Genomic DNA, 228,794 nt, shown 5'->3' on the forward strand with positions numbered 1-228,794 from the left:
CGCGGCGGTTGGCGGGGTTCTGCTGGTAGGCACGGCGATCGCCCACGAGCGAGGACTGCACGGCTTCACGGAACGGCCCATAGAACGCCGAGGCGTATTTGGCGGCGTAACCGAGCAAGGGGGTGTCAGTGTGGCCGGCGGTGTCGAGCGCGTCGCGCACGGCGGCAACTTGGCCGTCCATCATGCCGCTGAGCCCGAGCAGTTGCGAGCCGGCTTCGGCCTGAGCCACACCCATCTCGCGGTAACGCTCGAGTGAAGCGTCGTTGTCGACGACGAGTTCAGTCACGCCAGTGACAGGGTGAGTGCGCTCGCGCAGCACACCGCAGTGACCGTGATCGGTGAATTCGTCCAAGCAGAGATCGGTTTGCACGACGAGGGCGTCACCGGCCTCGGCGACGGCCGCGCGCGTAGCGACGTTGAGGATTCCGTTGGGGTCAATTGCTCCCGAACCTTCGGCATCCTTGTGCTCAGGAACGCCGAAGAGCATCACGCCACCGACACCCAGCTCGGCGGCTTCGGCAATCGCGCGGCGCATGGAGTCGAGCGAATGCTGCTGCACGCCCGGCATCGAACTAATCGCGGCAGGCTCGGTGAGCCCTTCGCGCACAAACATCGGCAGAATCAGCTGGTTCGGGTGGGTGCGGTTCTCGGCGACGAGACGACGCATCGCCGGGCTCGACCGCAAACGGCGGGGGCGGATGATCACGCTCGTGCCCCGGTAAGTTCCCCAGCGCCCTGTGCCAAAAGATCGTCGGCGACCCGCTGTGCTGCCTCGCGCGCCGGGTCGTCCACATCGTTGACGTACAGCGCGTGCGAGCTGGTGAGGTAACGGGAGCCATCGAGGGCGTAGACCCGCGCATCCAAGAACAACAGGCCGTCGTCGATCACGGCGTGCGCTCCGAGAGGAGCCGAGCATCCGGCGTCGAGGAAAGCGAGAACGTAGCGTTCGGCGTCAGTCTTCGTGCGGCTGGGTTTGTGGTCGAGCACTGCCGCGAGCTTCTCTTCACCCGTGCGAGTTTCGATCGCCAGGGCGCCCTGGCCGGGAGCGGTTGGCCAGCCCGAAATGCCGAGGTGCTCGGTGACGGCCGCCGAGCGACCGGCACGCGCGAGGCCGGCAGCGGCGAGGATGACGGCATCCAGTTCGCCGTTGGTGACTTTGTCGAGGCGTGAATCGATGTTGCCACGAATGTCGACGACCTCAAGGTCGGGGTAGAGCGAGCGCAGCTGAGCCTGGCGACGCGGCGAACCGGTGCCGACCGTGGAACCAGCGGGCAGCGTCGCGAGGGTGAGCTCATCGCGAGCACACACCACATCGCGCTCGTCGGCACGCTTGGGGATAGCCGCGATCGTGAGACCGGGCACGGGAGCGGTCGGAAGATCTTTGAGCGAGTGCACGACAACATCGCACTCCCCCGCGAGCAGCGCTTCGCGCAGAGCATTCGCGAACACACCCTGCCCGCCGATCGTGGAGAGCGATTCTGTTGAGCGGTCACCCTGAGTGGAGATCGGAATGATTTCCGTCTCCACGCCGGTCTTGCTTTCGAGCTGGCGTGCCACCGTGGTGGTCTGCGCCATTGCGAGTGTGCTGCCTCTGGTGCCAATACGAATTACGGTCACGGTGCTACCCCCGCGGCTGCCGGCTTGAAGCCGAGCCGCACGTTTTCACAGCATCCGGGACGACAGACGTCGTACCAGGGGCCGATTGTTGTTAGTGCGGGGCGGTCTGCCACCGGCACTCCGTCGCGGCGCTCCAACACGAGGTCAATAAGACCCGTGACGAACGCCGGATGTACGCCGGGCGTAGGAACGCGAACGGCAACCATGTTGTGGCCTCCCGCAGTTTCCAACGCTTCGGTGTCGAGATCCCACTTCACTTCCATGTGGTCGGAGATGAATCCGACCGGAACGATGACAACCGCTTCGATGCCATCGGCGGCGAGCGCATCAATCGCATCGTTGATGTCGGGCTCCAGCCACGGCATCGAGGGCGGGCCACTGCGCGACTGATACACGAGGCTGTGGGCCGGCAGCGTGCTGGCGGAAAAGTCTTCCGCCTGCGCCGCCATGACTACTTCTGAGACCGCGAGGTGCTGTGCCGCGTAGGCACCGCCCTCTCCGAAACCGCGCGACTCCGGGCCGCTCTTGGCGGCATCCGTCGAAGGAATCGAGTGGGTCGTGAAGAGCACGTGCGTCTTCTCGGGCGCAATGCCCTTGGCGGCGATCTGAGCGAGACCGTCACGAACGCCGTCGATGAACGGCTGAACGAAACCGGGGTGGTCGAAGAACTGACGCACCTTGTCAATCTGGATCGTGCCTTCGAGACCAGTCTGCTCAAGGGCGATTGCGTAGTCTTCGCGGTACTGGCGGCAGCTGGAGTACGAGCTGTACGCACTCGTGCCCACGGCTATGAGCTTCTTGTAGCCGCGCTCATTGGCTTCGGTGAGCGCATCGCTCAAGTAGGGATTCCAGTTGCGGTTTCCCCACAGCACGGGCAGGTCGATTCCGCGGCGAGCAAGCTCGGCTTCGAGCGCTGCCTTCAGCTCACGGTTCTGGTCGTTGATCGGGCTGATGCCACCGAACGCGCGGTAGTGATGCGCGACCTCCTCGAGGCGCTCTTCGGGGATTCCTCGTCCGCGCGTGACATTCCGCAGGAACGGGATGACATCGTCTTGACCCTCAGGCCCACCAAAACTTGCGAGGAGAATGGCGTCGTAGGCCACGGGCTCCTCGACGTGTTCAGGACCGGATGCCGCGGCATCCGTTGCACCAAGAACGTGGGTCATGCCAGCACCTCAGAGATCTCGTCGAGAGTGATGCGGCGGCCCGTGTAGAAGGGGACCTCTTCGCGCACGTGCAGGCGAGCATCCGTCTGACGGAGGTGACGCATGAGGTCGACAAGGTCAACGAGTTCGGGAGCTTCGAGCGCGAGCATCCACTCGTAGTCTCCGAGCGCAAAGCTCGCGACAGTGTTGGCGAGAACCTGGGGCATCTCCGAACCCTTGATGCCGTGGTCGCGGAGCATCGTGCTGCGCTCGGCGTCGGGCAATAGGTACCACTCGTAGCTACGAACGAAGGGGTAAACGGTGAGCCAGGCTTCTGGCTCTTTGCCGCGCATGAACGCGGGCATGTGGCTCTTCGAGAACTCGGCGTCGCGGTGAACACCCATGGCGTTCCAGGTGGGAAGCAACGAGGCAAGCGGGTCGCTGCGACGCAGTTCGCGCAGCGCCCACTGAATGTCTTCGGGGTTGCTGCCGTGCAACCAAATCATGATGTCGGCATCGGCGCGCATGCCTGAAACATCATAGAAACCGCGGATGGTCACTCCGCGAGCTTCGACAGCGGCCACGGCCTTGTCGAGGTTGCCGGCGAGCGCCGGACGGTGCGGATCACGACGGAGAACCGCCCACAGTGTGTAACCCAAAACTTCAGTGGACTCGTCGACGTCTGTCATGTCTTCCATTCTCTCCCGCGCCTTCTGGGCACACTGGGAAAATACCGTGAGTTAGGTGAACCTAACTATTCTATCTCTTCGGCTGCCTCGGCGGCGGGCTCGGTAGCTGCCTCGGTGGCGGGCTCCTCGGCGGCGAGCGCCAGCAGGCGATCGGCCGTGGCGTTGGCGTGCGTGACGATGCCAGCCAGCCCGGTTCCGCCGACAGTTTCGCCGACAACGACTACGCCATCCGTGCGCTCAGCGGCGGCGAGCGCGGCCGGGCGAACCCATTCGCGACGAGCAAAATCAATGACCGACTCTGGCGGTAGCGAGACCCCGAGCAGCACTTCGGCATCGCGACGAGCGACGTCGGCAAACTCTCCGTCCGGCACCTCGTTGTACGAGAGGCGCACAACGTGGCGGCCATCCGCCTGCTCTTTCAGCCACTGCCATTTCGCCGTCGCATGGGTGAGTGCGCGAGCGGAAACGGCGGTGCAGCCGGGGGCGACGAGCACTCCTGAACCGCGGGGTTCGGCATCCAACGCGGGCGCATCAAGCACGAGGGTTGCGAGCGTGACGGTGCGGCCACGAACCGGGGCGAGGATGCCGGGAGCGGCCACAATGACGGTGCCGTCAAGGTCGGCGAGCTCGTCGGCACTCTCAATGCGCCGGTCGAGCTCGACAATCACGCCGTAGGTCTTCAGATCGGCGGCCAGCTCAGTGACGAGGCGATTGATTCCGCCCCGGATGCCCTGAACTGCTGTTCCGGCCGGCATCGCGCCACGCATCGAACGCACCGCTGCCGCCAGCGACCCGTGGAGGGCGAGGCGTTCCTTGAGCGTTGCAACGCGGTCGAGCGGAAGATCGTCGGGGTGCAGCGAGTACACGCCGTGCACGATAGGGGCGACCAGTTTCTCGACAACGGCCTTGCCCATGCGGCGACGAACGAGAGCACCGAGCGACACGTCAGTGCGCTTTCCGAACCACGGAATCAGAGAATCGAGTTGCGCACGCAGAGCGCCGCCCATGCCCAGAACTGCGATCGTCTGAGCGTCGAGCGGTGTCGCCGGAATACCCAAGATGCCGGTGCTGGGCAACGGGAGGGCCGCGCCATCCACGGGCTGCAGCCAAGCACCTTCGTCGCTCGGTGAAACGATGTCGTCGCCAAGACCCAGCTCGCGAGCGAGGTCGGCAACAGTATCGCCGCGGGTGGCGAAGCTTTCGGCTCCGGCATCCAGATTGATACCGCCGACAAGGTGGGATGCCACGGTGCCGCCGAGATGATCGCTTGCCTCGATAAGGCGCACGGTTCGCCCCGCCATCGCGAGCTTGCGCGCGGCTACGAGCCCCGCGATGCCGCCGCCGACGACGGTGAATTCTGTCGTGCTCACGCTCACTAACCTTCCTCGTGAACGAGCTCCACAATTTTAGTGAGCACATCCGGGTCAGTGTCGGGGCCAACACCGTGGCCGAGGTTGACCACGTGGGCGGGAGCAACGCGGCCGCGGTTCATGACATCGCGCACGTGCGCTTCGAGCACATGCCACGGGGCGCCAAGCAGCGCGGGATCAATGTTGCCCTGCAGCGGAACGCCACCACCGAGGCGACGGTCGGCTTCGTCGAGCGGGATGCGCCAGTCAACGCCCATGACGTCAGCGCCGATCGAGTGCATGGCCTGCAAAACTTCGCCGCTGCCGACACCGAAGTGAACCTTCGGCACGTCGTAGCCACGCAAGTGCGAAAGAACACGCTTGGAGTGCGGCGCCACCCGGCGCACGTACTGCTGCTCCGAGAGCGAACCGACCCACGAGTCGAAGAGTTGCACGGCAGAGGCGCCAGCCTCAACCTGGGCGATCAAGAATTCGCCAGCGACATCGGCACACCAGTTGAGCAAGTTCGCCCAGGTCTGCGGGTCGGAGTACATGAGCGTGCGAGCACGCTGCTGGTCTTTGCTCGGGCCACCCTCCACCATGTACGACGCGAGAGTGAATGGTGCTCCAGCGAAACCGATCAGCGGGGTGGTTCCGAGCTGAGCAACGGTTTGCGCGACAGCCTCGCGGATCGGCGCAAACGCAGCCGGGTCGATCGGGTGCAGCTTGGCGACATCCGCCGCCGTACGAATCGGGTTAGCGAACACGGGGCCACGACCGGGAACAATCTCGACCTCAACGCCGGCAAGCTTGGCGGGGATAACGATGTCGCTGAAAAAAATAGCGGCGTCGACATTGTGGCGACGCACGGGCTGCATCGTGATTTCGCTCGCGAGGTCGGGCGTGAGGCACGCCTCCAACATTTCGTTGCCTTCGCGCAGTTTGCGGTACTCGGGAAGGGAGCGGCCGGCCTGGCGCATAAACCAGACGGGAGTGGTTTCGGGGCGATCGCCGCGGTAGGCCCGGATGATAGGCGAGTTAGCTGTGCGGCCGTCGAGAAGTGGGTGGTCAGAATTCAAAGTCACGGGGTTAACATTAGGTTGTGCTCCTGTGTCTTAGCTCGAATCATCGCAACGCGAGCTTAGACGTACTCGAAAGTCTGTCTGAGGTCGCCCCGGCGGCCACCGTCGACCTCGTTTCGCACAATGATTTCGTTGCCGGAGCCGTTCTGGTTGCCACCTGCAACCGCTTCGAGGCCTACCTCGATGTCGAGGAACCGCTCACTGCCGCCACGGCCATTACGGTCTGCTCGCTGCTCGAATCACTGAGCGAGCGCACCGGCCTCAGCATCGACACGCTCCATTCCTCCATCGCGGTCCATGAGGGGGCGGATGCCGCAGCTCACCTCTTTGCGGTGACCTCGGGTCTTGAGTCCGTCGTGATCGGTGAAGCCGAGATCTCAGGCCAGGTCAGCCGCGCGCTCGATCAGGCACGCAAAGACGGCACGACCACTCGTGACCTCGAGCGCCTCTTTCAGCGCGCCACTCACACGAGTCGCGGCATCAAGAACAACACCGCCATCGGTGGAGCAGGTAAGTCGCTTGTGCGCCTCGCTCTCGAACTGGCCTCAAGCCGCGTCGCCGACTGGTCGACCGCGAGCGTTCTCGTCGTGGGCACCGGCCGCTACGCCGTCACGACCGTCAACGCCCTGCGCGACAAAGGCGCACTCGACCTTCGCGTCTTCTCGCCCTCGGGCCGCGACGCCGCCTTCGCCCTCAAGCACGGCCTCACCCCCAGCGAAGACTTCGACGTTGACGTCATCGTCACCTGCACCGCAAGCGCCGTGCTCGGCACCGAGCGCTTCTCGGCCGCCAGCAAGTGCCTCGTGCTCGATCTTGGTCTCCCCCGCAACGTTGACCCCGCGGTTGGCCAGCTCGACGGCGTCGACCTGCTCGACCTCGAAACCATCAGCCTGCACGCACCGCTCGAAGAGCTGAACGCGCACGCGGATGCTCGCGACCTGGTTCGCACGGCCGCCCACGAATTCGCTGCCGAAAGCCAGGCGGAGCCAGCCATCGTTGCTCTTCGCAAGCACCACTTCGCCCTCCTTGAGGCGGAAATTGCTCGCGCCACTGCTCGCGGAGCCGGCGACGAAACCATTTCGGCGCTGCGTCACCTCGGTGGCGTCTTGCTGCACGGCCCTTCGGTGCGCGCCCGCGAGTTCGCGGCGGAAGGCCGCGTCGCAGAGTTTGATGCTGCCCTCTCAGCGCTCTACAACATCCCGGTCGAACGCACGGCACGGGCAAGCGACGCCCAGGCGCGACCGCACACGGCGTAATCACGGGTCGCGATACTGGCCTTCGGCACCACCCACAACGATGAGGGGCTCGCATGAAACCGTATGAGTCAACAGCGCCCCTCCACACCGAGCGCCTCGTGCTGCGCCGTCTCACTCTCAGCGAGCACGATATCGATGACCTGCACACCCAGCAGTCAGACCCCGAGCTCACCACCTACATGCTCTACGAGCCCCGCGACCGCGCCACGATAATCGAGAAGATCACCGAGTGGACGGCCAGCGAAGTGCTCGCGGAGACTGACGATTACGTGCAGCTGGCCATTGAGCTTCCGGATGCTGTTCCTCCCGTTGCTGCGGGTGCGGTGCGCTCAGCTCACCACCGCAAGCGCCGCCCTGTGATGATCGGCACCCTGTATTTCAAGATCGAAAGCGCTGAGGATTCGAACGCTGAGATCGGCTGGGCACTGCATCCCGATTTTCAGGGCAAGGGCTATGCCCGGGAGGCGGCATCCGCTCTGCTCGATCTCGCTTTCGACACCCTGAAGCTGCACCGGGTATTCGCCAATCTGGATCCCCGAAACGACGATTCCGTTCGCTTGTGTCTCGCGCTTGGCATGCGGCATGAAGCGCACCACGTAGAAGATATGTGGTTCAAGGGCGCGTGGGCCGACACCGGCATTTACGCAATTCTCGATCGCGAATGGGCTGCACACCCGCACGGTTAAGGCTCCCGCTCCCCCGCCTTTGTCTGCGAATTCCCCCAATTTCCGCGGAAAATGCACACCCAGACTAGGGGACAGACAGAACGTTCTGGTGCAGTTTTCTGCGGGTTCTAGTTTCACGTCCCCCGAGTGGGGACTCGTGAAGATTTTGGGCAGCGCCGATTCTATTAACGCCACAAACGATGATCGATCGTTTCGCACATTTTTCACGCCCATCTGATGAGGCGTTCGCTCCGAACCACTAACCAACCGAAAGAGATCTATGTCTGAGCACGTCGTTTTGTTTGCTGGCCCCATGGGCTCCGGCAAGACGACCGCTATTCGCAGTCTGAGCGAAATCGATGTGGTGTCGACCGAGGCTACCAACACGGATCGCGAGACAGCGGATAAAGAGACCACTACGGTGGCGCTTGACTACGGCGAGATCACCATCGACGATGTCACGAAGGTTCGCCTCTACGGAGTTCCGGGGCAAAAGCGCTTCGATTTCATGTGGTCAATTTTGGCGGGCCGCGCACGTGGTCTACTGCTGCTGATCAACAATGATGCGCCCGACTCTGTCGCGTTGCTTCTCGAATACCTCAACGACTTCCGTGACCTTCACTCCCGCGGCGCAGTCGTCATCGGTGTCACGAAGTCTGATGTTTCCGAAACACCCAGTGTTGCCGACTACTCGGCCGCACTTACCGCTGCGTCTCCCGACCAGCTGATTCCCGTGTTCACCGTCGACCCTCGCAATGCCGAAGAGATGCGCACCCTGTTGCTCACCCTCGTTGCCAGCGTCGAAATGCGTGAACTCCTTGCACCTGCCCCGACACCGATTTCCGAGAACATCTAATGAACCTCACCCCTACGCCCGTCGCCGCTATTGCGTCGCACCTGAACCCCGTCCACATCGATGCCGGCAACCGCACCCTCGCCGAAATGCAGGATCTCGCGAGCTCACTCACCTTTGCCTCGCTGCTCACCGATGACGGCTTCGAGATCGTTCACCTCAATGGAACCCATACGGATGGCGGACGCTTCGCCAGCATGTCCAGCTCAGTGCAAGCACTCAGCGATGCTGTCGCCCACGAACTGAAAATCGGCACCAACGAGTACGTGATCATCGCATCCGAACTCGGCCACGTCATCCAACTGCGCGTTCAAGGGCACCCCATCGTGCTCGCTGCGCTGTTCGACACTCATGAAACTTTGGGCAAAGGCCTCTCGATCGCTCGCATCGCCGCGCGTCGCATGGCCGAACTCATTGCTTAACCAGCATCACATCGAAGTAACACCAACCCGACACCTAAACGGAGAACACAATGTCAAACATCACTGAAACCCTCGCCGCTCTTCTCGAGACTGACGGCGCTATGGCTGCCGCAGTAGTCGACAGCGGATCGGGCATGCTGCTCGGAAGCGCCGGAAGCGGCATCGACCTCGACGCAGCAGCAGCCGGAAACACCGAGGTTGTGCGCGCGAAGCTCAAGACCATGAAGGCTCTCGGCCTCAAGGACTCCATCGATGACATCCTCATCACGCTCTCGAGCCAGTACCACATCATCCGCCCGTTGGCATCGAACCCCGAGGTCTTCATCTACTTCGTACTCGACAAGGCGAAGTCGAACCTCGCGCTTGCACGTATCAACGTCAAGACCGCCGACTCCAGCCTCGGCCTCTAAGAATCCACTCGCTGTGGCGGTCATTCGATGACCGCCACAGCAGGCTTTACTGCTCAGAAAGAAACATCATGACCGACGGCACCAGTATCCCCGCTGGGTGGTACCGCGACCCGCTTGGCGCTCTGCAACTTCGCTGGTGGGATTCCGCGTCTTGGACCGAGCACGTGTCGGCCCTCGACAGCTCGCCAACACCACTAAACGACACGATCTCTGAAGAACAGTTCAACGTCAGCGCTCCTGCCACCGCCGCGGACCCCGAGGTGCTCATCATTCACCCGGCCGCCCGCAAGAGCGCCCGCGATCATGCGAACGCGAGTGCCTCCATGGCCTCGGCAATGCCCGCAATGGGCGGCACGACAACTACGGCGACGGCCACCGCCCCTGTCCCGGTCGCAGCCTCAGCGACGGTCGCCGCTGCTGCTTCACCTGCTGACGAGCCGACGCGCGCCACGGCCCACATTCTCAACGTCACCCCGATAGACGACGACAACACTCGAGCGGATGCCGCCTCCGGTGCGTCTGCAGCCGGCAAGCGCCGCACCGGTCCCGCTAGCAGTGTTGATATCGCTCTGCCCGCAGCTACTTGGAACGCGCTGAACCGCGCCATCACCGAAGCCGTTCATTCCGCTGCGGAACCACTCGTGGAACTCCGCTTCGCCGACGCCCCCACCCTGGTCATTGACCCCCGCGGCGGCGTCTACTGGTGGGCCCAACCTCTCGAAAAACTCTCCGCAACGAACACCGATGGTGACGTGGAGACCGTCGCTCGCCCGCTCGCGATCCATCACAGTGAAGCTGGCCGCGACTGGGAACCTCTTATTTGGCTTATTGGCACGCAGGCTCAGCCCGAGTCATTCGATCCGTTGAGCCTTTCGGGTGCTCGCTTCAAGCTGCGTCGCTGGCCAAACCTCACCACGCTCACGCACACGACCGATCAGATGAGCATGACCGCAATGCTCGGCGCCGCCTACCTCACGATCACCGAACTCGCGTCACTCGCGCATGTTCCCGAAGACGAAGCGCGTCGTCTGGTCTCCACTTTTGAACTGATGGGTCTGTTGACGCACACCGTCGATACGACCGCAGATGTGATTCGGATGCCTGAGCCGGAAGCCTCGAAAGAGGGAATCTTCTCTCGACTGAAAGCACGCTTCAGTCGCTAGCCGCGGGGTGCGTCTTAGTGCACGTACTCCAGCAGGTCGAGGCCGAAGGTGCGCATCGCTTCAATCACGCGCAAGCGTGAACGAAGGTTGGCGTCATCAAATTGAATGGATGCCGCATACGCGACCGCGCGCTTGTTGCCTCTGAGGGCGCCCGCTTCCGCTCGCACCCCCTGGTCGATTCCGGTCTTGTTGACCAGCAGTGTGTTGTGGTCTGCTCCCCGGTGAGCCAGGGGATCAAGCCCGAACGCACTCGCCACGAGCGACAGATCGGTGTTGAGCGAGAGCCAACCGAGCACGCGCTGGCTGGCGATCGAGTTCACAATTTCGCCACGGGCGAGGGCTCCGAATAGCCAGCTGAGTTCGATGGCGGAGCCGACGGAAAGCTGGGGTGCATCGTCGGGACCGCGAGTGTCACGCACGAGGTCGAGAAGTGCTGTCTTGGTGAGGCCGAGGGATTCGGTGCGGGCTCGCACAGCATCCAACCCAATGAGGCGCAGCAGGATGTTGGTCGCGAGGTTGTCGCTGGTCGCCCCGACGAGAGCCGCCAAGTCCGCCACCGGAAGTGATGGTGCCTGCAAGTGCTGCCACAGCCCTGCAGCACCGACGGAGGCTCCGGGAACTTTGTCGAGGATGCCGTAGGGCGCAAAGTCACGACTATCGAATCGTGCCGCTACTTCGATGAGCAACAGGATCTTGCCGATGCTGGCCGTGGGAAGCTCTACCCGATCGTCGATGCTGAGGATCGTCTTGCCCGTGTTGATGTCGACCGCACTGGCGGATACGCGCACGCTGCGATCGGCAAGTTTCAGTTTTCCAAGCGCGGCAAAGGTACTGGTGAAGTTGGGTACTTCTCCAGTTCCGGCATGCTTCGCAACTCGGGGGGTGCGAATGCGATTCCGGCGTTCTCGGGTTTGCTCGATCTCTACCAAATAGTGACGCGATCTTTCGGGTCCAGCCACAACGAATCGGATTTCGTAACACTAAATGTCTCATAGAACGCGTCAAGATTGCGAACAATTTGGTTGCATCGGAACTCGTTCGGCGAGTGAGGATCGATCGCGAGCAAGCGAATTACCTCTTCGTCGCGTCCCTTTTGCTGCCACGCTTGCGCCCAGGACATGAAGAATCGCTGCGCACCGGTGAGACCGTCGATGACGGGAGCTTCGGCGCCGTCGAGAGAGATTTGGTAGGCCTTCCACGCAATCGCGAGCCCACCGAGGTCGCCGATGTTCTCGCCAATCGTGAGTGACCCATTGACGTGGTGCTCGGGAACCTGAGCCGGAGCTAGAGCGTCGTACTGGTCGATGAGCGACTTGGTGCGCTCTTCGAACGCGGCCTTGTCTTCGGGAGTCCACCAGTCAATGAGGCGACCGTCGCCGTCGTATTTGGAACCTTGATCGTCGAAGCCGTGACCGATTTCGTGCCCAATTACCGCACCGATGGCTGCATAGTTGGCGGCGTCATCCCGACCCTCGTCAAAGAACGGGTACTGCAGGATGGCGGCGGGGAAGACGATCTCGTTGAAACCGGGGTTGTAATAGGCGTTGATGGTTTGCGGCGTCATGAACCACTCGTCGCGGTCGAGCTCTTTGCCGATCTTGCCGAGTTCACGCTGGAACTCGAATTCGTTGGCCGCACGCACGTTGCCGGCGAGGTCATCCGCGCTGATGTCGAGCGTGGAATAGTCGCGCCACTTTTCGGGGAACCCGATCTTGGGCGTGAACTTGTCGAGCTTGTTGAGAGCACGCTCGCGCGTGGTTGGGCTCATCCACTCCAGCTGAGTAATCGACTGGCGGTAGGCCTCAACGAGGTTAGCGACGAGTACATCCATCGCCGCCTTGGCCGTCGGAGGGAAGTGGCGGTCAACGTAAATCTTGCCCACGGCTTCGCCAAGCACACCCTCGACCAGCGAGACGCCGCGCTTCCAGCGGGCACGAAGTTGGGGCGTGCCCGACAGCGTGCGACCGTAGAAGTCGAAGTTGGCCTCCACAAAATCACCCGACAGGTAGGCGGCGTTGTTGCGGATGACCTGCCACGACAACCAGTCGCGCCACGCCTGCAGGTGGTCGTCACTCAGCACCGCCTCGAGCCCTTCGGCGAAGCTGGGCTGGCGCACAACAACCTCGTCAAAGGAGTGGGCGGGAACATCGATGGCGTCGAGCCAGACGTTCAGGTCGACAGAACCCGTGAGGTCGTTGGCGGCGTGCCACGTCATCGGGTTGTAGGTCTTTTCGCTGTCGCGGTTGGCGACGTTGTCCCAGTGCTTCGACGCGATCTCGGTTTCGAGGGCGACGATGCGGCCGGCACGCTCAGCCGGGGCATCGAGACCGGCGAGCGTGAGCATCCGCTCAATAAACGTTTCGTACTTGGCGAGGATTTCGGCGAATTTTTCTTCGCGGTAATACGACTCATCGGGGAGGCCAAGACCGCCCTGCTCGAGAAAGACGAGGTAGCGCTCGGGGTTGCCGGGGTCGTTGTCGACGAAGAGTTGGAAGAAGCCACTCGTGCCGCCGCGTTCGAGGCGACCGAGAGTGCTGAGAAGAGTGGGGATGGAATCGACAGCGGCTACGTCGGCAAGCTGCGGTGCGATGGGGGTAGCCCCGAGCTCGTCGGCACGGGCCTCATCAAGGAAGCTTGCATAGAGGTCGCCGACCTTGCGCGCTTCTGTGCCCGGCTCAGCCGACTGCGACTCAATGATGATGTCGCGCACAGCGGCTTCCGACTCTTCGGCCAGCACCATGAACGAGCCATAGCGCGCCTTGTCCGACGGAATCTCGGTGCGGTCAATCCAGGCACCATTCACATGGCGGAAGAGATCGTCTTGAGGGCGCACCTTCTCATCAAGATCGTTGACGGCAATTCCGGAAGGCAATGACGATTCGACACTCATGCACCCCAGCCTAGAGCGTTCTTTACAAGGATTCGCTGCGAATCTGAGACCAGTGGATAGCCCTACACTTAAGCGATGACAGCCTCTGACTCGGCCGCCACACCACCATCTCTTCCCCACGGCCTCACCACCCACCAAGTGCTTTCGTGGCGCAACGCGATTGCAACCCTCTTCGCCCTCGCTGGCTTCTCTTTTGCCAGTTGGGTAGGTCGCATCCCGACCGTTCGCGACACCTTCGATGCCAGTCACTCCGAAATCGGCGTGCTGCTGTTTGGGCTCGCCATCGGTTCCCTTCTGGGGCTTGTCGTCGCGGGCAAGTTGGTCGAACGATTCGGCGCAAAGATCGTCGTGCGCGCGTGCGTCGTGCTGTTTGTCGCGTCACTAGCGGCCACCGCGATCATCATCGGGCTCGTCGGAAGCTTCTTCGGCGCGGTGATCTCGCTCGCCGTGTTCGGCTTGGCCTTCAGCACGTACGACGTTGCCATCAACCTGTCGGGCACCGCCAACGAACGGCTGCTCGGTCGCTCGAGCATGCCAACGCTCCACGGGTTCTACAGTCTCGGGACGATGGCGGGCGCTGGGTTTGGCGCAGCGGCGGAAGCGCTGCACGTTCCTCTCGCCACCCACCTGATCGTGGTGTCGATCATCGTGCTGATCACCGCACTGGTCGTTTCCGCGTTCATCCTTCCGGAGCGCCTGGCGGATCCCCCGCCCAACACCGTCGAGATGAAGATCGCCGCGGGAGAGCTGACCGCGCCGAAGCTCAAGAGCGTCTGGCTCGAACCACGCACCATCCTGATCGGCATCATCGTGCTCGGGATGGCATTTGCTGAAGGCTCCGCAATCGACTGGCTCGCTCTCGCCATGGTTGATGGCTACGAAATCTCCAACGCCTTCGGCACCCTGATTTTCGGTGTCTTCGTGACAGCAATGACCGCGACCCGCTTCTTCGGAGTTCGCGCCCTCGACCGCTTCGGTCGCGTTCCCGTGCTGCGGACATCCGCTGGCCTAGCCGCTGCCGGCCTGCTGCTCGTCATTTTCTCGCCCGTTGTCTGGCTCGCGGTTGTGGGCACCGCGCTGTGGGGCGCAGGTGCTGCGCTCGGATTCCCCGTGGGAATCTCGGCCGCCGCCGACGACCCCAAGCGCGCCACCGCCAGAGTCACCGCCGTCGCGACGATTGCGTACGCTTCGACCCTCATCGGACCGCCCATGATTGGTGTGCTGAGCGACCAAGTCGGCGTGCTGAACGCGCTGCTACTCATCGTCGTTCTCGCGATTATTTCCGGGCTGCTTTCGCCGTACGCCCGCGAGTTGGCAGGCCGCCACGCGTACACCTACATCGACTTCTCTTCGCCGGGTCCAACATCCGCTGCCGTCAGTATGGCGACGACCGAAATGCACTTCGTCATCACTCCCGAGCAGATCGAAGAAGCGCAGCGGGAGAACGCGCGGCGGGGTCTCGGCAAGTTCAAGCGCAAGCGCCCCGGCAAATAGCGCGGCAGCAAATAGCAACTGCCTGCCGCACACCGTTAGGCTCATCGGGTGCGACTTGTCATAGCCAAATGCTCCGTTGATTACGCCGGACGCCTCAGTGCCCACCTGCCCCTCGCGACGCGACTGCTGTTGCTGAAGGCCGACGGCAGTGTGCTCGTGCACTCCGATGCGCTCTCGTACAAGCCGCTCAACTGGATGAGCCCGCCCTGCGTGCTTTCCACCCTTGAGCCCGAAGCCGAGCAGTCGGATGCCGGAGTCACCGAGATCTGGAAGGTCGCCCACACCAAGTCGGCTGACATGCTCATCGTCTCTATTCACGAAATCCTGCACGATTCAAGCCACGCGCTAGGCGTCGACCCCGGACTGCAAAAGGATGGTGTCGAGGCTCACCTGCAGAAGTTGCTGGCCGAGCACATCGACATTTTGGGCGACGGCTACCGTCTCGTGCGCCGCGAATACATGACCGCCATTGGGCCGGTCGACATTCTTGCGACCGACGAGAAGGGCGCGAGCGTTGCGGTGGAGCTCAAGCGTCGTGGCGACATCGACGGCGTCGAGCAGTTGACGCGGTACCTCGAGCTGATGAACCGTGACCCGCTGCTGGCTCCCGTCACGGGCATCTTTGCCGCCCAGGAAATCAAGCCACAGGCACGCACGCTCGCCAAGGACCGCGGCATCCGCTGTGTGCTGTTGGACTACGACGAAATGCGCGGGCTCGACGACCCCAACATGCGATTGTTCTAGTATTCAGGCGCGCGCCTTAGGCTGGTAACAAATGGCTAATAACTGGACTTGCATTCTCGTTGACCTCGACGGCACGATCGCTGACTCGGCGCCCGGAATCACGGCGTCGCTCGCCTACATGTTTGAGGAAATGGGCTACCCCGTTCCCTCCGCTGAAGAGTTGCGCGCCTACGTTGGCCCGCCCATTGTGGACTCGTTCCGTGACCGCGCCGGGTTCACGCCCGTTGAAGCGGCGCAGGCACTCTCGATCTACCGCCGCCATTACATGGAGGGCAACAGCGCCAACGGAAGCGACATCTTCCCCGGCATTCCCGAGGTGCTGAAGACGCTGCACGCGACCGGGATTCCGCTGTCGCTGGCGACCTCGAAGCCCGAATTCCCGGCATCCGTGATTCTGGATCATGCGAACCTCACGCAGTACTTCCGCGTGATGGCCGGCGCCTCGATCGACGAGATTCGTAGCGCCAAGAAGGATGTGGTGGCCGAGGCCATCACCCGCCTGAAGATGATCGGTGCCGACGTGAGCAACCCGGTCATGATCGGTGACCGCTTCTACGACATCGAGGGCGCAGCCGAGCACAACATCCCCACGATCTATGTCGACTGGGGTTACGGCAACCCGGGCGAATCCGAGGGATCGCTCGCTGTGGTGTCGAAGGCAGAAGAACTGCTGCCGCTGTTGCTTCCTAGCTAGCGGGGAGCGAGCGTGTAGCGGCCCGCGCGGGCACGAAGGCTGCTACTGCTAACCGAATTTCGGGTCAAGCGGGTATTTGATTTCGCAGAGGTACTGCACCGCATAGAACTTCTCTTTGTCGAAGTCTTCAGTCTCTTCCCAACCGATGCCGCCGTCCTCGACCGTAACGTCGAATCCGTGAGAGCTGAGACAGTCGGCACGGGCGATCGGTAACTCTTCGATCGTGACAAAACGTACGAACGATGCCTCAGGCACTTCGACGTCGGGATACAACTCCTGCAACCTCTCCAACGCTGCATCAGCCTGCTCTTCGGCACGCTGCGCAGTTTCTGCCGGAGGAAGGTCTGGCTGGGCAATTGTTCGAGGACCCTCGGACGTGCAGCCAGCGAGAGTCGCCGCGGCGACTGCGGCAATGAGCGCGATCGAGGTTCGGTGTGATGTGCGCATCATTGACATCGCTGTCTCTTTCTTTGCCGCAGGAACGTGGTCTTGTCTCAAAGTACGTCGCGGCCTGAAGACCGTCAATGCGATTCAGCAGGTTTACAGAGAAAATATCAGATTAGTGATCTGGATGCTCTGTGGCTGTCTCGGCCTCTACCGCGCCGGGCCCTCTACCTCGCGAGACTCTCCACCACGCGACCGTAGACACCGGGCAACCGCGCGGCGAACGGCACGATGGCTCGGCGCAGTGGTGAGTTGGCGGCCGCCACGAGCCCGGTGGTGAGCAGCCGGAAGTCGCGGGTCACTCGACGCCACTCGCGTTCGTACCGTTCGGGCTTGCCTGCAACGATGCACTCGATTGCGGCGCGCGCCTCCGCCAGCCCTAAGCGGATGCCCTCCCCCGTGATCGCATCGACATAGCCAGCGGCGTCGCCCACGAGCAGCACTCGGCCTGCGCGCTGCCCGGTCGTGTTCTGCAATAGCGGACCAGCACCCCGCACGCTTGACGCCGGCGTCGCCCCGCGCAGTCGTTCGGCGAGCGCCGGCACACTTGCCAACGCCTCCTCGAACGACGTTCCACGCGGGCCCAGCACCGCAATACCCACTTCGGTATCGCTCACCGGCGTGACATACAGCTCGGCATTCGGCGCCCAATGCACCTCCACGAGATCAGTCCACGGAGCAACCTCAAAGTGCTGCCGGATGCCGAACCGCCGAGAATCACGTCGCCTCACGCGGCGAGGGCGCGCGGCCAGGCCAACCAGCTCCCGCACCGTGGAGTGCAGACCATCGCAGCCGAGCATCCACCGCCCCTCGATGGTGCGACCGTCAGCGAGGTGCGCGGATACCGCGCTCGCGCTCGCTTGCGCCTTCGCGCCACTCCGCCCGCTTACTTCGCGGTTCGCACTGCGGCTCCGGCCATCCATCTGCGCCCCGTCGCCAGGCTGCTCGATCGCCTCAACCTTGCCGTGGTCGAACGCGACGCCGAGCTCGACCGCGCGTTCGGTGAGCGCCCGGTGCAGTTCGGTGCGACGGACACCGAGCGCGGCATCCGAAGCGAAGCGGTGTTCGGCGATGCGGGTGCCGTCTTGATAGCTGATGCCCGCGATCCTGCGCCCGTGCGGGTGAACCCCGAGGGCGGCGAGTTCGGTGACGGCGCCGGGCATGACTCCTTCGCCGCAGGCTTTGTCGATCGTGCCGGTGCGGGGTTCGATCACGAGCGCGGTGAGGCCGCGCATCCGCGCATTGATGGCGGCGGCGAGACCGATCGGCCCGCCACCAACGACGATGACGTCAACGACCGGCGAAGCGCTCGGTTCTGCCATAACATCATCGGCCGCACCCGCAGCAACCGCATCCGCGCCCGCCGCACTCATGGCGTCAGTTCGCGCAGGGCCCGGTTTTCGGTCGGGATGCGGAACGCCAACAGCAGCACCGCATTCAGCACGGTGAAGACAATCGCCGTGACCCACGCGGTGTGCACGAGCGGCAACGCGATGCCCTCGATCGCGACAACCAGATAGTTCGGATGCGGCAGCCACGTCAGCTTGTACGGTCCGCGGTTCTGCACGCGGCCGGCTCCGGGCACCACGATCACGCGCGTGTTCCACTGAGCGCCGAGCGAGTTGATGATCCAGTAGCGTGCCGCCTGGCTCAGCAGAGTGATCACGAGCATCGGAATTCCGAGCCACAACAGGAAGGGGCGGTCGGCGACGATCACTTCGACGACGCAAGCAATCAGCAGGCCCGTGTGCAGAGCCACCATCCACGGAAAATGCTTCTGCCCATACTCGCGACCGCCGCGCTCGAACGCCGCGGCGGCATTGCGCTTCGAGATGCGCAGCTCATAGAGGCGCTCCATACTCGTGCCCACGATGAGAGCGATGTAGGCAATGACGGTCATGCGCGGGGCTCCTTCATGCTCACTATTTGGCCGTTGCGATAGCCGCGAAATCCGGCGACTCCTCGCATCACGACCACTCCAAGAGAACGAATTCGGCGCTCACGCCCGGGCCGAGAGCGAAGGCGAGGGCGTGACTGCCGGGGGCTGGCGCGGGGTCGGCGTGCAGAGCATCCGCCAGCACATGCAGCACGGCCGCCGACGACAGGTTGCCGACGCGAGCGAGGCAATCCCAACTCGACTGCAGGTCGCTGCGCTCAAGCCCGAGCGAACTCTCGAACGCTTCGAGTACGCGCGGACCACCCGGATGCGCGATCCAGGTATCGATGTCGGCGATCGTGAGACCGTTGCGGCCCAGAAAATCGCTCACCTCGCCCGGGAAGCTGTTCTGAATCACGTCGGCCACGCCCGCGCTCAGCACGATCTCGAAACCCGTGCCGCCCACGTTCCAGCCGATCACGTCGTGACTGTCGGCGACGAATGTGCTGCGGGTGTCGATCACGCGCGGGCCCGGCTCGCTGCGGTTCTCCCCCACCATCACGACCGCTGCGGCACCGTCGCCGAAGAGGCCGGTGGCGACGAAGTTGGCCATGCTGTGGTCATCGCGCTGCAGGGTAAGCGAGCACAGTTCGACGCTCAGCAGTACGCCGACCTCATCCGGATGCCCGACCAAATAGTCATGCACGCGGGCCAAGCCCGCGGCCCCCGCCAAACAGCCCAGGCCAAACGAGGGAACCCGTTTCACGTCGGGGCGCAGGCCCAAGCGCGGGATCAGCAGCGCGTCGATCGACGGCGCCGAAATGCCGGTCACGGAAGTAAAGAACACAAAGTCGACATCGCTCGGGGCGAGGCCGGCATCCGCGAGCGCCGTGGTCAGTGCACGCTCAAGCAGCTCGGTCGAGACACGGATGAACTCATCGTTCGTTTCGCGAAAACTGCCGAGTTTGGGATACCGCTCGAGCGGAAGCGCCATGTGGCGACGGTCGATTCCGCTGGCTCCGTGCATCCGCTCGATCACGGCCTCATGGCGAGGATTCTCGGCCAACAGCGGCGCGAGCATGCCGGTCATTTCGGCCTGCGTGTAGCTATATTCGGGCACTACCGGGGCGACTGCCGCGATCCTGCTCATTCAGCGACTCCACTCATCCAGTGACTCTGCCCATTCTGTGAAGTTATCACGCACCGAAGCTGCGGCCGACGTTGCGGCGATATGCACGCCACGCGCGCCACGCGCCGGTCGACCAGAGCGCCCAGAGAACAAGCACGGGCTGGAACGGCATCCGAATCCAGCGTTTGAGGTCAGTGTCGAGACCGAGTGAGTCAACCTGATTCACGAGCTGCGAGATGTTGCCGGGGTAGATAGCGATGAAGAATGCCGCCGCGACCCAGCCCACGTAGGGGCGGTATTTCTTGGCGAAGATGAGTGCACTGCCGAGCGCAATCTCGACGACTCCGGATGCCACGACCACAAAGTCTTGGTCAAACGGTTGCCAATCGGGCACTTGCGCCTGAAAGTCTTCGCGCGCAAAAGTGAGGTGGCCGATGCCGGCAAACACGAGCGAGGCTCCGAGAGCGATGCGCCCAATTCGGCGGCCGATGCGGCTGGCACGGGATGGCTCGGTGGGCGCGGTTGAATCTCTGACTGACGCGACTTCGATCTGCTCGCGGGGTGGTGTCGGCTCCATCTTCCCTATCTTGGTGCGCTCGGCTTAGAGTCTGCCGAGCCTGAAGCCTGCCGCGGCCCAAAGATGACGAACATAATGGCGACGAGGATCGCCCACGCGGGATACGTCAGCCACACCCATTCGGCTCCGGGGTCACCGGAGTCGGCGAGCGCGTAGATCACACCGGCCGAGCCGCTTCCCACTGCGCCACCGATCGCGTTCGCGAGGCCCTGAACCCCGAAGTAGCTCGCGACGGAACCGTCGGGGGCGAAGCGTGACACGGTGGCATTGAGCACCGGCTGCACCAACATTTGGCCGACGATGAACACGGCGACGCCGACGAGCATCCCGACCAGATTCGTTGACAGCCCCATAAGCCCGACGCCTGCGCCGAGGCACGCGGTAGCGCCGGCGAGAGTGATGCGGTCGGGCAGGAAACGATTGGCGGCACCCGTGAGCGGCAGCATCGTGATCACCATGACCACGGCCGCCCCCGAATAGATGAAGCCGAGGTCAGACGGCCCCGAGGTGAACTCGGCAGCTCGGAACGGGATCACGAGATAGAACTGGGCGATGAGCACCGCGGTACCCGCGACGAGCGCGCAGTAACGCAGGAATGCGGCATCCGCGAAGGCCACTCTCAAGCGCGGAGGCGTGCGGGCCCGCTCTTCGTCGCTCGGGTGCGGCAAACCGAAGGCGCTGATGATGAATGCGATCACGAACATCGCCGCCGCCGACAAACTCACGAAAGCGAAGTCTGCGCCGGCGAGAAAACCGCCGATGATGGGGCCAACAATGAAGCCGACATTGCTGACGACTTCGCGAGTTGAATAGACGCGCACGCGGTCACTGCCGGTAGTAAGCGCCGCGTAGGCCGAGTAGCTGGCGGGGTGAAAGAGGGCACCGCCCAGCCCGGTAAAGATCGATGCCACTACTAGCAGCGGAATCGACTCGGCAGTGCCGAGCATCGCGAAGCCCAGCGCCCGAACCAATACCCCGATCAGGATGGCGCGGCGAAAGTTGATGCGGTCAGCAACCCACCCGGCGATCGGCATCATCCCGTTTTGGGCTGCCGTGCGCAGCGCGGTGAGGGCGGCGACGACCGCAATCGTGAGGGTCAGATCTTGCAGAAAGTGATACGCCAGCAGCGGCACGAGCATGTAAAAACCGACGGCCATCGTGAAGGTGTCGCCATAGAGAACCTTCAGCGCAAACGAGATCGGCGGGCGTTTCGCCACTCCCCTAATCCTGTTCGTCGTTGACGGGAGGCTTCGGGCCCCACGCCCGCACGCCCACGTAGACCGGCAGCGCGATTGCAGCGAAAGGCGCGATCGTCGGAAGCAGAATCGACACCACGAGAGTCACCGCAACCGTGAACGAAACGAAGAGTGCGCGACGTGGATGCTGCAGCATCAACAGAAATCCGTCCCGTATCCAGGTGCGAGCATCCGCTTCCGGGCTGAGGGTCGCGGCAGCGGTCGTGGAGACGAACAACACGCACACGCCGGCAGCCACCGGGATGACGGCGGCGCTCAGCATCAGCGCAATCGAGCCGCCGCCCTGGGCAAGTTGGTACGCCAAGAAGACGCCATCGCCGACCATGATCGCGAGCACCACGGTCGCAATGATGCCGAGGCCGAGCGTTCGACGCCACGTATCGCGAAACTCCCGGAAGGTATTCGTGAAGACCTTGTCGTCGCCGTCGACAATCCAGCGAGCGAACGCTCGCGCCAGAGCGATCGCGGCCGGAAGCACCGTGATGATGCCGAGCGAGAGAACCAGCACCGCAAGCGAACCCAGAAAGATGTTGCCGGGGTAGGTGAGCGCGGTCAGCATGCTGCGCTCCCACCGCGGCGTGCGGCGCTTGGTTCTCTTCGGCTGGCTCATCGTCGCGCGTTCGTGCTTCCTTGGAATCCTTCGCCAATGACAGCGGTGGCGCCCAGTGTGGGAGCGTCGCCATCAAAGCCCAACGATACGGTTTCGGTCACTCCGTCGCGCTCGATCTCCACACGCACTCCCCCAGCTGCGACGTCGTAGCGGATGGTCGCGGGTGCCGTGTCATCCCAATTGCGCGACTCCAGCACGGTCACGAACCGAGCGCTCATTGTTGTTTCGCTCAGGCGCTTGAGGGTGTGCTGCTTCTTACTAATCGCCAAGCTCGGGGTGGATGACGTGGGGTTGGCATGCACGAAGGTTTCGACGATTTCGCTGGTGGGGTTGTCGTCGAGCGCCGCGATCGGCATGACACCGTGTCCGGCATCCGCTCGCCACCGCTTGTCGCTGATGGCGACCGGAGCGTTGTCGGTTTGCAGCAGCCAGGTCCAGGTGCGGGGTTCGTCGGCGGCGAGGTCATCGGCGATCACGAGGTTGCCGCCGGGCGTCATTACCAGGTGGCGGCGCACGCGAGTGACGCCAAGGGCCCGGTCATACATCGCAGAGGACTCGCTGACGGCGTGCGTCCAACCATCCTTGATCGTGGTCGTCAAAATCTCGGCCGTGAACTCCTCGGCCAGCTCTTCGAACACGTGGTAGCGGTCTTCATTCACGAAACCGTTGCCGTCGATGAGGATCGAGTTGTGGTGTTCGGTGAGCTTGCGCGACGAATACCCTTCGTCGATTGCGAGGTACGAGCCGTGCCCGAGGAACACAAAGCTGCCCGAGTCGGGGTGGTGGTGTCCCGCGTTCAGCGTGACCCAGCCGTTCTGCTCGCGCTGACGGTGCGACTGATTCCACGCCTTGTGGCCGCCGCCGGGTGACGCCTTGAACGACACGAGTGCCGCCTGCTCGTCCCACGACGTGCGACCAACAACAAGGCCAAGGTCTTCGAAGTACTTGCTCGGCGGGAGAGTTTCGGGGCCAGCAGCCTCGACGCTGGGGTCGAACCACAGCAGCTCTTGGTAGGCCTCGGGGCGAACGCCCGGACGCACTCCACTCTCGTACGCTTCGCGCCAGTAGAACTCGGTCGACACCTTGTCGGCCAACCACTGCGCCTGCGGAATGCGGTATTCGGCAGCCAGCTTGTAATACAGAGCGACCGGATGCCCGCTGCGGCGGTCGTGGCAGTCACCGTGATCGACGATCCGCTCCAGGTCGGGAGCAGCTTGGTAGAGGCGGTACCAGAACGTTTCCTTCAAGTAGGTGCCGCGGTTGAACCAGTCGAGGTCCTCCTGATCGCGGAGGACGTCAAGGTAGCTGGCGATCCACGGCACTCCGTAGCGCCAGTAGACGACACCCTCATTGTTGGAACCGTCGTCGGGAAGCGAGTCGAGAACCTTGCCGAAGTTGTCTTTCGCACGCTCAGTCCACGCCTTGGCTTCGGGGTACTTCTCTTGCAGGGCGTAGCCAGCGGTGGCGAGGCCGGCGTAGCAAATCCAGTTGTGGTTCTGCCAGTACGACGACGACCACCATCCGCCCTCTTTCTCCACAGCGAACTCGTACATGCGCTGGCCCTGCAACAGCAGTTTGTCTTCGAGCGCCTGCTTCTCTTCGGGGCGCAGCGCATCGCCGGCCCACGAATACGCGAGCGAGAGCCCGTGCAGAATCCAGCCGGCATCAAGGTCGTGGTCGGGCAGATTTGCCTTGCCCCAGTGCGGGAACGACAGCGGCGGTGCGAGCCAACGACGCAGCTCTTCGAGGTATGCCTCCTGACCGGTGAGGCGGTACGCGAGCGCGAGGTTCGCAGAACCCGGCCCGAAATAGGTGATGGATGCCAGCGGGTGTTCCTGCGGAAGTTCCATCCCCTTCGCACGCTCACACTCCTCGAGCAGGCGACGGAACTGCGCGCTCAAGGGGCCATCGAGCGCGCTCCGCAGCTCAGCTTCGCGGCTACCAATCAGCATGGGGGTGGTCACAGTGCTACCTCTATTCGGGAAGTGTCGTGGTCAGCGGCGGCGATCTCAATCACCACAGCGGTATCGGAAATATGGGTCTCAATGGAGTCGATGGTGGCGTCGGGATCGAAGCTGTAGACGCTCACGAAAGTCGCGATCGGGGCCGTCGTCACCCAGTCGCCGATCTCTTGGAGCCGGCTCGGATCGTCGGATGGTCCGCGACCCGCGTGCAGGTCGAGCGTGGTTTCGCCGTCGGCCCAGTGCCAGCCGTTCAAGGCCGGCAGAGTCTGCTCGCCAGTTTTAGCGTGCGCGCCCGCGGGCGAACCAGTCGCTCGCGCACCAGCACCCCAAGTGGAACGCCACGAGTTGCCAACAACTCTGACGCTGAAATCAACGGCAGGGCGAAGACCAAGCGCAATCGTGTGCGGTGCGCCGTCGTCACACGTGACGCGCACAACATCCACGAGCAGTCCGTCGGCGAGCTGCACCGTGCGGCTCAAACGAACGCCCTCGATCGCGGTCGTCGTCACGGCCGTGACGCGAGAGGCCGCAGCATCCCACGCGGTGATCTCGGCGGTTGCTTCAACCTGATCGGCGCCATCAATGCGAACGGTCGGATGCGCGATTGTGCGCGCATAGTACGAATGACGCAACGCGTGCCCATACGGCGGAACCGCCGGGGCCGGCTGCCAGCGAACACCATCGCCATACAGATAGAGCGCAAGTTTGTCGAAGTGACCGTGGGCTCCGCCGTGGGGTCCAGCATCGAGGATGCCGACCATGCGATTGCGTGAATCACGCAACACGACATACCCGGCATCCTCGAATGCTCGCGAACCGACCACCACCGGTGCGCGGTCAAGCGGTGCCCCCACGAACCAGCCATCGAGCATCCACTCGAGACCATCGTGGTCAGCACCAAGTCTTTCGACGACCCACGACTGCACAGTCGCGAGGCCGGTGTCGCTGAAGAGCTGGGCACCCAGAGTGCAGATCTCCAACACTTCGCGGTGCATCGCGACCCGGTCGTAGGGGCCATCGTGCAGCGCGGGCAAAAATCCATCGGGGGCCGCGATCGACACCAACACGTCGATCATGCGGCGCAAAGTATCGGCAACCTCAGTCGGAACCTGCTGTGGGTCGAGCCCGCGCAAACCTAGAAGATAGGCCCGCAAAACGAACACGTGATAGTAGGTGGATGCCTCCCACTCCCAGCCGTCAGAACGCACGGCGAGCTGCAGGTGATCCACGATCGCGGTCTCGAAGTGTGCGGCAACAGGCTCGCCACCCAGCGACTCGCGGGCTAACGCGATGAGCCGAGCGGCGGCATCCAACCACGCGGTGTAGTTGCTGCGCTGGTCGTTGCGGTCTTCGACGAGGATGCGGCGCGACTCGGCCAGCGTGTCAGCGAGCCCCTCAAGAGTGCGATTGAGAGTTTCCGACTCTTGAAGTTCAGGGATTGGTCCGAGCGTGATGATCGCATCCGCGAAGCCAACAGCCCACTGCGCCTCAGAGAGTGCTTGGGCAAAAAGCTTGCCGCGCAGCATCCACGATTCACTGCGTTCGCTCCAGCCGCCGGCCGAAATCTGGTCATACAGCGCCGAGTAGTCGAGCACGAGCTCGACAGCACGCTCACGATCGGCAACGTCACCGTGCAGCGCGTACCGTCGCGCAGCAACCCGGGCGGCCCGAGCAAGGGCTTGATGTTCAAGCGCGAGCCAGGCGGCCTCGACCTTGTCGCCCGTGAGGCGACAGCCGTAGCTGCACAAAAACTCGTTACCCTCACGGGCACCCAACTCGACGCCGTGAGTGGGGCAGACATAGTCATGCCACCACCCGCCCGGCTGCTGCGGAACTGAACTCATCGGAAGTTGAGTCCTCCGTTGATGTCGACAACTTGGCCCGTGACATACGACGAGAGGTCGGATGCCAAGAACAGAGCAACGTCAGCAACGTCACCGGCGGTGCCAGCCCGACCGAGCGGGATGCCCGCCACGATGTTCTTCTGGGCTTCGCCCGGAGTGAAGGTCTCGTGGAAAGCGGTCTCACCGATGAAGCCAGGGGCCACCGCGTTCACGGTGATCTTCTTGCCGGCGATCTCCTTGGCGAGAGCACGCGTGAAACCGACAACGGCAGCCTTCGAGGTTGCGTAGACAACCGATCCAGCACCACCACCGTTTTCGGCAGCGAGAGATGCCATCGTGATGATGCGACCGTGCTCCGACTCGGCGAGCGCGGGGAGGGCCTGGCGAGTCGTGAAGAAGGTGCTCGCAATGTTCACATCCATGACCTCGTTCCAGCGCTCATCCGTGGTCTCGGTGATCGTGGCGCGGCCCACCAAGTGACCGGCGTTGTTGACGAGGATGTCGAGGCCGCCAAGGAACTCGACTGCGGCATCTACGAGCTTTGTCGCCTGCTTCGAATCGGTGAGGTCGGCCTGAACGGCGAGCGAGCGACGACCACCCGCTTCGATCTCTTCCTTGACGGCGGTGGCTCCCGCTTCACTGTTCGCGTAGTGCACCACTACGTCAGCTCCTGCCGCCGCCAGTGCTTTCGCGATGGCCGCGCCGATTCCTGCTCCTGCGCCTGTTACGAGTGCGCGTCGTCCGGTGAGGTCAATGCTCATGTCTAATTACCGTGCCTATCTATTGATTGGGTGTTGATTAGTCGAAGGTTCGTGCGGTGCCGCCAGTCGTTCAGGGTGGCTACCGTGCTATTCCGCTACTTGATGCCAGCGTTGGTGAAGCCTTGAATGAAGTACTTCTGGGCGAAGATGAACAGCACCACCATGGGCACCGTCGCCATCGTTGTTCCAGCCATCAGGTACTGCCATTGCGTGTTGTCGAGCTGCTGGAACACGGCGAGCCCCACCTGAATCACGCGCAGATCGCTGCTGGTCGTCACGAGCAAGGGCCACAGGAAGTTATTCCAGCTCTCTTGGAACGTCAGCAGCCCGACAGTCGCGATCGCTGGCTTGATGAGCGGCGTATAGATCTGCGCGAAGATACGAAACTCGCCAAGCCCATCGATGCGCGCTGCCTCTTCAAGGTCCTTCGGCAGCGACAAATAGAACTGACGGAAGAGGAAGATAGCGGAAGCGCTGAGCCCACCAGGAATGATGAGCGCCCACCAGGTGTCGAGCCAACCGCTACCGCCCTGGCCGAGGATGTCGTTGCCACCGAACAGGGGCATGAACTTCACGAGCAGGAACTGCGGAACGATCTTCGTGTAGGTGGGGATCATCAGCATCGCGATAAAAGCGAGGAAGATCGCCTCCCGCCCCTTGAAGTAAATGCGGGCTAGCGCATACCCCGCCATGGAGCCCAACACGACAGTGATGAGGGTGTGAGTGGTGGCGATCACAAAGCTGTTGCGAAAGTACAGGCCGAACGGCGCAGCATCCAGAGTCGCCGCGTAGTTGCTGAACATCCACTCTTGCGGAAAGAACGTGGGCGGAAACTGTGCCAGCTCGGCCGGCGACTTGAGGCTCGTGAGCACCATCCACAGGAACGGCACGAGCATGGTGATCGAGCCGAGGATGAGCGCCACATTGATGAGCGCCGCTTGACGGCCCTTCGCGTGGTGGAACCACCGCTTGCGCGGAACGACCGTGACCTGCTCGCTGATCGCGAGGGCTTTGATAGTAGGGAGAGTCATCACTAGTCCTCTTCTTTGGTGACGCGACGGCTAATGAGAGTGACAAAGAGGAGGAAGGCAAAGAGCACGACCGACTGAGCGGATGCCATTCCCATCCGGAATTCTTGGAACGCCGAGCGATAGACCTCGTAGGTCATCATCGTCGTGGCGTTCGCGGGGCCACCGTCGGTGAGCACGTAGATCTGGTCGAACACTTGGAAGGCGCCGATGATCGAGATGATGAAGACGAAGAATGTGGCCGGCTTGAGCATCGGAACGGTGATGCTGAAAAACTTGCGAATGGAGGATGCGCCGTCGAGCGATGCTGCCTCGTAGAGCGATTCGTCAATGTTCTGCAGTGCCGCGATGTAGATGAGCATCTTGATTCCGATGCCCTGCCACGCGCCGACCAAGATCACCGAGGGCAGCGCCCACTGCGGGTCGACGAGCCAGGCTTGACCGGGAATGCCGATCGTTTCCAGCATGGCGTTGAGCAGACCGTACTGCGGGTTGAAGATCCACAGCCACACCATCGCGATGGCGACGGTGGCGGTGACCTGAGGAAGGAAGAAGGCAGTGCGGTAAAACTTCTGCAGCTTCAGGCCCTGGTTCAGCAGCACGGCCACCACGACAGCGACGGCCATTGATACGGGCACTGTCCAGAACGTGTACCAAATGGTGTTGCCGATGGACTGCATGAAGACGGCGTCGTTGAACATTTCGACGTAGTTGTCGAACCAGATCCACTTCGGCGCTTCGAAGATGCCGTAGTCAGTGAACGAAAGATAGAAGGTCGCGATAACAGGGATCAGTGTCCACAGTCCTACGTGGATCACCGATGGCGTGATCATCAGCCAGCCAGCACGGCGACGCTTCTTCTCCGCGGTACTGATCCGCTTGCGTTTCTTCGGTGCGGTGGATGGGGAACCCTGCTTCGCTGCCGCTTCCGCGCTGCGAATGGGGTGTCGCTCTGTAGTGGTCATCACGCCCTCGTGTGGTTGAAGTCTGGGGAGGTAGTGCCCGGGCGGGTTGGTCGCCCGGGCACTCAGGGGAGGAACTAGCGGTCTATTGCTGTCTGAACGAGAGCAGCGAGATCGTCAAGTGCTTCCTGGGGAGTTTTCTGTCCGAGCAGAGCGCCCTGAACTGCGGGGGCGAAATCGCCACGCACCTCAAGCCACTGTGACGGGCCACCCTCGCGCTGGGCGACATCCAAGTTCTCCATGGCGAACTGCACGAAACGGTTCGACTGCACGTAGTCAGAGTCGAGCAGTTCGGTCAGAGCCGGCACGTTGCCGCGCTGTTCGTTGGCCGCGAGTGCTGCGTCAGGGCTCGAGAGGAACTCGAGGAGTGCGCGAGCTGCCTGCGGGTTCTTCGAGTTGTTGGCAACAGTCGCCAAGGTTCCGCCGAAGAACATGCCGGATGCTTCGCCCTGAATCACAAAGGGCTCAAGGTTGTCGAGCACGGTTTCATCCGCTTCGAGCGCTTGCGTCCACAGGTTGTTGTGAGCGATGCCCATTGCGGCCCGACCATTGATGAGCGGGTTCACGATGTCATCCGTCGACGTGAAGCCGATGTCTTCAACTTCGTACTTGTTCACGAGGTCAGCCATGAGGCCAAGAGCCGCAACACCTTCATCACTGTTGAAGGCGGGTGCCGTTGCGTCGTCATTGAAGAGTTCGCCGCCGGCCGAGAAGAGAATCGTTTCGAAGGCTTGGCGGGCATCCAGCGACATCATGTCGAAGCCTGCACGCTCAAGCGAACCGTTGGATGAGCGCACGGTGGTCGCTTCGGCGATCTCGATGAGCTCTTCCCATGAGGAGGGCGGGCTGTCGTAACCAGCTTCTTTGAGGATGTCCATGCGAGCGACTCCGAAGCGAGTGTCGAGCATGATCGGTACGGCGTAGACATTGCCATCCCACATACCGGCTTCGACGATCTCGTCGGTGTAACTCTCCTTGAGGGTGTCTTCGCTCAAGCCGAGTTCGCCGAGGTCGGCAAGTACTCCCTTGTCGGCGAAGGCTTCGATCCAGCCGACGCCCATGAGCATCACGTCGGGCACGAGGCCCGAGACGACAGCCGTCGTGAGCTTCTCGTTGAGGTTGCCATAGGTCGTGTAGTCCACGTTGACCGTGACATTGGGGTACTCCTCGTAGAACTGCGGAAGCAGCTCGTCTTCGAGAAGGTCTTGCCCGGGGCTTCCTTCAAAGATGGGGGTGAGCAGGCTGATCTCGCCCGAAACCTCGTCGGGGTTGAGATCAGCGTCTGCTTCTCCTGTTGAACAGGCGGCGAGACCGAGACCCAACAGGGCCACCATCGCGACCGATGCTGTGCGGCGCATTCGTGACTTCACTTCCATGTGCATGTCCTCTCAAGCTGAGATTGAGCGACGGCTCCAGTGCCTTCGTTCCGCGACGTCGTCGTCGGCTCATTCGATTCCTGGCCGATTTCCTAGGGGGGTGGGTGAAATCGGTGTAACGATGCACTGACCATAGACGAGTCTGTCTCGTTACGTCAATAGGTTTTATTTGAATAGGTTCTACGCCGGCGCGAGTGGTTCAGAGGCCGTTTGCCGAAAACTAATAAATCGTTACACTGAAACAGCGATCATCAGGATCGCCATCAACCAAAGGAGGTCACGTGGCTCGAGTAACCATCCAGCATGTGGCGCAGGCCGCTGGCGTTTCCCCCAGCACCGTCTCCAACTTCCTCAACGACCGTCAGGGTCGAATGGTCGCTGCGACACGAACACGCATTGAGACGGCGATCTCAGAACTCGGCTACCGGCCCAACCGTGCGGCCCGCCAGTTGCGCAATGGCAAAACTCAAACCGTTGGCCTCGTCGTGCCGTCTGTCGGCAACCCATTCTGGGGAGCATTCGCTCACGAGGTTGAGGTCGCAGCGCTGGCTTTGGGATGCAGCGTTCTGCTCTGCAACAGCGAGCGCGATCCCGAACGCGAGCGCCGCTATGTCGAAGAGTTGTGGGAAGACGGCGTGCGCAGCATCATCCTCTGCACCTCATTGCCGTCGCTCGATCACGTCAGCAATGTGATCGCCGAGGGCCTCCGCCTTGTCACTTTTGATCGGCCAGCTCAACCGAATGATCCCGAATCGGTGGTGAGCATCAGCATCGACAACAACGTGGGCGGCCAGGTCGCGACCGCTCACCTTCTGGAATTGGGTCACACCAGCATCGCTTTTGTGTCTGGTTCGATTCGCTCGGTCAACCGTTCAGCGCGCTACCGCGGGTATTGCGATGCCATCGAAGCTGCTGGACTCTCGGTCGCTGACATGCCGCAATGGACAGGGATGGATGCCGCACACTTCGGCGACGTCGAAGCTGCCGAAGTGGGGCGGGCTGCCGCACGCGACCTCTTCGCTGACCCGAAGAATGCCCCCACTGCGGTGGTAGCGATCAATGACATGACGGCACTGGGATTCTGCCGCGGCCTGCGCGATTTGGGGCTCAAGGTCGGGCGCGATGTTTCCGTGATCGGCTTTGACGACATCATCCTCGCTGACCTTTATGACCCGCCACTGACGAGCGTTCGCCAACCCATCACGCGGATGGCGCAGCTTGCCGTTTCGGAGGCTGTCGAGCGCGGCTCGAACGAGTCGACCGACCCGGGCAGCTCGGTTCTCTTGCGCCCAGAGCTTGTGGTGCGAGAGTCTACGGAGCATGTCCCCTCAACCCCACGCCCGTAAGCGCCCCGCTCTTCTCCGCCACTGGAATGCGACCGCGATCACTTTCGCGGTGCTCTCCATCATCGGTCTGGTCGGCACGTGGATCTTCAACGCGCTGGCAATCGTGCAGATGCGTGACTACCTCGGCGACTGGTTCGGCAGCGGCCCGGCCGTCAACTCGCTCGGCGTTGACCTTCTCATCGTGGCCGTTGCGGGCAGCATCCTGATCATCATCGAAGCGCGCCGACTCGGGATGAAGCAGGCCTGGCTCTACATCGTGCTCTCGGGCATCACGGCCTTCGCGTTCACCTTCCCGCTGTTCCTCGCGATGCGCGAGCGCAAGCTCGTGGAGCTCGGGCGCCGCTAGTCAGGAAAACAGAAAAGGGGAGCAGCCGCGACGCGGCCACTCCCCCACTCGCGAAACTACGCTCGACGGATGAGCTTGCGGTTCACGAATTCGGCCATGCCGTATTCGCCAAGCTCTCGGCCCATTCCTGATGACTTCACTCCACCGAAGGGGAGGTCGGCCTGGGTTTGCGACGGGGCGTTGATTGCGACCATGCCGACTTCGAGCTGCTCGGCAACAACCTGAGCTCGCACGTCGTCAGTAGTGAAGATCACACTTCCGAGTCCATACGGCGAATCGTTGGCGAGGCGGATAGCGGCATCCTGATCCGCAACCCGGTACACGGCAGCGACCGGTCCGAATATTTCTTCGCTGTAGGCGCGGGTGCCTGGTTGAATATCCGCGATGACGGTCGGCTGCACATAGGCACCGGGGCGATCGATGCGACCACCGCCAGTGAGGAGCGTTGCGCCGTTAGCGACCGCATCCTCTACCTGACCAACAACCTGAGCAGCAGCGGCCTCGGATGACAGGGGGCCGAAGGCGACGCCTCCCTCTCTAGGCTCACCCACCTTCAGCGCCTGAACCTGAGCCACGAAACCCTCAACGAAACGGTCGTAGATCGCATCGAGCACAATGATGCGCTTCGAGGCGTTGCAGGCTTGACCGGCGTTGCCCATCCGGCCTGCAACCGCACCGGCGATAGCTGCATCGAGGTCAGCATCGTCAAGAACAATGAACGGGTCCGATCCGCCGAGCTCAAGAACGAGCTTCTTCATCTCGCGGCCCGCGATCGCGCCGACGGCACGCCCAGCACGCTCAGAACCGGTCAACGAGACACCCTGAATAACGGGGCTCCCGATGATCGTCTCGACCTGCTCGTTGGTGGCGAAAACGTTGACGTACACGCCTTCCGGCAATCCGGCATCCGCAAAGATCTCGGCAATAGCTTCGGCCGATTCTGGGCAGCTCGGGGCGTGCTTGAGCAGCATCGTATTGCCCAATGCGAGGTTCGGCGCCGCAAAACGGGCGACCTGGTAGTACGGGTAGTTCCACGGCATGATGCCCAGAAGGGCGCCAATGGGTTCGCTGCGAACATAAGCCGAACCGGATGCCACATCGATGGGCTTGTCAGCCGCGAACGCCTCCGCGTTGTCGGCGTAAAAAGCATAAATGCTCACGCACAGGTCAACTTCGCCAAGAGCTTCCGCGGTGGTCTTGCCCATCTCGCGGATGATTATCTCAGCAAGCCGTTCGCGATCGGAAGCGTAGCGATCAGCAACCTTCCGCAGCATTGCCGCACGCTCCGCGATAGGAACGAGACGCCACTGGCGATAGGCCTCGCCTGCTGAAGCGACAGCCGTTGCTACCTGTGCGTCGGTCGCGGTCTCGTAGCGTTTGACAACGAGACCGGTAGCGGGGTCTGTGACCGCGTAGTCGATCATGAAAGTTCCTTGTCAACTGAATCGGATGCCACCGGCGCGAGCTCTCCCGCCACCAGACGGCGAGTCACCTCAGCGATAACAGCGAGACCGGCCACGAGGTCTTCGTCGGTGGTGTACTCGCCTTCAGCGTGAGAGATTCCGTCGACCGAGGGAACGAAGAGCATGACGGTGGGAACAATATCTTTCATGTTGGTCGAGTCATGACCGGCAACGGTCATGATGTCCATGTGCGAAAGGCCCAGTGCTTCCGCCGAGGAGCGACTGACGTCGACGCCCTCAGACTGGTAAGGATTGATGCCCCACGAGTGCGACAAATCGATGTCGACCGAGACTTTGGCATCCGCTTCAATCTCGGCAATGGTGCTGGCGAGAATCTCGTCGGCTTCCTTCAGAACTGCTTCGTCGCCTGACCGCAGGTCGAGCAGAAGGGCGACCCGTGAGGCTACGACAACAGGCGAGTTGGGGTAGACATCCAGTTGACCGACAGCAGTGTGGAGGCTGCCGGGGAAACGGTCGGCGAGACGACGAGCAGCGACTACGAGCAGCGAAGCGCCGAAGAGGGCATCGTGACGATCCTCCATTACAGTCGCGCCGGAATGAGCTTGCTCACCGTTGATCACAATGCGGTACTTGCTGGCAGCCCAGGTGGCCGTGACCAGGCCGATCGTGACCTTGGCATTTTCCAAGAGACGGCCCTGCTCGATGTGGATCTCTGCACAACCAACGGCCTGAGGACCATCACCCGTGCCCACGAAGCCAGTGTCAGCCAACGCCTCCTCAACCGTGACGCCGAGGTGGTCGGTGACGGCGAGCGCCGTCTCCAACGCCATCTTGCCGGTATATACCGAGCTGCCCATCATCGATGGCGCGAAGCGTGAACCCTCTTCGTTGAACCAGTTGACGACTGCGAGGTTGTAGGCAGGAGTAACCGAACCCTGCTCCCACGCTTCCTTAAGGCGGAAGGCCGAGTGCGCAGCAGCGAGAACACCGTACGCGCCGTCGTACTTGCCGGCGGTCGGCTGCGAGTCCATGTGAGAACCGACGATGACGTAGGGAGCACCGGGCACCAGTTCGAGAAGACCGAACTGGTTCGCGATGCGGTCGTACTCCACAGTGAATCCGTGAGATTCGAGCAACCCAGCGAACCAACGTCGCTGTTCGATATCGGCAGCGCTGGCGGCCTGACGGTCAACGCCACCGGATCCGGTGGCTCCGAACAGGCTCATGGTGGCAAAGTCGGCCAAGAATGCGGCGTCGGTGGTGATGTCGTTAGCGTCCACGGGGACGGGTCCCTTCTTCGTTTGTGGCAAGAGCGCTCAAGGCGAATGCCCTCTTTGTGCTTTCCTGCTGCTCCGCTGAAGTCGGCGAGCGATCTCGGGAGAACTGTTCACCCCGCCAAGATCCCTCTGACCATTTGCACACCTCGATAACGAGACGTGTGCGGTCAGGGTTTGCTGACGATAGAACCGGTGAATCAATGATTCCAACGATGTTGAGTTCCAGCAATCACGGATACGCGTATCATTGAGCAGACATTGTGTGCATCTGCACAGACTGAAATCTGTTCGAAATGTGATTGAAATTGACCGAGCTCTCTGTGCCCACAATCCTCTCCCGCGCCACCAGGGCGTGCCTGAGTGAAGTCGACACCCTCGTTGAACGATGGACAGTTCAGCTCGGCACGATCGAGGTGTACACAGAGGGCCTCGTCGACTTGGATCGTGTAATCGCCGATTGCCGGATGATCTTCATCCGCCTTCTCACAGACATCGGCGGGCATGAGATCCCATCCGAAGCCCGTGACGTCTCAGAGCGCGTCGGCCACACTCGGGCGCTGCAAGGAATTCCCCTCGTGGATGTGATGTCGGCGATCCGTCTCGACTACCGCGTGATGTGGGAGGCAATCTCGACACACACCACCGATGTCGAAATGCGTGAAGTGTTCGACAGCGTCCCGCGAATTTGGGATGCGATTGAGCGGCACAGCCAAGAACTCACCAGTGCTTACACCGCCACACAATTTGGCATGGCTCAAGTGCGTCAGGATGAGCGACGCCTGTGGTTTACTCGCCTCCTCGAAACTGACGGTAAGAACCACGTACTCAATACTCGGGCGTGTGCGGTGTTGTCGTTCGCGCCGGAAAGCGATTTCACGATCTTCACGCACGCCGACAGAGTAGATGAGTCGCTCGATCGCCTGAACGATACTTTGCACCGGGCCGGGATCGTCGCCCACCAGCACGAAACCGAGTCCGGACCGGTGCTCATAGCGCAGATGCCACGTGAGGGCTCCATGCCGCTGAACGCGATCACGCACGAACATAAAGTTCTGATGCTCGACGGTATCCCCGGAATCTCGTCAGTTCCGGCCGCAATTCGGGTCACCCAGGCGGTGGCGCTAGTTTTGCCGCCCAGCGATACTCGCCTAGTAAATGTCACCGACTTTTGGCATGTCTCTGTCTTTCAGAATCCGTTCGATACTGGGCGGATAATTCACCAACGCCATGTCGACGCACTCCTAAAACTGCCCGCTTCTGAGCGTGCCGTGCTCGAGCGCACCGCAGACGAATTTCTGACAAGCGGTTCTATCGCCTTGGCTTCGCGGGCGCTCTTTTGCCACCGCAACACCATTACCAACCGACTCGACAGCCTCGAACGAGTCACCGGCTTGGATCTGCGGCTTCCGGCAGAAGCGTCGCTCTACATCTTGGCGCGCAATGCTAGCCGTGCCGAAGCAACCTCACACAACGGCTCCAGCGCGGATGCCGCTCGAGCCCGCCCAACCGCGTTACGCTAGCGCCGCGCTGATTCCCGCAGTTCTGTTACGGAGGAAACAGCCGAGAACAGGCCACTGGCGTCATGGCTCACTAGCCCGCCGACGATGGTTGCAACGACCTCAATCTGACCAATCTGGTCGGGCCGAACATCCACGGGGCTATCTCCCAGCACCACGAGGTCGGCAAGCATTCCGCGCGCCAGCGTGCCCTTGCGAGATGCCCAACCTGTGGCTGCTGCAGAACCGACGGTGTACGCCCGCAGTGCTTCGTAGGCCGTGATTCGCTCCCCCTCGCCATAGCTCGCTCCCGACTGGGTCAGCCGCTCAACGAAGGACTGCATCACTGCGAGGGGTGCACCAGGGGCAACCGGGCGGTCCGAGCTTCCGGGAAGCACGACGCCGGCGTCGAGGAAGGAACGGGCGCGATAGCTCCATTGCGCCCGCTCGGCGCCTAGGCGTTCGATCATCCCGTCCCCGAATAGTCGGATGAAGTGTGGCTGCGGCACAACGCTCGCGCCCGATTCAGCCAGTCGCTGCATCTGATCGGGTCGGATGACGCCACCGTGTTCGATTCGGTTCGGCATTCCGTGACTCGACGTATCTTTGCGCGCGCTTTCCAGAATGTCGAGTGCAAAATCCAAGGCCCCATCGCCGATGGCGTGCAATGCGAGCGCCCATCCCGTGCGGTGAGCCGCCAACGCGCGCTCCCGCAATGAGTCCGGGTCTCCCTGTAGGTAACCGTGGTTGTGGGCGGCGCCTTCGTAGTGCTCGGTCATCAGCGCTGTGGAAGCAAGAAGCGAGCCATCAGTGAAGATCTTGGTGGGGCCGATCTGTAACCACTCGTCGCCAGCTCCCGAACGGATGCCCGCAGAGAGTCCCACTCCGGCGGAGTCTTCGCTGTGCCCGGGGAGCTCCTCAAGCGCGTCCAAGCTGATCATCACTTGCATGCGAGAGCGCAGCGTTCCCGCATCTTTAGCATTCTGATAGCCGGCGAATTCGCGGGGACTGTGCCCGATCCAGCCACCGGCGATACCGGCATCCGTCACGCTTGTGAGGCCCTCGCGAGCGTACTGAGTGGTGGCTTTCGCCAGAGCGTCCTCAATCACCGTCAATGGATACGGCAACACGAGGGCCTGAACGAGACTCATTGCGGTCTCTTCAAGCAGCCCGGTGGGGCGGCCAGCGTTGTCGACGACGACGCGTCCTCCGCTGGGCACCGGTGGTGCTGAGTTCTCAGCACCGACGAGTTTCAGCGCCACACCATTGAGCACGCAAGCGTGACCCGAGCTGTGTTTGATCCACACCGGCCGGCCGTTGGAAACCCGGTCGAGGGCATCCCGGTCAGGGTACTGGCCGCCGGTCGCGTGGTGGTTGAGGCCGCTTGCGATGATCCAGCCGTCGCTTTCCGAGCGTGCGGCGGCTGCGGCAATCACATCGTAAATATCGTTCAGAGCAGTCGCGCCACTCACATCGGCTTCGATGAGCGTGAGCCCGAACCAGACACTGTGTGCGTGAGCATCGTTGAAGCCGGGCACCACGGTCGCACCGTGCGCGTTGATGCGGTTGCACGCTGTGATTCCGGTCAACTCGTCGTCGACTCCGACAATCACACCGTGATTGATTCCGATGCTGTGGGCGCGCGGGCGCGCCTCGTCCATCGTGACAATCTTCGCGTTTTCGATAATGGTGTCGATGAGCACAGGGCCACCTTCAGATAAGGAATCGAAGTCGACGTCAATGGATGCCGGAACTTCCCGACATTGGTGGCCCTAGTTAACCGGTGCAGAAAGTCACTATCAATGGGATTTTGCGATCAGAATACGCAATAGGCTGTGCAGATCACCAAAGCACGGGGCTTGGCCCTGATCGGGGTTTGCGATGAAGGCACGAGACACTAAACCGACACGGGTCGAAAGCGCAGTGGATGAGGAGTGGTCGAGTCTCGTCGATCGCTTGTTTGCTCACATTGAGGAAATCGTCGCCGACTTCCTCAAGCTTTTCGCCGAAGCTGACTACTACGAACCGCGGATGGTTGATAAAAGCGACCTCACGCGAACCGCGCATGACACGCTCACCATGCTGCTTCACAAGCTGGGTGATAAGCCACTCCCCCAGGAATTGAAATCCCTCTCTCACGAGTTTGGAGCACGGCGAGCGCGTCAGGGCGTTCCCGAAGATGTGCTCCTCGAGGCAATCCGTCTCGACTTTCGGGTGCTCTGGTACTCCCTTCAACGGCATGCCGGCCCAGACTCGGACGCTCTGCTTGTGCGCAACGTCGAACGCGTGCTGACCACCGTTGAGGACTACGTGAGCGAAGTGCAGCAGTCTTTCTTAGCGGAACAAGCACGCCTGAGCCGCGACTCTCGCCTACTCACCGCGCGCCACGTGTCGCGCCTGTTCACCAGCGACCTCACCCGCCCCGAGTTGGTCGCGGAGATCGCGGATGGGCTTGGCGTCTCCGCCGCTGCGCAGTTCGAGATTGTGCTGGTCGTGGGCGAAGGCGTAGCGGAACTTCAACTGCAACTCGCGAGAGGAACAATCTCGTCGAGTTGGTTTGGGTATGACCGTGGCGATGGATTTTGCATGTTTCGCGAGCAGGGCACCCCCACTGCAAGCACGTCCGTCGCGGAAGAACTCGCCAACCTCCCCGGCGGCTACATCGACGAAGTGATCGGCCTTGCGAACGTCCCCGCGGCTGCAGATGCCGCCGCCCTCTTCGCCCGTCAAGCCTCGCGATCGTCCCACCCTCGCATGCTGGGAACCAACGAAGCCTGGCTAGCCGTGGCCCGAGATTTGTTGGCGTCCGCAATCCCTGACTTTGGACGGGATGTTCGCGAAGCTCTCGCCGAGTGCACCCAGTACGAACGGGATCACCTCGTGCACGCGGTACTGGCGTACTCCGAGACTGGATCGATCAAGCTAACATCGGAACGTCTCTTCTGTCACCGCAACACCGTTGTTAACCGGCTCAGCACGTTTCGCCAGGTCACGGGTCTCGACATCACGGTTCCCCGGGATGCCGCAATTGCGTTAGTTGTACTGCACTCACCGTGACTCATATTTCCAGCATGTTTCGCGAGTGATTCCTAGCGATTCATTTCTTCGGAATTTTGGGCAATTGCACACTGAATCATGAATAGTCGCACAAATGCGACATTGCCTATGACTCTTTGCTACATCTAGCGTTGCTTCAACGAACCGGAACGCACGGTTTTGGCAGTCGGAACCATGGCCATCAGACACGACAAATGTTCGTTGTTCATGAACCCCACCTCTGCCCACGTTTTCTTTCAGCAGTCAGGAACGCACATGAAATCTCTCCTCTTCGATGGCGTCGGCACCGAGCCCTATCTCGCAGAAGTTGCTGTCGCCGATCCACGTGCCGGTGAAGTGCTCGTTCGCATGACAACCGCCGGCGTCTGCCACTCCGACCTTCACGTCATCAACGGTGACTGGCCATTCGACCACCGCGTCGCTCTTGGGCACGAAGGTGCCGGAATCGTCGAAGCTATTGGAGATGGCGTCAGCGACCTCACGGTCGGCGAGCAAGTGGTGCTCTCCTGGTTCGCCCCTTGCAACACCTGCGCCTCGTGCATCGCCGGTCAATCTTGGCTGTGCCAAGCCTCAGGAGCTGCAACCAACGGATTGCCCGATGGCACCACGCCTCTCACCGCGGCCGACGGCAACGAAGTCCGTCCGTACCTCGGAGTCGGAACGTTCTCCGACTACGCAGTCGTGCCCCGCTCGGCCGTCGTGCCCATCCCGGCTGAAGTGCCGGCAGCAGTGGCAGCACTCATCGGATGCTCGGTCACGACCGGAGTAGGCGCTGTCATGAACACCGCCGACGTTCGCGCAGGGCAATCTGCCGTCGTCGTCGGATGCGGTGGTGTTGGCCAGACCATCATCATGGGCCTGAAGCTTGTGGGCGCCAGCACCATCATCGCGATCGACCTCTCCCCCGACCGCTTGGAGACCGCAGCAGAATTCGGCGCGACGCACACGCTCCGCGGCGACGACCCAGAACTTGCCGAGAAGATCGTGGCCATCAGCAACGGCGGCGTGGATTACGCGTTCGACGCGATTGGCCTCGCCGCGACATCCGCTCGCCTTCCTGACTACCTGAAGCCGGGTGGGGCAGCCGTTCTCGTGGGAATGCCTGCGCGCGATGTGGAAGTTGGCTTCAAGACCTGGCACCTCGTTGCAACCGGAAAACGTATCCTCGGCTGCAACTACGGCTCATCACGACCTCAGGTCGACTTTCCTCGAATCGCTCGCCTGTATTTAGGCGGCCAACTTCCCCTCGACAAGCTGATCGGCGACACCATCCCCGTAGCCGAAGCAGCCCGTGCAATTGACGATCTGCGTGCCTCCACTGGCCGCCGCATGGTCGTTGATCATTCCCTGTGAGCCACTAACTCCGCAGCTTTTCTCGCACGGCCCGCTTTATCTGCGCCCGCCCTCAGTGGGCGCAGTCCTTCCGCAGCATCACTTCCCATAAAGGACACAGCAATGTCTATAACCTCATCACGTTTCCGCCGCCGAGCTCTGAGCACGGTCGCAGCAGCATCCGTTCTCGCTCTTAGCCTCGGAGCCTGCAGCAGCGCTGCAGACGACTCGTCAAGCACGCCCGCAACCAACGGTGCGATCGCCATGGGCTTCGCCGGCATGGACATAACCATCTGGAACGACCAGCTGAAGATCATGCAGCCGATCATCGAAGACGCCGGGTATGAATTCCTGACGAGCGACCCACAGTGGGATGTCCAAACTCAAGTTTCTGACTGGGACGCATGGATCCAGCGCGGCGACGTTAAAGCAATCATGGGTTTCCCCGTGCAGAGTGACGCCATGGTTCCTGTAACCGAGCGCGCTCAGGCTGCCGGTATCCCCGTTCTCGGCTACGCCGTCAAGTGGGATGGTGTGGAGTACGGCACGATCATCGACGCGTATGAAGACGGTCGCCTCCTCGGCACCGCTGCTGGCGAGTGGATCAACGAGAACATGGCTGACGAAGCTGAAGTAACGGTTGCTCTCATCGCCGACAAGACTTCGGACCTCGGAAAGGGTCGCACCGAGGGAATCGCAGATGCGCTCCTCGAGACCGCCTCCAACGCCGTAATTGACGAGCTCCCCGGCATCTCGCGCGCCGAAGGTAACGACAACGCCAAGAGCCAGCTCATCGCTGACCCCGACACCAAGATCTGGTTGGGCACAAGCAACGACAACACGGCCGGCGTTTACCAAGCCCTGCTCGACTCCGGCGTAGCAGCGGATGACGACAGCTACCTCGTCGGCTCGCTTGACGCCACCAACGAGACGCTCGACATCGTGAAGGATGCCAACAGCATGTGGCGTTTCGCCTTCATCCTGCCCGCTCAGCTGCTCGCAGAGAGCAACGCCTCGCTTCTGCTCAAGGCCGCGGCCGGCGAAGAACTCGAAGACACCGTGCTGACCTCGATTCAGGTCACTCCCGAGAACGCAGAATCTTTCTACGTTCAGTAAGCACGCAGCACTTGTCCCGCCGTCGACTCCATTGGGTGTCGGCGGCGGGACTTCTAAAAGAGAGCAAGTCATGACATCCACCACTGAGAGCGTTCGACTCCGCTTCGACAAGATCACGATGCGCTACGGCTCAACTCTCGCGGTTGATGGCATCGATCTCTCCATCAAAGCGGGTGAAATCGTCGGCCTGCTCGGCCACAACGGCGCAGGCAAGTCCACCCTGCTGAATGTGGCAACAGGGGCCGCCACAGCGACATCAGGTGCTCTCTGGCTCGACGGCGAAAAAATCCCTGCCGGATCTACACCAGGCGAGATTGCTCACAGCGGGATTACAGTCATCCACCAGGAGCCAGCACTTGCTTCTAACCTCTCGATCATCGACAACCTGTTCCTTGCTCGATCGAATGTGCCGGGCCGCGCAGAACGGTTACGCCGCGGCCGCGAAGCACTTGACTCAGTCGGCGCGGAAGGACTCGCGCTTGACGTCCCCGTTGGTGCGCTGACTCTAGGCGAACGCCAACTCGTCGATCTGGCTAGAGGCTACCTCGCCGGTGAGATGAAAGTTCTCATGCTCGACGAACCGACGGCAGCCCTCGGCGCCGCCGAAACGGAAGCGCTGCACGACCTCATTCGCCGCCTCGCTAGTCAGGGAACCGCGGTCATTTACGTTTCGCACCGTCTTCCCGACATCCTCGAAGTATGCGAACGCATTGTCGTTTTGCGTGGCGGAGAACTCGTCATGGATCACTCCGCCAGCGGCATGAGCCTCGCTGCACTTTCAGCAGCCCTTGCCCCCGAAGTCGACTTCGATTCCGAATGGCATCCCGAGGTCGGCGAAGAACGTCTCGTGGTCAATGACGACGATCGCCCATTAGTTTTCCGCGACGGCGAAATCGTGGGGCTCTTCGGCATGGCCGCCGGGGAACAGTTCGACCTCCTTGCCGAACTCTTCGGCCTCGGTAAGGCTGTCGACGCAACACTCTCCGGGCTACGATATCGAGCCCTGTCTCCCCAACATGCGATCAAAAGTGGTGTGCACCTTGTTCCCGCCGATCGTGAGGTCGACGGACTAGTCGTCGGCATGAGTGCAATCGACAACACGTTTCTTCCTTGGCGCGGCCGCCTAGGGCGCGCAGCAATGACGAAGCAGTACGCCACCATCCGGGACACCCTCAATGTCGTCGGCCCCGATGGCGACGCTCCCATTGCGAGCTTCAGCGGCGGAAACCGTCAGAAGCACCTCCTCGCCCGATGGATGTTCCCCGTTGCCCCCAAGGTGCTCCTGCTCGCTCAACCAACGCAGGGGGTCGACATCGGCGCAAAGCACGACATCAAGCTCGCCCTCCGGGCACTCGCCGCAACGGGAGTGAGCATCATCATCGCGTCAGCCGAAACCGACGAAATCGCTTCACTGTGCGACCGCAGCTACGTGCTGGCCCACGGCCGCCACCAGGAACTCCACCGCACTGGAGGCTACGAAGAGCGCCTCCTCAACACCCTTCTTGATCTCACTTCAGCCGAAAGAAGCCCCGCATGAACCGCATCAAAATCGCTCTCGCTCAGAACGGGACATTCATCGCTCTCCTCGTGATGATCATCTTCTTTGCGTCGATGAATCCGCGATTCCTCAGCCTTGCAAATGGCCAGACCATTCTTTTGCAGATCGCTGAGCTGGGAATCATCGCTCTGCCTCTGGCATTCCTCGTCATGTCGGGAACTCTCGACCTGTCCGTAGGTTCCGTCGCTAGCTTGAGCGCTGTCGTATCGGCCATGGTGATGCTCGAAACCAACTCTGCGCTGTGGGGCTTTGCGGCCGCAATTGTGGTCGGAGTGATCACCGGGGCGCTGAACGGACTTCTCGTTGCGTACCTCAAGCTCAATCCCCTCGTCATCACACTCGGGTTCCTCAGTGTGTGGGGCGGCTTAGCGTTGTTCCTCACGCAGGGTTCGACCCTGGTGGGATTCCCCGATTCCTTCAAAGCGCTCGGAACGATGACAATCGGGCCCGTGCCTCTTCAAATCATCATCCTTGCCGTCGGCGTTTTCTTGGCGTGGTACGTCCTGAATAGAAACTCGCTGGGCCGCAATGTGCTCGCAATCGGTGGTAACCCGCGGGCCGCTCACCTCATGGGCATCCGGGTTCCCCGCACGATCTTCTCGCTCTTCGTCGCTACCGGAGTTGCTGCCGCCATTTCAGGAACTCTGCTCGCCGCCAAACTACAGTCCGCCCCTCCTACGGTAGGCAACGGTATGGAGATTCAGGCCCTCACGGTAGTGCTGCTTGGTGGTGTCGCCCTTGAGGGAGGCATGGGCCGCATTACGGGCGTCGTGTCCGGTCTGCTCTTTGTGGGAGTGCTCCGCAACGGCCTCGTCATCATGGGCGTCTCGCAGTTCCTGCAGACCATCCTTATCGGTGCCACTCTGGTGGTCGCTGTGCTGCTCGACGGCTCAGTCCAGCGCCTGCTCAAGAAATCGTGGACGACGCTCGACGTCAAGAAGTCACCGAAGTCCGATACGGCGAAGACCGAGGTCACAGCCTGAGCGCTTCAACCGCGCGATAGCACCTGCCGTTGCAGCAGACACAGAGTGGAAGGTGGGAGAATTAGAGGATGAAGATCCTCTCGATTCAGTCCGCAGTCGCGTTCGGCCATGTCGGCAACTCTGCCGCGGTGTTCCCGCTGCAACGCATCGGCGTTGAGGTGTTGCCGGTTTATACGGTCAACTTCTCTAACCACACCGGCTACGGCGCGTGGCGCGGACCGATGATCGACCCAAGCGATGTGTCTGAAGTTATCGCCGGCATCGAGGATCGCGGCGTCTTCCCCCAGATCGATGTCGTACTCTCCGGCTACCAGGGCGGCGAGGGCATCGGCGATGTCATCATCGACACGGTTGCACGCGTCAAGGCAGCGAACCCCCGCGCGATTTACTCGTGCGACCCGGTGATGGGCAATGCGAAATCCGGATGCTTCGTGGCCCCGGCCATCCCGATCCTGCTGCGTGAGCGCGTGGTCCCGGTCGCTGACATCATCACGCCTAACCAGTTCGAGCTGGGTTTTCTCACCGAAACCGAGCCCGACACCATTGAGTCGACGCTGGCATCCGCAGATCTCGCCCGCGCCATGGGCCCCAGCACGGTTCTCGTGACGAGCGTCGAGCGCCCCGACCGTGAGACCGACACCATCGAGATGATGGTCGTGACGGATGCCGGAGCCTGGATCGTGCAGACCCCGCAGCTTCCCATGAAGGCCAACGGTTCCGGCGACGTCACCGCCGCCCTCTTCACCGCCCACTTCACGCAGACCGGCGACGCTGCGGATGCCCTGGCTCGCACGGCCTCGAGCGTCTTCGACCTGCTGACCAAAACTCTCGAGTCTGGCGAGCGCGAACTGCAGCTCGTTGAATCGCAAGAGTTCTACGCGAACCCGCAAATGCAGTTCACTACGCGCCAGGTTCGCTAGCCGGCAGAAAATCGGGGCAATCCCCTACAGACTAATAAGAAAAGGCCCACCAATCGGTGGGCCTTTTCTTTTACCTCTACTGTGCGATTGCACTGTGCGCGAGGGGGGACTTGAACCCCCACGTCCTTTCGAACACACGGACCTGAACCGTGCGCGTCTACCAATTCCGCCACTCACGCGTGGGTTGAGTTGAACACTCAACTGAGTGAGATTATCACAGCGCCCAGTGGTTCAGCGATTCCATGCCCAGAAGATCAACAGTGACGATTCCCAGCTTCGTCATATAGAGTCGATAGCTGTCCGTGTGCCTAAAGCCACGGGTTCAACCAGACTTGATCCAAAATCTGTCCAACCAGACAGAACTACAGACCACACCCCTGGGGGTTACCGCGTGAAACGATTGCTGATCATCAGCACAATCATGGCTGTTGTCGTGAGTGTGACTGTTCCAGCCGCAGCACACATGGAGCCTTCGTCGCGCGATATCGAGTCGACTGCTTCTGCAGCGTCGGCATCCGCAATTTTGCAGCAGTCTGCTGCCGTCGCCACGACTGAGCCTGCTCAGAGTGTGCCGATCCAGTCCTTTGCTTCTTCAGTAGAAACCGAAATCAGCGCCGCAGAGCGCGACAAGCTCTCGATCAAAGAACCTGAGCCTGAGCCAGAGCCCGTTGCAGAGGTTTACTCCGCGGGCGCTTCCGGTTCATTTGCGGGAACCTACGACGGAGCCTTCGCTGGATTCCTTGCCGTCTGGCCCGCCAACGCTCCCGTCAACGACGGCTTCGGCTACCGCGGTTCAGAATTCCACGGCGGCATCGACATCATGACCGGCAGCGGGGCGACAATCGTTTCCGCTTCCCCCGGAGTTGTCACCCAAGTCACCTACGGTGGCGGCTGGGGCCAGTACGTCAAAATCGATCACGGCAGCGGAGTCTCAACCCTCTACTCGCACATGATTGCAGGATCGCAAATGGTCTCCCCTGGCCAAACTGTGGCAGCAGGCACCCCCATCGGCCTGAGCGGCAGCACCGGTTACGTCACCGTCGCCCACCTCCACTTCGAGACCTACGTCAACGGCACTCGTGTTGACCCGATGGGTCTCCTGCCCTAATTGCTCGACCGTGGGTAACGGGTTAGCCACAAGCACCGGCTAACATCGACGTACTACAACGAGCCACAACGAGGAGAGCTTTGGGTCTTCTGGACAACTTTGAACGAGGTCTCGAACGCGCCGTCAATGGCGCTTTCGCTAAGACCTTTAAAAGTGGTCTGCAACCCGTCGAAATCACGAGCGCCCTGCGCCGCGAACTCGACACGCAGGCCGCCGTTGTATCGCGAGAACGCATCCTCGTACCCAACAACTTCACCGTGCGCCTCGGCCAAAGCGACTACCAGCGCATGGCTGGCCTCGGCAGCACGCTCATCTCCGAACTGACCGAGTTGGTGCAGCGTCACGCTACCGCCCAGCACTATTCGTTCTCAGGCGGCATCTCTATCGTTCTTGCCCCCGATGACTCTCTCAGCCAGGGAATGATCGAAGTCGATTCCGTCAACGTGAAGGGCACCGTGGCCTGGACTCCGGTGCTCGACATCAACGGCACCCGTCACACCCTCAAACACGCCCGTACGATCATCGGTCGCGGCAGCGAAGCCGACATCACCGTCGACGACAATGGCATTTCCCGCAAGCATGTGGAGATCCTGTGGGATGGCAGCCGGGCTGAAGTTAACGACCTGAACTCCACAAATGGGTCAAAATTGAACGGTTCTCCTGTTTCTCGTGCACCACTCGCGCCGGAATCCGTGATTGATATCGGTCGAACCCGTATCGTATTCCGTGTGCTTGCCCAATCTGCAGATGTCGACCAGCCCGCTGATCGTCGCGACGACGGGGGGTTCACCCTATGAGTGAACTAACCCTCCTTTTGTTGCGCGTCGCGTTCCTGGCCATCATGTGGGGCTTCATCTTCGCTATCGTCTACGCGCTGCGCTCCGATCTCTTCGGAGAAAAGGTGCGTCGGATGCCCGTACAGAGCGCAGCTCAGGCGCAACAAGCCGCCGCTCCCACCGCTCCTGCTCCCGCCGCAGCCCAGCCCACGCGCCCCGTAGCGCCAGCTCCTGCCGACGGAAGCTCGCTTGATGCCACGCGCCTGGTGATTGTTTCTGGATCAAAAGAGGGGCTAGAGATTTCGCTCCCCGAAGAGCAGCTGACTATCGGCCGTTCAAGCGAGTCCGGCTTGGTTATCCGTGACGACTACACCTCAACCCATCACGCACGCTTGTTGCGTTGGGCCGATAGCTGGGTTGTTCAGGATCTCGATTCCACGAACGGCACTTTCTTGGCTGGCCAGCGGGTGAGCGTTCCGACGCCGATTCCGTTGAATACGCCGATCAAGATCGGCACTACTAGCTTCGAACTGCGACGGTAATTGAATGGCCACTTCGGGCAACAGTGCTGCCGCATCCCATGTGGGTAAGGTTCGGGCTAATAACCAGGACAGTGCGTACGCCGGCAGTCATTTATTTATTGTTGCGGACGGCATGGGTGGCCACGCCGGTGGTGATGTCGCCTCGGCGATAACGATCAAGCACGTTGCAGAAGCCGACCACGTTTTCGAGACAGCGGAAGAAGCTGCTCAGGTATTGCACGACACGCTACTCGCCGCCAACCGCATCCTGTCTGACACCGTCATCGAGCACAATGAGCTCACCGGTATGGGCACCACGGTCAGTGGAATGGTTCGTGTCGGCGACAAGATGGGCATGGCGCATATTGGCGACTCGCGCATCTATTTGCTGCGCAACGGCGCCATGAAGCAGATGACGCACGATCACACCTTCGTGCAGCGTCTGGTTGAGAGCGGTCGCATCACGCTTGAAGAAGCGGCCGTGCATCCGCGCCGATCTGTCTTGATGCGGGTGTTGGGCGACGTTGATGCGTCACCCGAGATCGATACGGACGTCTTTGACACGCAGGCCGGTGACCGTTGGTTGCTGTGCTCCGACGGGCTGAGCAGCTTCGTCACCGAAGAGAAGATCGCGGCAATCCTTCGTCGCGTAACCGATTCGCAGGTCGCGACCGAGCGTCTTGTTCAGGCGGCTCTCGATCAGGGCGCCCCCGACAATGTCACCGTCGTGTTGGTGGATGTCGGTGACGACGCGTCGTCAGCCCACGAGCCGCCGCTCATGGTTGGTTCCGCAGCTTCCCCGCTCTCATTCGAGCCGACGATCGTGAAGAAGCCGGTTCGTTTGCCGAACCTCTTGCTGCACCCGTTGAAAGCGACGCAGACCGACGACAGTCACTTCGAGCCAGAGTCTGACGAGTACTACCAGGCCATCATCCGCGAGGATCGCCGCCGCGTTCGCCGCCGCCGCATTTCGTGGATTACGTTCATCACTCTCACGATCGCAGCAATCGTGGCTGGTCTTGTTGTCGGCTACCAGTACACCCAGCAGCAGCACTTTGTGGGCACGGATGACGGCAAGGTCGCGATTTATCAGGGTGTGCAGCAGAGCATCGGCCCAATTTCGTTGTCGCACGTCTACCAAATCACCGACGTTCGCGTTGTCGATTTGCCCCTCTACTTGCGCACGAGCGTTGAGCACACCATCAACGCGAGCGACCTCCAGGATGCCCAACGCATCGTAGAAATGTTGTCTGATGCCCGTATCCCCTAGCGCTGATGCTCGGGCCTCGGCTGCAGCCGGCCCTCGAGCTATCACCGAAAACATCCGCCTCAAGCTGCGGGTTCCTGCCCGCCTGCGCAATCTTGAACTGCTGCTGATCATTGTGGCGATCGGCATCAACTTGGGTGCGATCGCGCTCGTGCAATTGGGCGCGCTTGGCCACCTTGGCTACACCGTCTTGGGACTCTCGGGACTGCTTGGTGTGCTCGTGTTCGCAATGCACATCACGCTGCGCAAAACAGCGCGGGATGCCGACCCTCTGATCTTGCCGATCATTACGGTGCTTAATGGCCTCGGTATTGCCATGATTTACCGCATCGACTTGGCTGATGAATCCACTGGTTGGGGCAGCGGTGGCGTTCGCCAGATTGTCTGGACCGGCATTGCCATCGTCATCGCCATGGCGGTGCTGATCATCATCAAGAATCACCGTGTCCTGCAGCGCTATCGCTATATTGCAATGTTCAGCGGTATCGCACTGTTGCTGCTGCCGCTCGCTCCCGTGATCGGTGACACACGTTTCGGCGCGCGCCTGTGGGTCCAAATTGGTGCGTTCTCGTTCCAACCGGGCGAGCTCGCCAAGATCGCCCTCGCTGTGTTCTTCGCCGGCTATTTGGTGTCGGCGCGAGATTCCCTCTCCATGGTCGGCCGCAAATTTATGGGAATGACCTTCCCCCGGGCCCGCGATCTCGGCCCCATCATCGTTGTCTTCGTGGCATCCATGCTCGTGTTGATCTTCCAGCGCGATATGGGTACCGCCCTGCTTTACTTCGGTCTGTTCCTTGTGATGATCTATGTCGCCACGGGGCGTTCGAGTTGGATTCTGCTCGGAATGGCCATGTTCTTGGGCGGCGCTTTTGTTGCCAGCCGCTACCTGACCTACATTTCTGGCCGCATCGATGCATGGCTCGATCCCTTCAACCAGGAGGTCTACGAGGCAACCGGAGGAAGTTACCAGTTAGTCCAGGGCCTCTTCGGTTTCGCTGACGGTGGCCTTATAGGAACCGGCCTCGGACGCGGCAGTCCCGAGATCACGCCCCTCGCTGAGAGTGACTACATTGTGGCGTCGCTCGGCGAAGAACTGGGTCTTATCGGCATCTTCGCAATTCTGGCGTTGTACCTTCTGTTTGTGTCTCGTGGATTCCGCATCGGCTTTGCCGGTCAAGATGATTTCGGCCGCCTCTTAGGGGTCGGTCTCGCTTTCGTGATCGCTCTGCAGGTGTTTGTTGTCATCGGTGGTGTCACGCGAGTGATTCCGTTGACCGGTCTCACGACGCCGTTCTTAGCTGCCGGTGGATCGTCGCTGGTTGCTAACTGGATCATTGCAGCGCTTTTGCTGCGTCTCTCTGACACCGTGCGTCATCAGCCGCAACTCGTTATTGAGCCTTCGATCGAAAACCGATTGGTGGTGGGACAGTGAACCGTGAACTTAAGCGAGTGAGCACCGTCGTGCTTCTCATGTTCGTGAGCCTATTCATCTCAAGTTCTGTCATTCAGGTCGTCACAGCCGACAGCCTGCAGGCGGATGGCCGCAATGTGCGAACGCTTTACGCAAGCTATTCGGCCGAGCGTGGCCCCATCCTCGTCAACGGCGAGCCGATCGCGTACTCCGAACCTGTCGATGACGAATTCAAGTTCTTGCGGGTCTACCCGAAGGGCGAGTTGTACGCGCCCATCACCGGCTACCTCACTCTGAACCAGGGAAACACTGGTCTGGAGAATTCGCTCAACGACTACCTCAGTGGTTCTTCCAACGATCAGTTCTTTGATCAAGTGAACTCGATCCTCACCGGACAGAACCCCACGGGTGCTGCGGTCGAACTGACAATCGATCCTGTGATTCAGCAAGCGGCCTGGGATGCACTCGGAGATCTCAAGGGCGCAGTTGTCGCCATCAAGCCCGATACCGGCGAAATTTTGGCCATGGTGTCCAAGCCGTCGTATGACCCCAACGAGTTGGCCGTTCACAACACGAGCGAGGTCATCGATGCGTACGACCGTTTGCTCGCTGACCCCGACGACCCGTTCTTCAACCGCACGCTCGCCGGACCTTTGGACCCTCCCGGGTCGACGTTCAAGCTCGTTGTCGCGGCTGCCGCTCTCGAGAGCGGCGACTACACCGCAGAGAGCACGTTCCCGAACCCTGCAGAATTGCAGTTGCCGGAGAGCACCTTCGTCATCAGCAACTCCGACAGCGCGACGTGTGGCTCGGGCAGCACCGCGTCAATTGCTACGGCCATCCGCCTGTCGTGCAACATCCCCTTCGCTCAGCTGGGTGCAGAGCTCGGTTCCAACGCTATTCGCGAGCAAGCCAACCTCTTCGGCTTCAACGAGAGCGTCTCCGTGCCACTGGCATCAACCGAGAGCGTTTACCCGCGCGCTCTTGACGCTCCCCAGACGATGCTCTCGGCCTTCGGTCAATCCAGCGTTCGTGCTTCCCCGCTGCAGATGGCCATGGTGTCGATGGCGATCGCCAACAGCGGCACTCTGATGCAGCCCAATCTTGTTGAGAGCATCGTGTCCTCCGATCTCACAACCATCCAGTCCTTCGAGCCAACTCTGTTCAGTCAGGCACTCAGTCCGCAAACCGCCGCCGCACTCACCCAAATGATGGTGGATGGGGTCAGTAACGGTGCTGCGAACACTGCCAGTATTGATGGGGTTGAGGTTGCAGGAAAGACCGGTACAGCAGAAAACGGAGAAGGCGAGCCATACACGTTGTGGTTCACCGGATTCGCTCCGGCAAATGATCCAGAAGTTGTTGTCGCGGTAGTTGTCCAAGACGGTGGCGGGCTAGGACAGTCCGGCACATCGAGTGGGCTCTCCGCACCAATTGGGCGTCAAGTACTAGAGGCGGTGCTAAACAGATGAGACCAACTAGTGGACTCACATTCGGCGGTAGATACCAGCTTTCCAGTCGCGTAGCGATTGGCGGCATGGGTGAGGTCTGGCAAGCAACAGACCTCGTGATCGGCCGAACGGTTGCGATCAAAATCCTTAAGGATGAGTACCTCGGCGACCCCGGGTTCTTAGAGCGTTTTCGCGCCGAAGCGCGCCACGCTGCCCTCGTCAACCACGAGGGCATCGCCAACGTCTTCGATTACGGAGAAGAAGAGGGCAGCGCCTACCTCGTCATGGAACTCGTTCCTGGCGAAGCTCTCAGCGCCATTATTGAGCGCGAACGCGTGCTCGACCCCGACCGCGTTCTCGACATCGTGTCTCAGACTGCCGCCGCTCTTCAGGCTGCTCACGCCGCAGGTCTCGTGCACCGCGACATCAAGCCCGGAAACCTTCTCATCACGCCAGAAGGCCGCGTCAAGATCACCGACTTCGGCATCGCCCGCATTGCCGACCAAGTACCGCTGACCGCAACCGGTCAGGTCATGGGAACAGTGCAGTACCTCTCGCCCGAACAGGCCAGTGGTCACCCCGCCTCCCCCACGACTGACATTTACTCCCTCGGAATCGTCGCCTACGAAGCTCTTGCCGGGCGTCGCCCGTTCACGGGCGAATCGCAAGTCGCGATCGCGATGGCACAGATCAACGAGACTCCACCCGAGCTGCCGATGACGGTGTCCGAACCGGTGCGCAACCTTGTGTACGCGTGCTTGGCTAAGTCACCTGGCGACCGTCCGGCATCCGCTTCGCATCTGTCCCGTGCAGCGCAGTCGTTGCGCCGCGGGGATGTCGCTGCTGCGGCCACCGCTGTTCCCGGCATCCTGGGCGATAACTCTCATGCAGCCACGGTGGGCCTCAACTACGGCAACAACACACAGGCAACTCGAGTTCTCACGACCGCGAACCCGGCCGGTGCTGCCGTCACCACCGGTGAGGTCCTCGAGGAAACCAAGCGTCGCAATCCGTGGACCTGGCCAATCGTTGCGTTGATTTCGCTGCTTGCGGTTGTCTTGATCGGTGCGATCATCGCGCTGCTCGCCAGCCCGGGCGACGAAGAACCTGTCGCGACAAGCGCATCACCGAGCGCATCGGAGACTGTAGCTCCCGAGCCAGAACCCACGTCCACGCTAGTCGCGCTCAGCGAGGATGAGCTCTTGGACCGCAAGCAAGACGCGGTCGCGCAAATCTTGGAAGACAAGGAACTCGTGCTCGATGCTCAAATCGGCACCGAAGCGCCTTCGTCTGAGAAGGTCGGATTCTCCTACCAGGCAGCCCCGACCGGCAACGTCTCTAAGGGCGAAACCATCACGGTCTACTTCTACGACAAGATCGCGGTGACGCCGAATCCGACGCAACCTTCTGCAACGACCCTGACTCCACTCGGCCCGTACTACGGAGACGAGCCTGTCACTGTGAAGTGGACGTCCTATCAGGGTTGCCCCGCTGGTCATCCCCTCACCTCGTTCAACTTCCTCGTTGTCGGTGGGCCAAGCGCAGGAGCTTCCAGCTATGCCGCCGGCGTGAACCAGTTCGAAATCACGTTGCCGCCAAATGAGGGCGACACTACAAAGATCTCGTACACCGCCGTGTGCACCGATCTTGAATCGCCGTCATCCGAACCTGTAACGGTCACTATCGTTGCCAGTCCGTGAGGCAATATCACTACTCGCAACGGATAGACTGAGGCGGTACTAACCGCGACAACAAACAGGAGTGAACCAGTGAGCGAAGGCGTGGCACAGGGCGTACGCCAGCTCGCTGGGCGATACCAAATTGGCGAGCTTCTCGGCCACGGCGGTATGGCCGATGTTCATTTGGGAATGGATACGCGACTGGGGCGCCGGGTAGCAATCAAGCTACTCAAGCCCTCGCTCGCTAACGATCCCGCTTTCCGCACCCGTTTCCGTCGTGAGGCCCATGACGCAGCAAAGATGGCGCACCCCACTATCGTGCGAATTTTCGATGCCGGCGAAGAGTCCGTAATCGATGAAACGGGTCACGAGACCCTCATCCCGTTCATCATCATGGAATACGTCGACGGTCGGCTGCTGAAGGACATCGTCGCTGAAGGCCCGATTGCTCCCGACGAGTCGGCGCGCATCGTGTCGCAAGTACTCACCGCTCTCGAATACTCACACCGCGCTGGCGTCGTTCATCGCGATATCAAGCCCGGCAACATCATGGTCACCAAGAGTGGCCAAGTGAAGGTCATGGACTTCGGTATCGCCCGTGCGGTGTCGGATTCTGCTGCCACGATTGCCGAGTCGAGCGCTATTGTCGGCACCGCCCAATACTTCTCGCCGGAGCAAGCCCGCGGCGAAGGGGTGGATGCGCGTTCCGATCTCTACTCCACCGGCGTTGTTCTCTTCGAACTTCTCACCGGACAGCCTCCGTTCACGGGAGAGAACCCTGTTGCCGTGGCCTACCAGCACGTCAACTCCGAGCCTGTTCCCCCGAGCACGATGGTGGCCGCGGTCTCCCCCGCTCTTGATGCTGTCGTATTGCGGTCGCTCTCCAAGGATCGCTTCGACCGCTACCAAAGTGCTGCCGAGTTCCGCACCGATGTTGAGGCTGCTGCTGCCGGTTCCGTACCCGAACGCAAACAGCTCGCATCCACAGACTTCAATTCCACGCTCTTCGGTGTCAACCCGAACGCAACAGCCGGCAGTGACGCCACGTTCCGCCAGCTCGCGGTTGATGAGAATGACCGAACCCCGCGCACTCAGAACCGTCCTCCGGTTGCCTGGATCTGGGGCGGCATCGCCCTCATGGCCGTCATTATCGTCTCCGTTGTGGTCTGGGCGTTCAGCCTCACCCCTGCGCAGCTCAGCGGAACCAGCGCCGTAGATATCCCCGATGTTGCAAGTCTCACCTACGACGAGGGCGCCGCTCAGCTCACCGAGCTAGACCTCGTTCCCAAACGCGTCAACCAGGCCAGTGAAACCGTCGAAGAGGGCATCATTATCCGCACGGATCCTGGCCCCGGCCAGACTGTTCCGCTCGGTCTCGAGATCCAAGTTGTGGTGTCGCTGGGGCGCACCCCGGTGACTGTGCCCAATGTCAGCAATATGCAAGAAGACGCGGCGATCAAACTCCTTGAGTCTGCGGGGTTGGTCTACGGAACAAGTTCCCAAACCTATTCGCCGAACCTCAAAAAGGGCACCGTTATTAGCTCTGACCCGCGCGGCGATGCCGAGCGCAATGCAGACGGCGCGATCATCCGTGAAGGCGAGACAGTCAACTTGGTTGTCTCCAACGGACTCGTGCAGGTTCCCGACGTCACCGGCAAAGACATTGGCGAAGCCAACACCACGCTCACTGGCCTGCAACTTAGCGTGAAGCTAAATGCGGACTTCGGATGCTCGGGCAATACGGTCAGCTACCAATCGATCGTCGGCGACCAAGCTCAGAAGTCCGAAATCACGCTCCAATACTGCGCCGGCTAGAACAGCAACAACGAGCCACCGCCTAACTGAGGGCGGCAAGGTTCGACCGTACGCCGCAGCGCGCGCCGACTCCTCTAATTGTGAACGAGTGGCGTAAGCGTCTTCGCAAGCGCGGGCGCTTCGGTCATCCCGACCCGAGATAACCAGTTGCCGAGCATCAAGTAGCCACCCTCGGTGAGCACAGACTCGGGATGGAACTGAACGCCGTACACCGGCTGTGTCGCGTGCTGCACGCCCATGATGATTCCATCGTGCGTGCGCGCCGTGACCACGAGCTCGTCTGGCACAGTGCCGTCAACGATCGCGAGCGAGTGATACCGCGTCGCCGTGAATGGCTGAGGAAGGTCACGGAAGATCAGGCTGTCGTCGTGTTCGATCTGCGACGTTTTGCCGTGCATGAGTTCGGCCGCGTGAGTGACCGTTGCGCCAAGCGCCTCGGCGATCGCCTGATGCCCGAGACACACTCCGAGCAACGGAATACCCGAGGCAAGAGCGGCGTGCACGATCGGGATGCTCACTCCAGCGTCGGCCGGCGTGCCCGGTCCAGGCGAGAGCAGCACGGCGTCGTAGTCAGCAAGAACAGCGGCTGCGTCATCCGCGCTAAAAGCGTCATTGCGCACGACCTCGGTTGTAGCGCCGAGTTCGAGCAAGTACCCGTTGAGGGTGTAAACGAAGCTGTCGTAGTTATCAACGACAAGGATGCGGGTCACTGTTGCACCGTCGCATCCAACGGGGTGACGAGCGGCAACGCCCACGGGAAGACCCACATGAACAGCGCAGCCACGATGGCCGCAGTCAGCACCAACACGATCAGGATCCGGACAATTACGGGGCCAGGAAGCACCCGCCAGAGGGCAGCGTACATTAGCCAGCTCCTTCAAGATTGAGGGCGATCGCCGCGATCTCCGAAGGAGCTCCTTCGGAACGCGGGTACCACGTGTCGTAGACGCCGTAGGCGATGATGCGTTCGTCTGCGGTGTGAATGGGGTTGCAGCTCGTGAGCGTAATGATGCGATCGCTGGCCGCGGCGCCGCCAAACTGAGGCACGGGCTCAAGCACGCCAACGCCGGATGCCAGCACGTATTCGAGCGAGCGGTAGACGTAACGGTACCAACCTGCTTCAGTCTCGACATAGATGCTGTCGCCCAGCTGTAGCTTGTCGATGTCGAAGAAAGGGTCACCATATCCGGTGCGGTGAGCAGCAACCGCGAAGTTGCCAACCTCACCAGGCATTTGGGTGCCGGTGTAGTGGCCAACACCTTGAGAGTTGAGCACGCTGTAAAGGCTGACGCTCTCGGCGATCGGAACCGCATAATCTTCGCCGAAACGCGGAACAATCAACGTGCCGAAAGCAACTGCTTGCGCGGGAGCTTCGTCGACTACCGGAACACCGGGGTCGGCGCGCTCGTCGGGGGCCAGCGTGAGGGCTTCGCCCTTGTTCCACTCTTGGCTGAGCTCAAGCGCATCATCGCGTTGGGCGTTGCTGACGAAATAGCTGTTAACCCAGGTCTGCCAGACAAGAAACAGCAGCACAACGACGCCTGCTGTGATGAAGATTTCACCAAGCACTCCGATGAAGGAGATAGGGCGGCGGGCCTTCGCACTGCGCCGCACGCGGCGGCCGTCTTCGAGAACCATAAGCGCAATTCTATCCGCAGACTCTGCGTGGTTTCCGCGCGGCCGTTCGGCACTCAGGGCGTTCGCGCTAGAATCTCTCCCATGGCCCGTAACTCTGCAGAAAAATCATCGTCGCGTCCCGCTGAAGACGCTCCCAACGCGGTCTGGTTCAAGCCCGTCATGTTTGGCTTCATGCTGATTGGGCTCGCCTGGATCATTGTGTTCTATGTCAGCAACCAGCAGCTGCCCATTGCTTCGCTCGGAAGCTGGAACATCCTTGTTGGTTTCGGCATCCTCTTTGTCGGATTCCTGATGACTACGCGGTGGCGTTAGAAATTACACGCGTGTAGTTATACCCAGTGTTAATAACCCTGTGGATAACTTTTAGTCAGCTATAGAACGAAGATCCGCACCAGCGTCAGGCTGATCAAAGCCACGACAACGAGCGCCACTAAAGCGATCTCGGTATTCGTGCTTCGCTTGTTGCGTTGACGCAAGAAGATGAGTGCGAGAACGGCACCCGTGATGAGTCCACCCACGTGGGCCTGCCACGAGATGTTCAGTCCGGGGATAAAGCCGGCGACCAAGTTGATCACGAGCACGATCAACAGCACTCGGTTGTTCACGCCCATGCGGCGCTGAATGACGAAGAACGCGGCGACGATTCCGAAGATCGATCCGGATGCGCCCAACACGACCGAGGTCGGGGCAAGCAGCAGCACGGCGACCGAGCCACCCAGCGCGCTGATCAGGTAGAGCGCGATAAACCTCGCTCGCCCCAGCGGAATCTCCAAGGTGCGCCCAAAGATAAAGAGCGTGAACATGTTGAAGCCGAGATGGAAAATGCTGCTCGTCGAATGCAGGAACGCAGAGGTGATCATCCGCCACGGCTCAACCGCCGTCAGGGGCGGGTAATACACAAGCGCTTGAGTCACGCCGAGACCTGGAATGAGCTGCAGCAAGAAGATTGCGACAGTCAGGCCAATCAGCGTGTAGGTGACTACAGGCTTGCCTTGGGAGGCTCGAGCCGCGCGAACCAGAACAGGTTTACGTTTCGGCCCATTAGCGCGGGCTTCTTTAATGCACTCGGGGCAATGTACGCCCACAGCTGCCTGCGTTTGGCAGCTGGGGCATACGGTGCGCCCACATCGTTGGCAGAGTGTAAAACTTTGCCGGTCAGGATGCCGGTAGCAATAATTGCCGCTGGCATCCGGGGATGTGGTCACGAAGGTTAGACCTCGTCGATCGTGACGGACTCGATGACGATGTCGGTGAGGGGCTTGTCGCTGCCGTCGGTGTCAACAGCTTCGATTGCGTCGACTACCTTGCGGGACTCGTCGTCAGCAACAGCACCGAAGATGGTGTGCTTGCCCTGAAGCCACGGAGTAGCAACGGTGGTGATGAAGAACTGCGAACCGTTGGTTCCCTTACCGCCGCGCGTTCCGGCGTTCGCCATAGCGAGGATGTAGGGAGCCGAGAAGTCGAGCTCAGGGTGGATTTCGTCGTCGAAGTTGTAGCCGGGGCCACCGATGCCCTTACCCAGGGGGTCGCCACCCTGAAGCATGAACTGCTTGATGATGCGGTGGAAGATCACGCCATCGTAGAGAGGTGCGTTGGTCTTCTGACCGGTAGCGGGGTGGGTCCATTCGATGTCGCCCTTGGCGAGACCAACGAAGTTAGCAACGGTCTTCGGCGCGTGGTTGCCAAAGAGGTTGAGACGGATTTCTCCGAGGTTTGTCTTGATTGTGGCAACTGCGGTGTGTTGAGACATAAGGTCAATTCTTACATAGCCAACCTGAGCCTATGATCCGGGTTATTCAGCGTGCTCACAGCCAAAGCAGTGCGCACACAGAAGAGGCCATGGCAGTATGGACTCACCGATCGACCATCTTTGGAGGTTTCCCGTGGCACTAACTCGCAAACGCCGGAAAGAACTCAAGCGCTTGAAAGGTCAAGCTGAAGACCTGTGGGCCGACCAAAAGGAGCTGCTTGACCATGCTTCTGCGGTTGTCCGAGAGGCTAGCCACCAGGCTGCCAACTACGCCCGCGAAGAAGTCAGCCCCAAGATTCACAACACGATCGACTCCCGGGTGAAGCCCGTTGTGTCGTCATCCGTTGCTGGAGCCCGCTCAGTGGCCGAGAGCACGCGCTCCAAGGTCAAGGGTGATGTATTGCCTGCAGTCACGTCAGCGCTCGGCACAGCCCTTGCCGCTCTCGAGGTAGCTAAGAATCAGCAGGTTCGGGATGCGTTCGCTCGCGTTTCGGGTCTCGCTGCGACTGCCGGCGAGAAGACTGGGCTTATGAAGGCACAACCGCAACCCAAGTCGGCCGGCTTCGGTCGCTACATCCTCATCGGTATCGGCGTAGTCGCTGCAGTGGGCGTCGCGTACGCCGCGTGGCAGACACTTCGCGCGGATGATGACCTGTGGATCGACGACGAAGCAGAGACGGCGTAGCCTTCCGCTGCTTCACACCGCACACGGTGTAGCTCCAACCTCTAATAGTTCTGGCCCGGTTCCCAAGGAACCGGGCCAGAACTATTTTTGTGCGTGGAGTGATCGCTCGCGCTGACTAAGTCAGGCAAGTGCTCCGTTGGCGACAATAACTTGGCCGTTGACCCCTCGGGCGGCCCAGGCGCCGCAGCATTGGCTGTGACGTCTTTGCCTCGCAGCTCGCGGGAAGTGTCAGCGTGAGACTTTCCGCAGCCGCTTTACTCGCGCTGTACGGCCCATAGGAGGGGAATGGCGTGCACGCCACCGGGGTGGAGAAGTTCACGCGTGCTCCGCCCTCCTGCACCTGTCTAGCGGCCTGCTGAGAGACCACGAACGTGCCGCGGATGTTGGTGCGGTGCATCCGATCTCGTCGGCGACATCGCCGCTCACTGCGAGTGCCCCCGGGGAACGCAAAAACCCCGGCCAGAAGACTGGCCGGGGTTTTTGTTTCTTGCTGTGGAGCCTAGGGGAATCGAACCCCTGACCTCCTGCTTGCAAAGCAGGCGCTCTACCAATTGAGCTAAGGCCCCAATTTAAGGAACCTCTTGTGGAGATTCCAGTGGGGGTACGTGGACTTGAACCACGGACCTCTTCGTTATCAGCGAAGCGCTCTAACCGCCTGAGCTATACCCCCGTTGGGCAGATACGAGAGTACCGCATTCTGACCGTTTGGCGTAATCGACTAGTTGTTAGTGAAACCCACGAGGATTCCGCCAGTAAGTCGAACGCTGAAGTTATAAAGCATACTCGAAATTGCACCGAGTGCAGTACCGATCAAAACGTTCAGGATCGCAACGACCAGCGAGAATCCGCCGACCTGTGCGAGCGAGAACGTTGTGGCCACACTAAAGGTTTCGTCGCTCAAAATATCGCGGAAAATCTCATCGAGTTTTCCGAAAATTCCGGTGGAGTTCAGCACGATCCACACCAGGAGCGATGCCACCACGAGAACGATTCCTAAGGACACTGCTACTAGGAATGAGAACTTAACAGCCGACCAGAAGTCGATGTACACCAGCTTCAGGCGAACCTGTTTCACTGATGTTTGGCGCTGCGACTTGCGCTGCAGCTTCTCTGCGACACTACTCATCTACCGACTCGTCCTTCCCAGCAGGGGCATCTTCGCTTGGAACACTATCGTTCCCAGCTTCAAGTTCTTTTTTCTCTAGATTTCGTTCGCTGTTTCGTGCGATTGCAATGATCTTGTCATCCGCCGCAAAGCGAGCAAAGACCACGCCCATAGTGTCACGGCCCTTGGCCGGAACCTCAGCGACAGATGAGCGTACCACCTTGCCACTGGCAAGGACCACAAGAACTTCGTCCTCATCCCCGACCATCAAAGCGCCGGCCAAGTCACCACGAGTGCCGTCAAGTTTGGCAACCTTGATGCCCAAACCACCACGACCCTGAACACGGTATTGGTCGGCAGCAGTGCGCTTCGCGAAGCCACCCTCAGTGACGACGAACACGAAGCCACTGTCGGGCACCACACTCGCGCTGAGCAGCTGGTCATCCTCACGGAAGCTCATACCCATCACACCCGACGTTGAACGACCCATGGGGCGCAACGCTTCATCGGATGCCGTGAAGCGAATCGACATTCCCTTGCGCGACACCAACAACACGTCGTCGGTGTTCTCCACCAGCAGGGCCGACACGAGTTCGTCACCTTCCCGCAAATTCACGGCGATGATGCCACCGCTGCGGTTGGTGTCGTATTCCGCGAGGGCCGTCTTCTTGACGAGACCGTTGAGCGTGGCCAGTACTAGGTAGGTGGACTGCTCGTAGTCGCGGATGTCGAGAATTTGAGCGATCTCTTCGCCGGGCTGCAGCGCCAAGAAGTTGGCAACGTGCTGCCCCTTGGCATCCCGGCCACCCTCTTGCAACTCATAGGCCTTGGCGCGGTACACGCGGCCGGTGTTCGTGAAGAACAGCAACCAGTGGTGCGTCGTGGTGACGAACAAGTGGTCAACGATGTCATCGGCACGGAGTTGCGCGCCCTTGACTCCCTTGCCTCCGCGGTGCTGGCTGCGGTAGTTGTCGCTGCGGGTGCGCTTGACGTAACCGCCGCGCGTCACGGTAACCACCATCTCCTCTTCCGGGATGAGGTCTTCCATGCTCATGTCGCCATCGAAACCCATCATGATTTCGGTGCGGCGGTCGTCGCCGTACTTGGCAAGCAACTCCGTCAGTTCTTCACTGACGATGTTGCTCTGGCGTTCCTTGCTCGCAATGATCGCCTTGAATTCAACAATCTCGAGCTCGATAGCATCGTGCTCGTCGATGATCTTCTGGCGCTCGAGTGCTGCGAGTCGACGCAGCTGCATGTCGAGAATCGCGCGAGCCTGAATTTCATCGATGTCAAGAAGGTCGATCAGGCCGTTGCGGGCATCTTCGACGGTGGGCGAACGACGGATGAGCGCAATAACCTCATCAAGAGCATCCAGAGCCTTGAGGTAACCACGCAAGATGTGGGCACGTTCTTCAGCCTTACGCAGGCGGAATTCGGTGCGGCGAACGATCACTTCGATCTGGTGCGTAGCCCACTCGGTGATGAAGCCATCGATCGAGAGCGTGCGCGGAATGCCATCAACAATTGCGAGCATGTTCGCGCCGAAGTTTTCCTGCAGCTGCGTGTGCTTGTAGAGGTTGTTGAGAACAACCTTCGCCACAGCATCGCGCTTGAGCACGATGACGAGGCGCTGGCCCGTGCGGCCCGAAGTCTCATCGCGGATGTCGGCGATGCCGGCAAGCTTGCCGTCCTTGACGAGGTCGGCGATTTTCAGTGCCAGGTTGTCGGGATTCACCTGGTACGGGAGTTCGGTGACGACGAGGCACGTGCGACCCTGAAGTTCTTCGACATTAACTACGGCACGCATCGTGATCGAGCCACGACCCGTACGGTACGCATCCTGAATTCCCTTGATACCCAGAATCTGCGCGCCGGTCGGGAAGTCAGGTCCCTTGATGCGCTGAATCAGTGCCTCAACGAGCTCTTCGTGAGAAGCATCCGGGTTGGCCAAGTGCCAGAGAGCACCCTCGCCAACTTCGCGGAGGTTGTGCGGCGGGATATTCGTGGCCATACCGACCGCGATACCCACTGAACCGTTGACGAGCAGGTTCGGGAAGCGGCTCGGGAGAACCGTGGGCTCTTGAGTGCGACCGTCATAGTTGTCTTGGAAGTCGACGGTGTCTTCTTCAATGTCCCGCACCATTTCCATAGCGAGCGGGGCCATCTTGGTTTCCGTGTAACGGTGGGCAGCAGCACCATCGTTACCGGGAGATCCGAAGTTTCCTTGGCCTAGCGCCAGTGGATAACGAAGGCTCCACGGCTGAACCAAACGAACGAGCGCGTCGTAGACCGACGAGTCACCGTGCGGGTGGAACTGCCCCATGACATCACCGATGACACGGGTGCACTTGGAGAAACCCTTGTCTGGGCGGTAGCCACCGTCGTACATTGCGTAAATAACGCGACGGTGCACAGGCTTCAAACCATCGCGCACCTCGGGAAGCGCACGACCCACGATGACGCTCATCGCGTAGTCGAGGTAGGAGCGCTGCATCTCCAGTTGGAGATCGACCTGGTTAATCTTGTCGTGCCGGTCGTCTACGGGTGCATCTTTGAAGGTCTTCTTCGGAGTTTCTTCGTCAGCCATTAAGTGTCAATTCCAGTCTGTGTCAGTCGCGAGTGCGGGCGCCGTGTGCTCTGAGCGAGCTAGATGTCTAGGAAGCGGACGTCTTTGGCGTTGCGCTGGATGAAGTTTCGGCGAGACTCAACGTCTTCGCCCATGAGGGTTGAGAAGATTTCGTCTGCTGCGGCAGCGTCATCCAGGGTGACCTGAAGCAACGTGCGAGTGGCGGGGTCCATCGTGGTTTCCCACAGTTCCTTGTAGTCCATCTCACCAAGACCCTTGTAGCGCTGGATCCCGTTGTCCTTCGGCATGCGCTTGCCTTCGGCGAGTCCCATTTCGGTCAGGGCATCGCGCTCAGCATCGCTGTACACGTATTGGTGCTGCGCGTTGCTCCACTTGAGGCGGTAGAGCGGCGGCTGCGCCAAGTACACGTAACCCAAATCGATCAGCGGACGCATGTAACGGAAGAGCAGAGTGAGAAGCAAGGTCGTGATGTGCTGACCATCGACATCAGCATCGGCCATCAAAACAATCTTGTGGTACCGAGCCTTCTCGGGGTCGAAGTCTTCGCCGACACCCGCGCCGAACGCGGTGATCATTGCTTGGACTTCTGCGTTGCCGAGTGCGCGATCGAGGCGCGCCTTCTCGACGTTCAAGATTTTGCCTCGCAGCGGGAGAATCGCCTGGAACTCGGGGTTACGACCCTGAACGGCGGAACCGCCGGCCGAGTCACCCTCAACCATGAAGATTTCAGACAGCGACGGGTCTTTACTCGAGCAGTCGCGCAGCTTTCCGGGCATTCCACTCGACTCAAGCAAACCCTTACGACGAGTCTGTTCGCGCGCCTTGCGGGCAGCGAGTCGAGCTTGGGATGCCTGAATGGCCTTGCGAATAACGTCGCGTGCCTGAGTGGGGTTGCGATCGAACCAGTCACCGAGCTGCTGGCCGGCGATGCGCTGAACGAATGCCTTGGCTTCGGTGTTACCGAGCTTTGTCTTCGTCTGACCTTCGAACTGAGGTTCGCCGAGCTTGATCGAGATAACCGCGGTCAGTCCTTCACGAACGTCATCTCCCGAAAGGTTGTCATCCTTTTCTTTGATGATGTTCTTGTCGCGCGCATAACGGTTAACCAGAGTGGTGAGCGCAGCGCGGAAACCCTCTTCGTGGGTTCCACCCTCGTGAGTGTTGATGGTGTTGGCGTAGGTGTGAACACTTTCGGAGTATCCCGCCGTCCACTGCATAGCTACTTCGAGCGAAATCTTCTTCTCAGTGTCTTCCGATTCAAAGGCGATGACATCCGGGTGGATGAGTTCGTTCTTCTTCGTCTTGTTCAAGTACTCCACGTAGTCAACGAGTCCACGCTCGTACATGTAGCTCTCGGCGATTTCTTCTTCACCGCGCTCGTCAGTGATGGTGATGCGCAGTCCCTTGTTAAGGAAGGCCATCTGCTGGAAACGTGCGCGGAGCGTCTCAAAGTCGAACTCGACTGTCTCGAAAGTCTCTTTGCTCGGCCAGAAAGTCTGCTGGGTTCCTGTTTCGTCGGTGCTTTCCCCCTGGGCAAGGGGACCTGTCGGCACACCGTTAGCGAAGCTCATCCGCCAGACGTGTCCCTGACGACGAACCTCGGTATCGATTTCTGCGGAGAGTGCGTTCACGACGGAAATGCCCACACCGTGGAGTCCACCCGACACGGCGTAACCGCCACCGCCGAATTTTCCACCCGCGTGAAGGATGGTCATAACGACTTCTACAGTGGACTTCTGTTCTTGCTGGTTCAGATCGACCGGGATACCACGGCCGTTGTCGCGAACCCGAACCGAGCCGTCTTTGCGAAGCCAAATGTTGATCGTGTCGCAGTAACCCGCGAGAGCCTCATCCACAGAGTTATCCACAACCTCATACACAAGGTGATGGAGACCGCGGGGGCCGGTGGAACCGATGTACATACCGGGGCGCTTGCGCACGGCCTCAAGACCCTCAAGGATCTGGATCTGATCGGCACCGTAACTGTCAGCGGCAACATGACCGTTGGCAATGATATGGCTTTCGGGCACGTCGTTCTCGGGCGTCGATGTCATCTGAAGTTAGGCTCCTGCCGCTAGTTCACGCTGGCCATTCGGAGCGGATAACTCCCTGAGGAGGCGCGTCCGACGGCTTCTGAGATTCTACCAAATTCCGAGAGGCTGCGGCGCTCAAATTGCCTTCTGCGGGAGTTTCTTTAGTAGCGTGACCTATTTTGCCTTCCTAGCCGTAAGTATCTCGCGGGCCCCTACCTGGAATTGATCTGGGGCCTCTTTTCCACGAAGGGGCGTTGGGCCCTTCAAAGCGCACCGATTCCACGCCGGCTTCTGGATGCTGTTGAGCAATCGTCGTCGTGATGTGTCCACGCATGAGTCGAAGCTGAGTTGCCCACGCTGTCGAATCGCACCGAATGGTGAGAACACCCTCTTCAATTCCGATCGGTTCAGAATGTTCCGCAGTCTCGGCACCGACGATTGTTGTCCACGCTAAGAGCAATTCGGAGCGCGCCAGCGGAGAACTCCACCCCATACTCACGGTGAGGTTATCCATCACATCGCCTAATCCATGCGGATCGCGACCGGGAGCAAAAGGCACGCTTGTGCCGGGTTCTTTACGATTGCGCTTGCGCGCCATATAGGAACGTTTACTGGCATCGCCAAAAACATCGCGGAATCTGAGGTAGACCGCTACGTGTTCATCCACAGTGGGATCGCGGTCATTCATTGCTGATTACCTCCCCGGCGCTGATGCGAACCACATTCGCGGCGAGCTCGGTCGGAACGTCTCCGAAGACTGCGGCCGTAATGAGCACCTGCTCGAATCCTGCGATCGACGTCGCCAATCGTTCGCGACGAGATTGATCGAGCTCAGCAAAGACATCATCCAAAATCAGCACGGGGTCTCCGGCTGAAGACTCACGACGCAACAGCTCGGCGGATGCCAATTTCAGTGCGAGGGCGAATGACCAGGATTCACCGTGGCTGGCATACCCCCGCGCCGGCAACCCATTGAGTCCGAAGATGAGGTCATCGCGGTGTGGCCCTACGAGAGTTATCGCCCGGTCTCGTTCTGCTTTTCTTACGGATGCCAAGGCGGCAGTAAACGATGCAGTCGCGTCAGCGACCGAAATTATTTCACCGACTGCACTGGTGGCCACGGCGTTCTCAGGGTCATCCTGCCGCGAAATGATGCTCAGCGAGTTTGCTAATGACGCACCGTGATCGGCACCGACAATGCGTTCGTACGCACTCGAAACCTCCGGGCTTAAGTCGGCGACCAGTGCGCTGCGGGCGCTTATGATTTCGGAACCAAATGCAACGAGCCGCTCATCCCACACATCAAGGGTGCTTAATTGGGTGTCCCTAACACCGGATGCGCGTGCCGACTTCAGCAGCATGTTGCGTTGTTTCACGACACGTTCGTAATCGCTCATCACGCCGCTAAAGCGCGGAGAGCGAAGCACGAGAAGTTCATCGATGAAGCGTCGACGACCCGAAGGTTCGCCGCGCACGAGCGCCAGATCTTCGGGCGCGAAGAGAACACTCGAGAAGTAGCGCGGAAGTTCGCGGGTGCGGATGACCGAACGATTGATCTGGGCACGGTTAGCCCCAGATCGATTGATCTGTACCTCAGCCAGAAACTTTCGTTCGTTGTGTTCGAGACGAACTCGAACAATCGCGGCATCCGTCGACTGCCGAACCATGGCGTGATCTGTAGAAACACGGTGTGAACCAAGGGTGCTCAAGAAGCCGAGTGCCTCGACCAAATTTGTTTTGCCTTGACCATTCGAACCAACAATGAGGGTCGGTCCTGCCCCGAGTTCAAGAGTCAGGCCCTTGTAATTACGAAAGTCCTTGAGCTCCACATGAGTTACACGCATTGCGGCGAAGCTTAACTCTTGCGGACGCTATGCCCGCCGAACTGATTGCGGAGAGCGGCGACCGCCTTCATGGAAGGAGAGTCTTCTTGGCGAGAAACAAAGCGCGCAAAAATGGCGGCACTAATAGTAGGAACAGCAACGGCCTGGTTGAGGGCTTCGTGCACGGTCCAACGGCCCTCCCCTGAATCCTCGACGTAGCCAGCAATGTCAGCAAATTCGGGATCTTCTTCGAGAGCTTTGACGAGAAGTTCAAGCAACCAGGAGCGAACGACTGTTCCTCGCTGCCAGGCTTTGAAGGTGCCGGGAACGTCTTCGATGAGATCCTTGCGGCTGTCGAGGAGTTCAAAACCTTCGGCCCAGGCCTGCATAAGGGCATATTCGATGCCATTGTGGACCATCTTGGCGTAGTGACCTGCACCAACGGGGCCAGCATGAACAAAACCCTCTTCGCGCGGGCCTTCGGGGCGAAGCGCGTCGAAGATCGGCATCGCTCGTTCGATATCCGTCTTGTCCCCACCGGCCATCAGCCCGTAGCCGTTTTCAAGTCCCCAGATTCCGCCAGACACTCCAACATCTACGAAGGAAAGTTTGAGTTCTGCGAGCTGATCACGGTGAAGTTGGTCATCGGTAAACCGGGTGTTTCCACCATCGATGACGAGATCGCCCGGTGTGAGCAATGCCGCAACATCGGTAATTACAGAATCTGTGATCGTGCCGGAAGGAACCATGACCCAAATAATTCGCGGGGAAGGCAGCGCATCTACAAGATCCGACAACGCTGTGACATCACTCACCTCAGGATTGGGGTCGTAGCCCGTCACTGTGAGGCCATGAGCTCGCATGCGCTCGCGCATGTTGCCGCCCATTTTTCCTAGGCCAATAATTCCAACATGTATGGTTTCTGCCATGACCTACCTCAACAAAAGGTTGGGCTGCAGGAGGTACTTGTAGTTATCGCTGCCCGGCTGATCCTTCGACGACTGACTTGTAATGAGCACCGGGCCAGGCTTGTTCGGATTTTCGGTTTTGGTAAACGAAATTCGTACAAATTCTGAATGCACCGAACTCAAGCCATCAATCAAGAACTGAGGCTTGAGCGAAACGACCGTGTCATCGCCGGTCAAGAAGGCATCGATGGTCTCGGATGCCTGAGCTTGCTCGGATCCGATCGCTTCCAAAGTCACACCTTCAGTCGTGAAAGTGAAGCGCAACGCGGCTTCTCGCTCGAGCACGAGAGAGACTCGACGAACTGCCTCGATGAGCTCGCCCGTGTTCATGACAGCGAAGTTATCCACAGTCTCGGGAAAAAGTCGGCGAACCGGTGGAAAGTTGCCCTTGATAAGCAACGACGTCACAGTTTTTCTGTCTGCTTGGAACGCGATGAGCTCGCGTTCGTCAGAACTCGTGATGGCGACGGAAATCTCTCCGCTGTTGCCGAAAGTCTTTCCCACTTCAACCAAAGTCTTGGCCGGCACCAGGGCTGTTGCCGCTTCGACTCCGGATGCTCCGGCATCCCATTCGATGTCACGAACTGCTACTCGGTAGCGGTCAGTGGCAACAAGCGAGATGTTATTTTCAGAAACTTCGAGCTGCACACCTGTAATGACCGGGGTGACGTCGTCACGCGATGCAGCGACGGCGACCTGAGAAATTGCGGCGGCAAAGAGATCAGCCTTGAGCGTTCCCACCTTGTCGGAGATCTGAGGAAGTGAGGGATACTCTTCAACCGGCATGCTCGACAAGGTGAAATGACCGGTGCCACACGCAACAGTAATTTTGTTGTCTTCGGTGCTAAAACGCACGGGAGCATTGGGAAGTCGGCTGGCAATATCTGCCAAAAGCTTGCCAGAAACCAATACGCGACCGGGCTCTTCAACCTCGGCGATGATCTGTGTTCGAGCGGAAACTTCGTAGTCGAACGACGAAAGAGTGAGCCCTTCGTCGGTAGCTTCGATCAAGACACCGCTCAGAATCGGCAGCGTTGTTCGCTGCGGCAACAGTTTTACCGCGAACGAAACCGCCTCGCTGAAGACGTCACGATTGACTTGAAACTTCATGAACTACCCCTAACCGGATCACGCTCTGGCCGTTAATACTGGCACAGCCAATCCACTTGCGAACTACAGGTTATTTGGGATTCAAATTTCATTCTTTAAAGGTCACACTCTTAACCGTTGTGGATTCTGTGAATAACTCGACGGATTTCATGTAATTACTGGAAACTACATTCGTGTGACTTGTTGACGAGCAGTGGAGAACACTCGCACTCTTCGTGGAAACTCGAATCACAGGAATTCTTGATTCCACAGAAATTTTCTTGTGGTCAACAATCTTTCCGGCGAGTTGGGGAGGTTATCCCCAAGTTATCCCCAAGTAGGAAAACCTATTTTTGGCTGAAACGCTGGTTTTGTTTGATGCGGCTAGTGAGCTCGGTGACCTGGTTATAGATCGAGCGACGCTCTTTCATGAGCTCGGTGATCTTCTTGTTGGCGTACATCACGGTGGTGTGATCGCGGTTTCCGAACAGCTGACCAATCTTGGGCAAAGAGAGGTTCGTCATTTCTCGACAGAGGTACATCGCGATCTGACGTGCTGTGGCGATGGCTTGCGAACGAGAAGAGCCATAGAGGTCGTCAACCGAAAGCTTGAAGTAGTCAGCGGTGTGATTGATGATGTCGACTGGCGCGATGACGTTGTCTTCATCAAGAGTGATGAGATCTTTCAACACGGTCTGTACAAGAGCCATGTCGACTTCGGTGCGGTTGAGGCTCGCAAACGCGGTAACCCGAATCAACGTTCCTTCGAGCTCACGAATATTTGACGAGACCTTCGACGCCATGAATTCGAGGATGTCGTTGCCCACCTGCATCTTCTCGCTCTGAGCCTTTTTGCGAAGAATAGCGATTCGCGTTTCAAGGTCTGGCGCCTGGACGTCAGTAATCAGGCCCCACTCGAAGCGCGACCGCATCCGATCTTCAAAGCCGGTCAGGTGCTTCGGGGGCAGATCACTGGTGATGACCACTTGCTTGTTGTGATCGTGCAAGGTGTTGAAAGTGTGGAAGAAGGCCTCCTGAGTGGAGTCCTTACCCTGCAGGAACTGGATGTCGTCGATAAGCAGAATGTCGATCTCACGGTAGCGAGACTGAAATACTGACGCCCGGTTGTTAGCGATCGAGTTGATGAAGTCGTTCGTGAATTCTTCTGAGCTGACGTAACGCACTCGGATGCCGGGGTACAGGCTTTCGGCATAGTGCCCGATGGCGTGCAACAAGTGAGTTTTACCTAGACCCGACTCTCCATAAATAAAGAGGGGGTTGTAGGCCTTGGCCGGCGCTTCAGCTACGGCGACTGCCGCGGCGTGAGCGAAACGGTTGGATCCACCAATAACGAAATTGTCAAAGCTGTATTTGGGGTTGAGTCGCGAATCGCTGCGACGAGGTGTTGATGTTTCGACCGGCTTTTGTGGTGTCGGTTCGATGTAAGGCTGCTCGGTGCGCGGTATTTCTTGCGAAAGCGCATCTTGCTGGATTTCTGGGTTTACGACGGTGGCGAAGTTCGAAATGCCGTGTTCGTCGTCGAGAGCTGCAATCGCGTCGATGAATGGCTGGCGAAGTCGCTGTTCGAGCATCCCGCGCGTGAGCTCGTTGGGAACCTCGAGATAGAGGGTGCCGGCCATGACGCCTTTTGGTTCAACCAGGTTCACGAACCCCTGTAGTTGAGGGGTAATTCGCTCATCACCGTTGAGGTGTGTCAGAACTGTTTGCCACAGTCCTTTAGTCGGGTCGGGTGTTTCCGACATTCTTTTCCCATCCCTTGGCAGTATTTACTCACAGGCTTATCCACTGGTGAGTACAGCTATTCTCGCTGAAATACTGCGGTCTTTTGGCCGTTGTGCACTGATAGTCATCGTAGTTGTCCACAGCATGTCGTTACCAATAAGGATGTATTCTGTGTGGATAATGCGCCGTTGCACAAAGTGTGGTTTGACCGCACCCGTTTAACGCCGTAGTTTTAATCAGTTGACTTCTGGCCCTTGGGCCTACCAATTCTTCCCGGCTGCTAGAGCTGGGCCTTGGAGATATAGCTATGAGCAAGAGAACTTTTCAGCCCAACAACCGTCGCCGCGCGAAGGTTCACGGTTTCCGTCTGCGTATGCGCACCCGCGCGGGTCGCTCGATCCTGAGCGCTCGTCGCCGCAAGGGACGCACCGAACTCTCCGCGTAATCTCGTCCGGTGCTGTCTAAGGCAAACCGTGTGGCGCTTCCGAGCGATTTTCGCTTGGCGGTGCGTCGCGGTCGTCGTTTCACAGCACCGCACTGCGTTGTCCACATTGTGAACAATGAGCGGTCTCAGAGCGTTCGCTTTGGTTTCATTGTTTCTAAAGCGGTTGGCAATGCGGTTGTACGCAATCGAGTTCGGCGTCGGCTTCGCGCTGCTGCTGCTCAGCTTCTTCCTCACGTCCAGTCGAATGTAGACATTGTGGTTCGTGCTCTGGCAGGTTCTGAGCAAGCTCAGTGCACTACGCTTCAGGCTGAGATTGCAGAAGGGATCGACCGCATCGTGGTGAAGGTATGAGTTCCGTCGTTACGTTCGCGCTGCTCATCCCGCGAAACCTCTGTGTTCTCATTTTGCGCGTCTACCGTGCAGTCATATCTCCGCTGTATGGAGATGTCTGCCGGTATTACCCGTCGTGCTCTCACTACACTCTTCAAGCTATTCAGCAGCACGGTGTTTTCCGTGGTGTGTGGCTTGGCTCTCGTCGAATCCTTCGCTGCCACCCGTGGGCAGAGGGCGGTATCGACGACATCCCGGCTCGCCGGCATGACCGCTACCAGATCACCCGGTTCGGCTTTGTTGTAGCCGCAAGCCACGAAAGGGGCTAACCACTTCATGGATCTTTTTGCTTTCTTTGGCAATCTGCTTTGGCCGATCAAGTGGGTAATCGAGGCAATCCTCGTCGCCTTTCACGAAATCCTTACCTTCTTCGGAATGGATGCGGATGCCGGCCTGACCTGGGTTCTTTCGATCGTTGGTCTCGTCTTGGTTGTGCGCGCAGCATTGATTCCGGTTTTTGTGCGCCAGATCAAGAGCCAGCGTCGCATGATGGAAGTCGCGCCTCAGCTCAAGAAGATCCAGGACAAGTACAAAGGCAAGAAGGATCAGTTCTCTCGTGAGGCGATGTCTCGCGAGACGATGGCGATGTACAAGAACGCGGGAACCAACCCGTTTAGTTCGTGCCTCCCTCTTCTTCTGCAGATGCCGATCTTCTTCGGACTCTTTTCGGTGCTGCGCAACGCACAGCTCGAGGGAAACGCTCCTGGTGTTGGCCTCCTCAACGCTGAGCTCTCAGAATCCTTCGGAACCTCGTCACTGTTCGACATCGCTCCCCTGCACCTCGCGATCAGCACTGCAGAGGGCAACGTAGCCGTCATCGTCACCGCCGTCATCATGGTCATCCTGATGACCGGCTCGCAGTTCATCACCCAGCTTCAGATCATGTCGAAGAACCAGTCGGCTGAGATGAAAGCTAGTCCCATGTACCGCCAACAGCGGATCATGTTGTACCTACTCCCCCTCGTCTTCGCCTTCTCCGGGTTCACTTTCCCCTTGGGCGTCATGTTCTACTGGCTCGTTTCCAACTTCTGGACGATGGGTCAGCAGTTCCTCGTTATTCGCAATATGCCGACTCCCGGTAGTGAGGCAGCGCTCGCACGCGAGGCTCGTCTAGCGAAGCGCAATCAGCGCAAGGGAATCATTGAAGAGGCTCCCGAATCTGATTCCGGAACCGCAGTAATTGAGGAACCCAAGAATCCGCAGCGGGATCAACCCGTAAGTAAGAACCGTGCAAAGAAGAAGCAGGGAAAGAAGAAATGACGAACGTTTCTGACGTCGATACAACCGCAGTCGAGTCCGCTCCTGTGGAAGATCGCGAAGATCGCACAACTGCTCAGCTCGAAGAAGAAGGCGACATTGCCGCCGACTACATCGAGGAGCTGCTCGATATTGCGGATCTCGATGGAGACATCGAGATTGACGCCCGTGCCGGTCGCTCCTACGTCTCAGTGACGTCGAGCGAAGACACAAACCTCCGCCTGCTGTCTAAGCCTGAAACCGTCACGGCACTTCAGGAACTCACTCGCATCGCTGTGCAGAACAAGACGGGAGCATTCTCGCGTCTCATCCTGGACATCGGAGGTTCGCGTGAAGCGCGTGCTGCTGAATTGTCGAAGCTTGTAGACACGGCCGTGGAGCGTATCGAGGCTGGTGCGGATTCTGCCGCACTCCCGGCGATGTCGTCATACGAGCGCAAGCTCGTTCATGATGTCGTTGCGGAGCGCGGGTTTGTCTCGCAGTCGAGTGGTGAAGGTCGCGACCGTCACACTGTCATCACGCGTTCATAGTTTCACGTGAAACATTGACTGACGAGTTGGGGCTTGAGCGCGAGCCGGAAATAGCTGCCGAGCTGTTTGGCGATCGCATTGATGTCGCGCGCGCCTATACGCAGAGCCTTGCTCTTCGAGGTGAGGAGCTTGGGCTCATTGGTCCGCTTGAGGTGCCCCGTCTGTGGACGCGACACATCGTTAACTGTGTACTCGTCGCTCCCCTGCTCCGTCCAGGGCTTGTGGGAGACATAGGTAGTGGCGCCGGTCTTCCGGGTCTTGTTCTCGCAATTGCGCGGCCTGATGTCGAGTTCGTTTTGATTGAGCCGATGGAACGCCGGGTTGATTGGCTCAAGGCGGAGTCTGAACGTCTCGGGCTATCTAACGTTGTAGTCGATCGTTCTCGTTCACAAGATGCTCCGTATGCTGAGGCCTTAACTCAGATTACTGCTCGCGCGGTCACTGCTCTTTCTAAGCTCATCCCCTCAACCGAACACCTTCTTGCGCCCGGCGGCGAGATGGTCTTCATGAAGGGTGCCCGCATCGATGAAGAGATTGAAGCTGCTGCCAAGGCGATTCGCAAGGCTCGACTCAAGGATGTTGAGTCACTTGTTCTCGGTGAAGGGATTACCCCCGAGATCACTAGGGTCTTTCGGGCTAGAGTGGACTGATTCGGCCACGCTCTGAGCTGCCTCCAGTCCTACCTATTGTCACCACCCCGAGAGAAAGTTTCACGTGAAACATCCCGAAAGCGAAGTCAACGAACAAGGCAAGTCGTTCGATGAAACCACGCCGCTTGCGCGGGAGATCGCGGATCTGACTCGCCGTCGAGAGGCAGTAGCCTCTGCTTCACTCCCCCTCCCGGAGAAGCCCCGGGTATTTACCGTGGCAAACCAAAAGGGGGGCGTCGGAAAGACAACCTCTACAGTCAACCTTGCTGCTGCTCTCGCCCGCACCGGCGCTCGAGTCCTAGTGATAGACCTCGACCCTCAAGGAAACGCGTCTACTGCGGTCGGCGTTGAGCATCGTTCTGAGACTCCCAGCGTCTACGACGTCATGATCAACGACGTTCCGATGGCGGATGTCGTGCAGAAGAGCCCGGAATTCAACGCACTTTACTGTGTTCCGGCCACGATTCACCTCGCCGGCGCGGAGATCGAGCTCGTCTCTCTCGTCGCTCGCGAACAACGCCTTCGTTCTGCGCTCGATGCTTTTCTTGCGGAGACGCCAGAACCGTTCCACTATGTGTTTATCGATTGTCCGCCGTCGCTTGGTCTCCTCACGATAAACGCTTTCGTGGCCGCGCAAGAGGTCCTCATTCCCATCCAGTGTGAGTACTACGCGCTTGAGGGTCTGAGTCAGTTGCTTAACAACATCAAGCTCATCGAGCGTCATTTGAACCCACGTCTTCGGGTCTCGACGATTCTGATGACGATGTACGACTCCCGCACTAATCTTGCCAACCAGGTGGTTGACGATGTGCGCCAACACTTCCCCAAGCAGGTGTTGACCACTGTTATCCCTCGCTCGGTGCGCATTTCTGAAGCACCCAGCTACGGGCAAAGCGTCATTAGTTATGACCAGAACTCCCCCGGATCGCTCTCCTATCTTGAAGCAGCGGCCGAGATTGCTTATCGAGGAGCACGCAAATAATGGCAGCACCAAAACGTACTGGTCTTGGTCGGGGTATCGGCGCGCTCATCCCCTCGTCGGATGAGAACGAAGAACGCCCCGTCGACGTGTTTTTCCCGGGTGGGGAACTGACACCCGAAAAACTTCGGTCGGTTCCTGGCGCTCGGCTAGCGAGCCTCTCCCCTCTTGATATCGTTCCCAACTCTCGCCAGCCGCGTACTGAGTTCCGTCAAGAGGAACTCGAAGAGCTGATCGTTTCGATCCGCGAAATCGGTGTTCTCCAACCAATCGTGGTGCGCCCCGTCGTTGGCGCCCTTGAGGGTCAGCCTCAGTACGAACTCATCATGGGTGAACGTCGACTTCGTGCGAGCAAGCACTTAGGCCTCGCCACAATTCCTGCTGTCATTAAGAGCACCGCCGACGAAGACATGCTTCGGGATGCGCTGCTCGAGAACTTGCATCGCGCTAACCTCAATCCTTTGGAAGAGGCGTCGGCTTACCAGCAACTTTTGGCCGACTTCGGCATCACGCAGGAGCAGTTGGGCGAACGCATTGGTCGCTCGCGCCCCCAAATCACTAACACTTTGCGTCTTTTGCGCCTTCCAGAAAGCGTTCAGCGCCGCGTTGCCGCCGGAGTGTTGTCCGCGGGACACGCTCGAGCGCTCCTATCGCTTCCTGACAACGCCGGAATGGAGCGTTTGGCAGAGAAAATCGTCAATGAAGAGCTCTCCGTTCGTGCTGCTGAAGCAGCTGCGGGCTCGCTCTCGACCAAACCGCCGCGCTCCAAGCCCTCCCGGGGTAAGAAGCAAGGCCATCTGGATGAGATCGCGGAGCGTCTGGGCGACCGTCTCAACACTCGTGTGAAGGTGTCGCTTGGTGCCAGCAAAGGCCAGGTCGTTATCGACTTCGCAACTGTGGCGGATCTAAATCGAATCCTCGAAGAACTCGGCGACACCGGCTTCAACTCTTAGCCAGCTCCTCGTCAGCCGACCCCGAACGCGAGGTCTTCTTGATCCGGGATTTTTTGGTTCCGGTTGCCTCAGTTTCGTGAGAACACTAGGTTCGCGGGCACAATCGCTAAACTTTTCTAGTTCTAGTTCTAGTTCTAGTTCTAGTTCTAGTTCTAGTTCTAGTTCTAGTTCTAGTTCTAGTTCTAGTTCTAGTTCTAGTTCTAGTTCTAGTTCTAGTTCGGGTCCGAGTTCGAGCCCGCTGATGGCGCTCGCGCTGTAGAAGCTGATCCCTGCTCTGTGCATCGGCACGAGCTGTGTGAGTAGTAGTTGATCGACTCTGGGTTGCAGCAGTGGGATTGAGTGTCGCCGCGCGCAGCCCATGCGTGGGGTGTGGGCACTCCCCCGCGAACCTTTGGACGCGCGGGAACTGGAGCGGGAGTCACGGCCTGCCCCTGATAGCCCTTGTATGCCAAGGGTGGTTCTCGGGACTTTCCGCTCGGGCCGCGCAAGTGGGACTGCCGGCCGCTGCGCCGCTGCGCCGCTGCGCCGCTGCGCCGCTGCGCTCTGTCGACGATTGGGCCTTCACCTCGGTTCACGAACCCTATTGCTCCCGTTCGAAGGGCGAGCGCCTGAAAGGATCGCCCTTGCGCTGATCGGGAAGCGATTGTTCCACGTGAAACATTGACCGGGCTTTGGTTAGCCCTGTCGTCGGGTCTCCATGTTTCACGTGAAACTGTGGCACTGGCACTGGCACTGGCACTGGCACTGGCACTGGCACTGGCACTGGCACTGGCACTGGCTGTGGCACTGGCTGTGGCACTGGCACTGGCTGTGGCACCGGAAACGGAAACGGATCTGTAAAGCTAGGAGCCCGAACCGGCTAGTTGCGGATGTTCCACGTGAAACATTGGGCAACCGGGAGGCATTTAGCGACAGAATCTTCTCCGCTGGGCCACCCGGTGCCCCAGCGGATCATTGCTCCGCCGTTTGTTGGACGGACGAATGATTGCCCGAAAACGGCGCGAATCAAGTCGACGACGCGTTGTGCAGAAGGCGGGACCGCTCCCCCGGCGAAGGCGAAAGCGGCTGCTTAGCCCTCCATCGCGATGTCGGCGAGAGCAGCGTAAACCCAGCCCAGGTCATGTCCCGCAGCGACAAGGGCTTGGGGAAGGATGGAGGTCTCGGTGAGGCCGGGCAACACATTTGCCTCGAGGAACCAGGGCGTGCCTGCGCCATCTACGATGAGATCTACCCGTGACAGGTGACGAAGTCCGAGCGCGGAGTGGGCTGCGAGAGCGGCTTCGGCTGCACGATCGGCTTCACCATCGCTGATTCTGGCCGGGGTGTAAAAGCGTGTCTGACCAGCATTATAGCGAGCCTCGAAAGTGTAGGCGCCATCCACTGGTTCGATCTCGACGGCGGGCAGAGCAACTGGACCCATGCCACTGTCGAGAATTCCGATGGCAATCTCGACACCGGTAATGCGTTGCTCGATGAGAGCCACGTCGCAGTAGTTGTAGGCGTTGACCATCGCCTGCGGAAGGTCTGAACGGTCAGTCACGATCGAGACACCCTGAGCGGAACCACCCTGAGCGGGCTTCACGACGAGGTCACCCGAGAGTTCATCGGCGAGCTCATCGAGAATGCTGTGGGCTCCGAGTTCACGGAAGGAATCACGGGACAACGCAATCGAGAGCGGCGTGCGCACTCCGACACGGGAAACGAGTGCCTTGGCGGTCGGCTTGTCCCAGGCGAGGCGGGCGGCATCCGCGCGGGAGCCGACATACGGAATGCCGATGAGATCGAGAAGACCACGCAGAGCACCATCCTCACCGCTGGCGCCATGCAGGGCTGGCCACACGACATCCGGCTTCGATTCACGAATGTAAGGAAGCAATGTGGCATCCGGGTCGCGCAGCTCAACGATCTTGCCCTGAGCGCGCAATCCGTCGGCAACACGGCGACCGGACCGGAGGGAAACGTCGCGCTCGTGCGAGATTCCGCCGGCAAGAACGAGAACGCGGGTGGGTGAATCGTTCATGAGGGGTCCTAGCTGAGGTTGGCTGGAGGGTTGATCATCGACGGTGTGGGAGGCACAACCGTGAGAGGGGCTGTCTGCGAGAACGTGTTGAGCAACTCAAGCTCTCCGTTGATCACAGTGGAGAGCCGACGAATACCTTCACGGATGAAGTCAGGGGTTGGATAACAGAACGACAAACGCATGTTGCTGCGCCCGTTTCCATCCGCGTAGAAGGCCGTACCCGGCGTGTAGGCCACTAATTCCTTGACCGCACGGGGCAACATCGACTTTGAGTCAAGGTTGTCGGGAAGCGTGACCCAGATGTAGAAGCCACCGTTGGGCACAGTCCACTCGAGGTCGGGTAGATAGTCGTCGAGAGCATCCAACATGGCATCGCGGCGTTCGCGGTAGACACCACGGAAGGTATCGATCTGCCCCTTCCAGTCAGAGACATTCATGTATTCGCTAATGATGTTCTGAGTGAAGGAACTCGGTGACAACACAGCCGCCTCGTTCGCTAAGATGAGTTTCTCTCTTATTGCGTGAGGCGCGAGCACCCAACCAACCCGAAAACCGGGGGCGAGTGTCTTCGAGAACGTGCCCAAGTACACGACACCGTCTTCTTCGACGGAACGCATCGCATGCGGCGGCGGACCATCGAAATAGAGGAGACCGTAAGGATTGTCCTCGAGCACCAGAATGCCGTTTTCCCGGGCAATCTCCAACACTTCGAGGCGTCGCTCCCAGCTGAGAGTGACTCCAGCGGGGTTGCTGAAGGTCGGAACGGTGTACAAGAACTTGATGGTCTTGCCTGCGGCGCGCACCGAGGCAATATGAGCCCGCAGTGAATCGGGAACGAGCCCGAACTCATCCATCTCAACGTGCGTTATCTCTGCCTGGAATGATTTGAAAACGACCATTGCCGTGACATAGCTGGGGCCCTCGGCAATGACGACATCGCCGGGATTGATGAAGAGCTTCGTGACGAGCTCGAGGGCGTGCTGAGAGCCGGTGGTGACGACAACGTCATCCACGCTGGCTCGGATGCCCTCGAGGGCCATCACTTCAAGGATTTGCTCGCGAAGCGCAGGCAATCCTTGGCCGGAACCATACTGAAGTGCCGCCGGACCGCGATCGCGCATGACGCGATCGATGGACTCGGTGATGAGGTCTTGAGGCAACGCTGAAACATAGGGCATACCGCCAGCGAGCGACACAACTTCGGGGCGCGAGGCCACGGCAAACAACGCTCGGACCTCAGAGGCGGCAAGGCCGGAGGCGCGATCTGCATAGTGGTCGAACCACTGGTCGAGGTTGTTTGGCTGTGTTGTCATGGGCAATCCCGTTCGGTTGACTTTAAACAATAGGCGTTTGACCCTTGGGACTCGAAACTGAGCAAGGGTTATCGGGGTATCTCGGCCAAACCAGACTCGGCTTTGCTCCGAACAACGTTCAAAGGCGATGCATAGAAACGCATGCTGAACTCATGAGGTCTGCTATCGCAGTGTGCAGAATCCGTGACAACCGCCGCATCGCGCTGGCGGCCATCGACCATGAAATTGAGAACACTAGTGAACGCTCGCACCACATGGACCGAATCAGAGATCGGGGACCTCACCGGCACTGTTGCAATCGTGACGGGGGCAAATTCTGGGCTCGGATTCGAGACGAGCCGTGCCCTGTTGAAGGCTGGCGCGCACGTTGTCATGACGATGCGCAGCGCCGAGAAGGCCGACGCGGCCAAGCAGGCACTGCTTGACGACCTTGGTGCGGTGTCTCTCGAGACGATGCTTCTTGATCTCGCGGATCTAGAGTCCATTCGACGTTTCAGCGAGATGTTTCACGGGAAACATTCGCGCCTCGACCTCTTGGTCAACAACGCGGGAATCATGATGACGGATGCCCAACTCACGATCGATGGGTTCGAATCCCAACTTGGCACCAATCACCTGGGCCACTTCGCGTTGACTGGTCACCTGATGGATCTGATTGAGTCAACACCCGCAGCGCGCGTGGTGAGCCTTTCCAGCCTCGCTCATCGCTGGGGTTTCATGGAGTTCGGCAACCTCATGTTCCACAATGGCTCGTACACTCCCCGGGCGGCCTACGGTCGCTCCAAACTGGCTAACCTTCTCTTCGCCTATGAGCTTCAACGCCGCTTCGACGCTGCTGGGGTCGATGCGATTTCTGTGGCAGCCCATCCGGGAACTGCCGGCACAGGCCTCGCAGATCATCTCTTCAACCGTTGGTACCTGCGACCACTGAAGGCGCTGGTGTTCCTGGGGCTGCAAACACCCAAGCAAGGCGCGAGGCCGTCTCTGCGGGCAGCAACTGACCCTACAGCGCAGGGCGCCGACTTCTTCGGCCCCAGCGGCCGCAACCAACATCGGGGCGCTCCTGTGCGCGTTGAATCGACTGCAGCCTCCCATTCCCAAGTCGACGCGGCGAAGCTCTGGGCCGAATCAGAACGCCTCACGGGTGTTAACTACGAAAGCCTCCGCACACCCACCAAATAGTGGATGCCGGAGGCTTTCGACAGAGACTGAGCTTTAGGCCAAGAACTCTGCGAGGTCTGCTTCAATCGCAGGCTTCGGCTTTGCGCCGATAACGGTCTTCACGACCTCGCCGCCCTTGAAGACCTTCATCGCGGGGATGGAGGTGATCTGGTACTTCATAGCCATCTGGGGGTTGTCGTCAACGTTGAGCTTGACGATCTTGATCTTGTCGGAGTTCTCGCTGGCGATCTGGTCAAGGATCGGGCCAACTGCGCGACAGGGACCACACCATTCAGCCCAGAAGTCCACCATGATGGTGTCCTTTGAGTTGATGACGAGTTCTTCAAAGTTGGCGTCGGTTACTTCTGTTGCTGCTGACATGACTAATTCCTTTGTTCGATGGGACGTTTAGGCGGAGACAGCTACGGGAGCTGCTGGTTCCGCGGGCTGGATTGCGCTGGCGACAAGTTCGCGGGGCAGTGATGCGAGGTAGTGCTCGGCATCGAGAGCAGCGACGGTGCCGGAGCCGGCGGCCGTTACTGCTTGGCGGTAGGTCGGGTCGATGACATCGCCGGCTGCGAAAACTCCGGTGATGTTGGTGCGAGAGGAACGACCATCCACTGCAACGGTTCCGTCGGCGTTGATGTCGAGTTGGCCGTGTACCAAGTGGGTGCGGGGGTCGGCGCCGATCGCGATGAACAACCCGCTGAGGTCAACGTGTGAGGTGGAACCATCGACGGTGTCCGTGAGATCAATGCCATCAACGAGGGTGGAACCAGTAATGCCGGTTACAGCCTTGTTCCAGAGGAACTCAATCTTCGGGTCGCTGAAAGCACGCTCCTGCATCGCCTTCGAGGCACGCAGCTCATCCTTGCGGTGAATCACGTAAACCTTTTCAGCAAACTTGGTGAGGAACGTCGCTTCTTCCATGGCCGAGTCTCCCCCACCAACGACAGCAATCGTCTTCTGGCGGAAGAAGAAACCGTCGCACGTAGCGCACCAAGAAACTCCATAGCCGCTGAGGCGTTCTTCGTCGGGAAGGCCGAGCTTGCGGTAGGCAGAACCAGTCGCAAAGACAACCGCGAGAGCTTCGTGCACTTCTCCGTTGCCGAGCGTGACCTTCTTGACCTGGCCCTCAAGTTGAAGGTCAGTGACGTCGTCGAGAACAATCTCGGCGCCGAAACGTTCAGCTTGCTTCTGCATTTCCATCATGAGCTCGGGGCCTTGGATGCCGTTGGCAAAGCCTGGGTAGTTCTCGATCTCGGTGGTCTTCATGAGCTCGCCACCGGCCTCAACAGAGCTCGCAATGACGAGTGGCGCAAGGTTTGCGCGCGCCGCGTAAATCGCAGCGGTGTACCCAGCTGGGCCGGATCCGATGATGATGAGTTGGCGCACTTTTCGTGTCTCCTTGGGATTGTGATTACCCGGTTCAACACATCCTAGCCACGGAGTATTCCGAGTGGCTGGGGCGGGCGGGGCTAACACCGAAGAGTTCGGAGTGCCGTCACTTTAAGTTCGCTTCGTGGCGAGAAAAGTGTGCAGGAGCGGATTGATTAGCGACGGCGTAGGCGGGCCATGATCGGGCCCACGAACGCGAGATACTCATCATTCTTGGTGAGAGCCAGAACGGTTGCGTACACCAGGAGCATGGCTGTGCCTGCCATCGCGATCGAAGCAAAACCACCAACGAAGCCCGAGACGACGAACGAGCCTTCACCGAATCCGCCCAGCAGCATCAGGATGCCGTAGCCGACGCCAGCGGCCGGAATCATGGCTGCAGCAAACCACAGGATGCGGAGCATCAGCGGAAGCAGCGCGAATCCGGGTACGCGTTTGCGGATCACGAAGAGTGCCACCGTGGTCTGGATCGTGCCGGAGATCGTAATCGCGGTCGCGAGACCCATCGCGATGCGATCTACGGGGAACGTGGAAACGAAGAGAGCGGCAGAGATGTAGAGAACTACTTGGAAACTTTGCAAGAAGAACGGGGTGCGGGTGTCTTCGAACGAATAGAACACCCGTTGCAACACGTACATCATGCTGAACGGCACGAGCCCGACCAGATAGATCATGAGTACACCCGACAGCGCGACGACTTGCTCGTGATCGTTGCCGAAGAGGGCACTGAAGGGAAAAGCGATGACGATGAGTCCTATTGCCGCGAATACCAGCAACATCAGGATGGAGCGCAGCGCGCCCGAGACATCGGTGCGCATTGAGACGAGGTCTTTGTCTCTCGCGTGACCACTCATCCGTGTGAAGTAGGCCATTCCGATCGAGACGGCGATTACCGAGTGCGGGAGCATGAAGATGAGCCAGGCGGTCCCCATGGCGAAGACGGAGGCGCTGCCGGAGGCGCGAGAGGCAACGTTCGTTTCTACGACCGCGCCGATCTGGGTGACCAAGATCATCCCAAAGGTCCATGCGGCGGCCTTACCTGCCGTTCCCAGGCCAACCCCGCGCCACTGGAACTCGGGACGATAACGCAACCCCGCGCGGTGCCAGAAATAGCCGAGCAGGGTCGCTTGCACGGCAATACCGAGTGTCGCGCTTCCAGCGAGCACGGCAATCATGTCCGGAGTCCACGCTGTGGAGGAAAGGCCGTCGGCTGTGCCAAACAAGAACTGGAAGATGAGGAGGCCCGAGACCATCACCACGTTGTTGGCGACAGGAGCCCACGTGAACGGCCCGAACTTGCCGCGAGCGTTCAACACCTCACCGAGGAGTGAATACAGCGCGTAGAAGAGAATCTGCGGCAGACACCAATAGGCGAATGCGGTAGCGAGGGCGACCTCGTCGGCCCCGAACTTCGCGGTCGTCTGCGTGTAGAGGTCGACCAAGAGAGGAGCGCTAAACGTTGCCGCAACCGTCACGGCGACAAAGATCACGATTCCGAGAGTCACGAGGCGGTTGATGAACTTTTGGCCGCCGTCTTTATGCACGGCAGCGCGAACGATCTGAGGCACGATGACTGCGCTGAGCATTCCACCGGCCACAATCGCGTAAACACTCTTGGGCAACTGATTGGCGATGGCATACGCGTCTGCACCGGAGCCGATGACGCCGAGGGTTTGAGCGAGCAGAATTGCACTCAGGAAGCCCAGGATGCGCGAGACGAAGGTACCGGACGCCAGAAGCGCACTCGCCCGACCGATGCTCGATGTTTGGGGGGTGGGGAGCCCCAGCGAGGCGCTGGGAATGCCGGGCTCGGGCTCGGCTTCGGGACCGGGCTGGTTAGTCATTGACAGGCTTTCTGCGACGAACGATGCTGCGGACAAAGCCGACGGTAAAGATGACGACGACGACAGCGCCGAAGGCCAGCACGAGCGGGGTCTCCCAGCCAGCCTGCACGTTGATCTCGCTGACTGTTGTGGAGCCAACGCTGAGGCCGGTGCTGCTGGTGAGACTGATCTCGACATCCACAACACCGTTCGACAGCGACTGCACAGGAACCTCGCCCTTGGCTTGAGAGTTCGCTTCAATCGTCAGTTCTACGCGGCCGTCCCCCACGGCCAAGAGTCCGGTGCGCGGATCAACCGTGATGTAGACGGTGACGGCCTGGTCGAGGTTGTTGCTCACGGAGACGGGGAGGAAGCCGTTGTCGGCCACGAGGAGGAAATTGCTGGCTTCCACGACGGTCACCGAGGTGCGTAGGTCGCGGGAATCAACGAGGAAGCGGTTGACCTCGGTGAGCCAGTCAGCGGGATCCTCGGTTTCCACCGTGCCAAGTACATCGAGCAACTCGAGCCGGCGTTCGGCAACAAGGGCTTCAGGGTCAGCGGCGATAGAGAAGAAGGTTCGTTCCGCTCGTGCGGCCGTGAACACGCGAGAAACGTCAGTAATGCGCGATTCGGACTGAGGCATGTCGTTGATCGTTGCCGTGACCGCTGGTGTCGACGCGAGTTCGGTGAGCGTGACCATCGTGATTGACGGGCTTGCCGTCATGGTGGCGAGAGCAGCGTCTAACCTCGCCGAGCTCAGCTCTAGTGAGTGGTCGATAGCGATGAGAACGGATGCGGTGCCCGCCGTTTGTGCTGCTCCGGCGTTGAGCACCGCTTCGCTGAGGGCGGTATCGGCCGCGGTGACGTCGCGGTCGACGGTAGAGCCGAGGGCATCATCCATTGCTGCTGAGGCGGTTGCGTCGGCGACGAGAGCAGTAACACCATCGATGGTGGTTACTGAGCCAGCGCCGGCCGGTCGAGACACATTCGTCGACGAGAGCACGATGGTGCTGTAGCCACGTTCAGTAAAGGCGGCGAGGTCGCTGGCAACAACAGTGTCAGTGCGGGGCCGAAGAAAACCATCGATCGCGTAGTCCCAGGAGAGCAGATTGTCTGTTGTTGGGTACGCGGGCACTGCGTTGGGGTCGTCGTCCATCGGATCAGACGTCTGCGTTGGCGCAGGGGTCGACTCTTCAACGGCGGCAAAGTTGGCCGCATTCAGTGCGAAATCGAATGAGATCGGCTCCAGAGTGGCGCCCACCTCCGACTGAGTCGCCAGCGTGACATCCGCGTTGGCATAGGGCAAAGGTACGAGCTCATTGCTGATGAGCGAAAGCCGCTCAAGCCATTCCCGCGCAGAGTCGGGGGCGCTCGTGCCCAGCACGCGAATGGAGGCCACAATCATGGGGTCAATGGCAATCGCGACGGGCTTGCCTGCCATGGCATCCAATTGTCGCGTGAGCAGACCGAGAGGTTCGGTGTAGTCGGCGAGAGTGTCGGCATCAAGAAGGCCGCCGTTGTCGCTGGGAACCGTCAGTGGTGCAATCACGGCAACATTGGTCGCAGCGGATGCCGTCGTCAGCGCCGGAGCATCGGTGACAGTGGGCGCGGCGCTGGCTCCGCTCGCGGCAAGAGTAAGCCCGAGACCGAGCGCCAGGGCGGCACTAAAGACTCTTATGGGCAAGGGACTACCCCGTACTCTCGCGTGGCCAGCATGGTGTGAGTTTATTCGTCCTTGTCTGAATGGTGGGTGCTTTGCGCGGTTGGGGACAAATTGCACTCGGCGCTCGTGCGAAACTAGTCGCATCATGGAGAGTGTTGCCCACGCGATCGAGAGTCTCGGACAGCTTGCCGACTCTAAACCCGTAGCCACCTTATCGGCGCGCTTCGCTGCCGAAGGATTCGAACTCGCCCTTGTGGGTGGTCCGGTGCGGGATGCGTTCTTGGGCCGCAAGGTCACGGACCTCGATTTTGCGACCAATGCCACCCCTGACGACATCATGCGCATGGTGAAGCCGATCTCCGAGGCCCAGTGGGATATCGGTCGGGACTTTGGCACGATCGCTGCCCGCATCGACGGTGAGACGGTTGAAATCACGACGTACCGTGCCGATAGCTATGACGGTGCAACCCGCAAGCCCGTCGTCGCGTTCGGTGATTCGCTCGAGAAAGATCTGGAGCGTCGCGACTTCAGCGTCAACGCGATGGCCCTTCGGCTGCCTGAGCGCGTGCTCGTTGACCCGTGGGGTGGTGTCGAACATCTGCTCAGCAAGACGCTGACCACTCCTGGCTCCCCCGAGGTTTCATTTGGTGATGACCCGCTGCGGATGATGCGTGCCGCCCGCTTTACGTCCCAGCTAGGTTTCACGGTCTCCCCCGCGACCGTCGACGCGATGAAGCAACTTGCTCCGCGCCTCGACATTGTGAGCGTTGAGCGGGTGAGCGATGAGCTGACAAAACTGTTGAAGACGGATGACCCGGTGCCGGGCATCCGCCTCATGGTCGAAACAGGTCTCGCCGACCAGGTGCTGCCTGAGGTCCCCGCCTTGAAGCTTGAAGTGGATGAGCATGCTCACCACAAGGACGTCTACGAACACTCCCTCACCGTGTTGCGTCAGGCGATCGATCTCGAGAAGAGTCGCCCCGGCATTGAAGGCCCCGACCTGATCCTGCGTCTTGCCGCGTTGCTGCACGACATTGGCAAGCCATCGACCCGCAAGATCGAGCGCGGTGGCGTCGTCACTTTCCACCACCACGATGTTGTGGGTGCGAAGCTCGCGACGAAGCGTCTGCGCGCACTGCGCTTTGACAAGGAGACCATCACCTCGGTGGCGCGCCTTATTGAATTGCATCTGCGGTTCTTTGGCTACACCGAGGGTGCCTGGACCGATTCGGCCGTGCGCCGTTACGTTCGGGATGCCGGTGACCAACTTGAGCGTCTTCACATCATTACGCGGGCGGATGTCACCACGCGCAATGTGCGCAAGGCCGACCGACTGTCATTTGCGTACGACGATCTCGAAGACCGCATTGCGGCTATCGCTGAGGCAGAGGGAGTCGCTGCAGTTCGTCCCGATCTCGATGGAGAGCAGATCATGGCGATCCTGGGCCTCAAACCCAGTCGCGATGTGGGCGAGGCGTACAAATTCTTGCTCGACCTGCGTCTTGATGAAGGACCGCTCGGCGATGAGGAAGCAGAAGAGCGTTTGCGAGCCTGGTGGGCTGCGCGCCAGTAGACGCCCGCTAGCGAAAGCGGCTTTTCTTCTCGCCTTGAGTATTGGGGCGCCAAGCAACTACACTGGGCAGGTTGTCTGACTGCCCTTAGGCAGTTCGATGAACGTCAACACCCTCCTGTTACAGACCGTCTGTAACCGTTTAAGTCCGAAGGAGGTGGGTTTGTGACGCATCAGTACGAACTCATGGTCATCCTCGATCCAGAGATCGACGAACGCACCGTGGCTCCCAGTCTCGACAAGTTCCTCAATGTCATCCGCAATGACGGTGGCACCATCGATAACATCGATATTTGGGGTCGCCGTCGTTTGGCCTACGAGATCAACAAGAAGACCGAAGGCATCTACGCCGTCGTCAACTTCACCGCAGAGAGCAAGTCAACAGACGAGCTCGACCGCCAACTCTCACTCAGCGAAGCTGTCATGCGCACCAAGGTGCTGCGTGCAGAAGCTGGGTTCGCTCAGGTAGCTGCTGCCAAGAAGGTTGCTGAAGAGAAGGCCGCCCGCAAGGCTGCTGCTCCAGCAAAGACTCCTGCAGCCGCAACCAAGGCTCCTGCTGACGAAGCTAAGGCTGCTCCGGCACCTGCCGCTCCTGCTGCTCCTGCTGACGAAGCCAAGGCTGAAGCGGAAGCTAAGTAACCGTGGCCGGCGAAACAGTCATTACGGTCGTGGGGAACCTCACGGCAGACCCCGAACTGCGTTACACGCAGGGCGGACTTGCCGTAGCTAACTTCACCATTGCCTCTACGCCGCGCACCTTCGATCGAGCATCCAACGAGTGGAAAGACGGAGAAGCACTTTTCCTCCGCGCTTCCTGCTGGCGTGAATTCGCCGAGCATGTTGCCAGCTCACTGACCAAGGGAACCCGCGTTGTTGCGCAGGGTCGTCTTCGTCAGCGTTCCTACGAAACCAAAGAGGGCGAAAAGCGCACGAGCATGGAACTGGAGATCGACGAAATCGGTCCCAGCCTCCGTTATGCAACGACGCAGATCACCCGCGCCCCCCGTGACAGCTCGGCCCCTCGTGGAGTCCAGCAGAACAACGGCGGCGGCGGCCAGGCAAAGGAAGAGCCGTGGGCAGCTAGCGCTCCCGCAGCCTCATCCGGCGATGTATGGAACACCCCTGGTAACTACTCCGACGAGACGCCTTTCTAGGCACTCGACGATCAGTCTTATTTACAGAAAGAAGTAACACTCATGGCAGGAAAGAGCAGCGGCGACCGCCGCAAGCCCATCCGCAAAGGCAAGGACGGCAAGAACGCCGCACCAGCCAAGTCGATCCGCGTAGGCGTTATCGACTACAAGGATGTCGCTACGCTTCGCAAGTTCATCTCCGAGCGTGGAAAGATCCGCGCTCGTCGTATCACCGGTGTTTCCGTTCAGGAGCAGCGTCTCATCGCCACGGCCGTCAAGAACGCCCGTGAGATGGCACTGCTGCCTTACGCCGGCGCGGGCCGTTAAGGAGCCACCGACATGTCAAAGCTCATCCTCACTCACGAAGTGACTGGTCTCGGCGCGCCTGGCGACGTTGTAGACGTAAAGAACGGCTTCGCTCGTAACTACCTCATCCCCCAGGGCTTTGCCGTGGCGTGGACTCGCGGTGGCGAAAAGCAGGTCGAGTCCATCAAGGCAGCACGCGCATCGCGCGAGCACGCCACTCTCGAAGAAGCTCAGGACCTGAAGGCTCGCCTTCAGGCAACCAAGGTGAAGCTCAGCGTTACCGCTGGTCGCGAAGGCCGTCTGTTCGGTTCAGTCAAGCCCGCTCACGTGGCTGACGCTGTTGCCGCTGCAGGACTTGGCGACATCGACAAGCGCAAGATCGAGATCTCGTCGGCAATCAAGACTGTTGGTGACCACGAAGCTACGATCCGTCTGCGTGACGACATCGTTGCGACGATCACTCTTCAGGTGGTTGCTAGCAAGTAACTGCTTTACAACAAGGACGGCGGGCCAATCGGCTCGTCGTCCTTGTGTTTTAAGGGCCGTTGTCAAGCCTTTTGTGCACAGGATTACGAAAAATACGGAACCCTCAATCTCCACTTTAGGCATGTTTTTACACATCGTGTGTGAAAACTAAAAGTGCAGGTCAGGACCCTCTAATTCGCTTTATCCCCCGTTGTTTCCACAGTTGTTTCCACAGGTTGTTCACACGGCGCCCGGCGTTTCGTCCGAGTTGTGCACAGGTTTATACACATCCCCAGTTGTGGGTAGTTGATTCTGCTTCGTAGGGTAAAGCAGCCTTGGAGCGGGTCCCAGTGTGGAGCCTGCCCGAGTGTCAGGGGTTACTCGTATAAATGGAGTTACCCCACTAGGAGGAAAACCATGTCGATCGCGCACCTAGGCCTCTCGGGCGACGAACGCCAGTCCGGCGAATCGCGAGGCAGCTCACGTGGCGACCGCGTACCTCCACACGACCTTCTTGCAGAACAGAGCGCCATCGGCGGAATGCTTCTGAGCAAGGATGCCGTTGCCGACGTCATCGAAACCGTGCGTGGTGTCGACTTCTACGTCCCGAAGCACGAAACCATCTTCAACGCAGTGCTCACCCTGTACTCGCACGGAGAACCCACCGACGTTATCGCCGTCACCGATGAGCTAACGAAAACGGGTGAACTCTCCCGAGCCGGTGGAGTCGAATACCTCCACACGCTCACCGGTCTTGTTCCCACCGCAGCCAACGCTGGCTTCTACGCCACCATCGTCACCGAGAAAGCGGTTCTTCGCCGCCTCGTTGAAGCGGGTACCCGCATCGTCCAAATGGGTTATGCCAGTGAGGGCGAAGTGCTCGACCTCGTGAACAACGCACAGGCCGAGATCTACTCCGTGACCGGTGGAGTCGAAACCGAAGACTACGTACCCCTCACGACGGCCGTAGAGAGCGCGATTGATGAAATCGAAGCAGCTCGCGGCCGCGACGGCCAGATGATCGGTGTTCCCACCGGATTCGCTGAGCTCGATGAACTCACCAACGGACTACACCCCGGGCAGCTCATCATTTTGGCCGCGCGACCAGCTATTGGTAAGTCGACTCTTGGTTTGGACTTCGCTCGCGCAGCATCCATCCACCATGATCTGCCGTCGATTGTGTTCTCGCTAGAAATGGGTCGAAGCGAAATCGCTATGCGACTGCTTTCGGCAGAAGCCAGCGTTCCGTTGCAGCACATGCGTAAGGGTTCGGTGCACGCCAACGACTGGACCACGATCGCTCAGACGCGTGGTCGCATCAATGATGCTCCGCTATATATCGATGACAGCCCCAACATGACTCTCGTTGAGATTCGCGCCAAGTGCCGCCGACTCAAGCAGAAGGTCGGCCTGCGCATGGTCATCATCGACTACCTGCAGCTCATGACGAGCGGTAAGAAAGTTGAATCGCGTCAGCAAGAGGTCAGTGAGTTCTCGCGTGCACTCAAGCTGCTTGCCAAAGAGCTTGAAGTTCCCGTCATTGCTATCTCCCAGCTGAACCGTGGACCTGAACAGCGCGCAGACAAGAAGCCGGCCCTTTCGGACCTTCGTGAATCGGGATCGCTCGAGCAAGACGCCGACATGGTGATTCTGCTGCACCGCGAAAGCGCGTACGAAGCAGACAGCCCCCGCGCCGGTGAGGCCGACCTGATCATTGCCAAGCACCGTAACGGACCGACTCGCACCGTCACCGTGGGATTCCACGGTCACTTCTCGCGCTTCGTCGATCTACCGCCAGGATCGTAGGCGAGTCTGTCGGGCCTCCGCCGACAGGGGAAAGCCACAAGCGGCCTACACTAGAAGCATCCGCTTGTTGAGAAAGAAGGCGATCGCTTGACTAGTGCTCACGCTGAGCCGCTGCCGGCATCCACTGCGTGGTACGTGCCGCTAGCCCGCGCTATTCCCGCCATCGCCTTGGCGATTGTGATTACCTTCTCGGCCGACCATTCGTCGCGCCTCGGTCTTGTTACCCTCGCCAGCTTCACGCTCATCGTCGGCGCCGTGCTTCTGACCGCGAGCATCATGTCGCCGCACCGGGGAATCGCCCGATCCTTTACGATCACGCAGGGCGTTGTTACGCTCGCCACCGCCGTCGCCGCGTTTGTTGCGACCGGCGGAGGTCAGGCCTACTTCGTCTTCTTGCTAACTGCGTTCGCCGCCATCACCGGCTTCCTTGAGCTCTACCTCGGGCTCCGCAGCCGCGGCCGCGATGCCTCATCCCGTGACTGGGTCTTCGTCGGCAGCCTCACCGCGCTGCTCGCGCTCGTCGTGTTGCTTGTACCGCCAGGATTCAGCCAGCCCTATACCGGCCCCGACGGAATCGACCGTGAGCTCACGGCATCCATTGTGGTGGTCGGTCTTCTCGGAGCTTATTGGGCCATTCTTGGGGTGTACCTCGTGATTGCGGCACTCTCGCTCAAGTGGAGCAGAACCGATCATGATGTTGTTACCGCAGTCGTGCAAGAGAAAGAAGAATAGTGGCCTCCCCAGACAAGCGTGATCGCACGCGCCCAGCCGAAATGCTCGGTCTTTCCGCAATTTTCGGGCTGTTCGCCGGTCTCGTCGTTTTCATGTCGACGCGTGAATTGATGCTTGCCCTGATCTTTGCCGGGGTTGCCTTCATCGTCTCGCTTATTGTTATCGCGATGCTCGTGCTCGCCGTGCGTCCAGACAAGGACGAACTTCTTGACATGGATGAGCAGGACCGCGACGCCTCGCACTAGTCTGCTCTGACGCGCGGCGGTAGTCGCTCACCGGACTGAAACGGCTGACTCAGGCCCCGATTGATGTCATTGGCGCGCCCGCAAATTGATGCGGCTGCTGACTGAAGCTCCTTTGACTCCCAGTCTTTATTAAGGTTAGGCTTACCTAAGCAACACTCGCTGCAGCGGGTGTTGCGTTTTTACGCCCGACCGCTTTCGGTCATCCGAAATAACTAAGGACACCATGAACTTTTCACGAACCCGGCACGGAGTACTCGTTGGAGTACTGGCTCTCGCGCTTGCTGCCTGCAGCACCGCGACGCCTGAAGCTGCAGATTCAGACGGAGCAGAAGCATCCGTTCAGTTCGAGGACAACAACGGCAGCCAGACGCTGGCGACGCCGTTCACCTCGGTAGTCGCCACCGACAACCGCACGTTCGAGACTCTCGCGTCCTGGGGTATCGAACTCAGTGCCGCCGCGGTAGCGCTGATGCCGAGCACGATTTCGTACACGCAAGACGACTCGATCATTGACCTCGGCAACCACGGTGAGCCCGACCTCGAGGCAGTCGTTGCGGCACAGCCCGACGTGATCATCAATGGGCAGCGCTTTGCGCAGTACCACGACGACTTCGCCAAGCTCGTGCCTGACGCCGTGATCGTAGAGCTCGACCCGCGCGAGGGTGAGCCCTTCGACGCCGAGCTCAAGCGCCAGACCACCGTTCTTGGTGAGATCTTCGGCAAGCAGGCAGAGGCCGAAAAGATTAACGCTGACTTCGACGCCGCGATCGAACGCGTGAACGCGGCTTACAACGGCGAAGACTCCGTGATGGCCGTAATCACCTCGGGTGGAGAGATCGGATACTCGGCTCCGAGCGTCGGTCGCACCCTCGGCCCGCTCTTCGACATCTTCGACTTCACCGCCGCACTGGATGTCGATGACAGCAGCGAAGACCACCAGGGTGACGACATCTCAGTAGAGGCAATCGCCGATTCCAACCCCGACTGGATTCTCGTCATGGACCGCGACGCCGCGATTCTCGCCGACGACCCCACCTACGTGCAGGGCAGCGAAGTTCTCGAGAACTCCGAAGCACTCTCGGGCGTCACCGCGGTGCAAGAAAGCAACCTCGTGTACATGCCGGCTGACACCTACACGAACGAAGGCATCCAGACGTACACCGAGTTCTTCAACGCACTCGCTGACGCGCTCGAAGCCAAGAACTAGCGTCACTCACGCCGTTCGGTGCTGAAGCTTGCCCGCGGGCGAACTCCAGCACCGAACGGTTCTGGCCTTCAATCAGAAACCCTCACTCACGGATGACGTCAACACTGGCCCCACGGCGGCCCGCCACCACGACCACCCTCTTCGACTGGAAACTCCTGCTCGCGACGGTGGGTGTTGTTCTGCTGCTGATCGCCTCCCTCTTTACGGGTGTCTATGACATCTTTGGGGCGGATGACGGCCAAAGAATGTTCGGCATCACGCGCGTTCCGCGAACAATCGCCCTGGTGCTCGCGGGCGCCGCGATGGCGATGAGCGGGCTCGTCATGCAGCTGTTGACGCAGAACCGTTTCGTGGAACCGACCACGACGGGCACCACCGAGTGGGCAGGTCTTGGACTGCTCACCGTCATGATCCTCTTTCCGGGAGCCAGCATCCTCGCCCGTATGACCGGTGCGGTCGTAGCCGCGTTCATCGGCACTGGGGTGTTCTTTCTCTTCTTGCGTCGCGTCACCCTGCGCTCCTCACTGATCGTGCCGATCGTCGGCATCATGCTTGGCTCGGTGGTCGGCGCCATCTCCACCTACATCGCTCTCTCGACGGACATGCTTCAGAGCCTTTCCGTGTGGTTCGCCGGTAGCTTCACCTCAGTGATGCGCGGGCAATACGAACTGCTCTGGATCGTTGCGCTCGTCGTCGTCGTCATTTTCCTGTTCGCTGACCGACTCACCGTTGCGGGGCTCGGCCAAGACGTAGCGACGAACGTCGGCGTGAACTACAACCAGATCCTGCTGATCGGCACAGCGCTCATCGCCGTCGCGACCGGAGTCGTGACAGTTGTCGTGGGCAATCTGCCGTTCCTCGGCCTGATCGTGCCCAACATCGTGTCGATGTTCCGTGGCGACGACCTGCGCAGCAACCTGCCCTGGGTCTGCCTGCTGGGCATCGCGATCGTGACGGTGTGCGACATCGTCGGCCGCACAATCATCATGCCGTTCGAAGTTCCCGTCTCGCTCATCTTGGGTGTCGTGGGCGCGATCGTCTTCATTGCCCTCCTGTTGAAGCAGCGCCGTCGTGCATAGCCCCATAGATGCGCAGCAGACAGCGACTGTTGGCGTCAGGGCGCCGGGCGTGACTGGCCCCTTCCCGACGGTCAAGGCGCGTCGCCGCTACTGGATACTCCTCAGCATCCTGAGCGTGGCTGCTGTCGCAATCGCCGTTGGCCTGCTCGCGTGGGACAACCCGATGCCGGTGGGCACCGAAGGGTTCTGGCTCATCGCCGAGCTGCGCGCCACCAACGTGATCGTGATTGCCGTCGTGGCTTTCTGTCAGGCGATTGCAACCGTGAGTTTTCAGACGGTGACAAATAACCGGATTCTCACGCCATCCATCATGGGTTTCGAGTCGCTGTACGTGGCCGTTCAAACCTCTGCGGTGTACTTCTTGGGCATCAGCGGCATCGTCGCCCTGCAGGGCCTCCCCCAGTTCTTGCTTCAGATCGCCCTGATGGTCGGGCTCTCGCTGCTGCTGTACGGCTGGTTGCTTTCTGGAAAGTACGGCAATCTGCAGATCATGCTGCTCGTGGGCATCATCATCGGCGGCGGGCTGGGAGCAGTGTCGACGTTCATGCAGCGCCTGCTCACGCCCAGTGAGTTCGACATCCTGACGGCCCGACTGTTCGGCTCCATCTCCAATGCGGATGCCAGCTACCTGCCTATCTCGCTCGTGCTCTGCCTGGTGGCCGGCACCGTGCTGCTCTCGCAGGGCCGGCGCCTCAACATCATTGCGCTGGGTTCAGACACCGCCACGAATCTAGGAATCAGCTACCGCTTCGAGATCATGCGCGTGCTGTTCTTCGTATCGATTCTGATGGCTGTCTCGACGTCGCTCGTCGGCCCGATGACCTTCTTCGGGTTCTTGGTCGCCACGCTCGCCTACCAATTCGCGGATACCTACGACCATCGCCACATCTTCCCGATCGCGGTATTGGCCGGGTTTGTGGTGCTGGGCGGAGCGTACTTCGTGATGAAGAACCTGTTCTACGCGCAAGGAGTGGTGTCGATCATCGTTGAACTTGTCGGAGGAACTGTCTTCCTCATCGTCATTCTGAGAAAGGGACGACTGTGATCACCCTGAGCAATGTGGGCAAAAGCTATGGGCACGACGTGACCATTGGTCCCGTCGACCTCACTATTCCCGAGGGCGGCATTACCGCGCTGGTTGGCCCGAACGGTGCAGGCAAATCCACGCTACTGACGATGATTGGCCGCCTGCTCGGAATCGACTCCGGCCACATCGAAGTCGCGGGCTACGACGTCGCGAAGACTAAGTCGAAAGACCTCGCCAAGATCATCGCGATCTTGCGGCAAGAGAATCATTTCATCGCCCGCCTCACGGTGCGTCAGCTCGTGGGGTTCAGCCGCTTTCCGTATTCGCAAGGTCGACTGACCGAAGCGGATGAGGTGGCGATCAACAACTCCATCACCTTTCTGAACCTTGAAGGCCTGCAAGACCGCTATCTTGACGAGCTCTCAGGCGGACAGCGCCAGCGCGCCTACGTTGCCATGGTGCTCGCGCAAGACACCGAATACGTGCTTCTGGATGAGCCCCTCAACAACCTCGACATGAAGCACTCGGTTCAGATGATGCGCCACCTGAAGCGCGCCGCCCAAGAACTCGGTCGCACCATCATCATCGTGCTTCACGACATCAACTTTGCGGGGCACTACGCCGACCACATTTGCGCCGTCAAGGATGGTCAAGTCACCGAATTCGGAACGCCCGCTGAGATCTTGACCGATGACGTGCTCACCCGAATCTTTGACACACCCGTTCACGTCATCGACGGCCCAAACGGTGCCCTCGCTGTGTACTACTAGCGCTGCCTCACGACGACACCGTTAGCCCCGGCGGCCGTCCCGTCCCAGCGGGCCGCACCCCTGCAGGTAATGTCGTGAGTATTCATCGCCTGCAACGACGATAAGGGGTTCCGATGTTTCAAACGAACGGTTCATCGACGGAAATGACAGACTCCGAGCGGGGGCTCAGTTGGCGGGTTGTCGGACGGATAGAGCAAGGCTTAGTGATAATCGTTGCAATCACCGTCAATGGGTTAGAGATTCCCTATGAGTACTCCGTGCGAGAGAAGCGAACGGAGTCCGGTTCTTGGTTCGATATAGAAATCGGAGCTTTCGGCACTAGTCCAATAGGTCAGCTCGAGATGGGTCTCAGCCCGGTCTACTTTGATTCTGCGCAAGATCGTGATCCGGTAGTTCTTCTTGCGATTGAAGCGGTTCTCGCTTGGGAGCCCCAGGAGCTAGGCATGCGCAGGGGCGACGGTTATAACCGCTGCACGTTCAAAGGCGTGCAGTACCGATTGAGTGACTTTGGTCCGTATTTTGACGATGAGGGGCGCTGATGTTTCAGCTGAGCGAGTCAGATACGAGGATGACGGACCCTGATAGGGGAACCACCTGGCGCCATGTAGGCGACATAGAGCAGGGTTTGGTGAGTATTGCCGCGATAACGGTCAACGGAGTGGAGATTCCTTACGAATACCGGGTCGAGCAGGAGCTCGACAAATCTGACCCTTGGTACAACATTCAGCTTGGAGCTTTCGGAACCAGCCCGATAGGGCAACTCAAGATGGGCCTGAGCCCGGTCTACTTTGATTCTGCGAAAGACCGTGATCCGACAGTGCTTTTAGCAATTGAGGCGGTTCTCGCGTGGAGACCGTACGGGCTTGGCATGCGCAGGGGCGACGGTTACAACCGCTGCACGTTCAAGGGCGTGCAGTACCGATTGAGTGACTTTGGTTCGTACTTTTCAGAGGCGCCCGATGAGCTGTAGGGCATCCACCGCCTGAATAATATGGCCCAATCGCACCGGTCGAACAGAGCGTGAACTACTTGGTGTCGCCGAGGTAGTCGACGAGCGAGCTGGCAAGGCCGACATAGGTGGCCGGCGTCAGCGCCTGCAAACGGGCTTTGGCATCCGCACCAATGTCGAGCCCCGAGATGAACTCGGTGAGGTCGACAGAGTTGATGCGCTTGCCGCGCGTGAGTTCCTTGAGGATGGCGTAGGGGTCGCTGATGGTGCTGCGGCCCGCGGTGACCTCGGCGCGAATGACCGTCTGGATGGCCTCGCCGAGGATCTCCCAGTTGCTGTCGAGATCAGCGTCGAGAGCCACCGGGTCAAGGGCGATCTCCTTGAGGCCGCGCTCGATGTTGTCGAGAGCGAGCAGCGAGTGACCGTAGGCGACGCCCACGTTGCGCTGCGTCGTGGAGTCGGTGAGGTCGCGCTGGAGTCGTGAAGTCACAAGAGTCTGAGCGAGCGACTCCAGAAGAGCGCTCGAGAGCTCGAGGTTGGCCTCAGCGTTCTCGAAGCGGATCGGGTTGATCTTGTGCGGCATTGTCGACGAACCCGTTGCGCCCGCCTGCGGAATCTGGCGGAAGTAGCCCATCGAGATGTACGACCACACGTCGGTGCAGAGGTTGTGCAGCACGCGGTTGGCGTGGCTGGTGGCCTGGTAGAGCTCCACTTGCCAGTCGTGCGATTCGATTTGCGTGGTCAGCGGGTTCCAGTCGAGCCCGAGGGACTCCACGAACTCCTTCGAGAGAGCTGGCCAGTTCTGCTCGGGGTCTGCAGCGAGGTGGGCGGCGAACGTGCCAGTCGCTCCGCTGAACTTGCCGAGGTAGCTGATGCCCTCAATGCGAGTCAGGATGCGGTCGAGACGGTACACGAAGACCGCGAATTCCTTACCCATGGTGGTCGGCGTCGCCGGCTGACCGTGGGTGTGAGCGAGCATCGCGTTGTCGCGCATGAGCTCGGACTGCGCGCGAAGCGCAGCCAGCACGGTACGGAACTTGGGCAGCCAGACTTCGCGTACAGCATCCGAAATGGTGAGCGCGTAGGAGAGGTTGTTGATGTCTTCGCTCGTGGCGGCGAAGTGAGTGAGTTCAGCGATCGCGGTGAGACCGAGCTCGTCGAGCTTGGCGCGCACGAGGTACTCCACGGCCTTGACGTCGTGGCGAGTGGTGGCTTCGAGGCGAGCGAGTTCATCGATCTGCTCTTGGCCAAAATCAGTAGCGAAGGCGCGGAGGGCGGTGACCTGATCGGCGCTCATCGGGCTCGAACCAAACAGGCTCTTGCTCGTGAGAAAAATCAGCCATTCGACTTCAACGTGCACGCGGGCCCGGTTGAGGCCTGCCTCGGAGAGGTGCTCGCCCAGAGCCGAAACGGCGGGGCGGTAGCGACCATCGAGGGGGCTCAGTGGTTGAACGGGCAACGGGCTCATGGGGCTCCCTAGTTGTTGGCGGTTGGTGCAGTGATGCCTGGTGTGATTTGACGAAATAGTGAGCCGCAAGCCTGCTCGATCATGCCGAGGACATGATCAAAAAGTGCGGCATCCGAATAGTAGGGGTCTGGCACGTCGATAAGAGGAGCGAGTTCGCTGTCGAAGCTCAACATGGGCTGCACTTTCGATCGGTCTTGATCGTTGGGTGCCCACGTGCGCAGGATGCGTTCCTGTCCTCGATCGAACGCGACAATGAGGTCGAACTTGTCAAACCATTCGGGGTCGAACTGGCGGGCGCGATGCCCAGAACCATTGTAGCCGCGTGCTGCAAGGGCACTAATGGTGCGGTCGTCGGCTGCTTCGCCTACGTGCCAGTCGCCGGTGCCCGCTGAGGTCACCGCGATGCGGTCCTGGAGCCCAGCTTCAGCAACGAGTTCTCGGAACACGGTTTCGGCCATGGGCGACCGACAGATGTTGCCGGTGCACACGAAACAGACCCTGAAGGCGGTCGAGTCGGAGAGTGCTCGCTCGAAGGTCATGGTTCATTCTGTCGCAGTTTCAACTCCTCAACATCGCTGGCTCAGGGATTTCCTTCCCCGATGCGTGCTGGCAACCAGTGCGTGGGGCGGTGTTTGGCGAGAGTTGTGACATCGAAAGGCGATCAGTGAATACACCTCTGGATGCGACTGCCCGCGTCGCACTTGAATTTCAAGCCCAACAGCTCCGCATGATTATTGAACGGCTCAGCTCTGTGCGGGAGCTACTCCCCCGCGCAGGCATCGACTGGCGCGGCCCGGCCCAAGAGCTGTTCGATGCCGGGGTGCTTGAGCTGCACCGCGACCTAGCGCAAGCACGAACCTTGGTCGAGACGGCAGAACATCGAACGATGCTGGCGCTTCAGCAGATGGGCTCCTATGTCGGATGAACTCATCATCTCCGGTGGTGGCAGTGTTTCGGTATCTACGGAGGAAATGCTCGTTGCTGTCGGCGCACTCCAGCGCACGGCCGAAATGACGCGGGACATCGCTGGCGCCATTCAGATGGTGGATGCCCGGCTCACCATTAGCCAATTGGAGACGCTCGGCATCCCCACCGCTGCCGCCCGCGCCGAGGATGATCTCGACTTCGCTTTCTCTGACCTTCAGAGAGTCGCTCATCGTGCCGAGCACCTGAGTAATCTCGTGCGATTCGCTGCCGACAGCTACGGGTTGGCCGAAGCCTTCGCCGAGGGAGTCTCCCGCAAGATCATGGCCGATGCCGCGGCGTGGCTCGGTTTTTTGTTCCCGACGCACGCCGCAGTGTTGGCTTTGTCGGTGACAGCGGTGCCGGTTCTGTTAGGGATCACAGCAGCAGCTCTCGTGACGGGCCGCAATCCAGCAGAAGTGTTCGTCAGCGAAAAGTTCACTGCTGAACTCAACGAACTCATAAGCGATCCGGCGTATGTGCTCGCCGTTCGCTTCGGTGTGATGAATGCCGATGAGTTCTTGGCGGGAGCCGCAGGGTTACCGCCATCACTAGTGAGTGTCTTGAGCGCCGCGGGTGTTCTGGGGCTTCCCACCGCAGCCGGGGCGATCCAACGGCTAGGAGGTGTCGCCGGGGTGCTGAAAGAAACGCCGGTGCAACTGGTCAGTAAGAGCGACACCACTCGCGTGGAGCCCGCTCATTCTGTCGAGGAACGCGCCAACCGAATTGCCCAACCGACCCCAGATTTGCCGTTTCAGATCCGAATAGAAAAGACATCATTTCCCGGAGAGGACGACTCATTCGAGGTGTACGTTTCCGGAACCGTTGATTTCGCTTTTTCTGACTCCGAGCAACCGTTCGATGGCACGAGCAATCTCAGCCTTGCTGCAGATCAGGAAGCAGCGGCGTATAGCGCTGTGGTTGCAGCGATGGCAGAAGCGGGTATTACCGCCGAAAGCGCGGTTGCTTTGACCGGGCATTCTCAGGGGGCAGCGATCGCCGCGCGGCTCGCAGAATCGGAAGACTACAACCTCACCGGTTTAGTCGGGTTCGGAGGCAACACGGGTCAAATCAAGATCCCACCAACGGTTCCCACGCTCCTCTTCGAACACAGCGATGACATCGTTCCGGCTGCTGGGGGGATTCAAGGAAATCAGCACGCGGTGATCGTGGAGCGAGAGGTCTTTGCTGGCCGTCCGCTACCCGACGGTGTTATGGCGCCAGCCCATCAGCTCGACGAGTATCGAGAAACAGCGCGCCTCCTGGACGGCACAGACAGTGAATTTCTTCGCGACATTGTGTCGAACCTAACGCCGACCGTTCACAAGGATGCTGTAACCACCGTCACTAGTTACGAGTACGAGCGGGTGCAGCCTTAGCGCTTGCGGCCTACAACGGGCCGAACAAGGATGCCGATGAACCAGCTGATGAGACCCAAGACGAGGGCGCCAAGCACTCCCCACCAGAACCCGTCAACAACGAGACCGAACCCGAAGAGGCCCGAGATCCAGCTCGTGAGCAACAGCAGCAGACCATTCACCACGAGAGCAAGCAGGCCCAGCGTCAGAACGTACAGCGGGAAAGCGACAATGCGGATCAGGTTGCCGAGCACCCCATTCACGATGCCGAAGACGGCAGCGACCAGCAGGAAGGTCACAATGACCTCAACCGTTCCGCCCGGAGCAAAAGGAATGATCTCGACCCCGGCAACAACCACCGTAGTCAGCCACAAAGCAAGAGCGTTGATCAGCAAGCGCACGATGATTCTCATACGACAACTATGCAGCACGCGTTTGTGCTGCCGCAATGACCATCCACTGAACTGCGCCAGAACCCGAGATGCGGTCCGAGACACGACCCGACGCATAACCGAACCTCCGATTCGACCGGCACATTGTCACAGGCGCGAAACGAACGTTCCCACTCACGGCCCTAGGCTGGTGAGGTGACCAGCAAACGAGTACAGCTTCGGCCCGAAATCGCCGCCATCGTGCCCTACCGCCAGGGTGCGCCTGCCGCCGCGGATGCCTTCAAGCTGTCCTCCAACGAAAACCCTTACGAGCCGCTGCCATCAGTGCTCGCGCAACTCTCCACCGACACCATCAACCGCTACCCCGACGCATCCGCCGCTGTATTGCGTGCGCAGATTGCTGAACGCTTCGGCGTAACCCCCGACAGCGTGCAGGTTGGGGCAGGTTCGGTAGCCGTGCTCGCGCAACTCGTGAGCGCCGCCGCAGCCCCCGGCGACGAGGTCATCTACGCCTGGCGCAGCTTCGAGGCGTACCCGCTGCTCGTATCTGCGGCCGGAGCCACAAGCGTGCAGATCGCGAACCAGGGCGACCACCGGCACGACTTGGCGGCAATGAGCGACGCCATCACGGCATCCACTCGCGTTGTTATTGTCTGCAGCCCCAACAACCCCACCAGCACTGTGGTGACGGATGCCGAATTCCGCGACTTCATGGCAACGGTTCCCGAGAACGTTCTTGTCGTTCTCGATGAGGCCTACCGCGAGTTCGTGACCGACGCCGATGCCGTGCGCGGAGAGACACTCGTCGGCACCTACCTCAACCTTGTATTGCTGCGCACCTTCTCCAAGGCTTACGGCCTTGCAGGCCTCCGCATCGGCTACGCGGTTGGCCCCGAATACGTGATGGATGCAGCGCGAGCGGTAGCGATTCCGCTTTCGGTAACGGAGATTGCGCAGAAAGCAGCTATCGCATCCCTCGAACATGAAGATGAATTGTTGGAGCGGGTGACCCGCATTAATGCGGTGCGCGACAGAATCGTTGCCGGCCTCAGCGAGCAAGGCTGGGACGTGCCCGCCCCCAACGGCAACTTCGTCTGGTTGCCCACCGGGTCAGCAACCGACTGGGCTGCAGAGGTATTCCGGTCGCACGGGATCGTCGTTCGTGCACTCGGCGAAGGCCTTCGGGTGAGCGTTGGCGAAGAGGAATCTGTGGAGAAACTCCTAAGAGCAGCGCAAGAGGTTGTCGCTTCAAGGGAAACGATCTAACGCTGGCCGCGTTAGATTAGTCGAATGTCTTATACCGCCGCGACGGTTCAGCTGCTGTCTCCCGAGGGCACGCTCGTTCACAGCGATGCCAGCGAACAGTACCTCCCGTATGTCGACAAGCTCAGTGATGACGCTCTTCAGGAATTCCACCGCCACATGGTGGTGATGCGCCGCTTCGATATTGAGGCAGCAAACCTGCAGCGTCAGGGCCAGCTTGCCCTCTGGGTTCCGAGCCACGGCCAAGAGGCCGCTCAGGTCGGTTCAGCACTCGCCGCCAAACCTCAAGACCACCTCTTTCCCTCCTACCGGGAACACGTCATTGCGCTCATGCGCGGCGTTGACCCGATCACAATCCTGTCGATGTTCCGCGGCCTCAGCCATGGTGGCTGGGATCCGAAGGACCACGACAACTTCCACCTCTACACGCTCGTGATTGGTTCGCAGACCCTGCACGCCACCGGTTATGCCATGGGCATGAACCTCGAAGGTCGCTCGGGCACCGGCAACCCCGACACCGATGCGGCCGTCATGGTCTACTTCGGCGACGGTTCTACGAGCCAGGGTGACGTCAGCGAAGCAATGGTCTTCGCCGCCAGCTACCAAACCCCTCAAGTCTTCTTCTTGCAAAACAATCACTGGGCTATCTCGGTTCCCGTCTCACGCCAGTCGCGCACGCCGCTCTATCTGCGCGGCGAAGGCTTCGGCATCCCGAGCGTTCAAATCGACGGCAACGACGTTCTCGCAAGCTTCGCCGTGAGCAAAGCCAACCTGGATGCTGCCCGCGCTGGCGAAGGCCCCCGCTTCATCGAGGCCCTCACTTACCGCATGGGTGCCCACACCACGAGTGATGACCCCTCGAAGTACCGCGAGAACAGCGAACTCGAGTTTTGGGCCCAGCGCGACCCCATCACGCGCTTCGACACCTACCTGCGGAGCCGCGGTGCGAGCCAAGCGTTCTTCGACGAGATCGCAGCTGAAGGCGACGACCTCGCTGCCGACATCCGCAAGCGCATCACCGAATTGCCGGTGCCGGCCACGTCGACGCTCTTCGACCATGTCTATTCCGACCCGCATCCGGTGATGGATGCGCAGCGCGCAGCACTCGCCGACTTCGAGGCATCGTTTGAAGAGGGCAACTAATGACTGAGACGATGACAATGGCGAAGGCCCTCAACGAGGGATTGCGCGCCGCCATGGGCAGCGACAGCAAAGTACTTCTCATGGGTGAAGACATTGGGCCGCTCGGCGGAGTCTTTCGAGTCACCGAGGGTCTGCAGGCTGAGTTCGGAGACAAGCGGGTTCTCGATACTCCCCTGGCTGAGTCCGGCATCGTGGGTACCGCGATCGGGCTTGCCATGAGCGGATTCCGCCCGGTGTGCGAGATCCAGTTCGACGGTTTTATTTTTCCCGGCTTCGACCAGATCACTTCCCAACTGGCGAAGCTGACCGCGCGCCACGAAGGCACGCTTCAGATGCCTGTCGTGATTCGTGTTCCCTACGGCGGACACATTGGTGCCGTCGAGCATCACCAAGAGAGCCCCGAAGCCTACTTTGCGCACTCTGCCGGGTTGCGTCTGCTCAGCCCCGCTACGCCTCACGATGCGTATTGGATGATTCAAGAAGCCATTACGAGCAATGACCCCGTGATGTTCTTCGAGCCCAAGTCCCGCTACTGGCAGAAGGGCGAGGTTGACCGCGAGTCGGCCGGTATCGCCACTCACTCCAGCCGGGTAGTGCGTGACGGCACCGAAGTGACCCTCGTGGGTCACGGTGCGATCGTGTCGATGCTGCTGCAAGCAGCTGAGCTCGCCGCCGAGGAAGGCACGAGTGTCGAGGTTGTTGACCTTCGATCGCTCTCCCCCATCGACTACGACCCGATTGTGGCATCCGCCCAAAAAACGGGCCGCGTTGTTGTTGTTCAAGAGGCACCCGGGAATGTCAGCGTGGGCTCGGAGGTTGCGGCTACCGTGGCAGAGCGTGCGTTCTACTCACTCGAGGCACCTGTGCTGCGCGTGAGTGGTTACGACACCCCGTTCCCTCCTGCCAAGCTGGAATCCGTGTACTTGCCCAGTGTTGACCGCATCTTGGATGCTGTCGACCGGGCATTGGCCTACTGACGAAGGAGGCCCCCGTGGCCGTATCTGAATTTCCTCTCCCCGATGTGGGCGAGGGGCTTACTGAAGCCGAGATCGTCTCCTGGAAGGTTGCGCCCGGCGACGAAATCGTCGTGAACCAGGTTCTCGTGGAGATCGAGACGGCTAAGTCGCTCGTCGAACTCCCCTCGCCTTTCGCCGGTACCGTGCAAAAGCTGCTGGTCGAGGAGGGGTCGACCGTTGAGGTTGGCACCCCGATCATCAGCGTGCAATCCGTCGGCGGCTCAGTCGAGCTGACCGCACCCGGTTCCGGTGAAGACGAAAGCCACGGGATGATGTCCGACGTTGGAGCAGAGAGCAGTGCGGCCGACGACGCTGCCGCTGCCGTCGCTGACACGGCATCCACAATTGCTAACGACGATGACAAGCCCGGAGCGGTCCTTGTTGGCTACGGCACGGGCGGGCATGTCAGTTCGCGCCGTCGCAAGGGTGGGCAGCCTGCGAAGGATGGCGCTGCCGCCGCAGCGGCAAAGCCTCGCCCGGCATCCGTGCCCGCGTCGTTCGCCAGCCCGATCATCGCGAAGCCGCCGATCCGCAAGCTCGCCAAAGACCTGGGTGTTGAACTCGCCGAGGTCGTAGCGACAGGGTTGGCCGGTGAAACCACTCGCGAAGACGTGATTCGTCACGCGTCGCAGGCGAGCGTCTTCCGCAACATCGAAACTCCCGAGTGGGGCGACGAGCGCGAAGAACGCATTCCCGTGAAGGGCGTGCGCAAGGCCATCGCGAAAGCCATGGTGCACAGTGCCTTCACGGCGCCGCACGTGAGTGTCTTCACCGACGTGGATGCCACGCGAACCATGGAGTTCGTGAAGCGCCTGAAGAACTCCACTGACTTCGCTGGCGTGCGAGTGAGCCCGTTGCTGATCATGGCGAAGGCCGTGAGCTGGGCTGTGCGCCGCAACCCCACGGTGAACTCAAGCTGGACCGATAAAGAGATCATCGTTCACCATTACGTGAACTTGGGCATTGCGGCAGCAACGCCTCGTGGGCTCATTGTTCCGAACGTCAAGGACGTTCAAGAGTTGAGCTTGCTCGAGCTCGCGAAATCCCTGGAACAGCTCACCCTCACCGCGCGTGATGGCAAGACGCAGCCCGCTGAAATGTCGAACGGCACGATCACGATCACCAACATCGGTTCGTATGGCATGGATACGGGAACGCCGATCATCAACCCGGGTGAGGCCGCGATCGTGGCTCTGGGTTCGATCAAGCAGAAGCCATGGGTTGTCGACGGCGAAGTGCGGGCGCGCTACGTCACGACGGTCAGCGCAAGCTTCGACCACCGCATCGTTGATGGGGATGTCGCGAGCCGTTTCGTGGCCGACCTCGCGAGTGTGCTCGAAGAGCCTGCCCTCCTGCTCGACTAACAGCCGAGCATTCGACACTAACCACCCGGCGTTGCACTCAATTACCTGAAACGGTAGGTAATGTGGCCGCATGGTCACGAAGAAAAAGTCGTCTGCAGTAGCGCCAGCATCCGATTCGAAGCGCCCCGGAATTCACGAGCTGTGGACCGACCGCTTAGGAGCCTGGTCCATTCGGGCTCTGCAAGTGCTCTTGCTGCTCACGCTGGTTTCGGTGATCGTTTTTGCTCTCACGCAGCTCAAGCTCGTCGTCATCCCCGTGCTGATCGCCCTGATCTTCGCTGCTGCCGCGAGCCCGATTGTGGTGTGGATGCGGCGCCGCGGTGTCGGGCGTGCTCTGTCGACCTGGATCGCGTTGCTCGGCGGCATCGCGGTGTTCGGTGGCTTGGTCACCGCAGTCGTGTTTGCGGTGGAGGACCAGTGGTCTGAGCTCTCCGACTCGGCGGTTGAAGGATTCGAGCAGCTCAAGGACTTCGCGCTTGATGGTCCGTTCGCAATTGATCAGGCTGCCCTCGATGAGGCGTGGAACGCGGGTATCGACTTCGTGACGAGCGCGACCTTCGGCCTCGGCGCCATTCAGGGAGTGTCTGCGGCGGCGCAGATTGTCACCGGAATTCTGCTCGGCCTGGTCATCCTGTTCTTCTTCCTCAAAGATGGCGACCGCATTTGGGAGTTCTTCCTCAAGCCCATGTCAGGCGAACGCCTCGCACGAGGACACCGCATCGGCCACACCGCGGTTCGCACTCTCGGTGGCTACGTTCGAGGAACCGCAACGGTTGCCGCCGTCGACGCGCTCGGTATCGGTATTGGGCTCACGATCTTGCAGGTACCGCTCGCGCTGCCCCTCTCGGTGATCGTCTTCTTGGGAGCCTTCATCCCACTCGTCGGTGCCACCGTCGCCGGTATCCTTGCCGCGGTCGTCGCTCTCGTGACGAATGGCTGGGTTGTGGCACTCATCGTGCTGGGCATCGTCGTGCTGGTCAACCAGCTCGAGGGCAACTTCCTGCAGCCCGTCGTGATGGCGCAGTCCCTGAGCATCCACCCGCTCGTCATCTTGGTGGCGTTGACGGCCGGCACGATCCTCGGCGGCATCGTGGGCGCTGTGCTTGCCGTGCCGATCGCAGCGGTGGGTTGGGCGATTCTCAAGACCTGGAACGAAAATGGGCACAAGCCGAGCGTTGCTTCGGCTCCTGAGAAAAAGAAGTAGCGCGCTAGCGGGGCCCGAGGGTGCGTTCGAGGAAGGGATTCCAGAACTTGCCCTGCGGATCATACTCGCGCTGCAGTGCAAGAAAGTCGCCGCTGCGGGGGAAGCGTTCGTGGATGACGTCGGCGCCATAGTGGAACAACTTGCCCCAGTGCTGCCGCGGTGCGAAGGGCGCGAGAGCCTGTTCGATCACGGGGAGTAGCGCCGCGACCTCGGCCGGATGTTTAGCCCAGGTGAAGCCGATGCAGAGAACATCGCGCTCGTAGGCGGGGCTCATCCAGAGTGAGTCGGCGGCGGCGGTGCGGATTTCTGAGATCAGCAGGTGGGGCGAGATTTGGGTGCCCAGAGTTCGCAGCACCTCCAACGCTTCGACGCCGTGCTCGCGGGCCACGTAGTACTCGCTTTGGAGCTCGTCGCCGCCGTTAGACGGCTGACCGTCAAGGCGGAAGTGCGGCATCCGCTCTGACCACGGGCCGGGCACACTCGCGCGTTGGTTCACATTCTCGGGGGAGAGCTCATCGGAGTCGTCATACCAAACCCCGCCGAACAGGGTGGATGCGACCTCGGGTTCCATTCCGTCGGCCAGACGGGTTTTCAACCAGATCTGCATGACGGTGGGGCTCGCGAAGTCTGCGAGGAGACTGACGCTGTAGGCGCTGGCCATCACGTCATCCAGTTGTTCGAGCACGGTTTCCCACGGCGCGAAGCGGTAGACGTCTTGGCGCACGCGGTAGCTCGGTTCGATGTCGAGGGTGACGCGCGTGATGATGCCAAAGGCTCCGAGCCCGACGGCCAGCGCGGGCAGGTGCTCGCTGGTGCGATCGACGGTCACCAGGGAGCCGTCTGCCGTCACCAATTCCACCGCGGCGATGGCCGTGGAGAGGATGCCGTTGCCGTCTCCTGAACCGTGAGTGCCGGTTGCGGTCGCGCCGGCCACCGAGATGTGCGGCAGCGATCCGGTGTTGTGGAGGGCGAAACCGTGTTTTTCGAGTTCGTTGATCAGGATGCCGAAGCTGGTGCCGCCGGCGACGCTGACGGTCATCGTCGCCGGGTCGATCCGGATCGCGGGATCGAGTTCAGCCAGAGAAATCAGCGCGCCAGGGGTGTCGGCGATGTCGGTGAAAGAATGCCGGGTGCCGAGCGCACGCACATGGGGCCACTGGGCGACGAGTTGTTGCACCTCAGTGGCGGACGTCGGGTGCAGGACTGTCTCGGCGCTGTAGGTGAGGTTGCCTGCCCAGTTTGTGGTGGTGGATGACACGGCGATCCTTTCGATAACGGCGAATTGCTCGCCACGATCGAGATTATCGGCGAGACACGTGTGTTGCCTGATTCGCCGACAGCAATTCATCATGTACTCTATTGATAACGAATCTCATTACCACGACTGGCTTCGGCCTTAGAAGGACATTCTGATGTCTCGCTTCACCACTTCCCGACCACGCGCCCTCACCGCGGGTGCCGTTCTCGCAGTCTCTGCCCTCACCCTTGCCGGGTGCGCGGCGGCCACACCCGTTGAGGATGACGGCACGATCACCGTCGTTGCCTCCACGATCGTCTATGGCGACCTTGTCTCCACTCTCGGCGGCGACGCTGTGACTGTCACGAGCCTCATCGACAGCGCAGCCCAAGACCCCCACAGCTACGAAGCCTCAGCCCGCGACCAGCTCGCTGTCTCGGAGGCAGAACTTGTGATCGTCAACGGCGGTGGCTATGACCCCTTCGCCGAAGCACTCTACGAAGCGGCCGGTGAGGGCGCGATTCTCGTGACCGCCGTTGACGAGTCAGGCCTCCTCGAGGACGACGACCATGCTGAAGACGAGCACGCTGAGGATGACCACGCCGAAGATGAGGCCGACGACCACACCACGGATGACGGCCACGATCACATCAAAGGCTTCAACGAGCACGTCTGGTACAGCTTCCACGCCATGGAACACATCGCCGAGCACATCACCGAAGAGTTGATTTCGCTCAGCCCCGACGATGCCGATCTGTTCAACACCAACTTGGACAGTTACCTCTCTGACCTTGAGGGTCTTGAGGCACAGGCCGACACGATCGCCGAGACCTCAGGCGACCGTGGTGCTGCGGTCACTGAGCCGGTAGCGGTCTACTTGCTTGAGGCTGTTGGGCTCCACAATGACACTCCCACCGACTTCACCGAGGCCATTGAAGAAGGATCTGATGTGCCGCCCTCGGCCCTTCTCGAAGTTCTCGCGCTCGTCGAAGACGATCACATCGCCCTGCTCGCGTACAACGATCAGACCTCGAGCCCCGAAACGGAGCGCGTGCGTGAAGCCGCTGTCGAGGCGGGACTTCCGGTGGTGTCGTTCACCGAGACGCTGCCCGAGGGGTCAGACTATGTCGAATGGATGACGTCAAACCTCGATGCCCTCGCGGAGGCCCTTGCTTAATGAGCAGGGTGACCGCGTGACGAGCACCACAGCAGAGCCCGTGAACGGCACTGCACCTGCAACACCCGTGCTGAGCATCCGTGATGGGGTGCTCGGCTTCGGGTCGCGCACGCTCTGGTCTGGCCTCAATCTCGATATCGCCCCCGGTGAGTTTGTGGCGGTGCTCGGCTCGAATGGTTCCGGTAAGTCGAGTTTGTTGAAGGCGATCCTGGGGCAGCAGAAGCTGGATTCAGGCACGATTTCTTTGAACGGGCATCCGGTTAACCGCGGAGATCGTTGCATTGGCTACATTCCGCAGCAGAAACTTGCGGCCCCAGGCACTCCTCTGCGTGGTCGCGATCTCGTGACGCTCGGGGTGAACGGTCACCGCTTTGGTGTACCAACACTCCCCCACAGCGTCCGTATTCGCGTGGATGAACTGATCGCGGACGTCGGCGCGAGCGAGTATGCGGGTCAGCCCCTTGGTTCGCTGTCGGGCGGCGAGCAGCAACGATTGCGGGTCGCACAGTCGCTGGCAGCCGACCCCGTGTTGTTGCTCTGCGACGAGCCTTTGTTGAGCCTTGACCTGCAGCACCAGCGTGGTGTCTCTGAACTCATCGACCGTCGACGTCGCGAACACAACACTGCGGTCATTTTCGTGACGCACGATGTGAACCCGGTGCTCGGCATGGTCGACCGCATCCTGTATTTGGCTGGCGGAAAGTTCACGATTGGCACCCCAGACGAAGTGCTGCGCAGCGAAGTGCTCACTGAGCTCTATGGCACTCCCGTTGAGGTTGTGCGGGTGGGCGGCCGCGTGATTGTGGCCGGTATCCCCCAGGGCGATCACCACCACGAGGAGGAGATCGCGTGACCTTCGCAGACTTCTGGAGCCAGGTCGTCAATTTCAGCGACTATGGCGAATTGCTCAACCTCGTGCGGTTCTCGCTCATTGCCGCGGCAGTGCTCGGTATCGCCGGTGGGCTCATTGGCGTCTTCGTCATGCAGCGCGACATGGCTTTTGCTGTGCACGGCATCAGCGAACTCTCGTTTGCGGGAGCAGCAGCAGCCCTGTTGTTTGGTGCCAATGTGGTGGCGGGTTCCATTGCCGGCTCGCTTGTAGCCGCCATTCTGATCGGGATGCTCGGGGCGAAGGCTCGCGATCGAAACTCGATTATTGGCGTGCTCATGCCGTTTGGGATGGGTTTGGGCATCCTGTTTCTGGCGCTCTACCCCGGACGCAGTGGAAACAAGTTTGGGCTCCTCACCGGGCAAATTATTTCGGTCGATAGCGAGCAACTTGGCCTGCTGATCGTGATCAGCGTTGTCGTGCTGGCCGCTCTGTTCGTTGTCTGGCGACCGCTTACGTTCGACAGCCTCGATCCTGAGGTTGCTGCGGCGCGCGGTGTTCCTTCGCGGATGCTTTCGCTCGGGTTCATGGTGCTGCTCGGCCTCATGGTGGCCGTTGCGGTGCAGATCATTGGTGCGTTGCTCGTGATGGCGTTGCTTGTGACGCCGGCGGCGGCCGCCATGCAGGTCTCGTCGTCGCCGCGTCTGGTTCCGGTGCTCAGCATGGTCTTCGGCTTTGTCTCGGCCACCGGCGGTGTGCTGTTGGCGATCGGTGGCTCGCTGCCGATTAGTCCGTACATCACGACGATTTCGTTCCTGATTTACCTGGTCTGCCGGGTGGTGGGCGCTCGCCGTGCTCGTGGGGGTCGCCGCAGCGTGAGCCGCGCATCCGGAGCTGAACTGACCACAGCTACCCCGGCAGGGAAATAGTTAGAGTGGTGACTATGAAGCGCAATACGTGGCAGCGAGAAGCGGTGCGGGATGCTCTGACTCAGTCAGAGGGTTTCGTGAGCGCTCAGTCGCTGCACGGTGCGCTGCGCGACGCCGGTAGCTCAATCGGCCTCGCCACTGTCTACCGCGCTTTGGCAGACCTCGCCGGAGCGGGTGACGCTGACTCGCTGCAGCAAGACGGCGAAAGCCTCTTTCGGGCCTGCACGCCCGACTCGCACCACCACCATTTGATCTGCCGCGAGTGCGGAACAACCGTGGAAATCAAGGCGGATGCCGTCGAGCAGTGGGCGAAAAGTGTGGCCGCAGAACATGGCTTTACCGACCCGCACCACATTGTTGACGTTTTCGGGTTGTGCCCAGCGTGCTCTAGCACGTAACATATACCGTTGATCGAGCGGTATCTTCCGCTCTCGCAGACACATCCCACCCTGATTGAATTCGTGCGAAAACACGGGTTTGAGAGGAATGCAGTGTGTGTGCCGACAAGTGATCTTGGGTAAGGCTTTGTCCTTACGGTAACTAGAACAGGAGTATCACCATGGCAGCAACCTGCCAAGTGACCGGCGCCATTCCCGGCTTCGGACACGCAATCTCGCACTCGCACCGTCGCACCAAGCGTCGTTTCGACCCGAACATCCAGAAGAAGACGTACTACGTACCGTCGCTTCGCCGCAACGTAACTCTTCAGCTGTCCGCAAAGGGCATCAAGGTAATTGACGCTCGTGGCATCGAATCCGTTGTCAAGGACCTCCTTGCACGTGGGGAGAAAATCTAATGGCAAAGGCACAGGACGTACGTCCGATCATCAAGCTCCGTTCAACTGCTGGAACGGGCTACACCTATGTGACGCGCAAGAACCGTCGCAACAACCCCGACCGCCTCGTACTCAAGAAGTACGACCCGGTGGTTCGCAAGCACGTTGAATTCCGCGAGGAGCGCTAAACATGGCTAAGAAGAGCAAGATTGCAAAGAACGAACAGCGCAAAGTTATCGTTGCGCGTTACGCCGAGCGTCGTCTCGAGCTGAAGAAGGCTCTCGTCGACCCCGCCGGAACTGACGAGTCACGCGAGGCTGCACGCCTCGGACTTCAGAAGCTCCCCCGCGATGCTTCGCCGATCCGCGTACGCGGTCGCGACGCCATTGACGGACGTCCCCGTGGATACCTCAAGCAGTTCGGTGTTTCCCGTGTTCGCTTCCGTGAAATGGCTCACCGGGGCGAGTTGCCCGGAATTACCAAGTCAAGCTGGTAGATTCCAAGCGGTTCCGACGTTTTCTAACGTTTCGGAACAACTAACTGCACTACGTCCGAGGAGGACCACCTTATGGCTGACAAGTCGCTAAACCGTACTGAATTCGTAGCGGCGGTTGCCGCAGAGTCTGGCCAGAGCCAGGCTGCCGTTTCCGGCGTCGTTGACGCATTCTTCTCCGTACTCTCGAAGTCGGTCGGTGAAGGAACCAAGGTTTCGATCCCCGGATGGATGGCTGCAGAGCGCACCTTCCGCGAGGCTCGCACCGGCCGTAACCCGCAGACGGGTGAAGCTATCGAGATCAAGGCCAGCCACGGCGTCAAGCTCAGCGCAGGCAGCAAGCTCAAGGCAGCAGCCAAGGGCTAAGTAGCAACTTTAAAAGGGCGGCATCCTTCGGGATGTCGCCCTTTTTACGTTCCCGCCGACTTTTAGACAAGTTCGGCGTCGGGCTAACTCCCGTTTAACCGCGAGTACTCTTGAGGGGTGCTAAGAATCAGCCGGATCGCCGGACCCGCCCTGCTGATCCTTGTGGCAGCAATCGCGGTTATTGTCGGTCTCCAGTTCGGTGGCGGCGCTGCGGTTCCGATCCTTCTTGACCCGGGCGCTGTCGTGCGCTGGGGACTGCCCATCGCGAAGCTCTTCGTGAACCTCGGGCTTGCGGCGACCATCGGCGGGCTCATGATCGCCGTCTTCGCGATGAGCCCCAAGCACGACGAATTCACCATCACTCTCGACTTTGCCGCCGCTGGCGCCGCTGTGTGGGCTGTGGCATCCGCTATTACGGGGTTTTTCACGTTTTTGGCGGTGCGCAACCAGCCCATTGACCTCTCCAGCGCCTTTGGTGACGTTCTCGCAAGTTTTCTGACCTCTACCGAAGTGGGTCAGGCGTGGCTCGCCACGGTGCTCATAGCGGCCGTTGTGACCGTTTTGTGCTTCGCGGTGCGCAATATGAGCGCGTTGGTCTTCGTGCTCGTGCTCTCCGTTGCCGGACTCATCCCCATGGCGCTGCAGGGCCACAGCGGCGGAACCGCCGACCACGATGCCGCCACGAGCGCCATCTTCTTGCACCTGATCTTCGCCGCGCTCTGGCTCGGCGGACTCCTCGCGATTGCGATCGCCCGCCCCACCCTCACTAAAGACCGACTGAGTCTCGTGCTGCGACGCTACTCGTCGGTGGCGCTCGTGAGCTTCATCGTGGTGGCCGCCTCCGGCTATGTGAGTGCAGAAATTCGGGTCGAGAACCTGACGAACCTGCTGTCGCCCTACGGCATCCTCGTTCTCGTTAAAGTTTTTGCTCTGATCGTGTTGGGCCTTTTCGGCGCTGTGTACCGCAACTATGCGATCGGCCGGCTTGAAGCCAGCCCCCGCAAGAAGCGCGGATGGTTCTGGTGGATTGTCACCGCCGAGCTGGCCTTCATGGGGCTCGCTTCCGGCGCTGCGGCCGCTCTCGCGGCGACACCCACTCCGGTGCCAGAAATCGTGGCGGCTGACCTGCCCGACTCCTCCTCCGCGGCCTACCTCACCGGCTCCCCGCTGCCTCCGACCGTGACCGCAAGCAACCTGTTCACCCTGTGGAGCTTTGACCTCATTTGGGTGCTGATCTGCGCGTTCGCGATCTTCTTCTACCTTGCCGGCGTCTGGCGCCTCCACAAGCGAGGTGACTCCTGGCCGATCTACCGCACCGTGTTCTGGGTGCTCGGGATGCTGCTGCTGTTTTACATCACCAACGGTGGCGTCAATGTGTACGAGGGCTACCTGTTCTCGATGCACATGCTCGGGCACATGACCCTCGGCATGATGATCCCGGTGCTGCTCGTGCCCGGTGCTCCCGTCACGCTCGCAATGCGCGCGATCACCAAACGCACTGACGGCAGTCGCGGTGCGCGTGAATGGATTCTCAGGATCGTGCACTCGCGGTACATGGCCGCGATCGGGCATCCGGTAGTTGCGGCACTTATCTTCGTCGTCTCGCTGTGGGTTTTCTACTACACACCGCTGTTCCGTTGGGCTTCCACCGACCACGTCGGGCACGAGTGGATGATCATCCACTTCTTGGCCTCTGGCTACTTGTTCGTGCAGTCACTCATCGGGATCGACCCGTCGCCGCACCGCACCGCGTTCCCGATTCGCTTGCTCATTTTGCTCGCGACGATGGCGTTCCATGCCTTCTTCGGCTTGGGCCTCATGACCGGCACCGGGCTGCTGCTGGCGGACTGGTACGGCGCAATGGGCTGGGACAACGGGGTGACGGCGCTCGAGGATCAACGCATCGGTGGCGGCATCGCCTGGAGTGTTGGCGAGATTCCCACCATCGCGCTCGCCATCTCCGTGGCGATCATGTGGTCACGCAGCGACCGTCGTGCATCCGTGCGCTACGACCGCAAGGCCGACCGCGACGGAGATGCAGAGCTGGATGCCTACAACGAGATGCTCGCTAAGCGCTAAGCGCTAAGCGCTAAGCGCTAAGCCTGCCGGCTAGGAGCGTGAGTGGAGTGCGTGTTCCGCTATGTAGGCGCGTAATTCGTTCGGATCCGCGGGCATATCAATCTGGTGCTGCGGAAGCTCGAGCATCTCGCGGTAGGCCTCGTCGGTGGCGGGAATGCGGCCGAGTGCCTCAGCGATAACGTCGGGGAACTTGGCCGGCTTTGCCGTTTCCAAGACCAGCATCGGAATACCGGGCTCGATGTGGGCATGGGCGACAGTGACACCGTCGGCGGTGTGCGGATCGAGAAGCACCTGCGTGCTCTCGAAGACTGACCGGATGGTGTTGACCCGATCCTGGTGAGTGCTCGTGCCGCTGACGATTCCGAACTCTTCCAGGAAGCGTGGCTGCTCTGCGGTGAGGTCTACGAAACCGTCGTTGCCGAGGTGCTGCCAGAGGCCACGAAGGCGGTCCGCATCGCTGCCGAGAAGGTCGAAGAGAAAACGCTCGAGGTTGGATGCTTTAGACACGTCCATGGACGGGCTCGAGGTCGCGAGCGTATTTGCTGCGTTTCGGGGGCGGTAGATACCAGTCCTGAAGAACTCGTCGAGGACATTGTTTTCGTTTGTCGCTACGACGAGCTTTCGAATGGGCAGACCCATCGTTCGCGCGTAGTGACCCGAAAGTACGTTGCCGAAATTGCCGGACGGTACCGAAAAGGAGACCTCGAAGTCTGCCCGGTCGTGCACGTCTACGGCATCGGTCACGCGCAGCCACGACCAGAAGTAGTAGACGATCTGCGCGGAGATTCGCCCAAAGTTGATGGAGTTCATCGCGCCCAAATTGTGCGCCTGCTTGAAGGCAGCATCACTCGAGAGTTCCTTGACGAGCTCTTGGCAATCGTCAAAAACACCGTCGACCACGAGGTTGTGGATGTTCGGCTCCTGCAGCGAATACATCTGCGCCCGCTGAAACTCGCTCATGCGGCCGCGGGGCGACAGCATGAAGGCGCTGAGTCGCTCTCTGCCGCGGATCGCGTACTCGGCGGCTGAACCGGTGTCACCGGATGTAGCGCCCAGAATGTTGAGGACGCCGTCAGACTTTGCGAGAGCGAAATCCAGTGCCTCGCCAAGAAACTGCATGGCGATGTCTTTGAAGGCAAGCGTCGGGCCTTCGGACAAACCGACAAGCGTCAGACCGTTGCCGAGATCGCTGACGGGAACAATCTCACTCGTAGAAAACTTGGCCGGGTCGTACGCTGCGCGGCAAATGCGCGCGAGGTCGTCTTCTGCAATGTCGTTCGCGAACAGTGAGATGACCGCCGTCGCGAGTTCGGCAAAGTTCAGATCGCGCCACGACTCGAGCAGGGCTGAATCGACCTGCGGGAGTGGCCCGGGGACCGCCAACCCGCCGTCGCTCGCAAGACCTTCGAGGATGACATCGGTATACGAGCCGAGGGCGTGGCCTCGCGTAGAGGTGTACTGCAATCGGTCCTACCTTTCGTGACGCTGAGGCACCAGTTTATCGGCTGGGGAAGACTAGTACTGCGGTGTGATGAGCAACTGGTCGTCCGGCAAGAAGGTAACGAGGTAACTCGCGGTGAAATCAACGTCTTCATCGAAGCTGGAAATGGAGCCATCGAAAATGGAGCGGACATCGACCGTGAGGTGCGCTGCGGCATCCGTCTCCGGCATGAGCCAGCTTCCCGTCTCAGCACCGGGCACGAGCGAAACCTCGGGATAGCTCGCCAGGCTCCACTCCGGAGTGGTGATGATGCGGTTGGCCATGGGCTGGCCAAACGGACAGCCGGTTGGCAGCAGCACGACCTGGGTGGCGCACTCATCGAGGTAGTCGTTCACTTCGCGTTGCACCTGGGAAATCATGGTCTGGTTTGCGACGGCCTCAAGCCGCGCCCGGATAGTGCCGCCGGGGTCGGTGGCAGCCACGACGATTGGCTCGGCGGTGAGGAACGTGGATGAATGGCTGAGCTCGAAACTGCTGGGCGCCAACACTACGTAGGGCGCAGGAGTGTCTTGGGCTGGCGTGACAAATTCGGAGCCGTTGGCGGTGAACTCTTGAGTGTTCGAGACGGTGAGGCGCACGATCGTGAGGGGCGCGGTGACGAACTTCCAGTCGGCGAACACACCGAAACGGGTGCCGTCGCGTTCCACCGTGAACGTGGTGTGAGAGGTCTCGCCATCGAGTTCGAACACGAAGGTGACGGTTTCGGAGCCGTCGTCGTTGATCTCCCGAGAGACCAGCGCAACATCCTCAATCGTGCTGAGTGCTGAGGGCCGCAACAGATCGTGCGAGCCCGCGAGCAGCATCGAACCAGCGCCGGTCGTGTCGATGGGCGTCGCGCCCGAGCCATCGTCGGACGATGCCCCATGGTCTTCGGCCAGTTCGATGTCAGCAATCTGCAGAGCGGATGCCATGTCGTGGCGAGCGAGGGCGCCAAGATAACTGCGCACAAAGCCGCTCGCGCTGAACAGGGTCGCGTTCACAATGAGGACAGTCGTGATGAAGGCGACAACGATCAGCCCAAACACGATTGACCAGGTAACAAGCTCGCGACGCATTCACACATCCTAAACCGCTGAGGCGTGCCGGAGACGAACCACAGATTGTGGCGCGCGGGCACGAGACCAGCAGGCAGCAGCATTAGGGTGATTGGGTGTCCGAAATTACCCTGTCGCCCGAGCAAGCAGCCGTTTTCGCTGCCATCGAGACGACGCGGGAGAACCTCTTCGTCACGGGGCGAGCCGGCACCGGTAAATCCACTCTGCTCAACCACCTCGCGCACAACACGTCGAAGCAGATTGTGATCTGTGCTCCGACCGGTGTTGCGGCGCTTAATGTGGGCGGACAGACCATCCATTCGCTGTTCCGTTTGCCCATCGGAGTTATTGCCGACCACGAGCTCGAACAGACTGATCAACTCCGCAAGCTGCTCAACACCATCGAAACCCTCGTGATTGATGAAGTGTCGATGGTCAACGCCGACCTTCTCGACGCGATCGACCGCAGCCTGCGCCAGGCTCGTCAGCGCAAGAAAGAGCCCTTCGGCGGGGTGCAGGTCGTGTTGTTCGGTGATCCGTATCAATTGGCCCCGGTTCCGGGCGACCCGGATGAGCGGGCCTACTTCGAAGACCGCTACGAGTCGATCTGGTTCTTCGACGCTCTCGTGTGGCAACAGACCGACCTGACGATTTACGAACTCACGAGCATCCATCGCCAGCATGAGGATGAGTTCAAATACATGCTCAATGCCGTGCGCCACAACGGCGTCACCGCTGAAATCGCAGGCCGCCTCAACGCGGTGGGCGCGCGCCCCGCACCCAACGACGGCACGATTACCCTTGCGACCACGAACAGCACCGTCACGCGCATCAACGCGACAGCGCTCGCGCGACTCCCCGGTCGGGTACTGACGGCGAAGGCCGAGATTTCGGGAGAGTTCGGCGGTCGCGCCTACCCCGCCGATGAATCCCTTGAGCTCAAGGTGGGCGCGCAAGTGATGTTCTTGCGCAACGACACTCAAGAGGGTGGAACGCAACGCTGGGTCAATGGCAGCGTCGGCACTGTCGTTAAGATCGCTGACACCGTGTGGGTCGAAATCGACGGGCGCGATTACGAAGTGAAGCCCGTCGCCTGGGAGAAGTTCAAATACTCCTACTCGGCGCGCACGAAAGCGCTTCGCAAAGATGTCGTTGCCGAGTTCACGCAGTTTCCGCTGCGGCTCGCCTGGGCGGTCACGATTCACAAATCACAGGGCAAGACCTACGACAGCGCGATAGTGGATCTCGGGCCACGCTCCTTCGCTCCCGGCCAGACCTATGTTGCCCTCAGCCGCATCAGCAGGTTGGAGGGGCTCTACCTGACTCGGCCGCTTCGCCCGAGCGACATCATCGTCGACGAGAACGTCGTGCGGTTCATGTCCCGGGCCCAGCCCATCCCGGCTATTCAGGCCTGACTCCCCCGGGCTCGCGTGAGCTGCTTGAGCTACTTCACGCTGCCGGCGGTGATGCCTTCGACGATCTGCTTGTTGAAGACGATATAGATCACGATCATCGGCAGCGTCACGATCGAGAGCGCTGAGAAGAGCAGGCCGTAGTCGGTTACATACCGGCTGGAGAATGCAAGGAGTCCGGTCGGGATTGTCTTGAGCGCATCATCCTGAATGTAGAGCAGGGCGAGCAAGAACTCGTTCCAGCTCGAGAGCGCGGAGAAGATTGCGACGGTCGCGAGCCCGGGGCGCAGCAGGGGCAGCGCGATCGAGCCGAAGATGCGAAGGTCGCTCGCCCCATCGATGCGGGCGGCCTCGAAGAGTTCGTCGGGCACGGCATCCAGATAGACCTTGAGCAGGTAGACCGCGAGCGGCAGGCCCATCGCGGTATACGGAATGATCAAGGCCCAGCGGGTGTCGGTGATGGCCAGCTGAGTGAACATCGTGGACTGCGCGATGAAGTACGACTGCAGGGGAAGCAGCAAGCCGAGCGCCAGTAACCCCATAAACAGGTTACGACCGCGGAAGCGATAACGACTGAAGGAAAAAGCCGCGGCAGCGCCCAGCAGCAGGATGGCGAGCACCGACGCTCCGGTGACGATCACGCTGTTCAGGGCGTACTGGCCGATGTGACCAACCTCGAACGCTTCAACCCAGCGGCCGAAGTCGATCTCGGTCGGGAGAGCGAAGGGGGTTGCGAAGATCGCGGAGTTCGATTTGAAACTGGAGAACACCATCCAGAGCATCGGAAAGAAGAACACGACAGCGATGACGATGAGCGCTGCCGTGAAGAGCACATCGGCGATCCGCAGGGGAGCGCGCCGGCCAGCGTGATGCTTCGCGGTGTGCGTGCGGGCTAACCCGGATGACTTCTTGCGAGAGTCGATACTCATGAGCGCACCTCCTCAGGGTTTTCGCGATTGATTCGCGTGAAGATCAGGCCAAGCCCCACAACGACGACGGTGAGCACGACAGCCATGGCCGATCCGTAGCCAACATTCTGGAAAGTGAATACCGACTTCACGAGATAGGTGGTGGGGATCTCAGTGGCACCGTACGGGCCGCCGTTCGTCATGACGTAGAAGAGGTCGAAGCCTTGGAAACCACCGGTGATGCACAGCAACAGCGCGACCGTGATCGCATTGCGGATCATCGGCACCTTGATGCTGCGGAATAGTTGCCATTCGCCGGCGCCATCGAGGCGAGCGGCCTCAATGACCTCGGTGGGCACCTGGTTGAACGCGGCGTAGAAGATAGTCATGTAGAAACCGGCATATACCCAACCGGACACGACGCTCACGGCGATCAACGCAGTGGAGGTGTCACCAAGCCACACCCGCTGGAGGTCCTCAAGACCCAAGGATTGCAAGGCGGCATTGAGCAGACCGAAGTCGTTGTTGTAGACGAACGCCCACAGGACAGCCACGACGACCATGGGGAGCATCACGGGGGTGAAGATCGCAACCCGGAACCAGAGAGAACCGCGGCGGCGCACACTCACGAGCCCCGCGAGAACCAAACCGACAACGACCTCAAGCACGATCGTGATCGCGATGTAGATGAGCACGTGCACAAAGGAATCGCGGAACAGCACATCATTGGCAGCCTTGACGTAGTTGTCGATGCCGACAAAAACCATGGCGCCGTAGCCGTTCCACTCCGTGAAGCTGTAGGCAAACGTCATGATCACGGGGAACAACACGGCGAAGCCGAAGACGCCCATCGCGGGCACCAAGAACAGGTACGGGGTTGCCGTGCGGTTCGGCTTCATGCGGTGGTTCCTTCGAAGGAGTGCTGGTCGTCCGCCTTCGGGTGACGGACGACCAGCACGGTTGGCTAACTAATGGGGGAGATGGTTAGCCAAGCTTTTGATCTATGCCGGCAACGGCATCAGCGGGGGACTTCTGACCACCCAGAACCTCTGCCAGTGCGGCGTAGAGAGCGTTCGCGGTCTCGAGGTCATAGCCGTTGTCGGGCGGCAGCACGATCGCCGGAGCGGTCTCAAGCAGAGCCGTGAGCGATGCGGTGCGCGAATCGATGTCGTCGCCCGACGCAGCCGACAGAGTCATCGGAGTGAGCTCCGCACCGATGAACTGCTGAACATTCTCGTCGTTGTTGAGCAGGGCCAAGAACTCGGCTGCCTCATCCTGCTTGGTGCTCTTGGCGTTGACGACGTACCCGGTGACAACACCGATGACGCTCTCCTGGTTGCCTTCACCCGGCATGGCTGGCAGGTTTACGTAGTCGAAGTTGAGGTCTGGTGCCTCATCGATCGCCCAGCTCACGAGCCACGAACCAATCGCGTGCATGGCGGCCTTGCCCTGGAAGAAGAGCTGAGCACCCTCGTTGTCATCAACCGCGTTGACGCTTTCGTTGACGCAGTTGTGGTCAGCGAGCTCTTCGACGTAACCGAAGGCTTCGATCCACTCGGGAGTGTTGAAGTCGGCGTCGCCCGAGAGCGCTGCGCTGTAGGCCTCTTCCCCGACAACACGCGAGGTCAGGTGGGCGAGCCAGTTGCCAGCAGCCCACAGGTCCTTGTTGCCCGAGGCGATCGGGATGATTCCCTCGGCGTCGAGTGCGTCGCAGGTGGCGAGCAGTTCATCCCACGTGGTGGGAGGAGTGAGACCGGCATCCGCAAAAATATCTTCGTTGAACCAGAGCACGTTGGTGACGTCAGCGGAATGAGGCACCATCACCACGGCACCATCGACGGTGAGCGAGGTGAAGACTTCGTCATCGAAGAGACCAGCAATGGGGCCGGATGTCACGGCGTCCGAGAGGTCGGCAGCAAACCCGTCAGCGGCACGCTGTTCCAGTCGCGCTCCCGCCCACTCAAAGTAGATGTCTGGAGCGTTGCGCCCGTTGAGCAGGTTAGGAAGCCCGATGGTTTGGTACAGATCGTCGTCTTGGTAGTTCATCTCGACGGTGACGTCGGGGTTGGCGGCTTCGTACTGTGCCGCGACGTCATCCCAGACGCGGATCTGAGCTTCTCCGGGGGAACCCATGGCGATGCGGAGCACGTTATCGTCGGAGCTTCCGCCGTCGGCTGAACAACCGGTAAGGATCAGTGCTGTGGCGCTGAGGGCAGCGACAGCAGCGAGAGTCTTCTTTCTCGTGACGGGCATGATCATTCCTTTGCTGTAGGTGATGCAGTGTCGGGCGATGCAGTGCGGGGTGATGCAGGTGTTGCGGGTGGTGAGCCCCCGGCAGAAACGAGTTCTGCCAAAGTCATATCGAGCAGGTCGCCGAAGACGCGACGGTGGGCTGCGCGAAGGGTGTCGAGATAGGGGAGAAGCCGGCTGGGGCCAGCGGTGGCGAGGCGACCGGCGGCGGCGAGTTCTGCGATCTCCACAAGCGCACGCCCGCCCACGCGGAACGATTCAAGCCACGGCCGCACCTCGGCGATGAGTTGCGGGTTTGCCACGGGGCCGTCGAGCAACCGGTCTGCGGCGCCGAGCATGGCTTGGGCAACCACGAGCAGGTCAGCGGCAGCAGTCGCGGCATCACCGTACTCCGACTCAAAAGTGAAGCGCTCGAGGGCCTCGCCCAGTACCGGCGCGTCGTCGGCCGAGAGGCACGAGGAACGAACCGTGTCAGCAAACAGACTGAAATCGTCGAGGTTTTCTGGACCAACGACATCCAGCAGCGCTTGCTTCCAGCTGGCTTCTGCGTCGTAGTTTTCGGGGTCGCGCAGGTAGTCGGCGACGGTGGCGAAGGGAATCTTGGATGACTCGAAGAGTTCCATGCCGTTAGCAATGATGCCCGTGGAGAAGCGGTGCAAGTGCGGATCGCGACCCTGGTAGGGGCCGATGTGGAGCTCGTGGCCCATCGCGACATCGTTCACCGGGTAGTTATCCCAGTAGGTAGCGGGGCGGCCGGTTGCCCGGGCGAAGACGGCAGCGTCGGCAAGATCGAGGGTGGCGGAGCAAATGGCGCGGCCGGTCCAGAAGAGGTCGATGCGCGGATCAATGCCGCGCCCAAGGCGAGTGATGTAGTCCTCGTCGCCGTAGCCCCAGTACTGCGTGGGACACACCGTGAGGTGGGTGTCGGCGTCGAACTGCGAAAAGACATTCCCAATGAGCGATTGGTGGGCGGTAACGAGATCGGGGAATGCTGCCACGTCGGCCGGATGCTGCAGCCGGACCGGGATGTCATCCAGAAGCAGTCCAAAGCTGGTGACGCCCAATTCGCGCACGGCGCTGAACTTGGCGAGCAGCATCTCGATGTCGTCGCTGCTTGAGTACTTCATGGTGAGCCCGGGGGAGAGGCAGTACATGAAGGTCATGTCGTTGTCGTCACAGCGCGTGATGAGTTCGGCGATGCGGGCGAGCTCGGCGCCAGCGTAGGGGGTGCGCCATTCGTGACGAACGAGCGGGTCATCTTTGGGCGAGTACACAAAGGTGTTCATGCCGCGGTTGCCGAGGAAGCCGATGAGATCGAGGCGTTGTTCATGGCTCCAGGGCGCGCCGTAGAACCCCTCGATGACGCCGCGAATGGCGAAAGCTGAGGAGTCGGAGCTGGCTCGGGAGCGTGGAGTCATGGTGTGGTTATCGTGGTGGTGAATTTGAGGTTGCTGGCATCGCCGCTGGTGGTGTTGCTGCTCTCGTAAATATCGGGAGTGACTCCGGCATTAACAGAGAGCTGGATAGCTTCAGCCATGACGGCGTTGAGAATGGCCGCTCCCACCACAGTAGAGGTGGCAGACACCCGGCTGCTCAACCCGGCGATGTCAACGGCCGCGTCGCCGACGGCGCCACCGTTATCGATCACGACGGTGGCGAGTTCGTGCAGTCGCGGCAGGGCTGTCGCTCGGGCCTCGGGGGAGGTGGCGTGCGTCAGGCTTGTGAGGGCAATGACGGGGGTGCCATTGGCCATCACCTGCTGCACGAGTTCAGACGTAACGGCGTTGCTGCCGGAGTTGGATGCCACGATCAGCACGTCATTCGCGGCGATGGGGTGATCGCGCAGCAGTGCCGCGGCGAGCCCGGGCAGTCGTTCGAGGGAGGTGCTGAGTGGGGCACTCGTGTGCAACATGAGGCCCTCGAAGAGCAGCGGCTGAACGTTGACGAGGCCGCCGGCGCGGTAGTAGAGCTCCTCGGCGAGCATGTGGGAGTGGCCGGTGCCAAAGATGTGAACCGTGCGGTGGTTGATAAGCACGTCAGCAACGAGGCGGGATGCCGCCACAATGTTCGGACCTTCATCGGTGGTCAGTCGCTCGATGAGGTGCGTCGCGCGCGCCAAGTAGCGCGCAGCTGGCGACTGCACATCGAGAGTCGGGGGGCTCGTGAGAGTCATGCGGGTGTTCCTTTTTTCCACACGTGGATGAGATCGCGATAGAGATTGTCGGTGTCGCCAGTGCCCAGCAGCAGCGCACCTTCGAGAGCGGACGCATCCGCCGGGCGGAATGACATGCCTTCACTGGCGAGATGCTCGACAAGGCGGGCGAAGAGGAGAGTGTTCGGTCCCAGCAGCTTGCCGCCAAGAGCCAGCGGGGCATCGATGCCCACCCACCGAACTCCGACACGAGCGGTAAGGAAGAGCTCGTAAGCCGCTTCGATCACAATGGCGTCGGCGGCGGCATCCCCCTCAGCTGCTGAAGCGAGCACGCCACGGGCGAACTGGGCAATGCGGTTGACCGGGCGGTGGGCGCTATGGAGGCGTGCGGCGATATTCGTGAGGCCATCGAAGTGTTCTGCTGCTCGCGCCGTCAGGGTGGTGCGTGGTCCGCGGCCGTCGAGTTCCTTGAGCACCGCAGAAATACCGCGACTGCCGATCCAGAACCCGCCACCGGCATCCCCTAGGAGATAGCCGTCGCCATCAACCGCGTGGGATTCTCCCGTGGGGCGCAGAGCGAGACAGGCAACGCCGGTGCCGGTGATGAGCGAGACGCCAGATTCGATGGAGAGTGCTCCGGCGTGGGAGGTGACGGTGTCATCCGCGATCCACACCTCGCTGGCTCCCGTGGTTGCTGCGACAAGTTCGGCGAGACGCGTGGAGGAGGCAGCATCCGCAGGGGACGTAGTGAGACCCATCACGACACGATCAACGGGCTCGAACTTGCCGTGTGCCCAGGCGCTCGCGACTGCGGCCGCAACCGTGCGCATGGTGTCGCCCTCAAGGCGGCTCACCCCATCGACTTCAACAGTGCCGGGCTGCGCACTGCTTTTGAGGCGGATTCCGGATTGGCCGCCATCGACAGCGAGAACCCGAAGCATTAGCTGTTCCGGGATTGTTCGGCCGAGAACGCGCCGCCTGAGACCTGGGCTGTGAGCTGGTACTTGTCGCCGCGATAGAAGCAATTGGCGATCATGATGATGTTTCCGCGGGCATCAGAGTCGACCATTCGGATGCGCAGGCAGGCCTGGTTTTCGGAGATCGTGAGCAGCTCGCGCACCCGCTCGTCGGGCAACACTGGCTCGATCGAAACATTGGCGGCACCGGGGGAGATGCGGTAACGGCTGCTGAGGAGTTCGTAGAGGGACCCGCCCAAGTCGCTGCCGTTGATGCCGGGAACGAGGGCTTGGGGAATCCAGACGGTTTCAACCGCCATCGCTTCGCCACTGCCCAAACGCAGGCGCGTGAAGCTGACGACAGGATCACCGGCGGCTATCCGCAATTGAGCGGAGATCGCGGCATCCGCTGGGGCCACCCGGTAAGCAAGAAGGCGGGCGCCCGGTTCAAGGCCGCGGTCACGCATATCTTGGGAGAACGAGGTGAGACCGAGCAAGCGCACGAAGGGCTGTGGGGTCACGTAGGTGCCTGAACCATGGCGTCGCTCGACGAGGCCTTCAGCGACGAGAGCGTCGACGGCGCGACGAATCGTCATACGCGCGACACCCCAGCGTGCACTGAGATCGCGTTCGCTTGGCAGGCTCTTGCCCACCTCTGTCGACGCTACGAGTTCTCGCAAGCGTGCTCTCAGGGTGTGTCTGGTGGATTCCTCGACAACGGTCACGCTCTCATTAGAGCCCATTTTCACTATCCCGGTAAAGAGGGAATTAGACCACTCCGGGGTACATTTGGCCGAAATGTGTTCGAAACATACAAGCAAATGGGCCCGGAAAGCCGGAGAGTACGCGGTCGACGCTGCCTCGTCTAGACCACTCCGTTGCCAACGTGAGACCTCGGAACTAGACCAGTTGACGCAGGCGATATGGTGAAACCATGAGTCACATTCGGCCTGCGGGTCTCTATGACCTCCCCGGCACCTACCGAGTCTGTCTTCAGACAGCGGATGCCGGGGCTGATGGGAGCGCTCTCTACGAGAATCCCGACCTCCTCGGCCACATCTACGTTGGCCCATATCTGGTCGGTGAGCCCGATCTCGCCTTCGTGATCGCGGACGAACTCGGAGTCGCCGGCTACGTTCTTGGCGCCGCAGACACCCGCCAGTTTGAGGCGTGGCAAGAACGTGAGTGGTGGCCGGTATTGCGCGCCCAGTACCCGGCGACGGCGGGCGATTCGCTCGACGATGAACTCATCTCGCACCTTCACTCTCCGGTGGAGGCCCCTGCGGCTGTCGTGGCCGACTATCCAGCGCACCTGCACATCGATCTTCTGCCGCGCGCGCAGGGGCAGGGCCTGGGGCGAACGATGCTCGAGACACTGTTCGAGGCGCTGCGCGCTCGCGGTGTGAGCGGCATCCATCTCGATGTGGGCGAAGATAATCACAATGCCATCGCGTTCTACCGCCACCTTGGTTTCACAGAACTTGCTCGGGGCGCCGACTCGATTTATCTGGGAATGGAACTGTCGTGATTCTGCCTGAACCGACTGCAACCCCGCTTCGGGGTGGACCAACGTTGCGCTGGGGCGTTCTTGCCCCGGGTGGGATTGCCACCGACTGGGTTGCCGCCATGCATGCCAACACCGATCAGCGAGTGGTGGCCGTCGCGTCGCGCTCTGCTGATCGTGCCGCAGAATTCGCCAGGAAGCACGGCATCGGGCGCAGCTATGGCAGCTATGACCAGCTAGTGGCTGACCCCGAGGTCGACATCATCTACGTTGCCGCGCCGAACGTTTTTCACCGGCCGCTGGCATTGCTCGCCATTTCGGCAGGCAAGCACGTGCTCATCGAAAAGCCGCTCGGCATCGATGCAGCGGATGCTCGCGTGATTGTGGATGCCGCCCGTGCCGCTGGCGTGTTCGCCATGGAAGCCATGTGGACGCGCTTCTTGCCGCAGACCACGATCATCGCGCAGCTCCTCGCCGAAGGGGAGCTCGGTGATCTGAAGGTCGTCACCGCCGACTTTGGGGCTAACTTTGGCGCCCCCGCCGGCCAGCCCGTGTTTGACCCGACCATGGGCGGTGGCTCGCTGCGCGACATCGGTATCTACCCGGTCTGGTTCTCTCGCTTCGCCCTCGGCGCCCCCACCGCGGCGTTCGCTCGGGGACGGATGCTCGACACGGGTGTTGATGGGCAGGCGGCCATGATTCTCGACCACGCCACCGGTGCCCAGGCTGTGTTGCACACGACCATGCAGGCCGACACCCCCACGGAGGCCCGCATCAACGGCACCCGTGCTCGCGTTGAGGTGCGCACACCGTTTTATGCGCCGAACGGGTTTGCGGTGGTGCGCGACGACGAGCGCACCGAGTTCACCGACGGCACCGGACTCCGCGGCCGCGAGGGGCTGTCGTTTCAGACGACGGCGATTGCCCAGCACATTGCGGATGGGCGCACCGAAGCCCCCGAGCATCCGTTGGATGTCTCACTAGAGATTCTGGAGACGCTCGACACGATGCGCGCCCAGATCGAAGCGATGGGCTAACTTTCTCAGGCGCACTCTCCCAATTGCGGGCCTCTAGTGGAGAATTGACGAATGGAATTCTCCTTCGCCTTCACGCCTGACCTCATCGCGGTCTTTCTCACACTCTTCGTCCTGGAAATTGTGCTCGGCGTCGACAACGTCATCTTCATTTCGATCCTCGCATCGAAACTGCCGAAAGATCAGCAGGCGAAGGCTCGCAACCTCGGCCTCACCCTCGCGATGCTCATGCGAATCGTTCTCGTGCTCTTTGCAGGCTGGATCATCACCTTGAAAGACGAAATTTTCGTCATCGGTGAGCTTGGCTTCTCGTGGAAAGACATCATCCTCATTGCGGGTGGCGTTTTCCTGGTCTACAAGGCCGTAACGGAAATACACCACAAACTTGAAGGCGACGAAGAGCACAGCTCTGGCGGGGGCAGGAAAGCGGTCACCTTCGGGTCAGTCATCGCGCAGATTCTGGTTCTCGACCTCGTCTTTTCGCTCGACTCCGTCATCACGGCAGTCGGTATGACAGAAAACCTCGTCATCATCATCACTGTGGTTGTGCTGTCGTTCGGCATCATGCTCTTCGCGGCCCGCTTTATCTTTACCTTCGTGAACCAGCATCCGACAGTGAAGATGCTGGCCCTCTCGTTCTTGCTCCTCATTGGAGTCTTCTTGATCGCCGAGGGATTCGGGGTCTACATTGACAAAGCTCTCATCTACGCGCCGATGGCGTTCGCGATTCTGGTCGAAGCTCTCAACTTGATCGTTGCGGCCCGGCGAGCGAAACGCGAGGAGCGTCGCCAGCGCCCCGTGGGCCTGCGCCCGCGGTACGCCGATGTCGACGAGTCGATCGCGGTGCACACTGCTCTCGAGGGCCGTTCCAGCGCCGGGTCGGTAGGGCTGTCAAAGAAGCCCGTTGAGGGATCCGTGGATTCCGAGACTGACGGCGTTCGCGATGAGCGCTCGGGTCTCGGATAGCGCTCAGGCCTCGGACAACGCTGCGGCCGCAAGTGCAGGCAGCAGGGGAGAACGCTGCCCCAAGCGGGCCATGCCGGTTCGGCGACACGGCCCGCGCGGCGGGGCTAGGCGGCCGCTTTTGCGCGCGACAGGTCGATGAACAAGTCCGTGTTGAACTTGTAGGCGGCCAGTACTTCGTTAATGACGCGGTCACGCTCGGCGTCATCCCACTCGACAGCATCGAGCTGGTCGCGATACGTGATCTTGAACTCTTTGGGCTTGGCGATCTGGTCGAAAAGGTAGAAGCCGACACCGTTGGTTTCGAACCCGAACTGGCGCTGCATGAGCGTGCGGATGACTTGGCCACCCGAGAGGTCGCCGAGGTAGCGCGTGTAGTGGTGGGCGATGAATCCGCCAGCCCAGTCCTGGGCAGCAACTGCGCGCACGCGGGCCGCATAGGCGGCGGCGGTGGGGAGGGGAGCGATCTGGTCGCGCCAGTCGGCGCCGATCAGAAACTCGAGGTCCGCTTCGATCGCGGGCAGGCGCGTGAGCTGCGAGGTGATGAAAGGCGCGGCAACGGGGTTGCTGGCGAAATGGTCAGCAGCGGCTTCAATGGCTTCGTAGATGAAGTAGTGCTGGGCCACCAACGCGATGTAGTCCTCGCGGGTTCCCTTTCCCGTCATGAGGTCTTTCATGAAGTCGGCGCCTTCGCTGTCTCCGTGGCTCGACCAGGTGCGCTCACGAAGTGCTTGCGAGAAAGGAATTACAGCCACGAGGTCTCCTAGAAGGGGGGTTAGGTTACCCTCACTCTAGCGAAGGCGAATTGGGCGAAACATCATCCGAAAGTTGGGTATTCGGCGGGACTGTATCGTGAGCACGTGAGTGCAACTGAACAACCCCGGGTGATGGCAACGACTAAGCAGTGGTTGGCGCTGGGGGTGCTGATGCTGCCGACTCTGTTGGTGTCGATCGACAACACCGTACTGAGCTTTGCCCTGCCGAGCATTGCCCGCGATCTACGCCCGAGCGCGGTTGTTCAACTCTGGATTGTTGACGTCTATCCGCTGGTGCTGGCCGCACTGTTGGTGGGGATGGGCAACCTTGGCGATCGCTTTGGCCGCCGTCGGCTGCTGCTCGTCGGCGCTTCGGGGTTCGGCATCGTTTCGGTGCTCGCGGCCTTCGCTCCCGACGCCACGTCGCTTGTTCTCGCTCGCATTCTGCTGGGCGTCTTCGGCGCGATGCTGATGCCCTCGACGCTGTCGTTGCTTCGCTCGCTGTTTGCGGATCGCCGTCAGCGGCGCCTCGCGATCGCGATTTGGGCCGCCGGGTTCTCGGCGGGTTCTGCCATCGGGCCACTCGTCGGGGGAGTGCTGCTGGAGAACTTCTGGTGGGGATCGGTGTTTCTCGTCGCCGTACCGTTCCTGCTGCCGCTGCTGATCTTCGCGCCCGTTTTGATTCCCGAATCGAAGGATCCCACCCCCGGGCCGTTTGACCTGAGCAGCATCCTTTTGTCGATTCTCACGCTCGGCCCGGCGGTGTACGCGATCAAAGAACTCGCTACCGAGGGCGTGGGAGTGCTGCCCATTGCCCTGTTAGCAATTGCGGCGCTGTCCGGCGTTTTCTTTGTGCGCCGGCTGCTGGGGCAGGCCAACCCCATGCTCGATATGCAACTCTTTCGCGTGCCCTCCTTCAGCGGTGCCGTGCTCGTGAACCTCGTGAGCGTCTTCTCGTTGCTCGGTCTGCTTTTCTTCCTCACCCAGCACCTTCAGCTTGTGGAGGGATTGAGCCCGTTCGACGCTGCTCTCGCTCTGACGCCCGGCATTCTCGTGATCATTGTGGCGGGGCTCGTTGTGGTGCCGCTCGTGCGTTTCGTGCGGCCGGGCTATCTGATGGCGGGCGGCCTCACGCTGTCGCTGCTTGCGTACGGCTCCATCGCGCTGACTGGTAGCGATGCCACGGTGCTGAGCTACATCGTGGCGTTCTGTGTTCTCGGTGCCGGAATCGGTTCGGCCGAGACCCTCTCGAACGACCTCATCATTTCGAGCGTGACGCCAGACAAAGCGGGGGCGGCATCCGGAGTCTCAGAGACCGCCTATGAACTTGGCGCAGTGCTGGGAACCGCGGTATTAGGCAGCATTTTGACGGCGTCGTACCGTTCGACGATCGACGTTCCCCAGGGCCTGAGTGCTGTGGATGCGACCGCCGCGCGTGAAACGTTGGGCGGTGCCGTAGAAGTTGCGTCCACGCTTCCCGGAGGGCTTGGCGAAGAACTGTTGGAGTCAGCGCGTCACGCCTTCGATTCAGGCGTAGTGGCCACATCGTGGGTTGCCGTCGGCCTCATGGCTGTTGCTATCACAATCACTCTGGTGACCTTGAGGTCAGTGCGGAGCTAGTGACCTTCGTGGCTGGGAAGGTCGAACATGTCGTCAACGCCTTCGTCAACGCCCTCGTCAGTGCCTTCGTCAGTGGGAACATCGCGCTGCGGAGTGAATGAGCCATCGTGTTCGCCATGGGGCTGGGCATAGATTCCAGCCTCCGTGGCAGCAAGAGCAGGGGTCGTCAGGGCAGCGACTGCAAGGGCGCCAACCGTGAGAGCGATGAGGTAGCGCCCAGCACTGGGTGCTGACGCAGTGGCGTTCGAGCCTTCACGAGTTCGACGAGAGTGGAGCGCTAGGGTGCCCGCCACAAAAAGTTGGAACATGGCGGCGATTCCCCACGGCACGACATCCAGGGACGCACCGAGCGCCGGATTCTGGAAGACGGATGCTGCGGTGAGCAGCAGGCCCCAGGCAACAAGCGGCGTCACCGCTACGACCATGGCGATGCGCACAAACGGCAGTGCGTCGCGGGTGAAGGCCAGAATGCCCCACCCGAACTCGACGACACCAAGAATGGCGAGAGGGATGCCCAGCGCGAGAGGGGAACCGATCACGAGTGCAACATGGATTAGGCCGGTGCCTACTGCGGCAAAAGCGATCCAGGTTCGGGTAATTGCGGACATGACGGTTCTCCTCTCGGTGCGTGATCTGGGACTAGTGGTGCGAGTTATGCGGTGACGCTAGATGCACGCTTGTCGGCACCGAGGCCAACAGCAAGCAGGACGACGGCGCTGGCAAAGTGCAGCACGTTGTCAGCAGCGTTCAGGGCCAAGATGTTTAGCGCAGAACCTACGAGAAAGAGACCGAGGAAGCCGAGCGCCAAGTAAGCAAAACCGACTACGGAGTTCACGGTTCGGGCAGCCTTCACGTTGGAGAGGCCAGCCAGCAGCAGGGCAGCTCCAATAAGGAGGTGAGCCACGTTGTGGAAGATGTTCACTTCGAACAGGCCCAGCAGCAGTCCGCCCTCAGTGGCGAAGAATCCGACACCGTTCGTGACGGTGAAGCCGAGCAGTCCGACGAGAATGTAGACCGCGCCGAAAACTGTTCCCAGCAGGCGGTTAGGTGATTTAGTCATTACAGTGCCTCCTCTGCGCAAACCTTGTGTTCGCGCGGTTGACTCTTATTCGTAGCCCTCGCCGAACTGGTTTGGAGCGCGAATTAGTGAGTCGGAGAGGATTACGCGCTCACGCCGGTCACGCGGCTGTCGGCACCGATGCCAACGAGCAACAGCACGACGGCGGCCGCAAAGTGCAGAACGTTGTCGGCGGCATTGAGCGCCAGAACGTTGAATTCTGACCCGACAAGCAGCAGCCCGGCGAAGCCAAGGATGAGAAGGGCGAAGCCCAATCCGGAATTGACCGCGCGCGCCGCAGTCCGGTTCGAGAGCGCTGCCAGCACCAGAGCCGCGCCAACCACTAGGTGGATAACGTTGTGGAAAACGTTCACTTGGAACACGCTGGCGAGCATTCCGCCCTCGGTCGCGAAGAAGCCAGCTCCGCCGCTGACAGTGAAGCCGAGCAGACCAAAGAGAACAAAGAATGCTCCGACGATGGCTCCGAGCATGCGGTTGGGTGATCGGGTCATGATTGTTCCCCCTTGTGCGCACACTAGGTGAGTGCGCATCGTGTGCTCTCTATTCGTAGTCGCTTCGAGCAACGCGCGCTAGGGGGAGGGGGAGGTGAATTTTCTTCCCAGGAGTGATTGAGCGTGTGATTCCTCCTGTTTTGTTCAGTGGGCGACCTAAAAGACTTCATGGTGCAAGTAATGATCTAGGCAGGATGGTTAGTTCGCGCCAGCGCTGTGACAGAGTTCGAGGTGAGGATGCGCCCCTTTATGCTGAATGAATGGATCCTGTGAGTGCCGATGACGCTGCGCCCAAGTGGCTGGCCAGTGGTGAGGTCGGCCGTGCGCCGGCTGCTCGCCTGGGAGTTGCCGTCGTTCGTGAGCTTGTAGATTCGATCGTCACCGAGAAGGTTCCCTCGGGCACCACCCTGCCTCCCGAAGGCACCCTGAGCTCACACTTCGGCGTGAGCCGCACGGTTATTCGCGAGTCTGTAAAGCGGGTTGAAGAAAAGGGTCTGGTGACCGTCGCACAGGGTCGCGGAACCACCGTCAACCCGGCAAGTGCGTGGAACATGCTTGACCCGGTCGTGCTGTCGTCGCTCGTCGACAATGACGACACTCTCGGAGTGCTCGACGAACTCGCGGTAGTGCGCGGAAGTCTTGAATCATCAATGGCCGGTGCTGCTGCCACGCGCCGCACTGACGACGACCTTGCTGCCCTTCGTGCCCTTGTGGAACGGATGGAAGCCACCCTCAGCGACGCCGAAGAGAACAACCAGGCAGACGCAGAATTTCATCGCCTCGTGATGGAGCAGTCGGGCATCCGCTTGGCAGCAAACATCACGGGAATCCTTTTCGACCGCGCGCTCTCGAGCAACCGATTTGTGGGTGAGCGCGCCGATGAAGGCTCACTCCGCGTCACGCTCGCCGAGCACGTTGCCGTCTTGGATGCCATCGAGAGCGGAGACAGCAAATCCGCGTCTGAAGCGATGGCTACCCACATCGCGCGCGCGTGGCTGCGTCTCCGCCCCACTGCATCCTGACCTTCGGTCGCTGTGAGTCCCACCTTGCGGGCAGATCACCAATCGCGAGGGCTGGCTAGTGGGGGCGAGCCGGCACGCCGAGCTTTTCGCACGCGGCATCGTAGAGCTTCACGATCTCGTGGCGGATCTCCGCGCGCTCGGTGATCTCCGTGCTCCACGGCACGGTCACGTGATGTTCGATGCCGTCGACATCCGAATACTGCCACGTTCCCTCGGTGCCATCGAGCGACACCATGGCCGCAGAAATGGCGGAGGATTCCGCGAAGGCGCGCACAATGAGCAAGTTGTCATCGTTGTGGTCGCTGTTCATATGGGCGAGTACTGCGGACACAATTTCTTCACTGAAAGTAGTCACGGCTCTACGGTAGCTGGGAGTCGCCGGGTTTGGGGTTGCTCCATACCCTAGAGGGGTATAGCGTGGCGCCCATGGATGGAATGACCGAGCACGACACGCAGACCTCCCACAAGCAGCACTCTGGCCACTCTGGCCATAGCGATCATGTCGCGCAGTTCCGCCGCCTGTTCTGGATCATGCTGGTGATCGCGGTGCCCGTCACGGGTTTCAGCATGATGTTTTCCGAGATCATCGGCTACACGATCCCGGATGTCGCGGTGTTCCACTGGATCTCGCCAGTGCTCGGAACGGTCATGTACTTCTGGGGCGGAAAACCCTTCCTCACGGGCGGCTACTCTGAGCTGAAGTCGCGCAAGCCCGGAATGATGCTGCTGATCTCACTGGGCATCACGGTCGCGTATGTCGCCTCGCTCGCATCCACTCTTGGCCTCATCGACCAAGCCCTTGAGTTCTGGTGGGAGCTCGCGCTTCTGCTCGTCGTCATGTTGCTCGGCCACTGGGTCGAAATGCGGTCGCTGGCTCAGACCTCCAGCGCACTCGATTCTCTTGCCGCTTTGCTTCCGGATGAAGCGGAGAAGGTTGAGGGGGACGACTTCGTCACCGTGCCGCCGTCTGATCTCGTTGTGGGCGATGTCGTCATCGTGCGCCCCGGCGGACGAGTACCCGCCGACGGCGAAGTGATTGACGGTTCAGCCGAGGTTGATGAGTCGATGATCACGGGAGAGTCGCAGCCGGTTTCGCGCGGCGAGGGCGACCGCGTTGTGGCGGGAACCGTGGCTACCGATAACTCGATCCGAGTGAAGGTCACCGCGATTGGCGATGATACGGCGCTCGCGGGCATCACCAAGCTCGTTGAAACGGCGCAAAACTCCTCGTCGCCGGCCCAGCGCATTGCCGACACCGCCGCCGGCTGGTTGTTCTGGTTCGCGCTCGGTGCCGCAGCGATCACCGCGACCGTGTGGACTCTCGCGGGCAGCCCGGATGACGCGATCGTGCGCACCATCACGGTGCTTGTCATTGCGTGCCCGCACGCTCTTGGCCTCGCCATCCCGCTCGTCGTCTCGATCTCTACTGAGCGCGCGGCTCGTGCCGGAGTGCTCGTGAAAGACCGCATCGCCCTCGAAACGATGCGCAAGGTCGACACCGTTCTCTTCGACAAGACGGGAACGCTCACGAAGGGCGAGCCCGCCGTCACGCACGTCGCGGCGGTCGGGGATGCGAGCGAAGACGAGGTGCTTCGACTCGCGGCAGCAGCGGAGAACGACAGTGAGCATCCGCTGGCTAAGGCGATTGTGACCGCCGCGAAGGAGCGCGAGCTCGAACGAGTAGGAGCCTCCAACTTCAGTTCGTCGAGCGGTGTTGGCGTCGAAGCTTCTGTCGATGGTGCGACGATCAGCGTTGGCGGGCCGAGCATGTTGCGCCAGCACGATCAGCAGCCCATCGATGTAACGACCGAGTGGGCGGCAGACGGCTCGATCATTCTGCACGTGCTCTCTGACGGACACGTGATCGGGGCAATCGGGCTCGCGGATGAAGTGCGCGAAGACTCGCGCCAGGCGATCGATGCGCTGCACGCGCGGGGCGTCACGGTCGTGATGATCACGGGAGATGCGGATGCTGTGGCACAGTCGGTAGCCGCAGAGCTCGGCATCGACCGGGTGTTCTCGGGTGTGCATCCGGAAGACAAGGCCAGCAAGGTTGCCGAATTACAGAAGGCGGGCGGCACCGTCGCAATGGTCGGGGACGGCGTGAACGATGCGCCAGCGCTCGCCCAGGCGGATGTCGGAATCGCGATCGGCGCCGGAACTGACGTGGCTATCGCCTCGGCCGGTGTTGTGCTCGCGAGCGACGACCCGCGCTCGGTGCTCGCCGTGTTCGAACTCTCGCGTCGCAGCTACGCCAAGATGCGCCAAAACCTGTGGTGGGCTGCCGGCTACAACCTCATCTCGGTGCCCCTCGCTGCTGGCGTGCTTGCCCCCATCGGCTTCGTGCTGCCGATCTCCGTCGGAGCGCTGCTCATGTCGGCCTCGACCGTTGTTGTCGCGGCGAACGCGCAACTGCTGCGCCGCCTCGACCTGCGGCCCGAAGCGGTTATCGCGCGCAAGGACTAGCGGCCGAGCCAATCGCCATCCACATTGAGGATGCGCCGGGCTTGGTTTGCTAGTCAGCGTCGGAGGAGAGCGATCTTGGCGGCTGCCATCCCTCCCGCTTCCGGATTGCTTGCTGGATACTCAGACTGATTTCTCTTAGCTGACTCTGTTGCGCCTTTGTGAGCGGATCGAGGACGAGTTCCGTGACCGACAAAGCGTGCACCGGGGTGGCCTTGTCGAGCATCTCCAGCCCGGCTTCGGTCAGGCTAGTAAGCATTGACCGCCCGTCCAGGGGGTCTCGAGTGCGCTGCGCCCAACCCCGTCCCTCGATACGCGACACTGCTCGAGATAACCGCGAAAGCGAGCTGTTTGCATAATCCGCCAGAACGGTCATCCTCAGCGTGCGGTCTGGCGCGTCAGCCAATGCGAACAGGATGCCGTACTCAAAGTGCGTGAGATCGAAACCGCGAACCAGAGGGGCGTCGAGGGCGGGTGGCAGCCATTCGAGCACCGTCGCAAGTGCCGCCCACGTCGCGAGGTTATTTCCTGTGAGACGGTTCGGGGCGCTGGAATCAGTCATGTTTACACGCTACAGGTTTACTTGACTGAGCAACCAAATGAGGTTAGTTTTTACTTGACTGAGCAAGTAAAAAACGAGAGGTCCCTTCGACCATGGATATGCAGCTGGAAAACAAACGTGCCTTTGTAAGTGGTTCGTCGCAGGGGATCGGGTATTCGATCGCGAAGGCGCTTCTCCGGGAGGGCGTAGCGGTGGTCATCAACGGCCGTGACGACAGCAGGCTCCAGCAAGCGCTGACGAACCTCCAAGCTGAAGTACCTGGTGGGAACGTGACGGGTATTGCGGCGGACTTTGCCGACGCCGCTGAAGTGCAGCGCCTCCTCGATTCGCTCGGTGGCGTCGACATCCTTGTTAACAACGTCGGCCTCTTCGATTTAACGCCCTTCGCCGAAATACCCGACGATGACTGGTCGCGCTATTTCGAGGTAAACGTGATGAGCGGAGTCCGACTGTCCCGAGCGTTGATGCCCAGGATGATTGACGCAGGATGGGGCCGGATCATCTTCATCGGGAGTGAATCAGGCGTAAACATACCCGCTGATATGACGCACTACGGCGTGACCAAGGCGGGAATGCTCGCCTTGAGTAACGGCCTAGCCAAGCTCACCCGCGGTACCGGCGTGACGGTTAACACAATTCTTGGCGGCCCAACCTACTCAGACGGCGTAGCCGCTACCATCCGCGACATCGCCGAGGCGCAACGACTCTCGACAGATGATCTGAAGGCGTCCATCATTGGGGGAAACCAAACCTCTCTCCTCGAACGCTTCATCGAGCCAGCCGAAATCGCGAACCTCGCCGTCTATCTCTCGAGCCCGCTTTCATCTGCAACGAACGGAGCCGCCGTGCGCGCTGACGGCGGAGTACTGACCGCAATGCTTTGACCAGCGCAGCCGGTAGCTCCGCCCTCCGACGATGGTGGAAGCCAACAGTGTGCGCGTGAGGGCTAGCGGCCGAGCCACCCGCCATCCACGTTGAGGATCGCGCCCGAGACGTAGTCGGAGGAGCGCGACGCGAGGAACACGGTGGCACCCGCGAGGTCGCTGCCGACGCCCCAGCGACCGGCGGGGATGCGGTCGAGGATTGCCTTCGAGCGGTCGGGGTCGTCTTGCAACGCCTGAGTGTTGTCGGTCGCGATGTAGCCGGGGGCGATCGCATTCACGGTGATGCCCTTGCTGGCCCACTCGTTGGAGAGTGCTTTGGTGAGGCCGGCGATGCCCGACTTCGCTGCCGTGTAACCGGGCACGTTGATGCCGCCCTGGAAGCTCAGTAGCGATGCGGTGAAGATGATCTTGCCGCGGCCGCGTTCGATCATCGAGCGAGCGATGGCCTGCGTGAGCGTGAACTGGCTCGACAGGTTCACTTGAAGCACGCGATCCCACAGTTCGGTGGGGTGTTCGGCGGCAGGGGCGCGCTCGATGGTTCCGGCGTTGTTGACGAGGATGTCCACGTTGCGGGTCGAGAGTGTCTCGCCCAGCGCGGCTACGGCATCCGGGTCGGCAAAGTCACACGCGATGCCCTCGAAGGTGCGGCCATACGAGGTGACCGCCTTCTCGATGTCGCTGCCCGAGGCTTCGATGGAGGCGCTGACGCCGATGATGTTGGCGCCGGCGGCGGCGAGTGCCTCGGCCATGGCGAAGCCGATTCCGCGACGTGCGCCCGTGACGACCGCGGTGGATCCGGTGAGGTCAAACATGCCGTTCATGGGGTTGCCCTTCTCTGTCGTGATTGTCTCTGTCGTGCTCACTTCTGGCCCGCGACATCCACGAGAATTTTCATCGCTTTGCCCGCGGCAAGATCAGCAAAAGCTTCGCTGGTTTGCGACAGCGGCACAATGCGCGTGATCAACAGCTCGGCCGGGATGACGCCCTCATTGATCAGCTCGATGGCCTTTTCGAAGTCGGTGCGCTGGTAAACGCGCGCTCCCATAATGGTGAGCTCGCGCCAGAAGACGCGCTGCAGGTTGATCTCGCGGGGCGTGGGGTGAATAGCGACAACCACGAGAGTTCCGCGCACCTTCGCGAGGTCGGTCGCGCCGAGCACGGCAGCCGCAGCACCCGAGACTTCGAAGACCACATCGGCACCGGCATCCGCGGTCCACTCGTTGACCCACGCGACTTGGTCTACCTCGAGAGGGCTGATGGTCGTGAAGCCGAGCGCTTCGATCTGTGCTCGACGACCGGCGTCGATCTCGATGACCGCTACCTCAGCGCCAAATTCGCGGGCGACGGATGCGATGAGCACTCCAATCGGACCTCCACCGATGATCACGGCTTTGTCTCCGGGCACCAAACCCGAACGGCGAACATCGTGCACCGCAACCGCGGCAGGCTCAACGAGCGCGGCGTGATCCAGTCGCAGCTCGGGCGGGAGGGCCACAAGCGTTTCGGCGGGAACATTCCACTTGCCCTGGAGGGCGCCGGGGGAGTCGATGCCAATGAAATCGAGGTTCTGGCAGATGTGCTGGTTGCCGGCGAGGCAGGCGGGGCACGTGTTGTCCCACCAGAGCGGCATGACGGTGACGTGGTCGCCAACGTTCCAACCCTCAACGCCGTTGCCGAGAGCGGAAATGGTGCCGCTCATCTCGTGACCGAAGGTCAACGGCAGCTGCACGCGGGCATCCATGTTGCCGTGCAGGATGTGCATATCGGTGCCGCACAGTCCGTTGTAGGCGACAGCAATTTGAACGTCACCAGCTGCCGGAGGCTTCGGTTCGTACTCTTTGACCTCAAGGCGTTGCTCGCCTACATAACTCACGCTCAGCACTGGTGCGCTCCTTTGCGATTAGTGGTGCGCGAGGGAGGAAAGGTGGCTGGATGCCGTGAAGCAGCCGGTCTTTGGCACCGTTTCCCTTGCGCCTATTTCTGCGTCATACTAGCATGATCAAACGATTGTTCACGAGGATCAACAGAAGGCTGAACAGCAATGGATGACCACAACGGCGCACCAACGGAGTCTGCGCCAATGGACCGCCCCCTCGAGGGCATTATGGTTCTGGACTTCAGCCAATTCTTGGCCGGACCAGTAGCCGCAATGCGTCTCGCAGACCTCGGCGCCCGCGTCATCAAGGTCGAACGCCCCGGCTCGGGCGACATCGGTCGCACCCTCGCTTTCGCCGGTCGAGAGTTCGACGGCGACACCGTCTCGTTCCACGCGATGAACCGCAACAAAGAGTCGATCACGGCTGACCTCAAGGTCGCCGACGACCTCGCCTACGTGAAAGAGCTCGTCGAGCGTGCAGACGTGATCATCCAGAACTTCCGCCCCGGCGTGATGGAACGCATCGGCCTCGACTTCGAATCGGTGCGCGCCATCAACCCCGGCATCGTCTACGCCAGCGCAACCGGCTACGGCGAAGAGGGCCCGTGGAAAGATCGCCCGGGGCAAGATTTGCTCGCTCAAGCCATGTCGGGCATCCCGTGGCTCAATGGCTCGAAGACCGACGGCCCCGTGCCGGTCGGGCTCTCGATTGCCGACCACCTCATGAGCTGCCACATTGCCCAGGGCGTGACGGCGCTTCTCGTGCGCAAGTTCCGCACCGGCAAGGGGGGCATGGTGCAAACGAGCCTCCTCGAAGCCATGCTCGACCTGCAGTTCGAACTGCTGAGCACCAAGCTCAACGACGACACCATCACGGTGCAGCGTCACGGCGAACACTCGGCCCACGCCTTCTTGGCGGCGCCCTACGGCACGTATCCCACCACAGATGGTTACATCGCGATGGCGATGAATCCGCTGCCGAAACTGGGCGACCTGCTCGGCATGCCCGAACTCAGCGCGATGCACGACCCGCAACTGGCGTGGGATCGCCAGGAGTACGTCGAAGAGATTCTCGCGGCGCGGTTCGCGACCGGCACCACCCAACAGTGGCTCGACATTCTTGATGCCGGCGACGTGTGGTGCGCCCCCGTGCTCACGCTCGACGAGCTGCTTGCCTCGGGCGGCTTCGAAGCGATCCGGATGACGCAGCCCGTCACTCGCGGAGGCAACGAGCTGCTCACGACCCGCAGCCCCATCCGCGTTGACGGCCAGATTCTCACGAGCACTAAAGCGGCGCCGACTCTTGGAGAAGACAATGCTCGGATCCGGGCGGAGTTCCCGTCGCGCGCTGCGACGGCGACGGCAGTAGCGACTGCAGCTGGCACCACCTCGGCGTCGGCGGCAACAGCATGAGCCCGACCGTCATCCGCGGAATGACCTGGGAACACGAGCGCGGCTACGGCAGCGTCGTGAAGGCCGCCGAGGCGTATCGCTCGGTTGCTCCCGATGTTGAGGTGCAGTGGGAGTACCGCTCGCTACAGGCTTTTGCCGACCAAGATCTGGAGAGCCTGGTCGAGAAGTACGACCTGCTTGTGATCGATCATCCGCACATTCCGATTGCGGCAGAAGACAAACTCTTCACGCCCCTGAACGGGCGCGGCTTCGATGCAGAACTCGAGACCTTGGCCACGCAGTCGGTCGGGCGTTCGCACGAGTCGTATCAACACCTCGGGCAGCAGTGGGGGCTCGCGCTCGATGCTGCAGCACAGGTTGCCGCGTACCGCCCCGACCTTCTCGACGAACCGCCCCGCAACTGGGATGAGGTGCTCGCGCTCGCCGAAGAGGGTCGCGTGCTGTGGCCATTCAAGCCCGTCGACTCGTACTCGAGCCTCATCACGATCGCGGCCGGGCTGGGCGAAGACCCCATGGCAGCGCCCGGCAGGTTCTTGTCGGAGGAGACCTTGACTCGGTCGATGGAGTTGCTCACGCGCTTGGCTCGCTTGGTGCCCGCCGATAACGCCGGCTTCAATCCGATTCAGGTCGCCGATGTGCTGGCCGAGAGCGACACCTTCGCGTACTCGCCGCTGCTCTTCGGCTACACGAACTATTCCCGTACCGGCTACCGCTCGAACCGCGTGCAGTACATCGACATCCCGAGTTCGACTCGTGGTGTTGCGGGTTCACTGCTCGGTGGTGCCGGTATCGCAGTGTCGTCACGCAGTCAGGTGATGGATGCCGCGATCGCGCACGCTTTCTGGCTCGCCTCGGGCCCCGTGCAAGAGGGGTCGTACTACGACGGCGGTGGCCAACCCGGCAACGCGGTCGCGTGGGAAAGCTCCCGCACCAACGCCGACAGCCTCGACTTCTTCACCGGAACGCGCGCGACGCTCGAAGGCGCGTACATGCGCCCGCGATTTGCGACCTATATCGAACTCCAAAATGCGATTTCCCCGCTCGTGACTTCAGCTCTCTTGGGCGAGATCACAATCGCTGAACTACGCGAACGCCTCGATGCGGGCGTCGCAGAATGGCTGGTGCGCTGATGCTCACGAAAGACCGCTGGTACGACGACCACGAAGTAGGGGAGCGCCGCGAAACTGTCGGCCGCACCATCACCGAAGCCGACATCGTGCTGCACGCTGGCCAGACCGGCGACTTCTTTCCGCACCACATGGATGCCGAATGGATGGCAACGCAGCCCGCCGGTCAGCGCATCGCCCACGGCACCCTCATCCTCTCCGTCGCGGTGGGAATGACGGCAGGGGACATCAACCCGCAGGCCATGAGTTATGGCTATGACCGCATCCGCTTCATCCGCCCCGTCTTTATCGGGGACACCATTCGGGTGACCGCAGAGATCAACGAGATGTCGTTGCATGCCAAGCGCCCGGATGAGGCGGGCTACCTGCACGAACTGGTGACGGTAACCAACCAACATGGTGACACCGTGATGGTGCTCACGCATCTCTATCTGGTCAATCGACGTACCACAGACTAGTTGCCCGAATACACTGGCAACCATGGCTACTTTGAGTGATGTTGCAACCCGTGCCGGAGTTTCGGTGTCGGCGGTCTCGCGCGTGCTGAGCGAAAAGCCTGGCGTGCGGGTGAGCGTGGCAACACGTCAGCGCATTCACGATGCCGCAAAAGAGCTCAACTATCGCCCCAACTTCACCGCTCGGGCGCTCAAGTCGTCGCGAACTCACGCGGTTGGCCTTGTCGTGCCCGGTGTCACGAACGCCATCTTCGCCGAGCTCATGCGCGGTGTCGAAGAAGAGGCAAGGACCAAGGATTACATGGTGCTGATCGCCAGCACCGAACGGTTGCCCGAGGGTGAAGAGTCGATTCCGCGCCTTATGGGGGAAGGCCGCGTTGACGGTGTTCTCGTGCAGTTCGGTGACCACTTGAGCGGTGACGACCTGCGCACCGTGACCGACAGCGGGCTGCCCGTGATCTCGATCAACACGATCAACCCCGGCAGCGGTGGCTCTGTTCGTCTTGAAGATGAGGCCGGGATGCGCCTCGCGACCGAGCACCTCATCGAACTCGGTCACACCCGCATCGGCTACGCCGGCGGTGTGCCCACCTCGGAGTCGGGCCAACGTCGACTCGCTGGATTCCTCGAGGCGATGGCTGCGGCGAAGCTCACGGTCGAACCCGAACTTGTCGCTGACTTCGGGTACTACCCCAAGCAGGGCGCTCAGGCTTTGGATGCCATGGCCGAGTTGTCGACCCCTCCCACGGCGGTCGTGGTGGCCAACATCAACGCCGCTCACGGTGTGCTCTCTGAGGCACGACGGTTGGGCATCCGCGTTCCTGAAGACATGTCGATCGTGGCCATGCACGACACGTGGACGGCTGAAATTGCGTGGCCGCCACTCACTTGCGTGCGCTTGCCGCTGTATGAACTTGGCCGTGCCGCCATGGCGAGCCTGTGGGATAACATCAACTCCGGAACCGCCGAAGACCGTGTAATCGCCGACCCAGCACCGGAGCTGATCGTGCGTGAATCTACTGCGCCGCCGGCGCGCTAACACTCCCTGGAGGAGCCACTAGTGAAGACCAGATCAACTCAGCGCGGACTTGAACTGACAGAGATCGGCCTCGGTGCCGCCCAGCTCGGCAACCTGTACCGCGAAACCACCGACGCTGAAGTTGAAGAGGGCGTTGCTGCCGCGTGGGATGCCGGAGTTCGTTACTTCGACACCGCACCCCACTACGGTCTGGGCCTCTCCGAGCGCCGCCTCGGCGAACAACTGCGCACCCACCCGCGCGACGAATACGTGATCTCGAGCAAGGTCGGCAAGCTCCTCGTCCCTAACCCCGGTGGAGAAGACCGGATGGATGACGAAGGCTTTGCCGTGCCCGCCGTCACCAAGCGTCAATGGGATTTCAGTCGCGACGGCATCCTTCGCTCAGTCGAAGAATCTCTCGCCCGCACCGGCCTCGACCACTTCGATGTGCTCTACATGCACGACCCCGACGACCACTTCGAGCAAGCGTCGACGGAGGGCATTGCAGCGCTTATCGAGTTGCGCGAACAGGGCGTGGTGAAGGCCGTCGGCGCCGGAATGAACGCGGCGGCGCCGTTAGCTGAGCTAATTCGCCGTGCGGACGTCGACCTCGTGATGTGCGCTGGCCGCTTCACTCTCATCGACGACGACGCACTTGCCGACCTCATGCCGCTCGCTCTCGAACGCAACGTCGGCATCGTGGTTGCCGGCGTCTACAACTCCGGATTGCTCGGTCGCAATCGTCCAAGCCCCGACGCGACTTTCGACTACGGACCCGTTCCGCCCGCCGTTCTTGAGCGGGCCAATCGGGTGGCCGACGTGTGTGAAGCCCACGGTGTGACGCTGCCCGAAGCCGCTATTGCATACGTGCTGCGGCATCCGGCTGTCGTCTCGGTGGTGGTCGGCGCTCGCGGTGGCGACCAGGTGCGCTCGAACATCGAGCGGTACGCCGCCACGATGCCCGACGGTCTCTGGAGTGATCTCGAAGCTGCCGGGCTAATCGCCGCGCTCTAGTTCTTCGGCGATCGCCTTGATCGCGAGAAGGCGGCGGTCCCACTCGGCGCCAATGGTGTCGAGGCGTGTGGCGGCTTCGCTGAGTTGTGAGCCGAGCACGCGATAGCGCAGTTCGCGGCCCACTCGAACGGGCTCAACGAGCCCGGCATCATGCAGCACGTTCAAGTGTTTGGCGATGGCTTGGCGCGTCACGGGCAAGCGTGCGGCGAGGGCGGATGCCGAAGCGTCGCCTTCTCCGAGCGCCGCCAGAATGCTCCACCGGGTTTCATCTCCCAGAGCCGCAAAGACGGGGACGAGTGTAGTGATCATGCGCCCTCGAGATAGGCGACGAGTTCGTCGAGTTCGGAATCCCAGCCACCGCGGTGGTCGTCCATGTTGGCAGCGGGGTCGTCGCCGAAGTTGAAGCCCGTTTCAACGACGGTGAGCTGTGTGCCTTCCTCGATGGCATCCAGAGTGAACCGGAACACGGTTGAGCGCTTCGGGTCGATCGGCTTGGTGGGGTCGTCAGTTGGTCCGCCCCAGCGATACGCGATCACGTTCGGTTCATCGAGTTCTTCGACCTGCACTGGAAAGCTGCCATACCCCTCGAAGGTAAAACTGCCGGTTTCGCCAACCGCGACAGTGTCGAACGTCGCGACCTCGGGGAACCAACGCGAGAGGTGTTCTGGCTCGCTGATGGCTGCCCATACCGTGGCCACCTGCGCCTTGATGGTGATGGTTCGCCGCACGGTGAATGCGTCGCTGTCGACGGCGGCGGGTGGGTTGCTGGTCATAGTCATAATTCTCTCCTCAATTCATGGATGACTGCAACCCGATAGTTGCATTAATCTTCAGCGAGTGCAACCAGTTGATTGCAGAATGCGAGGCCCGCGCACTGCGAGTGCTCGCGGCATCCGCAAACCACCATCGCTCGCTACTAAAAAGGAGGGGCCGAGCCTAGTGGCTCGACCCCTCCTGTTCTCGTGTGTGGTGCTACCGAACGGTCACGCTGACCGGCTGCGAGGCGGTTTCGCCGTGAGGGTTCACGAACACCACGACGAGCTGGTGCTTTCCGGGAGCGATATCTGAAAGCTCCACCGCCACATACTGCGCGAGCGGAGTTTCTGCCGTCAGCGCCCCTTCGCTCACGACAACACCATCGAGCTCGAAGCGATACTCGGTGGCATTCGTGCCCCACCAGAGATTCGCGAACGCCGTGAACGTCGACGACTTTGCCCAGTTGTTGTGGCTCGCCGTGGGGCGACCGGGGTCAGCAGACGTGACCGTCACCGTGGTGGTGGAGGTCGACCGCACGCCCTGCGAGTTCACGAGCTCACCCGTGTACACGTACGTTCCGTTCGGCTTATCGGTGAAGTCGACACTGGACTTTTGCGCGTAGACCGAAGTCGATTCCGGCAGCATCGTGTTCACCAGCTCGCCATTCTCATAGAGACGGAAAACACTGCCCTGGGTGCCCCACCACATGTTCATCTCCACGCGATAGTTGCCGTCGTGCAAGCCATACGCCCACCCGCTGGTGTTGGAGAGTGTTCCGCGCGACGGCAGTTGAGTTGCCCCATCGTCGAAGGGAAGCACCGTGAGGGTTACCGACTCTTCGGTGACCAAACCGTCTCCGTTCGTTGCTGTTGCCGTGAGTACGACATCCGTGCCCACGAGCGCAGCAAGTTCTTCAGCAGAGATCGTTGCATCTGCCGCGACAGCCTCGCCGTTGAAGGTGACAGCCAGCGACTGGATGCCGCTCTCTGCGTCGCTGGCCGTGACAGCCAGCTCAAGGGCAGCATCCGCAAAGATGACCCCGGATGGCAGACCGGCGAGAACGGGAGCAGTCTCGTCGGTGGCAATCGTCGGCTCGCAGAGCGCGGTGAGGTAGTCGTCAGAAGCGACATCCGGGTCGGCGGAGACAGTGACAGCCTGGCACCCAGCGCCCACGTCGGGGAGCGTTGCGAACCCGCCCTCAACCTCGACGCCGGTCAGTGTTCCATTGAGGTAGACCCCGGTAGTTTCGTCAGGCACCGGTACGACCAGATCGGCCGTGGTGTTTCCGGGGATCTCCGCGACGAGACGAATTGTGCCGTCTTCTGCATGGTTGAAGGCTGCACCAATCTGACCCTTGACGGTCGGAACGGTGATGCGCGCCTCGTCAACGCCACCCGGCTGCGGCTTCACTTGGAACGTTTCGTAACCGACCTCGATCGGTTCGATGCCGAAGAGGCCTGCAGGCACGTGGAATGCCGGTGAGGCAGCCCAGGGGTGCGAGTAGGTGAGGTTGTTCTTCTGCGACGGGTCCCACGCTTCCATCGTTGCGCCAGCACCGAGGTTGATCATGTTCATCCAGCTCGACGTGCCTTCATCGGTGAGGAGGCCAACTGCGGCATCCGCAGCTCCACCATCGAAGAGGCCCGAGATCGAGAAGCCGGCGCAATACACGCTGCACGCCATGCCCTTTGAGGCGACAAAGTCGGCAACCTGCGCGGACTCGTCATTCTCGGGAACCCCGAACGAGAGAGCGAAAGCACTCGCGTGGAGTGAGTAGTGGCCGGTGAGGACGCCGTCGGCATCCATTCCATCGTCGTAGCTGCCGGTGTCTTCGTTGTAGAGCAACTCGTTCATAGCGTCACGCATGCGTTCGGCCTGAGCGGTGTACGTTGCAGCATCGTCATCGAGACCGAGTGCATCTGCCATAGCGGCCATGTCGACGAGCGAGCGGTACGCCAAGGCATTAATCACCGTGTTGTACTCGCGGAACTCGTAGTTGTCACGCTGGCTAGTGGGCCAGTCGACGATGTCGCAATCTGTGCGGCTAGCGCAGCCATCCGACCCGGACGACTTGAATACAAGGCCGGTTTCGGAATCGATCCACTTGGTCGGCATCTTGTCGACGAGTGATCCGTATGACGTCTCGACCTGTTCGAGATTGCCAGTCTGGCGCCAGGCATCATGGACCGCCAGCACCACGTACATCGGCCATTCGGTGGGCCACGTGCGGTTGTTCGCGAAGTAGTCCATCGAGTAGCGGCCGAGCGAGAGATCTTCCATGAGGTACAGCGACGACTTGAGCTGAAGGTAGCCGTCTGCTTCATAGTTGATGCGCTCGCGAGTCCAGGAATCGGTGTAGAAGTTCGCATTGAGCGCTTCGATCGAATTCTTCGACAGTGAATAGACTTGGTTGAGGTTGTCATCGGATGACGTGAAGGTCGATGCTTCTTCGTTGAACGGATAGACGAGTGCAAGCGCCTGAAGGTTCTCGGCGGTTACGGGCTCGGGAGCATCCAGAATCTCGAGGTAGCGGAACACTCGCATGCCCCACGTTTCGATCGTCTGCTCACCGTCAGTGAGCGTTGCGACATCCCGGTACTCGTTGGTGTTCGTAGTCAGCTTGTACTTCACCGTGTTCTCGGCCGAGGTGATCTCACCGAAGCGGAGTTCGACGGTATCGCCCGCTGTGCCATCGGCAATGTCGTAACTGACGCCACCGATCCACGTGCGACCGAAGTCAACGAAGTAGTTTCCATCACCCTTATCGACGATAGAAATCGGGTCGTGAAGCTGCTGCTCGACCTTGGCGATCGGCGTAGCTTGCAGATCAGGGAAGGCCGGCTTCTCGACTGCGCCCGACCATTCGGAGTCATCGAATCCCACGGTGGTGTAACCGGTGGGGAACTCGCGGAGGTCGAGGTTCTCCTTGGGAGCGGTGTAGCGCGACGAGCTGATCGATCCCGCATCCGGAAGCACCGGTGAACCAGGAAGAGCGGTCCACGATTCGTCACTGCCGAAGGTCTCCGTTGAGCCATCCGCATAGGTCACGACGAGCTCGCCGATGAACTTCTGAAGCGAAGCATCGGCCGAATACGCCTGGATGCCAATCGCGTTCAGGGCGCCCTGCTCAAGCAGCGCGGTGACATCGAACCCGTCGTAGCGGTTCTCGGTGCCGATGCGGTTCGTGGGGCCGAGGCCGACAAACTCGCCATTGACGTAGGCCTTGAACGCGAACTGGCTGTGCGTGCGGAAATCCCCCGCAGTGGCGAAGAGCGTTGCTCCGGTGATGGCCTGGTCGATGAGTTCAACCTCGGTGCGCAGGAACGCCCAGTTGGTCGTGATCGTTTGCGCGCCAGGAACGGAAAGGAGGCAGGCGCTGGACTTGCCCACCGTGATAACCCCGTTGTCGACAGAGCCGCACGCGAGTGGGCTAGAGCCCGCCGGGTCAAAAGCGAACAGTTCTTCGCCATCCGGTGCGGTGACCGTGAGGGCGCTGACCGTTCCGCCTTCGGAACCGCCGGTGCGGAAGCCGACGCCGCCGGAAGCGAATGCAGTATCGGTTCGCTCGTCAACTTGCACGCCGGCGACCGAAGTGGTGATGGTCGAACCCGACACGACGATCTGAACATCGACCGGAACGTCTGGCGTGATGGAACCGCTCGGAAGCGACACGGCGGGAAGCGCGACGTACTTGCCGTTGGTCAGAGTGTGCGGAACAAGCTGATTTTTGTCGGCACGAAATTGCCACATGTAGGCGTTGGAGCCATCGACGCCGCGCACAAAGATTCCGAGGGCAACCGTGGTGCTGATGGTGGTGTCGAGCGTGTAGTCGACCCACGGTGCAGCCGCGCCGGGGTATTCGGAGGAAGCCCAGATGGGTTCAGCATCCCAGTCGCTGCCGACCGCCGTGCCAAACCACGTTGGAGTGGCGGATGCCGATTCAGCGTCGTCGGAATCCCACGTGGTGACGCTCCAGAAGTAGCGAGTGGCGGCAGCGAGAGGCTCTCCGTCATAGGCGACATCAGTTTGGTCGGTGGAAGAAACCTTGCCGGAATCCCAGACGTCACCGTTGCCGTTCGCAGCGGCATCCGCGGTGCTCGAGACCCGAATTTGGTAGGCAGACTGAACGATCGTGTTGACGTACCACGAGAACGTGGGGTCTTCGAGATCATCGAGATCGGCGGGCTTCTCGAGCCCGTTGATGCGCAGGCCGGTCGGGGCGGTTGTGGCCGCGGCGGCCTGGGCGAATGTTGTGGTGCTGAGCACCAGCGAGGTGATCAGGAGCAGGAAAGCCAACGCGGCGGCGACTGCTCGGGATGGACGGAGGACTCTTGGCGACATTGCCAGTTGCATCGGCTTCCTTGCCTTTTGCGATCGCACAGCGACCGGGACTGCTTCCTGAAATTCGACTCTGAATCGATTCAGGCTGAATCGATTCAATAGTGACGCAGCGTTCTACCCCTGTCAAGGGGTGTGGTGAGCCACTAATTCACACCCTTGTGATCAAACGTTTGATCAAGTACCGTAACCACTATCGCTCGCTAGTAGAAACGAGGCGCCCTCCATGGGACTCACTGACACAGCCCTAACCATTACCGCCGTGCGCGCAGTGTTGCTTTCGCACCGGTACCAGCCCGGAGAAGAACTGACGTGGGTAGGAGGCACCATTTGGTCGTGGGATGCCGCGCTCGTCGAAGTAACCCTCTCTGACGGAACAACCGGAGTCGGAGAAGCGGGAGCCGGGATTATGGCCGCCGCTGCCGTGCCCGGAATCGTCGACGCTTTTCGGCCCTACGTGCTCGACCACGAGTTCGCTCACCCCCTCGAAGTCGCTGACCGCCTTCGTGCCTACACCGCCTTTTGGGCGCGCGGCGGAATGCTCAACGGCGTTGCCGGAGCAATCGAAACCGCCGCAGTGGATGCCGTCGGCAAGCGCCTCGGAGTGCCTGCGTATGAAGTGCTCGGTGGCGTCAAGCGTGACTGGATCGAGTCGTACGCCAGTGGCGGACTCGGCACCACCTTCAGCGAGGTTTCCGATTGGGCCGCAGCCCAGATCGAGGCCGGCTTTGGCACCGTGAAGTTCCGCGCCATGACCGACCCCGACACCACCATCAAACTGCTCGACCACGTGACCGCGCTGCTGCCCGAGGGCGTGCAGTTCGTCATCGACGCCGTGCAGGCGTGCGCCTCTGACCCCTGGCCTGTCGACGAAGCGATTCGTGTCGGGCATAAGGCCGCCGAACTTGGCGCCCGCTGGTACGAAGAGCCCTGCCAAGCGGATGACGTGGCTGGCTACGCCGCCGTGCGTGCCGCCGTCGACGTGCCGATTTCCGGTGTCGAATCCAACGGAACCGTGCGGGATTTCGCGCAACTGCTCGACGCCAACGCGCTCGATGTTGCTCAGCCCGACGTCACTTTCGTGGGTGGCCCCAAGGCTTTCGCGCAGGTCGCCGAGCTTGCTCACGCCACCGGCGTGAAGACGGTTCCCCACGTGTGGGGTAGCGGCGTCACCTTCGCCGCGAACCTGCACACGGTGCTCGCCAACCCCTACGTTGAGCTCTTCGAGTACTGCACCCTGCCGAATCCGCTGCGCGAAGCGATGCGGGTGGAAGAGGTCGACTTTAGGGATGGCGGAATCGTGGCTCCGAAGGCACCAGGCCTCGGCATCCAGCTCACTCCCGAAATCGAAGCCCAGTTTCCGTTCAGCCCTGGAGGTGGACATGTCATCCGCTAACGCAGGTTTCACCCCGCTGCCCGGCGACGAGCGCCTCACGACCGCGATTCTCAGCGACTCGTGCGACGAATCGGGCCTGCGCAACCAGGTGCTGACGCAGCGCCTCGCGCCCATCACTCCCGGCTCGCGAGCCTTCGGGCGGGCCCGCACCGTGCGGTTCGCCCCAGCCCTGGAGTCAGACCTCGACGACCCGTACAAGGAGTCAATCGACTTCATTGACGGGATCGGCGCTGGCCAAATGATCGTAATCGCGACCAGTAACAGCAACGACTCTGGCTTCTGGGGAGAACTCTTCAGCGCTGCGGCGCTGGGCGCGAAAGCCTCCGGCGTCATCACCGACGGCAACCTGCGCGATACCGACAAGATCGCCGAACTCGGGTTTCCGTCGTTCTCCCGCTCGCGCCGCCCCATCGACTTTCGGGCCCGGATGCGCGTCATCGCCTCCGACGTCGTGGTCGAGCTGGGTGGGGTGCTGATTGCACCCGGCGATCTCGTGATGGCCGATGACGACGGAGCAGTGGTGATTCCCCAGTCGCACGAAGACGAAGTGCTGACGCGAGCCCGCACCCGAGCATCCAATGAATCAACGGTCTTGGCAGAATTGCTCGCCGGAGACTCGCTGCGCACCGTGTGGGAACGGCACGGCATTCTCTAAACTGGCCACCTGCGAAGGGACTACACCGTGGTTTTTCCAATCATCGACGCTCACCAGCACATCTGGAACCCCAACCGGGCCCACTATGACTGGCTCGACGAATCACTGGCTCCGATCAATCAAGTGATGACCCTCGATCAGCTCCTTCCTGAGCTGCGGGATGTCGGTGTCGATTACACGGTTCAAGTGCAGTCAGCAGACAACTTCGATGACACGCGTTTGATGACGGAGTGCGCGGCCGCCAACCATGAGGTTGCGGCGATCGTGGGCTACGCGCCCCTCGATCGTCCCGCGCAGGCGGCCCGCACGATCGAGTCGTGGGAGGGTGACACTCGCATGGTGGGGGTGCGCACTCTCATCCACAATCAAGAAGACCCGGAGTGGTTGCTGCGGCCCAATGTCGACGAGGGGCTCACGGTGCTGGAGCGCGCCGGGCTCACCTTCGACGTGGTTGCCGTTCTGCCGGAGCACTTGGCGCTGATTCCTGAACTGTCGCGGCGGCATCCGGAACTTCGCATGGTCATTGACCACTTGGCGAAACCGCCCATCGGACTCGAGGAGCGCGAGCCCTGGTGGTCAGCGATTGAGGCCGCGGCAGAAAACCCCAACGTCTATGCCAAGGTCAGTGGGCTGTATTCGGCGGCTGGTGACCCGCAGCAGTGGACGACCGAATATGTGCGTCCGTTCTTCGAACGGGCCCTCGAGGTTTTCGGCGCGAAACGCTTGATGTATGGCGGCGACTGGCCTATTTCAGTGCTCGCCGGCGGGTACACGCGAGTGTGGCAGGGCCTCCAGCCGCTCTTTGACAGTGTGGATGCCGTGGACCGCGAGCAGCTGCTTGGCCGTACTGCGGCAGAGTTCTACCGCATCGATCCCGCTCGCATTGGTTACTAAGGCGCCGTGCGAAAATCGCCAAATAACAGTTGAAAAACCTTTGATCAAACGTTTGCACAACTTCCGCGCTTGGTATAACGTTTGAGCACCGGAGAATTCGAGCCGTTCCAGGGCCTTGTTCTCTCCACTACGAAGCAGTAGAAATCTCACCAAGGAGTGTCAATGAAGACCAAGAGGTTCCTTTCCGCCAGTGCAGGAGTGGCCATAATTTCGGCCGCTGCACTCGTTCTATCCGGCTGTTCAGCTGACGGAGGCGCCACCGCCCCCGAGCAGACTGACTCGGGTGGAAAAATCACGGTGTGGGTTGACCCGCCCCGTGTTCCCGCCGCAGAAGCTTTCCAAGAGGCACACCCTGAGATCGAAATCGACGTTGTGCAGATCGATGGAACCGTGGGCGGCCAGACCGTGAAGCAGGCGTTCGCCAACTTCGACTCCGCCGGATCCGGATGGCCTGACGCCATCTTCTTCCCCTCCAACGACGACATTGCGTGGGCGACCGGTGCTGCCAGCAACTACGCTGCCGACCTCACCGATCTGCTTCCCGATGTCATCGATGGTTACGACCCCGCAGTGCTTTCGTTCTGCGACATCGATGGTCAGATCCGCTGCCTCCGCAACGACGCTGCACCCGACGTGTTCTGGTACAACAAGGCATTCTTCGACGAGAACGGCTACACGCTGCCCACCACGTGGGAAGGCTACGGCGACCTGGCTGTGGAGATTGCAGCAGACCACCCCGACAAGATCAGCGGATTCCTCGGCGACGCTTATGCCGTGAACCGTTACCTTCAGGCCGCGGACTGCCCCACGAACGACCGTCTCTCCGAGTCGGAAGTTCACATCAACCTCGATGACCCGAACTGTGTTCGCGCCAACGAACTGCTCACCCAGATGTATGACGGTGGAGCACTCACCACACAGGGCATCTTCGACGGTGACGCCGCAGCAGCTGGCGTCAACCTCGTCATGAGCCCCGGTGCCGTCTGGTGGGGTAACTACCTCTTCCGCGACACCTGGAAGATTCCTGCCGGCGAGATGAGTGCAAGCGCACCGTTGACCTGGGAAGGCGAATCAAGCCCGACCGCCGGTAACGAGGGTGGCGGCCTCTGGGGCGTCTCCTCGCACATCACCGGAAAGCAGCTCGAAAACACGCTGACCTTCGCCACCTTCGTCGCGACTGACCCGGCATGGCAGGTTGAGCTCTCAACCGGTCTCCCCGGCTATGGCCCGATTCAGGATGCTTGGCTCGACAAGCTCGCAGAAGACGGCTACTTCGCTGATGTTGCCTCCGTGCAGCAGGCATTCAAGGATGCAGCGGCAGCAGTAGCGCCGTACTCCTACATGCTCTACGACACCGGTGCGGCCTGGACCGAAACGGTCAGCCCCACGCTGATCGCGGATGGATCCGTCAGCGATGCACTCAGCACCTTCGGTACTGAACTCGTGAACCGCGCCAACTCGGTCGGCTACACGGTCACCGCCGAATAGAAGTACCCAGCTAGGCACAGCAGGTGTGGGGGTTTCAGATCCTTGAGGCCCCCACGCTCTGTTCCACTCCCGAACTCATAGGCGAGGACTACATGAGCAGCTCAACGCTAGCCACGAAAGGCACGGAGCCACCGGCCACCGGCCCCCGTGCATCCACCACACCCCGGCGTCACCGCACACGCCACGCGGAATCACGCGGCGCCTGGATTCTGCTTGCCCCCTACCTCGCGCTGCTTCTTGTTGCCGCAGCGATCCCCATTGGCTATGCCTTCTGGATCGCCCTGCAAAAAGCGCCAACCCTCGTCGATCCCTCCAGCGGATTCGGCGGCTTTGACTCGTTCATCACGGTAATCACCGACTATCGGTTCTCCGGAACGTTCATCAATATCTTCTCCGTCATGATCGTGTGGTTGCCGCTCATGATGGTCGGCATCGTCGGCTTGGCCCTGCTGGTGCACGCCAGCCCCGGCCGCTTCGGCGACACAATGCGGTTCTTCTACTTCATCCCCGGAGCGTTGAGCGGAATCGCGAACTTCGTGCTCTGGGTTTACCTCCTTCACCCCACCCAGTCACCGCTCGCGCCGCTCTGGCAAGAAGTCGGGTTCGGGTCGCTGAAAGAGATCGTGACCGACGGCAACATGCCGATGATCCTCACCGGAATGTTGTTCTTCCAAGGTGTCGGAACCTGGATCATCGTCGTCAACGGTGGTCTCAACGGCATCCCCGACGAAATCTTCGAAGCCGCCAAGATCGACGGCGCGAGCGCCTGGGATCTGGCCTGGCACATCAAGCTTCCGCTCATCCGCCCCTGGATTGGCTATGCCGCCCTCATGAACCTTGCCTATGGATTCCAGCTCTTCTTGGAGCCCTACCTGCTGCGACAGATTTCGTCTGGCGCGATCGCCGGCGAATGGGCACCAACCCAATTGGGTTACGCCTTCGCTTTCACTAACCGAAACTTCCCGGCCGCAGCAGCACTCTCCATCATTCTGCTCGTAATCACCCTCAGCATTGGAGTCGTCATCGTGATGAAGAGTGGACTCTTCGGCGACGAAAAGGAGAAGAAGCGATGAGCAACAGCGCTCCCGGCGTCGTCGGCGCCAAACACTGGACCGTCGGCCGAATTGCCCGCATCACCGTCATGGTGATCGTTGCTGCCGCCTTCATCCTTCCCATCATTGGCTTCATTGCGATGGCCTTCCGCAGCCAAGAGGGTGTCCTTGCCGGCACCGACGGATTCCTTGGTCTCGGCGGTGTCTCATGGGACAACGTTGTGTTCAGTTGGAGCCAGATCAACGGCTTCGGCCCCGGTGACGGTGGCCTCTTCACCCGCTGGGTAGGAAACTCCCTCGTGATTGCCATCGTTGGTGGGGTGCTCGCCCTTATCGCGGCGCTTCCGGCGGGGTATGCGCTAGCGCGACTGCGATTCCGTGGCCGCAAGGTGCTGCTCTTCGCCACCCTGCTCGCCATGGTGATGCCGAACACTGTTCTCGTCATCCCGCTGTTCCTCGAAGTGAACGCGATCGGAGCCGTCGGCCAGCTCTGGCCGGTCGCCGTCATCATGGGCTTCTTCCCCTTCGGCACCTACCTCGTCTATATCCACTTCATGACGACCATGCCGCAAGAGCTAGTAGAAGCAGCCCGCATCGATGGCCTCAGCGAGATCTCCACCTTCTTCTACGTGGCACTGCCCATCTCGAAGCAAGTCGTCGCGCTCGTCGCGTTCTTCTCCTTCGTGGCCAACTGGACGAACTTCTTCCTGCCGCTGGCTCTACTAACCTCGAACCAGGAAAACAAGACGATTTCGATCGGCATCCAAGAGCTCATCGGCGCCAGCCCACTGTTCAATGCAACAGTGGCGGCCGGCCTCGACGTGAAGCTCTACATGCCCCAGCTCGCGCTCGCCACGTTCATCTCCATGATCCCGCTGCTGATCGTGTTCCTCACGGCCCAGCGTTTCCTGATGCGTGGACAAACCGTTGGTGCGGTGAAGGGATAACAATGAAACGAGTAGCCCAGGTCATCGGCCTCCCACCCGAGAACCGAGACGAGTACGAGCGATACCACGCCGCCGTGTGGCCAACGATTCTCGAACGACTCGCGGCCAGCAACATCCACAACTATTCGATCTATCGTCACGGCGACCTGCTGTTCTCGTACTTCGAATACACGGGGGACGACTACGAAGCCGATCAGGCAGCGATTGCCGCGCACCCCGAGACGAAGCGGTGGTGGGCTCTTCAAGAACCACTGCAGCAGCCTCTGGATGATCGTGCCGAAGGCGAGTGGTGGAAAGAGCTGCCCGAGGTCTTCCACGTTGACTAGCTGACACCGCGACTCACACGCACTACCGCGCACCGCAGCGCACCCAGACGCGCCTCACCCGCGCAGGCATACCTTTTATCGGTTCTGAGCAAGGAGAACTCTTCAGCATGACTACTATCACCAGCGTTGACGTCTATGACGTGCGTTTTCCGACGTCGCTCACCGCCGATGGCTCAGACGCCATGAACAAGGATGGCGACTACTCGGCCGCCTATGTTGTACTCCGCACCGACGAAGAGGGCGTCGCGGGCTACGGCTTCACCTTTACTATTGGTCGAGGCAATGACATCTGTGCGCTCACTGCTGAACAGCGGGCTGCACCGCTTGTTGGCCGGGATGTCGATGAGATTGTCGGTGACCTCGGCGGCATTTACCGCGAGCTGAAGGCTGATTCGCAACTGCGCTGGCTTGGGCCAGAAAAGGGTGTCGAGCACTTGGCGATGGCCGCCGTGATGAACGCCGTCTGGGATCTTGCTGCGCGTCGCGCGGGTAAGCCGCTGTGGCGTTTGCTTGCCGATATGACTCCCGAGCAACTCGTCGACACCGCCGACTTTCAGTACCTCACCGACGCCCTCACTAAAGAGGAAGCGATCGCGATGCTGCACGAACTCGCTCCTACCAAAGAGCAGCGCATTGTCGAGCTCACCGAGTCGGGCTACCCCTGCTACACGACGAGTGCCGGCTGGTTGGGTTACTCCGACGAGAAGCTTCGCCGTCTCTGCCAGGAGGCCGTGGATGCTGGCTACCGCCACATCAAACTGAAGGTCGGCGCGAACCTCGACGAGGACATCCGTCGCTGCGGTATCGCCCGCGAAGTGATCGGTGCCGACGCGAAGCTCATGATCGACGCCAACCAGGTGTGGGATGTCAATGAGGCGATTGTCTGGGTGAAGGCGCTTGCCGAGTTCAACCCGCTGTGGATCGAAGAGCCGACGAGCCCGGATGACGTGCTCGGCCACGCAGCCATCCGCAAGGCTGTTGCCCCGATCGGTGTCGCCACGGGAGAGCACGGCATGAACCGGGTGCTCTTCAAGCAGATGTTCCAGGCCGAAGCCATCGACTTTTGCCAGCTCGACTCTGCCCGCCTCGCCGGCCCGAACGAGATCATCGCCGTGTACCTGATGGCCAAGAAGTTTGGCGTTCCGGTCTGCCCGCACGCTGGTGGCGTTGGCCTCTGCGAGCTTGTGCAGCACCTCTCGATCTTTGACTACGTCGCCGTGTCAGGCACGCTCGAGAACCGGGTAACCGAGTTCGTCGACCACCTGCACGAACACTTCGTTGACCCCTGCATCGTCGAGAACGGCGCCTACCGGGTGCCGATGGCACCGGGCTACTCGGCCCAGATGCACGAGTCGTCGGTCGCCGAGTTCTCGTTCCCGGCAGGGAGCTACTGGGCGGGTGTCGCCGCGTCCGTCGCGTCGTAGGCGCGGGGACGCCGCAGGATCACGCCGGTCTCATCGGGCACAAGCGGGAGTTCGTACCGTCGGCTGCTGATCGTGTTGTAGCCCGCAGCAGCTTCACGCTTCTCTCGCGCCTCTACTCGGTTGTAGCCGTAAAGCTGCATCCAGCCGAGGGCGAGCCCGCTCGCTATCGCGAGCGTGACCCCGACGGGATATGCGACGGGAATGCCTTGCGTGCCGACGACAGTCAGAGTGAGCCCGACGGCGGAGAGAGCAACGCACACTGTGATGAATTGAACCGCGCGTCGATGAAGGCGCCGCGCGCTTGTTCCGTGCACGAGTGGCATCCGTCGAGCTTTAAGCATCACACCCACGCTTTCCACGTGCGGATCACGCGAGAGGTGCGGCGCGCCATCCACTTGTCGAGCTCGGGATCGGCGCCGGGTGCTCCGAGCAGCGTGGGGGAGAGGAAACCGAGAAAGGGGCGCGTCTGGAGTTTCACCACTCCGTACCGCCCAAAGGTTTCAATCTGCTCCGCAATTTCGGCCACCTGGGCGTCGAGGTCGCCGGGTTCGGTGTTACTTTCGAAGACGAGATCGGGGCCAGCTTCGAGAACGTAGCCGCCGTCAGAAACCACGGTGACGGTGATGTCGACAGCGTCAGGCATGGGCGGAGTGAAGTCAACCGTCGCCGTAAATGTGTTGAGAAATTGCGGATGCACGACGACCTCAATTGTCGGAAAGCGGGCGGCAATTCGCTCGGCCACCTTCTCGGCAACGGGTGCGGCAATGTTCGTGGTCACTTCGGCAGCTCCGCTCCGTTAGGGAGCAACTCGATTCGGCCGCGACCCTGATGGCGGTTCCACGGAAGCCACGTCGCTGAGATGCGAAGCACGCCCCGCCCACCATGACGCTCCCACCCCACTCGGGTTCTCAATCCCCGGAGGTTTTGGGTTCCGTAGCCCGCTGGTCCGCCGACGCCATACTGGTACCTCATTAGGGCGTGCACGAGCTCCGGCAGTGTTGCATCGGCCGAAACCTCTATTCCGCGCTGCTTCACCCCGTCGTCGTTCAAGGAGCTGCGCAGTCGTTGTGCGAGCTCGGCGGGTTCCGGTTCACTGGTGACGTTCACTTCGATCGAGACGCGTTCTCCGTGGGCGGTGATGGTCAGCGTGCGGCCGAGTGCATCGAACCCCTCGTACTCTTCGTTAACGACGTCAATAGCTTCGACGGCAAGACAGGCAGCTTCGATGGTGAGGAACATCGAAAGGTCGCCGTTTTCATCGAGAACGATCGGGAGCGTTACGTCCGTCACGAGATCTCCTTGCTTGTGTTGGCCGTGGGAGCGTTAAGCGCGGCGCTACGAAGCTTCTGCAGTGTCGCGAGCATTACGCTCATCTGGAACGCGGAGACGTCAGTAAGCCCACCCATGCTCGCCGGAACGAAGTAGACTTCGTCGGCATCGACGAGCAGGCGGATGCAGTCGTGAAAGTGGGGCCCGATCTGAACGAATTCGAGCGAGTCAACTGTCGACCACGCTCGCTTTGTCGGCACTTCGTGGGCGCGGTGAAACGTGATGCAGTTCCGATCTGCGGCGACAGTGCAGATTTCGGGCACACCGTCGGGCCCAATCGTTGTCGTGGCCACAAACACCACGCTGTCAGGTTGTTGGACTCTCAGTCGTCGCCGGAGCTTTCGAGACCACCCGACACTGAGCCAGGGCAGCACCCCAGTGAAGATGACGATGAGTGCGCCGAGGATGAAAACCCACCGCTCCAGTCGCCACTCCGGCAGCAAACCTCCGAGAATACTCAGGAACACAAACAGCACGAGGGTCACGCCCAGCAGCCCTAAGCGCTGCCGTGTGTCGAGCCACGGGACCATCAGGCAGCACTCCGCTGTAGCAACTCAGACTTCTCGAAGTCGAGAGCGCGATCAAGACTCGCTAAGGCGCGACGCTGTGTGCGATCGAAGCGCAGGATGTCGCTGAGCCGGGGTTCTGGGCTGCCGTACTCGCCAAAATCCGCAGCCCCCTCCTGCCAAGTAATGAGGAAGGACTGAAGTGACTCCTGTGGGTCGTCTAGCTGGTCCCACATCTCGCGATAGCTGCTTACGATGAGAAAACGGCAAACGCGGGCGCCTTGAGTGAAGTTGTGCAGGGTCACGTCCAGTAGTTCGACCTCAACTTCGTGTGCGTCGTCGCGGAAACTGAACGCTCTGCGCTCCTCCCGCTGGGAAACGGTCACACCTTCTGCGAGACGCTGGAGTGTTATTCGAACCGCATCGGAAGCCGAAAACAGGCCTACCTGAAACCCGACGCTCAGTACCTCCTCGGTGAGTAGCCTCGCCGGGAGAAAAGTCTCGGCAGGCATCACGCTCGGGCACACGAGCCCCACGGAAAAACGCTGGTTGGTGAACCACTGCTCACGGGACTGCAGATCCTTCACGTACCCGTCAGCTCCCTCGCAATTCCTGCGCGGTACAGGACACTGTCACGCTAGCGGTTGAGCACGGTCAATCGCTAGGAAAACTGAGCATTAGTGGGCGTTTGTGCCTCTATTGGGGTGCGGACTCGCTGGGGTGCGCGAGGGAGCAATGAGCCAGAGGCCAACGCTGAGTAGCGCAATGGGCGCAATGATAAGAGTGAGTAGCGCCCAAGCGGGAGCAACCTGCCATGCTGCTGGGAGGATCCAGAACTGGGCAGGCGTAAGGGCAAGAGTGCCGATTCCGACGCCACAAAGGATGCGAAACCGCGAGGGGTCGGCTGCCCAGAAGCCCACGAGGCTGATTGACCACACGACGATGCCGATGACTGCGCCGATCGTTGAGCCGATGAGCACGTAGAGCACCGGATTGGTCGTCGCTGATGATGGTGCCGGAAGGAGGACGTTCACTACGACGAAGAGTGCACCGATGGCTGCACCAGCGAAAGCGGCTAGTGCAGTTGCGTGAGAATCGCGAAGCCTGCCGGTGGTGGGGCTCTGTGGGTTCATGGCAGCTCCCGGGCGCCGAGGGAGCGTCGTGGTGGCACGAGTCCGGAGGGCTCGGGCTTGCGTTCGGGAGGGAGGGCGCGCAGTCGCACCGAGGAGTTGATGAAGTAACCAGCGGTGAGCATGAACTGCAGCAGAGAGAGAATGTGCGCTACCCAAGCGATCATTCCCACTGCGGGCTCAGTGACGAGAAGCCATATTCCGTAACCGGCAACCCAAATCTCGAGCGCTCCGAGAACGAACCCGGCGGTGGGGCGCGCAGTCGCGCGCCACCAGGGCCGAGGAGGAGTGATGGGCTCGGCGCGGCCGCGAAAGGTGCGCACCGCCACTACGAACGCAAGCGACGTGAAAGCGACGCCGAACAAGAGTGAGACGGCCGATGATGCTCCGACGGCATCCAGCAGAAGATAGCAAAGTTGAAGCAACGCTATTGCCGTGACAAAGAAGAGCAGCTTTGCCCACCACGCCATGAATCGCAGGGGATCGGTCGTGAAGCCGCTCATGCGTTTTCGGGCCTCCCGCTCGGTGAATGTTGAGTTCACTTCGAAAGCTACACCAGTCGATGCACCTGGGGCACGTGCTCAACACCGTCAAGCGGGTAGACCACTTGGCGGTACTGGCCCGGGGCGTTTGCGGCGAGCACAACTCTGAAGTGGGGCTGCATCCCTGTAGTTCCGCTGGATTTGGCGGGCGAAAACGGTCGCGTCACCCAACCGACACGCCGCGTACCCCCCAAAATGGGGGTACGCACCCACGGGGAGGGGGAGTATCTTCACCACTACCCCCTTTGGGGGGTCAGAACGATCAGAGCAGTTTAACCAACCCGCCCCCGCAGTGCGTGCCGATTGGCACGCCATCCCGCAGCGCGCCCCCGCAGCGCTCCTATTAGCGTCCCCTCTATGCCGACACCCGAAATGTCGTGATCCCGATGCAAGCCATGATCGAATCTCCCCTGTCATCCGCCCAGCAGCTGCACCAACTTTCTGTGCAACGCCCGGAAATTCAGGCGTGCCAGATCGGGAGTTGACCGATGAGTCAGCTCCGAAAGTTTCCTGAAGCAGAGCCCAGCGACAACGAACGTGCACGACTTCGACTGGTCGATGGCGTTGAATTCGAACCCCATGCTCCGAGCAATCCCCACCCTGACTCTGGGGTGGCGTGGGCTCGTGCCTACCAAACGCGACTGCTCATTTCGGATGCCGCCATCATTGTCGTCACGATGATCGCTGCGGTATTTACCCGGGCGGTCGTCGATAGCACCCCCGGTTTCATCTCAGAGTTGCCGCCAATCGTGTGGCTGGGGTTGGGCGCGATTGCGCTCGTGTGGATTCTGGTGCTTGAGGCATTTCACACTCGGGATTGGCGCATCATCGGTTCTGGTCCCAATGAATATAAGCGCGTAATCACGGCATGCATGACCGCGTTCGGGCTGCTGTCGGTCACAGTGTTGGTGATTGAGGTCGGCTTCCCCGGCAAAGCCACTGTGGTGACTATGGCGTTGGGCGTCGTTGGCCTGCTCGTCAGTAGGTGGGCGTGGCGTCGGTGGCTCACGACGCAGCGTCGGTACGGGCACGCGCTCTCGCGCGTGGTGGTGGTGGGCACTCGCTCCGAGATCGATTACGTGGTGTCCCGCATTAAGGGAAACCTGAGCACTGCGTTCAAACTTGTCGGGGTTCTCACCGACCCAGAAATCAGCGCCCCCAGGACCGCTGGCGCTCCCCACCCCTACAGCTTCACGCCCGAAGAGGTAGTGGAGGCCGCAGCGGATCTCGGGGCTGACGCCGTGATCGTCGCCGGCGATCACGGCTTTGGCAATGACTTCATCCGCAATCTCGCCTGGAGATTGGAAGGCACCGCGGCTGAGCTGATCTTGGCTTCGTGCCTTGCCAATGTGGCTGGACCCCGCATCCACTTTCGGCCAGTGGAAGGTCTGCCGCTCATCCACGTAGAAATTCCGCAGTTTGATGGTGGCAAGCATGTAGTGAAGCGAGGGCTCGACATTGCGGTCTCTGCGATTGCCCTCATCGTGCTGGCGCCGCTGTTTCTGCTTCTGGCGCTCGTCATCCGTGCCGAAAGCCCGGGTGGCGCGTTTTACAGCCAAGTGCGGGTAGGTCGAGATCTCGAGACATTCCGCATGTTCAAATTCCGTTCCATGGTCTCGGATGCCGACGCCAAGTTGGCCGAACTGCAAACGGAGAACGAGGGCTCCGGTGTGCTCTTCAAGCTGAAGAACGACCCCCGGGTGACCAGAGTGGGACGCTTCATCCGCAAGTACTCTCTCGACGAACTGCCGCAGATCTGGAACGTACTCAAGGGGGACATGAGCCTTGTCGGCCCCCGACCGCCCCTACCCAGCGAAGTGCGCGCCTATAAGGGCAAAGTAAACCGTCGCCTCTACATCAAGCCAGGCCTGACCGGAATGTGGCAGATCAACGGCCGCTCCGACCTGAACTGGGAAGACAGCATGCGCCTCGACCTCTACTACGTCGAGAACTGGTCCGTCGTCGGTGATCTTGTCATCATGTGGCGCACCTTCAAAGTGCTCGTCAAGCCGGTCGGAGCCTACTGACGATGTGCGCGCACCGCTATTCACCTCAACCAGCATGTCTCCCCCCAGACGCCCTCACCGTTGTCATCGGGAGATCGGTGAGGGCAAAACCCGTCGCTGATATGCGCCACGAGAAGTGGGATTTTCGTGTACCCGTGCAGGCCGACATGAGAGGAGCTGTCGTGAACGGAACCGATGGCACGCTCGGGAGGCCTCGGCGCCCTCCGACACTCACTCATCACCGCCGCACGGCAAGTCCACCAGCTCACGCGAAGCGGACTGCGCAGTCAGCGGCGGGCGCCCGATCATGAGCCACAAAGGCCACCCCATTAAGAGGAATGAAGCCGCGTCGGGAAGGCCGTGCGCGCGTGCCTCTATTAAGAGGAGTAGCTCTGTTCGAAATGGAGCGGTTAGCGTGAGGCCCGGTGTGGGTCGTCGACGATGCGCGCGCGGAGGGCGCGAACGCTGGCAGCCCAGGAATAGCGGGTGCTTTCTGCTGACTGTGGAGCGGCATCCGAGGCTAGCGTCACGCCGTCCGTGGACGGATGCTCGCGCGCGGGCGCCGAACGGATTGCCGCAGCGATAGCCGCCACATCATCAGGGTCGGCGAATGTCGCCTGCGCTCCAGCTAGTTCGTGAAAGACAACGATGTCGCTCACGACAACCGGTGCGCCGAACGAGAGCGCCTCGATGACGGGAAGCCCGAAGCCTTCGTCACGAGTGAGAAAGAGCAGCAGCGCCGTGTGGGCGTAGAGCCATGCCAATTCGTCGTCGTCGATGAAGCCGAGAAATCGGATGGCGCCGCTCTCCGCGGCAGCGTTTACCGCAGCCGGCAGCTCAGCGCTGCGCCCTTGCGGTTCGCCGACGATCACGAGCGGAGTGCGCTCGGTGGCGCGACCCGAGGCGAGGGCTGCCTCGATGGTGTTTGCCAGATTCTTGCGGGCATTGAGTCGGCCAACACAGAGCAGAAAATCGCCTGCTAGATCGTCGAGCCCCGGTGGCTTTCGTGGCGCGGACTCCGTGAGCCCGCGCCCCACGGCCAGCCCAATCGGCGTGACGGGGCGACCCTGGCTCAGCCGGCTGATGCGCGCAGCCTCCGTAGCCGACGATGTGAACAGCCATGTCGCCCGCCGAGAGCTCAGCGGCATGAGCGCAAAGTACGCGCGCTCCTTGAGCGTGAACCACTCGGGCGACGTGAGAAACATGTAGTCGTGGATGAAGACCGCTGAGTGCCCGAACGCTGGCGTGAAATTGTGGGTGATGGTGACATCCGCGTTCAACCGTTTCGCGATGAAGGGCAGCTCGACGATCGCACTGACACCCTGAGGTCGGAGGCGGGTGCCGACAACGTCCGCGCTCGCGGGCAGCTCTGAACGCGCGGTATCGATGGATGCTCGGGGCACCGCCACCGTGACCTCGTCAGCGGGGAACTCGCGCAGCCAGGCCCACACGAACTCGCGCAGCACTTGACGGTTCGAGGCCGGACCTCGAACCCACCAGAACCCGTCAAAGAGAACGCGCATGACCCCCATGCTAGACCCGGTGGTTTCGCTGCCCACCGGGGAGAACCCTCGACCCAGCCCGGAGCCTGGGGCTATGGTGAAACATGACCGCCACAGGGGAACGCCCAGAAGTGCCGGAAACATTCGGTGCGATTGTCCGCTCGCTCGCGTCCGCTCAAAAGCCTGGGCGAGGTGCTCCGCCGTATTCGCGGTGGATCAACCGCCGCCTTGGCCGCCTGCTCGCCGCCGCGGCCTATCTCGCCGGGCGCACGCCCAATCAGGTCACCGGCCTCAGCGCGCTCATGACGGCGATCGCGCTTGTGCTCGTGGCCACCGTGCAGCCGAGCTGGTGGCTCGGCATCCTCGTGGCATTCCTGCTGCTGCTCGGATACGCCCTCGACTCTGCTGACGGCCAACTGGCGCGCTTGCGTGGCGGCGGTACGAAAGCGGGAGAGTGGCTCGACCACGTTGTCGACGCGTTCAAGATCGTGATTTTTCACGGTGTCATCCTGATCTCGCTGTACCGTTTCGACACTCGCTGGCCCGACAGCATCTTGCTGATTCCGCTCGGCTTCATCGTGGTGTCGTCGGTGTTCTTCTTCGCGATGATTCTCACCGATCAGTTGCGCCGCATAGCCTCCGCCGAGCGCGGGCGCAGCTACGCCAAGCCCAGCGGTGGCGGCGGTTGGCTGCAGACGATTGTCGCGATCCCCACTGACTACGCCGTGCTCTGCCTCAGCTTTGTGCTCTTTGGCTGGATTGACGGCTTCGTAGTGTTCTACGGGCTGCTGTTTCTCGCCAACGCGCTCATTCTGCTCGCTGTGCTTGGGCGCTGGTTTCGGCAGCTGCGCGCTATCGACGCGAGCTAGTTCTCGAACTCGCGCACGAGCGCAACGGTGCTTTCGATGTGAGAGCGACTGGATGCTCCGAACACGATTGATTCGATTCCGGGCTGCGCATAGATCCACTCCAGTGCCTCTCGCGGGGGGATCGCTCCCGACGCAAACACCGACATCGCGACAGCACGGAACGGCCGCTTGGCCAACGCATCCTGATAGGCCTCAACGCCGCCCGACATCCGGAACCCGATCTTGTTGATGTTGGAACACACGAGCGGATTCTGGATGCCGGCCTGATCGAGGTGATCGAGCAGCATCGGCAGGTTCATCGTGATGAAGCCGGGCTCGGCGCCGTAGCGGGTGCGCACGTGATTCGCGAAGATCGCAAAGGCATCGGTAAAGCCGAGCCCCAGCAGCAGATCGACGACGACGTTCTGCAACCAGACCACAGGCGTGCGCACGCCAGCGAAGCCGGCCATCTCGGCATCCACCAGCAGGGTGATGATGCCCTCGATGTCTTTCTTGGCCAGCGAACGGCCGCCGCGCATCATCGCGTTGAGCATGCCTTCGTCGGGCATGAAGCGATTGAGAGCCCCCAGGATTCCGTTCTCGGTGACCGCGTCGGCGTACTTGTGCGCATAGGGCATGCAGGGGAAAAACGAGAACCCGTCGTAGCGCTCAGGGTCAGCGCGCACCCGCTCCACCACATCGGCAATGCGGTCGTGCGTTGTGCACATGAGAGTGCGGATGCCGCTGGCGTAGGCATCGTCGATGACCGCCATGATCGCATCCAGATCCTGAAAGCGCATGGCCTGCTCGCGCGCTTTCTCCTCGGAGCGATGGTTGATGCCAAAGAACTGGTTATCGCCAAACAGCACCGGGTCGAGTTTCGACGAACCGGGAGTGGTGAGCGGGCCGCCCGAGTCGGCGGTGCGCGGGGCGGTGGTGCTCATGAGCGTCTCCCTAGAAGGCTTCCACGGCGGGCTTTGGGTGCGGTCGAAGCCGTGGTCTCGCCGACGAGGGTGGTCGTGGCGGGCCCGGCAGCGGCATCCGCTGTCAGCAGTTCAATGATGCGGTCGGTGATGGCAGCACTCGCGAAGTCATTGGTGGCGGGCAGCGAGGGGTCACCGATGCGCTGCACGAAGTGATCGAGTTGGGCGCTGTATTCCTCGCCGCGGAGGTAGAACCACACCTCATCGGTGAGCTCGGTTGTCGACTTGATCGTCCAGCCGGGTTCGTAGCCCTCGAGCTCGGGGGCGGTGCTGCGCAGGTAGACCTGAATCTCTTGGCGGTCGGCAATGATCTTGCCCTGAGTGCCGAAGATGCTCACCCGGGTGGTCATCTTGCGGTACGACTCATCCGACCAGTTCACCGACAGCTGACCACTGACTCCGTCGGGAAAGTAGATCGTGCTGTACACCTCGTCTTCGGTGTTCTCCGAAAAGACGCTGCCCAGAATGGTGCCGCCGACGCCGGTCGCGTTGCCGACAAACCACGTCGCGAGGTCGAGCGGATGCGCGGCATAGTCATAGAGACAGCCGCCGCCCTCGGTGCGCTTGCTGCGCCACGTCGTGCCCTTCGCCTTGAGCACGACCGGGCCATACGACTCGGCCTGCAGGTGGGTGACCCGGCCGATCGCGCCTGCCTCCAACAGTCGCTTAGCCTCGCGGAAGGTGCCGACGAAACGGTTGTGATAACCGACTTGTGTGACGAGGCCACGGACGGCTGCCACTCCCGCAAGCTCGGCGGATTCGGCGGCGGTGAGCGTGAGGGGCTTCTCGCAAAACACGTGAAGCCCGCGGTCGAGAGCCGTGCGCACCATCGCCGCATGAAAGCGGGTCGGGGTCGCGATGAGCACCGCATCGAGTTCAACGCTGTCGAGCATCTTCTCGAAATCGGTGAAGGTCTTTAGGCCCGTGTACTTTGAGAGCACCCCGAGAATGTAGCCAGCCGAATCGACAACCGCCTCCACCGAGACGTGCGGATGCGCGCGAATCATCGACAAGTGCGAGAGCCCCATTTTGCCTAGGCCAACCACTCCCACGCGGATCATGTGTTCGCTCCGGGTCGCGGCGACGGGGTCGAGCGCGGAGCCGAGACGGGAGCCGTGCCAGCGGGGAGCTGCTCGGCGAGGAGCTCCGCGTACTGCCCCGCGACGCGTTCCCACGTGAATTCGGCGGCATGCCTGGCGCGGCTGGCGGCCGCGAGCGAAGCCCGGCGATCGGGCGCCGAGAGCAGCGTCGTGATGTGGGCGGCTGCGTCATCCACGCCCGAAAAATAGAGTGCACCGTCACCGGCTACCCAGCGGTTGTAGGGATTGTCGTGGGCGATCACCGCGTTGCCGGCGGCCATCGCTTCGACGAGGGAAGGGTTGGTGCCACCAACGGTGTGGCCGTGCAGGTAGCCAAGGGAATGGAATCTCAACGAAGACACCTCATCGGGTTCATAAATTGGGCCAACGAACACGACCTCATCGCTGGCGGCTTCACGCACCGCCCGCGCATAGGGATCGCTGTCGTCGTAGGTGCCGAAGATCGCCAACTGGTGATCGCGGCGTTCTCGGGAAAACGCGGTGACAAGTTCGAGAATCGTGTTCTCGGGGATGGGCCGACAGATGAGTGTCAGATAGCGCCCTGGCGTGAGGCCGCGACTGGTTACCGGCAGAGTGTCAGCGGCTTCGACAGCGCGGGCGCCGTACGTGATCGTGACGAGTTTCGAGCGTCGAGCGCGCGTGGCCAAATAGGTTTCGATGACCGGATGATCGGCAATGAGTCGATTGCCCACCCAACAGGCGATCCGTTCGTTTATCCACAGAATTGCCTGCCGACCCTTGCCCCAGCGGGAACGAGACCACTCGATGCCGTCCATGTTGATGACATTCGGGATGCGCTTGAGACGCTGCAGGATGTTGAACACGGCCGTGTTGTAGCCAAACGTGAGGCAGATATCGCGGTGTCGAATCGCATGCCGGATCGAGGTGAGGTCGAAGCGTGCGGTGCCCAACCATCCTTCGCGTTGTTCCGGAATCAGTACCCGTTCGATGCCGTGCCACAGGTCTGTCGTGATGGGGCCGGTGCCCGGAACTTGGCAGTAAACAACAGGGCGCCAGCCGTGGTCGCGCAGAAAAATGGCGACGTTCTCGGCGGCAGTTTCAAAGCCACCGTAGGCGGCAGGAATGCCGTGAGTTCCGAGGATGCGCACAATTGGTTCGCGCTCGGCAGGGGAGTGTGGGTCGTTCAACTTTCCCTCCTCCGTTGACGGACTCAAGAACTTCGACCAGACTCCCCACTGTCTGGCTTGGAAGTGTACGCCGCTCGCGTTTTACGCTGTGGCCCCAGAACAGGGGGTACGGTGCTGAAGGGCGCGGGTGTACCGTCCAGTACCGACCACTCCCGAGGCACGGAGCTGCCATGACTATGTCGAAGCACCCAGGAACCGAGTTAGAGCCTGAAGCTGTGGCGGCCACGCCGTCGTGGCTGGGCACCCGCCCCCGTCGCATGATTGCGGGCGGTATCGTCGTTGCGCTCCTCGTCGTGCTCGGGGTGGTGCTGTTTGGGCAGTTCGCGCCGACCGCGAATCCCGGCGTTTCTCCCGGGGCGACGCCGAGTTCAGGGGCAGCGACGGAGTCGCCAGCAGCACCAGCGACGGCGACAGCGGCACCGGTCGACGGGCCAGCCGTGCCCGATGTCACACCCGTTCCGATCGAGGAGCCAGCGGATGTCACCCCCGGCCTCGTGGCAAAAGTCACCAAGGTTGAGGAGGTCGATGGCACCGCTCGCGGCCCCGGTGAAGTCGCTGGTCCGTCGTTGCGTGTGACGGTCACGATGACAAACTCGACCTCGTCAGTGGTCTCGTTGCGCACAACCGTGATCAGTTGTTACTTCGGTGCCGACCGCACGCCGGCGCCCGAACTTCGTGAGCCGGGCGGCTCACCGCTGCCGGCATCCCTCGCGGCAAATTCGGCGATCAATGGCGTATACATTTTCACTGTTCCTGCTGATCAGCGTGGCAATGTCACCCTTCTCGTCGACTACTCCGTCGACGTGCAACCGGTTGTTTTCCAAGGGGATATCGCGGACCTGCTGTAACGATCGGTCTACCCACCTCGGCGGGCGACCCCCGAAACGTGACCCCCTTTTGGGGGGCACCCAAACGGGGCGGAGGGGGAGTATGGTGACCCACCAAGTGGAACCTGAATAGCCACAAACCCCCGAGAAGGCACATCATGCGCTTAACCCGCCAGATGCCACCGAACCCGCTGAGACTTGTTTCCGCCGCAGCGGCGATGACATTAATTGCGACTTTGCTCACCGTAACGCTGCCCACCGCAGCTGTTGCCGACACTGCGGCTGCCCCGCCTGCGCCCACGACTGTGTCTACTGATCCCTTACCCACGCCCCAAATCAATGGTGTGGTCTGGGACCAGGTCATCGTGGGCAACACTGTCTACGCGTCTGGCGATTTCAGTTCGGCCCGACCGTATGGTTCGCCCGCGGGCACCAACGAGCAGAGTCGGTCGTACGTGCTCGCGTACAACCTCACGACCGGCGCGCTGCTGTCGTGGGCTCCGACGTTCAACGGGCAAGTTCGTGCTCTGGCCGCATCTCCTGACGGAAGCCGGCTCTATGCGGTCGGCGACTTCACATCGGTGAACGGTGTCTCCAAAAGTCGCATCGTTGCGTTCAACACCGCCACTGGAGCCATCTACGGTGGCTTCGATGCTGGCGCCAACTATCGCGTTTATGCAGTCGTGGCCACGAATACGCAGGTCTTCTTCTCGGGACCATTCACTTCGGTGAGCGGAAACACTCGGCTGGGTGGCGCTGCCGCCCTCGCCTCGAACGGTGCGGTGACCTCGTGGGCTCCCGAGCTCGCCGGCGGTCGTGCCTTCGGCATCGTTGTCTCCCCGGATGAGTCCAAAGTCGTGATTGGCGGAGACTTCACGACCGTGAACGGATCGAGCAATCCCGGCTACGGCCTTGCCATGGTCGATGCCACTGGGGGCGCGCTCATCACGCCCTTCGCCACCAACAATCAGGTGCGTAACGCCGGCCTCAACGCCGCCATTTTCTCGCTCTCGTCTGACGCTGACAGCTTCTACGGAACCGGCTATGTCTACGGCTCCGGCGGCAACCTTGAGGGCGTCTTCCGGTCGAACTGGTCGGATGGCGAACTCGTCTGGGTGAACGACTGCCACGGTGATACCTACTCGGTTTCTCCCGCGCCCAACGGAGCCATCTATGCCGCAGGGCACTCGCACTACTGCGGCAATATCGATGCCTTCCCGCAGACGAACCCGTGGTCGTTCAACCGCGGAATCGCCTTCTCGAAAGACGCCACCGGAAGCATCTCCCGTGACCCTTACGGCTACCACGACTGGTCGGGCAACTCGAGCCCGTCGCTGCTGAACTTCTTTCCCGACATCAACCTCGGAACCTTCACGGGCCAGTACCAGGGCCCATGGGATGTCACGTCTAACGCTGAGTACGCCGTGTTCGGCGGCGAATTCACGCGCGTCAACGGGCAGAACCAGCAGGGACTGCTGAGATTCGCGATCCCGGCGATCGCTCCCAATGCGGATGGCCCGCGCCTGACGGGTGCCGACTTGACCCCGACGATGAGCTCTCCCGCTCCCGGCACGATTGCGTTGAGCTGGACCGCCGACTGGGATCGTGACAACGAAAACCTGACGTACCACCTCATCCGTGATGGCAAGAGTGGATCACCGATTTACGTCACCGAGCAAGCGTCGCGATTCTATGATCGCCCGACCATGACCTACGTGGATACCGGCCTCACGCCGGGCCAGACCTACACCTATCGACTCCGCGCGATCGACCCCTATGGCAACAACGGCTGGGGTTCGACGGTGTCGTTCACCGCCGGCGCCACCGGTCAGTTGAGCGATTATGCGGCAGCCGTGATGGAGGATCAGCCCTCCAACTATTGGCGCCTCGGCGAGAGCGGAAACACCGTGGTCGACAGCGTGGCTCGCGACAACGCGACCGCCACCAACAACGTGGGCTTTGGAACATCCGGAGCAATCATCGGCGACAGCAATACCGCCGCGACCTTCACGGGAAGCTCGAACAGCTACGCCGGATCGAACACCCAAATCTGGCGCGACAACACCTTCTCGGTCGAAGCCTGGTTCAAGACGAGTACAACCTCGGGCGGCAAGATCGTCGGCTTCGGTAACCGTCAAACCGGCAACTCGAGCAACTACGACCGCCATGTGTACATGGACAGTTCGGGCCGCCTGAACTTCGGCGTGTACACCGGAAGCACTCGCATCGTGCAAAGCGCGAAGGCGTACAACGACAACGAGTGGCATCAGGTCGTCGCCAGCATGGGCGCCGACGGAATGGAACTCTTCGTTGACGGAGTGCGCGTTGGTGTGAATCCCGACGTGGTGTGGGGCCAGAACTATTGGGGCTACTGGCGCATCGGTGGAGACCGCAGTTGGAGTGGCTCTGACTACTTCAACGGTGCCATCGACGAAGTAGGGGTGTACCCGACCCCCCTCACCGCGAGCCAAATCCAGAACCACTTCGAGCTCTCGGGCCGGTCGCTCTCCGGACCGCCCGCACCGACCGACGCCTACGGTGCTGCGGTCTACAACGCGAGCCCGCAGCTGTACTGGCGACTGGGGGAAGCCTCCGGTGCCGTCGTGAACGACTCCGGTCTGCAGGGACTCAACGGAAACCTCAGCGGCACCTACACGCGCAACGTGCCCGGTGCCCTCGGGGGAACAACAGACTCGGCAACGCAGTTCACGCAGGCGCTCGCGGCGACAACAACTTCGCTGCCGAACCCCTCGACGTTCTCGAGTGAAGTGTGGTTCAGAACCACGAGCAGCACGGGCGGAAAGCTCGTGGAGTTCGGATCCTCCGCCACCGGCACCGCCAGCAACTATGGCGACAACGTGATCATGCGCAACGACGGAACGCTCGTGTTCGGCACGGGCAGCACCACCGTCTCGAGCACGGCCTCCTACAACGATGGCAATTGGCATCAGGCGGTAGCGACCCAGGGATCAGCAGGGCTGCAGTTGTTCGTCGATGGTGCGGTGGTGGCATCCAGTGCGGCAACACCGACCCAGACGTTCTCGGGCTACTGGCGACTTGGCCGCGGCAACACCGTGGGAGTGGCATCGTCGAACTACTTTGACGGTGACCTTGATGAGTTCGCGGTGTACCAGACGGTGCTGACCCCGAGCGAAATCAGTTCGCACTTCCTCATCGGCACGGCGAACGAAGCACCGGTTGCTGACTTCACGCACTCGGAGAGCGATCTCGTCGCAAGCTTCGACGCGACCGGATCGTCCGACCCCGACGGCACTATCGACGCCTACGCGTGGGACTTCGGTGATGGTGCGTCGAGCACGGATGCCGTGGTCGATCACCCGTATGCCGCCGCGGGAACCTATGACGTGACCCTCACGGTGACCGACAACAAGGGAGCCTCGGCAACCGCCTCCGCCACAGTGACGGTGTTGGCTCCGAATGTGGCGCCGACCGCAGCCTTCACGAGTGACACCACCGACAACGTGGTGAGCTTCGACGCGAGTGGCTCGGCCGACAGCGACGGCACGATCAGCTCGTATGCGTGGGACTTCGGCGACGGAGCATCCGCTAGTGGAGAGAGCACATCGCATCTCTACACGGCGGCCGGCACCTACGCCGTCACCCTCACCGTGACCGACAACCAAGGGGCTACGGGAACGGTCAGTCATGACGTGATCGCTCTCGATCCGCCCGTCGTAACCGTGCTGGCTCGCGACGAATTCGCTCGCTCCGAAACCTCCGGCTGGGGCACAGCTCTCGTCGGTGGCGACTGGTCGACGAACAGCAACGGCAACTTCTCGGTCGAATCGGATGCCGGAGTCGTGAACCACAGTTCGTCGGGCACTACCCGGCACGCGTGGCTCCCGAGCGTCTCGACGGACGACGTGACGGTCAGCGCGAGCATCTCCGTCGACAAAGCAATCACGGGTGGTGGCGCCTACACGGGCATCACGATGCGCGAAGTGGGCAACGGCTTCTACCAAGCCCGCGTGCGCTACTTCTCCAACGGCACCCTCGCCTTCCAGCTACTGAGTGGCAGCTCGACCAACATTGCGTACACGGATGTTGCGGGCCTCACTTTCAGTCCAGGCGACGTGCTGCTCGTGAAAGCGCAAACCTTCGGGACCTCACCGACGACCATTCGCGGCAAGGTCTGGAAGCAGGGAACAAGTGAACCCAGCGACTGGACCCTCACCGCAACCTCGTCGGTCGCTAACCTGCAAACCGCGGGTGCCGTCGGCCAGTACAGCTACCTGTCTGGCTCGGCCACGAATGCTCCCGTGCACGTGAGCTACGACTCGTTCGTAGCGACTGCAGGCCACGCCGAGGAGCCCGTGACGCCGACGAATTTGCTGCCAACGGCATCCTTCACCAGCGCGGTGAATCTGTTGACCGCTAGCTTCGACTCGAGTGCGTCGAGCGACCCCGATGGCAGCATTGCCTCTCGATCGTGGGACTTCGGCGATGGTCAGTCGAGCACCGCAACGAGCCCCGATCACAGTTATGCGACCGCGGGTACCTACTCGGTAGTTCTGACGGTGACGGATGATCAGGGCGCCACGGCTACCGTGACGCACCCCGTCACCGTCAGCTCGACTCCGGCGAACCAGGCACCCACTGCCGCGTTCACGTCGTCGGCGACCGAGCTCGCCGTGACGTTCGATGCGACAGGATCGACGGATGCCGATGGCAGCGTCGCAAGCTACGCCTGGGACTTCGGAGATGGTGCGAGCGACACCGGCGCAACGCCCTCGCACACGTATGCCAGCGCGGGCACCTACGCGGTCGTGCTCACGGTGACGGACAACGAGTCGGCGACCGGAACGGTCAGTCACGACGTCGTCGTGTCGGCGCCGCCGGGCGCAGCCTTCGCCGAAGACGCCTTCGAGCGCACGGTTGCCGCTGGCTGGGGCTCCGCCAACACGGGCGGGGCGTGGTCGTCGAATACGAACTCGACCTACACCGTCGGTAGCGGCGAGGGTGCTTTCGTGCACACGAGCTCGGGTACTACTCGCCGGGCGTTACTGGCGGGCGTGAGCGAAACCTCGGTAGAAGCTCACGTGGAGATCACCACCGATAAGGCTGCCGAATCCGGCCACATTGTCGTGGGCGTGATTGGTCGTCAGGTTGGGTCGGCGTTCTACCAAGCGCGCCTGCGCCTGCAAACTGGCGGAGTCGTCGGACTGCAGATCATGTCGGGCTCCACGGTGGTGCTCGCCAACATGAACGTGCCAGGAATGACCTACGCGGCTGGGGATACCTTCATCCTGAAGACCACGGTGGAGGGCACGAGCCCGACCACGATTTCGGCCAAGTTGTGGAAGGAGGGTGACACCGAGCCGGCCGCCTGGCAGCTCGTGACTACCGATTCCACGGCAGCGTTGCAGGCGGCAGGTTCGGTCGGATTTGAGAGTTACCTCTCGGGCTCGGCACCCAACGCTCCCGTCACCGTGAGGTTCGACAACTTCAGCGCGCGGCCCGTGCAGTAGGCAGCCTGAGCGTGTCAGGCACACGGTCGGCCCTCGGAGCAATCGGCTCTCAGGGAATGCAGGCTCTCTCGAGCTTCACGATTCAGGTGCTTGTCGCGCGCACGCTCGGCTTTGACGGCCTCGGCGCTTTTGCCATCGCGTATGGCGTAATGGTGCTCGTCGCCGGACTTGCGAGTGGGATGGTCGGCGACTCGCTCGTCGTACTGGAACGGCGTGCTCCGGCTGTGCGCTCGGCGCTGCAGCAGTTCGCTCTCGGTATTGCTGTGGGGGCCGGAGTGCTGTCTGCTGCGCTCGCGGGAGCATCCGGACTTCTGGATGCCTCCACCGCCGTCATGTTCGGAGCCGGCGTCGCCCTCTTCGCGCTCGAAGAACTCATGCGTCGCCTGCTCATGGCCGGGTTCGGATTTTGGCGCGTCATGCTGATCGACTTCGCGTCGTTCGCGGTCGCGCTCGCCGTGATCGGGCTGAGCGCGCTCGCCGGCACCCTCAGCCTCTTCGTATTTCTCGGTGCCGTGGCGGCCGGTCAGCTCGCCGCTATCGGGCTCGGCGCAGTGCTGCTGCCGCGGGAAGAACGCTTCGTCGTGGGCTTCGTGCGCGGGGGCGTTGGCACCGTCTTTCGCTACGGTGTCTGGCGGGCAGGTCAACAGTTTCTGCGGCCTGCACTTCTCACCGTCGTGCGCACTCTCGTGACCGTGCTCGCGAGCCTCGCCGCCACCGGACTCCTCGAAGCGGGTCGCGTCTTCGTCGCCCCAGCCACTCTCGCGGTCAGCGGCCTCAGCTCGTATCTCTTCGTCTCCTTCGCGCGCGACAACAGCAAGCCTCTGGCCGAGAAACTGCGGCGAGCGGATCGTGCCGTCAGCACTCTGGTCAGCCTCACCGTGGTCGTCGGCGCGCTCCTCGTCGCGCTCCTGCCATGGGGAGGCGCACTACTCTTTGGCACCGCACCCGACCTGCTCGCCGTGATTGGCTGGATCGCCTACACCGCGTCTATTGCCGCCGTGACTCCGTATGGTGCGCTCGCGGCAGTCGGCGGAAAACAGGCGGCCGTGTTCGCTATTCGGGCGGCCGATACCGTTCTCGCCATCGGATTCGTGAGCGCGGTGTTGCTGGCCGGGGGAGATGTGCAGTGGGTGCCGGCGGCGCTGGCTGCGGCATCCATTCTCGGCGGTCTCGGTATTCGGTGGCTGATTCTGGTTCCGCTGGTGCGGGCGACCTAGCGCTCGATCACGCTGCCGCCGAGGTGCTCGAGCCCGGTCTGCTCTTGCCCGGTGCCGCGTGCAAAGTCGGCGAGCGAGCTAAACGGGGTCACCCCGATCGCGTTAGTGGGCCAGGCAATGAGCGTGCGCGGCTCGAGTTCGGTCGCGCGCACGTAGAGGTTGTTGTCGACGGTGATGCCGAAGTCGCGGGCGCTGCGGGTGCGGGAGTAGTCCTCGATCCAGATGAGAGCTTCACTGCTGTCGACCAGTGTGTTGCCAACGATGCTCACGTCGGTGCCGACCCAGGTCATCTCGGCGTCATCTAGATACCGTTCGTCGTGACCGGCTTCGTTCTCGTCGCTCTTGAGGCGGTTGTCTTGCAGCACCGCGATGGCGTTGCGGCTGCCCACGACGACGTTGTCGCGAATCTCGACGCTGCTCGTGTCATTGATCTTCATGCCGAAGATGCCATTGTCGGCGAGGTAGTTGTCGGCCACGAGCGCGCGGGCCGAGATTTCGAGAAAGAGCCCGTGGCCGGCATTGCCCACGAAGGTGTTGCCGGTGATGGTCAGGTCGCGACAGGACTGATCGAACCACAGGGCGGTCGCGTTGTTGTCGGAGAAGTCAGAGTTGCGAATCTCCACGGTGCGCGAGCGCGTGAGTTTTAGCCCGCCCGCGACGGGTGCGCGGTTGAACCACTCCGTGTTGTTGCCGGATGCTTTCAGCCCGTCGACCAGCAGGTTATCGGCGTAGTTCGCGGCCACTCCGATCATCCCGCTTTCGGTAACCGTCACCTGGCGGATCGTCGTGTTGGCCGCCGTGATGAACAGGCCCGTTGTAGCCGACTCGGTGATCACCACGTTCTCGATTGTCACGTCGGGTCGCTCGACCGTGACTGCGCCAAAGTCGGGCACCGAGGGCGCAAAGCGACGAATGCCGATGCCGCGAATCGTCGATCCTTCTGCCCGGATGCTCAGGGCCCGCTGAAGCGTGCTTGCCCTCACGGTGTGGCCGCTGGGGTTCTCGCCGATGTACAGCACGCCTGCGCTCTCGTCGTGGAAGAAGCTCGACGCCGTCACCTCGTCTCGCGAGCCGACCTGCGTGAGTGGGGCGTCATCCAGCCACAGTTGGTCCGGATGCGCGGCGAGCGGATGCCCGGCGGTCACGAAGTTCCAGTACTGCTCGGTGTTGTCGGGGGCGCCCCGTTCGTAGGTGGGGCTCGAGTCGAAGACGGTGCCCCACGCCACCGACCAGAGCTCGCCATCAGCCTGCTCCCCGCCAGCCTGCTCCCCGTCGGCCTGCCAGCCATCGACCACTTCGCTGCCGTCGAGCCAGACGACCTCTCCCGGGTGCGACTGCACCGTCACCGGGGTGCCCTCGGCGATCGTGAACGCCTCGTGATACTCGCCACCCCGCAGCACGATCATGCCGCCGGCAGTCACCCGCGCCAGCGCTGCCTTGATCGTACGGAGCGGTGACTCGAGGCTGCCGTCCGCATCGTTGTCGCCGGTGGGCGAGACGAAGAGAGCGCCAGCCTGGATGTCGTAGCTGGTGGTTCCGAGCGTGGCCGCTCCGGCATCCGCAGCGCTCGCCGCAACATCGTCGGGGGCGCCGACGCCCTCGACAACAGGAACGTTCGGTCGAGCGGTGCTGTTGGCGCTACCGCCGAGAGACGAGACCACTAGAGCACTCGCAGCGATGGCGAGAGCGAGCACGATTGCGACCGCAGCGAAGACCTGTCGGCGTCGAAAACGCCGATTCGTCGTGCCTGTCGCAACGCTCACTAGCGCTCCTTATGGCGTGAAAACCGCAGCAATCGGGGGTGCGCTGCGGAATCGATCCGGTATCTATTCTCCCAGAATCGTGGGAAAGCTACTAGGGTAATGAAACCTGCAACGCTTGTTCGGCACACTGTTGTGTCGATTGCTACCCATCCCGATTGGGGTTCAACGCGTGGAAAGTTTGAGCTATCTCGAAATTTTCCGGCAGCGATGGCGTGCGATCCTTATTGCTGTCGTGGTCGGAGTGGGTTCCGCTGCGCTTATTGCGTTCAGCATCGCGCCGACCTACACGTCGACCGCCACTCTCTTCTTGTCGGTGAAAGACGTCAACGCCACGCTCGCGGAGCGTTCACAATTCTCCCTCGCTCGGGTCAACTCATACACCGACCTCGTGCGGAGCTCGGAGGTTCTAGAGCCGGTCATTTCTGACCTCGGCCTCGACCTCACGGTGCAAGAGTTGCGCAGCCAGGTCTCGGCAAGCAACCCCAACAGCACCGTCAACATCAACATCGCTGCTCAGGCCAGTAGCGCTCAGGATGCCGCCCGCATTGCCAACGCGGTTGCTGACAGTTTGTCGCGCCTTGTTTCCCGCGTCGAAAATTTCGGCACGTTCTCGGTCTCGCTTGAGCGACTCATCCCGGCGCTGCCGCCAGCGGCTCCGAGCGCTCCGCAGAAGACGGTCATTCTGGGTCTCGGTCTGGTTGCGGGGCTCGCCGCCGGCGCTGTACTCGCCCTGCTTTTGGCGCGCTTCGACCACCGGATGCGTCAACCCAGTGATGTGCGCCGCGTTACAGGATTGCCCGTGCTCGCGGCCGTTCCGCGAGGGCATCGTCGCTCGCGAGGCAACGGTGCTGACCCCGAGTCGACAGTAGAGGCTGCGTACACAGAAGCTCTCGCCCGCATCACCCAGGCCAACGGTGGCACGGTGCCGCGCATCCTGTTGCTCGCGCCGGCCGGAGCCACAGCCAATCACGCTTCGGTCTCGTTGGGCGTTGTCGCTGCAGTTTCTGCAACCGGCAGGCAAGCGCTCTTTGTCGAAGCGGAAGTTTCTGGGGGCGATGACACCGCCCTTGGCCACTTCGCCGGCACCGCAGGCCTCGCTGAACTGCTCAATGAGTCGACGACTCTGCCTGAAGTCACGCGCACACTCGACGGTTCGGAGGCACTATTCGTTTCCGCCGGGGTTGCCGAAACGACCGAAGTGGCCGCCGACAAGACCCTGCGATCGGTGCTTACCCGGCTCATTTCGCGAGCGGATGTTGTGATCACGCAGGCGACATCCGAGAGTCGCCCGCTGAGCATTCCCCTCATCGCCCCGTTCGTGGAGGTGGCGATGATCGTGGTTCGCTACAACCACACCTCCGAGGCTGAACTTGCGCAGACCGTCAGCCAGCTTCGTATTGCTGGGGTTCGCCCGCTCGGTGTCGTGCTGACGGATGTGCCGAATGCTCGCCACCTCGAACTGATGGCGACGTGGACTCCGGATGACTTCGCAGGCGGCCCCGCGAAAGCGCACGTGCATTTGCGGCGCAAGGCCAGCAAGCCCGCGGCGCCCACAGCGACCGCTACTGCCACCGCGGGCCCTTCAACGGACACCAAGGTTGGCCCCGACAGGAAGAAGAGCATGGCATCCGAATCCTCACCTTCGCCGACGCCCGTGCCGAAGCCCTCACCGCCTAAGCCTGCCCCGCCCTCAGGGCGCACCGAGACTGCTGACGCCTCAGCCGCCGAGCGCTCAAGCGAGAATGAACGAGTGGTCGTGGACTGATGTTCGCGACAGAACAGCGGGGGCGCAGTACCGTCTCACGTTCCTTGATCGGAACGTGGCTCCTCGTTGTTCTGAGCGTCGTCTCGTGGCGTCCCGATGCCCTCTTTGATGGCGGCTTCGATGTCGTGGTTATTGCGAAAGCCCTTGTCGCGTTTACTGCTTTTCTGTGCGCGGTAGCGATTCATTCGCGCGCTCGCGTTCACGCGCGAGTGGGTGTGCGATCGGCCATCCTGCTCTTCATCGTTGTGGGCCTCTCGTGTGTTGGCGCACTAGCGGCAGACAGCCCGATGCCCTCGCTCGTGCTCGCCGTACGCATCGTGCTGCTCGCCGCTACGGTCTACGTGCTGGCGAGTAGTGCTGCACCGCTCGAGGTGTTGACGTCCCTGTTCATTGCGATGGGCATTCTGACTCTTATCGGTGCCGCGAGCGGGCTGCCCGAATTTCTGAGCGACGGCCGGCTGCCGAGTGGCATCCCCGCCATGAAACCCAACGAGCTCGCCGGGCTTGCCGCGCCGCCCCTGCTCGCTATTGCGATCGACATCGCGCAGCGAGGGCTCACCCCGCGCAAGTCGGTGCTGCTCGTCACCTTTGCCGCGATCCTGTTGGCGACCGGATCCCGCACCACCCTGATTGTCGTCGTCATCGCGATGGTGCTGGCGGTCGTGCTGGCGTGGCCGGTTCCGCATTCCACGGGCATCGCCCTCATCCTGCTCGTGCCCGTTTCCTATGCCATGGTGGCGTTCACAAATGTGGTGTCTGAGGTCGCTATTCGCGGTCAGGATGTCAGTGAACTCGCCACTCTCAGTTCCCGCACGATTGCGTGGCAAGCGGTGTTCAGCATCCCGATGGACACCTGGCACAAGTGGATCGGTGTCGGCCTCGCGGCCAAGACCATCGAGGTTGATCAGCGCTGGTGGGACGTTCAGGTGCTCGACAGCAGTTGGATCTCCATCCTGTCGCAGGCCGGCATCCTCGGACTGATCGCGGTCGGCATCTGGGTGCTCTTCACCCTGAGGGACAGTCTCAAGAATCGCGAACTGCGCACCCTCACGCTTCCCCTGCTCGTTCTGCTTCTCGTGCGTAGTGCGCTCGAGAACGGGCTTATCGAGTCGAGCGTGATCTTCACGCTCTTCTTCCTCACGTCGCTCGTCCTTGAGCGAGGGCACCGTTACCCCTTCGAACGCAACCACTCTGTGCGGTTCGCGCTCGCTGTGGCACCAGCGCCCATCCCCCTCGAAGAACTCACACCTCCCCCGACCCGAACCCGGTGAGCACATGTCTCAAAGAATTGGATACGCCGCAGGAGCCTACGACCTCTTTCACGTTGGCCACCTCAACATTCTCAAACGCGCAAAGGAAGAGTGCGACTACCTGATCGCCGGCGTTGTTTCCGACGAAATGCTGGAGCAGACCAAGAAGCTGCGACCCACAGTTCCTCTTGAGGAGCGCTTAGAAATCGTGCGCAGCATCTGCTACGTGGATGAGGCGGTCGCCGAAACGGTGCCAGACAAGTTGGAGATGTGGCGTCGTTTGCAGTTCACGACGTTCTTCAAAGGTGACGATTGGCGCGGCACCGAAAAGGGGCTGAAGTTGGAGCGCGAGTTCGCCGCCGTCGGCGTCGAGGTTGTGTACTTTCCGTACACGGCCAACACGTCGAGCACCGGCCTGCGGCGGGCGTTGGAGTTGATCGAAGAGATGTCAGCCCGCGCACGGGCGTAGCGGAGCAAGCGCACCCGATTCACGCGGCAACCATTCAGACACCCGGAATAGCGTGGCGTTGCGGGCGGTTCTCCCCTGCAACGACATTTTCCCCAATTTTTGGAGCGCCATGAATCTCACCCAGCAGCTCAAAGAACGTGCCGACAACAGTGCGGCCACAAAGTCTGCCGAAGACAGCGCGACCCTCACGAACTCGGTGACCGAAGTCGAAAAGGCTGGCATCGTCAACAACGCGCTCAAGGTCGGCGACACCGCCCCTGACTTCTCGCTGCCGGATGCCGAAGGCAACACGGTGCGCCTCAGCGAACTGCTCGAAAAGGGCCCCGTTGCGATCGCGTTCTACCGCGGCTCCTGGTGCCCCTACTGCAACATCGAACTCAAGGCGCTGCAGGACATGCTTCCCGAGTTCCGCGCCGTTGGAGCAACGCTCGTGGCGATCTCCCCTCAAACCCCCGACGAGTCCCTCTCTCTCGAAGAGAAGCACAACCTCGAATTCCCAGTGCTCTCCGACGGCGAGCTCGAAGCGATCAACGGCTTCGGACTCCTTCACCCCGTGGATGACCGCACTAAGGCGTTCTACGAAAAGTCCGGCTACGACCTCGTGAAGTCCAACGGTGCGACCGGCTGGCAGCTGCCGCTTCCCGCAACCTACGTGATCGCGCAAGACGGCACTATCGCGTTCGCGTTCGTGCAGGCCGACTACAAGTTGCGTGCCGAGCCCGCCGACGTTGTTGAGGCGATCAAGGCTCTTTAGTCCCTCGGCCGCGTACCGATTTTTAGTACGCGGCCGCCGCCCTCCGGCTCAGGCGTAGGCTGGCGGGATGATTGAAACTCAGACACTTCTCGATGGCAGTTGGGCGTGGATTGCCCTCGCTATTGTCACCGCCGGCCTTGCGGAAATGAAGCATCGTCGGCGCTGGGTGTGGTTTCTTCTCGCCCTCATTTTCGGGCCGATCGCCACTGCGCTCGTCGTGATCTGGCGCCGCCCCGATTCCCCCTTCGGAAGGTAACGCAGTATGTCTCACCAGTTCGCTAGCTACGTCGCCATTGGTGACAGTTTCACCGAGGGCGTCGGAGATGAACTGCCGGATGGTCGGGTGCGCGGTTGGGCAGACCAAGTTGCTCTCGGTCTTGCGCTCGCATCGCCTCAGCCAGTCACCTATGCGAACCTCGCCATCCGTGGACGGCTCCTCGCACCCATCGCGGGGGAGCAGCTGAAGGCTGCCGTTGCCCTCCGGCCTCAGCTGATGAGCCTCAATGGTGGCGGAAACGACATCATGCGCCCCAAAGTGTCGCTGGAATCGATCACAGACCAGCTGCTGGCCGCAGTCGACACGGCCACGGCCAGCGGCATCCACGTTCTGCTGCTGAGTGGTGGCAACCCCAGCAAGCACCTGCCGTTCGGTTCGGTGATGGCCACGCGCGGTGATCGTTTAGCTCAGGAGGTCATGTCGCGCGCGTCGAAGGACAACGTGACTTTCGTCAACAACTGGGCGGATGCCGAACTCACGAAGCTGCAGTACTGGTCGGTCGACAAACTGCACCTCAACGCGCGCGGGCATGCCCGCGTGGCGAGCAACGTCTTGTCGGCGCTCGAAATTGCGGTGCCCGACTTTGGCGCTGATGAGGGGCCAGCGGATGACGCTCGCCCCCGCACTGCGGCCTACTGGCGTGAATACGTGCTCCCCTGGATCGGTCGCCGCCTCACCGGGCGTTCCTCGGGCGACAACCGCGAACCGAAGAGTGCGACCCTGCAGCCCGTGGAGATCGCGGGGCGCTAGGTTTTTCCGGCGGCGTTGGCGAGGCTGGCGCCGCACAACGATGAAGGAGCTCTCATGACAACGGCACCGACTACTTACGAAGTTCACGGGCGAAGCGTTGCCCGTCATGAGGCGTCAATTCAGGCCGGGAATCAGACGATTCCGATTGATGCGCTGTGGGGTGCCTCAGTGTCTTCTGCGCTGCCAGGGCCAGCGGATCTACTCGCGTCAGCGTTGGCCGCATGCATGCTCAAGAACCTCGAGCGATCCGGTGCGCTCATCCCGTTCAGCTACGAGAGTGCTGAAATTGATGTTCGCGCCCGCCGCCAAGATGCGCCGCCGAAATTCGTCGAGTTTGAATACGAAATTCGCCTTGTCACGAACGAAGACGAACGACGGGTTGATATGTTGCACCGGAACCTCAGCCACTACGGCACCGTGTACAACACGCTCGCGGCGGTGGCCGACGTGCACGGCACCATTGTTGTGGTCAAGCCCTCCGCCGAGATCTAGGCGCGCGCGGCGAGCTAGTTGCGCGCGGCGAGCAGTTCCGCGAGACGCGGCAACTGGGTCTCATCGGCGAGTGCCGAACCGACCGCAACAACCTTTGCGCCCGCGGTGAGGTACTCGCCGGCGTTGCCGGCATCCATTCCGCCGGTGGCGACGAATCGCATCGCGGGGAACGGTCCGCGCATTGCGCCGAACCAGCTTGTGCCCAAGAGGGATGCCGGGAAGGCCTTCACCCAGGTGAGGCCAGCGGCTTGTGCGGTCTGAACCTCGGTCGCGGAGGCAACGCCCGGCAGCGGGGGCATGCCCGCTTCGAACGAGGCGCGAACGACGTCGAGGTCGAAGCCGGGGCTGACGGTGAAGGCCGCTCCGGCATCCGCAGCTTGGCGCACGTGCTCGAGGGTGACGACGGTTCCCGCGCCGACGGACTTGCCGAGCTCCTTGCCGGCGGCAACAACGGCGCGCAGGGCTTCAACATCTTCGTCGCTCTGGATCGGCACCTCTACGGAGTCGATGCCGAGCTCCCACGCGGTGCGCGCGAGGGCAACACTGCGGTCGACGCCGAAGCCGCGAAGGATCGCCATGAGGGGCTGACCATCGAAGAGCTGGTCGAGGGATTCGTTAGAGATCTGAGCCATGAGAGTGAGCCTTTCAGCGGTGTGGGGAGAAAAGTTAGAGCGTGGGGAGGTCGGTTGTCGATTGCAGAACGAGAGCAGCGCGGTCGTGGCCGAGGCTCAAGCGCTGCTCGGGGGAGAGCCCGGTGAGGTAGCCGCTGAGGTAGCCGGCAGCGAACGCGTCGCCCGCTCCGACGGCTTCAACGACGTCGACCTTGTGGGCGGGCACGAAGACGCTGCCCTCGGCGCTGAACTCTGTCGCGCCGACGTCGCCGTCTTTGATCACGAGGATGCCGGGGGCGTCGAGCAGCGCCCGCACTTCTTCCGGCGTGGTCGTGCCCCACAGCACTTCGGCCTCATCGAGACCGACGAGCACGATGTCGGCGCGGCGGGCGAGAGCGAGAAGGGTAGGGCCTGCCTCTTCGACCGGCCACAGCGCGGCGCGGTAGTTCACGTCGAAGCTGACGACAGTGTCGCTGAGCGTGGCGCGGTCGAGAACCGCCTCGATCAGTGCGGTGCAGCTAGCGGAGAGGGAGGGCGTGATCCCTGAGATGTGAGTGATGGCCGCCTGCTCGAACGGAACGGTGGCGAGATCATCCGGTGTCATTGCCGATGCCGCAGAACCCGCGCGATAGTAGGTCACACCGTTGCCGGGATCTTTGAAGTAGAAGCCGGTGGGGGCATCCGGAGTGAATTTCACGAGACTCGTATCAACACCGCGCTCGCGGAGTTGGCGTTCAACGCGACGACCGAAAGCATCGGTGCCGAGGTGGCTTGCCCACGCGGCGTGATGGCCGAGAGCGGAGAGGTGCACGGCAACGTTCGACTCGGCGCCACCCGTTTCGAGGTGGAACAGTTCGGCGGTTTCGATGGGCTCGGCGACCGTGGGCGTGATGAGCACCATGGTCTCGCCGATCGTAATGATCTCCGGCTTCGTTGTCGTTTGCACAGTCTTACTATCGACCATGTGCGCATTCTGTGCAACACTGTTGCATATACTGCAACACGCGCGTGAGGCGAGTCAGCCGACCTGCGCGGCAATCAGAGGGAGCCCGCATGTCGCAAAGCGTTCGTCGAGCAGCGCGCATCATCGACTCGGTTGCCCTTCGCCCGGCTAGCGTGAGTGAGCTCGCCGAAGAGTTCAGCGTGCACCGCTCCACGATGTTCCGCGAAGTGCAGTCGCTCGAAGAAGTCGGCTACCTGCGCAAGCGAAAGAATGGCGAGTACGTGCTCGGGCTGCACCTCATTGCTTTAGCTCATCAGGCATCCGACAGCCTCGATCTGCGGGAAATCGCGCACGATCGACTCGAGAAACTTCACCGCACGGTCGGCAACACCATCCATCTCGCCGCCATGGTTGACCACAGCATTGTCTACGTCGACAAGATCGAAGACACCAGCGGTGTGCGCATGTACTCGCGCATCGGCAGCCCAGCCCGGCCGTACTGCAGTGGCGTTGGCAAGGCGATCCTCGCGGAACTTGCTGCCTCTGACCGGGATGCCGTGCTGCGAAACGTGGTGTGGGAGAAGTTCACGCCCAAGACGCTCACGACGCGCCCCGAGCTCGATGCCGAACTCGCGATCGTCTCCGCCCGCGGCTGGGCGGTCGACGACGGCGAGTTTGAGGACTTTGTGAACTGCGTCGCCGTGCCGATCTATGGCCCTGCCGGTGTCGTAGGCGCACTCTCGAACACAGCGATTCGGATGGTCGCTGACCTCAACGCCCTCAAAGCCAACCTGCCGCTGCTGCAGAGCGTGGCGCGCGAGATCTCGACGGAGCTCGGCGCGGCCTGAACAGAATTTTCCTCGCGTATTCGCCTAGGGTTGCAGCATGGCCAACTTCACCGCGTTCCTCTATCGCCTCGGCGCGACGGCGGCGAACATCGCGCAGAGCGTTCTGCAAGCCAACGGCGGCGGTAACGGTGATCCCCAGGTTTTCGACGAAACGTCGAAGCGCAAGCGTGACTCGGCGGCTGAAGCCAGCCCCAACGTTAAGCCCGAGGCGGGGCCCAACGCTGAGCCCGAAGCCGACCCGAGCTAAGCAAGCGACGCGCGAACGCGGTCCCGCAGTGGCTGTGGCAAGCGCTCCGTCGCGCGACGAATTGCGGGCCGCGGCAGGCGCTCCGCGTGCGTCTCGAGAAACGCGAGTACGGCATCCGGATGCACGGCTAGCAGTTCGCGCAGCACCCAACCGAGCGCGCTCGAGACTGTTTCGCGCCGGTCGTCTACGCAGTTCGCGAGCAGGCTAAGGCAGGGCTCAATCGGCATGAAGACGGCATTTTTGCCGCTGTAGTGGATCAGGCTCACCATCGCGATACGCCGTTGCCATTCGCTGTCGGCGCGGCTCCACTCCTTGAGCGTCGGATACACGAGTTCTGGCTGGTCAGCCAGCGCGAACGAATACAGCCGAGCAAGGTCGTCGGCGTGGGCCCAATTGTCGATGCGCTCGATCCAGCCGACGGCGGTGCTCCAGAGTTTGGCGCTGTCGTCAGTAGTCCAGGAGCGCGAACCGATCCGGCGCCGATAGAAATCGAGGGCCGCGAACATCACGTCGCCGTTGTTGGTCAGGTTCCAGATCTGATCCCACGCAGCGAGTGCGGATGCCGAATCCTGGTCGGTGAACGAAAAGCCAGCCGCAACCCGGCGGCGTCGGTCGGGCGTTCGGAGTCCGAGGTACTCATAGTCGGAGCGCCGGTCGGCCCGCACGAGATCGCCTCGTTCGGGCGAGATGCCGGTCTCGGTGGTGAGCGCGGAAAGCGCGCTGAGTACTTCGGCGAGGTGCTGATGCGTGTCGGAGGAACTCACGCCCAACCTTCCCACAGCACACTCCGCGCGGCGAGGCGGATGCTCGGCCGAGTGCGCACGCAGGGCAGTGCGCACGCAGGTGACCCCTACCGCGTGGGGTCGAAAACTTCGCCGTCGTCGTTTTGCACAGCCCAGCTGAACCACATCTCGAAGTAGAACGGAATCTCAGCTCCGTCTGGCCCGATGATCTGCAGCTCGCCATCAGTCTTAGTGAGCGAGACCGTGCCCTCAGCGACAGTGGTTTCGTAACTGATGCCGTCGTCGAGCGTCAGCCACGGCGCTGCCACGTGGGTGTCGCCCACCGTGAACGCCACGAAGATTTCTTTGGACGGGTAGCGGTCATCTACTCGGCTGGGCACGAAGTAGAAGCTGTCGCTGTCGTCATAGCCGGCGTAGGGATTGTTGGAGTAGTCGCGCGTATGGCCGGTAGCTTCGCTGAGCACCACGGCATCCGGGTGGCGCTGCTTGATCTCACCCAGACTGAGCAACTGGAAGCTGTGCAGCTGGAGTTCGCTCGGGTAGTGCGTGCCAGCCAAGGCGTTGCCGGTGCTCTGCTGCCAGAGCGTCTCAGTCTCGCGGTCGAACATAATCATGTTGCTCTCGAGAAGTCCGCCGCTCACTCCGAAAGTAGTGACGGTTCCGTCGGGCAGCACGCTGTCGTACACGGCTGCGCTGCCGCAGAGCGGGCAGAAGCTCACAGCGATCGGTGCACCATCGATCGTGTCGTTCACAATTTCGTGCCAGACCAGAATGTTGTAGGGGTACACCTTCGTTTCGGTGTCGCCCTGCACCACAATGGCGAGAACGTCATCCGGATGCTCGAAGTGGGCTACTGGCTCAAAGCGGGGCTCATCGATCGCCGGGATGCCATCTTTGGGCGGCCCGCCGCTGAGCGCCTGGCTGATTGCCGGGTCGGCCTGCGACCAGTCGGTGGCGGCAAAGCCTTGCTCAAGGAAAGGCGGGATATCAACCGCGCTGGATGACGAACCTGTCGTTCCCGCGGAACCGCTCGGCGAGGTGAGGTTACTGCCGCTCAATGCAATGCCCGCGACGATGGCTGTGATTCCCGCGACGGCGGCGGCAATCACGATTGCGGTTGTTCGCTTCTTCATGAGCTGGCTCCCGGTCGTGGCGCGTGGTGTTCGCCCAGACTAAGAGGAGCCTGCTATTCGTGTCTGTGACATGGCGCACAGAGCGGTCGATAGTGCGCTATCGACCGCTCTGCCGCTAAGAATTTGGTTTAGGAAACCGCGCTCGACGCCGCCCACAGGTTGATGCCGGCATCCTTGGCGTGCTCGTCGATCGCAGCCAGTTCAGCATCCTCGAACGAGAGGTTCTGAACCGCAGCAAGGTTCTGCTCAAGCTGCGTCACGCTCGAGGCGCCGATGAGGGCCGACGTGACGCGGTCGTTGCGCAGCGCCCACGAGATGGCGAGCTGCGCGAGCGACTGGCCGCGTCCGGACGCGATGTCGTTGAGCGCCTTTACGCGACCGAGCGTTTCGTCGTTGAGCATTCCCGACTTGAGCGAGCCACCCTTGGCTGCGCGCGAGTCTGCGGGAACTTCGCCGAGGTAGCGGTCAGTGAGAAGACCCTGGGCGAGCGGCGAGAAGGCGATAGTGCCCAAGCCGAGCTCTTCCACGGTGTCGAGCAGACCGTCTTCGATCCACCGGTTGAACATGGAGTACGAGGGCTGGTGGATGACCAGAGGCGTTCCGAGGTCGTTCATGATGCGCACGGCTTCGCGCGTGAGTTCGGGGGAGTAGCTCGAGATTCCGGCATAGAGCGCCCGGCCCGAGGTGACGGCGGTGTGCAGCGCACCCATCGTCTCCTCCAGAGGAGTGTCGGGGTCGGCGCGGTGGGAGTAGAAGATGTCGACGTAGTCGAGACCGAGTCGGTTGAGGGACTGGTCGAGGCTCGCGAGCAAGTACTTGCGTGATCCCATCACACCGTAGGGGCCCGGCCACATGTCGTAGCCGGCCTTGCTTGAGATGATCATCTCGTCGCGGTACGGGCGGAAGTCTTCGCGCAGAATCTGGCCGAAGTTCGACTCGGCAGAACCGGCGGGAGGGCCATAGTTGTTGGCGAGGTCGAAGTGGGTGACGCCGAGATCGAAAGCGCGGCGCAGGATGGCGCGCTGATTCGCGATCGGTTTGTCATCTCCAAAGTTCTGCCAGAGGCCGAGAGACACGGCCGGCAATTTCAGGCCACTACGCCCAACACGGCGGTAGGGCATCGGTTCGTAACGGGCATCATCAGCGACATAGACCATTCGCTAATGCTGCCATAACTTTCCTCGCTGCAGCAGGGAACGGGAGTTCCTCATCGGGACCAGTCTGCTGCTGAGTAAGTCACATCACACTTCGGGCGTGGGCGGGAGCCGTAGCATTGGCCTAATGACAAAGCCCCGCACCTCAACTCTGTGGCGCGCTGGCGTGCTTCTTGTCATTTTTGTGACAATTGTGGTCGTTGCGTTGACGGTGCAACTTCCTTCAGTGGATGAGATCCACGAGTGGACCCAGAGCGCTGGAAGCCTCGGGATTGCCCTTTTTGTGATCGGCTACGCGCTCCTCACGCTGACTCCCATTCCCAAGAGCGTGCTGAGCATGGCTGGTGGTGTCGCGTGGGGACTCTGGGTAGGCACTCTTATTGTGCTGATCGGCGCCTTGATCGGTGCGACCCTCTCGTTCTGGCTGGGCAGAGTATTAGGGCGGGATGCTGTCGAACACTTCACGGGAGGGCGAGTGCGCGCCGTCGATGAGATGTTGCAGCGCCGCGGACTGCTCTCGGTGATTGCGTTGCGACTCATCCCTGTGCTCCCGTTCACGCTCATCAACTACGCGGCAGGACTGACTGCTGTACGCATCCGGGATTACGCCCTGGGCACTGTCATCGGGATCATCCCGGGAACCTTCGCGTATGTCGCCGTTGGGGCGTACGGGGCAGAGCTCAACAGCGGGTTCTACATCGCGGTGGGAGCACTTGGCGTGCTCGCCCTAGGCGGTGTGATTATTGCGCACCGCATCCGCAAAGATGACTCGGCGCCAGAAGAAGTTGTGCCAGAGCAAGCTGCTCCAGAGCAGGCATAGTCCTGCAGGGGCGGATGATCGCCCTAAGGTCGCCGCGTCTGTCCCGCTAAGCGGGCACCGTCCACAGCGCTTCGCAGGGCAGGCTCACGGTGACGGGGTCGCCGACCGAGAGTAGATTGCCGGGAGCTGCCTCGGTGTGAACATCCGCATCTCCGACCCGCACGACAAGTTCGCGGCGCGGGCCACGTTGAACGGCAGCCGTGACGGTGCCGCGAAGCTCGCGTGGGCCTAATCTTTGGCAGGCCGCAGCATCAGGGTGGGCAACGGTAAGCCCCGCATCGCTGGAAGGGCTGCCCGTGAGACGCAGGGACGCGGTTACTGCTTCATGACGGAACACCAGCGTGGCGGGGCCCGAAGCAACGTGCGCGTCGATGGCGACGGCACCGATCGCGGAATGGTGCACGCCATTGTCGATCACGCCCGCAAAAGCATTCTTGCCGCCAAGCAACCGGGCGACGGCAAGCGACGCAGGCTGATGAAAAACATGATCAACGGTGTCGTGCTGCAGCAGTTGACCGTTCTCCAACACGACGATCCGTTCGGCCATCGCGCTCGCTTCGTCGCGGTCGTGAGTAACGAAGAGAATGGTCGGATTCACGGCCGCACGAATGCTCGCAATCATCGCGTGCATTTCATCCTTCAGCCCGGGATCCAGGGCACTGAATGGCTCATCGAGCAACAGCACCGAGGGCTTCGCTGCGAGAGCACGCGCCACGGCAACGCGCTGCTGCTGACCGCCCGAAAGCGACTGCGGCGAGCGGGAAGCGAAAGTGCCCATCTGCACCATCTCAAGATGTTCGCGGGCCTGTTCCCGCGCCTGCGCACGGCTGACGCCCGCAGCGCGATCGGCGAACGCGACATTGTCGAGCACCGTCAAATGCGGAAACAGCAGCGGGCGCTGGAACACCATCGAGATACCGCGCTGTTCCGGGAGAAGCGCGGTGACATCCCGGCCGCTGAGGCGCACACGGCCACCATTGGCATCCTCAAGACCGGCAATGATGCGCAGAATCGTGCTCTTGCCTGAGCCACTCGGCCCGACAATGGCGGTGCTCGTGCCCGGCAGAATGTCAAGGTTCACGCCGTGCAGCGCGGCTGGCGCGGTGGTCGAATAGCTCTTCGTGACAGACGTGAGCGTGATCGCAGAGGTCATCAATTCAGTGGTCATCGTTGTCTCCCTGGGTCAAGATTACGGCTGCGAGCGATGAGGCCAAGCAGAATGAGCGGCGGAATCACCGCAGACAACGACAGCACCGCCACACTTGATTCGTTGCCGACCCCGGATGCGCTTGACGCAATAATCAGCGGCAGTGTCACCAGGTGGCCACCTCCCACCACCAACGTGATGAGGTAATCGCTCCACCCGACGAGGAACGCGAGAAACGCGGACCGTGCCAGCGCCGGAGCAATCAGCGGCAGATGGATGCGCCACAACGTCAGCCGCGAACTCGCCCCGAGCGTGCGGGCGGCTTCATCGTACCCATCGTCGTAGGCGGCGTAGGCGGCACGCATCGAGAAGGTCGTATACGGAATCGCGACGGCCACCAGCACGAGAACCACGCCAACAACGGGAGGAACCCACGCCCGCAACAGCAGCACATTGAGACCGAGTACCGCAGCAAAGGGCGGCAGCATCACCGGCGAGAAAAGCAGAACGCTGATCGCCTTGCCGAAACGCACCTGACCGCGAGAAAGGGCGCGGGCGGCCATCGCACCGAGCGGGGTCGCGATCGCGGCCACGACAAGTGAGAGCGCAAGCGAATGGAGGAAAGCGCGCCCGCCCCCGTTGGCGATAGCGGCGGTGAGGCCGTCGGTGCCGGTCTCCATCGGAAACGCTGCGGGGTGCATCCATTGGTCAGCAAACGACCACAGCACGAGCGGTAAGAAAGGTAACGCGAACCACAGCGCAATCAGCGCGGTCGACAGGATGCGCAGGGCACGGGCGAGCCCGCGCGACTGGGTCAGGGGTCGACCGTGATCTCCGGGCATCCGCCGCTGCTGCTGGTTGCTGCGCGCTGTGTCGAGGTCGACGCTCGTGGTGGTGACGGTCATTGCCACGCTCGCATCCGGCGGAGTCCGAGCATGGCGAGCACGACAACGGCGGCAGTGAGAAGCAGAGTAATCACGGCAACGGCGGCCGCTTCTGGTCGCGCGGTGAGGCTAGCCGAGTTGAAGAGGCGCAGCGCCATCACCGAGAGTGGCTCGGGGTAGGTCTTGCCGAGCAGCCACGCGACCTCATACGAACCGAGCGTGTAAGCGAAAGCGATAGTGGATGCCACGAGCAGCGAAGGGGCGGCCAGCGGCAAAACGACGAAGCGCAGCCGTGCTCCGCGGTGAGCGCCGAGCACCGCGGCAGTTTCGTCGTAGGACGTGATGCGGGTGGCGAGGGTGCCGACAATGATGAGCGCGATGAACGCTGACTCTTTCCACGCGTACTCCGCGATCACGGCAAACCAGGTGGGGCCGGCGACGAGCGCGGGCCATGACTCTGGCGGGATGCCGAAAATGCGCGCGAGCACACCAGAGTCGGAGAGGAGGAGTCCAACGCTCGCGGCGCCGACGAGGTGGGGCACGGTAACGGCGGCAGCGCTGAGCGCACCCACGATGCGGCCGCCCCAGTTTCCGGAGATGATCAGCACGGCGGTGAAGAAGCCGACGACGGCAGCGATCGCGGTTGAGACGACGGCGATCCCGAGGGAGAGCAGCGCCGAGCTGAGGAGACCGTCGGTGCCTTCGAAGGCCTCAACGCTCAACGCGGGCGTGCCCACGAGGGGCATGAGGCCGAGACTTTGCACCACTGTGGTGCCGATGCCACCGATCACCACAATCGCGACCGGGATCACCGCCGGCAGCACGAGAAGGGTGGCGCGCACCCCTCGGCGTCGCGGCAGGCTCAGCATCGCTGTCATCAGCGAGCAGCGATCCTCGTGCGCCAAGCGTCATCGAGAGCGGGAACCCATTCGGCCGAAAGTTCGGGGTTGGCGTTCTGCGAAAGGATGTCAAAACTCGGCACGACGGGCGATTGCGGCAGCGCATCGAAGAGGGCACGGTCATCGGCAGAGAGAGCATCCAGATCAAGAACCGTGAACTGGCCCCACACGGCCGGGTCAGCTTTCGCGACCTGCTGCTCGACCGACAGGGCCTCGTTGGCGACGACCATGGCGCCGGCAATGTTGCCGGAGTTGCTGGGGATGCCGAAGAAGCTGGCGTTGCCGAGCGTTCCGTCGTCGACGGTCAGCACTCGCGTCGTGTCGGGCAGGGTGCCGTTCTCGACGAGGGCGGTAAGGGTGGCTGGCCCGTAGGTCATCATCATGTCGATCTCACCATCGGCAAAGAGCTTGGTGAGTTGTTCGGATGTTGCGGGGTACGTGCTGCCTTCACGCCACAGCGACGGAGCGAGGGCGTCGAGGCGGTCGAACAGCGCCGGCGAGAGTTCGTCGAAAGCCTCATCGCTGAAGGTGGATGGGACGTTCTCGTAGCCACCGGACTCGCTGTAGAGCACCGACCGCAAGAAAGCGGAGCCGGTGAAGTCGGGGGCGGCCGGATACGTGAAGCGGCCGGGGTTGGCTTCAGCCCACTCGAGGATGCCTTCGATCGTGGTTGGCGGGTTCGGCACGGTCGCCGAGTTGTAGACGAACGAGAACTGCGCTTTGTGCCAGGGCGCCTCGCAGCCGTCGACGGGGGTGCCGAAGTCTTCCGTGAGCAGCGGGTCGGTGGCGGAAACTGCCGTCATGTTAGGTAGGAGGTCTGTCCACTCGCAAAACCAGGCATCCGCCTGTTTGCCGGTGCGGAAGTTGTCGCCGTTGATCCACACGAGGTCGACAGCGCCATCCGTATTGCGGCCAGCCTGCAGCTCAGTGAAAACGCGGTTGAGCGCATCCTTGGTGTCGGCAATCGGTACGCGTTCGAGCGTGACGCCCTGCGCCGCCGCGGCCGGAGCTAGTACGTCGTCGACGTAGGCGTTGCCCTGATCGTCGCCGCCCCACATCCACAACTTCACGGTCTGGCCGTCAGCAGCAACCTGTACGTCAGACCAATCGAAGAACTCAGGACCGCTCGGAGCGGTCGTCGGCGCCGAGCACGCGCTCAGGGCCAATGCGGTCACTGCTGCCGTAGCAAGCGCGGGAAGGATGCGGCGGCGTGCGGTCGTGGAGTGTTGAGGGCGAAACGGATTGCGAATCGGCACGCACGTGCTCCTTGACGGTCGACGGAAGAGGAAGCGCCAGACACCCAGCGCAGCGAACTCTAAGACTAAGTGCGAACTTCTTCATTGCTCAGTAAGCCACATCACATACGCAGCGCGGAGCCTCGACATAACATTGGCCAAATGAAAAAGAACCGGTCCTCTTCCCTGTGGAAAGCTGGCGCGTTTGTCGTCTTCCTCATCGCAATTGTGATCGTCGCGTTCACGATCGAAATCCCGTCCGTTGACGAGATTCAAGGATGGGCGGAAGGCACCGGACTGCTGGGTGCTGTGATCTTCATCGTCGCCTACGCCGTGCTTACCCTCACTCCAGCGCCGAAAGCCGTGTTCAGCATTGCGGCCGGGCTCGCGTGGGGATTGTGGATCGGCACGCTGCTGGTGCTCGTGGGTGCCGTTATCGGCGCAGCCCTCTCCTTCTGGATTGGCCGCCTTCTCGGCCGCGATGCCGTTGAGCAGTACACCGGCGGCAAGGTTCGCGCCGTCGACGAGATGCTGCAGAAGCGCGGACTGCTCTCCATGATCGCGCTGCGCCTCATCCCGCTCATCCCCTTCACTGTTATCAATTACGCCGCTGGCCTCACCGCCGTGCGCGTGCGCGACTACATGATCGGCACCGCCGTCGGCATCATCCCCGGCACCATGGCCTTCGTCGCCGTCGGCGCCTACGGGGCCGAACTCAACAGCGGCTTCTTCATCGCCCTCGGAGCGCTCGGCGTGCTCACGATCGGCGGTGGCATCGTTGCTGGCCGGCTCCGTAAAAAGGATGCTGCGGCCGCAGCGGCTGCCGGTGAGAGCCCGGTGCTCGCGACAACCGACGACGTCACAACCGGCGACGCGGCTGCGGAGAACAACTAACGATGCTGGATGTCCAGCTGCGTCGGGCGGTCAGCAAACCTCTCAACGCAATGGCTTCCGCGCTCGACGTGCCCTGGATCACGCCCGACCGCCTCACCATCGCCGGACTCGTGATCGGGTTGAGCAGTGCGGCGCTCGCCGCAACTCAGCTCTGGGCGCTGGCCCTCGTGGCGTGGTTGCTCTCGCGAGTGTTCGACGGGCTCGACGGAACGCTGGCTCGCCGCCGGCGCGCTGCGGCATCCGTTCCCCGGCCCGCCACGGCGAGCGAAGCGGGCGGTTTTCTCGATATCGTCGCCGACTTCGTGGTTTACGGCGCGACGGTTCTGGGCGTCGCAATCGGCGCCACGACCGCCTTCGATGCGCCGTGGTGGCCGTTCTTGGTCGTGCTGTTCGCGTACTACATCAATGGCGCTGCGTTCTTGGCGTTCTCATCGATCGCTGAACGCACCGGCCGCACGCTTTCAGACGACGACAATCGCTCGCTGTTCTTTCTCGGACGCATCGCCGAGGGCGGCGAAACCGTCTTCGTTCATACCCTCTGGCTCGCGCTGCCGTTCATTGCCTGGCAGATCGCACTCGTCTGGAGCGTTGTTGTTCTCGTCAGCGCTGCCCAGCGGATGATCGTCGGCTACCGCATACTGCGCTAGCGCCGCCTTCTCGCTGGGCCGCCTCACCTCTAGTCGCGGGGCGTGCCCAACAGTGCACGCCGCACTCGAGCCAGCAGTTGGATGCCCGACTTCACGACTCCGCTCTTCAAGCGGAATTGCACGTCGGCGATCGCGGCATTCCACAGCGCATCGGTGAACGTTGGGTAGGCGTGAGTGGCGCTGGCCAGAGTGCTCGTGGAGAGTTTTGCGCTCACGGCAACCGTCAGCTCGCCGAGGCTTTCTCCGGCACGGGGGCCGACGATTGTTCCGCCGAGCACGCGCCCGCCGGAGTTCACAACGATCTGCGCGAAGCCGTCGTCGTCGCCTTCAGCAATGGCGCGATCAGTGGCACTGTGTTCGCCGGTAAAGACGCGGTGCTTTCCTTTGACGGCATCCGCTGCGGTGAGGCCAACCGCGGCAATTTCGGGCGAGGTGAATGTCACACGCGGCACGACTGCGTCGTTGAATTTGCGGCGCAATCCGAGGATGGCGTTAGTGCCGGCAGTGCTGCCGCTCACGCCGGCAACGTGGCTGAACTTCGGCAGCCCGGCGACGTCTCCCGCCGACCAAATGTGTTTGTTTGTGGTGCGCAGCGAGGCATCCACGTCAACGTAGCCCTGATCGGTGACGGCAACGCCAGCCGTTTCGGGGGAGAGAGTGTCGAGGTTGGGGGTGCGGCCGATAGCGGCGAGCAGGCGATCGAAGGGAACGCGGGTTCCATCATCGAGCACGAGTTCGCCACTGAGGCCATCGCTCGAGACGACCTCAACGGCGCTGCGGTTGTGCAGCATGGTGATGCCGTCGCGCTCGAACGTGGCGTGAAGCACCGCGCTCGCGCGCTCTTCTTCGCCGGGGAGGATGCGGCTGCTGCGGTTCACGATCGTGACGTCAGAACCGAGCCGTGCCATTGCTTGGCCGAGCTCGCTGCCGATTGCGCCGCCACCGAGAACCACTAAGCGTTGAGGGAGTTCGTCGAGTTCCCAGATGGTGTCGCTCGTGAGTATCTGAACGCTGTCCGCGCCGGGGAAAGAGGGAACGCGCGGCACGGTGCCGGTCGCGATGACCGCCTGCACGAAGGTGTGGCGAGTGCCGTCGATCTCGAGAGAGTGGCGCCCCGTGAAGCGAGCATCGCCGTGGGCGACTTCGATGCCGAACTCGGCAAAGGCTTCAACCGAGTCGTGTGGTTCGATCGTGGCTACCGCATCCTGAACGTGGCCCATCGCGCGAGCGAAATCGACCGTCACGTTCTCGGCGATGACGCCAAAGCGTTCCGAGGTGCGCGCAACGTGCGCGGCATGAGCGGCAGCAATCAGTGACTTGGAGGGCACGCAGCCGGTCCATAAGCAGTCCCCACCGAGGCGGTGTCGTTCGACAAGCAGCACGCGTGCTCCAAAACGGGCGGCGGTCTTGCTGGCGACAATTCCGGCGCTGCCGGAGCCGATGACGATGAGATCCCACTGAGCGGGCATGCGTGTTCCTTTCGAGAGGGCGTTTGCCCCCAGTCATGTTTAGCAGCGCATTGTTCAGCGAACCGTACGCTAGATCACAGTTCGCAGGGAGGGCTCGCCCGTAACATCGGGTCATGGCTACCGAAACTAACGCGAACACCGTTCCTGCTGACGCTCCCCGCTACGACGGGCTCAAGGCCGTCTTCATTAACTGCACGCTCAAGAAGAGCCCCGAGATGAGCCACACCCAGGGGCTCATGGATTCCAGCATCCAGCTGATGCGCAGTGCCGGAGTGCACGTCGACAACGTGCGCTTCATTGACCACGACATCGCGATCGGCGTCTACCCCGACATGCGCGAACACGGCTGGGAGAAGGACGCCTGGATGGACGAAGTCTGGCCCCTCATCGAAGCGGCAGACATCCTCGTCATCGGCGGACCAATCTGGCTGGGCGACAACTCCTCTGTCACCCGGATGCTCATCGAGCGCCTCTACGCGATGAGTGGCGAGTTCAACGACAAGGGCCAGTACGTCTTCTATGGCAAGGTTGGCGGCGCGCTCTTCACCGGCAACGAGGATGGCGTGAAGCACTCCGCCATGTCGGTTCTCTACAGCCTTCAGCACATTGGTTACGTCATCCCGCCCGCAGCGGATGCCGGCTGGCTCGGCGAAATCGGCCCCGGCCCCAGCTACCTCGACGAGGGTTCAGGCGGCCTCGAGAACGACTTCACGAACCGCAACACGACTTTCATGTCGTGGAACCTCATGCACATGGCCTCGATTCTCAAGAACGCCGGCGGCATCCCCGCTTACGGAAACACACGTAAAGCGTGGAACGACGGCGAGCACTTCGGCTTCGAAGCCAACCCCGAATACCGCTAGGCGCACGACATGGCTTGGAAGAAATACCGCTTCGGCACGCAATTTTACGATGCGATGTCTGGCGAATGGGCGGTCTATCGTTCAGGCCGTGTTGCCGGTATCGAGCTCATGGGGCTGCGCCCGGGAGACACTGTTGTGGATCTCGGCTGCGGCACCGGGCTCAGCTTTGAGTTGCTCGTCGATGCGGTTGGCCCAACGGGCCAGGTGATTGGCGTCGATGCGAGTGCCCAGATGTTGCAGGTCGCGGCCAAGCGGGCGGCCCGCAAAGGCTGGTCGAACGTGCGTGTCGTACAGGCGGATGCCACGAAAATGTCGGCAGAAGATCTTGCGATAGATGGTTTAGCACCCACCATCGATGCCGTCTTCTCGGCTTACGCGCTCAGTGTGATGGGGAGCCACCCCGAAGTGCTGGCAGAAGCAGAACGGCTGCTCACCCCTGGTGGTCGAGTCGGCATCGTCGACATGCAGCGACCTGTGGGGATGGCGAAAGTGTTCACCCCGCTCGCGCGCCTCGCGTGCCGAATGGGTGGCGCCGATATCGAAGCGCATCCGTGGAAGTGGCTAACCGAGCGTGCCGACGACGTGCTGCAGGCAAGCCGTCGCGGCGGTCACATTCAAGCCGTCACGGGAACACTCAAGTGAGCATGTCATGATGGATCCGTGTGGCGAGAGAGTGGCGTCAGCCCCGGTGGCGGGCGAACGCCCGTGGTCGCCTCAGCGAAGGGATCCTGAACCACTCATGCCGATCGACAACGGTTCATTTAGTTGCCTCAGCGAAGTCGACCTGTTCGCCGACCTCTCGCCTGCCGAGATCGAGCAGATGGATCGCATGGCGCCCTCGCGCTCGTATTCGCTCGGCGAAATGGTCTTCAGCCAGAGCCAGCCCGTCACGGCACTCTTCATTCTGAAGAAGGGCCGCATCCGCATCTTCCGGGTCACCGAAGACGGCAAGGCGCTGACGATGGCCATTCTTGAGCCCGGAGCAGTCTTTGGCGAAATGATGATGGTTGGCCAGCGCATGTACGACAACTACGCCGAAGCGATCGACAACGTCGAAATCTGTCTCCTCAATACGGCGGATGTCGAGCGGTACCTTCTTGCCGACCCACGCATCGCGATCCGTATTTCACGTCACCTCGGCGAGCAAGTGGTTCGGCTCGAAGAGCGCCTCACCGATCTTGCGTTGCGCCCGCTGCAATCGCGCGTGTGCAGCACCCTGGTGCGCTTGGCGGAAACCTCGCGCACCCCACGCTTCGCGAACCCCACGATTCGACTCAGTCACGACCAGCTCGCTGGGCTCCTCGGCGCGACCCGCGAATCCACGAGCAAGGCCATGTCTGATCTGGCCAGCCGCGGCATCATCCGGCAGGGCCGCGCCCGCGTCGTCATTCTCGATGCGGATGCCCTCGGCCAGCTTGCGCGTCAGTCCAGCTAGGGCGCTTGCGAACGCTCCGCTCACACGGTGAAGTAATTCTTACTCACGCGCAGGGTAGAGCGGTTGGTCTACCTTGCTGTCATGGATGTTCTTCAAGGCCCAAAAACAGGGGTGGCGAGTTCACCCGTTCGCGCGATCGTAGCGTCAGCCGGAGCGTTTCTCGTTGCGCTTTCGCTGGCTGGGTGCACGCCAGAAAGTCCCGCTGACGGTGACGCCACTCCTCCTGCGCCAGCCGTAACATCGGAACCAGAAACTGATCCGGTCGTGGCTCCGCTGGTCATTCCCGAGTGCGACGCGCTGCTGTCGATCAGTACCGCCCGTTTCCTCTATACCGACAACACTGAGCTCATTGAAGAGGAAACTCCCGGACAGGCTCGGAACTTTCAAGAGGTGCCAATCACCACGATTGATACGATCCTCGCGAACGCGACAGAGTCCCGGCAGTGTCTGTGGGGGATCCCCAGTTCTGATTCCTTCTTCACGCTGGCTATTGCCGATATCTCAGAGGACGATGCCATTGCCCTCGAAACCGAAACGCTCGCAGCGTCGTACTCGGGCTTGCGGGGCGGCAACTTTTCGATGTTTTCCCTTCACGTCGATGGGCCGGTCGGGCCCGTGGGCAGCAACCACTTTGTCATCGACGACCTCTGGCTCTATTCGACCGCCTACGACCTGCCCGCCACGATTACAGTCGTCGACAGTGCACTTCTCCAGATCCGCAACGCGAATCCCAGCCGAGATTACTAATGCACATTCTGCGTGGGCCGATGGGTGAGAGGCGCTCTCTTCCACCCGGCGGGTTGCGGGGTTACTCTTCAATCATGAACAGTGGGTGGGGCGAAAAATTGGTACTCGGGCGTCGACAACAGACGCGGATGATGGTGGCTGCGGCATCCGCACTGCTCGTGAGTGGGGTGCTTGCCGGGTGCGTTCCCGCGGCGCCAGAAAGTTCAACGACATCGAGCGCGCCTTCGGCCACTGCCTCACCGAGCTCCACTCCGATTCCGACGCCGGATCCGCTGATCCTTCCCGGCTGCGACACTTTGCTGCCGTTGAGCGACGCGAAGAGTCTGTTCTCTCCCTCAACCGTTGTCTTGGGCGCTGACGACACGATTCCGATTCGCGGCGATGAACTGCCCGAAATCGAGACCGCGGCAGGCAACGCCTCGATCGCCAAGAATTGCATTTGGGGTGTTCCGAACTCCGATGGTGGCTTCACCGTGATCGTCACCGACATTTCAGAGGCGGATGCCACGAACCTCCAAGACGCGCTGCTAGCAACGGGATTCACCGGTGCAAGCGCGGGAACGGTGACAACGCTGGAGAAGGAGTTCGAAACCGCCGTCGGGTGGAGCGCTCAGACTCACTACTTCGTGAGCGACCTCTGGGTGTACGTCTCCGGCACGAGCACCGAGCTCACGGTTAACGTCGCCGACGCGGTGCTCGACGAAGTGCGAATGGCGAACCCCACCCGCACCTACTGATTCGAAAGGGAAACCCATGAGTGAGCACCTGCGACCTGTCCGAGGTTCAATCGCTGCGGCATCCGCTGCCCTGATCGTGCTCACGCTTACCGGTTGTGTGCAAGCGGAAACCCAGACCGCGACCGAACCATCAGCGGTGCCGTCAAGCGAGCCAACCGAACCCAGCACTGCACCAACGCCCACTGTCGAGCCTCTCGTTCTCCCCGAGTGCGAGACGCTCATACCGTTGGTTGATGTGCGGGAATTTGCCCATGAATGGACGGAGTTGTTGCAGGAGGATGACGCTGTCCCTTTTCGCGAGATGGAACTCGCCGAACTTGAACCGATTTCTCAGAACGCCACGACCGCTCGGAGGTGCCTCTGGGGGCTGCCAAGCTCTGAGTATGGTTTCGAGGTCACCGTCGCTGGCGTCTCTGAAAACGATGCGGCTAATCTCATGACTGCACTGCGCGACGAAGGGTTTTCAGAGCAAGTGGCGGGCAGCGCGAGCACATTCGAGTTCTTGACCGTGCAGGCGGGAAGCGACTTTTTCACCAGCCATTATTTCGATGGTGATTTGTGGCTCAGGGTGGCAGCTCCTCCGTACAACGAGTTCGCTGCCGATGTCACCGCGCGAGTACTCGAGCAGATTCGCGTAGCGAACCCCACGCGCGCCTACTGACTCCTGTCTTCCTCCGCTAACGTCAGTAGCAACCATCCGTGAGCCTTCGGGCGCACGACTTGTCTCCCCGCCGCGCGGTGATAGTTGTGGATGGTCGGCGTGTGGTGGCAATCAAAACGACCGTAAATCAAGTTTGCACAGTCAATCTTGATCATGTACGTTTTGTCTAGCCATCCAATGACGGATACGGCCTAGGAAGGAACCTGGATCCAAGTGACTACACCTCTTGATTCCAAGAAATTGCGAGGCTTCGGCATCGCAGGACTCTTGGTAACAGCACTCACGCTCTCCGCCTGCACAGCCCCCGCAGAAGAATCCACGCCCGACGCCGGCGACCTCCTGATTTCTCAGGAAGCCTGCGACCGCAACGCCGCGGTGGGCACCATCACCTACATCTCCGGCTACGGATACTCGGCCAGCGCTGGCCAGCTCGACGTATTCCTCGCCGAAGAGCTCGGCTACTTCAAGGACCTGTGCCTTGACGTAGAGATCAATGCCTCCGGTGCGAACGGACAACAGCTCGTTTCCTCCGGCCAGGCCGAATTCACCGCCCTCGGTTCGGCATCCGATGTCATGCTTGCCGCCGCCAACAGCAAGAACCTCACCGCGGTAGCGACCTACGGCAACACCCCGCCGTTCTCGATCTTCGCCAACGAAAAGATCGAGAGCCTCAAGGATCTCGAAGGTGGTTCGCTCGGCTATTTCATCAACCTCACCCCGATCGCATCCGCCATGTTGGATGCCGCTGACGTCGATGTCAGCAAGGTCGAACTGATCAAGATGACCAACTACGACCCCACCGTGGTCACCCGCGGACAGGTCGACGCCATTGTCGGCTACGCCTCTAACCAGCCCGAGAACCTTCGCGCTCAGGGTCTGCCGTTTAGCGAGTTCTTCCCCTCTGATGTGGGTGTCGAAGGCACCTACAACGTCATGGAGATCAACTCCGAGTTCCTCGCCGACAACCGCGAAGTCGCCGCTGACTTCATGCGCGCATCGCTGCACGCCCTGCAGTTCTGCCTCGACAGCTCCGACGAGTGCCTCGACATGATCGCCCAGCTCGCCGAAGACAACGGTCAAGGCTCTGCTTTCCCGCGCGAACAGCTCGAGCGCACCTGGAATGTGGAATCGCAGTGGGTCGAGGACAGCAACAGTGGGCTCCCCGGAACCCAGACTGCTGCTGACTGGGAGGCCGAGTACGAACTCGTGAAGAAGTTCGGCAACGTCGACACCCTTCCCGCTATCACCGACATGATGGATGAAACGCTCGTCGCTGATCTCTATGCAGACGGCGAACTGATCTGGCCGGGCAACTAACCCGACCACCCCGCTCGGATGCCGCACCAACCCACCCGGTGCGGCATCCGGCTTCACAACTCAGGGAGTAACTGTGGAAACCGCACAGCCACACGCGGGCGTTCATATCGAGAACGTCTCTAAGAGCTTCGGCCCTGATGGGGCTCGCACGCTCGTGCTCAATCAGGTGAGCCTCTCGATCAAGATGGGCGAGTTCGTCTCCGTGATCGGACCAAGCGGTTGCGGCAAGTCGACACTGCTCAAGACGGTCGCTGGTCTCATCGACGCCGACAGCGGCACCGTCATGGTCGACGGGATGACGGTGAAAGCCGCGACGAAGAACAAGATGATTGGTCTTGTTCCCCAGTCCCCAGCGCTGCTCCCGTGGCGCACTGTGCTCGACAATGTGCGGCTGCCGATGACGGTGAACCCGAAAGCGAATGCGAACCGCAACCTGCGAGACCCTCGCGAGATTCTGGAGTCGTTCGGGTTGGGTGCCGCGCTCGACAAGTACCCCGGTCAGCTCTCGGGCGGAATGCAGCAGCGGGTCGCTATTGCCCGCGCGTTCGTGTTCGACCCGAGTGTGTTGCTCATGGACGAGCCCTTCTCGGCACTCGACGAAATGAACCGTGATGCTCAACGTTTGGGGCTGCTCGATTTTTGGCAGTCCAACCGCAAGGCCGTCATGTTCGTGACCCACTCGGTGCCGGAGGCAATCATGCTCTCTGACCGCATCGTCGTGATGGGAGCCCACCCGGGCCACATCGCCGAGATCATCGATGTTCTCCTGCCGCGCCCTCGCACGATCGACGTGTACGCGACCGACGAATTCCGTGACCTTGAAGGCCAAGTTCGTGGCACGTTGCGCGAAGTGATGGGACAAAAGAGTGCCTAAGTCACGCAAGAACGAGGACACCATGTCAACAACCGACACGTCAGCGCTCGCCGTTCAGGCGGCCACGAGCGCTACCGGCCGACGCTTCTCACCGTTGGCCTCGGCCAAGTTCAAACAGAATCTGCGCTGGAGCAACTGGGCTCCCGCCGTCATCACCTTTGTGATTGCTGCTGCGCTCTGGCAGATCACCGCGATCGCGAACCCGTACGTGATTCCGACCATCGACCAGGTGTGGGTGAGCCTCATCAACGATGCCGACACTTACTGGGCGAACATGCTCGTGACGGGGCTTGAGGTTCTGGTCGGTGCCAGCTCCGGCATCATCGCCGGTTTCATTCTGGCGATCATCATGGCTGAGTTTCAGGTCATGGAACGCGCGGTCATGCCGCTCGTCGTTGTCGTCATGGTTACGCCGATCGTGGCCATCGCACCGGCTCTGGTCGTGGCCTTCGGCTTCGGCATGACGCCCAAGTTCATTGTGACCGCACTGGTCGTGTTCTTCCCCATGCTCGTCAACTCGCTTGCCGGGCTGCGAGATGTGGATGACCGAGCTCTCGACGTGATGAAGACACTGCATGCCAGCCGCTGGGAGATCTTCCGCGACCTGCGTTTCACCGGGTCAATGCCCTACGTCTTCGCGGGACTGCGCATTGCGCTTCCCCTCGCGATCGTCGGTGCGGCCGTTGCCGAGTTCGTCGCCGCCGGCCAACAGGCAGGGCTCGGATCCCTCGTGACGATCGCCGCAGCCCAAGCCAACTTGCCCGTCACCTGGGCCAGCATCACCTTGCTCTGCTTCATGGGCGTCGTGCTCATTTCACTGCTCGCTCTCGTGCGCAAGCGAGTGCTGTGGTGGAGCGATGGAGCCGCCGTCGGCCGCTAGTTTTCGGCTCCGCCCACCTTTTCCCGCTACCACTCTGACTTTTTTCACCACCACCTGACTTTTTTCACCACCACGAAAGGTTTCACCATGAAGAAGCTTCGCTTCGGTCTATTCGAAAACCCCCAGGCCAACGACTCGGGAACGTCCACGTGGCGTCACCCCGACAACAAGCGCGACATGTTTGACCGCCTCGACTACTGGCGCGAAATCACCACCATCTGCGAAGAAGCCGGCTTCGACTTCATGTTCTTGGCGGATGCCTGGGGCTGGGCTGACGTCAACGGCGAGCGTCCCGAAATCTGCTCGGTCGAGGGCCTCGACCTGCCGCGCCTCGATCCGGCGATTCTGGCTGCTGCCCTCATCTCGACCACCACGAACCTCGGACTCGTGCTCACGGGATCCACTCTTCTTGAACAGCCCTACGCTTTTGCTCGCCGCATCGCGAGCCTCGACCACCTTTCGGGTGGCCGCATCGGGTGGAACGTCGTGACGACCGGAACGGCCGAGACGGCTTCGCAAGCCTTTGGCGTTCCGATGGTCGCGCACGACGAGCGTTATGACATGGCCGATGACTTCATGGAGGTCGTCTACAAGTTGTGGGAGGGCGCCTGGGAGCGTGACGCGCTTGAGCGTGACAAGAACGGTCGCTTCGCTGACCCCGCCAAGGTTCACCGCATCGAGCACGATGGTCCGTACTTCACGTCGCACGGCTACGGAAACTCGTCGTACTCGCCGCAGGGCACCCCGGTGCTCTTCCAAGCTGGCACCTCACCGCGCGGTCGCGAGTTTGGCGGCAAGCACGGTGAAGCTGTCTTCCTCGGTGGCGGAGCCGTGGAGAAGGTGGCCGAGCAGGTCGCATCCATTCGTGAAGAAGCGGTGAAGAACGGTCGCGCCGCCGACTCGGTCAAGATCATGTCGGCGTTCACGTGCGTCATCGGCGAAACGGCCGACGAAGCGAAGGCCAAGCTGCAAGCGGTGCTGGATGCCGAGAGCCCCGACGTTGCTGTCGCCTCCTACGCGTGGTTCACGGGCCTCGATCTCTCATCCTTCGACCCGGCAACCCCGATGAAGGAGCTCCACACTGAGCTGTCGCAGACTCAGGTCACCCGCTTCGGCGACCAGACCGTTGGCGATGTTCTCGCTCAGTGGCACGGCAACGGTGTGCGCAGCAAGCCTTTCGTGGGCACTGCTGAGCAGATCGCTGACGAGATGATCGCTCTCGCTGAGGGTGCTGACCTCGACGGCTTCTTGCTGACGCCGATGATCCAGCCCAGCTCGACGGTCGAGTTCATTGAGAAGGTGCTGCCGATTCTGCGCGAGCGGGGAGTTGCTGGCGAAGGCTATGACGCTCCGACGCTGCGCGAGCGTCTGCTCGGCACCGACGATTCGATCTTGCGCGACGACCACCCGGGTGCCGCCTACCGGGCGACAGCCGCGGTCGAAGCGACGAGCTAGCTAGTAGCGCGTCGAGCGGGACGGTCGCCATCTTCTCCGGCAAAGACATAGTCGCCGGAACGGATGCGACCGATCACGTCTCGAGCCCACTGCTGTTCTCCGCGCAAGCGAGATGTCGCAAGTTCGAAGATTTCGCGAACGTAGGCGGGAGTGGAAGTCGAGGTCGCAACATCGCCGATGTGGTACGCGTTGCTGGCAATGCGGGCATCAATTTCGGTGACGCGATGCTCAAGGCCGGCGAGCACTTCTTCGCGCTGCAGGGCGTACATAAACGAGGTGAGCACCATGACGGGTTTGGTGTCGAAGACCTCGACCGTCCAGAGGGCATCGCGCAGCATCCGGAGCAGTTCAACTTCGCCGGCTTCGGTGACGCGGTAGGTCGTGCGCTCGGGTCGGTTGCCAGCAGATTCGGTGCCGTTCTCTGCGAGGTAACCGTCGTTGGTAAGCGATCGCAGCGCGTTGTAGATCGAGCCGGGTTGGATGTTGGCCCATTCGTCGATGTGCCAGGTCATGAGTTCGCGGCGCAGGAAGTAGCCGTGAACTGGCTGGAACTGGTTTACAGCTCCCAGCACGACCAAGCGAGTTGTAGTCGACATGCCCCCAATCGTAGGCCAAGCGGTGTGCGTGCAGGGCAGAAAGTCAGTTGTTTACATGATCAAAAATGACTAACATGTAGTCATATGTTCAAACTTGACTAGCAGTCGCTGGTTGAACATTTCAAGCAAAGGAGTCCGCCCATGTCGCATCAGACCACCGCGGAAGAAGTTCCCCCACAGGTTGCTCTTCGCCGAGCACTCTCGCTCTTTCCCACCGGCGTCGTCGCTCTCGCGGCCGTCGTTGATGGCGCGCCAACCGGCATCGCGGTCAATTCCTTTACCTCCGTGTCCCTCGACCCACCCCTCGTGGCCGTGTGTCCTGCGCGCACCTCCACCACCTGGCCGGTGCTCGCTCGCGCCACTCGCATTGGTCTGAGCGTGCTCGGCGCCGATCAAGAGAGCACTGCCCGCAGTCTGGCGTCCCGCACCGGCGACCGCTTCGCCGACATCGCGTGGCGTGCCACCGAAGGTGGAGCAATACATATGGATGGCGCCGCGCTCTGGCTTGAGTGCGAGATCCGCAACAGCTTTGATGGCGGCGACCACGAGATCGTGACTCTCGAAGTCATCCACTCCGAGGCATTCCCTGAAGTCACTCCTCTTGTCTTTCACCTCAGCCAGTTCCGCGGGCTGTAGGCCGCGAGCGTGCTCGGCAGGCCCGCCGCTAGGGTGGGGCTAATGGAGCATCCACCGACGCTGAGCTTTCGTGGCATCGTCGTGCACGGCGATAAGCGTGGTCGCGAACTGGGATTTCCCACCGCGAATATTGCGGTCACCGACCACGCGGCGTTGCCTGTCGACGGTGTGTACGCGTGCTGGGTGACCTTCCCGCCGGCTGCCACCCGTCATGGCGCGACCATCAGCATCGGTGACAACCCCACTTTTGACGACGTGACCGAGCGTCGAGTCGAAGCCTTTATTCATGATTTCGACAGCGACCTTTATGGCGCTGAGGTCGAGTTCACAGTGCACGCCTGGTTGCGGGGAATGTTCCGTTACGAGAGCCTCGACGAACTCATCGAGAAGACGGCGGCGGATGTCGCGGCCTCCCGCATCGCTCTCGCTCTTCCGGCGCAGCGCCCGTAACTTTCGCGGCTCTCCAGATTTGCTCATCTGAGCACTACGCAGCCGGGATTTCGTTAGTCTTAGGCCATGCTTCTCAGTGATCGCGACATCCGGGCCGAACTTGCCACTGGCCGCATCGGCCTTGACCCTCTCGATCTCGACATGGTGCAACCGTCGAGTGTTGATGTGCGGCTCGATCGCTTCTTCCGCCTGTTCGATAACCACAAATACCCATTCATTGACCCGGCCGTAGATCAGCCAGACCTCACTCACCTCATGGAGGTGGATGCCGACCAGCCGTTCATCCTTCACCCCGGTGAGTTTGTGCTCGGTTCCACGTTCGAACTCGTGACTTTGCCCGACGACGTTGCGGCTCGCCTCGAGGGCAAGAGTTCACTCGGGCGCCTCGGTCTGCTCACGCACTCGACTGCCGGCTTCGTTGACCCTGGCTTCTCGGGTCACGTCACCCTCGAACTCAGCAATGTGGCGACCTTGCCGATCAAGCTCTGGCCAGGCATGAAAATTGGGCAGTTGTGCTTCATCAAGACCACGTCGCCGGTTGAGTCGCCCTACGGCTCGGGGCAATACGGTTCGCGCTATCAGGGCCAGCGTGGTCCAACGGCTAGTCGCAGCTTCCAGAACTTCCACCGCACCGACGTGCGAGCGAATGACGCGGGTTCGCTCGGGGGCTAGCGCGCGATTACTCGTCGTGCGACCTCCGCGTGGTTCGCTTGACGCTACTAGTCGCGCTGAGCGTCCAGCTGCTCCAGCTGCCAGCCGAGCCACGGGCTAAACGCGAACGGAGTTGCGGCCACTGCGGTGTGCAGCGACTGAGGATCGACCCAGTCGAATTCGTCAACCTCGGCGGGGTTGGGGGCTGCGGCATCCGTCGTCACGGCGCGGTAGACGGGGCAGATCTCGTTCTCGACGATGCCGGAGGAGTCAACGGCGCGGTAACGAAAATCGGGCAGCACGAGTTGCACGTCGCTGACGGTAATTCCGAGCTCGTACTTGGCCCGGCGGATGATCGCAGCGGCCATGTCCTCGCCGGGAGCCGGATGCCCGCAAAACGAGTTTGTCCAGACGCCAGGCCAGGTGAGCTTGGAGAGTGCGCGACGAGTGACAAGTACTTTGCCGTCGGCGTTGTAGACGTGGCACGAGAACGCGAGGTGCAGGGCGGTGTCGGTCGTGTGAACGAGGGCCTTGTCAGCGACGCCAATGTGCTCGCCGGACTCGGAGAGAAGTACAACCTGCTCAGGGATTTCACTCATGATCGCGATAGTCTGCCTAGGTGGAACGAATCGAAATGCCGCACCCCATGTGTCGGCCTGCACTCAGCCTAACTAATGTGCCTGAGCATGCTGAAGGCGGGCGCGCGTGAGCTCACGCCTCAAGTTGTATGACCGTGTCGCCGAAGACGCGGCCGGTATCGTCATCCGCAGCTATTCCACGTCATTTTCCGCGGCATCCCGCCTTCTCGGCGCGGATGTTCGCCAGCACGTTGAGAACATTTATGCGCTCGTGAGGGTTGCCGACGAAATCGTCGACGGTGGGGCTGAAGAGGCCGGACTCGACCTGATCGCCACCGGGCGCCAGTTGAACGAGCTCGAGCGAGAAACCGAAAATGCGATCGAGAGCGGTTTCAGCTCGAACCTCATCGTGCACGCTTTCGCCCTCACCGCGCGTGAGGTGTCGTTCGGCGCAGAACTTACAGCTCCCTTCTTCGAGTCGATGCGCATGGATCTCAGCCAAAAAGAGCACGACCAGGCCAGCTTTGACCGCTACGTCTACGGCTCCGCTGAGGTTGTTGGTCTCATGTGCCTGTGTGCCTTCTTGCATGGCCACGATGTCAGCGACGAGCAGCGCGCCAAGTTTGAGCACGGTGCACAAGCGCTCGGCGCTGCCTTTCAAAAGGTCAACTTCTTGCGTGACCTCGCCGACGACTTCGAGACTCTCGGGCGCAGCTACTTCCCCGGCATTGATGTCGCGTCGTTCACTGAAGCGGAGAAGATTCGTCTGCTCGACGATCTCGACTCCGATCTGCGGGATGCCGCGATCGGTGCCGAGCTGCCGGCGAGCAGCAAGAAAGCGGTTGCGCTCGCGCATTCCCTTTTTGCCCAACTTTCCAAGCGCATCCGGGCAACTCCGGCGAGTGAATTGGTGAAGACCCGGGTGCGGGTTCCAGATGTTGTGAAACTGCGGTTGGCTGCGGCTGCCGCGATGGGAGTTACCCCTCGATCATGAGTGACGTTGTTGTTATTGGTGGCGGAATTGCCGGGCTCGCGAGTGCGGCGCTATTGGCCAAAGAGGGCCATTCGGTCACGCTGCTCGAGGGCCGCTCCGAGGTGGGTGGCCGTGCTGGCTCGTGGGAGCACGACGGGTTCCGTTTCGACACGGGGCCATCCTGGTATTTGATGCCCGAGGTCTTCGACCACTTCTACAAGCTCATGGGCACGAGTGCCGCCGAGCAACTCTCGCTTGTCACCCTCGACCCCGGTTACCGGGTCTACTTTGAGGGCGAGAAAGAATCCCTCGACATCTCGACCGACCTCGAAGAGAACTTGGCTTTGTTCGAGAGCATCGAGCGCGGTTCGGGTGCCCGCATGCGCAAGTACTTGGCCTCGGCCGAAGACACCTACGAGCTCGCCAAGAGGTACTTTCTCTACACGAGCTTCGCCGATCTGCGCACGAGCGCGACGAAAGAGGTGCTCGCGAAGGCGGCACGCTTCATCCGGTTGCTGATTGAACCCCTGTCGAAGCTGGTCGCTCGCACCGTCAAGGACGATCGCTTGCGCAAGGTGCTCGGCTACCCGGCCGTCTTCCTCGGCTCGTCGCCGTATCTCACGCCGAGCATGTACCACCTCATGAGCCACCTCGATCTGTCGGATGGCGTGCTTTACCCCATGGGCGGTTTCACCCGGGTAATCGAGAGTATTGCCGACATCGCCCGGGCTGCTGGCGTCGACATCCGCACCGGTTCGAAGGTCACCCGCATCGTGACGGTTGATGGCGTCGCCACCGGCGTTGAGTACACGGATGCCGCGGGCAAGCGTCACACTCTGAACGCCGACACCGTGGTTTCTGCGGCCGACCTCCACCACACTGAGACCACGATGCTCGAGTCAAGCGAGCAAACCTATCCCGCGGAGTACTGGGAGAAGAAGGTTCCTGGCCCCAGCGCGCTCCTGTTGTATCTGGGTGTGAAGGGTGAGCTGCCTGAGCTCGAGCACCACACGCTGTTGTTCATGAAGGATTGGCAAGAGGGCTTCGAGGCCATCTTCGGCGACGAGCCCAAGGTGCCCGAGCCGGCATCGCTCTACATGTGCAAGCCCAGTGGCGTTGACCCGAATGTGGCGCCCGAGGGATACGAGAATGTGTTTGTGCTCGTGCCGATTCCAGCCGACCCCGCCATTGGTCACGGTCAACTGGCGGGCGCTGGAGCTGGCGATGAGCGCATCGAAAAGCTCGCCGATTCGGTGATCTCACAGATCAGTGAGTGGACCGGCATCCCCGACCTCGCCGACCGCATCACGGTGCGCCGCACGGTAGGCCCTGGCGACTTCGCCGACGATCTCAACGCGTGGCGTGGCACCGCACTGGGGCCGGCTCACACGCTCAAGCAGAGTGCGTTTTTCCGCGCGGGCAATGTGAGTAAGAAGGTCAAGGGGCTCTACTACGTTGGTGGGTCTACCATCCCCGGCATTGGTCTTCCCATGTGTCTGATCAGCGCCGAAGTGCTCGTCAAGCGACTGCGCGGCGACACCTCTGCCGGCCCGCTTGCTGAGCCGCTGACGCCCGTGGTTGCGCCCCAACCGAGGCCCTGGCCGTGATCGTTCTCTACCTTCTTGCTCTGCTGATTTCGCTCACCGGGATGGTCGTGCTTGATCGACGTTTCTCGCTGTTCTTCTGGCGGGATGCCCGGCGTGCACGCATCGTGCTGCCGGTCGGGGTGCTGTTCTTCCTCGTGTGGGATCTCTTCGGAGTGGGGCTCGGCATCTTCTTTCGGGGAGAGACCGACTTCATGACCGGGCTGCTCGTCGCGCCCGAAGTTCCGCTCGAAGAAGTGTTCTTCCTCACGCTGCTCTGCTACCTCACGATGAACGCCTACGGGGCACTCTCGCGGCAACGCCCCCATCCCTCCGTTCAGTCCGCGAGCGTTGGCTCGGCTGACACCACCGAGGGGCGCGCGTCATGACCTACTGGCTCCTGAACGCCGTGTTCTTGGCGCTCGTCGCCGCCCTCGTGATTGCGGTCGTTGTGCGTCGCCGCTCGCCGCAGTGGCGTGCCATCGCTATCACGATGGGCATTTTGCTCGTGATGACCGCGGTCTTCGACAACGTGATGATTTCCGTCGGGCTGGTCGGGTACAGCGCGGATGCCATCAGCGGTGCGTTCATCGGCGTCGCCCCGCTCGAAGATTTTGCGTACACAATCGCGGCCGTCATCGGTCTGCCGTGCTTGTGGATGCTGCTGGGTTCGCGACGAAAGGACTCCAATGCTTAAGGACCTGTTCCTCTCCTCGCGTCCTCTCAGTTGGGTCAATACGGCGTTCCCGTTTGCGGCCGCGTACTACCTGACCACGGGCGCGATTGATCTCACGTTCGTACTCGGCACGATTTTCTTCCTCGTGCCCTACAACCTGGCGATGTACGGCATCAACGACGTGTTCGACTACGAATCCGACCTGCGCAATCCGCGCAAGGGCGGCGTCGAGGGTGCCCTTCTTGACCCACGGATGCACCGGCCAACGCTCATCGCCGCCGCCGTCACGACTATCCCGTTCCTGATCTATCTCGTGATCGTCGGCAACCCACTCTCGTGGCTCGTGTTGCTGATCAGCATGTTTGCCGTCGTCGCTTATTCGGCGAAGGGTTTGCGTTTCAAGGAGCGCCCGTTCCTCGACTCGCTCACCTCGAGCACCCACTTTGTCTCGCCCGCGATCTACGCGCTCGTGCTGACGGCAGCCTCGTTCACTCCGCAGCTCTGGGCTGTTCTCGGCGCATTCTTCCTCTGGGGAATCGCCTCGCACGCCTTCGGCGCGGTGCAAGATGTGCTGGCCGATCGTGCCGCCGACATCTCGTCGATTGCGACCGTCATCGGAGCGCGAGCCACAACTCGCTTCGCCGTTGTGGCTTACGTGACGGGCGGCATCCTCTTGCTATTCTCTGCCTGGCCTGGCCCACTCGCCGCCATTCTCGTGCTGCCCTATGCAGCCATGTGTGCGCCATTCTGGAACATCACGGATGCCACAGCCGAGTCAGCAAACCGCGGCTGGAAGAACTTCCTAGCCCTCAATTTCGTCACCGGGTTCTTCGTGACGATGCTGCTCATCTGGTGGGCGTTTATCCGCTAAACGGGTCGCCCGGTGAGGTGCGGGGTGAGGTTTCTCGCCATGGTTTCGAGCACCGTGACCGTCGTGTTGTACTGCTCAGGCGTGACGCCCTCGGTCGCTTTCTGACGACCATCGGCAATCACGATGGTGAGGCGGTCGACAACAACACGGCCACGATCGGTGAGTTCATACAGCGCACCATCGGTGGTGAGCCAGTCGCTTTCGACGAGTTCGGTGAGCGACTCCAGCGACGTGGTGTGCAAGCCCTGGGTCGGAGGAACCGCACCATTCGGGCGGTCTAAGAAGGGCGCGATTTCGATGTCGAGAAGCTCGACACCGGCAGCGCCCTTCGACAGCACGGTGAGCAGTTGCCATTGGCGGCGGGTGATTCCGTGCTCTTCGAGGGTGGTGGCGAAGAGCTCATCAACGATGCGATCGACGAGCTTCACCCAGTAGCTGATGGGTTGTTGCGTGTCCATAATCCGACAGTACTCCTCACCCCGCGAATTAGTAGACGAAACCGAGTTCTTCGGGGTAGTCGCCCAGAGCGGTGAGCTGAGTGGCAGCCTGCTGTAGGTAGGACAGCGTGAGACCCAGCGTGCGCGGTCCAAAGCTCACGCGGGCGACCCCGAGCTCGGCGAGAGTCTTCAGCGGCACATATCCTGCTCCGCCAATCACTGAAATGGGCCCATCGATCTGAGCGATCGCTTGGGCGACCATGTGCTCGTCGGCGAGACCGAGAACGAAAATGCAGTCGGCGCCAGCGGCAAGGTAGGCGCTCGCTCGGGCGACCATGTCATCCCATTCCCCGCCACCGGCCAGCACATCAACGCGGGCATTGATGGCAATCGGCACGCCGGTAGCCTCGCCTGCTGCGCGGACCGCAGCAACGCGGGCGGCCGCATGCTCGAGGTCAAAGAGGGGAGCCTTGGCCGGGCCAGAGCTGTCTTCGATGTTCAGCCCAGCAGCGCCGGCCGCGATCAATCGTTCGACGTTTGCTTGCACGCCGGCGGCATCCGAAGAATAGCCCTTCTCGAAGTCCACAGAGACAGGAATCTCGACGGCGTTGCACATGATGGATGCAGCGTTGATCGCTTGGTCAACCGTCAGGCCTTCGCCGTCGGAAACTCCGTGCGCGAAGCTCACGGCGTGGCTCGCGGTGGCGAGGGCACGCACTCCGGGGGCTTCGGCAACGATGCGGGCGGTGATGGCGTCCCACACGTTGGAGACGATCACGGGCGTGCCAGGGATGTGGAGTGAGCGGAGAAGTTCCGCGCGCGCGGCGGGGGAGCTGGGGGCGATTTCAGTCATAAACCAAGCATCCTCCGCGTGCGCGCTCGGCGCCAGCGAATTTCAGACGTGACCAGCACACTCTCGCAAACGAGAACTAGTCGATCACTGACTGCTTCGCCTTCACCGGCAGCATGAGCGCGAGGCCGGCGAGCAGCACGATCACGATTCCGATGAGGCCGTAGCGAGTGTCGCCCGTCATCGCGACGAAGAGAGTGAAGAGGCCGGGAGCGAGGAAGCTCACGGCACGCCCCGTTGTGGCATACAGGCCGAAGATCTCGCCTTCACGCCCGACCGGTGTGATGCGAGCGAGGAAGCTGCGGCTTGCTGCTTGAACGGGTCCGACGAAGAGGGTCAAGAAGAGGCCCGCGATCCAGAACCCGGTTTTGGCGTCGCCGACGAAGAGCACTGCCAAGCCGGCGAGTACGAGACCGATCAGTGAGCCGATGATCACGTTCTTGGCGCCGAGCGTGTCGTCGAGCCATCCGCCAATAAAGGTTCCGATACCGGCGACCAAGTTGGCGGCCACCGCGAAGTAGATGACCTCGCTCGGGCTGAAGCCGAAGACCTGGGCCGCGATGATCGCGCCGAAAGTGAAGACGGCGGCGAGACCATCACGGAAGACCGCGCTGGCGAGCAAGAACATGAGAACCTGCGGGCTCTTCTTGGCGAGCGTCTTGATGGTGCCAAAAAGCTTGGCGTAGCTGGCCAAGAAACTCACGCGGTTTTCACGAGCTCCCGCAGGAATCTCGGGAACTGCAATCAGTACCGGAATAGCGAAGATCGCGAACCACGCTGCCGAGGCCAGCACGGCATAACGGATGTCGAGAGCCCCGCCCTCTGTGCCAAACGGAACGTTCAGGAGGCCGTTGCCGGTGTCGCTTCCGAAGTTCTGGATGAACAGCACGAGCAGGATGATCAGCAGCACGATTCCGCCGATGTAGCCCATGCCCCAACCGAACCCGGAGACCCGACCGACTGTCTTGGGCGTGGAGACCTGCACGAGCATCGCGTTGTAGTTGACGCTGGCGAACTCGAAGAAGATGTTGCCGGCGGCCAGAAGGGCAGCGCCGAGGTAAATGTAGGAGGGCACCGGGGCGACGAAGAACATCGCGCCCATCGCGACCACGACAAGGCCAGTGTTGATCGCGAGCCAGAGCTTGCGACGCCCCGACCCGTCGGAACGCTGACCAAGAATCGGAGCCAAGAGCGCAACGAGGATGCCGGCGATAGTGAGGGCACCGGAGATGACTGTGGTGTTGTTGGCCTTCGCGAGCACGAGCGCGGGATTCTTCTCGTCATCACCTGCGGCGGCAATGATCTCAGGATCGATGAATAGACCACTCGCCAGGTAGGTGCTGAACACAAAAGTGGTGACGACGGCGTTGAACGCGGCGGAGCCCCAATCCCAGAGCGCCCACGCGCGAACGCGGCTCTTGGGGATCGGAGAATCAGCGAGGAGCCCCTGCCCCACAGTGCCGATCGCGCGGGTATTCGAGACGCGCGGAACAGCCGGGGTGCTGGGGGCTTCGTTGTCGCCAGTGTTGTCCGTCATGCGAACAGGCTAGTGGTGTGCGGTTAACAATGGGGGCCGCGCGGGCAGCAATCTGCGTGTTATCAAAAAGTTGTTTCGAAGGCGGAGCTCGTTCGCGAGACGAAAATTCGCGCACATCCCCGCGTTTCCGGGCTTGTCAGCGCTTGGGAGGACAAATCGGGGGACGTAGACAGACCGTTTCACCCACCTACTAGGGCTACAAGCGATCATGGGCCCTCACGTACCGTGGTGCACGGTGTTACAAATCTGTCCTCCATTGGGGGGACTCGTCCCGAATAACACCAACCCGACACCACCCGAGTTATCTATGGCCTACACCCGAATCTAGGTAGGCCCTAGGTCAATCTTTAAGGCTTTTACCCGTGAAGTTTCTGCTGCGCTCATTACTCATTGCTGCCCTGCTAGCCGCCGGAATTACCGTGCCCGCCGCAGTGGCAACTGCCGCCGAGGCAACTATCGCCGTCGACCTCCAGCGCCAGGTGAGCGCGTCGACGTTGTTTGGCGACGATGTCTCCGTGACGCTCACAGCACAGCAAACCTCGGGCACTAACGCCTACAACTTGACGTTCACCGACATCCTGCCCGCGGGAGCAACGCTGGTTACGAACTCCAACTACGGCGCACCGCAGCGGATTCCGCTCGCCGATGGCAGCACCAAGCTCATCTGGAACAACGTTGCCGACCTCTCGTCAGGCGCCGTCGTTTCATTGACCTATTCGTTCTCCTACCCGACGACGGGCACCTACAAGGTCGGCGACACATTCACGGGTGCCGCTGAAGCGCTGGCCAACACCAACGAGCGCACACTGGTGAAGTTCGATGCCAACAACGGCGATGTCATCGAAGACTCACGCGATGTCGGCGGAGCCGCAGAATCAAGCACCACCCTCGTTCCCTTCGTGCTCGATAAGGCCGAGCTGAACACCGCTGAATCTGAACTGCTGCGCGGTGTGCACGATCACCAGACGGTGTACGAACTCACCATCACCAACAACGGTGTGAACCCCAGCTCCGACTTCACCATCACCGACTACCTACCAGCGGGCCTTGAATTCCTCGGGTGTGAGGCCGCCGATAACAGCGCAGCCGACACCGAGGAATACGCCGGGTCTGGTCGCATCGTTAACTTCCCCAGTGCGGTTGATTGTGACGGCTTGGTCCCGACCACGAGCACCGTTGTGGTTGACCCTGATGGAGCTGGCCCGCTCGCCGAGGCCGTCTACACAAAGGTTGTGTGGACTATCGATCGCGAGCTCGCGGCCGGCGAAGTAGTGACCATTGCCTATGCCGCTGCGATCCCGCTGCGCGAAAATGTTGCGTTCGATGGCGAAGCGACCGCGAACCTCGACAACAACACGGGTGACCTCACTCATGACGAGCAAGTGCTTACCAACTACGCCGCAACGAGCGGCACCTATTCCGGCGATGGCGAGAGCTATAGCGACGATGCCACAGCAACCGTCACTGCAGAAGATGTCGCCATCCAGAAAACAGTCGACGTGGATGCCATCACTCAGGGTGCCGACAGCGTCTGGACGCTCGACTACCAGTCGTCTGAATATGCGCTTTCCACCGACACGATCGTGATCACCGACACGATTCCCGACGGACTCGAATTCGAAAGCAGCATTCCTGCTCCGACCTCTGGCCCCACCTACAACGACGACGGAACTATCACCGTGTCGTGGGATGCCGCAGCATTTGACGAAGCATCCGACAGTGGAGAAATCAAGGTCTTCACGACCGCGCTCGCCTCGTACCGCGTCACAGGCTCTGGTGACGTGGAGCGCCCCGTCAGCTCGAACGACTCGTGGACGAACACCGTCGACCTGGCGACATCCACGACCATCATCACCGACAACGACGCCACGACCTCAGTAATCGAGATTCTTGACACCTCAAGTGCCAGCCAGCAGGCCGAAGGCATCACGCTCACCAAAAAGGTAGCTGAGCCAGTAGCCGCCATGACGGGCACATGCGACACAATCAGCGGTCTTGATTTCAAGGATGAGCTTGCCGTGGGTGCGTTCCACCCGGGCGATTGGGTTTGCTACGAGTTGACCGTCACGTTCCCGAGCCAACTCGACACGCTCGACAATGTCGTGAATGACTTCTTGCCGGCCGGCTTCACTTTCGTTGACTACGCCGAAACCGCGCTCAACAACGTTGCTTCCACGTTCGTGCCGCTAGATCCCGCCGACCCGTCACGTCTGCTCACGTGGAATATCGGAAATGTCGACAAGGGAACGACGTTCCAGGTTCTCGTCACCGCCGAAATCACCAATCCTGCGGCCATTACAGATGGCGACATCACATCGAACCTCATGAAGATGACGTACCAGAACACAGCTGGCGATGTCTTTCAGCTGCGGGACAGCGCAGACACGCTCGTCGAGAAGCCGATCGTGACCCTCAGCAAGGGCATCACTCACCTCAACACTGACGCTGTTACCAATGGCCCGCTCAACACGCTTACGGTGCAGGCGACTGATCGCGTCACGTACGCGGTTGTCGTGACCAACAGTGGCGGCCAGGATTCCGAAAACGTCTCCATCCGTGACAACCTCCCGGGCCTCTTGGAGTGCTCGGATGTCGAGAACATCAGCGATGCGGGCGTGTGTGGCAGTGACCCGCTACTCCCGCGCTCAATCGAGTGGACGATTCCTTCGCTGGATGCTGGCGACTCCTACACGGTCACCTACGACGTCATCACTCCGGCAGATTCGTCTGCCGGTGACACCTTCCTCAACACTGCCGGTGTTCGCAACTACGAAGGCATCACAAACACGGGTGACCCGCAGGTCTACGTTCCGGTCAACAACATCGACCCCACGCTTGAGGACGATGCGAACAGTGTCGAGGCGAAGGACACCGCCAGCACGAGCGTGCGCCTGCCTACGATCCTGAAGACTGCGACGACCTCGATCACTGAGTCCACCTACAACACCCTGAGTGAAGCGACCATCGGTGAGGAAATCACCTACACGGTCACGACGACGATCCCCGAGGGTTCGTCGGTCTACCAAAAGCCTGTGGTCTCTGACACGATCGACAGCCGGTTTGTGATCGTTGGTACGCCTACCTTCACTGTCGAGGGCGGTGCCAGCCAGAATGCAACCGTCACAGGGCAAAAGGTTGAGGCGCCCTTGGGGGAAACCTACGAGAACCTTCCGAATAGTGGCGATGATGCGGTAGTTCTGACAATCACCGTACGCGTGCTGGATGCTTCGGGGCCGGTGCGTAACAACAACGTCAACAACACGGCCAGATTTACGTGGAAGCCGGTCAACGGCGACGCGAAGACGATCTCGAGTTCTGCAGCTATCCGCATTGTGGAGCCAGTGATTTCAGTCGCAAAGACCAGTGACGCCGTTGCTGGCCGCGTCATTGCTGACCAGGTTGTGGAATACACACTTGCTGTGCGCAACAGCAGCACAGCCACCGCTTCAGTTGCTCATGACACCACCGTTGTGGACCACGTCCCCGACACCATCCAGCCCGTTGATGCGAGCAATAACCCGGTGACTACGAGTCAGATTTTGCCCGGTGGAGGCGCGTGGGACCAAACAGCGCGCACCATTACTTTCACGGTCACCAGCATCAACCCCGGTGCCGGCCCCAACCTCAAGTACAAGGCCCGCGTGATCGACCCGCTGTTGAGTGGAACTGAAATCGTGAACACGGTTGATGTCACCACGACATCACTTGCGGGCACCGATCCCAACGAACGAACCTCAACGTCAACGACGGGTTCTGCAGCGTACAAAGACGACGATGTGCTGACACTGCGGGCGCCAGACTTGGGCGTTAGTAAGTCAGCATCGCCCGGAACCCGCACCATTGGTGAGGTCGTGACGTACACGATCGACGTAACAATTCCGAAGAACGTCGTTGCGTACGACGCGACAATCCTCGACACGATGCCCACCAACGTGCGTTTCGGTCAGTTCCTCGACTCGACGTGTGACCAAAATGGCACGCCGTGTGCTGCCGCGGCCACACTCATCGGATCGCCGTCAGTGACCGACCGCACCATCGGCTACTTCATCGGCGACCTCGACCCGGCCGAGGCCGAAGCTCGCACCGTCACGATCACCTACACCGGCATCGTGACGACTGCTGCAGCATCCGGAAACACTCTCGTCAACACGGTTCGCCCGTACTGGAACAGCGTTAACACCATCACGGGAACCCCCACAACGGTGCCGGCACCCGGCGACTTCGACAAGGTGGGAACGCCGTCGACCGCCAACGTTTCGGTTATCGAACCGCGACTGACTATCGATAAGGATGTTGCTGGCCAGGTTGGCGACAGCGACACTCGCCGTGCCAAGCCCGGTGAGCCGCTCGAGTACACGATTGTTGTGCGCAACGCGGGCAACTCGCCTGCGTATGACGTGACAGTCACCGACACTCCTGACGTTCGCGTCACGGACTTCACCTCCGCGGGAGTTGTGGGAGTTTCCCCGACCGATATCGATCCGTCAGACGGAACGCTCGGCTGGACGATTGCTGGTCCGATTGCGGCTGGCGCATCCGTGACGATCAAGTACACGGTCACGATGCCTGTCGTCGACGAAACGAGTGAAATCGTTGCGTCGCAGGAAGTCATCAATACGGCTGACGTGCCGCACTACTTCGGTGTTGCTCCTAGCGCGCAGGTCGATGACATCGACTACAAGGACTACGACAATGTGACCCCGGATGTGGTGAGCGTCGAACTCGACCTCGCCTCGATCGGTGACTTCATCTGGTTCGATGTCAACAACGACGGCGTGCAGGATGCCACGGAGCCCGCCCTGGCGGGAGTCGGCGTCACGGCCGTGTACGCAGGAGCTGACGGAATCTTCGGCAACGCCGACGATGAGACGTTCACTCGAACGACTGACAGCGATGGCGAATACCTCGTCAACCAGCTGCCCGGTGGTCTCTACCGCGTGACAGTGGATGCCTCAACGCTTCCCGCCGGAATGACTCCGAGCTTCGACCTCGACGGCACCACCGCCACGCCTAACGGCATCTGGCAGGGCACCCTCGCCGAGAACGACAAGAAGCGCGACGTCGACTTCGGCTACACGGGAACCGGCTCGATCGGTGACTTCATCTGGTTCGACCAAGACAAGGATGGCGTTCAAGACACGAACGAGCCCGGCCTGCCCGGCGCGACCGTCACGGTTGTCTTCGGCGGCCTCGACGGGGATCTCTCCACGACTGACGACAACATCACGTACACCACGTCGACGGATGCCGATGGCGAGTACACGGTCGGCCTGCTTCCTGCTGGCCCGTACACCGTCACGGTGAGCGACCTGCCCGCAGGCTACGCCGTTGTCTCCGACCCCAATGGCGGAACGAGCACGAGCTCGACAACCGCATTGACGGCCGGCCAGAACCGTGTCGACCAAGACTTTGGCTACGCCGGTACGGCATCCATCGGTGACTTCGTGTGGATCGACCGCAACGGCGATGGTGTTCAGGATGACACCGAGCCCGGAATCTTTGGCGCTCAGGTTGAACTGACCTGGTTTGGCGAAGACGGTGTTCTTGGCGGCGGTGACGACGGAGTCTTCACTACGACAACCGACGGCGACGGCCTCTACAGCTTCCCGAACCTGCTCCCGGGTAACTTCTCGGTAGCGGTAACGGGTGGCCTGCCGGCTGGTGCCACGAACAGCTTCGACCTCGATGCCGACAACGACTCCGAGGCGCCTGTGACGCTCGAGAACGGCGACGCTGTCACCAACGTTGACTTCGGCTACGACGTGACCTCCGTTATCGGAGACCGCGTGTGGTGGGACCGCAACAAGGATGGCGTTCAAGACAGCAACGAGCCTGGGTTGGCTGGCGTGAAGATTCTCGTCACCTACCTCGGTACCGATGGCGTTCTTGGCGGCTCCGGCGCTGCTGGCGACCTCGAGTTCGAGGCAACGACGGACAGCAATGGTGACTGGACTGTCACCGAGATCCCCGACGGTAATTTCATCGTCGAGGTTGTCAGTGGCGTGCCTGCTGGCTTCAGCCCCACCTTCGACAACGACAGCGGCACGACGTCACCTGACGAAGAGTCGGCTGTAACGCTCGTCGGCTCTGATCTCAAGCAGGACTTCGGTTATGCCGGCAACTCCAGCATCTCCGACACCGTGTGGCTCGACCTCAACAAGGATGGCGTCAAGGATGCTGGCGAGCCCGGCTTGCCCGACGCCGAGGTCACCCTCGTCTGGTTCGGTGCGGATGGCGTAGAGGGTGGCGGCGATGACGTCACGTTCGTTGAAACCACCGACTCCAACGGCAAGTACCTCTTCGACGGTCTGCCCGAGGGCAACTACACCGCCACGGTTGACACGACGACGCTGCCTTCTGGCGTGACGCCGACGTTCGATGCGGATGCTGGCCCCAACCAACCGACGGCAGCCACGGTTGCTTCCGGTGTTGGCCCCAACTCCACGACCGCCGTTGCGCTGCCTGCAGCGACCGATCTCGACAACATCGACTTCGGTTATGTCGGCACCGGCAAGATTGGCGACACTGTCTGGCTTGACCAGAACGGTGACGGCATTGTTGACGCGACTGAGCCCGGCATCGCCGAGGTAGTCGTCACGCTCACTTGGGCTGGCCTCGACGGCGTACTCGGCAATGCCGACGATGTGGTCTCGACGACGAAGACGGATGCCAACGGCAACTACCTCTTCGAAGACCTTCCTTCGGGACTCTTCACCGTCGAACTCTCGAACCTGCCTGCAGGGCTGACCTCAACGGTTGACCCCGATGGTGGAGCCGACGACGCTTCTGAGCTTCCGCTCCGTGGCGGCGAAGAGAACCTCGATCAGGACTTCGGTTACCGCGGTGACGCGGGAGTCGGCGACCTGCTCTGGCTCGACGTCGACAACGACGGAGTTCAGGACACCAACGAGCCCGGACTTTCCGGAATCGTCATGACGGTGACGAGCCCCGGTTCCGACGGGATCTTCGGTAACGAAGACGACCTCGTCATCACCACCACGACGGATGAGAACGGCAACTACCTCGTTGAGGGACTGCCGGCTGGCGAAGTGAAGGTCTCCTATGACCCCACGACGTTGACCGAAGGTTACGTGCCGAGCTCGGACCTCGACGGCGACGTGTTCTCCGAGACCACGGCAACGCTCGTCTCGGGTGAAACTCGCCTCGACGTTGACTTCATCGTGGTCGGTAGCGCAACGCTCAACGGCATTGTGTTCGATGACCCGAACGGCAATGGCGTCCGCGACAGTGGCGACAAGGGCATCCCGAACGCGGAGTTGGATGTCGTGTGGGATGGCCCGAATGGTCCGGTAACCGTGCGCGTCACCACCGACGCGAATGGAGCGTGGGAACTCACGAACCTGCCTGCCGGTACCTACACGGCAACGGTCGACCTCGCGTCGGTTGACGCCGAGTACCGCCCGTCGACGGGAACTACTTCAACGGTCGAGCTGCCTGCCTTTGGCACACGCTCGGTCATCCAGGGACTCACAACGTTGATGCTCGCCTTCACGGGTTCGAACATCGCGTTAGGAGGATCGCTCGCAGGGCTGCTCCTGCTCGGCGGACTGTTCCTTCTCTTGCCGGCACGTCGGGTGCGTGGCGGAGAAAAGCAGAAGCAGATAACAAGTAGCTAGCAGCGCTAGCGAGTTGGCGCGGTGAGCGTGTGGGGCGTCGGGCCCTGTGCATGCTCACCGCGCCATTTGCTTGTGCCCTCCCGGCTCGTCAGTCATTGATTGAGCCAACGACGTTACCTTGAGTCACTCCCACTCAACTTTCAGCTACGCGGCTTGACTCTCGGCGCGAGCAGGCGCAAACTTGATACAGCGCGACTCAAGTTCGTGCTTCACGAGACTTAAAGGAGTAAGAGCACATGGCTCGAGCAGTAGGTATTGACCTCGGAACCACCAACTCGGTAGTTGCCGTACTCGAAGGTGGAGAACCCACCGTCATTGCAAACGCCGAAGGAATGCGCACCACGCCATCCGTCGTCGCATTCACCAAAGATGGCGAAGTCCTCGTTGGTGAAACCGCAAAGCGCCAGGCCGTCACTAACGTCGACCGCACCATCGCATCCGTCAAGCGCCACATCGGTACTGACTGGAGCGTCGCGATCGACGACAAGAAGTACACCCCGCAGGAAATTTCCGCTCGCACGCTTGCCAAGCTCAAGCGCGATGCCGAACAGTACCTGGGTGAAGACGTCACCGACGCAGTAATCACCGTTCCCGCCTACTTCAACGACGCTGAGCGTCAGGCAACGAAGGAAGCCGGTGAGATCGCGGGCCTCAACGTTCTGCGCATCATCAACGAGCCCACCGCTGCTGCACTGGCCTACGGCCTCGACAAGGGTAAAGAAGACGAACTCATTCTGGTCTTCGACCTCGGTGGCGGAACGTTCGACGTCTCGCTGCTCGAAGTGGGCAAAGACGACGACTTCTCCACCATTCAGGTCAAGTCCACCTCCGGTGACAACCGCCTCGGTGGTGACGACTGGGACGCCCGCGTCGTTGACTACCTGATCAAGCGCTTCAAGGACTCGACCGGTGTTGACGTTTCTGGCGACAAGATTGCCAAGCAGCGCCTCAAGGAAGCTGCCGAGCAGGCCAAGAAGGAACTCTCCTCGCAGATGACGGCAAGCATCCAGCTCCCGTATCTCTCGCTCACCGAGAGTGGCCCAGCCAACCTCGACGAGACCCTCTCGCGCGCCAAGTTCGAAGAACTCACCGCCGACCTGCTCGAGCGCGTTCAGAAGCCCTTCAACGATGTCATCAAGGAAGCCGGCGTCAAGCTGAGCGACGTTGCACACGTTGTACTCGTGGGTGGATCGACTCGTATGCCCGCCGTCGTTGAGCTCGTCAAGAAGCTCACCGGTGGCAAGGAACCCAACAAGGGCGTTAACCCCGATGAGGTCGTAGCCGTTGGTGCTGCACTCCAGGCTGGTGTGTTGAAGGGTGAGCGCAAGGACGTTCTGCTTATCGACGTCACCCCGCTGAGCCTCGGCATCGAGACCAAGGGCGGAATGATGACCAAGCTCATCGACCGCAACACGGCAATCCCGACCAAGCGCAGCGAGACCTTCACCACGGCGGATGACAACCAGCCTTCCGTGTCGATTCAGGTCTTCCAGGGTGAGCGTGAGTTCACTCGCGACAACAAGAACCTCGGAACCTTCGAGCTCACCGGTATCGCACCGGCGCCTCGTGGAATCCCGCAGGTTGAGGTCACTTTCGACATCGACGCTAACGGCATCGTGCACGTGTCCGCTAAGGACAAGGGCACCGGCAAGGAGCAGTCGATGGTCATCACGGGCGGTTCAAGCCTGTCGAAGGACGACATCGAGCGTATGGTTCGCGAGGGCGAAGAGCACGCTGCAGAAGACAAGGCCCGCCGCGAGGCAGCCGAGGTTCGCAACAACGCAGAGCAGCTCGCGTACTCCACCGGAAAGCTCATCACCGACAACGCTGAGAAGCTGCCGGAAGACGTCAAGACTGAGGTTCAGGCCGACGTTGACGCACTCAACACGGCGCTCGCCGGAGATGACGAAGCAGAAGTCAAGACCGCGTTCGACAAGCTCACCGAGAGCCAGCAGAAGCTGGGCGAAGCAATCTACAAGCACCAGGAAGAAAACCCTGAGGCCGCTGCAGAGGGCGAAAGCGCTGCCGCTGACGAAAGCTCCGACGAGGACATCGTCGACGCTGAAGTTGTCGACGAAGACGAAGCTGACACGGACAAGAAGTAGATGTCTGACAAAAACACGGACCACGACGACAACCAAGAGCCGGTGAACGACGACGAAAGTCGTGTTGATCCGGAAACTGGCGACGTGAGTGCGGCCGACTCGGCTGCTGCAGAGGAATCTGCGGCAGCCGAGGGGCAGCCTTCCTCTGACGAGGAGCCTCCCGAGGACGCCACGAAGGCCCCCGATGAGCTGAGTGAAGAAGACAAGCGTCTTCTTGAGGAAGCTAGTCGGGACCTCGTCGCTGAGATGCGTGATCAGATGTTGCGTGCTCAGGCTGAGTTGGTGAACTTCCGCACTCGCGTTGAGCGGGATCGGGTCGCGAACCGCGAAGCCGTAATCGCCGACGTCATCCGTTCACTGCTTCCCGCCCTCGATGATCTCGACCGTGCCGACAAGCACGGCGACATCCTTGAGGGAACCCCCATCGCGCTTGTGGCACAGAAGATCAACTCAAGTTTTGAGCGGTTCGGACTGCGCAAGATCGGTGAAAAGGGCGAAGTCTTTGATCCTGCGTTCCACGAGGCTGTTGTTCATTTGAACAATCCTGAGGCGACCGAAAACACGATCGCTGATGTCGTTGAGCCGGGCTACATTCTTGGTGAGCGCGTTGTGCGTGCCGCGAAGGTTGCTGTCTCCGGCCCCGCTGATTAGGTCGGGGGTGGCGTGTAGTGGCTAGCCAAGATTGGTTCGATAAGGACTTTTACAAGGTGCTCGGGGTGTCGAAAGACATCTCCGAGGCCGAGTTGAAGAAGACCTATCGCAAACTCGCGCGCCAGTTTCACCCGGATTCGAACCCGGGAGATCCGAAGGCCGAAGAGCGCTTCAAGGAGATCAGTGAAGCGCACTCCGTGCTCTCTGATGCCGAGACGCGCAAAGAATACGATCAGGTTCGTGCCATGGGCTCGGGCGCTCGCTTCCAAGCGGGTGGCCAAGGTGGTCAGGCCGGCGGCTTCGAGGATGTCTTTGGTGGCATGTTCGGTGGCGGTGGCCAGAGTTATGGTGGCGGTCAGAGCTACGGCGGAGGGCAATCAAGCGCAAGCTTCGAAGACCTTCTCGGTGGCATGTTCGGTGGCCAAGCCGGCCCCGGCGGTGGCCCTGGATTCCGTGGTGGTCCCGCAAAGGGCCGCGATCTGGCAGCAAACACGACACTCGATTTTGCAACCGCGATAAACGGCGAAACGATCAAACTCCAGCCTGCTGGCGGTCGTCCGATGAACGTCAAGATTCCTGCGGGAGTCAGCGACGGTCAGAAGATCCGCCTCAAGGGCAAAGGCGAGGCGAGCCCCAATGGTGGCCCCGCTGGCGACCTGGTGCTCACGGTCTCTGTGCGCAAGCATCCGGTGTTCGAGCGTGACGGCAGCAACCTTCGTGTTGTTGTTCCCGTGACGTTTGCGGAAGCTGTGCTCGGCGCCACTATTGAGGTGCCGACCCTGGGCGGTGCACCGGTGAAACTGAAGGTTGCGCCGGGAACCCCGAGCGGACGAGTATTGCGAGTAAAGGGTCGCGGAGTGGCGACAGCGAAAGCAACCGGAGACCTGCTTGCTGAAGTGCAAGTGGCGGTGCCTAACCGCATCCCAGAAGCTGCGCTCAAGCACCTCGAGGCCTTTGCTGAAGCGATGCCCGCGGAAAATCCGCGGGAAGAACTGATTGCCAGAGCCAGGAGCTAATAGTCATGGATGAGCTGAGTCCCGCCTTTGCTATCGCCGTTGCGGCGGAGTTGGCGGGCATGCATCCGCAGACACTGCGACAGTACGACCGTCTGGGTCTCGTGTCTCCCACGAGAACCAGCGGTCGTTCGCGGCGCTACTCCATGCGCGACGTGATGCAGTTGCGTGAGATCGCAGCGCTCAGCGCTGAAGGTCTCAACCTTGAGGGCATTAAACGGATCCTCGATCTTGAAAATCAAGTGTCCGAACTCAGCACGCGCGTGCGCGAACTCGAAGCCGCGCTTGCCGATGAACTGCTGTCAAAACCGGGCCGACGCGTCTTCGCGGCCGGTTCTGCTGGTGAGGTGATCTCGCTCAAAGCGGGAACCCGCACCGAGCGCGCCAATCAGGTCGAACTGTGGCGCCCCTTCGTGAGGCGCGATAACCAACTTCCCCGGTGATTGCGGGCATCTGATGATGTTTCGGCAAGCCCCACCGCTCGGCGGCTCCGCTATTCTGCGGCAGCGCTGGAGCGAAGTAACGTTCCTGCACTGGCGGGTTGATCCTGCGGTCGTGGCTCCGCTGCTGCCCGCGGGATGCCGCCCCGATACGCTCAATGGCAGCACGTGGGTGGGGCTCATCGCCTTTCAGATGTCGCAAAGCTCCTTCTTTGGCGGGCCAAGCATCCCGTGGCTCGGTGACTTTCCCGAAGTGAACGTTCGGCTGTACTCCGTTGATGAGCACGGGCGGCGCGGAGTGGTCTTCCTTTCGCTCGAAGCGTCGCACTTGATTCCGGTGCTCACCGCGCGGCTCGCCTTTGGTTTGCCGTACCAGTGGGCGTCGATGAAGATCGGGCAGCGAGACGGGCAGATTGCCTACAAAACGAAACGGCACGGTCAGCCGGATGCCGCATCCCACATCATTGTGAAACCGGTGGATGATCCGGCGGCGAGTGTTGCGCTCGCGGCTGACCCCTTGGCTACGTTCCTGACCGCTCGGTGGGGGTTTCACGAAACTCATCGTGGACGCACGATCTACTCGCGCAACCACCACGAACCGTGGCCGTTGCAATCGGCTGAACTGGTCTACCTCGAGGATGGCTTGCTCGCTGCGGCTGGTTTTGAGGGTCTGGCCGACCGTGTTCCGGATTCGGTGATGTACGCGAGCGAGGTGACGACGGTGTTTGCGGCGCCTCGCCAGCCTGCTCTTGCGCGTCAGCCTCGAGCGAGCGCAATCTGGACATTCGCGCCGACTTCGTAAGTATTTCGAGAAATATTGTGGAATTGTATAGACAATTTTGCACAACATGGTCTCATCAGCACAAATGAGCATTGCCTCTTGCGCTGGAGAGGGACATGATGAGTAACCACACCGTCACATAGGCACAACACGATTGAAACGATGAACCTAGAGAATGGGTGAACGGGGATAGTTCCCGTTCGCGTGTCATTTTCCCGGTTCATCGCCGCAGGCAAT

The 228,794-nt window shown here is 61.2% G+C and carries 224 protein-coding genes, 3 tRNA genes and 1 pseudogene (1 of these 228 running past the window's edge); 130 read left to right on the forward strand and 98 right to left on the reverse strand.

The features are described from left to right. The 6 genes in view from hemB to hemE are tightly spaced (at most 56 nt apart) and all read right to left on the reverse strand, a layout consistent with a single transcriptional unit that may run on beyond the window. Positions 1-706, reverse strand: partial view of a porphobilinogen synthase gene (gene hemB, locus I6E51_RS00840; protein WP_197109138.1) — the 5' portion only. 290 nt of this gene lie to the left of the window's left edge; the window shows 706 of its 996 coding nt (coding positions 1-706); it begins with the start codon at positions 704-706; the stop codon falls past the left edge of the window. Next, positions 703-1,617 (reverse strand): hydroxymethylbilane synthase, encoded by a 915-nt coding sequence (gene hemC / locus I6E51_RS00845; RefSeq protein WP_197106940.1) that lies wholly within the window; start codon positions 1,615-1,617, stop codon positions 703-705. The genes hemB and hemC overlap by 4 nt, the downstream gene beginning before the upstream one ends. Next, a complete protein-coding gene (locus tag I6E51_RS00850; RefSeq protein WP_197109139.1) occupies positions 1,614-2,783 on the reverse strand; it encodes a ferrochelatase in 1,170 nt (389 codons plus the stop codon). The genes hemC and I6E51_RS00850 overlap by 4 nt, the downstream gene beginning before the upstream one ends. Beyond that, positions 2,780-3,460, reverse strand: a complete 681-nt coding sequence (gene hemQ, locus I6E51_RS00855) for a hydrogen peroxide-dependent heme synthase (RefSeq protein WP_197109140.1) — start codon at positions 3,458-3,460, stop codon at positions 2,780-2,782. The genes I6E51_RS00850 and hemQ overlap by 4 nt, the downstream gene beginning before the upstream one ends. A 56-nt stretch (positions 3,461-3,516) precedes the next feature. Beyond that, positions 3,517-4,821, reverse strand: coding sequence for an NAD(P)/FAD-dependent oxidoreductase (locus I6E51_RS00860; RefSeq protein ID WP_197109141.1), 1,305 nt, complete (start codon positions 4,819-4,821; stop codon positions 3,517-3,519). 5 nt (positions 4,822-4,826) lie between these two features. Next, entirely contained in the window at positions 4,827-5,885 is a 1,059-nt protein-coding gene (hemE, locus tag I6E51_RS00865; RefSeq protein ID WP_197109142.1) for a uroporphyrinogen decarboxylase, read from the reverse strand. 17 nt (positions 5,886-5,902) lie between these two features. On the opposite strand from hemE, the gene I6E51_RS00870 reads away from it, so the two are divergent. The 6 genes from I6E51_RS00870 (at position 5,903) to I6E51_RS00895 (ending at position 10,651) form a co-directional block, all read left to right on the forward strand. Then, positions 5,903-7,138 (forward strand): glutamyl-tRNA reductase, encoded by a 1,236-nt coding sequence (locus I6E51_RS00870; RefSeq protein WP_197106935.1) that lies wholly within the window; start codon positions 5,903-5,905, stop codon positions 7,136-7,138. A 53-nt stretch (positions 7,139-7,191) separates the two neighbouring features. Further along, positions 7,192-7,824: a GNAT family N-acetyltransferase gene (locus tag I6E51_RS00875; protein ID WP_197109143.1), complete on the forward strand. Its 633-nt coding sequence runs from the start codon at positions 7,192-7,194 to the stop codon at positions 7,822-7,824. Positions 7,825-8,083: 259 nt separating this feature from the next. Beyond that, positions 8,084-8,659, forward strand: coding sequence for an ATP/GTP-binding protein (locus I6E51_RS00880; RefSeq protein WP_197106933.1), 576 nt, complete (start codon positions 8,084-8,086; stop codon positions 8,657-8,659). After that, the gene (locus I6E51_RS00885; RefSeq protein ID WP_197106932.1) at positions 8,659-9,078 is read left to right on the forward strand and encodes a roadblock/LC7 domain-containing protein; all 420 of its coding nucleotides are present in this window, start codon (positions 8,659-8,661) and stop codon (positions 9,076-9,078) included. Before I6E51_RS00880 ends, I6E51_RS00885 begins: the two co-directional genes overlap by 1 nt. Before the next feature lie 50 nt (positions 9,079-9,128). Next, positions 9,129-9,488, forward strand: coding sequence for a hypothetical protein (locus I6E51_RS00890; RefSeq protein WP_197106931.1), 360 nt, complete (start codon positions 9,129-9,131; stop codon positions 9,486-9,488). A 68-nt stretch (positions 9,489-9,556) separates the two neighbouring features. Continuing rightward, the gene (locus tag I6E51_RS00895; RefSeq protein WP_197109144.1) at positions 9,557-10,651 is read left to right on the forward strand and encodes a DUF2510 domain-containing protein; all 1,095 of its coding nucleotides are present in this window, start codon (positions 9,557-9,559) and stop codon (positions 10,649-10,651) included. A gap of 14 nt (positions 10,652-10,665) precedes the next feature. Here I6E51_RS00895 and I6E51_RS00900 read toward each other — a convergent pair whose 3' ends face one another. Beyond that, complete coding sequence (locus I6E51_RS00900) at positions 10,666-11,439, reverse strand: serine hydrolase (protein ID WP_307783743.1); 774 nt, start codon at positions 11,437-11,439, stop codon at positions 10,666-10,668. A 134-nt stretch (positions 11,440-11,573) separates the two neighbouring features. Beyond that, positions 11,574-13,541, reverse strand: a complete 1,968-nt coding sequence (locus tag I6E51_RS00905) for a M13 family metallopeptidase (protein WP_197109145.1) — start codon at positions 13,539-13,541, stop codon at positions 11,574-11,576. 75 nt (positions 13,542-13,616) lie between these two features. On the opposite strand from I6E51_RS00905, the gene I6E51_RS00910 reads away from it, so the two are divergent. Genes I6E51_RS00910 through I6E51_RS00920 form a run of 3 tightly spaced genes read left to right on the forward strand, consistent with a single transcriptional unit; the run spans position 13,617 to position 16,473 of the window. Next, complete coding sequence (locus tag I6E51_RS00910; RefSeq protein ID WP_197106927.1) at positions 13,617-15,035, forward strand: MFS transporter; 1,419 nt, start codon at positions 13,617-13,619, stop codon at positions 15,033-15,035. A gap of 48 nt (positions 15,036-15,083) precedes the next feature. After that, a complete protein-coding gene (nucS, locus tag I6E51_RS00915) occupies positions 15,084-15,779 on the forward strand; it encodes an endonuclease NucS (RefSeq protein ID WP_197106926.1) in 696 nt (231 codons plus the stop codon). Positions 15,780-15,810: 31 nt separating this feature from the next. Continuing rightward, positions 15,811-16,473: an HAD hydrolase-like protein gene (locus tag I6E51_RS00920; RefSeq protein ID WP_197109146.1), complete on the forward strand. Its 663-nt coding sequence runs from the start codon at positions 15,811-15,813 to the stop codon at positions 16,471-16,473. Between the two features lie 48 nt (positions 16,474-16,521). Here I6E51_RS00920 and I6E51_RS00925 read toward each other — a convergent pair whose 3' ends face one another. The 13 genes from I6E51_RS00925 to I6E51_RS00985 form a co-directional block, all read right to left on the reverse strand. After that, positions 16,522-16,929, reverse strand: coding sequence for a hypothetical protein (locus I6E51_RS00925; protein ID WP_197106924.1), 408 nt, complete (start codon positions 16,927-16,929; stop codon positions 16,522-16,524). 155 nt (positions 16,930-17,084) lie between these two features. Further along, complete coding sequence (locus I6E51_RS00930; RefSeq protein WP_307783745.1) at positions 17,085-18,290, reverse strand: FAD-dependent monooxygenase; 1,206 nt, start codon at positions 18,288-18,290, stop codon at positions 17,085-17,087. Continuing rightward, entirely contained in the window at positions 18,287-18,817 is a 531-nt protein-coding gene (locus tag I6E51_RS00935; RefSeq protein WP_197109147.1) for an isoprenylcysteine carboxyl methyltransferase family protein, read from the reverse strand. The genes I6E51_RS00930 and I6E51_RS00935 overlap by 4 nt, the downstream gene beginning before the upstream one ends. A gap of 67 nt (positions 18,818-18,884) precedes the next feature. Continuing rightward, positions 18,885-19,943, reverse strand: a complete 1,059-nt coding sequence (locus tag I6E51_RS00940) for a type III polyketide synthase (RefSeq protein ID WP_197109148.1) — start codon at positions 19,941-19,943, stop codon at positions 18,885-18,887. 46 nt (positions 19,944-19,989) lie between these two features. After that, complete coding sequence (locus tag I6E51_RS00945; RefSeq protein WP_231599613.1) at positions 19,990-20,499, reverse strand: DoxX family membrane protein; 510 nt, start codon at positions 20,497-20,499, stop codon at positions 19,990-19,992. A gap of 5 nt (positions 20,500-20,504) precedes the next feature. Continuing rightward, positions 20,505-21,716, reverse strand: a complete 1,212-nt coding sequence (locus tag I6E51_RS00950) for an MFS transporter (protein ID WP_197109149.1) — start codon at positions 21,714-21,716, stop codon at positions 20,505-20,507. A gap of 4 nt (positions 21,717-21,720) precedes the next feature. Further along, complete coding sequence (locus tag I6E51_RS00955) at positions 21,721-22,365, reverse strand: DUF624 domain-containing protein (protein WP_197218706.1); 645 nt, start codon at positions 22,363-22,365, stop codon at positions 21,721-21,723. Next, complete coding sequence (locus tag I6E51_RS00960) at positions 22,362-24,329, reverse strand: DUF4962 domain-containing protein (protein WP_307783747.1); 1,968 nt, start codon at positions 24,327-24,329, stop codon at positions 22,362-22,364. The genes I6E51_RS00955 and I6E51_RS00960 overlap by 4 nt, the downstream gene beginning before the upstream one ends. After that, positions 24,326-26,173: a heparinase II/III family protein gene (locus I6E51_RS00965; RefSeq protein WP_197109151.1), complete on the reverse strand. Its 1,848-nt coding sequence runs from the start codon at positions 26,171-26,173 to the stop codon at positions 24,326-24,328. Before I6E51_RS00965 ends, I6E51_RS00960 begins: the two co-directional genes overlap by 4 nt. Continuing rightward, positions 26,170-26,934 carry an SDR family NAD(P)-dependent oxidoreductase gene (locus tag I6E51_RS00970; RefSeq protein ID WP_197109152.1) on the reverse strand — a complete coding sequence of 255 codons (765 nt, stop codon included), beginning with the start codon at positions 26,932-26,934 and terminating at the stop codon, positions 26,170-26,172. Before I6E51_RS00970 ends, I6E51_RS00965 begins: the two co-directional genes overlap by 4 nt. Positions 26,935-27,029: 95 nt before the next feature. After that, on the reverse strand, positions 27,030-27,965 hold the full coding sequence (locus tag I6E51_RS00975) for a carbohydrate ABC transporter permease (protein ID WP_231599614.1): 936 nt from the start codon (positions 27,963-27,965) through the stop codon (positions 27,030-27,032). A 2-nt stretch (positions 27,966-27,967) separates the two neighbouring features. Then, the gene (locus tag I6E51_RS00980) at positions 27,968-28,927 is read right to left on the reverse strand and encodes a carbohydrate ABC transporter permease (RefSeq protein WP_197106915.1); all 960 of its coding nucleotides are present in this window, start codon (positions 28,925-28,927) and stop codon (positions 27,968-27,970) included. Positions 28,928-29,001: 74 nt separating this feature from the next. Further along, a complete protein-coding gene (locus tag I6E51_RS00985) occupies positions 29,002-30,300 on the reverse strand; it encodes an ABC transporter substrate-binding protein (RefSeq protein WP_197109153.1) in 1,299 nt (432 codons plus the stop codon). Positions 30,301-30,581: 281 nt separating this feature from the next. On the opposite strand from I6E51_RS00985, the gene I6E51_RS00990 reads away from it, so the two are divergent. Together I6E51_RS00990 and I6E51_RS00995 are read left to right on the forward strand one after the other, a co-directional pair. Further along, positions 30,582-31,646, forward strand: a complete 1,065-nt coding sequence (locus tag I6E51_RS00990) for a LacI family DNA-binding transcriptional regulator (RefSeq protein WP_197106913.1) — start codon at positions 30,582-30,584, stop codon at positions 31,644-31,646. After that, positions 31,621-31,992 (forward strand): DUF2834 domain-containing protein, encoded by a 372-nt coding sequence (locus I6E51_RS00995; RefSeq protein WP_197109154.1) that lies wholly within the window; start codon positions 31,621-31,623, stop codon positions 31,990-31,992. The genes I6E51_RS00990 and I6E51_RS00995 overlap by 26 nt, the downstream gene beginning before the upstream one ends. 56 nt (positions 31,993-32,048) lie before the next feature. On the opposite strand, the gene I6E51_RS01000 is transcribed toward I6E51_RS00995, so the two are convergent. Next, complete coding sequence (locus tag I6E51_RS01000; protein ID WP_197106912.1) at positions 32,049-33,416, reverse strand: NAD-dependent succinate-semialdehyde dehydrogenase; 1,368 nt, start codon at positions 33,414-33,416, stop codon at positions 32,049-32,051. Then, complete coding sequence (locus tag I6E51_RS01005) at positions 33,413-34,696, reverse strand: M20 family metallo-hydrolase (RefSeq protein WP_307783750.1); 1,284 nt, start codon at positions 34,694-34,696, stop codon at positions 33,413-33,415. Before I6E51_RS01005 ends, I6E51_RS01000 begins: the two co-directional genes overlap by 4 nt. A gap of 302 nt (positions 34,697-34,998) precedes the next feature. On the opposite strand from I6E51_RS01005, the gene I6E51_RS01010 reads away from it, so the two are divergent. Then, positions 34,999-36,213, forward strand: coding sequence for a helix-turn-helix domain-containing protein (locus I6E51_RS01010; protein WP_197106911.1), 1,215 nt, complete (start codon positions 34,999-35,001; stop codon positions 36,211-36,213). On the opposite strand, the gene I6E51_RS01015 is transcribed toward I6E51_RS01010, so the two are convergent. Beyond that, positions 36,210-37,892, reverse strand: coding sequence for an amidohydrolase (locus I6E51_RS01015; protein WP_197106910.1), 1,683 nt, complete (start codon positions 37,890-37,892; stop codon positions 36,210-36,212). The two genes, I6E51_RS01010 and I6E51_RS01015, sit on opposite strands and share 4 nt — an antisense overlap. Positions 37,893-38,070: 178 nt before the next feature. Between I6E51_RS01015 and I6E51_RS01020 the strand changes: the two genes are divergently transcribed. The 6 genes from I6E51_RS01020 (at position 38,071) to pdxY (ending at position 45,155) form a co-directional block, all read left to right on the forward strand. After that, a complete protein-coding gene (locus I6E51_RS01020) occupies positions 38,071-39,246 on the forward strand; it encodes a helix-turn-helix domain-containing protein (protein WP_197109155.1) in 1,176 nt (391 codons plus the stop codon). A gap of 255 nt (positions 39,247-39,501) precedes the next feature. Beyond that, positions 39,502-40,599: an alcohol dehydrogenase catalytic domain-containing protein gene (locus I6E51_RS01025; protein ID WP_197109156.1), complete on the forward strand. Its 1,098-nt coding sequence runs from the start codon at positions 39,502-39,504 to the stop codon at positions 40,597-40,599. Positions 40,600-40,701: 102 nt separating this feature from the next. Continuing rightward, entirely contained in the window at positions 40,702-41,694 is a 993-nt protein-coding gene (locus I6E51_RS01030) for a sugar ABC transporter substrate-binding protein (RefSeq protein ID WP_197106907.1), read from the forward strand. Positions 41,695-41,764: 70 nt separating this feature from the next. Beyond that, the gene (locus I6E51_RS01035) at positions 41,765-43,231 is read left to right on the forward strand and encodes an ATP-binding cassette domain-containing protein (protein WP_197109157.1); all 1,467 of its coding nucleotides are present in this window, start codon (positions 41,765-41,767) and stop codon (positions 43,229-43,231) included. Further along, complete coding sequence (locus I6E51_RS01040) at positions 43,228-44,235, forward strand: ABC transporter permease (RefSeq protein ID WP_197106905.1); 1,008 nt, start codon at positions 43,228-43,230, stop codon at positions 44,233-44,235. Before I6E51_RS01035 ends, I6E51_RS01040 begins: the two co-directional genes overlap by 4 nt. A gap of 68 nt (positions 44,236-44,303) precedes the next feature. After that, positions 44,304-45,155: a pyridoxal kinase PdxY gene (pdxY, locus tag I6E51_RS01045; RefSeq protein WP_197109158.1), complete on the forward strand. Its 852-nt coding sequence runs from the start codon at positions 44,304-44,306 to the stop codon at positions 45,153-45,155. Between the two features lie 95 nt (positions 45,156-45,250). On the opposite strand, the gene I6E51_RS01050 is transcribed toward pdxY, so the two are convergent. Continuing rightward, a tRNA-Leu gene (locus I6E51_RS01050) sits at positions 45,251-45,334 on the reverse strand. A gap of 212 nt (positions 45,335-45,546) precedes the next feature. Between I6E51_RS01050 and I6E51_RS01055 the strand changes: the two genes are divergently transcribed. The 8 genes from I6E51_RS01055 (at position 45,547) to pknB (ending at position 55,183) form a co-directional block, all read left to right on the forward strand. Continuing rightward, positions 45,547-46,263 carry a M23 family metallopeptidase gene (locus I6E51_RS01055; protein WP_307783751.1) on the forward strand — a complete coding sequence of 239 codons (717 nt, stop codon included), beginning with the start codon at positions 45,547-45,549 and terminating at the stop codon, positions 46,261-46,263. 80 nt (positions 46,264-46,343) lie between these two features. Continuing rightward, positions 46,344-47,060 carry a DUF3662 and FHA domain-containing protein gene (locus I6E51_RS01060; protein ID WP_197106901.1) on the forward strand — a complete coding sequence of 239 codons (717 nt, stop codon included), beginning with the start codon at positions 46,344-46,346 and terminating at the stop codon, positions 47,058-47,060. Further along, positions 47,057-47,581, forward strand: coding sequence for an FHA domain-containing protein (locus tag I6E51_RS01065; protein WP_197109159.1), 525 nt, complete (start codon positions 47,057-47,059; stop codon positions 47,579-47,581). The genes I6E51_RS01060 and I6E51_RS01065 overlap by 4 nt, the downstream gene beginning before the upstream one ends. A gap of 4 nt (positions 47,582-47,585) precedes the next feature. Then, complete coding sequence (locus I6E51_RS01070; RefSeq protein WP_197106899.1) at positions 47,586-48,830, forward strand: Stp1/IreP family PP2C-type Ser/Thr phosphatase; 1,245 nt, start codon at positions 47,586-47,588, stop codon at positions 48,828-48,830. After that, positions 48,814-50,259: an FtsW/RodA/SpoVE family cell cycle protein gene (locus I6E51_RS01075; RefSeq protein WP_197106898.1), complete on the forward strand. Its 1,446-nt coding sequence runs from the start codon at positions 48,814-48,816 to the stop codon at positions 50,257-50,259. The genes I6E51_RS01070 and I6E51_RS01075 overlap by 17 nt, the downstream gene beginning before the upstream one ends. After that, a complete protein-coding gene (locus I6E51_RS01080) occupies positions 50,256-51,710 on the forward strand; it encodes a penicillin-binding protein 2 (protein ID WP_197106897.1) in 1,455 nt (484 codons plus the stop codon). The genes I6E51_RS01075 and I6E51_RS01080 overlap by 4 nt, the downstream gene beginning before the upstream one ends. Further along, entirely contained in the window at positions 51,707-53,389 is a 1,683-nt protein-coding gene (locus tag I6E51_RS01085; RefSeq protein ID WP_197106896.1) for a protein kinase, read from the forward strand. Before I6E51_RS01080 ends, I6E51_RS01085 begins: the two co-directional genes overlap by 4 nt. A 69-nt stretch (positions 53,390-53,458) precedes the next feature. Next, positions 53,459-55,183, forward strand: a complete 1,725-nt coding sequence (pknB, locus tag I6E51_RS01090; RefSeq protein WP_197106895.1) for a Stk1 family PASTA domain-containing Ser/Thr kinase — start codon at positions 53,459-53,461, stop codon at positions 55,181-55,183. Between the two features lie 74 nt (positions 55,184-55,257). On the opposite strand, the gene I6E51_RS01095 is transcribed toward pknB, so the two are convergent. The 3 genes from I6E51_RS01095 to I6E51_RS01105 are packed head-to-tail and all read right to left on the reverse strand — an operon-like array spanning position 55,258 to position 56,821. Then, the gene (locus I6E51_RS01095; protein ID WP_197106894.1) at positions 55,258-55,893 is read right to left on the reverse strand and encodes a gamma-glutamyl-gamma-aminobutyrate hydrolase family protein; all 636 of its coding nucleotides are present in this window, start codon (positions 55,891-55,893) and stop codon (positions 55,258-55,260) included. Continuing rightward, complete coding sequence (locus tag I6E51_RS01100) at positions 55,890-56,048, reverse strand: hypothetical protein (RefSeq protein WP_197109160.1); 159 nt, start codon at positions 56,046-56,048, stop codon at positions 55,890-55,892. Before I6E51_RS01100 ends, I6E51_RS01095 begins: the two co-directional genes overlap by 4 nt. Further along, positions 56,048-56,821, reverse strand: coding sequence for a class E sortase (locus tag I6E51_RS01105; RefSeq protein WP_197106892.1), 774 nt, complete (start codon positions 56,819-56,821; stop codon positions 56,048-56,050). Before I6E51_RS01105 ends, I6E51_RS01100 begins: the two co-directional genes overlap by 1 nt. An 81-nt stretch (positions 56,822-56,902) precedes the next feature. On the opposite strand from I6E51_RS01105, the gene I6E51_RS01110 reads away from it, so the two are divergent. Next, positions 56,903-57,133, forward strand: a complete 231-nt coding sequence (locus I6E51_RS01110) for a cell division protein CrgA (protein ID WP_197109161.1) — start codon at positions 56,903-56,905, stop codon at positions 57,131-57,133. Positions 57,134-57,192: 59 nt separating this feature from the next. Here I6E51_RS01110 and I6E51_RS14125 read toward each other — a convergent pair whose 3' ends face one another. Together I6E51_RS14125 and I6E51_RS01120 are read right to left on the reverse strand one after the other, a co-directional pair. Continuing rightward, positions 57,193-57,735 carry a rhomboid family intramembrane serine protease gene (locus tag I6E51_RS14125; protein WP_307783753.1) on the reverse strand — a complete coding sequence of 181 codons (543 nt, stop codon included), beginning with the start codon at positions 57,733-57,735 and terminating at the stop codon, positions 57,193-57,195. A gap of 296 nt (positions 57,736-58,031) precedes the next feature. Beyond that, positions 58,032-58,571 (reverse strand): peptidylprolyl isomerase, encoded by a 540-nt coding sequence (locus tag I6E51_RS01120; RefSeq protein WP_197106889.1) that lies wholly within the window; start codon positions 58,569-58,571, stop codon positions 58,032-58,034. Positions 58,572-58,704: 133 nt separating this feature from the next. Between I6E51_RS01120 and I6E51_RS01125 the strand changes: the two genes are divergently transcribed. Next, positions 58,705-59,256 (forward strand): hypothetical protein, encoded by a 552-nt coding sequence (locus I6E51_RS01125; protein ID WP_197106888.1) that lies wholly within the window; start codon positions 58,705-58,707, stop codon positions 59,254-59,256. A gap of 115 nt (positions 59,257-59,371) precedes the next feature. Here the strand turns inward: I6E51_RS01125 and I6E51_RS14615 are convergent, their stop codons facing one another. The 11 genes from I6E51_RS14615 to dnaA form a co-directional block, all read right to left on the reverse strand. Next, complete coding sequence (locus I6E51_RS14615) at positions 59,372-59,653, reverse strand: SDR family NAD(P)-dependent oxidoreductase (RefSeq protein ID WP_368855203.1); 282 nt, start codon at positions 59,651-59,653, stop codon at positions 59,372-59,374. Positions 59,654-59,749: 96 nt separating this feature from the next. Continuing rightward, positions 59,750-59,822 (reverse strand) — tRNA-Ala (locus I6E51_RS01135). A 30-nt stretch (positions 59,823-59,852) separates the two neighbouring features. Continuing rightward, positions 59,853-59,926, reverse strand: a tRNA-Ile gene (locus I6E51_RS01140). Between the two features lie 48 nt (positions 59,927-59,974). Next, on the reverse strand, positions 59,975-60,382 hold the full coding sequence (locus tag I6E51_RS01145) for a DUF3566 domain-containing protein (RefSeq protein WP_197106887.1): 408 nt from the start codon (positions 60,380-60,382) through the stop codon (positions 59,975-59,977). Continuing rightward, positions 60,375-62,951 carry a DNA gyrase subunit A gene (gene gyrA, locus I6E51_RS01150; protein WP_197106886.1) on the reverse strand — a complete coding sequence of 859 codons (2,577 nt, stop codon included), beginning with the start codon at positions 62,949-62,951 and terminating at the stop codon, positions 60,375-60,377. Before gyrA ends, I6E51_RS01145 begins: the two co-directional genes overlap by 8 nt. A 59-nt stretch (positions 62,952-63,010) precedes the next feature. Further along, the gene (gyrB, locus tag I6E51_RS01155; protein WP_197106885.1) at positions 63,011-65,005 is read right to left on the reverse strand and encodes a DNA topoisomerase (ATP-hydrolyzing) subunit B; all 1,995 of its coding nucleotides are present in this window, start codon (positions 65,003-65,005) and stop codon (positions 63,011-63,013) included. Positions 65,006-65,171: 166 nt separating this feature from the next. Next, on the reverse strand, positions 65,172-65,672 hold the full coding sequence (locus I6E51_RS01160; RefSeq protein WP_197109162.1) for a DUF721 domain-containing protein: 501 nt from the start codon (positions 65,670-65,672) through the stop codon (positions 65,172-65,174). Continuing rightward, on the reverse strand, positions 65,665-66,828 hold the full coding sequence (gene recF, locus I6E51_RS01165; protein WP_197109163.1) for a DNA replication/repair protein RecF: 1,164 nt from the start codon (positions 66,826-66,828) through the stop codon (positions 65,665-65,667). The genes I6E51_RS01160 and recF overlap by 8 nt, the downstream gene beginning before the upstream one ends. Positions 66,829-66,839: 11 nt before the next feature. After that, positions 66,840-67,724, reverse strand: coding sequence for a phosphogluconate dehydrogenase (NAD(+)-dependent, decarboxylating) (gene gnd / locus I6E51_RS01170; protein ID WP_197110104.1), 885 nt, complete (start codon positions 67,722-67,724; stop codon positions 66,840-66,842). A 15-nt stretch (positions 67,725-67,739) separates the two neighbouring features. Beyond that, positions 67,740-68,885 carry a DNA polymerase III subunit beta gene (dnaN, locus tag I6E51_RS01175; protein ID WP_197106882.1) on the reverse strand — a complete coding sequence of 382 codons (1,146 nt, stop codon included), beginning with the start codon at positions 68,883-68,885 and terminating at the stop codon, positions 67,740-67,742. 326 nt (positions 68,886-69,211) lie between these two features. Further along, positions 69,212-70,627: a chromosomal replication initiator protein DnaA gene (dnaA, locus tag I6E51_RS01180; protein ID WP_197106881.1), complete on the reverse strand. Its 1,416-nt coding sequence runs from the start codon at positions 70,625-70,627 to the stop codon at positions 69,212-69,214. 287 nt (positions 70,628-70,914) lie between these two features. Between dnaA and rpmH the strand changes: the two genes are divergently transcribed. The 9 genes from rpmH to I6E51_RS14350 all read left to right on the forward strand — a co-directional run bounded on the left by rpmH (position 70,915) and on the right by I6E51_RS14350 (position 76,651). Further along, positions 70,915-71,052: a 50S ribosomal protein L34 gene (gene rpmH / locus I6E51_RS01185; protein ID WP_055810406.1), complete on the forward strand. Its 138-nt coding sequence runs from the start codon at positions 70,915-70,917 to the stop codon at positions 71,050-71,052. Between the two features lie 9 nt (positions 71,053-71,061). Beyond that, complete coding sequence (gene rnpA / locus I6E51_RS01190; RefSeq protein WP_307783755.1) at positions 71,062-71,403, forward strand: ribonuclease P protein component; 342 nt, start codon at positions 71,062-71,064, stop codon at positions 71,401-71,403. Beyond that, entirely contained in the window at positions 71,400-71,711 is a 312-nt protein-coding gene (gene yidD / locus I6E51_RS01195; RefSeq protein WP_197109164.1) for a membrane protein insertion efficiency factor YidD, read from the forward strand. The genes rnpA and yidD overlap by 4 nt, the downstream gene beginning before the upstream one ends. Positions 71,712-71,718: 7 nt before the next feature. Beyond that, on the forward strand, positions 71,719-72,702 hold the full coding sequence (gene yidC, locus I6E51_RS01200; protein WP_197106879.1) for a membrane protein insertase YidC: 984 nt from the start codon (positions 71,719-71,721) through the stop codon (positions 72,700-72,702). Beyond that, entirely contained in the window at positions 72,699-73,229 is a 531-nt protein-coding gene (locus tag I6E51_RS01205; protein ID WP_197106878.1) for a R3H domain-containing nucleic acid-binding protein, read from the forward strand. The genes yidC and I6E51_RS01205 overlap by 4 nt, the downstream gene beginning before the upstream one ends. 14 nt (positions 73,230-73,243) lie before the next feature. After that, complete coding sequence (rsmG, locus tag I6E51_RS01210) at positions 73,244-73,879, forward strand: 16S rRNA (guanine(527)-N(7))-methyltransferase RsmG (RefSeq protein WP_197109165.1); 636 nt, start codon at positions 73,244-73,246, stop codon at positions 73,877-73,879. A gap of 64 nt (positions 73,880-73,943) precedes the next feature. Continuing rightward, positions 73,944-74,861, forward strand: coding sequence for a ParA family protein (locus I6E51_RS01215; RefSeq protein ID WP_307783756.1), 918 nt, complete (start codon positions 73,944-73,946; stop codon positions 74,859-74,861). Then, complete coding sequence (locus I6E51_RS01220) at positions 74,861-75,811, forward strand: ParB/RepB/Spo0J family partition protein (RefSeq protein WP_197109166.1); 951 nt, start codon at positions 74,861-74,863, stop codon at positions 75,809-75,811. Before I6E51_RS01215 ends, I6E51_RS01220 begins: the two co-directional genes overlap by 1 nt. A gap of 714 nt (positions 75,812-76,525) precedes the next feature. Then, complete coding sequence (locus I6E51_RS14350; RefSeq protein WP_255528572.1) at positions 76,526-76,651, forward strand: hypothetical protein; 126 nt, start codon at positions 76,526-76,528, stop codon at positions 76,649-76,651. A gap of 229 nt (positions 76,652-76,880) precedes the next feature. On the opposite strand, the gene I6E51_RS01225 is transcribed toward I6E51_RS14350, so the two are convergent. Together I6E51_RS01225 and I6E51_RS01230 are read right to left on the reverse strand one after the other, a co-directional pair. After that, entirely contained in the window at positions 76,881-77,831 is a 951-nt protein-coding gene (locus I6E51_RS01225; RefSeq protein WP_197109167.1) for a D-alanine--D-alanine ligase, read from the reverse strand. A gap of 8 nt (positions 77,832-77,839) precedes the next feature. After that, positions 77,840-79,144 carry a PLP-dependent aminotransferase family protein gene (locus tag I6E51_RS01230; RefSeq protein WP_197109168.1) on the reverse strand — a complete coding sequence of 435 codons (1,305 nt, stop codon included), beginning with the start codon at positions 79,142-79,144 and terminating at the stop codon, positions 77,840-77,842. Positions 79,145-79,381: 237 nt separating this feature from the next. On the opposite strand from I6E51_RS01230, the gene I6E51_RS01235 reads away from it, so the two are divergent. Further along, complete coding sequence (locus I6E51_RS01235; protein WP_197109169.1) at positions 79,382-80,326, forward strand: oxidoreductase; 945 nt, start codon at positions 79,382-79,384, stop codon at positions 80,324-80,326. A gap of 33 nt (positions 80,327-80,359) precedes the next feature. On the opposite strand, the gene trxA is transcribed toward I6E51_RS01235, so the two are convergent. From trxA to I6E51_RS01255, 4 genes are all read right to left on the reverse strand, one after another. Then, on the reverse strand, positions 80,360-80,686 hold the full coding sequence (gene trxA / locus I6E51_RS01240) for a thioredoxin (protein WP_197106872.1): 327 nt from the start codon (positions 80,684-80,686) through the stop codon (positions 80,360-80,362). 27 nt (positions 80,687-80,713) lie between these two features. Then, positions 80,714-81,700 carry a thioredoxin-disulfide reductase gene (gene trxB / locus I6E51_RS01245; RefSeq protein WP_197106871.1) on the reverse strand — a complete coding sequence of 329 codons (987 nt, stop codon included), beginning with the start codon at positions 81,698-81,700 and terminating at the stop codon, positions 80,714-80,716. Positions 81,701-81,858: 158 nt separating this feature from the next. After that, entirely contained in the window at positions 81,859-83,547 is a 1,689-nt protein-coding gene (gene murJ / locus I6E51_RS01250; protein WP_197106870.1) for a murein biosynthesis integral membrane protein MurJ, read from the reverse strand. Further along, on the reverse strand, positions 83,540-85,210 hold the full coding sequence (locus tag I6E51_RS01255; RefSeq protein WP_197109170.1) for a DUF6049 family protein: 1,671 nt from the start codon (positions 85,208-85,210) through the stop codon (positions 83,540-83,542). The genes murJ and I6E51_RS01255 overlap by 8 nt, the downstream gene beginning before the upstream one ends. 124 nt (positions 85,211-85,334) lie before the next feature. On the opposite strand from I6E51_RS01255, the gene I6E51_RS01260 reads away from it, so the two are divergent. From I6E51_RS01260 to I6E51_RS01325, 14 genes and pseudogenes are all read left to right on the forward strand, one after another. Further along, entirely contained in the window at positions 85,335-86,762 is a 1,428-nt protein-coding gene (locus tag I6E51_RS01260) for a CCA tRNA nucleotidyltransferase (protein WP_197109171.1), read from the forward strand. 162 nt (positions 86,763-86,924) lie between these two features. Further along, positions 86,925-87,287: pseudogene (gene rpsF / locus I6E51_RS01265) on the forward strand (30S ribosomal protein S6); the annotation flags it as partial. Between the two features lie 113 nt (positions 87,288-87,400). Next, a complete protein-coding gene (locus I6E51_RS01270; RefSeq protein WP_197106866.1) occupies positions 87,401-87,913 on the forward strand; it encodes a single-stranded DNA-binding protein in 513 nt (170 codons plus the stop codon). Positions 87,914-87,955: 42 nt separating this feature from the next. After that, complete coding sequence (gene rpsR, locus I6E51_RS01275; RefSeq protein ID WP_009773575.1) at positions 87,956-88,219, forward strand: 30S ribosomal protein S18; 264 nt, start codon at positions 87,956-87,958, stop codon at positions 88,217-88,219. A 12-nt stretch (positions 88,220-88,231) separates the two neighbouring features. Next, the gene (gene rplI / locus I6E51_RS01280) at positions 88,232-88,684 is read left to right on the forward strand and encodes a 50S ribosomal protein L9 (protein ID WP_197106865.1); all 453 of its coding nucleotides are present in this window, start codon (positions 88,232-88,234) and stop codon (positions 88,682-88,684) included. A gap of 396 nt (positions 88,685-89,080) precedes the next feature. Beyond that, the gene (dnaB, locus tag I6E51_RS01285; RefSeq protein WP_197106864.1) at positions 89,081-90,469 is read left to right on the forward strand and encodes a replicative DNA helicase; all 1,389 of its coding nucleotides are present in this window, start codon (positions 89,081-89,083) and stop codon (positions 90,467-90,469) included. An 87-nt stretch (positions 90,470-90,556) separates the two neighbouring features. Continuing rightward, positions 90,557-91,201, forward strand: a complete 645-nt coding sequence (locus tag I6E51_RS01290; protein ID WP_197106863.1) for a hypothetical protein — start codon at positions 90,557-90,559, stop codon at positions 91,199-91,201. Beyond that, a complete protein-coding gene (locus I6E51_RS01295) occupies positions 91,201-91,446 on the forward strand; it encodes a hypothetical protein (RefSeq protein ID WP_197106862.1) in 246 nt (81 codons plus the stop codon). Before I6E51_RS01290 ends, I6E51_RS01295 begins: the two co-directional genes overlap by 1 nt. Before the next feature lie 223 nt (positions 91,447-91,669). Next, on the forward strand, positions 91,670-92,653 hold the full coding sequence (locus I6E51_RS01300) for a siderophore ABC transporter substrate-binding protein (RefSeq protein ID WP_197106861.1): 984 nt from the start codon (positions 91,670-91,672) through the stop codon (positions 92,651-92,653). A gap of 92 nt (positions 92,654-92,745) precedes the next feature. After that, positions 92,746-93,732 (forward strand): ABC transporter permease, encoded by a 987-nt coding sequence (locus tag I6E51_RS01305; protein ID WP_197109172.1) that lies wholly within the window; start codon positions 92,746-92,748, stop codon positions 93,730-93,732. Between the two features lie 49 nt (positions 93,733-93,781). Next, positions 93,782-94,777: an iron chelate uptake ABC transporter family permease subunit gene (locus I6E51_RS01310; RefSeq protein WP_307783759.1), complete on the forward strand. Its 996-nt coding sequence runs from the start codon at positions 93,782-93,784 to the stop codon at positions 94,775-94,777. Then, positions 94,774-95,529, forward strand: a complete 756-nt coding sequence (locus I6E51_RS01315) for an ABC transporter ATP-binding protein (RefSeq protein ID WP_100387805.1) — start codon at positions 94,774-94,776, stop codon at positions 95,527-95,529. Before I6E51_RS01310 ends, I6E51_RS01315 begins: the two co-directional genes overlap by 4 nt. A gap of 113 nt (positions 95,530-95,642) precedes the next feature. Next, positions 95,643-96,068 (forward strand): hypothetical protein, encoded by a 426-nt coding sequence (locus I6E51_RS01320; protein ID WP_197218707.1) that lies wholly within the window; start codon positions 95,643-95,645, stop codon positions 96,066-96,068. Beyond that, complete coding sequence (locus I6E51_RS01325) at positions 96,068-96,499, forward strand: hypothetical protein (RefSeq protein WP_197218708.1); 432 nt, start codon at positions 96,068-96,070, stop codon at positions 96,497-96,499. The genes I6E51_RS01320 and I6E51_RS01325 overlap by 1 nt, the downstream gene beginning before the upstream one ends. A gap of 55 nt (positions 96,500-96,554) precedes the next feature. Here I6E51_RS01325 and purB read toward each other — a convergent pair whose 3' ends face one another. Together purB and I6E51_RS01335 are read right to left on the reverse strand one after the other, a co-directional pair. After that, positions 96,555-97,946 carry an adenylosuccinate lyase gene (gene purB / locus I6E51_RS01330; protein ID WP_197109174.1) on the reverse strand — a complete coding sequence of 464 codons (1,392 nt, stop codon included), beginning with the start codon at positions 97,944-97,946 and terminating at the stop codon, positions 96,555-96,557. 8 nt (positions 97,947-97,954) lie between these two features. Then, positions 97,955-98,485, reverse strand: a complete 531-nt coding sequence (locus I6E51_RS01335) for a low molecular weight protein-tyrosine-phosphatase (RefSeq protein WP_197109175.1) — start codon at positions 98,483-98,485, stop codon at positions 97,955-97,957. A 125-nt stretch (positions 98,486-98,610) separates the two neighbouring features. Between I6E51_RS01335 and I6E51_RS01340 the strand changes: the two genes are divergently transcribed. Beyond that, positions 98,611-98,871, forward strand: a complete 261-nt coding sequence (locus I6E51_RS01340; protein WP_197109176.1) for a hypothetical protein — start codon at positions 98,611-98,613, stop codon at positions 98,869-98,871. After that, positions 98,861-100,288: a hypothetical protein gene (locus I6E51_RS01345; RefSeq protein WP_197109177.1), complete on the forward strand. Its 1,428-nt coding sequence runs from the start codon at positions 98,861-98,863 to the stop codon at positions 100,286-100,288. The genes I6E51_RS01340 and I6E51_RS01345 overlap by 11 nt, the downstream gene beginning before the upstream one ends. Here I6E51_RS01345 and I6E51_RS01350 read toward each other — a convergent pair. Next, the gene (locus I6E51_RS01350; protein WP_197106851.1) at positions 100,285-100,680 is read right to left on the reverse strand and encodes a phage holin family protein; all 396 of its coding nucleotides are present in this window, start codon (positions 100,678-100,680) and stop codon (positions 100,285-100,287) included. The genes I6E51_RS01345 and I6E51_RS01350 overlap by 4 nt on opposite strands. Positions 100,681-100,854: 174 nt before the next feature. On the opposite strand from I6E51_RS01350, the gene I6E51_RS01355 reads away from it, so the two are divergent. From I6E51_RS01355 to I6E51_RS01375, 5 genes are all read left to right on the forward strand, one after another. Beyond that, a complete protein-coding gene (locus tag I6E51_RS01355) occupies positions 100,855-101,925 on the forward strand; it encodes a histidinol-phosphate transaminase (RefSeq protein ID WP_197109178.1) in 1,071 nt (356 codons plus the stop codon). 24 nt (positions 101,926-101,949) lie between these two features. Further along, positions 101,950-103,065 carry a thiamine pyrophosphate-dependent dehydrogenase E1 component subunit alpha gene (locus I6E51_RS01360; protein WP_197106849.1) on the forward strand — a complete coding sequence of 372 codons (1,116 nt, stop codon included), beginning with the start codon at positions 101,950-101,952 and terminating at the stop codon, positions 103,063-103,065. After that, positions 103,065-104,042 (forward strand): alpha-ketoacid dehydrogenase subunit beta, encoded by a 978-nt coding sequence (locus tag I6E51_RS01365; RefSeq protein WP_197106848.1) that lies wholly within the window; start codon positions 103,065-103,067, stop codon positions 104,040-104,042. Before I6E51_RS01360 ends, I6E51_RS01365 begins: the two co-directional genes overlap by 1 nt. A 14-nt stretch (positions 104,043-104,056) precedes the next feature. Next, positions 104,057-105,445 carry a dihydrolipoamide acetyltransferase family protein gene (locus I6E51_RS01370; protein WP_197109179.1) on the forward strand — a complete coding sequence of 463 codons (1,389 nt, stop codon included), beginning with the start codon at positions 104,057-104,059 and terminating at the stop codon, positions 105,443-105,445. Positions 105,446-105,515: 70 nt separating this feature from the next. Further along, positions 105,516-106,649: an AI-2E family transporter gene (locus tag I6E51_RS01375; RefSeq protein WP_197106846.1), complete on the forward strand. Its 1,134-nt coding sequence runs from the start codon at positions 105,516-105,518 to the stop codon at positions 106,647-106,649. Positions 106,650-106,653: 4 nt separating this feature from the next. Here I6E51_RS01375 and I6E51_RS01380 read toward each other — a convergent pair whose 3' ends face one another. Beyond that, positions 106,654-107,907, reverse strand: coding sequence for an FAD-binding protein (locus I6E51_RS01380; RefSeq protein WP_197109180.1), 1,254 nt, complete (start codon positions 107,905-107,907; stop codon positions 106,654-106,656). 154 nt (positions 107,908-108,061) lie between these two features. Here I6E51_RS01380 and I6E51_RS01385 point away from each other — a divergent pair, with 154 nt between their 5' ends. From I6E51_RS01385 to I6E51_RS01425, 9 genes are all read left to right on the forward strand, one after another. Beyond that, complete coding sequence (locus tag I6E51_RS01385) at positions 108,062-109,063, forward strand: metal ABC transporter solute-binding protein, Zn/Mn family (RefSeq protein ID WP_197109181.1); 1,002 nt, start codon at positions 108,062-108,064, stop codon at positions 109,061-109,063. Beyond that, positions 109,038-109,916 (forward strand): metal ABC transporter ATP-binding protein, encoded by an 879-nt coding sequence (locus I6E51_RS01390; protein WP_197109182.1) that lies wholly within the window; start codon positions 109,038-109,040, stop codon positions 109,914-109,916. The genes I6E51_RS01385 and I6E51_RS01390 overlap by 26 nt, the downstream gene beginning before the upstream one ends. Then, positions 109,913-110,821 (forward strand): metal ABC transporter permease, encoded by a 909-nt coding sequence (locus I6E51_RS01395; RefSeq protein WP_197109183.1) that lies wholly within the window; start codon positions 109,913-109,915, stop codon positions 110,819-110,821. Before I6E51_RS01390 ends, I6E51_RS01395 begins: the two co-directional genes overlap by 4 nt. 14 nt (positions 110,822-110,835) lie before the next feature. After that, on the forward strand, positions 110,836-111,219 hold the full coding sequence (locus tag I6E51_RS01400) for a Fur family transcriptional regulator (RefSeq protein WP_197109184.1): 384 nt from the start codon (positions 110,836-110,838) through the stop codon (positions 111,217-111,219). Between the two features lie 161 nt (positions 111,220-111,380). Further along, the gene (gene rpmB / locus I6E51_RS01405) at positions 111,381-111,617 is read left to right on the forward strand and encodes a 50S ribosomal protein L28 (protein ID WP_129072582.1); all 237 of its coding nucleotides are present in this window, start codon (positions 111,381-111,383) and stop codon (positions 111,615-111,617) included. Next, positions 111,617-111,784 (forward strand): 50S ribosomal protein L33, encoded by a 168-nt coding sequence (gene rpmG, locus I6E51_RS01410; RefSeq protein ID WP_009773536.1) that lies wholly within the window; start codon positions 111,617-111,619, stop codon positions 111,782-111,784. Before rpmB ends, rpmG begins: the two co-directional genes overlap by 1 nt. A gap of 2 nt (positions 111,785-111,786) precedes the next feature. Beyond that, complete coding sequence (gene rpsN / locus I6E51_RS01415) at positions 111,787-112,092, forward strand: 30S ribosomal protein S14 (RefSeq protein WP_197106841.1); 306 nt, start codon at positions 111,787-111,789, stop codon at positions 112,090-112,092. Between the two features lie 72 nt (positions 112,093-112,164). Further along, positions 112,165-112,455 (forward strand): HU family DNA-binding protein, encoded by a 291-nt coding sequence (locus I6E51_RS01420; RefSeq protein WP_100387826.1) that lies wholly within the window; start codon positions 112,165-112,167, stop codon positions 112,453-112,455. A gap of 117 nt (positions 112,456-112,572) precedes the next feature. After that, complete coding sequence (locus I6E51_RS01425; RefSeq protein WP_307783761.1) at positions 112,573-114,534, forward strand: cytochrome c oxidase assembly protein; 1,962 nt, start codon at positions 112,573-112,575, stop codon at positions 114,532-114,534. Positions 114,535-114,564: 30 nt separating this feature from the next. Here I6E51_RS01425 and thrC read toward each other — a convergent pair whose 3' ends face one another. Both thrC and I6E51_RS01435 read right to left on the reverse strand, forming a co-directional pair. Continuing rightward, positions 114,565-115,998 (reverse strand): threonine synthase, encoded by a 1,434-nt coding sequence (thrC, locus tag I6E51_RS01430; protein WP_197109185.1) that lies wholly within the window; start codon positions 115,996-115,998, stop codon positions 114,565-114,567. Positions 115,999-116,049: 51 nt separating this feature from the next. Then, positions 116,050-117,090, reverse strand: a complete 1,041-nt coding sequence (locus I6E51_RS01435; protein WP_197106839.1) for a hypothetical protein — start codon at positions 117,088-117,090, stop codon at positions 116,050-116,052. A 95-nt stretch (positions 117,091-117,185) separates the two neighbouring features. Between I6E51_RS01435 and I6E51_RS01440 the strand changes: the two genes are divergently transcribed. Further along, positions 117,186-118,484, forward strand: coding sequence for an ATP-dependent RecD-like DNA helicase (locus I6E51_RS01440; protein ID WP_197106838.1), 1,299 nt, complete (start codon positions 117,186-117,188; stop codon positions 118,482-118,484). Positions 118,485-118,513: 29 nt separating this feature from the next. On the opposite strand, the gene I6E51_RS01445 is transcribed toward I6E51_RS01440, so the two are convergent. The 7 genes from I6E51_RS01445 to I6E51_RS01475 form a co-directional block, all read right to left on the reverse strand. Next, positions 118,514-119,410 (reverse strand): carbohydrate ABC transporter permease, encoded by an 897-nt coding sequence (locus tag I6E51_RS01445; protein ID WP_231599617.1) that lies wholly within the window; start codon positions 119,408-119,410, stop codon positions 118,514-118,516. After that, positions 119,407-120,288 carry a carbohydrate ABC transporter permease gene (locus tag I6E51_RS01450; protein WP_197109186.1) on the reverse strand — a complete coding sequence of 294 codons (882 nt, stop codon included), beginning with the start codon at positions 120,286-120,288 and terminating at the stop codon, positions 119,407-119,409. The genes I6E51_RS01445 and I6E51_RS01450 overlap by 4 nt, the downstream gene beginning before the upstream one ends. 85 nt (positions 120,289-120,373) lie before the next feature. Continuing rightward, complete coding sequence (locus I6E51_RS01455; protein ID WP_197109187.1) at positions 120,374-121,642, reverse strand: ABC transporter substrate-binding protein; 1,269 nt, start codon at positions 121,640-121,642, stop codon at positions 120,374-120,376. A 2-nt stretch (positions 121,643-121,644) separates the two neighbouring features. Continuing rightward, the gene (locus I6E51_RS01460) at positions 121,645-123,057 is read right to left on the reverse strand and encodes a protein O-GlcNAcase (protein WP_197109188.1); all 1,413 of its coding nucleotides are present in this window, start codon (positions 123,055-123,057) and stop codon (positions 121,645-121,647) included. Continuing rightward, positions 123,054-123,812: an SIS domain-containing protein gene (locus I6E51_RS01465; RefSeq protein ID WP_197109189.1), complete on the reverse strand. Its 759-nt coding sequence runs from the start codon at positions 123,810-123,812 to the stop codon at positions 123,054-123,056. Before I6E51_RS01465 ends, I6E51_RS01460 begins: the two co-directional genes overlap by 4 nt. Further along, on the reverse strand, positions 123,809-124,732 hold the full coding sequence (locus I6E51_RS01470) for an N-acetylglucosamine kinase (protein WP_197109190.1): 924 nt from the start codon (positions 124,730-124,732) through the stop codon (positions 123,809-123,811). Before I6E51_RS01470 ends, I6E51_RS01465 begins: the two co-directional genes overlap by 4 nt. After that, positions 124,732-125,472: a GntR family transcriptional regulator gene (locus I6E51_RS01475; RefSeq protein ID WP_307783762.1), complete on the reverse strand. Its 741-nt coding sequence runs from the start codon at positions 125,470-125,472 to the stop codon at positions 124,732-124,734. The genes I6E51_RS01470 and I6E51_RS01475 overlap by 1 nt, the downstream gene beginning before the upstream one ends. A 209-nt stretch (positions 125,473-125,681) precedes the next feature. On the opposite strand from I6E51_RS01475, the gene I6E51_RS01480 reads away from it, so the two are divergent. From I6E51_RS01480 to I6E51_RS01490, 3 genes are read left to right on the forward strand one after another with little or no spacing between them, the layout of a single operon-like run. Then, a complete protein-coding gene (locus I6E51_RS01480; protein WP_197109191.1) occupies positions 125,682-126,275 on the forward strand; it encodes an N-acetyltransferase in 594 nt (197 codons plus the stop codon). Next, the gene (locus tag I6E51_RS01485) at positions 126,272-127,288 is read left to right on the forward strand and encodes a Gfo/Idh/MocA family protein (protein WP_197109192.1); all 1,017 of its coding nucleotides are present in this window, start codon (positions 126,272-126,274) and stop codon (positions 127,286-127,288) included. The genes I6E51_RS01480 and I6E51_RS01485 overlap by 4 nt, the downstream gene beginning before the upstream one ends. Before the next feature lie 51 nt (positions 127,289-127,339). Next, a complete protein-coding gene (locus I6E51_RS01490; protein ID WP_197106830.1) occupies positions 127,340-128,251 on the forward strand; it encodes a TerC family protein in 912 nt (303 codons plus the stop codon). 104 nt (positions 128,252-128,355) lie between these two features. Here I6E51_RS01490 and I6E51_RS01495 read toward each other — a convergent pair whose 3' ends face one another. Further along, positions 128,356-129,003, reverse strand: coding sequence for a heme oxygenase (biliverdin-producing) (locus I6E51_RS01495; RefSeq protein WP_197109193.1), 648 nt, complete (start codon positions 129,001-129,003; stop codon positions 128,356-128,358). A gap of 132 nt (positions 129,004-129,135) precedes the next feature. Between I6E51_RS01495 and I6E51_RS01500 the strand changes: the two genes are divergently transcribed. Beyond that, positions 129,136-130,623 carry an MFS transporter gene (locus I6E51_RS01500; RefSeq protein WP_197110108.1) on the forward strand — a complete coding sequence of 496 codons (1,488 nt, stop codon included), beginning with the start codon at positions 129,136-129,138 and terminating at the stop codon, positions 130,621-130,623. Here I6E51_RS01500 and I6E51_RS01505 read toward each other — a convergent pair. The 3 genes from I6E51_RS01505 to I6E51_RS01515 all read right to left on the reverse strand — a co-directional run bounded on the left by I6E51_RS01505 (position 130,620) and on the right by I6E51_RS01515 (position 132,192). Continuing rightward, complete coding sequence (locus I6E51_RS01505; RefSeq protein ID WP_197109194.1) at positions 130,620-131,231, reverse strand: hypothetical protein; 612 nt, start codon at positions 131,229-131,231, stop codon at positions 130,620-130,622. The genes I6E51_RS01500 and I6E51_RS01505 overlap by 4 nt on opposite strands. Positions 131,232-131,275: 44 nt before the next feature. Beyond that, a complete protein-coding gene (locus I6E51_RS01510) occupies positions 131,276-131,683 on the reverse strand; it encodes a DUF4383 domain-containing protein (protein WP_197106827.1) in 408 nt (135 codons plus the stop codon). Positions 131,684-131,784: 101 nt separating this feature from the next. Further along, positions 131,785-132,192, reverse strand: a complete 408-nt coding sequence (locus tag I6E51_RS01515; RefSeq protein ID WP_197106826.1) for a DUF4383 domain-containing protein — start codon at positions 132,190-132,192, stop codon at positions 131,785-131,787. A gap of 260 nt (positions 132,193-132,452) precedes the next feature. Between I6E51_RS01515 and I6E51_RS01520 the strand changes: the two genes are divergently transcribed. Beyond that, a complete protein-coding gene (locus I6E51_RS01520; RefSeq protein ID WP_197109195.1) occupies positions 132,453-133,214 on the forward strand; it encodes a FadR/GntR family transcriptional regulator in 762 nt (253 codons plus the stop codon). Between the two features lie 55 nt (positions 133,215-133,269). On the opposite strand, the gene I6E51_RS01525 is transcribed toward I6E51_RS01520, so the two are convergent. Continuing rightward, entirely contained in the window at positions 133,270-133,569 is a 300-nt protein-coding gene (locus tag I6E51_RS01525; RefSeq protein WP_197106821.1) for a DUF2470 domain-containing protein, read from the reverse strand. Positions 133,570-133,640: 71 nt separating this feature from the next. Between I6E51_RS01525 and I6E51_RS01530 the strand changes: the two genes are divergently transcribed. Next, positions 133,641-135,680 (forward strand): heavy metal translocating P-type ATPase, encoded by a 2,040-nt coding sequence (locus I6E51_RS01530; protein ID WP_197109196.1) that lies wholly within the window; start codon positions 133,641-133,643, stop codon positions 135,678-135,680. 49 nt (positions 135,681-135,729) lie between these two features. Here I6E51_RS01530 and I6E51_RS01535 read toward each other — a convergent pair whose 3' ends face one another. Next, positions 135,730-136,239: a MarR family winged helix-turn-helix transcriptional regulator gene (locus tag I6E51_RS01535; RefSeq protein ID WP_197109197.1), complete on the reverse strand. Its 510-nt coding sequence runs from the start codon at positions 136,237-136,239 to the stop codon at positions 135,730-135,732. Positions 136,240-136,331: 92 nt separating this feature from the next. Here I6E51_RS01535 and I6E51_RS01540 point away from each other — a divergent pair, with 92 nt between their 5' ends. Next, a complete protein-coding gene (locus I6E51_RS01540) occupies positions 136,332-137,123 on the forward strand; it encodes an SDR family NAD(P)-dependent oxidoreductase (RefSeq protein WP_197109198.1) in 792 nt (263 codons plus the stop codon). A 62-nt stretch (positions 137,124-137,185) separates the two neighbouring features. Here I6E51_RS01540 and I6E51_RS01545 read toward each other — a convergent pair whose 3' ends face one another. Beyond that, on the reverse strand, positions 137,186-137,944 hold the full coding sequence (locus I6E51_RS01545) for an SDR family oxidoreductase (RefSeq protein ID WP_197109199.1): 759 nt from the start codon (positions 137,942-137,944) through the stop codon (positions 137,186-137,188). Between the two features lie 38 nt (positions 137,945-137,982). Beyond that, a complete protein-coding gene (locus I6E51_RS01550; protein ID WP_197109200.1) occupies positions 137,983-139,005 on the reverse strand; it encodes a zinc-binding dehydrogenase in 1,023 nt (340 codons plus the stop codon). A gap of 159 nt (positions 139,006-139,164) precedes the next feature. On the opposite strand from I6E51_RS01550, the gene I6E51_RS01555 reads away from it, so the two are divergent. Genes I6E51_RS01555 through I6E51_RS01575 form a run of 5 tightly spaced genes read left to right on the forward strand, consistent with a single transcriptional unit; the run spans position 139,165 to position 144,026 of the window. Continuing rightward, a complete protein-coding gene (locus I6E51_RS01555; RefSeq protein ID WP_197109201.1) occupies positions 139,165-140,412 on the forward strand; it encodes a CaiB/BaiF CoA-transferase family protein in 1,248 nt (415 codons plus the stop codon). Continuing rightward, entirely contained in the window at positions 140,409-141,542 is a 1,134-nt protein-coding gene (locus I6E51_RS01560; RefSeq protein ID WP_197109202.1) for an extracellular solute-binding protein, read from the forward strand. Before I6E51_RS01555 ends, I6E51_RS01560 begins: the two co-directional genes overlap by 4 nt. Further along, positions 141,527-141,997, forward strand: a complete 471-nt coding sequence (locus tag I6E51_RS01565; protein WP_197109203.1) for a MaoC/PaaZ C-terminal domain-containing protein — start codon at positions 141,527-141,529, stop codon at positions 141,995-141,997. The genes I6E51_RS01560 and I6E51_RS01565 overlap by 16 nt, the downstream gene beginning before the upstream one ends. A gap of 22 nt (positions 141,998-142,019) precedes the next feature. Beyond that, positions 142,020-143,033, forward strand: coding sequence for a LacI family DNA-binding transcriptional regulator (locus I6E51_RS01570; RefSeq protein WP_197109204.1), 1,014 nt, complete (start codon positions 142,020-142,022; stop codon positions 143,031-143,033). Positions 143,034-143,054: 21 nt separating this feature from the next. Further along, on the forward strand, positions 143,055-144,026 hold the full coding sequence (locus I6E51_RS01575; protein ID WP_197109205.1) for an aldo/keto reductase: 972 nt from the start codon (positions 143,055-143,057) through the stop codon (positions 144,024-144,026). Here the strand turns inward: I6E51_RS01575 and I6E51_RS01580 are convergent. The 3 genes from I6E51_RS01580 to I6E51_RS01590 form a co-directional block, all read right to left on the reverse strand. Then, positions 144,009-144,335, reverse strand: coding sequence for a helix-turn-helix transcriptional regulator (locus I6E51_RS01580; RefSeq protein WP_197109206.1), 327 nt, complete (start codon positions 144,333-144,335; stop codon positions 144,009-144,011). The two genes, I6E51_RS01575 and I6E51_RS01580, sit on opposite strands and share 18 nt — an antisense overlap. After that, positions 144,332-144,805 (reverse strand): SRPBCC family protein, encoded by a 474-nt coding sequence (locus I6E51_RS01585; protein ID WP_197109207.1) that lies wholly within the window; start codon positions 144,803-144,805, stop codon positions 144,332-144,334. The genes I6E51_RS01580 and I6E51_RS01585 overlap by 4 nt, the downstream gene beginning before the upstream one ends. Positions 144,806-144,998: 193 nt before the next feature. Beyond that, positions 144,999-149,123 carry a family 78 glycoside hydrolase catalytic domain gene (locus I6E51_RS01590; protein ID WP_197109208.1) on the reverse strand — a complete coding sequence of 1,375 codons (4,125 nt, stop codon included), beginning with the start codon at positions 149,121-149,123 and terminating at the stop codon, positions 144,999-145,001. Between the two features lie 223 nt (positions 149,124-149,346). On the opposite strand from I6E51_RS01590, the gene I6E51_RS01595 reads away from it, so the two are divergent. From I6E51_RS01595 to I6E51_RS01630, 8 genes are all read left to right on the forward strand, one after another. Further along, the gene (locus I6E51_RS01595; protein ID WP_197109209.1) at positions 149,347-150,516 is read left to right on the forward strand and encodes a mandelate racemase/muconate lactonizing enzyme family protein; all 1,170 of its coding nucleotides are present in this window, start codon (positions 149,347-149,349) and stop codon (positions 150,514-150,516) included. After that, positions 150,503-151,171 (forward strand): RraA family protein, encoded by a 669-nt coding sequence (locus tag I6E51_RS01600; protein ID WP_197109210.1) that lies wholly within the window; start codon positions 150,503-150,505, stop codon positions 151,169-151,171. Before I6E51_RS01595 ends, I6E51_RS01600 begins: the two co-directional genes overlap by 14 nt. Before the next feature lie 27 nt (positions 151,172-151,198). Beyond that, on the forward strand, positions 151,199-152,065 hold the full coding sequence (locus I6E51_RS01605) for an amidohydrolase (RefSeq protein ID WP_197109211.1): 867 nt from the start codon (positions 151,199-151,201) through the stop codon (positions 152,063-152,065). A gap of 162 nt (positions 152,066-152,227) precedes the next feature. Continuing rightward, positions 152,228-153,553 (forward strand): ABC transporter substrate-binding protein, encoded by a 1,326-nt coding sequence (locus tag I6E51_RS01610; RefSeq protein WP_197109212.1) that lies wholly within the window; start codon positions 152,228-152,230, stop codon positions 153,551-153,553. Positions 153,554-153,645: 92 nt separating this feature from the next. After that, positions 153,646-154,626 (forward strand): carbohydrate ABC transporter permease, encoded by a 981-nt coding sequence (locus I6E51_RS01615; protein WP_197109213.1) that lies wholly within the window; start codon positions 153,646-153,648, stop codon positions 154,624-154,626. Next, a complete protein-coding gene (locus tag I6E51_RS01620) occupies positions 154,623-155,552 on the forward strand; it encodes a carbohydrate ABC transporter permease (protein WP_197109214.1) in 930 nt (309 codons plus the stop codon). Before I6E51_RS01615 ends, I6E51_RS01620 begins: the two co-directional genes overlap by 4 nt. A 2-nt stretch (positions 155,553-155,554) precedes the next feature. Beyond that, positions 155,555-155,878, forward strand: a complete 324-nt coding sequence (locus I6E51_RS01625; RefSeq protein WP_197109215.1) for an L-rhamnose mutarotase — start codon at positions 155,555-155,557, stop codon at positions 155,876-155,878. Between the two features lie 107 nt (positions 155,879-155,985). Continuing rightward, positions 155,986-157,302: an L-fuconate dehydratase gene (locus I6E51_RS01630; RefSeq protein ID WP_197109216.1), complete on the forward strand. Its 1,317-nt coding sequence runs from the start codon at positions 155,986-155,988 to the stop codon at positions 157,300-157,302. Here the strand turns inward: I6E51_RS01630 and I6E51_RS01635 are convergent. From I6E51_RS01635 to I6E51_RS01665, 7 genes are all read right to left on the reverse strand, one after another. Further along, the gene (locus tag I6E51_RS01635; protein ID WP_197109217.1) at positions 157,266-157,562 is read right to left on the reverse strand and encodes a hypothetical protein; all 297 of its coding nucleotides are present in this window, start codon (positions 157,560-157,562) and stop codon (positions 157,266-157,268) included. The genes I6E51_RS01630 and I6E51_RS01635 overlap by 37 nt on opposite strands. Before the next feature lie 80 nt (positions 157,563-157,642). Next, positions 157,643-158,080 carry a hypothetical protein gene (locus tag I6E51_RS01640; protein ID WP_197109218.1) on the reverse strand — a complete coding sequence of 146 codons (438 nt, stop codon included), beginning with the start codon at positions 158,078-158,080 and terminating at the stop codon, positions 157,643-157,645. Continuing rightward, positions 158,077-158,592, reverse strand: a complete 516-nt coding sequence (locus I6E51_RS01645; RefSeq protein ID WP_197109219.1) for a hypothetical protein — start codon at positions 158,590-158,592, stop codon at positions 158,077-158,079. Before I6E51_RS01645 ends, I6E51_RS01640 begins: the two co-directional genes overlap by 4 nt. Beyond that, positions 158,589-159,161 (reverse strand): hypothetical protein, encoded by a 573-nt coding sequence (locus I6E51_RS01650; protein WP_197109220.1) that lies wholly within the window; start codon positions 159,159-159,161, stop codon positions 158,589-158,591. Before I6E51_RS01650 ends, I6E51_RS01645 begins: the two co-directional genes overlap by 4 nt. After that, positions 159,161-159,724 carry a hypothetical protein gene (locus tag I6E51_RS01655; protein WP_197109221.1) on the reverse strand — a complete coding sequence of 188 codons (564 nt, stop codon included), beginning with the start codon at positions 159,722-159,724 and terminating at the stop codon, positions 159,161-159,163. Before I6E51_RS01655 ends, I6E51_RS01650 begins: the two co-directional genes overlap by 1 nt. Before the next feature lie 90 nt (positions 159,725-159,814). After that, a complete protein-coding gene (locus I6E51_RS01660) occupies positions 159,815-160,270 on the reverse strand; it encodes a hypothetical protein (protein WP_197109222.1) in 456 nt (151 codons plus the stop codon). Next, positions 160,267-160,809, reverse strand: a complete 543-nt coding sequence (locus I6E51_RS01665) for a hypothetical protein (RefSeq protein ID WP_197109223.1) — start codon at positions 160,807-160,809, stop codon at positions 160,267-160,269. Before I6E51_RS01665 ends, I6E51_RS01660 begins: the two co-directional genes overlap by 4 nt. A gap of 488 nt (positions 160,810-161,297) precedes the next feature. Between I6E51_RS01665 and I6E51_RS01670 the strand changes: the two genes are divergently transcribed. Next, positions 161,298-162,836 carry a sugar transferase gene (locus tag I6E51_RS01670; RefSeq protein WP_197106808.1) on the forward strand — a complete coding sequence of 513 codons (1,539 nt, stop codon included), beginning with the start codon at positions 161,298-161,300 and terminating at the stop codon, positions 162,834-162,836. A 389-nt stretch (positions 162,837-163,225) separates the two neighbouring features. On the opposite strand, the gene I6E51_RS01675 is transcribed toward I6E51_RS01670, so the two are convergent. Then, positions 163,226-164,338, reverse strand: coding sequence for a glycosyltransferase family 1 protein (locus I6E51_RS01675; protein ID WP_197109224.1), 1,113 nt, complete (start codon positions 164,336-164,338; stop codon positions 163,226-163,228). Between the two features lie 83 nt (positions 164,339-164,421). Between I6E51_RS01675 and I6E51_RS01680 the strand changes: the two genes are divergently transcribed. Then, positions 164,422-165,186 (forward strand): CDP-alcohol phosphatidyltransferase family protein, encoded by a 765-nt coding sequence (locus I6E51_RS01680; RefSeq protein WP_197109225.1) that lies wholly within the window; start codon positions 164,422-164,424, stop codon positions 165,184-165,186. Here the strand turns inward: I6E51_RS01680 and I6E51_RS01685 are convergent. The 3 genes from I6E51_RS01685 to I6E51_RS01695 are packed head-to-tail and all read right to left on the reverse strand — an operon-like array spanning position 165,183 to position 168,396. Further along, positions 165,183-166,109 carry a hypothetical protein gene (locus tag I6E51_RS01685; RefSeq protein ID WP_231599618.1) on the reverse strand — a complete coding sequence of 309 codons (927 nt, stop codon included), beginning with the start codon at positions 166,107-166,109 and terminating at the stop codon, positions 165,183-165,185. The two genes, I6E51_RS01680 and I6E51_RS01685, sit on opposite strands and share 4 nt — an antisense overlap. Further along, entirely contained in the window at positions 166,106-167,209 is a 1,104-nt protein-coding gene (locus tag I6E51_RS01690; protein WP_197109226.1) for a Gfo/Idh/MocA family protein, read from the reverse strand. Before I6E51_RS01690 ends, I6E51_RS01685 begins: the two co-directional genes overlap by 4 nt. Next, positions 167,206-168,396 carry a DUF1972 domain-containing protein gene (locus I6E51_RS01695; RefSeq protein ID WP_197109227.1) on the reverse strand — a complete coding sequence of 397 codons (1,191 nt, stop codon included), beginning with the start codon at positions 168,394-168,396 and terminating at the stop codon, positions 167,206-167,208. The genes I6E51_RS01690 and I6E51_RS01695 overlap by 4 nt, the downstream gene beginning before the upstream one ends. 170 nt (positions 168,397-168,566) lie before the next feature. On the opposite strand from I6E51_RS01695, the gene I6E51_RS01700 reads away from it, so the two are divergent. The 3 genes from I6E51_RS01700 to I6E51_RS01710 all read left to right on the forward strand — a co-directional run bounded on the left by I6E51_RS01700 (position 168,567) and on the right by I6E51_RS01710 (position 175,929). Beyond that, the gene (locus I6E51_RS01700) at positions 168,567-169,244 is read left to right on the forward strand and encodes a hypothetical protein (RefSeq protein ID WP_197109228.1); all 678 of its coding nucleotides are present in this window, start codon (positions 168,567-168,569) and stop codon (positions 169,242-169,244) included. 197 nt (positions 169,245-169,441) lie between these two features. Beyond that, positions 169,442-174,712, forward strand: a complete 5,271-nt coding sequence (locus tag I6E51_RS01705; protein ID WP_197109229.1) for a PKD domain-containing protein — start codon at positions 169,442-169,444, stop codon at positions 174,710-174,712. 11 nt (positions 174,713-174,723) lie between these two features. Continuing rightward, a complete protein-coding gene (locus I6E51_RS01710; RefSeq protein ID WP_197109230.1) occupies positions 174,724-175,929 on the forward strand; it encodes a hypothetical protein in 1,206 nt (401 codons plus the stop codon). On the opposite strand, the gene I6E51_RS01715 is transcribed toward I6E51_RS01710, so the two are convergent. After that, positions 175,926-177,692, reverse strand: coding sequence for a right-handed parallel beta-helix repeat-containing protein (locus I6E51_RS01715; RefSeq protein ID WP_197109231.1), 1,767 nt, complete (start codon positions 177,690-177,692; stop codon positions 175,926-175,928). The two genes, I6E51_RS01710 and I6E51_RS01715, sit on opposite strands and share 4 nt — an antisense overlap. Before the next feature lie 169 nt (positions 177,693-177,861). On the opposite strand from I6E51_RS01715, the gene I6E51_RS01720 reads away from it, so the two are divergent. The 7 genes from I6E51_RS01720 to I6E51_RS01750 all read left to right on the forward strand — a co-directional run bounded on the left by I6E51_RS01720 (position 177,862) and on the right by I6E51_RS01750 (position 183,449). Further along, positions 177,862-179,457, forward strand: coding sequence for a Wzz/FepE/Etk N-terminal domain-containing protein (locus tag I6E51_RS01720; RefSeq protein ID WP_197109232.1), 1,596 nt, complete (start codon positions 177,862-177,864; stop codon positions 179,455-179,457). A gap of 44 nt (positions 179,458-179,501) precedes the next feature. After that, positions 179,502-180,728, forward strand: coding sequence for an O-antigen ligase (locus I6E51_RS01725; RefSeq protein WP_197109233.1), 1,227 nt, complete (start codon positions 179,502-179,504; stop codon positions 180,726-180,728). Positions 180,729-180,732: 4 nt separating this feature from the next. Further along, positions 180,733-181,176: an adenylyltransferase/cytidyltransferase family protein gene (locus I6E51_RS01730; protein ID WP_197106797.1), complete on the forward strand. Its 444-nt coding sequence runs from the start codon at positions 180,733-180,735 to the stop codon at positions 181,174-181,176. A gap of 109 nt (positions 181,177-181,285) precedes the next feature. After that, entirely contained in the window at positions 181,286-181,930 is a 645-nt protein-coding gene (locus I6E51_RS01735) for a peroxiredoxin-like family protein (protein ID WP_197106796.1), read from the forward strand. A 67-nt stretch (positions 181,931-181,997) separates the two neighbouring features. Then, positions 181,998-182,186, forward strand: a complete 189-nt coding sequence (locus I6E51_RS01740) for a hypothetical protein (RefSeq protein WP_197106795.1) — start codon at positions 181,998-182,000, stop codon at positions 182,184-182,186. A gap of 6 nt (positions 182,187-182,192) precedes the next feature. Then, entirely contained in the window at positions 182,193-182,957 is a 765-nt protein-coding gene (locus I6E51_RS01745; protein WP_197109234.1) for an SGNH/GDSL hydrolase family protein, read from the forward strand. Positions 182,958-183,011: 54 nt separating this feature from the next. Further along, positions 183,012-183,449, forward strand: a complete 438-nt coding sequence (locus I6E51_RS01750; RefSeq protein WP_197109235.1) for an OsmC family protein — start codon at positions 183,012-183,014, stop codon at positions 183,447-183,449. A gap of 14 nt (positions 183,450-183,463) precedes the next feature. On the opposite strand, the gene I6E51_RS01755 is transcribed toward I6E51_RS01750, so the two are convergent. Both I6E51_RS01755 and I6E51_RS01760 read right to left on the reverse strand, forming a co-directional pair. After that, positions 183,464-184,081: a bifunctional 4-hydroxy-2-oxoglutarate aldolase/2-dehydro-3-deoxy-phosphogluconate aldolase gene (locus I6E51_RS01755; protein ID WP_197109236.1), complete on the reverse strand. Its 618-nt coding sequence runs from the start codon at positions 184,079-184,081 to the stop codon at positions 183,464-183,466. Positions 184,082-184,115: 34 nt separating this feature from the next. Further along, complete coding sequence (locus I6E51_RS01760) at positions 184,116-185,024, reverse strand: sugar kinase (protein WP_197109237.1); 909 nt, start codon at positions 185,022-185,024, stop codon at positions 184,116-184,118. Between the two features lie 89 nt (positions 185,025-185,113). Between I6E51_RS01760 and I6E51_RS01765 the strand changes: the two genes are divergently transcribed. Then, a complete protein-coding gene (locus tag I6E51_RS01765) occupies positions 185,114-185,851 on the forward strand; it encodes an IclR family transcriptional regulator (RefSeq protein WP_197109238.1) in 738 nt (245 codons plus the stop codon). A 37-nt stretch (positions 185,852-185,888) separates the two neighbouring features. Continuing rightward, a complete protein-coding gene (locus I6E51_RS01770) occupies positions 185,889-186,098 on the forward strand; it encodes a hypothetical protein (protein ID WP_197109239.1) in 210 nt (69 codons plus the stop codon). Here the strand turns inward: I6E51_RS01770 and I6E51_RS01775 are convergent. The 3 genes from I6E51_RS01775 to mgrA form a co-directional block, all read right to left on the reverse strand. Further along, on the reverse strand, positions 186,095-186,862 hold the full coding sequence (locus I6E51_RS01775; protein ID WP_197109240.1) for a DNA alkylation repair protein: 768 nt from the start codon (positions 186,860-186,862) through the stop codon (positions 186,095-186,097). The two genes, I6E51_RS01770 and I6E51_RS01775, sit on opposite strands and share 4 nt — an antisense overlap. Before the next feature lie 86 nt (positions 186,863-186,948). Further along, positions 186,949-187,974 carry a DUF3179 domain-containing protein gene (locus I6E51_RS01780; protein ID WP_197109241.1) on the reverse strand — a complete coding sequence of 342 codons (1,026 nt, stop codon included), beginning with the start codon at positions 187,972-187,974 and terminating at the stop codon, positions 186,949-186,951. A gap of 128 nt (positions 187,975-188,102) precedes the next feature. Then, complete coding sequence (gene mgrA, locus I6E51_RS01785) at positions 188,103-189,131, reverse strand: L-glyceraldehyde 3-phosphate reductase (protein ID WP_197106786.1); 1,029 nt, start codon at positions 189,129-189,131, stop codon at positions 188,103-188,105. Between the two features lie 124 nt (positions 189,132-189,255). On the opposite strand from mgrA, the gene I6E51_RS01790 reads away from it, so the two are divergent. Further along, on the forward strand, positions 189,256-189,948 hold the full coding sequence (locus I6E51_RS01790) for a TVP38/TMEM64 family protein (RefSeq protein ID WP_197109242.1): 693 nt from the start codon (positions 189,256-189,258) through the stop codon (positions 189,946-189,948). Positions 189,949-189,994: 46 nt separating this feature from the next. Here the strand turns inward: I6E51_RS01790 and I6E51_RS01795 are convergent, their stop codons facing one another. Genes I6E51_RS01795 through I6E51_RS01810 form a run of 4 tightly spaced genes read right to left on the reverse strand, consistent with a single transcriptional unit; the run spans position 189,995 to position 194,134 of the window. Beyond that, on the reverse strand, positions 189,995-191,116 hold the full coding sequence (locus I6E51_RS01795) for an ABC transporter ATP-binding protein (protein ID WP_197109243.1): 1,122 nt from the start codon (positions 191,114-191,116) through the stop codon (positions 189,995-189,997). Then, positions 191,113-192,000, reverse strand: coding sequence for an ABC transporter permease (locus I6E51_RS01800; protein WP_231599619.1), 888 nt, complete (start codon positions 191,998-192,000; stop codon positions 191,113-191,115). Before I6E51_RS01800 ends, I6E51_RS01795 begins: the two co-directional genes overlap by 4 nt. Next, on the reverse strand, positions 191,997-192,857 hold the full coding sequence (locus tag I6E51_RS01805) for an ABC transporter permease subunit (RefSeq protein WP_231599620.1): 861 nt from the start codon (positions 192,855-192,857) through the stop codon (positions 191,997-191,999). The genes I6E51_RS01800 and I6E51_RS01805 overlap by 4 nt, the downstream gene beginning before the upstream one ends. After that, the gene (locus tag I6E51_RS01810) at positions 192,857-194,134 is read right to left on the reverse strand and encodes an ABC transporter substrate-binding protein (RefSeq protein WP_197109245.1); all 1,278 of its coding nucleotides are present in this window, start codon (positions 194,132-194,134) and stop codon (positions 192,857-192,859) included. Before I6E51_RS01810 ends, I6E51_RS01805 begins: the two co-directional genes overlap by 1 nt. A gap of 141 nt (positions 194,135-194,275) precedes the next feature. Here I6E51_RS01810 and I6E51_RS01815 point away from each other — a divergent pair, with 141 nt between their 5' ends. Together I6E51_RS01815 and I6E51_RS01820 are read left to right on the forward strand one after the other, a co-directional pair. After that, positions 194,276-195,007, forward strand: a complete 732-nt coding sequence (locus I6E51_RS01815) for a TVP38/TMEM64 family protein (protein ID WP_197109246.1) — start codon at positions 194,276-194,278, stop codon at positions 195,005-195,007. A 50-nt stretch (positions 195,008-195,057) separates the two neighbouring features. Then, on the forward strand, positions 195,058-195,654 hold the full coding sequence (locus I6E51_RS01820) for a CDP-alcohol phosphatidyltransferase family protein (RefSeq protein ID WP_231599621.1): 597 nt from the start codon (positions 195,058-195,060) through the stop codon (positions 195,652-195,654). Positions 195,655-195,683: 29 nt separating this feature from the next. Here the strand turns inward: I6E51_RS01820 and I6E51_RS01825 are convergent, their stop codons facing one another. Further along, positions 195,684-197,123, reverse strand: a complete 1,440-nt coding sequence (locus I6E51_RS01825; RefSeq protein WP_197109248.1) for an NAD(P)/FAD-dependent oxidoreductase — start codon at positions 197,121-197,123, stop codon at positions 195,684-195,686. Positions 197,124-197,236: 113 nt separating this feature from the next. On the opposite strand from I6E51_RS01825, the gene I6E51_RS01830 reads away from it, so the two are divergent. The 10 genes from I6E51_RS01830 to I6E51_RS01875 all read left to right on the forward strand — a co-directional run bounded on the left by I6E51_RS01830 (position 197,237) and on the right by I6E51_RS01875 (position 206,092). After that, entirely contained in the window at positions 197,237-197,986 is a 750-nt protein-coding gene (locus I6E51_RS01830) for a flavodoxin family protein (protein ID WP_197106778.1), read from the forward strand. Between the two features lie 9 nt (positions 197,987-197,995). Further along, complete coding sequence (locus I6E51_RS01835; RefSeq protein ID WP_197106777.1) at positions 197,996-198,628, forward strand: class I SAM-dependent methyltransferase; 633 nt, start codon at positions 197,996-197,998, stop codon at positions 198,626-198,628. A 97-nt stretch (positions 198,629-198,725) separates the two neighbouring features. Beyond that, positions 198,726-199,421: a Crp/Fnr family transcriptional regulator gene (locus I6E51_RS01840; RefSeq protein WP_197106776.1), complete on the forward strand. Its 696-nt coding sequence runs from the start codon at positions 198,726-198,728 to the stop codon at positions 199,419-199,421. 81 nt (positions 199,422-199,502) lie between these two features. After that, positions 199,503-200,168: a hypothetical protein gene (locus tag I6E51_RS01845; RefSeq protein ID WP_197109249.1), complete on the forward strand. Its 666-nt coding sequence runs from the start codon at positions 199,503-199,505 to the stop codon at positions 200,166-200,168. Between the two features lie 74 nt (positions 200,169-200,242). Then, positions 200,243-200,905 (forward strand): hypothetical protein, encoded by a 663-nt coding sequence (locus I6E51_RS01850; protein ID WP_197106774.1) that lies wholly within the window; start codon positions 200,243-200,245, stop codon positions 200,903-200,905. Between the two features lie 16 nt (positions 200,906-200,921). Then, entirely contained in the window at positions 200,922-201,566 is a 645-nt protein-coding gene (locus I6E51_RS01855; RefSeq protein ID WP_197109250.1) for a hypothetical protein, read from the forward strand. Between the two features lie 213 nt (positions 201,567-201,779). Next, complete coding sequence (locus I6E51_RS01860; RefSeq protein WP_307783764.1) at positions 201,780-202,883, forward strand: ABC transporter substrate-binding protein; 1,104 nt, start codon at positions 201,780-201,782, stop codon at positions 202,881-202,883. Positions 202,884-202,956: 73 nt separating this feature from the next. After that, positions 202,957-203,757: an ABC transporter ATP-binding protein gene (locus I6E51_RS01865; RefSeq protein WP_197109251.1), complete on the forward strand. Its 801-nt coding sequence runs from the start codon at positions 202,957-202,959 to the stop codon at positions 203,755-203,757. 22 nt (positions 203,758-203,779) lie between these two features. Further along, positions 203,780-204,637: an ABC transporter permease gene (locus tag I6E51_RS01870; RefSeq protein ID WP_197109252.1), complete on the forward strand. Its 858-nt coding sequence runs from the start codon at positions 203,780-203,782 to the stop codon at positions 204,635-204,637. Positions 204,638-204,724: 87 nt separating this feature from the next. Further along, positions 204,725-206,092: an NtaA/DmoA family FMN-dependent monooxygenase gene (locus tag I6E51_RS01875; RefSeq protein ID WP_197109253.1), complete on the forward strand. Its 1,368-nt coding sequence runs from the start codon at positions 204,725-204,727 to the stop codon at positions 206,090-206,092. Here I6E51_RS01875 and I6E51_RS01880 read toward each other — a convergent pair. Continuing rightward, positions 206,089-206,688: a PadR family transcriptional regulator gene (locus I6E51_RS01880; protein WP_197106770.1), complete on the reverse strand. Its 600-nt coding sequence runs from the start codon at positions 206,686-206,688 to the stop codon at positions 206,089-206,091. The genes I6E51_RS01875 and I6E51_RS01880 overlap by 4 nt on opposite strands. 141 nt (positions 206,689-206,829) lie before the next feature. Between I6E51_RS01880 and I6E51_RS01885 the strand changes: the two genes are divergently transcribed. The 3 genes from I6E51_RS01885 to dcd all read left to right on the forward strand — a co-directional run bounded on the left by I6E51_RS01885 (position 206,830) and on the right by dcd (position 208,446). Further along, complete coding sequence (locus I6E51_RS01885; protein WP_197106769.1) at positions 206,830-207,324, forward strand: flavin reductase family protein; 495 nt, start codon at positions 206,830-206,832, stop codon at positions 207,322-207,324. A gap of 42 nt (positions 207,325-207,366) precedes the next feature. Continuing rightward, positions 207,367-207,774, forward strand: a complete 408-nt coding sequence (locus I6E51_RS01890) for a riboflavin kinase (RefSeq protein ID WP_197109254.1) — start codon at positions 207,367-207,369, stop codon at positions 207,772-207,774. A 66-nt stretch (positions 207,775-207,840) separates the two neighbouring features. Continuing rightward, positions 207,841-208,446, forward strand: coding sequence for a dCTP deaminase (dcd, locus tag I6E51_RS01895; protein WP_010204399.1), 606 nt, complete (start codon positions 207,841-207,843; stop codon positions 208,444-208,446). A 47-nt stretch (positions 208,447-208,493) separates the two neighbouring features. On the opposite strand, the gene idi is transcribed toward dcd, so the two are convergent. Beyond that, complete coding sequence (gene idi / locus I6E51_RS01900) at positions 208,494-209,024, reverse strand: isopentenyl-diphosphate Delta-isomerase (protein WP_197109255.1); 531 nt, start codon at positions 209,022-209,024, stop codon at positions 208,494-208,496. Between the two features lie 106 nt (positions 209,025-209,130). Between idi and I6E51_RS01905 the strand changes: the two genes are divergently transcribed. Genes I6E51_RS01905 through I6E51_RS01925 form a run of 5 tightly spaced genes read left to right on the forward strand, consistent with a single transcriptional unit; the run spans position 209,131 to position 213,106 of the window. Further along, a complete protein-coding gene (locus tag I6E51_RS01905; RefSeq protein ID WP_197109256.1) occupies positions 209,131-209,997 on the forward strand; it encodes a squalene/phytoene synthase family protein in 867 nt (288 codons plus the stop codon). Continuing rightward, a complete protein-coding gene (gene crtI / locus I6E51_RS01910) occupies positions 209,994-211,583 on the forward strand; it encodes a phytoene desaturase family protein (RefSeq protein WP_197109257.1) in 1,590 nt (529 codons plus the stop codon). The genes I6E51_RS01905 and crtI overlap by 4 nt, the downstream gene beginning before the upstream one ends. Beyond that, positions 211,580-211,948 carry a lycopene cyclase domain-containing protein gene (locus tag I6E51_RS01915; RefSeq protein ID WP_197109258.1) on the forward strand — a complete coding sequence of 123 codons (369 nt, stop codon included), beginning with the start codon at positions 211,580-211,582 and terminating at the stop codon, positions 211,946-211,948. Before crtI ends, I6E51_RS01915 begins: the two co-directional genes overlap by 4 nt. Continuing rightward, a complete protein-coding gene (locus I6E51_RS01920; RefSeq protein ID WP_197109259.1) occupies positions 211,945-212,256 on the forward strand; it encodes a lycopene cyclase domain-containing protein in 312 nt (103 codons plus the stop codon). Before I6E51_RS01915 ends, I6E51_RS01920 begins: the two co-directional genes overlap by 4 nt. After that, complete coding sequence (locus I6E51_RS01925; RefSeq protein ID WP_197109260.1) at positions 212,249-213,106, forward strand: prenyltransferase; 858 nt, start codon at positions 212,249-212,251, stop codon at positions 213,104-213,106. The genes I6E51_RS01920 and I6E51_RS01925 overlap by 8 nt, the downstream gene beginning before the upstream one ends. Here I6E51_RS01925 and I6E51_RS01930 read toward each other — a convergent pair. The 3 genes from I6E51_RS01930 to I6E51_RS01940 form a co-directional block, all read right to left on the reverse strand. Further along, a complete protein-coding gene (locus I6E51_RS01930) occupies positions 213,103-213,564 on the reverse strand; it encodes a hypothetical protein (protein WP_197109261.1) in 462 nt (153 codons plus the stop codon). The genes I6E51_RS01925 and I6E51_RS01930 overlap by 4 nt on opposite strands. Positions 213,565-213,592: 28 nt before the next feature. After that, complete coding sequence (locus tag I6E51_RS01935) at positions 213,593-214,396, reverse strand: isocitrate lyase/phosphoenolpyruvate mutase family protein (RefSeq protein WP_197109262.1); 804 nt, start codon at positions 214,394-214,396, stop codon at positions 213,593-213,595. Between the two features lie 76 nt (positions 214,397-214,472). Beyond that, on the reverse strand, positions 214,473-215,930 hold the full coding sequence (locus I6E51_RS01940) for an MFS transporter (RefSeq protein WP_197109263.1): 1,458 nt from the start codon (positions 215,928-215,930) through the stop codon (positions 214,473-214,475). A gap of 362 nt (positions 215,931-216,292) precedes the next feature. Between I6E51_RS01940 and I6E51_RS01945 the strand changes: the two genes are divergently transcribed. The 6 genes from I6E51_RS01945 (at position 216,293) to I6E51_RS01970 (ending at position 228,578) form a co-directional block, all read left to right on the forward strand. Further along, positions 216,293-223,567, forward strand: coding sequence for an SdrD B-like domain-containing protein (locus I6E51_RS01945; RefSeq protein ID WP_197109264.1), 7,275 nt, complete (start codon positions 216,293-216,295; stop codon positions 223,565-223,567). Positions 223,568-223,803: 236 nt separating this feature from the next. Beyond that, complete coding sequence (gene dnaK / locus I6E51_RS01950; protein WP_197109265.1) at positions 223,804-225,672, forward strand: molecular chaperone DnaK; 1,869 nt, start codon at positions 223,804-223,806, stop codon at positions 225,670-225,672. Next, positions 225,673-226,323: a nucleotide exchange factor GrpE gene (locus I6E51_RS01955; RefSeq protein ID WP_231599622.1), complete on the forward strand. Its 651-nt coding sequence runs from the start codon at positions 225,673-225,675 to the stop codon at positions 226,321-226,323. A 17-nt stretch (positions 226,324-226,340) separates the two neighbouring features. Beyond that, on the forward strand, positions 226,341-227,339 hold the full coding sequence (locus tag I6E51_RS01960) for a DnaJ C-terminal domain-containing protein (RefSeq protein WP_197106757.1): 999 nt from the start codon (positions 226,341-226,343) through the stop codon (positions 227,337-227,339). Between the two features lie 5 nt (positions 227,340-227,344). Further along, entirely contained in the window at positions 227,345-227,779 is a 435-nt protein-coding gene (locus I6E51_RS01965; RefSeq protein WP_197106756.1) for a heat shock protein transcriptional repressor HspR, read from the forward strand. Between the two features lie 13 nt (positions 227,780-227,792). Then, positions 227,793-228,578 (forward strand): YqjF family protein, encoded by a 786-nt coding sequence (locus I6E51_RS01970; protein ID WP_197106755.1) that lies wholly within the window; start codon positions 227,793-227,795, stop codon positions 228,576-228,578. The last annotated feature ends 216 nt before the right edge of the window (positions 228,579-228,794 follow it).

Origin of the sequence: Salinibacterium sp. NSLL17 (assembly GCF_015864935.1) — a bacterium.
Taxonomy (GTDB): Bacteria; Actinomycetota; Actinomycetes; order Actinomycetales; family Microbacteriaceae; genus Rhodoglobus.

Bases quoted from the DNA above. Each gene is read 5' to 3' on its own strand.
- I6E51_RS00850 (WP_197109139.1), bottom strand. From the start codon at position 2,783: ATGACCCACGTTCTTGGTGCAACGGATGCCGCGGCATCCGGTCCTGAA.
- hemQ (WP_197109140.1), bottom strand. From the start codon at position 3,460: ATGGAAGACATGACAGACGTCGACGAGTCCACTGAAGTTTTGGGTTAC.
- I6E51_RS00875 (WP_197109143.1), top strand. From the start codon at position 7,192: ATGAAACCGTATGAGTCAACAGCGCCCCTCCACACCGAGCGCCTCGTG.
- I6E51_RS00880 (WP_197106933.1), top strand. From the start codon at position 8,084: ATGTCTGAGCACGTCGTTTTGTTTGCTGGCCCCATGGGCTCCGGCAAG.
- I6E51_RS00885 (WP_197106932.1), top strand. From the start codon at position 8,659: ATGAACCTCACCCCTACGCCCGTCGCCGCTATTGCGTCGCACCTGAAC.
- I6E51_RS00890 (WP_197106931.1), top strand. From the start codon at position 9,129: ATGTCAAACATCACTGAAACCCTCGCCGCTCTTCTCGAGACTGACGGC.
- I6E51_RS00895 (WP_197109144.1), top strand. From the start codon at position 9,557: ATGACCGACGGCACCAGTATCCCCGCTGGGTGGTACCGCGACCCGCTT.
- I6E51_RS00905 (WP_197109145.1), bottom strand. From the start codon at position 13,541: ATGAGTGTCGAATCGTCATTGCCTTCCGGAATTGCCGTCAACGATCTT.
- I6E51_RS00910 (WP_197106927.1), top strand. From the start codon at position 13,617: ATGACAGCCTCTGACTCGGCCGCCACACCACCATCTCTTCCCCACGGC.
- I6E51_RS00920 (WP_197109146.1), top strand. From the start codon at position 15,811: ATGGCTAATAACTGGACTTGCATTCTCGTTGACCTCGACGGCACGATC.
- I6E51_RS00925 (WP_197106924.1), bottom strand. From the start codon at position 16,929: ATGTCAATGATGCGCACATCACACCGAACCTCGATCGCGCTCATTGCC.
- I6E51_RS00930 (WP_307783745.1), bottom strand. From the start codon at position 18,290: ATGAGTGCGGCGGGCGCGGATGCGGTTGCTGCGGGTGCGGCCGATGAT.
- I6E51_RS00935 (WP_197109147.1), bottom strand. From the start codon at position 18,817: ATGACCGTCATTGCCTACATCGCTCTCATCGTGGGCACGAGTATGGAG.
- I6E51_RS00940 (WP_197109148.1), bottom strand. From the start codon at position 19,943: ATGAGCAGGATCGCGGCAGTCGCCCCGGTAGTGCCCGAATATAGCTAC.
- I6E51_RS00945 (WP_231599613.1), bottom strand. From the start codon at position 20,499: ATGGAGCCGACACCACCCCGCGAGCAGATCGAAGTCGCGTCAGTCAGA.
- I6E51_RS00955 (WP_197218706.1), bottom strand. From the start codon at position 22,365: ATGAGCCAGCCGAAGAGAACCAAGCGCCGCACGCCGCGGTGGGAGCGC.
- I6E51_RS00965 (WP_197109151.1), bottom strand. From the start codon at position 26,173: ATGAGTTCAGTTCCGCAGCAGCCGGGCGGGTGGTGGCATGACTATGTC.
- I6E51_RS00970 (WP_197109152.1), bottom strand. From the start codon at position 26,934: ATGAGCATTGACCTCACCGGACGACGCGCACTCGTAACAGGCGCAGGA.
- I6E51_RS00975 (WP_231599614.1), bottom strand. From the start codon at position 27,965: ATGACTCTCCCTACTATCAAAGCCCTCGCGATCAGCGAGCAGGTCACG.
- I6E51_RS00980 (WP_197106915.1), bottom strand. From the start codon at position 28,927: ATGACCACTACAGAGCGACACCCCATTCGCAGCGCGGAAGCGGCAGCG.
- I6E51_RS00985 (WP_197109153.1), bottom strand. From the start codon at position 30,300: ATGGAAGTGAAGTCACGAATGCGCCGCACAGCATCGGTCGCGATGGTG.
- I6E51_RS00995 (WP_197109154.1), top strand. From the start codon at position 31,621: ATGTCCCCTCAACCCCACGCCCGTAAGCGCCCCGCTCTTCTCCGCCAC.
- I6E51_RS01000 (WP_197106912.1), bottom strand. From the start codon at position 33,416: ATGATCGACTACGCGGTCACAGACCCCGCTACCGGTCTCGTTGTCAAA.
- I6E51_RS01020 (WP_197109155.1), top strand. From the start codon at position 38,071: ATGAAGGCACGAGACACTAAACCGACACGGGTCGAAAGCGCAGTGGAT.
- I6E51_RS01025 (WP_197109156.1), top strand. From the start codon at position 39,502: ATGAAATCTCTCCTCTTCGATGGCGTCGGCACCGAGCCCTATCTCGCA.
- I6E51_RS01030 (WP_197106907.1), top strand. From the start codon at position 40,702: ATGTCTATAACCTCATCACGTTTCCGCCGCCGAGCTCTGAGCACGGTC.
- I6E51_RS01035 (WP_197109157.1), top strand. From the start codon at position 41,765: ATGACATCCACCACTGAGAGCGTTCGACTCCGCTTCGACAAGATCACG.
- I6E51_RS01040 (WP_197106905.1), top strand. From the start codon at position 43,228: ATGAACCGCATCAAAATCGCTCTCGCTCAGAACGGGACATTCATCGCT.
- pdxY (WP_197109158.1), top strand. From the start codon at position 44,304: ATGAAGATCCTCTCGATTCAGTCCGCAGTCGCGTTCGGCCATGTCGGC.
- I6E51_RS01065 (WP_197109159.1), top strand. From the start codon at position 47,057: ATGAGTGAACTAACCCTCCTTTTGTTGCGCGTCGCGTTCCTGGCCATC.
- I6E51_RS01070 (WP_197106899.1), top strand. From the start codon at position 47,586: ATGGCCACTTCGGGCAACAGTGCTGCCGCATCCCATGTGGGTAAGGTT.
- I6E51_RS01075 (WP_197106898.1), top strand. From the start codon at position 48,814: ATGCCCGTATCCCCTAGCGCTGATGCTCGGGCCTCGGCTGCAGCCGGC.
- I6E51_RS01085 (WP_197106896.1), top strand. From the start codon at position 51,707: ATGAGACCAACTAGTGGACTCACATTCGGCGGTAGATACCAGCTTTCC.
- I6E51_RS01100 (WP_197109160.1), bottom strand. From the start codon at position 56,048: ATGTACGCTGCCCTCTGGCGGGTGCTTCCTGGCCCCGTAATTGTCCGG.
- I6E51_RS01105 (WP_197106892.1), bottom strand. From the start codon at position 56,821: ATGGTTCTCGAAGACGGCCGCCGCGTGCGGCGCAGTGCGAAGGCCCGC.
- I6E51_RS01110 (WP_197109161.1), top strand. From the start codon at position 56,903: ATGGCCCGTAACTCTGCAGAAAAATCATCGTCGCGTCCCGCTGAAGAC.
- I6E51_RS01120 (WP_197106889.1), bottom strand. From the start codon at position 58,571: ATGTCTCAACACACCGCAGTTGCCACAATCAAGACAAACCTCGGAGAA.
- I6E51_RS14615 (WP_368855203.1), bottom strand. From the start codon at position 59,653: ATGCACCGCACCAACATCCGCGGCACGTTCGTGGTCTCTCAGCAGGCC.
- I6E51_RS01145 (WP_197106887.1), bottom strand. From the start codon at position 60,382: ATGAGTAGTGTCGCAGAGAAGCTGCAGCGCAAGTCGCAGCGCCAAACA.
- gyrA (WP_197106886.1), bottom strand. From the start codon at position 62,951: ATGGCTGACGAAGAAACTCCGAAGAAGACCTTCAAAGATGCACCCGTA.
- gyrB (WP_197106885.1), bottom strand. From the start codon at position 65,005: ATGACATCGACGCCCGAGAACGACGTGCCCGAAAGCCATATCATTGCC.
- I6E51_RS01160 (WP_197109162.1), bottom strand. From the start codon at position 65,672: ATGAATGACCGCGATCCCACTGTGGATGAACACGTAGCGGTCTACCTC.
- recF (WP_197109163.1), bottom strand. From the start codon at position 66,828: ATGCGTGTAACTCATGTGGAGCTCAAGGACTTTCGTAATTACAAGGGC.
- dnaN (WP_197106882.1), bottom strand. From the start codon at position 68,885: ATGAAGTTTCAAGTCAATCGTGACGTCTTCAGCGAGGCGGTTTCGTTC.
- dnaA (WP_197106881.1), bottom strand. From the start codon at position 70,627: ATGTCGGAAACACCCGACCCGACTAAAGGACTGTGGCAAACAGTTCTG.
- rpmH (WP_055810406.1), top strand. From the start codon at position 70,915: ATGAGCAAGAGAACTTTTCAGCCCAACAACCGTCGCCGCGCGAAGGTT.
- yidD (WP_197109164.1), top strand. From the start codon at position 71,400: ATGAGTTCCGTCGTTACGTTCGCGCTGCTCATCCCGCGAAACCTCTGT.
- yidC (WP_197106879.1), top strand. From the start codon at position 71,719: ATGGATCTTTTTGCTTTCTTTGGCAATCTGCTTTGGCCGATCAAGTGG.
- I6E51_RS01205 (WP_197106878.1), top strand. From the start codon at position 72,699: ATGACGAACGTTTCTGACGTCGATACAACCGCAGTCGAGTCCGCTCCT.
- I6E51_RS01220 (WP_197109166.1), top strand. From the start codon at position 74,861: ATGGCAGCACCAAAACGTACTGGTCTTGGTCGGGGTATCGGCGCGCTC.
- I6E51_RS01225 (WP_197109167.1), bottom strand. From the start codon at position 77,831: ATGAACGATTCACCCACCCGCGTTCTCGTTCTTGCCGGCGGAATCTCG.
- I6E51_RS01230 (WP_197109168.1), bottom strand. From the start codon at position 79,144: ATGACAACACAGCCAAACAACCTCGACCAGTGGTTCGACCACTATGCA.
- trxA (WP_197106872.1), bottom strand. From the start codon at position 80,686: ATGTCAGCAGCAACAGAAGTAACCGACGCCAACTTTGAAGAACTCGTC.
- murJ (WP_197106870.1), bottom strand. From the start codon at position 83,547: ATGACTAACCAGCCCGGTCCCGAAGCCGAGCCCGAGCCCGGCATTCCC.
- I6E51_RS01260 (WP_197109171.1), top strand. From the start codon at position 85,335: ATGGAGAGTGTTGCCCACGCGATCGAGAGTCTCGGACAGCTTGCCGAC.
- rpsR (WP_009773575.1), top strand. From the start codon at position 87,956: ATGGCAGGAAAGAGCAGCGGCGACCGCCGCAAGCCCATCCGCAAAGGC.
- rplI (WP_197106865.1), top strand. From the start codon at position 88,232: ATGTCAAAGCTCATCCTCACTCACGAAGTGACTGGTCTCGGCGCGCCT.
- dnaB (WP_197106864.1), top strand. From the start codon at position 89,081: ATGTCGATCGCGCACCTAGGCCTCTCGGGCGACGAACGCCAGTCCGGC.
- I6E51_RS01300 (WP_197106861.1), top strand. From the start codon at position 91,670: ATGAACTTTTCACGAACCCGGCACGGAGTACTCGTTGGAGTACTGGCT.
- I6E51_RS01305 (WP_197109172.1), top strand. From the start codon at position 92,746: ATGACGTCAACACTGGCCCCACGGCGGCCCGCCACCACGACCACCCTC.
- I6E51_RS01320 (WP_197218707.1), top strand. From the start codon at position 95,643: ATGTTTCAAACGAACGGTTCATCGACGGAAATGACAGACTCCGAGCGG.
- I6E51_RS01325 (WP_197218708.1), top strand. From the start codon at position 96,068: ATGTTTCAGCTGAGCGAGTCAGATACGAGGATGACGGACCCTGATAGG.
- purB (WP_197109174.1), bottom strand. From the start codon at position 97,946: ATGAGCCCGTTGCCCGTTCAACCACTGAGCCCCCTCGATGGTCGCTAC.
- I6E51_RS01335 (WP_197109175.1), bottom strand. From the start codon at position 98,485: ATGACCTTCGAGCGAGCACTCTCCGACTCGACCGCCTTCAGGGTCTGT.
- I6E51_RS01345 (WP_197109177.1), top strand. From the start codon at position 98,861: ATGTCGGATGAACTCATCATCTCCGGTGGTGGCAGTGTTTCGGTATCT.
- I6E51_RS01350 (WP_197106851.1), bottom strand. From the start codon at position 100,680: ATGAGAATCATCGTGCGCTTGCTGATCAACGCTCTTGCTTTGTGGCTG.
- I6E51_RS01360 (WP_197106849.1), top strand. From the start codon at position 101,950: ATGTCTTATACCGCCGCGACGGTTCAGCTGCTGTCTCCCGAGGGCACG.
- I6E51_RS01365 (WP_197106848.1), top strand. From the start codon at position 103,065: ATGACTGAGACGATGACAATGGCGAAGGCCCTCAACGAGGGATTGCGC.
- I6E51_RS01375 (WP_197106846.1), top strand. From the start codon at position 105,516: ATGGTCACGAAGAAAAAGTCGTCTGCAGTAGCGCCAGCATCCGATTCG.
- I6E51_RS01385 (WP_197109181.1), top strand. From the start codon at position 108,062: ATGTCTCGCTTCACCACTTCCCGACCACGCGCCCTCACCGCGGGTGCC.
- I6E51_RS01390 (WP_197109182.1), top strand. From the start codon at position 109,038: ATGCCCTCGCGGAGGCCCTTGCTTAATGAGCAGGGTGACCGCGTGACG.
- I6E51_RS01400 (WP_197109184.1), top strand. From the start codon at position 110,836: ATGAAGCGCAATACGTGGCAGCGAGAAGCGGTGCGGGATGCTCTGACT.
- rpmB (WP_129072582.1), top strand. From the start codon at position 111,381: ATGGCAGCAACCTGCCAAGTGACCGGCGCCATTCCCGGCTTCGGACAC.
- rpmG (WP_009773536.1), top strand. From the start codon at position 111,617: ATGGCAAAGGCACAGGACGTACGTCCGATCATCAAGCTCCGTTCAACT.
- rpsN (WP_197106841.1), top strand. From the start codon at position 111,787: ATGGCTAAGAAGAGCAAGATTGCAAAGAACGAACAGCGCAAAGTTATC.
- I6E51_RS01420 (WP_100387826.1), top strand. From the start codon at position 112,165: ATGGCTGACAAGTCGCTAAACCGTACTGAATTCGTAGCGGCGGTTGCC.
- I6E51_RS01435 (WP_197106839.1), bottom strand. From the start codon at position 117,090: ATGCGTCGCGAGCTTGTTACCTGGTCAATCGTGTTTGGGCTGATCGTT.
- I6E51_RS01445 (WP_231599617.1), bottom strand. From the start codon at position 119,410: ATGAGTATCGACTCTCGCAAGAAGTCATCCGGGTTAGCCCGCACGCAC.
- I6E51_RS01450 (WP_197109186.1), bottom strand. From the start codon at position 120,288: ATGAAGCCGAACCGCACGGCAACCCCGTACCTGTTCTTGGTGCCCGCG.
- I6E51_RS01455 (WP_197109187.1), bottom strand. From the start codon at position 121,642: ATGCCCGTCACGAGAAAGAAGACTCTCGCTGCTGTCGCTGCCCTCAGC.
- I6E51_RS01460 (WP_197109188.1), bottom strand. From the start codon at position 123,057: ATGACTCCACGCTCCCGAGCCAGCTCCGACTCCTCAGCTTTCGCCATT.
- I6E51_RS01465 (WP_197109189.1), bottom strand. From the start codon at position 123,812: ATGACTCTCACGAGCCCCCCGACTCTCGATGTGCAGTCGCCAGCTGCG.
- I6E51_RS01470 (WP_197109190.1), bottom strand. From the start codon at position 124,732: ATGCTTCGGGTTCTCGCTGTCGATGGCGGCCAATCCGGAATCCGCCTC.
- I6E51_RS01480 (WP_197109191.1), top strand. From the start codon at position 125,682: ATGAGTCACATTCGGCCTGCGGGTCTCTATGACCTCCCCGGCACCTAC.
- I6E51_RS01490 (WP_197106830.1), top strand. From the start codon at position 127,340: ATGGAATTCTCCTTCGCCTTCACGCCTGACCTCATCGCGGTCTTTCTC.
- I6E51_RS01500 (WP_197110108.1), top strand. From the start codon at position 129,136: ATGGCAACGACTAAGCAGTGGTTGGCGCTGGGGGTGCTGATGCTGCCG.
- I6E51_RS01505 (WP_197109194.1), bottom strand. From the start codon at position 131,231: ATGTCCGCAATTACCCGAACCTGGATCGCTTTTGCCGCAGTAGGCACC.
- I6E51_RS01510 (WP_197106827.1), bottom strand. From the start codon at position 131,683: ATGACTAAATCACCTAACCGCCTGCTGGGAACAGTTTTCGGCGCGGTC.
- I6E51_RS01515 (WP_197106826.1), bottom strand. From the start codon at position 132,192: ATGACCCGATCACCCAACCGCATGCTCGGAGCCATCGTCGGAGCATTC.
- I6E51_RS01520 (WP_197109195.1), top strand. From the start codon at position 132,453: ATGGATCCTGTGAGTGCCGATGACGCTGCGCCCAAGTGGCTGGCCAGT.
- I6E51_RS01530 (WP_197109196.1), top strand. From the start codon at position 133,641: ATGGATGGAATGACCGAGCACGACACGCAGACCTCCCACAAGCAGCAC.
- I6E51_RS01535 (WP_197109197.1), bottom strand. From the start codon at position 136,239: ATGACTGATTCCAGCGCCCCGAACCGTCTCACAGGAAATAACCTCGCG.
- I6E51_RS01540 (WP_197109198.1), top strand. From the start codon at position 136,332: ATGGATATGCAGCTGGAAAACAAACGTGCCTTTGTAAGTGGTTCGTCG.
- I6E51_RS01545 (WP_197109199.1), bottom strand. From the start codon at position 137,944: ATGAACGGCATGTTTGACCTCACCGGATCCACCGCGGTCGTCACGGGC.
- I6E51_RS01555 (WP_197109201.1), top strand. From the start codon at position 139,165: ATGGATGACCACAACGGCGCACCAACGGAGTCTGCGCCAATGGACCGC.
- I6E51_RS01560 (WP_197109202.1), top strand. From the start codon at position 140,409: ATGAGCCCGACCGTCATCCGCGGAATGACCTGGGAACACGAGCGCGGC.
- I6E51_RS01565 (WP_197109203.1), top strand. From the start codon at position 141,527: ATGGCTGGTGCGCTGATGCTCACGAAAGACCGCTGGTACGACGACCAC.
- I6E51_RS01570 (WP_197109204.1), top strand. From the start codon at position 142,020: ATGGCTACTTTGAGTGATGTTGCAACCCGTGCCGGAGTTTCGGTGTCG.
- I6E51_RS01580 (WP_197109206.1), bottom strand. From the start codon at position 144,335: ATGATCACTACACTCGTCCCCGTCTTTGCGGCTCTGGGAGATGAAACC.
- I6E51_RS01585 (WP_197109207.1), bottom strand. From the start codon at position 144,805: ATGACTATGACCAGCAACCCACCCGCCGCCGTCGACAGCGACGCATTC.
- I6E51_RS01590 (WP_197109208.1), bottom strand. From the start codon at position 149,123: ATGTCGCCAAGAGTCCTCCGTCCATCCCGAGCAGTCGCCGCCGCGTTG.
- I6E51_RS01595 (WP_197109209.1), top strand. From the start codon at position 149,347: ATGGGACTCACTGACACAGCCCTAACCATTACCGCCGTGCGCGCAGTG.
- I6E51_RS01600 (WP_197109210.1), top strand. From the start codon at position 150,503: ATGTCATCCGCTAACGCAGGTTTCACCCCGCTGCCCGGCGACGAGCGC.
- I6E51_RS01610 (WP_197109212.1), top strand. From the start codon at position 152,228: ATGAAGACCAAGAGGTTCCTTTCCGCCAGTGCAGGAGTGGCCATAATT.
- I6E51_RS01615 (WP_197109213.1), top strand. From the start codon at position 153,646: ATGAGCAGCTCAACGCTAGCCACGAAAGGCACGGAGCCACCGGCCACC.
- I6E51_RS01620 (WP_197109214.1), top strand. From the start codon at position 154,623: ATGAGCAACAGCGCTCCCGGCGTCGTCGGCGCCAAACACTGGACCGTC.
- I6E51_RS01625 (WP_197109215.1), top strand. From the start codon at position 155,555: ATGAAACGAGTAGCCCAGGTCATCGGCCTCCCACCCGAGAACCGAGAC.
- I6E51_RS01630 (WP_197109216.1), top strand. From the start codon at position 155,986: ATGACTACTATCACCAGCGTTGACGTCTATGACGTGCGTTTTCCGACG.
- I6E51_RS01650 (WP_197109220.1), bottom strand. From the start codon at position 159,161: ATGGTCCCGTGGCTCGACACACGGCAGCGCTTAGGGCTGCTGGGCGTG.
- I6E51_RS01660 (WP_197109222.1), bottom strand. From the start codon at position 160,270: ATGAACCCACAGAGCCCCACCACCGGCAGGCTTCGCGATTCTCACGCA.
- I6E51_RS01670 (WP_197106808.1), top strand. From the start codon at position 161,298: ATGAGTCAGCTCCGAAAGTTTCCTGAAGCAGAGCCCAGCGACAACGAA.
- I6E51_RS01675 (WP_197109224.1), bottom strand. From the start codon at position 164,338: ATGCGCGTTCTCTTTGACGGGTTCTGGTGGGTTCGAGGTCCGGCCTCG.
- I6E51_RS01680 (WP_197109225.1), top strand. From the start codon at position 164,422: ATGACCGCCACAGGGGAACGCCCAGAAGTGCCGGAAACATTCGGTGCG.
- I6E51_RS01685 (WP_231599618.1), bottom strand. From the start codon at position 166,109: ATGAGCACCACCGCCCCGCGCACCGCCGACTCGGGCGGCCCGCTCACC.
- I6E51_RS01690 (WP_197109226.1), bottom strand. From the start codon at position 167,209: ATGATCCGCGTGGGAGTGGTTGGCCTAGGCAAAATGGGGCTCTCGCAC.
- I6E51_RS01700 (WP_197109228.1), top strand. From the start codon at position 168,567: ATGACTATGTCGAAGCACCCAGGAACCGAGTTAGAGCCTGAAGCTGTG.
- I6E51_RS01705 (WP_197109229.1), top strand. From the start codon at position 169,442: ATGACATTAATTGCGACTTTGCTCACCGTAACGCTGCCCACCGCAGCT.
- I6E51_RS01730 (WP_197106797.1), top strand. From the start codon at position 180,733: ATGTCTCAAAGAATTGGATACGCCGCAGGAGCCTACGACCTCTTTCAC.
- I6E51_RS01735 (WP_197106796.1), top strand. From the start codon at position 181,286: ATGAATCTCACCCAGCAGCTCAAAGAACGTGCCGACAACAGTGCGGCC.
- I6E51_RS01740 (WP_197106795.1), top strand. From the start codon at position 181,998: ATGATTGAAACTCAGACACTTCTCGATGGCAGTTGGGCGTGGATTGCC.
- I6E51_RS01745 (WP_197109234.1), top strand. From the start codon at position 182,193: ATGTCTCACCAGTTCGCTAGCTACGTCGCCATTGGTGACAGTTTCACC.
- I6E51_RS01750 (WP_197109235.1), top strand. From the start codon at position 183,012: ATGACAACGGCACCGACTACTTACGAAGTTCACGGGCGAAGCGTTGCC.
- I6E51_RS01755 (WP_197109236.1), bottom strand. From the start codon at position 184,081: ATGGCTCAGATCTCTAACGAATCCCTCGACCAGCTCTTCGATGGTCAG.
- I6E51_RS01760 (WP_197109237.1), bottom strand. From the start codon at position 185,024: ATGGTCGATAGTAAGACTGTGCAAACGACAACGAAGCCGGAGATCATT.
- I6E51_RS01765 (WP_197109238.1), top strand. From the start codon at position 185,114: ATGTCGCAAAGCGTTCGTCGAGCAGCGCGCATCATCGACTCGGTTGCC.
- I6E51_RS01770 (WP_197109239.1), top strand. From the start codon at position 185,889: ATGGCCAACTTCACCGCGTTCCTCTATCGCCTCGGCGCGACGGCGGCG.
- I6E51_RS01780 (WP_197109241.1), bottom strand. From the start codon at position 187,974: ATGAAGAAGCGAACAACCGCAATCGTGATTGCCGCCGCCGTCGCGGGA.
- mgrA (WP_197106786.1), bottom strand. From the start codon at position 189,131: ATGGTCTATGTCGCTGATGATGCCCGTTACGAACCGATGCCCTACCGC.
- I6E51_RS01790 (WP_197109242.1), top strand. From the start codon at position 189,256: ATGACAAAGCCCCGCACCTCAACTCTGTGGCGCGCTGGCGTGCTTCTT.
- I6E51_RS01795 (WP_197109243.1), bottom strand. From the start codon at position 191,116: ATGACCACTGAATTGATGACCTCTGCGATCACGCTCACGTCTGTCACG.
- I6E51_RS01800 (WP_231599619.1), bottom strand. From the start codon at position 192,000: ATGACCGTCACCACCACGAGCGTCGACCTCGACACAGCGCGCAGCAAC.
- I6E51_RS01805 (WP_231599620.1), bottom strand. From the start codon at position 192,857: ATGACAGCGATGCTGAGCCTGCCGCGACGCCGAGGGGTGCGCGCCACC.
- I6E51_RS01815 (WP_197109246.1), top strand. From the start codon at position 194,276: ATGAAAAAGAACCGGTCCTCTTCCCTGTGGAAAGCTGGCGCGTTTGTC.
- I6E51_RS01820 (WP_231599621.1), top strand. From the start codon at position 195,058: ATGGCTTCCGCGCTCGACGTGCCCTGGATCACGCCCGACCGCCTCACC.
- I6E51_RS01825 (WP_197109248.1), bottom strand. From the start codon at position 197,123: ATGCCCGCTCAGTGGGATCTCATCGTCATCGGCTCCGGCAGCGCCGGA.
- I6E51_RS01830 (WP_197106778.1), top strand. From the start codon at position 197,237: ATGGCTACCGAAACTAACGCGAACACCGTTCCTGCTGACGCTCCCCGC.
- I6E51_RS01835 (WP_197106777.1), top strand. From the start codon at position 197,996: ATGGCTTGGAAGAAATACCGCTTCGGCACGCAATTTTACGATGCGATG.
- I6E51_RS01840 (WP_197106776.1), top strand. From the start codon at position 198,726: ATGCCGATCGACAACGGTTCATTTAGTTGCCTCAGCGAAGTCGACCTG.
- I6E51_RS01845 (WP_197109249.1), top strand. From the start codon at position 199,503: ATGGATGTTCTTCAAGGCCCAAAAACAGGGGTGGCGAGTTCACCCGTT.
- I6E51_RS01850 (WP_197106774.1), top strand. From the start codon at position 200,243: ATGAACAGTGGGTGGGGCGAAAAATTGGTACTCGGGCGTCGACAACAG.
- I6E51_RS01855 (WP_197109250.1), top strand. From the start codon at position 200,922: ATGAGTGAGCACCTGCGACCTGTCCGAGGTTCAATCGCTGCGGCATCC.
- I6E51_RS01870 (WP_197109252.1), top strand. From the start codon at position 203,780: ATGTCAACAACCGACACGTCAGCGCTCGCCGTTCAGGCGGCCACGAGC.
- I6E51_RS01875 (WP_197109253.1), top strand. From the start codon at position 204,725: ATGAAGAAGCTTCGCTTCGGTCTATTCGAAAACCCCCAGGCCAACGAC.
- I6E51_RS01880 (WP_197106770.1), bottom strand. From the start codon at position 206,688: ATGTCGACTACAACTCGCTTGGTCGTGCTGGGAGCTGTAAACCAGTTC.
- I6E51_RS01885 (WP_197106769.1), top strand. From the start codon at position 206,830: ATGTCGCATCAGACCACCGCGGAAGAAGTTCCCCCACAGGTTGCTCTT.
- I6E51_RS01890 (WP_197109254.1), top strand. From the start codon at position 207,367: ATGGAGCATCCACCGACGCTGAGCTTTCGTGGCATCGTCGTGCACGGC.
- dcd (WP_010204399.1), top strand. From the start codon at position 207,841: ATGCTTCTCAGTGATCGCGACATCCGGGCCGAACTTGCCACTGGCCGC.
- idi (WP_197109255.1), bottom strand. From the start codon at position 209,024: ATGAGTGAAATCCCTGAGCAGGTTGTACTTCTCTCCGAGTCCGGCGAG.
- crtI (WP_197109257.1), top strand. From the start codon at position 209,994: ATGAGTGACGTTGTTGTTATTGGTGGCGGAATTGCCGGGCTCGCGAGT.
- I6E51_RS01920 (WP_197109259.1), top strand. From the start codon at position 211,945: ATGACCTACTGGCTCCTGAACGCCGTGTTCTTGGCGCTCGTCGCCGCC.
- I6E51_RS01925 (WP_197109260.1), top strand. From the start codon at position 212,249: ATGCTTAAGGACCTGTTCCTCTCCTCGCGTCCTCTCAGTTGGGTCAAT.
- I6E51_RS01930 (WP_197109261.1), bottom strand. From the start codon at position 213,564: ATGGACACGCAACAACCCATCAGCTACTGGGTGAAGCTCGTCGATCGC.
- I6E51_RS01935 (WP_197109262.1), bottom strand. From the start codon at position 214,396: ATGACTGAAATCGCCCCCAGCTCCCCCGCCGCGCGCGCGGAACTTCTC.
- I6E51_RS01940 (WP_197109263.1), bottom strand. From the start codon at position 215,930: ATGACGGACAACACTGGCGACAACGAAGCCCCCAGCACCCCGGCTGTT.
- dnaK (WP_197109265.1), top strand. From the start codon at position 223,804: ATGGCTCGAGCAGTAGGTATTGACCTCGGAACCACCAACTCGGTAGTT.
- I6E51_RS01955 (WP_231599622.1), top strand. From the start codon at position 225,673: ATGTCTGACAAAAACACGGACCACGACGACAACCAAGAGCCGGTGAAC.
- I6E51_RS01965 (WP_197106756.1), top strand. From the start codon at position 227,345: ATGGATGAGCTGAGTCCCGCCTTTGCTATCGCCGTTGCGGCGGAGTTG.
- I6E51_RS01970 (WP_197106755.1), top strand. From the start codon at position 227,793: ATGATGTTTCGGCAAGCCCCACCGCTCGGCGGCTCCGCTATTCTGCGG.